Source organism: Winogradskyella sp. PG-2 (assembly GCF_000828715.1).
Taxonomy (GTDB): Bacteria; Bacteroidota; Bacteroidia; order Flavobacteriales; family Flavobacteriaceae; genus Winogradskyella.
The window spans coordinates 1-227500 of the sequence record NZ_AP014583.1; the positions used below are offsets into that span (position 1 = coordinate 1).

At 31.6% G+C, this 227500-nt stretch carries 235 protein-coding genes, 3 tRNA genes, 2 rRNA genes and 1 pseudogene (1 of these 241 cut by a window edge); 123 read left to right on the plus strand and 118 right to left on the minus strand.

The window, feature by feature from the left end:
• Positions 1-85 precede the first annotated feature (85 nt).
• From dnaA to WPG_RS00020, 4 genes are all read left to right on the plus strand, one after another.
• On the plus strand, positions 86-1513 hold the full coding sequence (gene dnaA / locus WPG_RS00005) for a chromosomal replication initiator protein DnaA (protein ID WP_045467737.1): 1428 nt from the start codon (positions 86-88) through the stop codon (positions 1511-1513).
• 11 nt (positions 1514-1524) lie between these two features.
• Positions 1525-1980, plus strand: coding sequence for a low molecular weight protein-tyrosine-phosphatase (locus WPG_RS00010; protein WP_045467741.1), 456 nt, complete (start codon positions 1525-1527; stop codon positions 1978-1980).
• 71 nt (positions 1981-2051) lie between these two features.
• Positions 2052-3479: a PQQ-dependent sugar dehydrogenase gene (locus tag WPG_RS00015; protein WP_045467744.1), complete on the plus strand. Its 1428-nt coding sequence runs from the start codon at positions 2052-2054 to the stop codon at positions 3477-3479.
• Positions 3479-4195 (plus strand): SAM-dependent methyltransferase, encoded by a 717-nt coding sequence (locus WPG_RS00020; protein WP_045467748.1) that lies wholly within the window; start codon positions 3479-3481, stop codon positions 4193-4195. The genes WPG_RS00015 and WPG_RS00020 overlap by 1 nt, the downstream gene beginning before the upstream one ends.
• Here the strand turns inward: WPG_RS00020 and WPG_RS00025 are convergent.
• From WPG_RS00025 to dapF, 5 genes are all read right to left on the minus strand, one after another.
• A complete protein-coding gene (locus tag WPG_RS00025) occupies positions 4192-4848 on the minus strand; it encodes a peptidoglycan-binding protein LysM (RefSeq protein ID WP_045467751.1) in 657 nt (218 codons plus the stop codon). The genes WPG_RS00020 and WPG_RS00025 overlap by 4 nt on opposite strands.
• Before the next feature lie 118 nt (positions 4849-4966).
• The gene (locus WPG_RS00030) at positions 4967-5839 is read right to left on the minus strand and encodes a DUF2279 domain-containing protein (RefSeq protein ID WP_231850223.1); all 873 of its coding nucleotides are present in this window, start codon (positions 5837-5839) and stop codon (positions 4967-4969) included.
• A gap of 36 nt (positions 5840-5875) precedes the next feature.
• Positions 5876-6919, minus strand: coding sequence for an endolytic transglycosylase MltG (gene mltG, locus WPG_RS00035; protein ID WP_045467757.1), 1044 nt, complete (start codon positions 6917-6919; stop codon positions 5876-5878).
• Positions 6920-6921: 2 nt separating this feature from the next.
• On the minus strand, positions 6922-7446 hold the full coding sequence (locus WPG_RS00040) for a GNAT family N-acetyltransferase (protein WP_045467760.1): 525 nt from the start codon (positions 7444-7446) through the stop codon (positions 6922-6924).
• A complete protein-coding gene (gene dapF, locus WPG_RS00045) occupies positions 7440-8219 on the minus strand; it encodes a diaminopimelate epimerase (RefSeq protein ID WP_045467764.1) in 780 nt (259 codons plus the stop codon). Before dapF ends, WPG_RS00040 begins: the two co-directional genes overlap by 7 nt.
• A 150-nt stretch (positions 8220-8369) precedes the next feature.
• On the opposite strand from dapF, the gene WPG_RS00050 reads away from it, so the two are divergent.
• The 5 genes from WPG_RS00050 to WPG_RS17130 all read left to right on the plus strand — a co-directional run bounded on the left by WPG_RS00050 (position 8370) and on the right by WPG_RS17130 (position 14115).
• Positions 8370-9776, plus strand: coding sequence for a trypsin-like peptidase domain-containing protein (locus WPG_RS00050; protein ID WP_045467767.1), 1407 nt, complete (start codon positions 8370-8372; stop codon positions 9774-9776).
• A gap of 138 nt (positions 9777-9914) precedes the next feature.
• Positions 9915-11363: a glyceraldehyde-3-phosphate dehydrogenase gene (locus tag WPG_RS00055; protein WP_045467771.1), complete on the plus strand. Its 1449-nt coding sequence runs from the start codon at positions 9915-9917 to the stop codon at positions 11361-11363.
• Positions 11364-11577: 214 nt separating this feature from the next.
• A complete protein-coding gene (locus WPG_RS00060; RefSeq protein WP_045467774.1) occupies positions 11578-12186 on the plus strand; it encodes a hypothetical protein in 609 nt (202 codons plus the stop codon).
• 228 nt (positions 12187-12414) lie between these two features.
• On the plus strand, positions 12415-13587 hold the full coding sequence (locus WPG_RS00065) for an LETM1-related biofilm-associated protein (RefSeq protein ID WP_045467777.1): 1173 nt from the start codon (positions 12415-12417) through the stop codon (positions 13585-13587).
• Positions 13588-13644: 57 nt separating this feature from the next.
• On the plus strand, positions 13645-14115 hold the full coding sequence (locus WPG_RS17130; RefSeq protein WP_052471097.1) for a J domain-containing protein: 471 nt from the start codon (positions 13645-13647) through the stop codon (positions 14113-14115).
• A gap of 5 nt (positions 14116-14120) precedes the next feature.
• Here WPG_RS17130 and WPG_RS00075 read toward each other — a convergent pair whose 3' ends face one another.
• The 9 genes from WPG_RS00075 to WPG_RS00115 all read right to left on the minus strand — a co-directional run bounded on the left by WPG_RS00075 (position 14121) and on the right by WPG_RS00115 (position 19923).
• Complete coding sequence (locus WPG_RS00075; protein ID WP_045467780.1) at positions 14121-14876, minus strand: LytR/AlgR family response regulator transcription factor; 756 nt, start codon at positions 14874-14876, stop codon at positions 14121-14123.
• A gap of 1 nt (position 14877) precedes the next feature.
• The gene (locus WPG_RS00080) at positions 14878-15354 is read right to left on the minus strand and encodes a DUF2306 domain-containing protein (protein WP_052471098.1); all 477 of its coding nucleotides are present in this window, start codon (positions 15352-15354) and stop codon (positions 14878-14880) included.
• Entirely contained in the window at positions 15351-15671 is a 321-nt protein-coding gene (locus tag WPG_RS00085) for a 2TM domain-containing protein (protein WP_045467784.1), read from the minus strand. The genes WPG_RS00080 and WPG_RS00085 overlap by 4 nt, the downstream gene beginning before the upstream one ends.
• A gap of 4 nt (positions 15672-15675) precedes the next feature.
• Complete coding sequence (locus WPG_RS00090; protein WP_045474968.1) at positions 15676-16809, minus strand: amidohydrolase family protein; 1134 nt, start codon at positions 16807-16809, stop codon at positions 15676-15678.
• Between the two features lie 16 nt (positions 16810-16825).
• Positions 16826-17164, minus strand: a complete 339-nt coding sequence (locus tag WPG_RS00095) for a 2TM domain-containing protein (protein ID WP_045467787.1) — start codon at positions 17162-17164, stop codon at positions 16826-16828.
• A 181-nt stretch (positions 17165-17345) separates the two neighbouring features.
• The gene (locus WPG_RS18445) at positions 17346-17483 is read right to left on the minus strand and encodes a 2TM domain-containing protein (protein WP_231850224.1); all 138 of its coding nucleotides are present in this window, start codon (positions 17481-17483) and stop codon (positions 17346-17348) included.
• An 11-nt stretch (positions 17484-17494) separates the two neighbouring features.
• Positions 17495-18850, minus strand: coding sequence for a histidine kinase (locus WPG_RS00105; protein WP_045467790.1), 1356 nt, complete (start codon positions 18848-18850; stop codon positions 17495-17497).
• An 11-nt stretch (positions 18851-18861) separates the two neighbouring features.
• The gene (locus WPG_RS00110; RefSeq protein WP_045467791.1) at positions 18862-19482 is read right to left on the minus strand and encodes a tetratricopeptide repeat protein; all 621 of its coding nucleotides are present in this window, start codon (positions 19480-19482) and stop codon (positions 18862-18864) included.
• Between the two features lie 18 nt (positions 19483-19500).
• Positions 19501-19923: a DUF2141 domain-containing protein gene (locus WPG_RS00115; protein ID WP_045467794.1), complete on the minus strand. Its 423-nt coding sequence runs from the start codon at positions 19921-19923 to the stop codon at positions 19501-19503.
• Positions 19924-20117: 194 nt separating this feature from the next.
• Here WPG_RS00115 and WPG_RS17135 point away from each other — a divergent pair, with 194 nt between their 5' ends.
• Positions 20118-20498 carry a hypothetical protein gene (locus tag WPG_RS17135; protein WP_052471099.1) on the plus strand — a complete coding sequence of 127 codons (381 nt, stop codon included), beginning with the start codon at positions 20118-20120 and terminating at the stop codon, positions 20496-20498.
• Positions 20495-20788 carry a hypothetical protein gene (locus WPG_RS17140; RefSeq protein WP_052471100.1) on the plus strand — a complete coding sequence of 98 codons (294 nt, stop codon included), beginning with the start codon at positions 20495-20497 and terminating at the stop codon, positions 20786-20788. The genes WPG_RS17135 and WPG_RS17140 overlap by 4 nt, the downstream gene beginning before the upstream one ends.
• Before the next feature lie 63 nt (positions 20789-20851).
• Here WPG_RS17140 and WPG_RS00125 read toward each other — a convergent pair whose 3' ends face one another.
• Positions 20852-21271 (minus strand): nucleoside-diphosphate kinase, encoded by a 420-nt coding sequence (locus WPG_RS00125; protein ID WP_045467797.1) that lies wholly within the window; start codon positions 21269-21271, stop codon positions 20852-20854.
• A gap of 234 nt (positions 21272-21505) precedes the next feature.
• On the opposite strand from WPG_RS00125, the gene WPG_RS00130 reads away from it, so the two are divergent.
• From WPG_RS00130 to WPG_RS00140, 3 genes are read left to right on the plus strand one after another with little or no spacing between them, the layout of a single operon-like run.
• The gene (locus tag WPG_RS00130) at positions 21506-22525 is read left to right on the plus strand and encodes a DHH family phosphoesterase (protein WP_045467800.1); all 1020 of its coding nucleotides are present in this window, start codon (positions 21506-21508) and stop codon (positions 22523-22525) included.
• Positions 22522-23103 carry a gliding motility-associated peptidyl-prolyl isomerase GldI gene (gldI, locus tag WPG_RS00135; RefSeq protein WP_316929963.1) on the plus strand — a complete coding sequence of 194 codons (582 nt, stop codon included), beginning with the start codon at positions 22522-22524 and terminating at the stop codon, positions 23101-23103. The genes WPG_RS00130 and gldI overlap by 4 nt, the downstream gene beginning before the upstream one ends.
• Positions 23096-24262, plus strand: a complete 1167-nt coding sequence (locus WPG_RS00140; protein ID WP_045467803.1) for a peptidylprolyl isomerase — start codon at positions 23096-23098, stop codon at positions 24260-24262. The genes gldI and WPG_RS00140 overlap by 8 nt, the downstream gene beginning before the upstream one ends.
• A 78-nt stretch (positions 24263-24340) precedes the next feature.
• Here WPG_RS00140 and WPG_RS00145 read toward each other — a convergent pair whose 3' ends face one another.
• Entirely contained in the window at positions 24341-25303 is a 963-nt protein-coding gene (locus WPG_RS00145) for an FKBP-type peptidyl-prolyl cis-trans isomerase (protein WP_045467806.1), read from the minus strand.
• Between the two features lie 134 nt (positions 25304-25437).
• On the opposite strand from WPG_RS00145, the gene WPG_RS00150 reads away from it, so the two are divergent.
• The 3 genes from WPG_RS00150 to WPG_RS00160 are packed head-to-tail and all read left to right on the plus strand — an operon-like array spanning position 25438 to position 26924.
• Positions 25438-25806 carry an RNA-binding S4 domain-containing protein gene (locus WPG_RS00150; protein WP_045467809.1) on the plus strand — a complete coding sequence of 123 codons (369 nt, stop codon included), beginning with the start codon at positions 25438-25440 and terminating at the stop codon, positions 25804-25806.
• On the plus strand, positions 25793-26383 hold the full coding sequence (locus WPG_RS00155; protein ID WP_045467812.1) for a methyltransferase domain-containing protein: 591 nt from the start codon (positions 25793-25795) through the stop codon (positions 26381-26383). The genes WPG_RS00150 and WPG_RS00155 overlap by 14 nt, the downstream gene beginning before the upstream one ends.
• 37 nt (positions 26384-26420) lie before the next feature.
• On the plus strand, positions 26421-26924 hold the full coding sequence (locus WPG_RS00160; protein WP_045467814.1) for a phosphoribosyltransferase family protein: 504 nt from the start codon (positions 26421-26423) through the stop codon (positions 26922-26924).
• On the opposite strand, the gene WPG_RS00165 is transcribed toward WPG_RS00160, so the two are convergent.
• Positions 26916-27437: a shikimate kinase gene (locus WPG_RS00165; RefSeq protein ID WP_045467816.1), complete on the minus strand. Its 522-nt coding sequence runs from the start codon at positions 27435-27437 to the stop codon at positions 26916-26918. The two genes, WPG_RS00160 and WPG_RS00165, sit on opposite strands and share 9 nt — an antisense overlap.
• Positions 27438-27569: 132 nt before the next feature.
• On the opposite strand from WPG_RS00165, the gene WPG_RS00170 reads away from it, so the two are divergent.
• The 6 genes from WPG_RS00170 (at position 27570) to WPG_RS00195 (ending at position 31552) form a co-directional block, all read left to right on the plus strand.
• Positions 27570-27642, plus strand: a tRNA-Lys gene (locus tag WPG_RS00170).
• Positions 27643-27696: 54 nt separating this feature from the next.
• Positions 27697-27780 (plus strand) — tRNA-Leu (locus WPG_RS00175).
• A gap of 81 nt (positions 27781-27861) precedes the next feature.
• Complete coding sequence (locus tag WPG_RS00180; protein WP_045467817.1) at positions 27862-28761, plus strand: MerR family transcriptional regulator; 900 nt, start codon at positions 27862-27864, stop codon at positions 28759-28761.
• 3 nt (positions 28762-28764) lie between these two features.
• A complete protein-coding gene (locus tag WPG_RS00185) occupies positions 28765-30225 on the plus strand; it encodes a phytoene desaturase family protein (protein ID WP_045467819.1) in 1461 nt (486 codons plus the stop codon).
• A 23-nt stretch (positions 30226-30248) separates the two neighbouring features.
• The gene (locus tag WPG_RS00190) at positions 30249-31088 is read left to right on the plus strand and encodes a phytoene/squalene synthase family protein (RefSeq protein WP_045467821.1); all 840 of its coding nucleotides are present in this window, start codon (positions 30249-30251) and stop codon (positions 31086-31088) included.
• A 17-nt stretch (positions 31089-31105) separates the two neighbouring features.
• Positions 31106-31552 (plus strand): sterol desaturase family protein, encoded by a 447-nt coding sequence (locus tag WPG_RS00195; RefSeq protein ID WP_045467823.1) that lies wholly within the window; start codon positions 31106-31108, stop codon positions 31550-31552.
• Between the two features lie 2 nt (positions 31553-31554).
• Here the strand turns inward: WPG_RS00195 and WPG_RS00200 are convergent, their stop codons facing one another.
• From WPG_RS00200 to WPG_RS00230, 8 genes are all read right to left on the minus strand, one after another.
• Complete coding sequence (locus tag WPG_RS00200) at positions 31555-32118, minus strand: TlpA family protein disulfide reductase (RefSeq protein ID WP_045467825.1); 564 nt, start codon at positions 32116-32118, stop codon at positions 31555-31557.
• A gap of 11 nt (positions 32119-32129) precedes the next feature.
• Complete coding sequence (locus WPG_RS00205; RefSeq protein WP_045467827.1) at positions 32130-32801, minus strand: Crp/Fnr family transcriptional regulator; 672 nt, start codon at positions 32799-32801, stop codon at positions 32130-32132.
• Between the two features lie 123 nt (positions 32802-32924).
• Complete coding sequence (locus tag WPG_RS00210) at positions 32925-35192, minus strand: aconitate hydratase (RefSeq protein WP_045467830.1); 2268 nt, start codon at positions 35190-35192, stop codon at positions 32925-32927.
• A 211-nt stretch (positions 35193-35403) separates the two neighbouring features.
• Positions 35404-35514, minus strand: a complete 111-nt coding sequence (locus WPG_RS18925) for a hypothetical protein (protein ID WP_410529698.1) — start codon at positions 35512-35514, stop codon at positions 35404-35406.
• Positions 35515-35603: 89 nt separating this feature from the next.
• Positions 35604-36557, minus strand: a complete 954-nt coding sequence (locus tag WPG_RS00215; RefSeq protein WP_045467833.1) for an AAA family ATPase — start codon at positions 36555-36557, stop codon at positions 35604-35606.
• 3 nt (positions 36558-36560) lie between these two features.
• Positions 36561-38018: a peptidylprolyl isomerase gene (locus WPG_RS00220; protein ID WP_084221485.1), complete on the minus strand. Its 1458-nt coding sequence runs from the start codon at positions 38016-38018 to the stop codon at positions 36561-36563.
• On the minus strand, positions 37966-38817 hold the full coding sequence (locus WPG_RS00225; protein ID WP_045467836.1) for a hypothetical protein: 852 nt from the start codon (positions 38815-38817) through the stop codon (positions 37966-37968). Before WPG_RS00225 ends, WPG_RS00220 begins: the two co-directional genes overlap by 53 nt.
• Before the next feature lie 10 nt (positions 38818-38827).
• Entirely contained in the window at positions 38828-40771 is a 1944-nt protein-coding gene (locus tag WPG_RS00230; RefSeq protein ID WP_045467839.1) for a peptidylprolyl isomerase, read from the minus strand.
• A gap of 257 nt (positions 40772-41028) precedes the next feature.
• On the opposite strand from WPG_RS00230, the gene WPG_RS00235 reads away from it, so the two are divergent.
• Entirely contained in the window at positions 41029-41484 is a 456-nt protein-coding gene (locus WPG_RS00235) for an SRPBCC family protein (RefSeq protein ID WP_045467841.1), read from the plus strand.
• The gene (locus tag WPG_RS00240; RefSeq protein WP_045467844.1) at positions 41477-41716 is read left to right on the plus strand and encodes a hypothetical protein; all 240 of its coding nucleotides are present in this window, start codon (positions 41477-41479) and stop codon (positions 41714-41716) included. The genes WPG_RS00235 and WPG_RS00240 overlap by 8 nt, the downstream gene beginning before the upstream one ends.
• Here the strand turns inward: WPG_RS00240 and WPG_RS00245 are convergent.
• Positions 41713-42852, minus strand: a complete 1140-nt coding sequence (locus tag WPG_RS00245) for a lycopene cyclase family protein (protein WP_045467846.1) — start codon at positions 42850-42852, stop codon at positions 41713-41715. The two genes, WPG_RS00240 and WPG_RS00245, sit on opposite strands and share 4 nt — an antisense overlap.
• 95 nt (positions 42853-42947) lie before the next feature.
• Here WPG_RS00245 and WPG_RS18010 point away from each other — a divergent pair, with 95 nt between their 5' ends.
• Both WPG_RS18010 and WPG_RS18130 read left to right on the plus strand, forming a co-directional pair.
• Positions 42948-43148 (plus strand): hypothetical protein, encoded by a 201-nt coding sequence (locus WPG_RS18010; protein ID WP_144374387.1) that lies wholly within the window; start codon positions 42948-42950, stop codon positions 43146-43148.
• Between the two features lie 42 nt (positions 43149-43190).
• Positions 43191-43352, plus strand: coding sequence for a hypothetical protein (locus tag WPG_RS18130; protein WP_171817138.1), 162 nt, complete (start codon positions 43191-43193; stop codon positions 43350-43352).
• A 237-nt stretch (positions 43353-43589) separates the two neighbouring features.
• Here the strand turns inward: WPG_RS18130 and guaB are convergent, their stop codons facing one another.
• The 11 genes from guaB to WPG_RS00300 all read right to left on the minus strand — a co-directional run bounded on the left by guaB (position 43590) and on the right by WPG_RS00300 (position 57790).
• Positions 43590-45059, minus strand: a complete 1470-nt coding sequence (gene guaB / locus WPG_RS00250; protein ID WP_045467848.1) for an IMP dehydrogenase — start codon at positions 45057-45059, stop codon at positions 43590-43592.
• Between the two features lie 89 nt (positions 45060-45148).
• Positions 45149-45607: a heme-binding domain-containing protein gene (locus WPG_RS00255; RefSeq protein ID WP_316929964.1), complete on the minus strand. Its 459-nt coding sequence runs from the start codon at positions 45605-45607 to the stop codon at positions 45149-45151.
• A gap of 9 nt (positions 45608-45616) precedes the next feature.
• Positions 45617-48040, minus strand: coding sequence for a TonB-dependent receptor domain-containing protein (locus WPG_RS00260; protein WP_045467851.1), 2424 nt, complete (start codon positions 48038-48040; stop codon positions 45617-45619).
• Complete coding sequence (locus WPG_RS00265; protein ID WP_045467853.1) at positions 48021-49385, minus strand: HTTM domain-containing protein; 1365 nt, start codon at positions 49383-49385, stop codon at positions 48021-48023. The genes WPG_RS00260 and WPG_RS00265 overlap by 20 nt, the downstream gene beginning before the upstream one ends.
• A 56-nt stretch (positions 49386-49441) precedes the next feature.
• Positions 49442-50560 (minus strand): imelysin family protein, encoded by a 1119-nt coding sequence (locus WPG_RS00270; RefSeq protein WP_045467856.1) that lies wholly within the window; start codon positions 50558-50560, stop codon positions 49442-49444.
• Between the two features lie 82 nt (positions 50561-50642).
• Positions 50643-51833 (minus strand): DUF4856 domain-containing protein, encoded by a 1191-nt coding sequence (locus tag WPG_RS00275; protein ID WP_045467863.1) that lies wholly within the window; start codon positions 51831-51833, stop codon positions 50643-50645.
• Positions 51834-52150: 317 nt separating this feature from the next.
• On the minus strand, positions 52151-53230 hold the full coding sequence (locus tag WPG_RS00280) for a hypothetical protein (protein ID WP_045467866.1): 1080 nt from the start codon (positions 53228-53230) through the stop codon (positions 52151-52153).
• 321 nt (positions 53231-53551) lie between these two features.
• Entirely contained in the window at positions 53552-54688 is a 1137-nt protein-coding gene (locus WPG_RS00285; RefSeq protein WP_045467868.1) for an ATP-grasp domain-containing protein, read from the minus strand.
• Complete coding sequence (locus WPG_RS00290; protein WP_171817139.1) at positions 54678-55535, minus strand: hypothetical protein; 858 nt, start codon at positions 55533-55535, stop codon at positions 54678-54680. Before WPG_RS00290 ends, WPG_RS00285 begins: the two co-directional genes overlap by 11 nt.
• A 746-nt stretch (positions 55536-56281) precedes the next feature.
• The gene (locus WPG_RS00295; protein WP_045467873.1) at positions 56282-57145 is read right to left on the minus strand and encodes a hydroxymethylglutaryl-CoA lyase; all 864 of its coding nucleotides are present in this window, start codon (positions 57143-57145) and stop codon (positions 56282-56284) included.
• A gap of 27 nt (positions 57146-57172) precedes the next feature.
• A complete protein-coding gene (locus WPG_RS00300; RefSeq protein ID WP_231850292.1) occupies positions 57173-57790 on the minus strand; it encodes a LysE family translocator in 618 nt (205 codons plus the stop codon).
• 179 nt (positions 57791-57969) lie between these two features.
• On the opposite strand from WPG_RS00300, the gene WPG_RS00305 reads away from it, so the two are divergent.
• The gene (locus tag WPG_RS00305; protein WP_045467875.1) at positions 57970-59715 is read left to right on the plus strand and encodes a T9SS type A sorting domain-containing protein; all 1746 of its coding nucleotides are present in this window, start codon (positions 57970-57972) and stop codon (positions 59713-59715) included.
• 33 nt (positions 59716-59748) lie between these two features.
• Here WPG_RS00305 and WPG_RS00310 read toward each other — a convergent pair whose 3' ends face one another.
• Positions 59749-60789 carry a quinone-dependent dihydroorotate dehydrogenase gene (locus tag WPG_RS00310; protein ID WP_045467878.1) on the minus strand — a complete coding sequence of 347 codons (1041 nt, stop codon included), beginning with the start codon at positions 60787-60789 and terminating at the stop codon, positions 59749-59751.
• A gap of 103 nt (positions 60790-60892) precedes the next feature.
• On the opposite strand from WPG_RS00310, the gene pepT reads away from it, so the two are divergent.
• From pepT to WPG_RS18455, 4 genes are read left to right on the plus strand one after another with little or no spacing between them, the layout of a single operon-like run.
• The gene (gene pepT, locus WPG_RS00315) at positions 60893-62131 is read left to right on the plus strand and encodes a peptidase T (protein ID WP_045467881.1); all 1239 of its coding nucleotides are present in this window, start codon (positions 60893-60895) and stop codon (positions 62129-62131) included.
• A 15-nt stretch (positions 62132-62146) separates the two neighbouring features.
• Positions 62147-62587: a Dabb family protein gene (locus WPG_RS00320; protein ID WP_045467884.1), complete on the plus strand. Its 441-nt coding sequence runs from the start codon at positions 62147-62149 to the stop codon at positions 62585-62587.
• Positions 62588-62643: 56 nt separating this feature from the next.
• Positions 62644-62997 carry a DUF1801 domain-containing protein gene (locus tag WPG_RS18450; protein WP_231850225.1) on the plus strand — a complete coding sequence of 118 codons (354 nt, stop codon included), beginning with the start codon at positions 62644-62646 and terminating at the stop codon, positions 62995-62997.
• A gap of 39 nt (positions 62998-63036) precedes the next feature.
• A complete protein-coding gene (locus tag WPG_RS18455; protein ID WP_262507873.1) occupies positions 63037-63240 on the plus strand; it encodes a YdeI/OmpD-associated family protein in 204 nt (67 codons plus the stop codon).
• Positions 63241-63335: 95 nt separating this feature from the next.
• Here the strand turns inward: WPG_RS18455 and yajC are convergent, their stop codons facing one another.
• The 4 genes from yajC to WPG_RS00345 all read right to left on the minus strand — a co-directional run bounded on the left by yajC (position 63336) and on the right by WPG_RS00345 (position 66476).
• On the minus strand, positions 63336-63626 hold the full coding sequence (yajC, locus tag WPG_RS00330) for a preprotein translocase subunit YajC (protein ID WP_045467886.1): 291 nt from the start codon (positions 63624-63626) through the stop codon (positions 63336-63338).
• A gap of 5 nt (positions 63627-63631) precedes the next feature.
• The gene (locus tag WPG_RS00335; protein ID WP_045467890.1) at positions 63632-64189 is read right to left on the minus strand and encodes a DUF1573 domain-containing protein; all 558 of its coding nucleotides are present in this window, start codon (positions 64187-64189) and stop codon (positions 63632-63634) included.
• Between the two features lie 139 nt (positions 64190-64328).
• Entirely contained in the window at positions 64329-65273 is a 945-nt protein-coding gene (gene nusB, locus WPG_RS00340) for a transcription antitermination factor NusB (protein WP_231850226.1), read from the minus strand.
• Positions 65274-65372: 99 nt separating this feature from the next.
• Positions 65373-66476, minus strand: coding sequence for a Glu/Leu/Phe/Val family dehydrogenase (locus WPG_RS00345; protein ID WP_045467893.1), 1104 nt, complete (start codon positions 66474-66476; stop codon positions 65373-65375).
• A gap of 131 nt (positions 66477-66607) precedes the next feature.
• On the opposite strand from WPG_RS00345, the gene WPG_RS00350 reads away from it, so the two are divergent.
• The 3 genes from WPG_RS00350 (at position 66608) to WPG_RS00360 (ending at position 71413) form a co-directional block, all read left to right on the plus strand.
• Positions 66608-68362, plus strand: coding sequence for an ABC transporter ATP-binding protein (locus WPG_RS00350; RefSeq protein WP_045467896.1), 1755 nt, complete (start codon positions 66608-66610; stop codon positions 68360-68362).
• Between the two features lie 66 nt (positions 68363-68428).
• On the plus strand, positions 68429-68821 hold the full coding sequence (locus tag WPG_RS00355) for a PUR family DNA/RNA-binding protein (protein ID WP_045467898.1): 393 nt from the start codon (positions 68429-68431) through the stop codon (positions 68819-68821).
• An 84-nt stretch (positions 68822-68905) separates the two neighbouring features.
• On the plus strand, positions 68906-71413 hold the full coding sequence (locus WPG_RS00360) for a M14 family zinc carboxypeptidase (RefSeq protein WP_084221486.1): 2508 nt from the start codon (positions 68906-68908) through the stop codon (positions 71411-71413).
• Positions 71414-71451: 38 nt separating this feature from the next.
• Here WPG_RS00360 and WPG_RS00365 read toward each other — a convergent pair whose 3' ends face one another.
• Positions 71452-71787, minus strand: coding sequence for a tRNA-binding protein (locus tag WPG_RS00365; protein WP_045467901.1), 336 nt, complete (start codon positions 71785-71787; stop codon positions 71452-71454).
• A 36-nt stretch (positions 71788-71823) separates the two neighbouring features.
• On the opposite strand from WPG_RS00365, the gene WPG_RS00370 reads away from it, so the two are divergent.
• From WPG_RS00370 to WPG_RS00380, 3 genes are read left to right on the plus strand one after another with little or no spacing between them, the layout of a single operon-like run.
• Positions 71824-72378 carry a thioredoxin family protein gene (locus WPG_RS00370; RefSeq protein WP_045467904.1) on the plus strand — a complete coding sequence of 185 codons (555 nt, stop codon included), beginning with the start codon at positions 71824-71826 and terminating at the stop codon, positions 72376-72378.
• 9 nt (positions 72379-72387) lie between these two features.
• Positions 72388-72648, plus strand: coding sequence for a hypothetical protein (locus WPG_RS00375; RefSeq protein WP_045467907.1), 261 nt, complete (start codon positions 72388-72390; stop codon positions 72646-72648).
• Positions 72645-73169: a GNAT family N-acetyltransferase gene (locus WPG_RS00380; protein WP_045467910.1), complete on the plus strand. Its 525-nt coding sequence runs from the start codon at positions 72645-72647 to the stop codon at positions 73167-73169. Before WPG_RS00375 ends, WPG_RS00380 begins: the two co-directional genes overlap by 4 nt.
• A gap of 40 nt (positions 73170-73209) precedes the next feature.
• Here the strand turns inward: WPG_RS00380 and WPG_RS00385 are convergent, their stop codons facing one another.
• Entirely contained in the window at positions 73210-75408 is a 2199-nt protein-coding gene (locus WPG_RS00385; RefSeq protein WP_084221487.1) for a TonB-dependent receptor, read from the minus strand.
• 176 nt (positions 75409-75584) lie between these two features.
• Between WPG_RS00385 and WPG_RS00390 the strand changes: the two genes are divergently transcribed.
• A complete protein-coding gene (locus tag WPG_RS00390; RefSeq protein WP_045474985.1) occupies positions 75585-76259 on the plus strand; it encodes a lysoplasmalogenase in 675 nt (224 codons plus the stop codon).
• Between the two features lie 5 nt (positions 76260-76264).
• Here the strand turns inward: WPG_RS00390 and WPG_RS00395 are convergent, their stop codons facing one another.
• The gene (locus tag WPG_RS00395; RefSeq protein WP_045467913.1) at positions 76265-77536 is read right to left on the minus strand and encodes an NAD(P)/FAD-dependent oxidoreductase; all 1272 of its coding nucleotides are present in this window, start codon (positions 77534-77536) and stop codon (positions 76265-76267) included.
• A 136-nt stretch (positions 77537-77672) separates the two neighbouring features.
• Between WPG_RS00395 and WPG_RS00400 the strand changes: the two genes are divergently transcribed.
• From WPG_RS00400 to WPG_RS18465, 4 genes are all read left to right on the plus strand, one after another.
• Positions 77673-78167, plus strand: a complete 495-nt coding sequence (locus WPG_RS00400; RefSeq protein ID WP_045467916.1) for an RNA polymerase sigma factor — start codon at positions 77673-77675, stop codon at positions 78165-78167.
• Between the two features lie 4 nt (positions 78168-78171).
• Positions 78172-78804, plus strand: a complete 633-nt coding sequence (locus WPG_RS00405) for a hypothetical protein (protein WP_045467919.1) — start codon at positions 78172-78174, stop codon at positions 78802-78804.
• Positions 78805-78827: 23 nt separating this feature from the next.
• A complete protein-coding gene (locus WPG_RS18460) occupies positions 78828-79259 on the plus strand; it encodes a hypothetical protein (protein WP_231850227.1) in 432 nt (143 codons plus the stop codon).
• Between the two features lie 68 nt (positions 79260-79327).
• The gene (locus tag WPG_RS18465) at positions 79328-79858 is read left to right on the plus strand and encodes a hypothetical protein (RefSeq protein ID WP_231850228.1); all 531 of its coding nucleotides are present in this window, start codon (positions 79328-79330) and stop codon (positions 79856-79858) included.
• Between the two features lie 3 nt (positions 79859-79861).
• Here the strand turns inward: WPG_RS18465 and WPG_RS00415 are convergent, their stop codons facing one another.
• Together WPG_RS00415 and WPG_RS00420 are read right to left on the minus strand one after the other, a co-directional pair.
• The gene (locus WPG_RS00415; RefSeq protein WP_045467922.1) at positions 79862-80662 is read right to left on the minus strand and encodes a lysophospholipid acyltransferase family protein; all 801 of its coding nucleotides are present in this window, start codon (positions 80660-80662) and stop codon (positions 79862-79864) included.
• Between the two features lie 54 nt (positions 80663-80716).
• Entirely contained in the window at positions 80717-81358 is a 642-nt protein-coding gene (locus WPG_RS00420) for an NUDIX hydrolase (RefSeq protein ID WP_045467925.1), read from the minus strand.
• Between the two features lie 2 nt (positions 81359-81360).
• Here WPG_RS00420 and WPG_RS00425 point away from each other — a divergent pair, with 2 nt between their 5' ends.
• Entirely contained in the window at positions 81361-82059 is a 699-nt protein-coding gene (locus tag WPG_RS00425) for a peptidylprolyl isomerase (RefSeq protein ID WP_045467928.1), read from the plus strand.
• Between the two features lie 172 nt (positions 82060-82231).
• Positions 82232-82558 carry a DUF1801 domain-containing protein gene (locus tag WPG_RS00430; RefSeq protein ID WP_316929965.1) on the plus strand — a complete coding sequence of 109 codons (327 nt, stop codon included), beginning with the start codon at positions 82232-82234 and terminating at the stop codon, positions 82556-82558.
• Between the two features lie 25 nt (positions 82559-82583).
• Here WPG_RS00430 and WPG_RS00435 read toward each other — a convergent pair whose 3' ends face one another.
• A complete protein-coding gene (locus WPG_RS00435) occupies positions 82584-83195 on the minus strand; it encodes a trimeric intracellular cation channel family protein (protein WP_045467931.1) in 612 nt (203 codons plus the stop codon).
• Positions 83195-83911, minus strand: a complete 717-nt coding sequence (locus WPG_RS00440; RefSeq protein ID WP_045467934.1) for an RDD family protein — start codon at positions 83909-83911, stop codon at positions 83195-83197. Before WPG_RS00440 ends, WPG_RS00435 begins: the two co-directional genes overlap by 1 nt.
• A gap of 36 nt (positions 83912-83947) precedes the next feature.
• Here WPG_RS00440 and WPG_RS00445 point away from each other — a divergent pair, with 36 nt between their 5' ends.
• The 7 genes from WPG_RS00445 (at position 83948) to WPG_RS00475 (ending at position 90662) form a co-directional block, all read left to right on the plus strand.
• Positions 83948-84961 (plus strand): stage II sporulation protein M, encoded by a 1014-nt coding sequence (locus tag WPG_RS00445; RefSeq protein WP_045467937.1) that lies wholly within the window; start codon positions 83948-83950, stop codon positions 84959-84961.
• Complete coding sequence (locus tag WPG_RS00450) at positions 84958-85845, plus strand: hypothetical protein (RefSeq protein ID WP_045467940.1); 888 nt, start codon at positions 84958-84960, stop codon at positions 85843-85845. Before WPG_RS00445 ends, WPG_RS00450 begins: the two co-directional genes overlap by 4 nt.
• Entirely contained in the window at positions 85846-86577 is a 732-nt protein-coding gene (locus WPG_RS00455) for a hypothetical protein (RefSeq protein ID WP_045467943.1), read from the plus strand.
• Positions 86574-87779 (plus strand): DUF4350 domain-containing protein, encoded by a 1206-nt coding sequence (locus tag WPG_RS00460; protein WP_045467946.1) that lies wholly within the window; start codon positions 86574-86576, stop codon positions 87777-87779. Before WPG_RS00455 ends, WPG_RS00460 begins: the two co-directional genes overlap by 4 nt.
• A complete protein-coding gene (locus WPG_RS00465; protein ID WP_045467949.1) occupies positions 87779-88774 on the plus strand; it encodes an AAA family ATPase in 996 nt (331 codons plus the stop codon). The genes WPG_RS00460 and WPG_RS00465 overlap by 1 nt, the downstream gene beginning before the upstream one ends.
• 9 nt (positions 88775-88783) lie before the next feature.
• The gene (locus WPG_RS00470; RefSeq protein ID WP_045467952.1) at positions 88784-90115 is read left to right on the plus strand and encodes a DUF58 domain-containing protein; all 1332 of its coding nucleotides are present in this window, start codon (positions 88784-88786) and stop codon (positions 90113-90115) included.
• Positions 90116-90242: 127 nt separating this feature from the next.
• The gene (locus WPG_RS00475) at positions 90243-90662 is read left to right on the plus strand and encodes a DUF2141 domain-containing protein (protein ID WP_045467955.1); all 420 of its coding nucleotides are present in this window, start codon (positions 90243-90245) and stop codon (positions 90660-90662) included.
• 85 nt (positions 90663-90747) lie between these two features.
• On the opposite strand, the gene WPG_RS00480 is transcribed toward WPG_RS00475, so the two are convergent.
• The 3 genes from WPG_RS00480 to WPG_RS00490 are packed head-to-tail and all read right to left on the minus strand — an operon-like array spanning position 90748 to position 94543.
• Positions 90748-93048 (minus strand): FecR domain-containing protein, encoded by a 2301-nt coding sequence (locus tag WPG_RS00480; RefSeq protein ID WP_084221488.1) that lies wholly within the window; start codon positions 93046-93048, stop codon positions 90748-90750.
• Positions 93049-93050: 2 nt separating this feature from the next.
• Positions 93051-93971, minus strand: coding sequence for a FecR family protein (locus WPG_RS00485; RefSeq protein WP_045467961.1), 921 nt, complete (start codon positions 93969-93971; stop codon positions 93051-93053).
• 59 nt (positions 93972-94030) lie between these two features.
• Complete coding sequence (locus WPG_RS00490; RefSeq protein WP_045467965.1) at positions 94031-94543, minus strand: RNA polymerase sigma factor; 513 nt, start codon at positions 94541-94543, stop codon at positions 94031-94033.
• A gap of 133 nt (positions 94544-94676) precedes the next feature.
• On the opposite strand from WPG_RS00490, the gene WPG_RS00495 reads away from it, so the two are divergent.
• On the plus strand, positions 94677-96203 hold the full coding sequence (locus tag WPG_RS00495; protein WP_045467968.1) for a hypothetical protein: 1527 nt from the start codon (positions 94677-94679) through the stop codon (positions 96201-96203).
• A gap of 154 nt (positions 96204-96357) precedes the next feature.
• Positions 96358-97296 (plus strand): LysR substrate-binding domain-containing protein, encoded by a 939-nt coding sequence (locus WPG_RS00500; RefSeq protein ID WP_045467971.1) that lies wholly within the window; start codon positions 96358-96360, stop codon positions 97294-97296.
• A gap of 27 nt (positions 97297-97323) precedes the next feature.
• Here WPG_RS00500 and WPG_RS00505 read toward each other — a convergent pair whose 3' ends face one another.
• The 3 genes from WPG_RS00505 to WPG_RS00515 form a co-directional block, all read right to left on the minus strand.
• Complete coding sequence (locus WPG_RS00505) at positions 97324-97521, minus strand: hypothetical protein (RefSeq protein ID WP_045467974.1); 198 nt, start codon at positions 97519-97521, stop codon at positions 97324-97326.
• Between the two features lie 204 nt (positions 97522-97725).
• Positions 97726-98568, minus strand: coding sequence for a TIGR00266 family protein (locus WPG_RS00510; protein WP_045467976.1), 843 nt, complete (start codon positions 98566-98568; stop codon positions 97726-97728).
• Between the two features lie 103 nt (positions 98569-98671).
• Positions 98672-99127, minus strand: coding sequence for a DUF4442 domain-containing protein (locus WPG_RS00515; RefSeq protein WP_045467980.1), 456 nt, complete (start codon positions 99125-99127; stop codon positions 98672-98674).
• Positions 99128-99273: 146 nt separating this feature from the next.
• Between WPG_RS00515 and WPG_RS00520 the strand changes: the two genes are divergently transcribed.
• The 6 genes from WPG_RS00520 to WPG_RS00545 all read left to right on the plus strand — a co-directional run bounded on the left by WPG_RS00520 (position 99274) and on the right by WPG_RS00545 (position 104599).
• Positions 99274-99720 carry a DUF4870 domain-containing protein gene (locus WPG_RS00520; protein ID WP_045467983.1) on the plus strand — a complete coding sequence of 149 codons (447 nt, stop codon included), beginning with the start codon at positions 99274-99276 and terminating at the stop codon, positions 99718-99720.
• 66 nt (positions 99721-99786) lie between these two features.
• Entirely contained in the window at positions 99787-100128 is a 342-nt protein-coding gene (locus WPG_RS00525) for a PadR family transcriptional regulator (RefSeq protein ID WP_045467985.1), read from the plus strand.
• Positions 100125-101909, plus strand: coding sequence for a PspC domain-containing protein (locus tag WPG_RS00530; RefSeq protein ID WP_045467987.1), 1785 nt, complete (start codon positions 100125-100127; stop codon positions 101907-101909). The genes WPG_RS00525 and WPG_RS00530 overlap by 4 nt, the downstream gene beginning before the upstream one ends.
• Before the next feature lie 84 nt (positions 101910-101993).
• Positions 101994-102788: a DUF4440 domain-containing protein gene (locus WPG_RS17145; protein ID WP_084221489.1), complete on the plus strand. Its 795-nt coding sequence runs from the start codon at positions 101994-101996 to the stop codon at positions 102786-102788.
• A 64-nt stretch (positions 102789-102852) separates the two neighbouring features.
• Positions 102853-103581: a head GIN domain-containing protein gene (locus tag WPG_RS00540; RefSeq protein ID WP_045467990.1), complete on the plus strand. Its 729-nt coding sequence runs from the start codon at positions 102853-102855 to the stop codon at positions 103579-103581.
• A gap of 184 nt (positions 103582-103765) precedes the next feature.
• Positions 103766-104599: a GIN domain-containing protein gene (locus tag WPG_RS00545; protein ID WP_231850229.1), complete on the plus strand. Its 834-nt coding sequence runs from the start codon at positions 103766-103768 to the stop codon at positions 104597-104599.
• Positions 104600-104667: 68 nt separating this feature from the next.
• Here WPG_RS00545 and trxB read toward each other — a convergent pair whose 3' ends face one another.
• The gene (gene trxB, locus WPG_RS00550; RefSeq protein WP_045467994.1) at positions 104668-105651 is read right to left on the minus strand and encodes a thioredoxin-disulfide reductase; all 984 of its coding nucleotides are present in this window, start codon (positions 105649-105651) and stop codon (positions 104668-104670) included.
• 159 nt (positions 105652-105810) lie between these two features.
• On the opposite strand from trxB, the gene WPG_RS00555 reads away from it, so the two are divergent.
• Positions 105811-106290, plus strand: coding sequence for a hypothetical protein (locus tag WPG_RS00555; protein WP_052471102.1), 480 nt, complete (start codon positions 105811-105813; stop codon positions 106288-106290).
• Between the two features lie 37 nt (positions 106291-106327).
• Here the strand turns inward: WPG_RS00555 and WPG_RS00560 are convergent.
• Positions 106328-106402 (minus strand) — tRNA-Pro (locus tag WPG_RS00560).
• Positions 106403-106506: 104 nt separating this feature from the next.
• Between WPG_RS00560 and WPG_RS00565 the strand changes: the two genes are divergently transcribed.
• The 14 genes from WPG_RS00565 (at position 106507) to WPG_RS00630 (ending at position 118954) form a co-directional block, all read left to right on the plus strand.
• Positions 106507-107607, plus strand: a complete 1101-nt coding sequence (locus WPG_RS00565) for a PQQ-dependent sugar dehydrogenase (RefSeq protein ID WP_045467998.1) — start codon at positions 106507-106509, stop codon at positions 107605-107607.
• Positions 107604-108050 (plus strand): c-type cytochrome, encoded by a 447-nt coding sequence (locus tag WPG_RS00570; RefSeq protein ID WP_052471103.1) that lies wholly within the window; start codon positions 107604-107606, stop codon positions 108048-108050. The genes WPG_RS00565 and WPG_RS00570 overlap by 4 nt, the downstream gene beginning before the upstream one ends.
• Before the next feature lie 63 nt (positions 108051-108113).
• On the plus strand, positions 108114-108719 hold the full coding sequence (gene udk / locus WPG_RS00575; RefSeq protein ID WP_045468002.1) for a uridine kinase: 606 nt from the start codon (positions 108114-108116) through the stop codon (positions 108717-108719).
• Complete coding sequence (locus WPG_RS00580) at positions 108719-109045, plus strand: FtsB family cell division protein (protein WP_045468005.1); 327 nt, start codon at positions 108719-108721, stop codon at positions 109043-109045. Before udk ends, WPG_RS00580 begins: the two co-directional genes overlap by 1 nt.
• Positions 109038-110420 (plus strand): methylmalonyl-CoA mutase subunit beta, encoded by a 1383-nt coding sequence (locus WPG_RS00585; protein WP_045468009.1) that lies wholly within the window; start codon positions 109038-109040, stop codon positions 110418-110420. Before WPG_RS00580 ends, WPG_RS00585 begins: the two co-directional genes overlap by 8 nt.
• 3 nt (positions 110421-110423) lie before the next feature.
• On the plus strand, positions 110424-110888 hold the full coding sequence (locus WPG_RS00590; RefSeq protein ID WP_144374389.1) for a hypothetical protein: 465 nt from the start codon (positions 110424-110426) through the stop codon (positions 110886-110888).
• On the plus strand, positions 110881-113004 hold the full coding sequence (scpA, locus tag WPG_RS00595) for a methylmalonyl-CoA mutase (protein ID WP_045468015.1): 2124 nt from the start codon (positions 110881-110883) through the stop codon (positions 113002-113004). The genes WPG_RS00590 and scpA overlap by 8 nt, the downstream gene beginning before the upstream one ends.
• 369 nt (positions 113005-113373) lie before the next feature.
• Positions 113374-114141: a ParA family protein gene (locus tag WPG_RS00600; protein WP_045468018.1), complete on the plus strand. Its 768-nt coding sequence runs from the start codon at positions 113374-113376 to the stop codon at positions 114139-114141.
• Positions 114141-115043: a ParB/RepB/Spo0J family partition protein gene (locus tag WPG_RS00605; RefSeq protein WP_045468021.1), complete on the plus strand. Its 903-nt coding sequence runs from the start codon at positions 114141-114143 to the stop codon at positions 115041-115043. Before WPG_RS00600 ends, WPG_RS00605 begins: the two co-directional genes overlap by 1 nt.
• The gene (locus WPG_RS00610; RefSeq protein ID WP_045468024.1) at positions 115033-115632 is read left to right on the plus strand and encodes a DUF5683 domain-containing protein; all 600 of its coding nucleotides are present in this window, start codon (positions 115033-115035) and stop codon (positions 115630-115632) included. Before WPG_RS00605 ends, WPG_RS00610 begins: the two co-directional genes overlap by 11 nt.
• 1 nt (position 115633) lies before the next feature.
• Complete coding sequence (gene dapB, locus WPG_RS00615; RefSeq protein WP_045468027.1) at positions 115634-116335, plus strand: 4-hydroxy-tetrahydrodipicolinate reductase; 702 nt, start codon at positions 115634-115636, stop codon at positions 116333-116335.
• A gap of 63 nt (positions 116336-116398) precedes the next feature.
• Positions 116399-118006: a signal peptidase I gene (gene lepB, locus WPG_RS00620; RefSeq protein WP_045468030.1), complete on the plus strand. Its 1608-nt coding sequence runs from the start codon at positions 116399-116401 to the stop codon at positions 118004-118006.
• Between the two features lie 23 nt (positions 118007-118029).
• Positions 118030-118641 carry a WbqC family protein gene (locus WPG_RS00625; RefSeq protein WP_045474997.1) on the plus strand — a complete coding sequence of 204 codons (612 nt, stop codon included), beginning with the start codon at positions 118030-118032 and terminating at the stop codon, positions 118639-118641.
• 4 nt (positions 118642-118645) lie between these two features.
• Positions 118646-118954, plus strand: coding sequence for a DUF6122 family protein (locus WPG_RS00630; protein WP_045468034.1), 309 nt, complete (start codon positions 118646-118648; stop codon positions 118952-118954).
• Here the strand turns inward: WPG_RS00630 and WPG_RS00635 are convergent.
• The 7 genes from WPG_RS00635 to WPG_RS00670 all read right to left on the minus strand — a co-directional run bounded on the left by WPG_RS00635 (position 118946) and on the right by WPG_RS00670 (position 125389).
• Positions 118946-119716, minus strand: coding sequence for an endonuclease/exonuclease/phosphatase family protein (locus tag WPG_RS00635; protein WP_231850230.1), 771 nt, complete (start codon positions 119714-119716; stop codon positions 118946-118948). The genes WPG_RS00630 and WPG_RS00635 overlap by 9 nt on opposite strands.
• 281 nt (positions 119717-119997) lie before the next feature.
• The gene (locus tag WPG_RS00640) at positions 119998-120864 is read right to left on the minus strand and encodes a rhomboid family intramembrane serine protease (protein ID WP_045468041.1); all 867 of its coding nucleotides are present in this window, start codon (positions 120862-120864) and stop codon (positions 119998-120000) included.
• A 2-nt stretch (positions 120865-120866) separates the two neighbouring features.
• Positions 120867-121619, minus strand: coding sequence for a rhomboid family intramembrane serine protease (locus tag WPG_RS00645; protein WP_045468044.1), 753 nt, complete (start codon positions 121617-121619; stop codon positions 120867-120869).
• Positions 121620-121622: 3 nt separating this feature from the next.
• Positions 121623-123488 carry a DNA mismatch repair endonuclease MutL gene (mutL, locus tag WPG_RS00650; RefSeq protein WP_045468047.1) on the minus strand — a complete coding sequence of 622 codons (1866 nt, stop codon included), beginning with the start codon at positions 123486-123488 and terminating at the stop codon, positions 121623-121625.
• Positions 123488-123760 carry a riboflavin synthase subunit beta gene (locus tag WPG_RS00655; RefSeq protein WP_316929966.1) on the minus strand — a complete coding sequence of 91 codons (273 nt, stop codon included), beginning with the start codon at positions 123758-123760 and terminating at the stop codon, positions 123488-123490. Before WPG_RS00655 ends, mutL begins: the two co-directional genes overlap by 1 nt.
• A 354-nt stretch (positions 123761-124114) precedes the next feature.
• Complete coding sequence (gene ribH, locus WPG_RS00665; protein ID WP_045468055.1) at positions 124115-124621, minus strand: 6,7-dimethyl-8-ribityllumazine synthase; 507 nt, start codon at positions 124619-124621, stop codon at positions 124115-124117.
• 3 nt (positions 124622-124624) lie between these two features.
• Positions 124625-125389 carry a tetratricopeptide repeat protein gene (locus WPG_RS00670; RefSeq protein ID WP_045468057.1) on the minus strand — a complete coding sequence of 255 codons (765 nt, stop codon included), beginning with the start codon at positions 125387-125389 and terminating at the stop codon, positions 124625-124627.
• A gap of 140 nt (positions 125390-125529) precedes the next feature.
• Between WPG_RS00670 and recF the strand changes: the two genes are divergently transcribed.
• The 10 genes from recF to WPG_RS00720 all read left to right on the plus strand — a co-directional run bounded on the left by recF (position 125530) and on the right by WPG_RS00720 (position 133025).
• A complete protein-coding gene (recF, locus tag WPG_RS00675) occupies positions 125530-126609 on the plus strand; it encodes a DNA replication/repair protein RecF (protein WP_045468059.1) in 1080 nt (359 codons plus the stop codon).
• On the plus strand, positions 126606-127025 hold the full coding sequence (locus WPG_RS00680; protein ID WP_045468061.1) for a lipocalin family protein: 420 nt from the start codon (positions 126606-126608) through the stop codon (positions 127023-127025). The genes recF and WPG_RS00680 overlap by 4 nt, the downstream gene beginning before the upstream one ends.
• Before the next feature lie 34 nt (positions 127026-127059).
• Positions 127060-127356, plus strand: a complete 297-nt coding sequence (locus WPG_RS00685) for a DUF721 domain-containing protein (protein ID WP_045468064.1) — start codon at positions 127060-127062, stop codon at positions 127354-127356.
• Positions 127357-127387: 31 nt separating this feature from the next.
• Positions 127388-128074 carry a class I SAM-dependent methyltransferase gene (locus WPG_RS00690; protein WP_171817140.1) on the plus strand — a complete coding sequence of 229 codons (687 nt, stop codon included), beginning with the start codon at positions 127388-127390 and terminating at the stop codon, positions 128072-128074.
• 48 nt (positions 128075-128122) lie between these two features.
• A complete protein-coding gene (locus tag WPG_RS00695; protein ID WP_045468069.1) occupies positions 128123-130534 on the plus strand; it encodes a penicillin acylase family protein in 2412 nt (803 codons plus the stop codon).
• Positions 130534-130887, plus strand: a complete 354-nt coding sequence (locus WPG_RS00700) for a hypothetical protein (RefSeq protein ID WP_045468072.1) — start codon at positions 130534-130536, stop codon at positions 130885-130887. Before WPG_RS00695 ends, WPG_RS00700 begins: the two co-directional genes overlap by 1 nt.
• A gap of 136 nt (positions 130888-131023) precedes the next feature.
• On the plus strand, positions 131024-131485 hold the full coding sequence (locus WPG_RS00705) for a hypothetical protein (RefSeq protein ID WP_045468075.1): 462 nt from the start codon (positions 131024-131026) through the stop codon (positions 131483-131485).
• Positions 131486-131634: 149 nt separating this feature from the next.
• Entirely contained in the window at positions 131635-132045 is a 411-nt protein-coding gene (locus WPG_RS00710) for a hypothetical protein (RefSeq protein WP_045468078.1), read from the plus strand.
• Between the two features lie 27 nt (positions 132046-132072).
• Positions 132073-132348: a hypothetical protein gene (locus WPG_RS00715; RefSeq protein WP_144374390.1), complete on the plus strand. Its 276-nt coding sequence runs from the start codon at positions 132073-132075 to the stop codon at positions 132346-132348.
• Positions 132349-132350: 2 nt separating this feature from the next.
• The gene (locus tag WPG_RS00720; protein ID WP_045468084.1) at positions 132351-133025 is read left to right on the plus strand and encodes an ATP-binding cassette domain-containing protein; all 675 of its coding nucleotides are present in this window, start codon (positions 132351-132353) and stop codon (positions 133023-133025) included.
• A gap of 49 nt (positions 133026-133074) precedes the next feature.
• Here the strand turns inward: WPG_RS00720 and WPG_RS00725 are convergent, their stop codons facing one another.
• Together WPG_RS00725 and WPG_RS00730 are read right to left on the minus strand one after the other, a co-directional pair.
• On the minus strand, positions 133075-133773 hold the full coding sequence (locus tag WPG_RS00725) for a tetratricopeptide repeat protein (protein ID WP_045468087.1): 699 nt from the start codon (positions 133771-133773) through the stop codon (positions 133075-133077).
• Between the two features lie 104 nt (positions 133774-133877).
• Entirely contained in the window at positions 133878-134810 is a 933-nt protein-coding gene (locus tag WPG_RS00730; RefSeq protein ID WP_045468090.1) for a peptidylprolyl isomerase, read from the minus strand.
• Between the two features lie 114 nt (positions 134811-134924).
• Between WPG_RS00730 and WPG_RS17150 the strand changes: the two genes are divergently transcribed.
• The gene (locus WPG_RS17150) at positions 134925-135374 is read left to right on the plus strand and encodes a hypothetical protein (protein WP_052471104.1); all 450 of its coding nucleotides are present in this window, start codon (positions 134925-134927) and stop codon (positions 135372-135374) included.
• 5 nt (positions 135375-135379) lie between these two features.
• Here WPG_RS17150 and recQ read toward each other — a convergent pair whose 3' ends face one another.
• Complete coding sequence (recQ, locus tag WPG_RS00740) at positions 135380-137581, minus strand: DNA helicase RecQ (RefSeq protein WP_045468093.1); 2202 nt, start codon at positions 137579-137581, stop codon at positions 135380-135382.
• A gap of 88 nt (positions 137582-137669) precedes the next feature.
• On the opposite strand from recQ, the gene WPG_RS00745 reads away from it, so the two are divergent.
• The 4 genes from WPG_RS00745 (at position 137670) to lptB (ending at position 140613) form a co-directional block, all read left to right on the plus strand.
• Positions 137670-138635 (plus strand): SIS domain-containing protein, encoded by a 966-nt coding sequence (locus WPG_RS00745; protein ID WP_045468096.1) that lies wholly within the window; start codon positions 137670-137672, stop codon positions 138633-138635.
• Positions 138635-139459 carry a twin-arginine translocase subunit TatC gene (tatC, locus tag WPG_RS00750; protein ID WP_045468099.1) on the plus strand — a complete coding sequence of 275 codons (825 nt, stop codon included), beginning with the start codon at positions 138635-138637 and terminating at the stop codon, positions 139457-139459. Before WPG_RS00745 ends, tatC begins: the two co-directional genes overlap by 1 nt.
• Positions 139452-139799, plus strand: coding sequence for a carboxymuconolactone decarboxylase family protein (locus WPG_RS00755; RefSeq protein WP_045475001.1), 348 nt, complete (start codon positions 139452-139454; stop codon positions 139797-139799). The genes tatC and WPG_RS00755 overlap by 8 nt, the downstream gene beginning before the upstream one ends.
• Before the next feature lie 73 nt (positions 139800-139872).
• Positions 139873-140613, plus strand: coding sequence for an LPS export ABC transporter ATP-binding protein (lptB, locus tag WPG_RS00760; protein ID WP_045468102.1), 741 nt, complete (start codon positions 139873-139875; stop codon positions 140611-140613).
• Between the two features lie 11 nt (positions 140614-140624).
• Here lptB and WPG_RS00765 read toward each other — a convergent pair whose 3' ends face one another.
• From WPG_RS00765 to WPG_RS00775, 3 genes are all read right to left on the minus strand, one after another.
• A complete protein-coding gene (locus WPG_RS00765) occupies positions 140625-140915 on the minus strand; it encodes a hypothetical protein (protein WP_045468105.1) in 291 nt (96 codons plus the stop codon).
• A 106-nt stretch (positions 140916-141021) separates the two neighbouring features.
• Positions 141022-141834: a TerC family protein gene (locus tag WPG_RS00770; protein ID WP_045468108.1), complete on the minus strand. Its 813-nt coding sequence runs from the start codon at positions 141832-141834 to the stop codon at positions 141022-141024.
• A 21-nt stretch (positions 141835-141855) separates the two neighbouring features.
• Positions 141856-142614: a CDP-alcohol phosphatidyltransferase family protein gene (locus WPG_RS00775; RefSeq protein WP_045468110.1), complete on the minus strand. Its 759-nt coding sequence runs from the start codon at positions 142612-142614 to the stop codon at positions 141856-141858.
• Between the two features lie 144 nt (positions 142615-142758).
• Between WPG_RS00775 and WPG_RS00780 the strand changes: the two genes are divergently transcribed.
• Entirely contained in the window at positions 142759-143829 is a 1071-nt protein-coding gene (locus WPG_RS00780) for a PorV/PorQ family protein (protein WP_045468114.1), read from the plus strand.
• Positions 143830-143837: 8 nt separating this feature from the next.
• A complete protein-coding gene (locus WPG_RS00785; protein WP_045475003.1) occupies positions 143838-145004 on the plus strand; it encodes a DUF4105 domain-containing protein in 1167 nt (388 codons plus the stop codon).
• Here WPG_RS00785 and WPG_RS00790 read toward each other — a convergent pair whose 3' ends face one another.
• From WPG_RS00790 to WPG_RS00940, 31 genes are all read right to left on the minus strand, one after another.
• Positions 145005-146399 (minus strand): sugar transferase, encoded by a 1395-nt coding sequence (locus WPG_RS00790; RefSeq protein WP_045468118.1) that lies wholly within the window; start codon positions 146397-146399, stop codon positions 145005-145007.
• A gap of 56 nt (positions 146400-146455) precedes the next feature.
• Positions 146456-147463 carry a glycosyltransferase family 4 protein gene (locus WPG_RS00795; RefSeq protein WP_045468121.1) on the minus strand — a complete coding sequence of 336 codons (1008 nt, stop codon included), beginning with the start codon at positions 147461-147463 and terminating at the stop codon, positions 146456-146458.
• Positions 147426-148772, minus strand: a complete 1347-nt coding sequence (locus tag WPG_RS00800; protein ID WP_045468125.1) for an O-antigen ligase family protein — start codon at positions 148770-148772, stop codon at positions 147426-147428. Before WPG_RS00800 ends, WPG_RS00795 begins: the two co-directional genes overlap by 38 nt.
• An 11-nt stretch (positions 148773-148783) precedes the next feature.
• Complete coding sequence (locus WPG_RS00805; protein WP_144374392.1) at positions 148784-149881, minus strand: glycosyltransferase; 1098 nt, start codon at positions 149879-149881, stop codon at positions 148784-148786.
• Complete coding sequence (locus tag WPG_RS00810; protein ID WP_052471105.1) at positions 149878-151020, minus strand: glycosyltransferase family 4 protein; 1143 nt, start codon at positions 151018-151020, stop codon at positions 149878-149880. The genes WPG_RS00805 and WPG_RS00810 overlap by 4 nt, the downstream gene beginning before the upstream one ends.
• A 38-nt stretch (positions 151021-151058) precedes the next feature.
• Positions 151059-151850, minus strand: coding sequence for a sulfotransferase (locus tag WPG_RS00815; protein WP_045468128.1), 792 nt, complete (start codon positions 151848-151850; stop codon positions 151059-151061).
• Positions 151851-153002 (minus strand): glycosyltransferase family 4 protein, encoded by a 1152-nt coding sequence (locus WPG_RS00820; RefSeq protein WP_045468131.1) that lies wholly within the window; start codon positions 153000-153002, stop codon positions 151851-151853.
• The gene (locus WPG_RS00825; RefSeq protein ID WP_045468134.1) at positions 153002-154393 is read right to left on the minus strand and encodes a hypothetical protein; all 1392 of its coding nucleotides are present in this window, start codon (positions 154391-154393) and stop codon (positions 153002-153004) included. The genes WPG_RS00820 and WPG_RS00825 overlap by 1 nt, the downstream gene beginning before the upstream one ends.
• Entirely contained in the window at positions 154393-155358 is a 966-nt protein-coding gene (locus tag WPG_RS00830) for a hypothetical protein (RefSeq protein ID WP_144374393.1), read from the minus strand. The genes WPG_RS00825 and WPG_RS00830 overlap by 1 nt, the downstream gene beginning before the upstream one ends.
• 6 nt (positions 155359-155364) lie before the next feature.
• Entirely contained in the window at positions 155365-156819 is a 1455-nt protein-coding gene (locus tag WPG_RS00835; protein ID WP_045468140.1) for an MBOAT family O-acyltransferase, read from the minus strand.
• Positions 156809-157936 (minus strand): UDP-N-acetylglucosamine 2-epimerase, encoded by a 1128-nt coding sequence (gene neuC, locus WPG_RS00840; RefSeq protein ID WP_045468143.1) that lies wholly within the window; start codon positions 157934-157936, stop codon positions 156809-156811. Before neuC ends, WPG_RS00835 begins: the two co-directional genes overlap by 11 nt.
• Positions 157936-158529: a hypothetical protein gene (locus tag WPG_RS17155; protein ID WP_052471106.1), complete on the minus strand. Its 594-nt coding sequence runs from the start codon at positions 158527-158529 to the stop codon at positions 157936-157938. The genes neuC and WPG_RS17155 overlap by 1 nt, the downstream gene beginning before the upstream one ends.
• Positions 158511-159557 carry an N-acetylneuraminate synthase family protein gene (locus WPG_RS00850; RefSeq protein ID WP_045468146.1) on the minus strand — a complete coding sequence of 349 codons (1047 nt, stop codon included), beginning with the start codon at positions 159555-159557 and terminating at the stop codon, positions 158511-158513. The genes WPG_RS17155 and WPG_RS00850 overlap by 19 nt, the downstream gene beginning before the upstream one ends.
• Positions 159547-160215: a cytidylyltransferase domain-containing protein gene (locus tag WPG_RS00855; RefSeq protein ID WP_045468149.1), complete on the minus strand. Its 669-nt coding sequence runs from the start codon at positions 160213-160215 to the stop codon at positions 159547-159549. The genes WPG_RS00850 and WPG_RS00855 overlap by 11 nt, the downstream gene beginning before the upstream one ends.
• Positions 160208-161323 (minus strand): glycosyltransferase family 4 protein, encoded by a 1116-nt coding sequence (locus WPG_RS00860; protein WP_045468152.1) that lies wholly within the window; start codon positions 161321-161323, stop codon positions 160208-160210. The genes WPG_RS00855 and WPG_RS00860 overlap by 8 nt, the downstream gene beginning before the upstream one ends.
• A complete protein-coding gene (locus WPG_RS17660; protein WP_084221490.1) occupies positions 161320-162291 on the minus strand; it encodes a glycosyltransferase family 2 protein in 972 nt (323 codons plus the stop codon). The genes WPG_RS00860 and WPG_RS17660 overlap by 4 nt, the downstream gene beginning before the upstream one ends.
• 10 nt (positions 162292-162301) lie before the next feature.
• Positions 162302-163537 carry a glycosyltransferase gene (locus tag WPG_RS00870; RefSeq protein ID WP_171817141.1) on the minus strand — a complete coding sequence of 412 codons (1236 nt, stop codon included), beginning with the start codon at positions 163535-163537 and terminating at the stop codon, positions 162302-162304.
• 39 nt (positions 163538-163576) lie between these two features.
• Positions 163577-164407 carry a glycosyltransferase family 2 protein gene (locus tag WPG_RS00875; RefSeq protein WP_045468159.1) on the minus strand — a complete coding sequence of 277 codons (831 nt, stop codon included), beginning with the start codon at positions 164405-164407 and terminating at the stop codon, positions 163577-163579.
• A 32-nt stretch (positions 164408-164439) separates the two neighbouring features.
• Positions 164440-165597, minus strand: coding sequence for a glycosyltransferase family 4 protein (locus tag WPG_RS00880; protein ID WP_045468162.1), 1158 nt, complete (start codon positions 165595-165597; stop codon positions 164440-164442).
• Positions 165576-166469, minus strand: a complete 894-nt coding sequence (locus WPG_RS00885) for an NAD-dependent epimerase/dehydratase family protein (protein WP_045468165.1) — start codon at positions 166467-166469, stop codon at positions 165576-165578. Before WPG_RS00885 ends, WPG_RS00880 begins: the two co-directional genes overlap by 22 nt.
• Complete coding sequence (locus WPG_RS00890) at positions 166466-167323, minus strand: class I SAM-dependent methyltransferase (protein WP_052471107.1); 858 nt, start codon at positions 167321-167323, stop codon at positions 166466-166468. Before WPG_RS00890 ends, WPG_RS00885 begins: the two co-directional genes overlap by 4 nt.
• 1 nt (position 167324) lies before the next feature.
• Positions 167325-168221: a methyltransferase domain-containing protein gene (locus WPG_RS00895; protein ID WP_045468168.1), complete on the minus strand. Its 897-nt coding sequence runs from the start codon at positions 168219-168221 to the stop codon at positions 167325-167327.
• Positions 168211-168861, minus strand: a complete 651-nt coding sequence (locus WPG_RS00900; RefSeq protein ID WP_144374394.1) for an acyltransferase — start codon at positions 168859-168861, stop codon at positions 168211-168213. The genes WPG_RS00895 and WPG_RS00900 overlap by 11 nt, the downstream gene beginning before the upstream one ends.
• Complete coding sequence (locus WPG_RS00905) at positions 168861-170126, minus strand: ABC transporter ATP-binding protein (protein ID WP_045468171.1); 1266 nt, start codon at positions 170124-170126, stop codon at positions 168861-168863. Before WPG_RS00905 ends, WPG_RS00900 begins: the two co-directional genes overlap by 1 nt.
• Complete coding sequence (locus tag WPG_RS00910; protein WP_045468174.1) at positions 170126-170998, minus strand: ABC transporter permease; 873 nt, start codon at positions 170996-170998, stop codon at positions 170126-170128. The genes WPG_RS00905 and WPG_RS00910 overlap by 1 nt, the downstream gene beginning before the upstream one ends.
• A 59-nt stretch (positions 170999-171057) precedes the next feature.
• Entirely contained in the window at positions 171058-171999 is a 942-nt protein-coding gene (locus tag WPG_RS00915) for an NAD-dependent epimerase/dehydratase family protein (protein ID WP_045468177.1), read from the minus strand.
• Positions 172000-172117: 118 nt separating this feature from the next.
• A complete protein-coding gene (locus WPG_RS00920) occupies positions 172118-173095 on the minus strand; it encodes an SDR family oxidoreductase (protein WP_045468180.1) in 978 nt (325 codons plus the stop codon).
• Between the two features lie 18 nt (positions 173096-173113).
• The gene (locus tag WPG_RS00925) at positions 173114-174409 is read right to left on the minus strand and encodes a nucleotide sugar dehydrogenase (protein WP_045468183.1); all 1296 of its coding nucleotides are present in this window, start codon (positions 174407-174409) and stop codon (positions 173114-173116) included.
• A complete protein-coding gene (locus WPG_RS00930; RefSeq protein ID WP_231850231.1) occupies positions 174406-174996 on the minus strand; it encodes a sugar transferase in 591 nt (196 codons plus the stop codon). Before WPG_RS00930 ends, WPG_RS00925 begins: the two co-directional genes overlap by 4 nt.
• A 19-nt stretch (positions 174997-175015) precedes the next feature.
• On the minus strand, positions 175016-177511 hold the full coding sequence (locus WPG_RS00935) for a polysaccharide biosynthesis tyrosine autokinase (protein ID WP_045468185.1): 2496 nt from the start codon (positions 177509-177511) through the stop codon (positions 175016-175018).
• Between the two features lie 3 nt (positions 177512-177514).
• Positions 177515-178315, minus strand: coding sequence for a polysaccharide biosynthesis/export family protein (locus tag WPG_RS00940; protein ID WP_045468187.1), 801 nt, complete (start codon positions 178313-178315; stop codon positions 177515-177517).
• 104 nt (positions 178316-178419) lie between these two features.
• On the opposite strand from WPG_RS00940, the gene WPG_RS00945 reads away from it, so the two are divergent.
• From WPG_RS00945 to WPG_RS18745, 12 genes are all read left to right on the plus strand, one after another.
• Positions 178420-180282, plus strand: coding sequence for an ABC-F family ATP-binding cassette domain-containing protein (locus WPG_RS00945; RefSeq protein ID WP_045475018.1), 1863 nt, complete (start codon positions 178420-178422; stop codon positions 180280-180282).
• Positions 180283-181053, plus strand: coding sequence for an O-methyltransferase (locus tag WPG_RS00950; RefSeq protein WP_045468189.1), 771 nt, complete (start codon positions 180283-180285; stop codon positions 181051-181053). It abuts the gene before it with no gap.
• Positions 181054-181143: 90 nt separating this feature from the next.
• Positions 181144-181833 carry an ABC transporter ATP-binding protein gene (locus tag WPG_RS00955; protein ID WP_045468191.1) on the plus strand — a complete coding sequence of 230 codons (690 nt, stop codon included), beginning with the start codon at positions 181144-181146 and terminating at the stop codon, positions 181831-181833.
• Between the two features lie 54 nt (positions 181834-181887).
• Entirely contained in the window at positions 181888-182391 is a 504-nt protein-coding gene (locus WPG_RS00960) for a hypothetical protein (RefSeq protein ID WP_045468195.1), read from the plus strand.
• A gap of 92 nt (positions 182392-182483) precedes the next feature.
• Positions 182484-183059 (plus strand): cob(I)yrinic acid a,c-diamide adenosyltransferase, encoded by a 576-nt coding sequence (locus WPG_RS00965; RefSeq protein ID WP_045468198.1) that lies wholly within the window; start codon positions 182484-182486, stop codon positions 183057-183059.
• A gap of 162 nt (positions 183060-183221) precedes the next feature.
• Complete coding sequence (locus WPG_RS00970) at positions 183222-183443, plus strand: DUF2795 domain-containing protein (protein WP_008272287.1); 222 nt, start codon at positions 183222-183224, stop codon at positions 183441-183443.
• A gap of 168 nt (positions 183444-183611) precedes the next feature.
• Positions 183612-186968 carry a preprotein translocase subunit SecA gene (secA, locus tag WPG_RS00975; RefSeq protein ID WP_045468201.1) on the plus strand — a complete coding sequence of 1119 codons (3357 nt, stop codon included), beginning with the start codon at positions 183612-183614 and terminating at the stop codon, positions 186966-186968.
• Between the two features lie 260 nt (positions 186969-187228).
• Positions 187229-187903, plus strand: a complete 675-nt coding sequence (locus WPG_RS00980; RefSeq protein ID WP_045468203.1) for a hypothetical protein — start codon at positions 187229-187231, stop codon at positions 187901-187903.
• 370 nt (positions 187904-188273) lie between these two features.
• Positions 188274-188654 carry a T9SS type A sorting domain-containing protein gene (locus WPG_RS00985; RefSeq protein WP_144374395.1) on the plus strand — a complete coding sequence of 127 codons (381 nt, stop codon included), beginning with the start codon at positions 188274-188276 and terminating at the stop codon, positions 188652-188654.
• 549 nt (positions 188655-189203) lie between these two features.
• Complete coding sequence (locus WPG_RS00990) at positions 189204-189884, plus strand: RluA family pseudouridine synthase (RefSeq protein ID WP_316929969.1); 681 nt, start codon at positions 189204-189206, stop codon at positions 189882-189884.
• Positions 189885-189919: 35 nt separating this feature from the next.
• Positions 189920-190522, plus strand: coding sequence for a hypothetical protein (locus tag WPG_RS00995; RefSeq protein ID WP_045468212.1), 603 nt, complete (start codon positions 189920-189922; stop codon positions 190520-190522).
• 24 nt (positions 190523-190546) lie between these two features.
• Positions 190547-190672 (plus strand): hypothetical protein, encoded by a 126-nt coding sequence (locus WPG_RS18745; RefSeq protein WP_262507858.1) that lies wholly within the window; start codon positions 190547-190549, stop codon positions 190670-190672.
• A gap of 63 nt (positions 190673-190735) precedes the next feature.
• Here the strand turns inward: WPG_RS18745 and WPG_RS01000 are convergent, their stop codons facing one another.
• Positions 190736-191389 (minus strand): GNAT family N-acetyltransferase, encoded by a 654-nt coding sequence (locus tag WPG_RS01000; RefSeq protein WP_045468215.1) that lies wholly within the window; start codon positions 191387-191389, stop codon positions 190736-190738.
• A gap of 374 nt (positions 191390-191763) precedes the next feature.
• On the opposite strand from WPG_RS01000, the gene WPG_RS01005 reads away from it, so the two are divergent.
• The 3 genes from WPG_RS01005 (at position 191764) to WPG_RS01015 (ending at position 193123) form a co-directional block, all read left to right on the plus strand.
• Positions 191764-192102, plus strand: coding sequence for a hypothetical protein (locus WPG_RS01005; RefSeq protein WP_045468218.1), 339 nt, complete (start codon positions 191764-191766; stop codon positions 192100-192102).
• 76 nt (positions 192103-192178) lie between these two features.
• Positions 192179-192517 carry a hypothetical protein gene (locus tag WPG_RS01010; protein WP_231850232.1) on the plus strand — a complete coding sequence of 113 codons (339 nt, stop codon included), beginning with the start codon at positions 192179-192181 and terminating at the stop codon, positions 192515-192517.
• Between the two features lie 81 nt (positions 192518-192598).
• Entirely contained in the window at positions 192599-193123 is a 525-nt protein-coding gene (locus tag WPG_RS01015; protein WP_045468221.1) for a nuclear transport factor 2 family protein, read from the plus strand.
• Here the strand turns inward: WPG_RS01015 and WPG_RS01020 are convergent.
• The 4 genes from WPG_RS01020 to WPG_RS01040 form a co-directional block, all read right to left on the minus strand.
• Complete coding sequence (locus WPG_RS01020) at positions 193115-193801, minus strand: peptidoglycan DD-metalloendopeptidase family protein (protein WP_045468224.1); 687 nt, start codon at positions 193799-193801, stop codon at positions 193115-193117. The genes WPG_RS01015 and WPG_RS01020 overlap by 9 nt on opposite strands.
• A gap of 97 nt (positions 193802-193898) precedes the next feature.
• Complete coding sequence (locus WPG_RS17160; RefSeq protein ID WP_052471109.1) at positions 193899-195506, minus strand: hypothetical protein; 1608 nt, start codon at positions 195504-195506, stop codon at positions 193899-193901.
• 46 nt (positions 195507-195552) lie between these two features.
• A complete protein-coding gene (locus WPG_RS01035; protein ID WP_045468227.1) occupies positions 195553-196137 on the minus strand; it encodes a hypothetical protein in 585 nt (194 codons plus the stop codon).
• Positions 196121-196708 carry an RNA polymerase sigma factor gene (locus WPG_RS01040; protein WP_045468230.1) on the minus strand — a complete coding sequence of 196 codons (588 nt, stop codon included), beginning with the start codon at positions 196706-196708 and terminating at the stop codon, positions 196121-196123. The genes WPG_RS01035 and WPG_RS01040 overlap by 17 nt, the downstream gene beginning before the upstream one ends.
• Before the next feature lie 148 nt (positions 196709-196856).
• On the opposite strand from WPG_RS01040, the gene WPG_RS01045 reads away from it, so the two are divergent.
• Genes WPG_RS01045 through WPG_RS01065 form a run of 5 tightly spaced genes read left to right on the plus strand, consistent with a single transcriptional unit; the run spans position 196857 to position 201496 of the window.
• Positions 196857-197417, plus strand: coding sequence for a DUF2911 domain-containing protein (locus WPG_RS01045; RefSeq protein WP_045468233.1), 561 nt, complete (start codon positions 196857-196859; stop codon positions 197415-197417).
• Positions 197418-197426: 9 nt separating this feature from the next.
• Positions 197427-198509 carry a methylmalonyl Co-A mutase-associated GTPase MeaB gene (gene meaB, locus WPG_RS01050; protein ID WP_045468236.1) on the plus strand — a complete coding sequence of 361 codons (1083 nt, stop codon included), beginning with the start codon at positions 197427-197429 and terminating at the stop codon, positions 198507-198509.
• A gap of 38 nt (positions 198510-198547) precedes the next feature.
• Positions 198548-199264, plus strand: coding sequence for a glycosyltransferase (locus WPG_RS01055; RefSeq protein WP_045468239.1), 717 nt, complete (start codon positions 198548-198550; stop codon positions 199262-199264).
• Positions 199261-199884: a lipid-A-disaccharide synthase N-terminal domain-containing protein gene (locus WPG_RS01060; protein ID WP_045468242.1), complete on the plus strand. Its 624-nt coding sequence runs from the start codon at positions 199261-199263 to the stop codon at positions 199882-199884. The genes WPG_RS01055 and WPG_RS01060 overlap by 4 nt, the downstream gene beginning before the upstream one ends.
• Positions 199877-201496, plus strand: a complete 1620-nt coding sequence (locus tag WPG_RS01065; RefSeq protein WP_045468245.1) for an ArnT family glycosyltransferase — start codon at positions 199877-199879, stop codon at positions 201494-201496. Before WPG_RS01060 ends, WPG_RS01065 begins: the two co-directional genes overlap by 8 nt.
• Here WPG_RS01065 and WPG_RS01070 read toward each other — a convergent pair.
• The 7 genes from WPG_RS01070 to WPG_RS01100 form a co-directional block, all read right to left on the minus strand.
• Positions 201483-202055 (minus strand): phosphatase PAP2 family protein, encoded by a 573-nt coding sequence (locus WPG_RS01070; protein WP_045468248.1) that lies wholly within the window; start codon positions 202053-202055, stop codon positions 201483-201485. The genes WPG_RS01065 and WPG_RS01070 overlap by 14 nt on opposite strands.
• On the minus strand, positions 202055-202282 hold the full coding sequence (locus WPG_RS01075; protein ID WP_045468250.1) for a hypothetical protein: 228 nt from the start codon (positions 202280-202282) through the stop codon (positions 202055-202057). Before WPG_RS01075 ends, WPG_RS01070 begins: the two co-directional genes overlap by 1 nt.
• A 3-nt stretch (positions 202283-202285) precedes the next feature.
• Positions 202286-203668, minus strand: coding sequence for an MATE family efflux transporter (locus tag WPG_RS01080; RefSeq protein WP_045468253.1), 1383 nt, complete (start codon positions 203666-203668; stop codon positions 202286-202288).
• 622 nt (positions 203669-204290) lie between these two features.
• Positions 204291-205232, minus strand: coding sequence for an NAD(P)H-dependent flavin oxidoreductase (locus WPG_RS01085; protein ID WP_045468256.1), 942 nt, complete (start codon positions 205230-205232; stop codon positions 204291-204293).
• The gene (locus tag WPG_RS01090) at positions 205233-206849 is read right to left on the minus strand and encodes a S8 family serine peptidase (RefSeq protein WP_045468259.1); all 1617 of its coding nucleotides are present in this window, start codon (positions 206847-206849) and stop codon (positions 205233-205235) included.
• 22 nt (positions 206850-206871) lie between these two features.
• On the minus strand, positions 206872-208059 hold the full coding sequence (mnmA, locus tag WPG_RS01095) for a tRNA 2-thiouridine(34) synthase MnmA (protein ID WP_045468262.1): 1188 nt from the start codon (positions 208057-208059) through the stop codon (positions 206872-206874).
• Between the two features lie 114 nt (positions 208060-208173).
• Positions 208174-208884, minus strand: coding sequence for a toxin-antitoxin system YwqK family antitoxin (locus tag WPG_RS01100; RefSeq protein WP_045468265.1), 711 nt, complete (start codon positions 208882-208884; stop codon positions 208174-208176).
• A gap of 65 nt (positions 208885-208949) precedes the next feature.
• On the opposite strand from WPG_RS01100, the gene WPG_RS01105 reads away from it, so the two are divergent.
• Complete coding sequence (locus tag WPG_RS01105; RefSeq protein ID WP_045468268.1) at positions 208950-210353, plus strand: fasciclin domain-containing protein; 1404 nt, start codon at positions 208950-208952, stop codon at positions 210351-210353.
• Positions 210354-210543: 190 nt separating this feature from the next.
• Here the strand turns inward: WPG_RS01105 and WPG_RS01110 are convergent.
• The 3 genes and pseudogenes from WPG_RS01110 to WPG_RS01120 form a co-directional block, all read right to left on the minus strand.
• Positions 210544-211155, minus strand: a pseudogene (locus WPG_RS01110) (DUF6891 domain-containing protein).
• Between the two features lie 84 nt (positions 211156-211239).
• Positions 211240-213147: a membrane protein insertase YidC gene (gene yidC, locus WPG_RS01115; RefSeq protein ID WP_045468274.1), complete on the minus strand. Its 1908-nt coding sequence runs from the start codon at positions 213145-213147 to the stop codon at positions 211240-211242.
• 87 nt (positions 213148-213234) lie between these two features.
• The gene (locus tag WPG_RS01120; protein ID WP_045468277.1) at positions 213235-214851 is read right to left on the minus strand and encodes a CTP synthase; all 1617 of its coding nucleotides are present in this window, start codon (positions 214849-214851) and stop codon (positions 213235-213237) included.
• A gap of 263 nt (positions 214852-215114) precedes the next feature.
• Between WPG_RS01120 and WPG_RS01125 the strand changes: the two genes are divergently transcribed.
• The 10 genes from WPG_RS01125 (at position 215115) to WPG_RS01170 (ending at position 226179) form a co-directional block, all read left to right on the plus strand.
• On the plus strand, positions 215115-215624 hold the full coding sequence (locus WPG_RS01125; protein ID WP_045468280.1) for a hypothetical protein: 510 nt from the start codon (positions 215115-215117) through the stop codon (positions 215622-215624).
• A gap of 10 nt (positions 215625-215634) precedes the next feature.
• Positions 215635-216198, plus strand: coding sequence for a hypothetical protein (locus WPG_RS01130; protein ID WP_231850233.1), 564 nt, complete (start codon positions 215635-215637; stop codon positions 216196-216198).
• Positions 216199-216875: 677 nt separating this feature from the next.
• Complete coding sequence (trmD, locus tag WPG_RS01135; RefSeq protein WP_045468283.1) at positions 216876-217556, plus strand: tRNA (guanosine(37)-N1)-methyltransferase TrmD; 681 nt, start codon at positions 216876-216878, stop codon at positions 217554-217556.
• A gap of 144 nt (positions 217557-217700) precedes the next feature.
• Positions 217701-218054: a 50S ribosomal protein L19 gene (gene rplS, locus WPG_RS01140; RefSeq protein ID WP_045468287.1), complete on the plus strand. Its 354-nt coding sequence runs from the start codon at positions 217701-217703 to the stop codon at positions 218052-218054.
• A 739-nt stretch (positions 218055-218793) separates the two neighbouring features.
• Positions 218794-219366 (plus strand): pentapeptide repeat-containing protein, encoded by a 573-nt coding sequence (locus WPG_RS01145; RefSeq protein ID WP_045468290.1) that lies wholly within the window; start codon positions 218794-218796, stop codon positions 219364-219366.
• 147 nt (positions 219367-219513) lie between these two features.
• Complete coding sequence (locus tag WPG_RS01150; protein WP_045468293.1) at positions 219514-221736, plus strand: NADP-dependent isocitrate dehydrogenase; 2223 nt, start codon at positions 219514-219516, stop codon at positions 221734-221736.
• 142 nt (positions 221737-221878) lie between these two features.
• The gene (locus WPG_RS01155; RefSeq protein WP_045468296.1) at positions 221879-224254 is read left to right on the plus strand and encodes a TonB-dependent receptor; all 2376 of its coding nucleotides are present in this window, start codon (positions 221879-221881) and stop codon (positions 224252-224254) included.
• A gap of 3 nt (positions 224255-224257) precedes the next feature.
• The gene (locus tag WPG_RS01160; protein ID WP_045468299.1) at positions 224258-225073 is read left to right on the plus strand and encodes a DUF4249 domain-containing protein; all 816 of its coding nucleotides are present in this window, start codon (positions 224258-224260) and stop codon (positions 225071-225073) included.
• A 64-nt stretch (positions 225074-225137) separates the two neighbouring features.
• Positions 225138-225953, plus strand: coding sequence for an N-acetylmuramic acid 6-phosphate etherase (gene murQ, locus WPG_RS01165; protein WP_045468302.1), 816 nt, complete (start codon positions 225138-225140; stop codon positions 225951-225953).
• Entirely contained in the window at positions 225940-226179 is a 240-nt protein-coding gene (locus WPG_RS01170; RefSeq protein ID WP_045468305.1) for a DUF6095 family protein, read from the plus strand. Before murQ ends, WPG_RS01170 begins: the two co-directional genes overlap by 14 nt.
• Positions 226180-226303: 124 nt before the next feature.
• Here WPG_RS01170 and rrf read toward each other — a convergent pair.
• Both rrf and WPG_RS01180 read right to left on the minus strand, forming a co-directional pair.
• Positions 226304-226412 (minus strand): 5S ribosomal RNA (gene rrf / locus WPG_RS01175).
• 118 nt (positions 226413-226530) lie between these two features.
• Positions 226531-227500, minus strand: a 23S ribosomal RNA gene (locus WPG_RS01180); it runs 1854 nt beyond the window's last position.

Consider the following 227500-nt stretch of genomic DNA (forward strand, 5'->3'; position numbering starts at 1 on the left):
ATTTGTCCAGTTGAAACAATGAGAGAATCCTAACTCTCTTTTTTTTTGCTAATCTAACTAACTAACAAAAAATTTAATTTAACGAATGGAGATCACAGCGCAATCTGTATGGAGTAATTGTCTCGCCTTTATAAAAGATAATATACAATCCCAAGCATATAAAACTTGGTTTGAACCCATAGATGCTGTTAAACTTTCCGGTAATGCATTAAGCATACAAGTTCCTAGTAAATTTTTCTACGAGTGGTTAGAGGAACATTATGTTAAAATATTAAAAGTATCATTAACCAAAGAACTTGGCGAAGATGCTAAATTGGTTTATGTTATCAAAATGGAAAACACTTATGGTAACAAACAACCTTTTACCGAAAAGATTCCTAGTTCAAATAGAACACCTGTTAAATCTCAAGATGTTGATGTTCCTTTCAATAATAAAAGCCCAGAATTAAAGAATCCATTTGTAATCCCTGGTATTAGAAATGTAAAAATCGAATCTCAGCTGAATCCAAGTTACAGTTTTGAGAATTTCTTAGAAGGTGATTCTAATAGGTTAGCTAGAAATGCTGGTATTGCAGTAGCTAACAAACCTGGAGGCACTTCTTTTAATCCACTTTTAATCTTTGGAGGTGTTGGTTTAGGAAAAACTCATTTAGCGCATGCTATTGGTGTTGACATTAAAGATAAATATCCTGAAAAAACAGTTCTATATATCTCAGCCGAGAAATTTACGCAACAATATATTGATTCTGTTAAGAAAAATAATAGAAATGATTTTATTCACTTCTATCAAATTATAGATGTGTTAATTATAGATGATGTACAGTTCTTATCTGGCAAAACAGGTACACAAGATGTATTCTTCCATATTTTTAATCATTTACATCAAAATGGAAAGCAAGTTATTTTAACAAGTGACAAGGCTCCTGTTGATATGCAAGATATTGAACAACGCTTACTATCTCGTTTTAAATGGGGACTTTCAGCAGAATTGCAAACTCCAGATTTTGAAACTAGAGTTTCTATTCTTAAGAATAAGCTTTACAGGGATGGTGTTGAAATGCCAGAAGAGATTATCGAGTATGTTGCTAAGCATATTAAAACCAATGTTAGAGAACTAGAAGGTGCAATTATCTCATTAATTGCTCAGTCTTCTTTCAATAAAAAGGAAATCACAATAAACTTAGCTAAAGATATCGTTGAGAAGTTTGTTAAGAACACTAAGCGTGAAGTTTCTATCGATTATATTCAAAAAGTAGTTTCAGATTACTTTCAAATGGATGTTAACACACTTCAATCTAAAACGCGTAAACGTCATATTGTACAAGCACGTCAGTTGGCTATGTTCTTTGCAAAAAAATATACAAAAGCTTCATTAGCTAGTATTGGTTCTCAAATAGGACAACGTGACCATGCTACTGTCTTACATGCATGTAAGACAGTTGACAATTTATCTTCAACAGATAAGCAATTCAGAAAGTATGTTGAAGACTTATCTAAGAAGTTAGCACTTTAATTACATTTATTATGACTCGCATTTTAATGGTGTGTCTTGGTAATATTTGCCGTTCACCATTGGCTCATGGTATTTTACAATCTAAACTTAGTGATGATAGTTTTTATGTAGACTCTGCTGTTACAGCTGCATATCATATTGGTAATTCACCAGATAATCGCTCAATAAAAGTCGCTAAAACAAGAGGTATAAATATTAGTACACAGAGTGCAAGGCAATTTAAAGTTTTAGATTTTGATGCTTTTGATTATATCTATGCCATGGACAACTCTAACTATACAAATATTATTAGCCTAGCTAGAAATTCTGACGATATTGGTAAAGTAAAATTATTCCTAGAGATAAATTCTGATATTGCTAACAAAAATGTACCAGACCCATATTATGGTGAGCTAAGCGATTTTGAATATGTTTTCAATCTCGTAGATGAAACTTGTGATATTCTTGCTGATAAACTGAAAGGTTAAACAAGGGTTCTATTCTTAGACTCTTATCCTTTTTTTCGTAAATTAGTAGCAAACCATTTCAAATGCCTATTATGAAATCTTTATCTCTACTTACTCTCTCATTATTTTTTTGTTTTAATTTAAGCTATACTCAAGATTTAGAGTTAGAATTATTTTCTACGGGCCTAAATAATCCAGTTAATTTAAAGCATGCAGGTGACCAGCGCCTTTTTGCAGCTGAACAAAATGGTATAATTAAGATTATTAATTCAAATGGTTCTGTGGTAAGCGCACCTTTTTTAGATATAAGTGGACGCGTTGAAAGTGGAGGCAATGAAGAAGGACTCTTAGGACTAGCCTTTCATCCCGACTACGCTACAAATGGATACTTTTTTGTTAATTATATAAAGGATGTTGTTGGTGCTTTTGATAATGAAACCGTAATATCTAGGTTTACACGCAGTAACTCCAATCCGTCTCTGGGAGATCCAAATTCTGAGTTTGTTATACTTACATATACACAACCATATAGTAACCATAATGGTGGTGATTTAGCTTTTGGCGCAGATGGATATTTATATATTTCCTCAGGTGATGGTGGTAGTGGTGGTGATCCTGACGGAAATAGTCAAAACACAACTAATCTACTTGGTAATATTCTTAGAATTGATGTAAACAATACTACTGCAGCTCTTAATTATAGCATTCCATCTGACAATCCATTTGTAGGAAGTTCTACTATAAGACCTGAAATATGGGCATATGGCTTGAGAAATCCTTGGAAATTTTCTTTTGATCGACTAAATAATGATATTTGGATTGCAGATGTAGGACAAGGAAATTACGAAGAAATCAATAGAGCTTCTGGTTCTCTAGGAGGATTAAACTATGGCTGGAGATGCTATGAAGGTAACAGTATTTTTAATTCAAATAATTGTCCTAGTTCGAGCACGTTAACGTTTCCCGTTTCAGGATATAATCATTTTGGTGATGGTGAATTTAAATGCTCAATAACAGGTGGCTATGTATACAGAGGACCTACCTATACTCCTTTTACTGGTTCTTATTTCTTTGCAGATTATTGTAGTTCTGAAATTGGTTTTATTACTTATAATAGTACTCTCGATAATTGGGACATGACCTTAGAAGAGTTTACAGGAAACTGGTCAGCATTTGGTGAAGATGTTGATGGCGAAATTTATGTTTCTGATATTCAATCTGGGAATATTTATAAAATTACTGACGCTTTATTAAGTATTGATGAGAATAAAATTAACTCTATTCCCATCTATCCGAATCCAGTAAAAGACAGGTTAAATATTGATTTTAGCAATTATCACTCTGCTACTTCTACAGAAATTGTAATATACAGTATACATGGTAAAATTGTTAAATCAGTAAATCTTGATTCTGAAAACATACAAAAAATTGATACTTCTGAGCTAGCAAATGGTATCTACCTACTAAAAATTAATTCAAATAATGGAGACCAAAGCACTCATAAACTTGTAATAAATTAATGACAACCAATAAAGGAAAACTATACCTCATACCTACTCGATTAGGTGATAATCCACCATTAGAAGTTTTACCAATTTCTATAAAAAAAATTATTGAAGAGAATAATTATTACATTGTAGAAAACGAAAAAACTGCACGTCGATTTATAAAACGTGTGTCACCAAGCAAATCACAACCTTCACTAAAGCTTCAAGTATTAAATAAGTATACAACAGAAGAAGAACGTAATACGTATTTAAATATATGCTTAGAGGGAACTTCTGTGGGTCTACTATCTGAGGTAGGCTGTCCAGCAATTGCAGATCCTGGATCAGATATAGTAAGCTTAGCTCATCAAATGAATATTCAAGTTGTTCCACTTGTAGGTCCGTCTTCGATAATTTTAGCCTTAATGGCCTCTGGCATGAATGGACAAAGCTTTACATTTAACGGATATTTACCAATTGATAAAAGTGAACGAAAGTCTAAATTAAAATCCTTAGAACGTTTGTCATTAGAACATAATCAGGCTCAAATTTTTATAGAAACACCATATAGAAATATGAAAATGCTTGAAGATTTGGCAAATTCACTTCAACCCAATACAAGAGTATGTGTAGCATGTGACTTAACTCTACCAACAGAATATATAAAAACTAAAGCTGCAAAAGATTGGAGGCACAATAAAGAGGATCTGCATAAGAGACCCGCTATTTTTATTATACAAAAAGATTAAAGTGTAACCTTAGCTTTTTTATCAGGAATAAGCATCGAAGTATCGTAACCTGAAAACTTTTTCATGTAGTGCTTTACAGTAGATCCATAAGCATCTGCAAAGTTATTTCCACCATAACTGCGTAAATACTTTTTAACACTTCCAGGACCAGCTAAATGTGCTGCTGCTAAAATTCCAGACTCTGTAACTTCAACTCCACCTATCAATTTTCCTTCAAAACGCTTAATGTCTTTTCTAAGCACCCATTTATTACGTTCTGCATTAGCAATAAATGCTTTTTCTTGTAATTCTGGATTATATAAAAATTGATTTGGGTTATAAATTCCAATTATTTTTAAAGTTTCCGAGCCGAACTGATATTTTCCTAAATATCCTAAAGTATTTACTGTAAAATAATCCCCTCTAGATTCTTTAAAAGCTAAAGCTTCTTTAAAACCTTCAAATGATTTACCCAAGTAAGGTGTAAACATGTTCTGCTTTATAGGTTCTTCTTCAGAAACCATTGCTAACTCTTCAGAAATATTGTAATTAAGTTCTAATCCTTCTGTAGAATAGGCCTCAGGTATTAGAGATGAATCTGGATACAATGCTAATGCAATTAGTAAACAAATTGAAAATGGTAATATAAAATTCTTAACGCTATTTATATTCATAACAGCCAATTTTAAAATTGTAAAATAATTCCCCTCATTACTTTACTAAATTCGCGTGCAAATATACAACATTTTATTAATTGTTGAAAGACAGAGTGTTAAGGTTTGTTAAAACTTATTAAAAGTAGAGATAATGCAGGTTTACGCGCCCTTTACTATTCAGCTCTAAAGCTGGAAAAGGAACCTTAATAACGTTAAAAACGCTAAAAACTGTTTTCAGGAAGCGAGAATTTGTTTTAATTCGACTTAAATCTAGATCCAAACTCAAGTAATATTGACGTTTTCTATCCTGATTTAAAAATAATGGATCACTTGGTTCTCCCGTCAGCATACCATCTGCTCCATATCCAAAAGCAAAATTCAACCAATTTGGGAAACCATCTATTTTTAAAAACGAATTGATATTGGCGCTTAACCAATACGTTTGTCCATTATAATCTTTTAAAAATTCTTCAGAAAAACCATTTCCTAACTTATCTGGTCTTTGTTCTGCAAAATGTGTTCTATGAAATGAATACTTTAATAAAATACGTTGCTCTTCCCACAATAACTCTTGTCCAACATATAATCCTGTACCTGTAATATTTGCAGCCATATCTGTCCAAGAAAATCCCCATTCTTCAGAAAAACCATCCATAAGCTCAACAGCAGTTAAAAAACCAAGTCCCAAAGTAGCACCGTAAAGCAACTGGTTTTTTTTAGAAACTCCAGCCCAGCTTAAAGCATTAGCACCAACAGTTCCTAATTGATAAGATGAAAAGACATGCCCCATTTTATCCATTTGTAACCACTCTTCACTATCATTAATCGTCTTAAAACTAGAACGAGGATAATCTTCATACCATAATTGATTTAAAGCTATCAATGTAGTTGTAGCTAAGGTAATTTCAGAAATGACAACTGTGTTTCGCCTCTGCTTATTTAAAGAGTCACTTGGCTTTAAAAAGGCATTAAATTTAGATTGTGAAAAAAGCGATGAACTTACTGCCAAGCAAAGAATGATATAGCAATAAAAATGCCTCAAACTTTATCTATTTATACCTTGAGAAGATAAATATCTATGATATTCTCGAGCATTATTATTATGTTGAGCCAAGGACTTGGCAAACTTATGATAACCTGGTCGTTTGGCATCGACGGCAAAATAAAAATAACTATGCTTTTCGGGATTTAAAACAGCATTAATAGCCGAAAGATCTGGCATAGCAATTAATCCTGGTGGTAAACCTGCATTTTTATATGTATTGTATGGTGAATCTATTTCTTTATGAATATTAAGAACACGTCTAATTACGGTGTTTTTGTACTGTGGTAATTTATAAGCCGCATATTTAAGAGTTGGGTCTGCATCGAGCTTCATACCTATTCGCAATCTATTTAAATAAACACCTGCAACTCTAGGTTGCTCTTCTTTTAGTTTAGATTCTTCATAAACTATTGAAGCCAATGCAATAACTTCATTAGGTTGGAGATTCAATTTTTTAGCTTTATTCAATCGATCACTATTCCAAAAACGCTTGTATTCTTTTAGCATTTTATCTCTAAATCCTTCAGCAGTTGTATTCCAAAAGAACTCATAGCTATTTGGTAAATACATACCTAAGGCAGTAGCATTTGAAAAACCATTAATATTTAAAAAAGCTTCATCCGTCATCGCATTTAAAATAGATAGGCTATCGGCTTCTATTTGAGTGCCTATTCTACCTGCTAAATCTTTTAAATTATGTTGATTATTAAAGGCTATTTTAATTGGCAAGTTCTTACTACGTATAGAATTGATAATTTCATTATTATTCATGCCTTTAGAAATAGCGAAACGACCAGCTTTAATATTAGTTGTATATTTCTTTTGACTAGCTAGAGCATCAAACTTATCTATATCATCTAAAAGTGGCTCTAACTGAGACCTTATCTCACTATAGCCAGCATTAGTTGGCACATATATATAAGCTACTTCATCATCAAAAGCTGTATTGGGTTGAAACATAGCTCCATATATGTAATAGGCTATAGCTCCAAAAATAACAAGTCCGATTAAGGCTATAGCCCAAAGAATTTTTTTAATGTACATAGTTATTTGTTAATACGTTGTAATATATATTCGTTGTTGTATAGATTGCCATCAAAATTCCAATCTTCTTTTAAACCTATTCTTTTAAAGCCATTGCCTTCAAACAAATTCATGCTTGCTATATTGTTCTCAGAAATATTGGCATAAACCTGATGTAAATGTAAAATTTTAAAACAATAGTTAACTAGAAGTTCTAAAGCTTCTTTTCCGTAACCTTTAAATCTATCAGAATTACTTTTAATAAGAATACCAATACCTGCACGTTTGTTCTTAATGTTGAAATCAAAAACGTCAATTAGACCCAAAGTATTGTCATTTTTATCGCAAATTGCTAAACGTAATTGTTTTGCTTCAAAAATATCTTGCTGAGCGTTGTCTAAATATTGTTTTATTAAAAATCTTGAATAAGGTGTTTGTGTATCACTTAACTCCCAGAGTTCTGTGTCATTTTCAATCTCATAAATGAAATCTAAATCTTCTGGTTCTAAAGCTCTTAAATAGATATATTCACCTTTTAGTGTTACCATTCTAATTCACCTTTAAAAACTTGAGTTGCTGGTCCTACTAACCAAATATCATTATATCCATTTTCATGACTCTGAAAATTCACTTTTAATTGACCTCCTGGTGTTTTCAGACTAACAGTACTACTATCTGTTTTGCCAGTTTTATGCATAGCCAAAGCAACAGCAGTCACACCTGTTCCGCAAGATAATGTTTCATTCTCAACTCCTCGTTCATAGGTTCTTACAGCAAAACTATCTTCAGCTAATTGCTCAACAAAATTAACATTAGTTCCACCAGTCATATAAGCTTTACCATATCTTATAGTACATCCTTTTATTTTCACATTAAAATTGTCTATATCTGAAACTAATTCTACGTGATGAGGAGAACCTGTATCCAAAAATGAATGACTCTCATATGTTTCTACTGTGGAAACATCTTGCATTTGTAAGTGAACAATATCGTTTTCAATTTTGGCTTTATGTAGACCATCTATAGCCAAAAACTCTGTTTCATTTTCTATAACTCCAAGAAACTTTGCGAAAGCTGTAATACATCGTCCTCCATTACCACACATACTACTTTCATTACCATCTGCATTATAATATACCATCTTAAAATCTGAATTTTCGTCATTTTCTAATAGTATAAATCCATCAGCTCCAATACCAAATCGTCTATCGCACAATTGCTCTATTCGTTTGGTATTATTTTTGTCGATTATATGTGAGCGATTATCAACAATAATAAAGTCGTTTCCTGTACCTTGATATTTATAAAATGTTATTCTCATAAGCTAAGGCAAATATAAGAATATTACATCGTAATATAAGTTGTTAAATGCTCGTTAAAGTTGACGTTAAATAGTAGTTAAAATGAAGACTAAAATTCAATAAATTTTTAATTTTAATCGTTAGTATAATTAAACTTAAAACTGAAAATTATGAAGAAGATTTTAACATTAGTATGTGTTTCGGCATTAGGTGGCCTACTTACCTTAGGCGGTTATAAATTATTTGTCGAAGAAAAAAACAAACAAGTCGCATTAGAACAGATTTCTGAACCTCCTATTTATGTACCAACTAACACAACTAATAATACATCTGTGGATACACCAAATTTTGTTGATGCCGCAGAAAAATCATTAGATGCAGTTGTACATGTAAAAAACACATCAATTGTTACTGCACCAATGAGTATGCAAGATTTGTTTTTTGGTCGTAATTCAGAACGTGCTCAAGTAGGTACAGGAAGTGGTGTGATTATCTCGCCAACAGGCTATATTGTCACCAATAATCATGTTATTAATAATGCTAATGAGATTAGTATTACTCTTAATGATAACAAATCATATATGGCAGAATTAATTGGTACTGATGAAGCTACTGATATTGCACTTTTAAAAATTGAAACAGAAGAAGACTTACCTTTTATGGCATTTGGTGATTCTGATAGTGCAAAAATTGGTGAATGGGTTTTGGCTGTAGGTAATCCATTTAATTTAAACTCTACAGTAACTGCCGGAATCATTAGTGCTAAATCTAGAGATTTATCTGGTAAAAACACACAATCGTTTATTCAAACAGACGCTGCTGTGAATCCTGGAAACTCTGGAGGTGCATTAGTTAACACTAACGGAGATTTAATAGGAATTAATACAGCTATTTCATCTCGTACAGGATCCTATATAGGCTATTCATTTGCGGTACCTAGTAATATTGCACGTAAAATCGTAAACGATATCATGGAATATGGCAATGTGCAAAATGGTATTCTAGGGGTTGTTGGCGGTGCTCTTAATAGTAAATCTGCTGAAGAACTAGGTACTGATATTACTGAGGGTTTTTATGTTAGTGAAGTTACAAAAGATACAGGAGCAGAAAAAGCTGGTATAAAATCTGGTGATATTATTAAAAAAGTTGATGGTGTAGAGATCAATAAATTTTCTGATTTAACTGGCTATCTTAAAACTAAAAGCCCTAAAGACATAGTTAATGTTACATTACTTAGAGATGGTGATGAAGAAGTCCTACCAGTTACTTTATTAAAAAATATGGTATTAGAAATTCCCATTATTGGAGTAGTTAAAAACATTTCTAAAAATGAATTAAAGGATTTTAAGCTAAATTATGGTTTAAAAATATCTAAGCTAACAAATCACCCTAAACTTGAGTCTTACTGGAAAAATAATGGTGTAAAAGAAGGTAGTATAATTACACGTTTGAATGGAAAAAAGCTATACTCCGTTGATGATGCACAAAATGCAATAAAAGATAGAGGTTACGATGAAGCCATAGAAATAGAAGTTCTAAATAAAGAAGGTGAAAAAGTGATTTACAATTTTAGATAAAGCTTAATTAAAATAGATAAAAATAACCCTTGAAAGTATTATTCTTTGAAGGGTTTTTATTTTCGACAAAATGTGCTACGAAAACGTTTGAAATATGTATTTTTGCGCCAAATCTAAAAATCACTAAACCAAAAACAAATGGGTTTTAACGACACTTACGAAAAAGAGTTAGCGTTTCAAGCAGATCGTCGCAGAGCAACGGTTGAATTTATTAAAATTGTTAGCGACCTATGGTACGATAAGTCTATAGAGCTTGTTTTATTTAGAAATCAATTAATCGATAAAAATGTGAGCGAAATTTTAAACTTGCACGAATATGCAGGCGAATTTGTTCAGAAACCAATTTCTATTTTCGATTCAGTTGAAATTGCTCAAGCTATTAATGCTTTAGACTTACCACCGGCTAAATTAGATATTGGTAAACTAACTTATGAGTTTCACTTAGAAGATCAGAAGTACAATAATGCAACTGCATTTGTTTCTGCCAAACTAGGTTCTGCAAAAGATAATAAAGGTATTGAACCAAAAGATGTTGTACTATATGGTTTTGGACGAATTGGTAGATTAGTAGCACGTGAACTTATGACACGTACTGGTAAAGGAAACCAACTACGTCTGAGAGCTATAGTAACTAGAGGAACAATTGATGAAACAGTTTTAGAAAAGCGCGCTTCTTTATTAAGAAATGATTCTGTTCATGGGGATTTCTCAGGCATGGTAAGCACAGATGTAAAAAATTCTGCTTTAATAATTAACGGAACAACTGTAAAAATAATCTCAGCAAATGCGCCAGAAGATATCGACTATACAAGTTATGGTATAAACAAAGCATTAATAATAGATAATACTGGTGCATTTAGAGATAAAGAGGATTTAAGTAGGCATTTAAAAGCAAAAGGTGTTGATAAAGTTTTATTAACCGCACCTGGGAAAGGAATTCCTAACATAGTACATGGTGTTAATCACTTAGAAAATAATCCTGATAAAGTGAACATTTTCTCAGCAGCATCTTGTACTACAAATGCTATTACACCTATTCTAAAAGCAGTTGAAGATTCTTTTGGTATTAAAACTGGGCACCTAGAGACTATACATGCCTATACAAACGATCAAAATCTAGTAGATAACTTTCACAAAAAATACAGAAGAGGTCGTGCTGCAGGTTTGAATATGGTAATTACAGAAACAGGAGCTGGTAAAGCAGTAAGTAAAGCATTACCATCTTTAGAAGGAAAATTAACATCTAATGCTATCAGAGTACCAGTTCCAAACGGTTCTTTAGCGATTTTAAGCTTAGAGTTAAAAAGCAAAACTACTGTAGAAAGCATGAATACCATTATGAAGAAATATGCTTTAGAAGGTGACTTGGTAGAACAAATAAAATACGAAATGAGTGATGAATTAGTGTCGAGTGACATCGTTGGTAGCTCAGCACCATCAATTTATGACAGTAAAGCCACTATTGTAAGAGCAGACGGTAAAAATGCCATACTATATATATGGTACGATAATGAATATGGATATAGCCATCAGGTTATAAGATTAGCGAAATATATTTCTAAGGTAAGACGCTATGCTTATTATTAGAATTCTTGGAAAAGAGAAAGTGAAAAATCTTGCCTTTTGGCAAGATTTTTTTGTTTCATAAAGCCAGGACATCCAGAATAAAAATTATTACGTATATAAAATGTCATTGTAATTGTATAAGTGCTATGTTTTTGATAATTTATTATTAAAATGTGCTTATAAAATTACTATCTTGGCACCTAATTAATCTAATAGAACCTAAATTAAGATTAGAATGAAATTAATCACCAAACTAGTTGTAGCTCTTATAGTTACCTTAAGTTTTCAAACCATCAAATCCCAAACTGCTAATAATGCAGAAGAAAAATTATCCCTCAATAGTGGAACCTTAGATAATCAGTTTGAATATGTTATCCGACGATCACCTAATTGGAGGGAATATAAGACTGTAAAGAAAATTTGGTTATATGCGTTAAAAGCACATACTCTAGATTCCTTAAAAGTTTTACAAAAACAACTTAGTGATACAAAAATCATTGTAAATACTAAACAAGGAGAAATTGATAATCTAAAAAATAATTTAAGTACTACGCAAACTGATTTAGCAACAACTAATGAAGAAAAGAATAATATGGCTTTATTAGGTATGCAGACCAGTAAAACAAATTATAATGTAATTATGTGGTCGATTATAAGTGTTTTACTTGCGATGTTATTACTTTTTATATATAAATTTAAAGGCAGTAATTCTGCCACGCGTCATGCAAAACATAAACTAAGTGAAGTAGAAGTAGAATTTGAAGAGCATAGACGAATAGCTTTAGAACGCGAGCAAAAAGTAAGACGTCAATTACAAGACGAGATTAATAAGCAAAAGTCTTAAAACTAAATCTAAAACAAAAAAGATCCGTGATTTATTTACGGATTTTTTGTGACTATTATTAAAACATACATAAGTTAACTCGAAAATTTATCGCTCATTTTTTATAACTATAAAGTATTAACTAACCAATCTTCCTAGTTTGAAGAATGATTTTATTTTTGGAAAGCTGAATAATATCTGTTAGTTTGTTGGCTATAAAAAGTATATTTATATTATAATTTTAAGTCTATGAATCCATCAGCTAGCGGCTGGATAAAAAAATTACTTAAACAGGTTTCTGAAACAATGTATTCGCAAACAGAAACTTCTGAGTTCTACAATAAATTAAAGCATGCAGGATTTATTTACGGAAGTAATATTAAGGTCGTTCTAGATATAGTTAAGACTATTGATTTCACTGAAGAAGAGCGTTGTAAAATCAATTTACTCCTCACCTACTATTATATCTACAAAAAGAAACAACCAAATGAAGGTTTTATAGATAATTTAATTAGATATTATAAATCTATTAGCGATCAAAAGCAGTCATTTTTTGAAGAGTTGTTTGGCGATAAAAAGCCAGATAGTTTGTTAGAGAAAATGATTCACAAACGTATTCATATTGATGATAATTTTATTTCAAAAAGCTTTAATTATTTTTTAATTAATGCTTTATTATTTGTCGATGTATTAGGGTATCAACGCTTTCTGAAAGATGAAAATAACATCAGAAACTATGTAAATAACCTAGAATCTGCTTTAGAGACTATTGTCTTTTCTGTTATTGATGCTAAGTCAAAAAAAACAGAGTACGATCACAATCTTATAAAGCTGTTCGAAGACTCTATACGTCATAAAAGTTCGGAGTTACCCTCTTATAAAGATGCTATAACTTTTATAAATGAACCACTCGAGAAGTTATATGTTATTGACCTAGTATGTATGGCGTCATGGACAGATATGGTGATTGATAAAGAAGAGCGTGAGTTTTTAAATCGATTAAAAACAGATTTAGCACTTAACAATGATAATATAAAACAATCTGTAGATGATATTAATGCATTTTACAACGAACATAAAGAGAATGTAGCCTTTTTAAAATCTAAGAACTTAGCTCAAAGTTTTTATGATAATAGTAGTAAAGTAGTTTCTAAACTCATAAAAAGAAATAGTAAACGACTCACTAGAGAATTGTTAGAAAGTAAAGAAGCAATGGCACTTTTAGCACAATCTACGCAACGTAATCTTACAGATGAGGAGCAGAAAAAAATTCAATCCCAGCTTTTAGACATTTTTAAGTCTATTCCAAGTTTGGCAATATTTATGTTACCTGGAGGTATGTTATTGTTGCCTTTGTTTGTAAAGTTTATTCCTAAAATATTGCCCTCTGCATTTGATGATAATAGAATAGAAGACGATTAACTTGTAACATAACTAATAAAATGATTACTAATAGATAACCACTTTTAAGTTTTTGCTATGATAACTAACTACTACACTTTACTAAAAATAGAGCAATCCACAACTTTATATGATATTAAAAAAGCATTTAGAAGAGAAATTGCAATTTATCACCCAGACAATAATAAATCTGAAGACGCAAAAGACAAATTCGAGTCATTAGTGGAAGCTTTTGATGTATTATCAGATACTGAAAAAAGAAAAACCTATGATGAGCTTCTAAATTATCAAGCTAAGACATGCAAACCGGTAGTTACTGAAGAACAAAAGGAAGTATATGAAGAATGGCAAAAAGAAGCTAAAACAAAGTCTAAAACATATAGAAAATCTACCCTAACGGAGCTATTACTTTTAGATATTTTTGCTGAAGCTAGTATTGAAGGCCTTTTTGTTGGCACAGAATCTTTAATAGAAGGGGCTGAGCCATTAATAGATGGGATTGGAGATGTCTTAGGTGATGTTATTGGTGGTATTTTTGATGATCTATAATTATTTTATTCTAACCAATTTTTAAAATCCTTTACACGTTCTCTAGCAACAATAATATCTTGCTCATTGAAACGACTCAGTTTTATTTGTAGACGCGAATTAGTATAGCTCACCATATCTTTAATAGCATTAATATTAACGTAGAATTTTCTGCTTACTCTAAAAAACACATACGGTTCTAACTCATCTTCTAACTGATCTAATGTTTGATCTAACAAGTAATTTCTTCCTTCATTAGTAAACGCATAGGTTCCTTTATTTTCACTATAAATACATTCTATGTCTTCTATGTTGATGAGCTTTAAATGTTGACCCACTTTTACTGAAAAACGTTTTTTGTATTCACGTTCAATTGGGTTAACCAACAGTTTTTTGATGTCGCTAAAATCTAAAGTAACCGATTGTTTTTGTGGTGCTCTATTTTCATATTTTTCTACCGCAATTTTTAAATCATCCTCATCAATAGGCTTCAATAAATAATCAATACTATTGAGTTTAAATGCCTGAAGCGCATATTCATCATAAGCAGTAGTGAAAATTATTGCTGACTTAATATCAATAGCTTCAAAGATTTCGAAAGAAAGACCATCACTTAACTGAATATCTAAAAAGATTAGATCAGGATGTTCAATATTTTGAAACCAATCGATAGACTCTTCTACAGAATGCAACATAGTTTCTGCTTCAACATCCAGAGATTTTAGCATACGCTGTAAGCGTCTTGCTGATGGTTTTTCGTCTTCTATTATAATTACATTCATACTATCTTAGATTTATTTTTTTTGCTTCTCTATTAATAATTTTACCTCCAAAAAAAACTGTGAAGAGTGTTGCTAAAACAATTACCCACCAAAATTGTTGCATATTGTTTACAAATCGGGTTCCTATTTCGGACCAAAACGCACAGTATAAACCTACAACAGACCAACTCATAAAATAAAAATGATAGCCAAACCAATTCTTTTTCTTTTTAATTGTTGGTAGTGTACCACCAATAATAGTAGCTAAACTCATAATAGCGAAAAAATGAAATATGCTAAACCCGTCAAAATTTATAATAAAGAATGAAGATATATTTATCAATAACATAGAAAAGACGTAAATATATCCTGAACGTTTATGAAACAGTGTTCCTTTTTTATTTAATAACACCATAGTTCCTGTTAGCATTGCTAATACTGCCAAAATAAAATGAAACCAACCTATATTACTATGTATAATATCATTTAAAAAATTCATTCCCAACGTTTTGTGACTTCCTCTTCCTCTTTTGTAAACTCTTTCATTTTTTTATCCTCCCAACTACTTTTAAAAAACAATCTTTCTTTAAAAACATTTAAACTATGAATGATTACAAAAACTGTCCAAGCTACAATAACACTTAAGTTTAAGCTTATAATATTATTCTTATATGATCCTTCATCTATAATGTAAAAGTTATATAATATGAGTACTATTGCGATGATATATAATGCTAAATGCATATAGAGTATTTTAACTCTCTTTAATTTCTTCTTGGCGTTAGCTAAAAGTTGTTGCTCTTTATCTAATTCCATAATACTATCTTTTTACAGCTTTACCATCTTTCCAAACTTTTTCAATTTTGTTAATGGCTTTTATATCTTCAGTTACATCTCCATCTATTAGAATTAAATCTGCGATATAACCTTCTTTTATAAATCCATACCTTTTTAAACCAAAAGCTTGAGTGATATTACTTGTTCCTGATTTAAGAACTTCAATTGTTGGTATACCAGACTCCAATATAAGCTCTAGTTCTTTGTATAAATCTGTACCATAATTGATACCTGCATTTGGTGGATCTGTGCCTGCAAGAATTGGAATTCCAGCTTCATACATCTTTTTTACTTGTGCTAAGAGTTGGGTTTTAGTTAAAAACTGTTCAGAAGTACTTCCCATAGTTTCAAAGACTTTAATTGTAGTTAATAAAGTAGGAATTACAAAAAATGATTGCTCTTTTGAAAGTTGTTTTAACTTTTCATCTTCTAACTCTTTATCCCACCAAATATGTGCCAAACCATCTGCTCCATTATAAATTACATTAACAGCATCCTCTAATCTACTAATATGTACAACAGCAATCTTTTTTGCTTTATGTGCTTCTTTTATAAGCTCAGAAACAGTCTCTATTGATAATGTTTTCTTCCAAGGTTCTAATATAATTTTAATATGATCAACGTTGGCCTTAACTCTATCAGCAATAAACTGTTTTGCGTCCTCTGGTTTAGTTAGTGTTGGTACAGGGAATCCAAATTGTGTTCCATGACCTTCTGGAGCGGTTGCTGCATAACCCGCAACGTAATATCTTGCATAGTTAGTAGAATCTTTAAGTTGACGCATAGCAGTTTGATAAGTTTCTACACCATGCATATCCATAACATTCAAGACTCCTGCCTTAACAGCTTCATTAAGTGATGGCAAAGCCCATGCATGCACGTGAGCATTAGATAAAGCTGGTATTAAGGTTTTACCTTTTCCATGAATAACTTCATCTTTATCAGATATTTTAATTGATTTTGAAACTTCTGTAACAAGGCCATTTACAACCTTTACAGAAGTAGATTGAATTACGTCTTCACCATCAAATACTTTTACATTTTTAATGACAAAACTATCTTGAGCGTTTAAAAATAGAAATGAGAATGAAACTAAGAATAGTAATATACTTTTCACTTTTTTACATTTTAAATTATTCCCAATTTTTACGTTCTTTATCCATATACTCTTCAACCTTACGTTTTTCCCAATCTTTTCCAAAGAAAAAGTCTGGTCCAAATACACCTATAAAGTGAAAGACTAATCCAATGCCCCAAAAAAATGCCGTAGCATAAGGACCAAATCCACTAAAGCCTACATTGACACCTATTAGGATGATTAAAAATAAATTTACAACAACATAAGCCGCTAAATGCCAGTAAAATCCAATAAGTGAATCTACTTTCTTTTTAGCTCTTAAATATGCTTCTTCTTTTCTAAAATCTGAAACCTCATCTTTTTCTTTATAAGGTTCTATACTATATTTTTCCATAACTCTATTCTTTTGAATTATTAGATAATTCTTTATTCATTAATTGTTCAATTTTACGTTCTTCCCAGGCTAAGCCATATTTTAAGGATATAAAATGTAATATCAAAAATATACCCCAAACTACCCAACTACTTAATACGTCTATGCTTATTATTTTATCCACAAAACTATCCCAGCTATCTTAATTATTATTTACTTTAACTCCAGTAATTACTATATTAACAACTATATAAATAAAGAGATGTGTGTAAAAACCTTTCTCTTTTTCTACTTTATTTTTAGCTTTGATATATTTTAAATTTTCTTCTTGATCTTTCATAATACTTAATTTTAATTCCAATGACTATTTTGATCATCTCTGTTCATGTACTCTTCTATTTTCTTTTTTTCCCAGTTTGCGCCAAAAGCACCATTATCTACAAATACTCTATAGGCTTGTATAACCAAGCTTAATCCCCAACCAAACATCGGAAACCAAAACCATTGTATGGTATGTCTAGAATAGGTATACCATATAAAAATTAGAAATGGAATAACAAATACATAGGATATTAAACTATAGTAGAAAGCTTTCAATTCTTCTACGCGTTTGCGAGCTCTAACATAATCGTCATTTAGACGCTCTTGTGATTTTTGTGTTGTTCTCATGATTGATACTTGTTTTGTGAGCATAGGAATTGCAACCGCAAAATCCTTATCTCTTTGATTGATATAAACTTTTCTGTCTGAAAGTAGATTATAACGTTGTTTAATATTCTCTAAACCAACACCACTACTTTTCTTAACTATTTGTTTTGGTTGAAGATTATTCATCACTACTAAATGATTTCCATCTTCATATATTTTTATGTTCAACGGCTTACTAGATGTTACCATATTATGCTTTACTGCATTTTCTAAAAGTAACTGCAACGATAAAGGCACAACTTTACTTTCTGGATTTGATGCCTTGTCTGGTATCTCAAAAATGATACTATCTTCAAATCGCATTTTTAAAAGCGACATATACGTTCTTGCAAAATTCAATTCCTCATCTACAGTAACTAATTCCTTATTCTTCTGCTCTAATACATAGCGATAGACTTTAGATAAAGACGTTGTAAAACGTTGTGCATTGTCTGGATTCTCTTCGATTAAACTCGTTAGTACATTTAAACTATTGAATAAAAAATGCGGATCTAACTGATTTTTTAAAGCATCAAATTTTGCGCTTGCTGCACCTGCGATAACCTTTTGTTCTTTTATCTTATTCTTCTGGTAACGATTATAAAAATAAATGATGTGAAAAACCGAAACTATTAATAGTGTAATCCATAACCCAAATGAATAACCGCTCCAAGTTTCACCATCTATAAATGCTTGATAATCTTCACCATAAACACCAATTGATATAAATGCTCTTAGAAAAAATATTAAAATTAAAGTTATGATTACAGCTCCTAAGATTCCTATAATTATTCGTTTTAAAGTGTCCCCCTTTTTCCAGTTTCTCTTTTCCATGTAATCGAAAAATACCATGTTAGCATATCCGAGAACAAAGGAATACAATTGATAAAACCCAAACTCAATTAAAAACTCGTTCATGTTATCATATTGGAACATATCTCCAGAAATAAGTTCCCCAAGAATGAATATTGCACATCCTATCAAAAATGTAATGACTATATTTTTAACTGATTTAGACATAATTGTTTTTATTATTTACAAGATTCTACTACCTGCTCAGCACGCTCTTTCCCCCAATTTGGATAAAAATCACTCTCTGGTTTAAAGGTATCAAAAAGTTCTATGGATGCCTCAATTTCTTTGCAATAAGGAGCTGTGTCTTGTCCAAAGTATTTAGCGCTTCCCATAGACCAATCTGCCTTACAAAAAGCTGCTCTAGGGTTTGTTGGTGCTAATTCTAAAGCTTTAGTGTACAACTCTGTTATTTTACCTGCATATTTCATCCCATAAGTTGCACCATCATAAGCCACCCAATTTGTTAAGACCTGTGCCTGCATTATAAGAAGTTCAACATTCTCTTCACTCTTAGTCATAGCAATATCTAAATGCTCTTGTGCTTTATCTAATTGTGCTTTTAAGATGGCTTCATCTTTTACATTCCAGCTTTTTAAACTATTGATTTGTGCAATGTAATAGTTAGGCAACCATTCTTTAGATTCAGCTTTAGCAATACGTTCAAACATGTTTTCGGCTTCGTCAGTTTTATCGGATTGCCATAGTTCAAAAGCTTTAGTCATTCCTTTTTCAAAATTAGTTTGCGCTTGTGTAATTCCTGTGATTACAAATAAAGCGATGATGATTAAATTCCTCATAATATTTAGTCTGTTTAATTATAGTGTTATTGTTATTGATTTATTCTCTTTAAGCTGAAATTTGGCATCTTTCCATTTTGGTGGTCCCATAAAACCTCTTGCATTATTAGAACAACCGTAATCTTCTTTTGGAATGCCCATAAAGTTACTATCTAATTTCCCATTATTATTTTCGTCATGAAAAATAGAAACTGCGTAAGTACCTTTTGGTAAATCTTCAAAAGTCACGACACAGCTATTATTAGTAATTTTACTTTTAGTGCCCTTGTAAGACTTGCCTAAAAACTCTGTTTCAGTATTATAAATTGAAATAAACATTTGTCCTTTATTACTATCTAATTCTTCAACTTTAACTTCTAAACTATATGTTTCTTCAGTTTTAACCTCAAGATTAGTTAAGCTTATTATTAATACAACTACAAGTTTTAATAAAGTTCCCATAATGTTTGTTTTTGTTTGATACAAATATCTAGCACAAATCCAGGTATTAAAAACCAGACTTACTGAATTGTGATTTTTTAATGATGAATTGTAATTATTAAAAAATCCTTCTAAAAAAAACAGTACCTTCCTTTAATATTACTTATTTGATTCACTACATAAATTGGTCACCATAATGAAACAAAAAATATTAAATGCAAAACAACTATCAAATCTTTAGACAATTCTCACATCTAGGACAGGCTACTGAATTGAGGAATATACTCGAAGCTAACGCAATTATCACTCAACTAGATGATAATACACCACCTGTTGATGTTACATTTGCAGGTAATACATTACAAAATAAATTTGAAGTACTCATACGGCAATCCGATTTTGAAAAGACGGAACAGATTCTAGAAAAAAATGCAGAAAACATAATAGATCAAATAGATAAAGACTATTATCTATTTCAGTTTACTGATGACGAACTTTACAATATTCTTTTAAAATCTGATGAGTGGAATGAATTTGATTACACACTAGCCCAAAAATTGCTAATTCAGCGAGGACAATTGAGCGAGGACAATTGATTGACAAAGAATTGCTAGCATCTTTAAAAAAAGAACGTTTAAAGAAATTAGCTAAGCCCGAGAGCATTCAGAAACCATGGATTATAAGTGGTTACATCTTGTCTATTTTAGGTGGCTTTTTAGGGTTAATCATTGGTTATTTTCTGTGGACATCTAAGAAAACATTACCAAATGGACAAAGGGTTTATTCTTATAGTAAAAATGATAGAAAACATGGCAATCAAATCTTTATCATTGGATTAATTGTTGCACCAATTGTTATGCTAGTTAAAGTAGTTAGTCAGTTTTAAAACTTATTATAAAAAAAGACCATCTTAATTGATGGTCTTTTAATATTATATAATGTTTTTGTCTTAAAACATATCTCTACCAGAGAAATGAAAAGCACCTTCAATAGCTGCATTGTCATCGCTATCACTTCCATGCACAGCGTTTTCGCTAATAGAATCCGCAAACATTTTACGGATAGTACCTTCTGCTGCATCTGCAGGATTGGTAGCACCAATTAATGTTCTAAAATCTTCAACAGCATTATCTTTTTCTAATATTGCAGCTACTATAGGTCCACGAGTCATATATTCTACTAACTCACCAAAAAATGGACGCTCTTTATGTATACCATAAAATTCCTCAGCATCTGCATTAGTCATCTGAGTTAACCTCATTGCTACAATTCTAAATCCTGAAGCTGTAATTTTTTCTAATATTGCGCCAATGTGTCCTTTTTCAACAGCATCTGGCTTTAACATTGTGAAAGTTCTGTTAGTTGCCATGTATATTTTTTAATTTTGGTTCACCTTGCTTTAGTGCTTTGGCGAATTTGGATGCAAAAGTAATGCATTTCTTTAAAAAATCAAGAAGCACAGGCAATAATTGAATACTATTTAATGATTTATTAACAAAGCTTTAAAATATTATTTTATCATTCTCAAAAAGGAAAGACACAATTCTTAATTTCATATTAAAAGCACTTTTCAAAAACCCTAAAAATTGTATCTTCGCTTCTTATGATTAAAGCACAAATTCCAGAAATAAAAACGCTCTTAAGTACTCCTAAGAACATTGTTATTGTTCCACATAAAAATCCTGATGGTGATGCTATGGGATCTACCTTAGGACTATACCATTATCTAAAATCATATAATCATAATGCAACAGTTATTGCTCCAAATGATTATCCCGATTTTTTAAAATGGTTACCAGGAAATAACACTGTTTTAAAATATGAAAATGATCAGGGGGTAAGCAAAGTCTTAATAGAAAAAGCAGATTTAATTTTCACTTTAGATTTTAACGCTTTTCATAGAGCTGGAGATATGGCTGAAGTATTAGAAACTTCTAATGCAACAAAATTAATGATAGATCATCACCAACAACCAGATGACTATGCAAAATTTAAGTATTCAGATGTAAGCATGTCTTCAACATGTGAGATGGTTTACAATTTTATTGAAATGTTAGACGATGCAGAAAAGATTGATGCCATAATAGCCACGTGTTTATATGTTGGTATTATGACTGATACAGGGTCGTTTAGATTTCGTTCTACAACGAATAGGACTCATGAGGTTATTAGCAACTTAATTAAAAAAGGTGCAGATAACACCCAGATCCATAATAATATATTCGATACAAATAGTTACAGTCGCATACAATTACTAGGTAGAGCATTACAAAACTTAAAAATAGTACCAGAGTTAAGAACCGCTTATATTACTTTGTCTCAAGATGAACTTGATGAATTTGATTTTAAAAAAGGTGATACTGAAGGTTTTGTAAATTATGCACTATCCTTGAAAGGAATTATCTTTGCTGCAATTTTTATAGAGAGTCAACAAGACCAAATTATAAAAATTTCTTTACGAAGTAAAGGTTCATTTTCAGTCAATGAATTTTCTAGAGCACACTTTCATGGTGGTGGACATACCAATGCTGCTGGAGGACGTAGTGAAACAGATATGTCTTCTACCATTGATAAATTTATTAGTATATTACCAAAATATAAACAAGATTTGTCCCAATCATGAAATCGAAAATATACAAACTCGACCACAAAGGAATAACTATGTTAAGTAAAAACCTACACTACTTACTAGTAATCGCAATAATCTTTGTAAGCTGTAAATCACCTGAAGCCAGAATGCCAGAATCTGTTCAGTCTGGCTCATTCCTTAAAGAATCTGTAGAACGTAACAAAAAGCTCAATGAATTAGAGCGAGACCATATTAAAGACATTATAAAGAACAATCCTGATAAAACTTACATTGCTTCAGAGACTGGGTTTTGGTATTATTACAATATTAAAATAGAAACAGATAGCCTTAAACCACAATTCGGTGATATTGTAGATTTCGATTATAATATTTCGAGTATTGAAGGTAACGAAATCTATGCTAAGACCAATAGATCATACATTATAGACAAAGAAGAATTGTTTACAGGCTTGCGTGAAGGTATAAAACTTCTTAAACCTACTGAAACAGCTACATTTATATTTCCATCACAAAAAGCTTTTGGCTATTATGGAGATGACAATAAAATAGGAACTAATATTCCTTTAATTTGCGAAGTAACATTAAACACTATAAATAAGAAAAATGATTAAAAGAGCCCTTACAACACTTGTTGTATTATTAGTATTGGTAAATATTTCTTGCCAAGAAAAATACCCAAATTTAGAAGATGGTTTATATGCAGAATTCATCACAAATAAAGGTACAATGGTAGCAGAATTGCATTATGATAAAGTTCCTGTAACCGTTGCTAACTTTGTTGCACTTGCAGAAGGTAATCATCCTTTAGTTAAAGAAGAATTTAAAGGCAAACGTTATTATGATAGTATAACATTTCATCGTGTCGTTAATAATTTTATGATTCAAGGCGGAGATCCTACTGCTACAGGTGCCGGAAATCCTGGTTATAAATTTCCTGATGAATTTCACCCAGAATTAAAGCACGATAAACCTGGTATTCTATCTATGGCAAACCCAGGAAAAGATGCCAATGGCACCCAATTTTTTATTATGGAAAAAGAATGGCCAAGTCTAGATAACCGACATGCTGTTTTTGGACAAGTGGTTGAAGGAATGGCTGTTCATGACTCTATTTCTAATGTAAAAGTTATTGATCCAAGTAGACGTAATCACAAACCTGTAGAGGATGTTGTAATTACTAAACTTAATATTATAAGAAAAGGTGCAGATGCAAAGTCTTTCAACGCACCTAAGGTTTTCGAAGAGGAAATGCCAAAAATGAAAGAGAAGCAAGCAAAACTAAAAGAAGAAGCCAGAAAAAAAGCTAAAGAATTAGCAGATCTTGCAAAAGCAGAATTTTTAAAAAATAATGAAACACTCACTGGTCGTCGCATAGACTCACCAACCGGCATGGCAATGATATTTACTAATGAAAGTGATGGTATAAAACCAAAGTCTACAGACAGCGTTAATATTGATTGTGCAGGTTATTTTGAAAATGGAGAATTATTCTGGACAACTTGGAAGACTGTTGCTGAAGAAAATGGTAAGTACGATGAAAGAACGGACAAAGCTGGTCGTTATGCGCCTTTTTCTATGCCATATAATGCTACAGCAAGTTTAGTTCCTGGTTTTAGAGAAGCGATGTTAAATATGAAAATTGGTGATAAAGCCAGAGTATTTATCCCTCATTATTTAGGTTATGGCGAAAGAGGAAATCCACCAGTAATTCCGGCTAATACTAATATCATATTCGATGTACAATTATCTGAAGTTAAAGTGAAAGAGTGATAACTGATAATTATAAAATAAAAATTGCCCGCTAATTTAATTAGCGGGCAATTTTTATTTTATACAGTAAATTATTCTTTACTCATCTGTTTCATTAGACTCAGTTGAATCTGCATCTAAATAATTAGGAATACCATCACCATCACTATCATCATTCGTAGGGTCACCATCATTATCTAAATCTTCATTAATTGTAAAAACTCCATCCTCGTCATCATCTACATCAATATAGTTAGGAAATAGATCTTCGTCTGTATCATCATCATCAACACTTAAACTATTATCTAAATCTTCAATATATGAAGGCACACCATCATTATCGTGATCTAATTCTTCCATCTGTAATAATTCAAACTTAAAAACAAGATTATCATAGGAAAACCCCGTAGTTGAACCAGAAAAATAGCCTAATCCTGATGGTACAAACATCACTCCTAAGCCAAAATTATTATAATTAACAATACCATTATCAAAAGTAAAATCTAAAGCAGAGTTAAATGAAGGTATGACCAAATTCCAAGCTCTAATTGTACCAAAAGTAGTAAAGCCATTTCCTTGCAAATTAAGATCAACAGGTGTAACTCTAGAGTCAAATACTTCTTCAGTCTGTACCGAACTTCCTTCATATCGCATACGTACAGCATCAGTAAAATGAGGAGACTCACCTGCACCTTGATTAAGTCTTAAGATATAATACTCATACTCTACATCTAAATACGTTGTGGTTAAAACGTCAACATCATCAATAAGTAAAGTATTTTGATCTGGATCTGGCATATCCAAATAATTACCATCATCATCTTGAGGTAATTCAGTAATTATTATGTCAGTGTATTTATGGTTGCTTCCTGTTTCAAGAAAACTTGAATTATAATAGTGCGTTGAAAGGTATGACAATATAGAATCTCTATCCTTTACTTGTTGTTCTGTTCTATCAGCTTCAACAAAGGTAGTTGTTATGTCATCATCATCTTTACAAGAAATAAAAACCGCTAATATGGCAATTACAAAAATGCTAAGTTTTAATATTTTAATTTTCATAGAATATATTTTTCTAGTAATAGTTTTACCACAAAACCATTACTAGGTTCATTATTGCTTAATTATAAGGCGCAAGATACATAAATATAATATTTTTGCATCAAAAGATTAACGTAGTTTTTAGTTAAAAATATATGCGAATTGATAAATATTTATGGTGTGTGCGATATTACAAAACTCGCAATATAGCCTCACAAGCGTGCAAAAAAGGCCAAATAAAAGTAAATGGCAAGGTTGTAAAACCTTCAAGAGAAGTATATCCTACAGACAAAATAGAATTACGTAAAGATCAAATTAAATATCAGTTAACTGTAAACGATATACCACCAAATCGCGTAGGTGCAAAACTTGTTGATATTTATAGGATAGACACAACTCCTAAAGAAGCTTTTGAAGCCAAAGAACTTCTAAAATACAGTAAAGATTATTACAGAAAGAGAGGGACTGGAAGACCAACTAAGAAGGATCGACGGGATATTGATAATTATTATGAAGAAGAATAATTTAGATAGTATTTATTGGAAAAACAGATATAAACACGGACAGATAGGCTGGAATATTGGCTATCCTTCTACTCCACTAAAAGATTTCATAGATCAACTCAAGGATAAAACAATTAAAATATTAATTCCTGGTGCAGGCAATAGTTATGAAGCCGAATACCTTTGGAATAATGGTTATAAAAATCTACATGTGCTTGATTTTGCAAAACAGCCGCTTAACAATTTTAAAAAACGTGTTATAAATTTCCCCGAAGACCAATTACTACACTCTGATTTTTTTGAATTAAACAATAAATTCGATTTAATACTAGAACAAACTTTTTTTTGTGCCCTAAATCCAAGCTTAAGAAAGGATTATGTTGAAAAAATGAAACAACTTTTACAGCCTAATGGAAAACTAGTTGGTCTATTATTTGATTTTGAATTAACTGAATCTGGCCCACCTTTTGGAGGGAGTATAATAGAATACAAATCACTTTTTGCAACCCAATTTGAAATCAAGGTTTTAACACCATCAATTAATTCTATAAAAGAAAGACAAGGTAAAGAACTGTTTTTTATCTTTGAGAACCTTTAATAGAACCTTGGCAAACTAAGTTTAAAAAACATAAAAAATGGCATTAACTAAGAATACGATATTAAGTCATAAAGAAATTGAACATAAAATAAAGCGTATTGCATATCAAATCTATGAGAGTAATGCTAATGAAACTAAACTTGTTATTGCAGGTATTGAAAGTAATGGCTATATCTTAGCGAAGAAAATAAAGGCCAATCTCGATAAGATTTCTGATATCGAATCTACATTATGTAAAGTTACCATTGATAAATCTGAGCCTACAAAACCAATAAAAACTTCTATTAGCAAAAACGATTATACAAATAAATCAATTGTTCTTATCGATGATGTTTTAAATTCTGGTAGTACTTTAATTTATGGTATTAAACATTTTTTAAATGTACCCTTAAAACAATTTAAAACCGCTGTTTTGGTGAATAGAAATCACAAAAAGTACCCTGTTAAGGCTGACTTTAAAGGAATTTCTTTATCTACATCTCTTTTCGAACATGTGCATGTTAATTTATCTAAACAACCTTACGAAGCCTATTTAGATTAAATACGTCAAGATAATTTCTAAAACATCTTGTTTAGATTTATGGTCTGTGTCTATGGTATATTCTGCCTGATTGTAGTATTGAACACGCTCAAATAGATGCTTGCCAATAAACTCCATTAATTGTTCTTCAGTATTTAAATGACTTATTAAAGGACGTTTTTCTCTTGCTGAAAATAAGCGTTTAGTTAAAAGCGGAATTGAAAGTTTTAAATAAAATAATTCAACATTCTCATTCCTAATTAATAGGTCAATATTATTACTATAGCAAGGAGTGCCACCACCTAATGCTAAAACCAAATTCTCAGAAGAATTAGTCAACTCTTTTAAATATTCAGTTTCTTTTTTTCTAAAATAAATTTCACCTTTGGTTTTAAATAAATTAGAGATTGATGCATTTTCTTTGTCAGAAATATAATCATCAAGGTCTAAGAAATCATAATTTAATACTGTAGCTAATTCTTTACCTATAGTAGATTTTCCAGATCCCATATATCCCATTAAAACGACTATCATAAAGCTTACAATTTGATTATTAAATCTCTACGCAAAGAGACAACAAAAAAACGAAAATTTAAATAAAAAAAGTATTGTTTTATTAATTAAACATTTTATATTTGCACCCTCGTTTAGAGAAAATAATTTAATGACCAGTTAGCTCAGTTGGTAGAGCATCTCCCTTTTAAGGAGAGGGTCCTGGGTTCGAGCCCCAGACTGGTCACTAAAAGTTAAGCAATTTAAGCTTAACTTTTTTTTTACCTTTACTTATCTAAATGCGCACGTGGCGGAATTGGTAGACGCGCCAGCTTGAGGGGTTGGTGGACATTAGTCCGTGGAAGTTCGAGTCTTCTCGTGCGCACTTTCTTTTTCCTTATTTTTTGTTAATTCTAGTAGACTTAATATTTAAAATCCTATTTTTGTTTAAAGATTTTAAAAAAAAATGAACAACATAAAGAATAAGTTCAGTATTAAAGATTTAGAAAATCTAACAGGTATTAAAGCACATACCATTAGAATATGGGAAAAGCGCTATAATCTACTAAAGCCTAAACGTACAGGAACAAATATCAGGTACTATGATTTAGCCAGTTTCCAAAAACTATTAAACGTTAGTTACCTTAATAATAACGGTTATAAAATATCTAAGATTGCAACAATTAAAGAGCAAGAAATTCCTGATCTTGTGAGAAAAATTGCATCCGAAAGTAATCTAGAAAGTCATGCTATAAATGCTTTTAAACTTTCGATGTTAAACTTTGATCAGGCACTGTTCTACAATACATATGAATCTCTTTTAAAAGAAATGGATTTTGAAGATACTTTTTATGAAATCTTTATACCGCTACTAACTGAAATTGGCTTATTATGGCAAACAGATACCATTTCACCTGCTCATGAACATTTTTTAACATCATTACTTCGTCAAAAAATATTGATCAATACAGAGAAAGTTCAATCAAAGCAAATAAATAAGTCTACGAAAACCTTTGTGTTATATCTACCGGAAAATGAAATACACGAGTTAGGTTTAATGTTCATAAACCATCAATTAGTCAGTAAAGGGTATCAATCTATTTTCTTAGGATTTAGTGTACCAATGGAAAGCCTTAAAGATTTGCAGAATTACTATGACGAAATTATTTATGTTTCCTATTTTACTGTAAAACCAGAGAAAGCAGATATTGATGATTATTTAAAAGACTTTAGCAAACTTTTAGTTAATACAACTAATACAGAGCTATGGGTTTTAGGGCATATGCTTAACTCTATCGACTTAGACAATCTACCAAGTGGAATTTCCCCTTTCAATAGTATCCAGTCCTTAATAGATAAGGTTTAATTTATGAGTAAAGTGATATCTATAATTGGTTCAGGCTTTTCTGCATTGTCAGCATCTTGCTACTTAGCAAAAGCCGGCCATAAAGTTTCAGTTTTCGAAAAAAATGATTCTGTTGGTGGTAGAGCAAGACAAATTGTTAAAGATGGCTTCACCTTTGATATTGGACCAAGTTGGTATTGGATGCCAGATATTTTTGAAAAATTCTTCAATGATTTTGGAAAATCCACAAGTGACTATTATCACTTAGATAAATTAAGTCCTGCATATAAAATCTTTTTTTCTGATGAAGTAATAACTATAGGTGACCATATGGATCAGATTTGTGAAGAATTTGAACGTATTGAAACCGGAAGTTCTAAACCACTTCGCAAATTTATATCTAGAGCCCAAGATCATTATGAAATAGCAATAAATAAGGTTGTTTTAAAACCCGGTATCTCACCTTTTGAATTAGTAACTAAGGAAACAGTAACTAGAATTGATCAGTTTTTCAAGACTATTAGTTCCGAAGTTCGTAAAAACTTCAAAAATCCTAAACTAATATCTACTCTAGAGTTTCCTGTACTATTTTTGGGTGCTAAACCAAATCAAACACCTTCATTTTATAGTTTTATGAATTTTGCCGATTTTGGTTTAGGCACATGGCATCCTAAAGGAGGTATGTACGAAATAATAAAAGCTATGAAAAGTCTAGCTGAAAGTCTAGGCGTAAATATAAATACTAATTGCAATGTAGAAAAAATTAACGTTGATAATGGTAATTCTAATGGCATTGTTGTAAATGGAGAATTTATAAAATCTGAAGTTATTTTAAGCGGCGCAGATTATCATCATTCAGAAACTCTATTAGATAAAAAGTATAGACAATACTCGCAAGCATATTGGGACAAACGTACATTTGCGCCATCTTCTTTACTCTTTTATGTAGGTTTTGACAAAAAATTGATAAATGTAGAGCATCATAATCTATTTTTCGATACTAATTTTGAAACTCACGCTGAAAATATTTATGATAAACCTAAATGGCCTGAAGATCCATTATTTTATGTTAACTTTCCATCAGTTACAGACTTTAGTATGGCACCAAAAAATTGTGAAACCGGCTTCTTCCTTATTCCTATAGCGCCTGGATTAGAAGATACACCTGAATTACGACAGCAATATTTTGATATCATTATTAATCGTTTTGAAAAAAGAACTAATCAAAGTGTAAAAGAAAATATATTATTTAAAGAATCGTTTTGTGTAAATGACTTTATAAGTGAATACAATTCCTTTAAAGGAAATGCCTATGGTATGGCAAATACTTTAATGCAAACCGCTTTTTTAAGACCAAAGTTAAAAAGCAAAAAGGTTAAAGGACTATACTTTACTGGTCAATTAACTGTTCCTGGTCCCGGTGTTCCACCATCTTTAATTTCAGGAAAACTAGTGGCACAATTGATAGAAAAGAATGAATCTTAATAGCTAATAATTAAATTGAATATATGAAATCCCTTTTTGATAATGTATCTAAAGAATGTAGCAAGCTTGTAACCAATGCTTACAGCACATCTTTTTCTATGGCTACAAAAATGTTGTCAGACGTTATCAGACAAGATATATATAACATATACGGCTTTGTAAGATTTGCGGATGAAATTGTAGATACGTTTCATGATTATGATAAAGAAAAACTTTTTATAAACTTTCAAACAGATTTAGAATCCGCTCTAAAAGATAAAATTAGTTTAAATCCAATTTTAAACGCTTTTCAAGAGACCTTTCACAAATATAGAATAGATAAGCATCTCGTAGATTCATTCATGGATAGTATGCGCTTAGACCTTTACAAAAAAGATTATTTAACTGAAGAAGAATATAGAGCTTACATTTATGGATCCGCTGATGTTGTTGGGCTCATGTGCCTGAAGGTTTTTGTTAAAGGGGATAATGAACAATATGAGGACCTCAAAGAATCAGCTATGAGTTTGGGTTCAGCATTTCAAAAAGTAAACTTTTTGAGAGACTTAAAAGCAGATTTCGAGGATTTGAGTAGAACTTATTTCCCAAATACGGATTTAAATGACCTTGATGAAAAATCAAAACAAGCTATTATAAGTGATATTGAAGAAGATTTCGCTAAAGGGTTGAATGGTATAAAACGTTTGCCTTTAGAAGCGAAATTTGGTGTATTTATGGCCTACCGCTATTACAACAAATTACTTGAAAAATTAAAGAAGACCCCTGCTTTGAAAATAAGATCTACAAGAATCAGAGTTCCAAATTACAGAAAAGTAGAACTATTGACGAGAAGCTATGTTAAATACCAACTTAACCTTATATAAAATTATACAGAACTACTATGCAAACTGTTATTTGGATTTTTATTTTTTTCGGAACATTCTTTATCATGGAATTTAATGCTTGGTTTACACATAAGTATATTATGCATGGTTTCTTATGGAGCTTACATAAAGATCATCATCACAAGGATCACGATAGTTGGTTTGAACGCAATGATGCTTTTTTTATTTTTTATGCTGTTGTAAGTATGACATGTTTTTATTTATGGAGTTATGAAGATGTTTGGTTCACTTTGCCAATTGGCATAGGTATTCTAGCCTATGGAATTGCTTATTTCGTGGTACACGATATTTTTATACATCAGCGTTTTAAGTGGTTCCGTAATATTGACAATAAATATGCTAGAGGTGTAAGACGTGCGCACAAAATTCATCATAAACACTTAGGTAAAGAAAAAGGTGAGAACTTTGGGATGCTTATTGTTCCTTTTAAATATTTTAAATAAAGTTATTCAGAAATTAATTGGTCAAGCTGATGTCTTACAGTATCACTATTCCAATCAATTGCACCAGATTCATCGACCACAATTTCTCCTTTTTTATTCATTATAAATGTTCTTGGGATAGAACGCGTCGTTAACGCTTTAGGAATTTCATTTAAAGGATTATAAACTATAAAATCGAATTCTTTTTTTGTTTTAAATTGTTTAACCGCATTTAAAGCGTCATTGGTAATAAACATAAAAACTACCTTACCCTTATAATCATTGTACAATAACTGAAGGCTAGGCATTTCTGCAATACATGGTGGACACCAAGTTGCCCAAAAATTGACAAATACAACCTTACCTTTAGTCTCATTAAAATTAAGAGTAGTGTTTTTATCAGATTGTAATTTCCAATTAGAATAAGTAACAGACGTTCTATCTTCTGCAACAATAACTGATGATTGGTTTATATAACTCAATCCTTTATGCAATACAATTTGAACAGCTTGCCTAGTCTGAGGAATAATAAGTATAGCAATAAGAATAAAGAATATAATATTGCGTTTGGTAAGTTTGCTTTTCATTGAAGTCAAAATTAAGCAGAAGTTTGATATATTCTAATCTGTTTACGATTAAAATCTATAACTTTTTCTTCTTTTAATTCGTTCATTAAAATATTAAGTGTAGGTCGAGATATACCAATTAGCGATGCTATATCTTTTTGTGTGTATGGATGGTTAATAATATGATCACCTGTTTGATTACAATCGTAACCGTAATCTGTACAAAGCTCTTCTAAAAACTCAACTAAACGTGTTTTAGAATCTTTAAATAATAATAATTGTAGACGACGTTCCAGTCTTTTAAACTTAAAACCTATAAACTTATAAATTCTGAGACCAAAGGTTTTATTATCTCTTATAAGATCGTGCATCGTATCTACACTTACTGGACATATAGACGTACTGTTATCTAAAGACTGAGCAAATTCATTACGCTTCTCTTCACCAAGAATTGCTTTTTCACCAAATAAATCACCTTTACTTAAAATCGATTTTACAATTTCTGTACCATCTTCATTATAATATCCAATTTTCACTTTGCCTTTTTCAATAAGGTAGACCTTATTTGCAGCATCTTCTTCAAAATAGATATAGTCACTTTTTTTGTACGCATCAAACGTATGACAAGCTTTATATTTCTTAAACTTATGAGGACATAATAAATTAAATAAATTCACGTCTTCGAAAACCCAGATAGAGTTCATATGAGATAAGATTTAATTGAGTTTGATATAAAGTCGTATAAAAACAGAAAATCTTTCACGAATAGACATAAAAAAACTCCTAACAAAAAAGTTAGGAGTTTAAATAACATATAAATGTATAGATTAAGCGTTCTCTTTCTTAATTAAATTAAGAGCCGAACCTTCATTATACCATTCTATTTGAGCATCGTTATACGTATGATTTAACACAATAACATCTTTACTTCCATCAGCATGCACAGCTTCAAGATTTAATTGTTTATCTGGTGCAAACTCATTTAAATCTAAAAAGTTAAATGTATCATCTTCTTGTATTAAATTATAATCAGCTTCGTTAGCAAAAGTTAAACCTAACACCCCCTGTTTTTTAAGATTGGTTTCGTGGATACGTGCAAAAGATTTAACAATTACGGCTGCAACACCTAATTGTCTTGGCTGCATAGCTGCGTGTTCTCTAGAAGAGCCTTCACCATAGTTATGATCGCCAACTACAATAGATCTAATTCCAGCTGCTTTGTATGCTCTTGCTGTATCTGGTACTCCACCAAATTCACCTGTTAATTGATTCTTAACAAAATTTGTTTTCTTACCAAATGCATTAACAGCACCAATTAACGTATTGTTTGCTATATTATCTAAATGTCCTCTATAACGCAACCATGGACCAGCCATAGAAATATGATCTGTAGTACATTTTCCGAAAGCTTTAATTAATAATTTAGCACCTGTAATTGAATCTCCAATAGGAGTAAATGGTTCTAATAATTGTAATCGCTCTGATGTAGGACTAACAGATACAACAACTCCACTTCCATCTTCTAAAGGCTCTAAATAACCATTATCCTTTACATCGAAACCTTTAGGCGGTAATTCCCATCCTGTCGGCTCATCGAACATAACTTCTTCACCATTTTCGTTTATTAATTTATCCTTTAAAGGATTAAAGTCTAAACGACCAGCTACTGCTATAGCAGCAGTCAACTCTGGCGATGCAACAAAAGCATGTGTATTGGGATTTCCATCAGCACGCTTAGCAAAGTTTCTATTAAACGAATGCACTATACTATTTTTAGGTGCATTTTTAGGATCATTATATCTTGCCCATTGACCAATACATGGTCCACAAGCATTAGTGAATATTTTTGCATCTAAGTTTTCAAATATTCCTAAGATACCATCACGCTCAGCTGTATAACGTACTTGTTCAGAACCAGGGTTTATACCTAATTCAGCTTTCATCTTCAAACCTTTATCTAAAGCTTGTTGCGCTATAGAAGAGGCTCTAGATAAATCTTCGTAAGATGAATTGGTACAAGACCCTATTAATCCCCATTCTACCTGAATAGGCCAATCGTTAGCTTTTGCCTTTTCAGTCATATCTTTACCAACAGAAGTTGATAAATCTGGTGTGAAAGGTCCATTTAACAGTGGTCCTAATTCAGATAAATTGATATCTATAACCTGGTCGAAGTATTGCTCAGGGTTTTCATATACTGCATCATCTGCAGTTAAGTATGGTCTAATTTTGTTAGCTTCATCTGCAACATCTGCTCTTTCCGTAGCACGTAAATAACGTTCCATTGAATCGTCATATCCAAAAGTTGAAGTAGTTGCCCCAATTTCAGCACCCATATTACAGATAGTTCCTTTACCTGTACAAGACATTGAAGTCGCACCAGGTCCAAAATATTCTACAATAGCACCAGTACCACCTTTAGCTGTTAATATCTCTGCTACTTTTAAAATCACATCTTTAGGCGCAGTCCAACCAGATAATTTACCTGTTAATCTTACACCAATTAACTTTGGAAACTTAAGCTCCCATGCCATTCCTGCCATAACATCTACAGCATCAGCTCCACCAACACCAATAGCTACCATTCCTAACCCACCAGCATTAACTGTATGAGAATCTGTACCTATCATCATTCCTCCAGGAAATGCATAATTTTCTAATACAACTTGGTGAATAATACCTGCACCAGGTTTCCAAAAACCTATTCCATACTTATTAGAAACTGATTCTAGGAAATTAAAAACCTCACTACTTGTATTATTGGCATTTTTTAAATCGGTTGCCGCACCTTCTTTTGCTTGAATCAAGTGATCACAATGCACAGTAGTTGGCACTGCAACTTTAGGCTTACCCGCTTGCATAAATTGTAATAATGCCATTTGTGCTGTAGCATCTTGACATGCTACACGATCTGGCGCAAAATCTACATAATCTTTACCTCTTGTAAAGGCTTTATTAGGTTTACCATCCCATAAATGAGCGTATAATATTTTTTCTGAAAGTGTTAATGGTTTTCCTACAATGTCTCTAGCTGCATCAACGCGCTCAGTCATGTTAGCATAAACCTTTTTAATCATATCAATGTCAAAAGCCATAAAGTATTTTTAAGAAGTTTAATATTATTTTTTGCGACACAAATTTACGAATTATAAAGTCAATTTAAAAATATGTAACACTATTGGTTTTTCTCTGAATATAATTCATAATACAAGTAATTCTTTGATAATATTACAAATAATTAACAGTAATACAGACACTTAGTTATTAATTTAATAAATTGTCTTATTTAGAATAAATATGAATTTACTATTGGGATTTGTAAACCTTAATCAAAACGATAATTGCTATTAGAATACCTAACACCTCTATTATGTTTCCTATGGTTAAAAGTTCTATTCCATAAGGCCAATGTTGAATTTTAAAAAGTGCCCAATGATTGTAACCGTGAGAACAATCAAAAAATAATAATAGTAAGAAATATTCTTTTTATTAGTTCGCGTAATTATTTAAAATAAACTCTCAATAATCTTTTCATCGGTAACACCTTCTGCTTCTGCTTTGTAGTTTTTAATGATTCTATGTCTTAGAATGCCTGTAGCTATAGCTTGAATATTTTCTATATCTGGAGAAAACTTTCCATGTGATGCAGCATGAGTTTTAGCAGCCAAAATTAAATTCTGAGACGCTCTTGGTCCTGCTCCCCAATCCACAAATTCTTTTACAATATCTGCGGCTGTATCCGCTTTAGGTCTTGTTTTGCTGACTAAGGATACTGCATATTCAACAACATTATCCGCAACTGGAATACGACGAATAACATTCTGAAAATCTATAATCTCTTGTGCCGTAAATAATGCGTTTACAGTTTGTGTAATATCTGTTGTTGTTGCTTTTACAACATCGACCTCTTCCTGAAAGGATGGATATTCTAAGTTAATAGCAAACATAAAACGGTCTAATTGGGCTTCTGGTAAAGGATAAGTTCCTTCTTGCTCAATTGGATTTTGAGTAGCTAACACAAAATAAGGTAAGCTTAACTTATATTGATGACCTGCAACAGTAACAGCACGCTCTTGCATAGCTTCTAATAAAGCAGCTTGAGTTTTTGGTGGTGTTCTATTAATCTCATCCGCCAAAATGATATTAGCAAAGATGGGACCTTTAATAAATTTAAACTGACGGTTTTCATCTAAGATTTCACTACCTAATATATCACTTGGCATTAAATCTGGTGTAAATTGAATACGCTTAAAGTCTAATCCTAAAGCTTGAGCAATTGTATTTACCATTAAGGTTTTTGCTAAACCTGGTACTCCGATTAATAAAGAGTGTCCACCCGAAAAGATCGAAATCAATATCTGATTAACCACATCATCTTGTCCAATAATTACTTTAGCAATTTCTTGTTTAAGCGCTGTGAATTTCTTTACAAAGTTTTCAATTTTAGCAACGTCAGACATATTCTATTGATTTTTTAACCAGTTACTTTGAAATTCACAACCTCTATACTCACCATTAATCTTAACGTAAGTATCTATTATTGTTTCTCTTTGCCATTTTTCAATAGCCTTAATTTGCTTGTCTTGTAAAGCTAATTCTTTAATTTTTAAATAATCCCTTGAAAAGTCTGCTTCGTGATCATCTATTCTATCTGTAACGGTTAAAATCTTAAATTTTATTCTATTTATACGATCTTCATCTTGTAAGACAGGGCTTATCTCACCATCCTTTAAATCTTGAATTTGAGAATATAACTCTGGTTCCATTCTTGTCAATTCAAAATTAAAATCTTGAGTTGTAGGATTAACTAACTGACCACCTTCATACTTTGTTTCTTTTTCATCACTGAATTCTCTAGCAGCTTCAGCAAAAGTTAAAGTACCATCAGCTATTTTAGCTCTTACTTCTTTAATTTCATCTTCAGCCTTTTTTACAGCATCTTGAGTTAGTTCTGGTCGTAATAATATGTGTCTAACATCATATTCTTGCCCTCTAATTTTTTCTAGCAAAATAATATGGTATCCAAACTCGGTCTCAAAAGGTTCTGAAATTTCGCCTTCTTGTAATGAAAATGCGACATCTCTAAATTCTTTTACCATCCTAGGACGTTTTCTATTAAGCGTATACTTTCCTCCTGTAGATTTAGAAGTCGTATCATCTGTGTAGAATAATACTTTAGTTGTAAAACTAGATCCATTTTCTTCGATGTCTGTTTTAAACCCTTTTAACTTATCAACTACAGCTTGCTTTGCTTCTTTTGTAACTTCTGGTATAACAACAATTTGAGCCAACTTAAGTTCAGTACCAAAAGTTGGGCGCTCTTCTTTTGGTATATCATTAAAAAACTGTCTTACCTCTTCTGGAGTTACTTCAATTTCTTCAGTAACTTTCTTCTGCATTTCTTGAGCTAAATATCCATTCTTGTTAATTTCATACATTTCATCTCTTAATGCTTGTTCAGAATCTTTTTTGTAGAATTTAAGCATGCCAGCCATATCTCCTTTGGTCTGTGCTAAAATTCCTTGAATCTGTTGATCTACGAGTGATTGAATATATAACTCATTAACTATAACACTATCTTGTATTGCTTGATGTGCATATAATTTTCCTTCTAACAAACTACCAAAAAGCTCGCAACGTGTTATACCTTCTAAATCTGCACCTTGAGCTTCCAACTGCGCTATTTCTCTATCTAAGTCCGATTCTAAAATTATAAATTCACCAACTACAGCAGCTACTCCATCTGCTTTGATACGCGATTCTTTAATTATAGTATCTTGTGTTTTTTCTAATTGTGGTTTTTCATCATCAATAATTTCTTGAGCGTTAGAAAAATTGAATGAAATAAAACAAATCAATAAGATTGTTTTAGTTATAGATTTGAAATTGATTGTTTGTAATGGCATCTTTTGTAATATCATTTTCTAGTTGCTTGATGAGCTCTAATTTTCTCTTGTTTATAACAATTTTTTGTATAGAAGTATTGACGTATTCTAAAGGTGCATAATTATTTTGTAATCGTACGTCATTAACTTGCATCAAATATAGGTTTAATGAATCTTTGAGCTGTAAGAAATTAGTTTTTTTTAACAGTTGATTTTTGTTTTCTAAGCTTACTACAGGAATTTTTTCAACCACTTGACTATATTTTATCCAAATAGAATCATTTAATGAATAAGACTTAAACTGAACAGAGATAGAATCTAAATACACTTTATCTTTTGTTTCAAATCGTTTAAGCCTTGTCTTAATTGTATCTAAGTCTATAGAGTTTAATGGTAAGTTTACATATCTAAACTTTAATAAATCATCATTAAGTTTAAAAGATTCTTTATTCGCTTCATAAAAGATCTTAGATTCCTCAACACCTACAATTGTGTCGATATTCTTTTTAACCAAACCTTCTAAATATGCCTTAGTGTAGAGATCATTTTTGTATTGTTCCACAAGTCTAGAGAATTCGCTTTGTTTGTCTTCTGAAAGGTTTAATAAAGCCCCATCCATTAAAAGTAATTGTCTTGCCCAACGATTAATGAAGGCATTTACTAAAATAGTGCTATCTTGTCGTGAAGCCCCTTCAGGCACTACATCTTCAATATCTTCTTGGTACAAATAGGTCTCATTTACCCTAGCTATAGGCCCACGATCATCCGTTTTTTTAAAAAAATCGCAGCTTAATAATAAGAGACAGATTACTAATATGTATATAGATTTTCTCAAGGTATTTAGACTAGTTTCCGATTTTAGTTTTTATAGCTTTTAATGTCTTTTGGTTAACCTCAACACTAAAACGGTCTTGAAGATCATTAATCCAATTGGCCTCTATTTCAGTTTGATAATCATTAATAACACTTCCTCTAGCTTCATCCAAAGTTTTATTACCTGCTGGCAAAATAGATTTCACATTTATAACGTGAAATGCTTCGTTATGCTGATACACTTTTGACACACCATTTTTCATCACAAAATTAGCTGGTAACTTTGGATCCTTAGCATCAAAAATCCCTTTTGTAAATATGACGTTTTGCTTGTTTTCTGTATTCAAAGTTTTAGTAATCTCATCTTCAGAATTTCCTTTCTTCATCATCTTAAGAATCTTCTTCATATTGGATTTGTCTGCTGAAGATGCTATTACAACATCAACTCTATCTTGCCATTGATAATTAGACTTATGCTTATCGTAATACGCTTCTAATCCTGTTGTATCTTTAGATGCTTTATTCCATACTTCTTTCTCCATTAAATCAAATAACAAAAGTCCATCTCTATACTCTTGAAGAATGTTTGCAAAATCTTTATTCTCTAATTCCAAATTATCTTCTCTGTAACGAAGAATTGATTTTTCAAAAAAATCATTAAATTCTTTATCTATGACTAATGGAGCTGGTTTGTTTTTACCTACTAAAAGACGTTGAGCAGATAACAATTGACGAGCAAAATCTGCATAAGTAAATGATCTGTTATTTATAGAAAAAACAACATTGTCTTTCTGTAAATCTTCTGGTAATCCCCAAGCACGTTTAAAAAATTCAGCATTAACCAAAGATTCAAAGTAAGGTTTAGCTTCATCATTATATAGAATTCGGTAACGATCTTTAAGCTCATCAACCATTGCTGCATTAATCAGTTTAGAACGAGAATCGCGTTTTACTCTAGTTTCTAAAGATGCCTTAACATCTTTAAAATCTTCTACAGGTTTATGACCTAAACGTTTTATTATGTGCCACCCAAAAGCACTTTCAAAAGGTGCACTAACATCACCATTATTTTCAAGATTAAAAGCTGTATTCTCAAATATTTCTGAACTCAATTGCCCACTCTTGAAAGGTGTTAGCTTTCCTCCATTTTTAGCAGAACTTTTATCATCTGAAAACTGCTTTGCTAAAGCTTCAAAGCTTTCTCCTTGGGTTAGTTTTTTATAAATATCTTTAATTCGTTGTTCTGGATCTAATAGAGAATCTGGCTGCTTAGAATTTATCATAATATGAGCCGCTGTTATAGTTCCTCTAGAAGCACGGTTTTCTAAAATATTTACAACATGGAATCCAAACTTTGTTCTAAAAGGCATCGAGATTTCCCCTTTTGGAGTGTTATAAGCAGCATTTTCAAAATCGTAAACCATTTTAAATGCAGAAAAATAACCCAAGTCTTCTAAAAAAATGTTGCTACCATCGTGCATTTCTGCTTTTACCTTATCAAAACCTTCCTTTAAAACACGATCTCTTAAGGTCAAAACCTTATTGTAAGCTGCTGTAGTATCTGTAGCTGTTTCGTCTAAACGAACTAAAACATGAGATGCTTTTATATCTATATTACTTCGATCATAAGCTTCTTTTACTAAATCTGCTGTTACTTTGTTTTCTGATAGATAATTTTTAGTCAATTGTTTTTTATAGTTTAAAAACTCACGTTGGTATTTTACGTCTTCGTCTAATTTTAAGCGTCTCGCTTCTTTTAGTTTTAATTGGTATTCAGTGAATAGTTTTAAATAACCATCAATATCTTTCTGGCTTTCATCTTTTACCAAATCTAAGTTTTTGTTGTAAACACGTAAAAACTCAGAAGACATTATAGGAGTCCCATCAACCTTTAGAAGCACAGCATCTTTATCTTGAGAAAAACAAAAATTTAGTGCTAACAACACTACAAACAAAAATTTAAATTTAATACGCATAATCTATTCTTATTTATATACTAGTCCTTGCAAAAATTCACTTTTTTCGAAGCAGAGCAAAAATAACATAAATCCCTTATTTCACAAGTTGATTAGCTTACATTATTCAATATCTAACGCAACTTTAACCGTAAAAATCGTACCAAAGTAAACTTCTACCATCATTACATATAATTTGAACAATTAAAAACGTATAAACGTCGATAATATTAATCTATTGCTAGCTTGTTTTATACTTTTACATAAATTCTCTTATAATGAAATATAAAACGGAAATCCTCATAAAGAAGCCAATCCAAGAAGTGATACACAAAATGGATTCTGCCGATAACATGAAACATTGGCAAGAAGGCTTAGTTGGTGCTGAGCATATTTCTGGTTTACCTGGTCAATTAGGTGCTAAAATGAAGTTAACTTATGATTTTGGTCAGCGTAAAATGGAACTAATAGAAACCATTACAAAACAGAATTTTCCTCGTGAATTCCATGCTACATATTCTACTAAGGGAGTTCGCAATATTCAGCAAAATTATTTTGAAAGCACTGCTAATGGTCATACTAAATGGATTGGAGAAAACGAATTTCAGCCTACTAATTTTATGATGAATGCAATGTTGTTTTTAATGCCTAAAGCATTTAAAAAACAAACAAAAACCTATATGATAAACTTCAAAAACTTTGTAGAACAGGGAATTTCAGTAGCCAATGCGTAAACTAAAATTGATTTGGGATTTTAGAGGACCTGTTGGTCAAAAAACTGCAGAACATCACTTAATTCATTTAAAAGAATATATAGCTGAAAATTCAGTCAACATATCAATTACTGGTATTGAGACTTTAAGTGATATGCATAGCTTGGCCTATTTGGTTGTTGACGAATCTGAAATGAAACCCATTAGGGATGCCTTAAAACCTCACAGAGGTCAAGTTTATTCTCAAGATTAGAATAAACGTTTAAAAAATGACTGAATAAATCGCTTTGGTGGTACAGATAGGATAATCTTTAAATCTTCCGACAACGTAGATTCTTCGTCTAAAAATTTAAAAATAGTTTTCACATTACCTTTTCTAAACATAGATGAGAACAGTGCAGACCCTTCTTCATTATGCTTGGCTAAAACATCTAAAAATATTAAATCATAAAACCAAAACTTCGTTTTCTTATGAAACTTAGATAAGTCACTTTCTTGCTTTAAAAAATTGACTAATTTTTTTGTCTTTTTAGATGTATTCCTAAAGGTATAACCAGTACTTGCTTTGGTCCATCCTCCTGCTGTACCAATATTTAAAATATGCTTAGAGTTTAATTTTGAAAACTTAAAGGATGTCATTGGTATTGACCCTTTCTCTTTTTCAATAATCTGAATATCAGATATGTTTTTCTTATTTAAATAACTTATTATAGAATTCTCATAGTCAACATCTTTCAATAACTCTTTTGAAAATAAAGTGTACTCAAACAAAGCAGTTCTCTTATCAATTGGCAAAACATACATAAAACGTGTATTTCCGTTTTGAGGTACAGTGAAATCCATAAATGTAGCTACAGAATCGTCAAAAGTATCTTTGCTAGTTTTTACAAACCAACCCAGAAAATGTTGCTGAATAACAGGATACTCTTTTTGGCCTTCATAAACCTCTGTCTTAAGTAAACTATTAAAAAGTTTAGCACAATTATAAGTACCATTTATAGTATTTACTTGAACACCACTTTTTAATTCTGAAAAACTATCTACAGTATCTTCTACAAAAGTGATATTAGATTTAGAATTAATAGCCATCCAAAGTGAATTATAATAGGCTTCGCTTCTAATCATTTTGTATGCGTATGGTGAAATATTTATGTTACTAGAATAAGCAGAACTACCAAAAAAAATATTTGGCCATGTTTTGGTTAATAAAGCATCCCACTCACCTTCTCCATCTTCCCAAAAACACCAGGTTCTGTCATTGCCTTTATCCTTTACTTTATCCATTATTAAAATAGATTTATCATCAAAGAAAACATCTTGAGACATGCGATATGCTAATGTTAAGCCTGAAGCTCCTGCACCTAAAATGATGTAGTCGTAATTTACCATTTAACTATAAAATTCAGTAACGAAGATAAGATATATCCTTATCTAGTTTTTCAAAAAAAAGGACTAACTTGTATTATAATCTAAAATCATAGACAATGAGAATTATACTAACCTTCGTTTTATTATTTAATTCATTGCTTGTTTTTAGTCAAGATTACAAATCTGAAATAACTGAACAACCTTATATTGAGGTTACTGGAACAGCAAAAAGAGAAGTAATTCCTGATAAGATTTTCTTAACTATAACTTTAAAAGAGAAAACCGTAGATAGAAAAAATTATACGATTATTGAGTAAGAAAGTGCTCTGAAATCAATTATAATATCTCTAAATATTGGTATGGATAAACTATCTTTATCAGATTCTAACTCAGAGATATTTTACAAGCGACGAAAAGAAAAAGGTATTGTACTATCTAAAGAATATATATTAGAAGTTAGAATTGAAGCCGTTAAAGCAGCAAAAGAAAAAGCCAAATATTTACTAAATGCTATTGGATAAGAATTAGGCTCTCCAATTGTAGTAACCGAGAGAACAATTCCAAATAGAGTAGTTCAAATTTTAATAGCAACTCAGCTTATTTTTTAGTAAAAGAATTTGAGGGTTTAAACTTTAAAACCATAGAGATTAAATTTTCTTATTACATTAAATATGTAAAAAAAGAAAAGATATAAACTCAATTGTTAATGATTTGACTTTTTTAAGAATAAAGAGATTTTTAACTCCTCAAGAATTTGTCTACCTAGAATAATTAGGAGCTTCTTTAGTAATAGTCACATCATGTGGATGACTTTCATTAATACCACTTGCTGTTATCTTTACAAAGCGACCATTTTCCTTTAATGTTTCAATATCTTTTGCACCACAGTAGCCCATACCAGCTCTAAGTCCTCCGATAAATTGATGAATACTTTCATATAATTCACCTTTATATGGCACACGACCAACTATACCCTCAGGTACTAGTTTTTTAATATCATCTTCTACATCTTGGAAATAACGATCTTTACTTCCTTGTTTCATAGCTTCAACAGAACCCATACCTCTGTAGGATTTAAACTTACGTCCTTCGTATATAATCGTTTCACCAGGACTCTCTTTTGTTCCTGCTAAAAGCGAACCTAACATTACAGTATCTGCACCTGCAGCAATAGCTTTTGGAATATCACCAGTATAGCGAATCCCACCATCAGCAATTACCGGAACTCCAGAACCTTTTATAGCAGCGGCCACTTCTAGTACTGCAGAAAACTGAGGAAAACCAACACCAGCAACAACTCGTGTTGTACAAATTGACCCTGGACCAATACCAACTTTAACAGCATCTGCGCCAGCTTCTACCAAATATTTAGCAGCTTCGCCTGTTGCAATGTTTCCTACAATGACGTCTAAATTTGGGAATTGTTGTTTTACTGATTTTAATATCGTTACTACACCAACGGTATGACCATGTGCTGTATCAATAACAACAGCATCAACTCCCGCTTTTACTAAAGCTGCTGCTCTATCTACAGCATCGCCTGTAACACCAATTGCAGCTGCAACGCGTAATCTTCCGTAGCTATCTTTATTTGCATTTGGTTTCTGAGTCACTTTAGTAATGTCTCTAAAAGTGATTAATCCTGCAAGTTTATCTCCTTCTAAAATGAGTAATTTTTCAATTTTATTAGCTTGTAGAATCGCTTCAGCATCTTTTAATGACGTTCCTTTTGGCGCAGTGACAAGGTTATCACCAGTCATTACCTCAACAATTGGTCTATCGTTTTGATGTTCAAAACGTAAATCTCTATTAGTAACAATACCTTTTAAAATCTTATTTTCATCAACTATTGGAATACCTCCAATACTGTGCTCTCGCATTGCATTTTTAGCATCAGCAACAACAGCATCCATTGGTAAGGTTACAGGATCCAAAATCATTCCGCTTTCGGCACGTTTTACACGACGAACCTTTCTGGCTTGCGCTTCAATCGTCATATTTTTGTGCAGTACACCAATACCACCTTCTTGCGCCATAGCAATTGCCATTTTACTTTCGGTAACTGTATCCATAGCAGCCGAAACCACAGGAATATTAATAGTAATATTTCTTGTGAATTTTGTTTGAATATTGACTTCGCGTGGAAGAACTTCTGAAAATGCTGGAACTAATAGGACGTCATCGTAAGTGAGTCCTTCCCCTAAGATTTTATTTTCGTGTGCTTTCATTGCAATTGTGATATAATTGCATGCAAATCTACGCTTTTTATTTCATATAAATTAGCTTAAGTCTCTTATAAGATTATCTAAACTGTTAGTTAATTTATATTATAAGTTTTTCTAACTTTTCTGGCCCAAGCTATTAAAGCCACTTTTTCAGATTCAGTGATACCTCCATGTAACAAATTATAAGATTTTAATGGCATTTCATTGGCTTCAATTTCCTCTATAAGCTCATCTAATTTGTGGTCTTTTTTCTTAATGCTATAGCTTTCCCATTGAGATACGTTAAAATGCTCAATACCTTCTTCAACATGATCTGCAATAAAAAAAGATACTGGTGCTACTTCTGAGTACCAAGGGTAAGTCGTTTTATTACTGTGACAGTCGTAGCACTTACTACTAAAAACAGCCTTTACTTTAGCAGGCATCTCGGTCTGAGACTCAAATACCGCGACATCTCTATTTTCAGCATTATTCTTCTCTGGTCTATAGAATTGAATTAGAATTAATGCGATTAATAATACTATGAGTATTTTTTCAAATATTTTCATCATTGAATAGTTTTAAAATTTAATTTGAAGTGTTGTATAAAAGTTTCTAGGTGCTGATGGAATAATTCCTGGTCCAGGATAACCTGTTGCGCGTCTTGTAAAGTATGCGTTATCTAATACATTATTTACACCAGCTTCTAACTTAAAGCGTTTATAAGAATATGATAATGATAGATCAAGAATATCATATTCAGGAATTTCCCCAATGACACCACTAATATTAGAATCTACCGAATTTGTAGCATCAGTAAATTGGCGACCTAAATAGGTGTATTGTGCATTTACCATTAGATTTTTATAACCAAATCGTAATCCTGTTTTTAAATTTAAATCTGGTACAAACTCTACTTGATTTCCTTCAATTCCTGATTGATCTGAATTGGTATATTCAGATTTTATAAAGGAGGTATTAATAAAGTAATTTAAGCTAAAGTCGTTATTCATTTTAAATACTTTTTTCAAATTAAAATCAAACAAAGATTCTATGCCATACATTACGGCATCACCAATATTACCACGCTCGCTAATGACGCGTCCATCGTCCAAACCTTTTTGAACAAATCCAATTCTGCGGTTATAGAATAAGCCGAACACACCAAGGTCATACGATACAAATGACTTATAATTTCCACGAACACCTAAGTCAATGGTATAGCCTTCTTCGTCTGTTATATCTGGATTTATAGCAAATGCTGGATTTATAATGTTTATATCTGAAAATGTTACCGAACGGTAATTTTGAGATATATTTCCGTAAGCCTCCAAACTTGTATTTGGTTTATAGCTTAAGCCTAATCCTAGCAACAAGAAATTACGTTCAAAATCGCGATTATCCTCAACCGTTTCGTCAAAAATGACGTTACCAGCAGCATCTGTATTAATACGTTGATAAAACCCATCACTTTCAGTTTTTATATATTCGAATCTAAAGCCAGGAGTTACCGAAAACTTATCATTTAAATAGAAAATGTTCTCTCCAAAAATTGCAACGTTTAAATTAGGAAAATCAAAATTAGATTGGTCTGGATAATTTAGGAATTCGTCTGTTCTGATATTAAAATCAGGACCAATACCATCAGAACCTGGACCTTGTTGCTGACTATTGCTAGCATTATAATATTTAGAACCTATCAAAAACGTAGCTTCTTTATTGAAGACTTTATATTTACTCAATAAACGGGCTTCAAATCCAAAATTATTAAAATCACCTTTTATTAAATCGCGTTCGGTTTCCGGGTCTACTTGGTCTACTCTATTAGTTCTAAAACCTAAAGCATTTCTGTTGGCATTTAAACCAAAGAAGTTGAACGTAAAATTAGTTTTTTCAGAAAACTTGTGTGCGAATTTTAAATTGTACAATAGCCAATCAACTTCAAACCAGTTTCGTGCTCTATTACTTTGATATGGATTGTCGTTAAACTGATTATCTGTTAATCCACCTGCTTGTTGTGCTAAATAATCGAGATAGGTTAGCTCAGCAGTTAATGATGTTTTGTCATTAAATTGATAACCTATATGAGCATATATATTTTTAGATTCAAATTCTGAATTTGGTCTAAATCCATTACCTTTCTTATAATTAAAAAACGTGTAATAGCTCCACTTATCTTTTGTACCACTTATACTTGTAAAGTTGGTATATAACTCAAAGCTTCCGAGTGTATTTCTTGTAATTAACTCAAACGGTTTATTAACATTCGGCTCTTTCATCACAAAATTAATGAGTCCACCAAACTGTGTTCCGTATTGCAAAGATGCTGCACCACGTATCACTTGAATTTCTTTCAAACCTTCTGCAGCAGCCGCATAGTAACTTTCAGGATATCCCAAGACATCTGCGCTAATATCATAACCGTTTTGTCTCGTATTAAAATTAGATGTTCTATTAGGATCTAAGCCACGACCACCAATATTAAGTTGTAAACCTGCATCATCATTTTGATAAATATTTAATCCTGCAACTTGACTATAAATTTGCCTTGCATTGTTAGTTGCCAAATTTGCCATGGATTGTTCTACTAAAATAACTTCTGTCTTTTTACCAGCATATATGGCAGTTTCTTCAACATCTCTTAACCGTGTTAATTCAAAAACTTTAGTTTTTATGGCTGTAATTTCTACTGCTGTTAATTCTTCACCTAAAGGGTCTAAAGTTTGATTTAAAACCATATCACCATCAATAGTAATTGGTACTTCTTTAATCTGAAACTCATAAGAAAAGAAAGCTAAAGTTATAACCGACTTTTGAGTTATAAACTCGTAATAACCTTTGTCATTTGTTGTTGCTAATCGTCCTGAAGCCTTATCATAAACTTCAACATTATCAAGAGCTTTTCCTGACGCATTGGTTACAACACCTGACACTTTTTTTTGCGCTTGCAAACTAAATGTTATTACTAAAAAAAATATGAGTAAACTATAGTCCTTTAATTTCATCCTTAAATGGTAAAATCCAATGTTTTGGTTTCAATGATTCTGTTTGTTTGAGTAAATCTATTTCTGAGTCTATGTAAGGTTCACTCGATCTTCCGTTAAGCGCAACATAACTGTCAATATAAATCTCAATATTTTGATGGCCTTGGGACTTAAAATGTTGTTCTAAATACTTAGCATATTCTAAAATAAAATCGGGTTGAGTACTCATTTGCTTTTCTTGAAATGGTGTTAAAAAATCTAAATTATTAACAGAAAATGAATTCCCTGTTTCAGAATTAACAACCTTAAACTCTGCATAACCCGCTTTTTCCATAAGCATTACACGCCAAGAGAATCGATAACCTTCTTCTGTCCAAAATAATTCGTTAGGATACAATAGATAACGAAACGGCAAAAGTAACTGAATAACAAAAAATACAGTTAAAATTGGCAGAATTATCTTTCTATATGGAAGTGTATAATTCGAGATTTGTAGTTTCACAGATTTTAATTTCAAAAAACTAAAAAGCGTTTTAACCACATTCAAAATAAGCTCATGAACTTTATAATCAAAGAATATTAATGTACCAATGATCATTACGTAAGGAAACATTCCGATAGGAAACAATACTCTTGTAAATACGTGAAAAAACACAACTACTATAAAAGCATAAATTCGTGTGCGTTTATAGAGTAATAAAAATGGAATGGTTAAATCGTAAAGCATTCCTGACCAACTCATAGTCATATGAAACCAATTTTGTTGCATTAAAGTTTCACCAATAAACGGTAAATCGTATTTAGAGGGAAGCCAGATTTTTAAAGGCATAGCTTTAAACAGCCAATCACTATTTATCTTGGCCAAACCTGCATATACATAAACAATACCCAATAATAATTTTATACTATCTATAGTCCATTTTGGGATTTGTAAACTTTGTTTTTTTCTAATTAAAGCATCCAGAGAAAAGTAAGCGTTTGCTGGCAAAAAACACATTAAAAAACTCAATACACTTATAAAATAATAGTGGTTGAGATATGTGGTTTTATCCATTAACTCAATAAAAGTAAAGCTTAAAAAAAAGGTAATGACAGCAATTCTATACTTTAGACCTAAAGCCACAAAAAGAGCTGAGAATCCGCAAATAATGAAAATGAGATAGGTGTGACTGCCAATTGGTTTTATCCATTCGAATCCATAATACGAAAAATGAAATTTTGGCTCTAAATATAATTTTTCTATCCAACCATAAGACCAAAACCTAATTATGCTTGCTAACATCATAATACCAAAACCTATTCTAAATACAGCTAATGGTGCCGCATGAGTCTCTGTATTTAAGTATGTTCTTAGTTTATTTGGCATATAGCAAAAAAAAGGATTCTCTTTACTGAGAACCCTTGTGAATGTCTTATATATTTTTAATCGCCATCAGCATCGACATAATCAACACTAATATTTAAAGCTTGTAGCATATCAACTTTTAATAATACAACAGCCATTTGCAAAGCATCATAAGCTTCAGTCATTTTTGTGTTATCGGTATTTATCTGATCGGTAAAACTATTATCTAGCGTATTAATTTTTGACTGCGCTGTATTGAATTGATTATTAATGAGTACACTTAAATCTTCTGCATTCTTAATAGAATTTAAATAATCTAAATACGAGGCCAGGCCTTCTCCGCTAGAACTGTTATTATAAGAACTACCATTGAAAAAATCTTTAACTGCCGTCAAAGCCTCTGTTGCTAGAGCCTTAGAAATATCGCTTCTATAAAAACCTTCTACCTTATCTGGTAAGGGAGTTGTAGAAAAGTTACCTGCAGGAATACCAATCTTATTTGCTCTTAATCCTTTTTCATAATAAAACATAAAGTCATTCACTAACTTGTTTATTGAGCCTGTTGCTGTATTATTTGAGTTATCAATAAAAGTTTGTCTGTAAGTTGACCAACTAGAATTAACATCTAAAGATAATGCCTTCATTTGATCAACTAAATCTGATAAATAAGCTAAGTATTTAGAAGTATCTGCATCTATAGTGTAAAAATTTAGAATATCATTATCGTTATTTGAAAGACCATATAGCATGTAATCTAAAGCAGGAAAACCAACCGCATCATTATTATTCACATTAGCTAAATCGTAATTCTGAGATTGAATATTATTTTGTATATCATTTACATTAGTAGGATAGATATTCATTTGAAAAGCAAAATTAATCTCTTCAGCTCTACCAATATTAAACATTTCGGCTGATTGCCAAACTTGGTAAGCACTATACCAAGAACTTCTTAAGGCATCTAAGTTAGATTGATTTGGTGTGCTTATAAAAGCATCTTTTTGCGCTACCAAATCAGTAAGTTTTGTATTTAAATCTTGATAAATTGGCACAATAATATTATCTGCCCAATTCGTTAACATCGCAGTTCTATCAAAAGACATTGGCATTCCATCGTCTGTTCCACCATCATCCGAAGAACTGCAGGCAACGATTATAAAACCTATCGCTAAAAGAACTATTCCTTTTTTTAACATAACTATTTTTTTTCTGTTGCAAAGATAAATAAGCATAAGCTTTCAAACTAATAAAAACTTATGCTTTGCTATTAACTAATTACTAACTTCCAGCTTGCTCAACTGTAAATTTGAAACGCGCTGCAATATCATCTGATATATCATCTAAAGTTTCGGTAGTAACATCCCAGAATCCATTACCAGTCATTAATTCTGCTATGAAAGCTTCAACTTCAGATTTTGAAAAATATGGAGTTGTTGTTCCTGGCTGACGTGTAAATTGTAAACTGTATATAAATCCGAAGCCTTCAGATAAATCATGAAAAGCAGAACCAAAATCAGAACCTAAGCCAGCTTTACCTTGTTGTAGATAGTATACAGCTCTAACTCCAATGATTTCAGAAACTTTTTCTCTAATAATTTCAGCTTGCTCATCTCTAACGGTATAGTTTTTTTTAACTATTGCCGCTCTTCCCAATTTAAAAGCATCATATATCTCAGTTGCTATACCAGCAAAATCAGTATCACCTTCTACACGAGATAAGTACTTGCTTAAAAAGCTATCTGCATTTAACTGTGGAGCTAAAGCATCATCTGCACCATATAAGTAACCAAAAGCTTCATCCCATTTGTGCTCCATAGTCGTATAGTTTTTACCTTCAGCAACTGTACCAGCATCATTGTTGGCTCTATTATCTCCTGCATCTAAAACAGATGGACTTAAATAATTATTAAGCATTTGGTCTGCCATTAAAGCACCAATTAAAGCTTTATTAATAGCTTGGTTATACTCCAACCCTTTAGCATTAACATAACGTGTAGATCCACCACCAGCTTCTTGAATTTTACCTGCTGTACCAGCAACTGCATCTGTATCCCAATTAGGAAAAACTTCGCTTACTTGATTAGCTATCCAAGTATCAAAATCTGCTTTAATTGCATTGGCATCTGTAGAATTTGCAGAAAAATAATCGCTAGATGCTGCAGTTTTACTCCTAATGTTTTTAGTAGATTCGTTTAAATCTGATGTAGAAAAGTAATTTCCGGTATTAGTAAACATACCATCTAATTCTGCTTCAGTTTTTGAACTATTTTTTATTGCAGAAACAAATTCTTGTCCCATTTCAATTCGTGTGGACTGACCACTATAACTAACTGTAGTAGTACTACCTCTTTGAAATTGGTAAGTAGCAGGTGCAACAACTTGTAGTTCACCTGAACCGTTATCATCATCACTAGAACATGATGTTAATAAGGCTCCTATTACAAATAAACTTAAGACTAACTTTTTCATTTTTAATTAACTTTTAATTGTTTTTATTATTCTTATTAAGACTTGTTATAAATAATTTATGCAAAAATAACAATGAAAGGCAAATCTCCAAAATTTATTTAGATTAAATTTAAATAATATTATAAATAATTATTTAACAAACAGTTACAATCTTTAATATTAAAAATATGCTTAAAGATAATATGAGGTTTCATAACTTATTACCCTACTTGATCATAAGTTCTTAATTAGTGAATTTAAAGGAAAAGTTTTTAAGTAATTAATTATAAAAAGGTTAACTATATAAGATTTAGTCTTTGGTCAAAGCAATAAATCTTTCATTTTTTTTTAAGAATTTCAAACGCTTTGTAATTTAGAATTTTGCTTTTGTTTTTATATCCACTATTTAGCAATTTTTCAACATAATTGAGCGCACTATTAATATCATTTTTATCGATATAATTCTCTATTTGTTCAAAATAAAGAAATGAGTAATCTGGATATAAAAGCATACAAATATCATAGCAAAAAATTGATTTGTCTTTATCATTGCTAGCACTTCCATATTTTGCACTTTCAATAGCTAACGCATACACTTTAAATAACAAACATCGAATCATTTTCTTTTTAAGAATAGTGCTTTTTGCTTCTTCTTTTGTTAGCTTATTGACTCGAGATGTCCACCATTTAAGATTCTTATTCTTTTTTGTTAGATCATTTGCAAACCTTTTGGCAAATACATTACTGAGATTAGTTTCTTCTTTATAAATAGATTCTAGTTGTTTTTTTTTACCTATTAGTACTTTGTTTTTACTCAAATCACTTAGTCGATTAGATATACTATCTATTTGATAATATGTTTCGAAACTTTTAATAATTCTCTTATACTCCTCTTCAGCATACAACAACTTATTATCGTTTTCTATCTGAATTGCTTTGTTATAATAATTTTGGTAACTGGTTTTTATAGCATCATTATTTAGAGGAATAATCCCTTTTCTATAAGCTTCTAATTGTAGCCAATCAAAAGCACTTAAAATTTGCTCTTGAGATGGCCATTTATGATTCATCTCATAAGTAAATAAAGAATTAGAAATATTGAATTGCGACAGATATACTCTCATTGAATTCATCTCAATTAAATTCATGTCTTCATCACCTATAATACCTGCGTAAGAGAAAGAATGATCTGTAGACAAATTTGTTGCTGATGCAGAAAAACCTGCACCACAAGCAATAACTCCTTGGATTTTATTAGTAACGACTGTAATCGCAAAGGCTAAGCGCGCTCCTCCAGAAAACCCAGAAGTATAAATTCTATTTGCATCTATATTAAAATCAGAAAATATTTTTATGAATAGCCGATTAGTAATTTCAAAATTTTCTAAAGAACCATTTTTTGAATTATTAGAGCACACTTAAATATAGCCATATTTTTCTGCAGCTTCTATAAAAGGTTCAATCCCAACCTTACCTCGAGCAGCTGGATCAAAAATAAAGACGATAGGTGAGAGATTTTTTTTCTTGTAACTTGCTGGTAAATAAAACGCTTACGATTCTTTAGATTCTTTTTCAATTAAAATCTTATCTATCGTTTTGCCAGTTATATAAGTATTTTCTAGTGCTATTATAAACTGACTGCAGCAAACTATCAATATTAAAATAATTTTTTTAATCATTAGAAATGTATAGTTTTCATCGATTTAGCATCTAAGATAATATCATAATTAAGACAAAACTCATTTAGGTAATCTAGATCTCAAAATATTTCTTGTTCTAGAAATAAACTTATAAATCATAGGTAAGGGATCTTTTAGAGCAAACTGAAGAGGTGTATGTTTTAGTATGAAATTGACTTTAAAAATAAATGTTATATTTTTTTTTATAGATTTTACAACACCTTTTAAGTTTATGTAACTTATATAACTGTATTGTGGTATTTTAAATATATGCCCTTTACTTGCAAGACAATATAAATATGGAAAGTTAACCCCGGCAATTAGTGAAGCATCTAAAGACACCCAAAATCTAGCATTAACCTCAATAACCTTAAACAAATTTGCCTTTCTATCATATCGCATATCTATATGAGCTACACCATTCCATTTGAGAGACTTCATTAGTTTTTCTACAACCCTATAAAGCTCATCTTCATATAGAAAACTCAATCCAAATTGAGGAGAAAACTGATTTTTCCCAGTCATATTACCTTTTTGAATTGTAAATGCTAAAATCTCACCTGATTTACATAACACGCTGCAATCTATATCGTAACCTTCTATATATTCTTGAACTATATTTATATATTCAAAATCATGATTTGAGAAATAATGATGTAATTCTTCTTTAGAGTTGAATTTAATAATTCCTTGACCTCCACCGAAACCTTCTTCTGGTTTTATTATTACGGGGAAATTTAAACTATTTACGTTGTCAAACTCTAATTCAGTTGATAATGAAACAGTCTTAGGGTTTGGTAAATTATTTGCATCTAAATGCTTCGCTAATAGCCCTTTGTTTAATGCTGTATCAAAATTAGAAAGTGAAGGTAATAACCCTAATCTATCTTGTTGTGATATTTTAGTTTTATGTTTAATAAGTGTTCTAATACCTGTTTCAAAAATTGGCATAATCACTTCTATATCATGTTTTTCTAATTCTTTATTAATATTGTTTATCCAATCTATATCTGAACTAGTTTTGGCGTAATATGAAAACGTTTTTATATATTTAGAATAACGCATTGGGTTATTCATTTCATTAGACATTAAATATAAATCTATATTCTTCAATTTAGACATACAACTAACTACGTACAGTAATATATGACTTTCCCCATCTGGAATTAGAATTGAAAGTTTAGAATTAGTATCCATTCTCTATTTGGGTATTTATGGGTCTTTTACCTTTCCAAAATTTAGAAATAAAAAATATAATCCAAATCCATAAAATAGAAATATGAAGCAAGTGCATTATAATATCATTGAATAAAAATCTAATTAGTAAATCAACAATAAATAAAGTGAGATAAAAATTGGGAGTAAATATTAACAAATAACGTAATGCACTAATATTAATCTTATCTACGGAATCTGTTTTTATTTTTAACCAGTATGCATTTTTAATATTAGAAGCATTATCATGAATGACATAACAATTATTGAAATAAAAACTAAATATCTGTTTAAAAAAAACACTCACATTTTTATTAATATAGATGTTGATTTTCTCTTTAGGCCAAATCAAAAATATCAATAGAATTATAACTATATCCTCATAAAAATGACCAAATCTAAAAAATATTATGGTGTACAAAACAGAATGAAACAAGATAATAATCCAAGCAACCATTACATGCCTCTTTTTTATTAGAATTAAGACTGCTATGGAAAACTCTACCAACATGGAAAACCAAGACAATAATTTGGCAAACCACATATTTGGTAAAAATTCTGATACTGATATAAAGAAAGGATTCTCTCTAGAATTACCCAACCAATTATAGATAAATTGACCACTCCACCAATCTGCTTCAAAAACCTTATTAAATACTGCACCAAAATATACTAAGCTTAATTGTATAAATAACAACCTAGGAGGACTATTCTTATCTGATAGGCCAGCCAGCAATAAAGCACAACCACATATAAACAAGTGATTTCTAAAAAGTGATTTAGAAGACAGTATAACCATTATTACAGAGCATCCAAGAATTATGGCCATAGTCCTGGGTCTAATGTTGAATAGTAATAACAAACCTGAACACAAAAAAAGACTCCTTAATGTGGTTTTAAACACATTGGGATATTCTAGAAAATAATCTAAGGCTCTAATGAAAGGTATGAACGGGTCTTCAACGTAACCAATAAAACCATGAGCAACTATTAAAAGAAATAGTAGCTTACACATTAATAATATATTTGGTTGCATTTCTTTAACCAAAAAATTAAATGGAGAATAACGGTTGTTATAAAAATATTTCATCGCTCTAATTTCCAGACACGTTCGTTGTGACCATTTACTAAGTATTTTATTTCAACATTGGCATTTTCTCTCTTTCCATAAGTCGATTCATATTGGGTAATAATATTAAAACCATTATTTATACTTCTAGGTTCTATACCCTTAGAAACGTATCGATATCGATTTTCTATTTCTTTATCTGTTAAATGTACCCCATTTACGACGACATCAATATCTAAATAGGTGTGTTCATCAAATGGTGCCCAACAAAAAAAGCGTTCTGCTGAAAATTAAGCAAAAGCAATACCAATAATTTGAAGCATTAAGAAGATAATCCCTATTTTATATCTAATATTCATAAGAAATATTTAAGTATCTTTTTTTGTATAAAAAATAAGCTTTAAAATTTAATTTCGATGTATTAACAGCTTTTCTAGAAATAAAGCTTCTCAACTATGTTGTTTATTTGCCCGACAAAAAAAACAATTTTAACTATATAATAAATATTAATGATATGAGCTAAAAACCTTTGTCGCTTCATTATAAGAACTTTCGAAGCTCATCGCATTGAGATCATGGGCTTTTTTTTGAGTAAAATAAGATAACAATTTTTCAGTTGGCATATTACCTGTTAATTCATCTTTTGCCATTGGACAACCACCAAAACCTTGAATTGCACCATCAAAACGTCGACAACCTGCTTTATAGGCTGCATCAATTTTTTCGAACCAAGTGGTTGGTGTGGTATGCAGATGTGCGCCAAATTCAATATCTGGATATTTCGGAATAAGGTTAGAGAACAAATATTCAATATTATCAGGGTTTGAGCTTCCGATTGTATCACTTAAAGACAAAATATTAACACCCATTTTAGACAGGCGTTCTGTCCATTCACCAACGATGCCTACGTTCCATGGATCACCATACGGATTACCAAATCCCATTGATATATAAACTACGACTTTTTTATGACTCTTATCCGCAATATTTAATATTTCGGAAAGGGTAATAACAGATTGAGCTATGGTTTTATGTGTATTACGCATTTGAAAGTTTTCCGAGATAGAAAAAGGAAAACCTAAATAGTCAATTTCAGAATGTTGAGCAGCATCATTAGCACCACGAACATTAGCTATAATTGCTAATAATTTACTTTTGGTTTTACTTAAATCGAGTTGCGCTAAAACTTCTGCCGTATCTACCATTTGCGGAATGGCTTTAGGTGAGACAAAGCTACCAAAATCAATAGTATCAAAACCAACTCTTAGTAAAGACTGAATATACTGTACCTTCTTTTTAGTAGGTATAAATTCCTTAATGCCTTGCATGGCATCTCGAGGACATTCTATGAGTTTTACAGCTTTATTCATTGGTTCAAATATAAGCTATTTAGGATATTACAATAAAATGAAAACCGCTATTCCAATAAACACAAAAATCTGAAGCCATTTTAATACTAAGCCAGAGTTTTTATGCTTCAATGTATAGATCTTTATTTGTCCAGCAAGAAGAGCTATTGTAGAAAAAATAATAAAAGATACCAGCATAAAAAGACCACCCAAGATATAAAATTGCCGAACTGTGCTCATGGTATCACTAAATAAAAATCCAGGAAAAAAGGCTAAAAAGAAAATAGTAACTTTTGGATTTAGAACATTCATAAAAAAACCTTGTACGAATAAGTTTTTCAAGCTTTTCGTAGGTACTACTTTGGCTTCTAAATCTAAATCCTCATCAGACATATAAACCTTATATGCCAAGTACAAAAGATATAAAGCACCTAAAACTTTAATACCGAAAAACAAATTTTCATTAGCCTTAATAATCGCAGAAACTCCAAATGCTAATAAAGTTGTATGCACAATACAGCCAGTTATTAAACCACAAACAGTAGCTAAGCCATAAGATTTACCATTTGTAATACTTTGTACTAATACATATATATTATCTGGTCCAGGTGAAATTGCCAATGCACAGGTTGCAAATACAAAAGATATAAGAATATCGTAATTCAAAATATAAAATTTACTCAAAAATACATTAAAAGTCATATTAATAATAGTAGTAGAATATAAGCTCATAAAATAAATTAAAAGTAAGAATAAGACTACTTGAAACATCATTTCATCGATAATATACTATAGTTATTAGTTAAATTTATATTTTAGAGCACCCTTACTATAAATAACTAAATATGAATATTACTAAATTATTAAAACCAGTTATTAAACTTGTATTAGTTTTCGCTGTAAGCACTTCAATTTATTCACAAAATAATGAATGTGGGTTTACCTATTCACCAGAAGCACAAAACTATTTTGACTCTATTAAAAGTGAATTAGAAATATTAGAAGAGCAATTTCTACAAAATCGTTTGACTTCAAGAAGTTCTACTGCATTAACTTCTGTACCAATTAAAGCACACATCGTAAGACAAACTAATGGCACAGGTGGTTTAACAACTATAGAACTTGATGATGCTATCGCAACAATGAATTCTATTTATGTAGATGCCGGCTTAGAGTTTTATCTATGTGATACGATCAATTATATAGATGATGATAATTTTTATGCATACGAAACTAATGATGAGTCTGCACTATTTGCTGCTAATAGTGTCGCAGATATTATGAATATCTATTTTACCGACAATATTGTAAGTAGTAGTTCAGGAGGTGGCCTTTGTGGTTATGCTCGTTTTCCTGGGGGTGCAATCACTGAAAATATCTTAATGGCTAATAGTTGTGCTACAAACGGAAGTACATTAGCTCATGAGGTTGGTCATTTTTTCGCTTTAACACATACTCATGGTGGAAGTAATTCCACTACTACTGAAGAACTGGTAAATGGATCTAATTGCGATACCACTGGAGATTTTATTTGTGATACACCAGCTGATCCGCAATTAAGTTATGGTAATGTAAACGGAGCTTGTGAGTATATAGATCCTTTTACACAAGATGCAAATGGTCAAACTTACGTTCCTGACCCTCAAAATTTAATGTCATACTCTCGTAAAGAATGTAGAACATTATTCTCACCACAACAGTTAGCTAGAATTAATTCTATTTATCATCTCTCTAGAAATAATATTACCTGTTCAACTTTTGGTGCAGATTTTGTGGCTGACGAAACCGTAAGTTGTGGTGCAAACCTCACAGTAAATTTCACAGACACTAGCGCAGGTGCAACTTCATGGTCTTGGGATGTAGATGGTGATGATATTGAAGATTATACAACTCAAAATATTACACATACATATAATGCTATTGGTGATTATGATGTAGCATTAACTATTTCTGATGGCACAACTTCAGTGACTAAGGTAAAACCGCAATACATAGATGTTGGTGCACAAGAAATAAATACAACTATGATAAGACTAAATTTAACTCTAGATGATTGGCCAAACGAAACATCTTGGCAATTTCTAGACGAAAATGGGACTGTTATTGATTCTGGTGGTCCTTATGTAAATCCTACAGATGATTTTGCAAATAAAACTGCACAGTTTACGGTAAATACAGATATGTGCTATACGTTTATAATATCGGATAGTTATGGAGATGGTATATGTTGTTCTTCTGGTAATGGTTTTTACGAATTAAGAGCCACTGATAATACACTTTTAGCGACAGGAAGCGATATAGGTTTTGGTGAAACTAACGGCTTTTTTAATGGTGTATTAAGTGTCAATAATTTTAGCACAGAAACCTTAAAATTATTTCCTAATCCATCCTCTAGCACAATCTCTATCACATCCAATTCTTTACCTGATTCTTATATTATTTATAATACACTAGGACAGGTTATTAAAAGGTCTCAAGTAGAATCAGAAAATGATCTTGAAATAAATATTGAAAGTTTAAATAATGGAATGTATTTTATAAAACTAACAAAAGACAATGCAGACCAAGTATTATCTTTTGTAAAAAATTAGAAATAAAAAAACATATCAAATAAAAAAGACACATTAATAAAGCGTCTTTTTTATTATTGCTTTGTTGATGTCTTTAATCAATTTTGGACCTTCATAAATAAATCCTGTATAAACTTGAACTAAATTGGCTCCAGCATCCAATTTTTCTAAAGCATCTTCGGCTGAGTGAATACCTCCTACTCCAATGATAGGAAAAGATTTATTACTTTTTTCAGATAAATATTTTATGACTCGCGTAGATTTTGCTTTAATCGGTAGACCACTCAAGCCACCATTTCCAATTTCAGATAAACGCTCATCAGAAGCCTTTAAATCCTTTCTTTCCGTAGATGTATTACTTGCAATAACACCATCGAGATTAGTCTCAGCGATAAGCTCTACAATTTCATCAAGTTGATTATTGTTAAGGTCTGGGGCAATTTTAAGAAGAATTGGTTTTTGCTTTGCAAATTTTGAGTTTGCATTTTGTACAGCGCCAATGAGTTCTAACAAATAGTCTTTATCGTTTAACTTTGCATGGCTTCCAACATTAGGACAGCTCACATTAAGTACAAAATAATCTACGTAAGGATGCAAGGCATTAAAACATTCTAAATAATCTCTTGTATAATCTTCAGGTTTAGTTTGTGTATTCTTACCTATATTTCCGCCAATAATCAATTGCCCTTTATTTTTCTTTAATTGAACAATAGCAGCATCTATGCCTTCATTATTAAAACCCATTCGGTTAATAATCCCTTTATCATCTTTTAAGCGAAATAAACGTTGTTTAGGGTTACCTTCTTGTGCTTTTGGAGTAACAGTACCTATTTCAATAAAACCAAATCCAAAATTAGCCAGTTCGTTATACAAGGCAGCATTTTTATCGAAACCTGCGGCTAGTCCTACGGGATTTTTAAACTTAAGCCCAAATAATTCGCGTTCAAGTTTCTTGTCTTCTATTATATATAAGGTTTTAAATAAAGGTTTAAATCCTGGTAATTTTGAAATATTTCGAATTAATGAAAATGTGAAATGATGAATTTTTTCGGGATCGAAACTAAATAGAATTGGTCTTATTAATGCTTTATACATAAGATGTAATTTCAGTGCAAAAATAAAGCAAATAGAATCAAATTAAAAGAAACTTGTCCTTTACCTAAGTCTTAGTTATTTTTGAATACAATCCATAAGCATTATGACCAATAAACAGCATATTATAGAGCGTTTTATTAGCTATATTACAATTGATACAGAATCAGATCCTAATTCTGAAACCACTCCAAGCACAGAAAAACAATGGGATTTAGCTCATAAATTAGTGGAAGACTTAAAAGCAATTGGACTGAGTGATGTCACTATAGATGATAATGCTTATATCATGGCAACACTTCCAAGTAATGTAGAACATGATGTTCCGATAATTGGATTTATATCTCATTTTGACACGTCTCCGGATTTTACAGGTGCAAATGTTAACCCACAGATAATAGAAGCCTATGATGGTAAAGACATTGTACTTAATGAAGCTCAAAACATTGTGTTATCACCAGATTATTTTGAAGATTTATTACATTATAAAGGACAAACTTTAATCACTACAGATGGCACAACTCTATTAGGTGCTGATGATAAGGCTGGTATTACAGAAATTGTAACAGCTATGGAGTATCTTATTAATCATCCAGATATTAAACATGGTGATATTAAAATAGGGTTTACACCAGATGAAGAAATCGGAAAAGGTGCACATAAATTTGATGTTGAAAAATTCGGAGCAGATTGGGCTTACACCATGGATGGAAGTCAAATTGGAGAGTTAGAGTACGAAAATTTTAATGCAGCAGGTGCAGTAATAAAAGTAAAAGGCAAGATAGTGCATCCTGGTTATGCTAAAGGTAAAATGGTTAACTCTATGTACTATGCCTCAGAGTTTATAAATGCTTTACCTCAATTAGAAACACCAGAGCATACAGAAGGATATGAAGGTTTTTTTCATTTACATACAATTGAAGGTAAAGTAGAAGAAACTAAGCTTCAATACATTATAAGAGATCATGATATGGCTAAATTTGAAGCTCGAAAAGCTTTGATGCAGAAAATTGTATCTGACTTAAATGCCAAGTTCGAAGCAGATATCTTTGAAATAGAACTCAAGGACCAGTACTTTAACATGAAAGATAAAGTTGAACCAGTAATGCATATTGTTGACATTGCAGAAGAAGCAATGAAAGCTCTAAATATTACACCATTAATTAAACCAATTAGAGGTGGTACAGATGGTTCTCAGCTCTCTTATATGGGATTACCATGTCCTAACATTTTTGCTGGAGGTCATAATTTCCACGGTCGTTACGAATATGTACCGGTAGAAAGTATGCAAAAAGCTGTAGAGGTGATTTGCAAAATTGCTGAATTAACGGCGTCAAAAAATTAATATAAATTTCTTTTTATGGTTTTAAACTCTATAAATTTTACGCGAAATATATCATCAATAGTCATTTTTTCGATTTTATTTTTAATTAGTTGCACTGATAAAAAGGAAGTGGTAAATGAAGAGGTTAATAAGAATAATAATGAATTAGCACTGCAATCATTACGTCATGTAGTACTTTTTAAGTTTAAGGATGATACTTCTAAAGAAGTTATTTCAGAAATAGAAACTTCATTTGCATCTCTACCAAATAAAATTAAAGAGATTAAGGATTTTGAATGGGGTTTAAACAATAGTCCTGAAGGATTAGATAAAGGATTTACTCATTGCTTTTTTGTAACTTTTGAAAATGAAGAAGCTAGATCAGTATATCTACCACACCCAGATCATAAAGCTTTTGTAGAATTACTAGGCTCACATTTAGATGATGTCCTAGTTATAGATTATTGGGCAAAATAGGTTCTAGTTTAATTATGAAAATTGATTTTATAAAGATTTTCAATTAATTTAGTAAAATGCAAAAAATATATTCCGTAGAAGAATACTTAGAACTCAACTCACATTACGCAGATGAACTTACAGTTTTGCGAAATATTATTATGAGTACAGAGCTTGAAGAAACAGTAAAATGGAGTATACCAACCTATTGCTTAAATGGTAAAAACATATTGGGTTTAGGAGCTTTTAAAAATCATTTCTGTCTTTGGTTTCATCAAGGTGTGTTTTTAAAAGACGCTCATAACTTACTTGTTAATGCTCAAGAGAACAAGACCAAAGCCATGCGCCAAATGCGCTTTAAAACTAAAGCAGATATTAAAGAAGCTGCTAAACTATGTAAAAGAAGCTATAGAGAATCAACGTGCTGGTAAAGAAATTAAACCAAAACGTGCAACTAAAGAAGAGTTATTATTCCAGAAGAACTTAATCGTATTCTAAACTCAAATAAAGAGCTAAATACTTCTTTTAAAGCATTAATACCTGGCAAGCGACATGAGTATTGTGAGTACATATCTGAAGCTAAAAGAGAAGCTACAAAGCTTAAACGCTTAGAAAAAATAACTCCAATGATTATAAAAGGAGTAGGCTTATACGATAAGTATAAAAATTGTTAGCCCATCCCTAACCCTTCTGAGGAATGGAAATCGTTGTCAAAATAAAAAGGCTGTTCAAATGAATGAACAGCCTTTTAATATTTTTAGACAATCAACTACTTTACAACAGCTGGTGCATTTAATTTTTTACTCATTTCCATAGAAATTGCAGAACGGTCAAATTTAATTTTGCCAGCTAAGGTTTCAATAACACAACTGTTATCCTTATCGTTTAGCTCTACTATTTTTCCATGCATTCCACTTTTAGTAATCACACGATTACCTCTTTTTAACTCACTTGCAAACTTCTTTTCCTGTTTAGCACGTTTCATTTGTGGTGCAATCATAAAGAAATACATCACAGCAAATATGGCTATAAATGGTAAAAATGATCCTAATCCTTCCATAAAAATTAATCGTGGTTATGTCCTTCGTGACCTGGCTGTGTTGAAGATTTCTTCACTGCTCCATTGTTTGTAGCTAAAGGATTTATTGTTGCAGTACCAGCTTTCTTTACTGGTGCATTTGGATCTTGTTGTACCATTGCTCCAATCTTTACTACTTCTGTTCCTTTTTCTGTATTAGCAGTAATAGTTAATGACTTAGAAACTTTACCATTTCCTTTTCCATTAAACTTTACAGTAAACTCACCTGTTTCACCTGGTGCAACTTCTTTTGTATAGTTAGATGGTACCGTACAACCACATGTACTTTTAATATTACTCACTACCAACATAGAGTTACCTGTGTTTGTATATTTAAATACAGTTTCTACTGGAGTTCCGTTCATAATTGTTCCGAAATCGTGCTCTTTTTTGTCTAAAGCAAGAACTGGGAAATTACCTGCATTCGCATCTCTTTCTGCAGCAACAGCTACATTCTCAGATTTAATTTTGCTAGCTGCATCTTCTTTACAAGATGTAAACGCAACCATACATAATGCGCTAAGTCCTAAGATTACTTTTTTCATTATTATATTTTTTTTAATTAATTTATTACTAAATTCTTTCAGCCCCCAAAGGTACTAATAATTTCATCGAATTAAAATTTTTGGCCTAGTGTTAACAGAATTACATAGGAATTTACTTTCAAAATAATAGAAAAAGTGTCTACATTAAACCTCTTCCTGTCTTTGGGTGTAGATTATTAGCTTGGTATTCTTTTACAATTTTATCCAAAATACCATTTATAAATAAGCTGCTTTTTGGTGTAGAGTACTCTTTAGCAATTTCTAAATATTCATTAATAGTAACCTTTTGTGGAATTGATGAAAATTTCTGAAACTCACAAAGTGCCATCTTTAATAGTAAACCATCTAAGCTTGCTAAACGCTCAGAATCCCAATTTGTAGTTTTAGCAGAAATCTCTTCAGAAAACTTAGAACTATTTAGTAATGTCTTTTTAAATAAATCTTTTGCAAACGCCTTATCATCCTCATCTTTATATAAGTCTGGAAGTAATAAGGTTTCTGGTGATGTTAACTTCAACTTCCTTAGAACTTTCAACATCGTTGTATTAACCACAGGCAAATCATCTACCCAAGTTAATTTTTTATCTTCAAAATAATCGTAAAGTTTATCGTTTGGTGCTATAATATCAGAATATATTGCTAATACAAACTGCTTATCCTTCTTAAAAGAAAGGTCTGTTTCATTTATATAATCAGTATATAAATCGCTTTTTAAAATCGCTTTAAAGAGAATATCGATATATTCAAAATCTAAATCCCAAAAGTTCAACTTACGATTAGTAATTTGTTCTTGTAGCATTTGGTTACCACTAATAAGATTTAAAAGTTGATTGTCTTCAAACTTAGTATTTGGATTCTTATCAGAATCAGTTCCAAGTATTTTTTTTTGAAGCTTTTGGTTGTGGTTTTTACTCTTTTTATGTAACGCCGTGAGTAAAGCTAAAATCGCTAAATACAAATCGTACATACTATCTAAACTGTGCATTAAAAACTTTTCGTCTTTAGCAAGATCATCGCTCTCTGTCCCTTTAAAAGCATACATGGATTGCATTACTTTTATTCTGATGTGTCTTCGGTTTAGCATGTATAAGAACTACTTTAATTTGGTTATAAAAAAGGTGAGTTAAAAACTCACCTTGCAAAAGTACTATTATTTAATATTGAAATAAAAATTAAAAGACGTCTATTTCAAATTTTCTTGTTTTCTAATTGCTATACGCTCTTTAGCAATATTTAATGCGGCTACATGTGTCGTTAAATTATTTGCTTTAGCATTATCCAGAATTTCAAGTGTTGTATTATAAATATTCTCTGTTTTACGCATTATTTCTTGTCTGTGATAATCTTCCAATTCTGCATAAACATTAATTATTCCACCTGCATTTATTAAAAAATCTGGTGCATAAACGATACCTCGCTCTTGCAAAATTCTACCATGTTTATTTTCATCTGCCAATTGATTATTAGCTGCACCAGCTACAACTTTAGCTTGTAATTTGTATATGCTATCGTCATTTATAGTAGCACCTAATGCACATGGTGCATAAATATCCATTGCTTCACTATAAATATCATTACCATTATAAATAGTTACACCATATTTAGAGCGCACTTCTTCTAATCGCTCCTGACTAATATCTGAAATAGTTACTTTGGCACCTTCATTTACTAAATGTTCAACTAAAGCTTCACCAACATTACCAATACCTTGAACGAATACATTTTTATCCTCTAATATATCTGAGTCAAATTGATATTTGGCTGCAGCTTTCATACCCATAAAAACACCATAAGCTGTGATTGGTGACGGGTTACCTGCACCACCTTTACTTTCTGAAATTCCAGTCACATAAGGAGTCACATCTCTAACTATGTCCATGTCTCCAGTTGTCATTCCTACATCTTCGGCAGTAATATAACGTCCACCTAACGAATGAACAAACTCACCAAAACGTCTCATTAACTCTGGTGTTTTCTGAGTTTTAGCATCGCCAATAATTACGGCTTTACCTCCACCAAGATTTAATCCAGTAATAGCAGATTTAAAAGTCATACCTCGAGATAAACGCAATACATCATTTAAGGCTTCCCACTCATTATTATATTGCCACATTCGAGTACCACCAAGTGCTGGACCCAAAACTGTATTATGAATTCCAATTATAGCTTTTAAACCAGTATCTTTGTCATTACAAAAAACGATTTGCTCATGATCGTCAAAAGAATATTGACCAAAAACAGGATCTATTTTTTTTAAGTCCTTAGACGTTAGGATATCTGAAGTCATTTTAATTAAGATTTAGGTTGTTTGAAGAATCTCTAAAAACAGCGAGCAAAAATAAATTATTAATAGAGGATTAGCAAAATATTAACTATAAAATACGATTATCGTAATACTTTTGACCTACCAAATACACTATGAAGGCATTAAAGCATCTCAATAAATACTTTTTTAAATATAGATACCGCTTAATTATTGGTGTAATTATTACCGTTGTTGCGAAAATATTTATGCTTTTTACTCCAAGGTTTGTAGGAGATTCTATTAATGTTATCTCAGATAGGTTGAATGGCGAGATTTCTTATGAGGTATTTGAAACTGAATTAGTAACCAACGTACTATACATTGTGGGCGCAGCAGTAATTGCTGGTATATTCACCTTTTTAATGCGACAAACTATAATTAATGTTTCACGCTATATAGAATACGATCTTAAAAATGAAATTTATCAACACTATCAAATTCTATCTTTAAATTTTTATAAATCCAATCGAACTGGTGATTTAATGAATCGTATTAGTGAAGATGTTGGTAAAGTGCGCATGTATGTTGGACCAGCTTTAATGTATACTATAAATACCATAACTCTATTTACAGTAGCCATTATTTACATGGTAGGTACAGCACCAAAACTTACTTTATACACGTTATTACCACTACCAATTCTCTCTGTTGCTATTTATAAATTAAGCCGTTTAATAAACAAACGTAGTACCATTGTTCAACAATCTTTGTCAACGCTATCTACATACTCACAAGAAACATTCAGTGGTATTTCTGTCGTAAAATCGTATGGAATTGAGCCAAGAACCAACTCTGAGTTTGAAGGACTTTCCAATGAGAACAGACAAAAACAAATTAACTTAACAAAAGTACAAGCTTTATTCTTTCCTCTAATGATTTTACTTATAGGTGTTAGTAATCTTATTGTAATATATATAGGAGGAATGCAATATATGAATGGTGAAATTGAAAAAATAGGAACCATTGCAGAGTTTATTATCTACGTAAATATGCTTACATGGCCTGTGGCTACAGTAGGATGGGTAACATCATTAGTACAACAAGCCGAAGCATCACAAGAACGTATCAATGAGTTTTTAAAGACTGAGCCAGATATTCAAAACAATGCTAGTGCATTAACACCTATTAAAGGTGATATTGAGTTTAAAAATGTATCTTTTGTATATCCAGACACCAATATAGAGGCCTTAAAAAATATTAGCTTCACTATTAAATCTGGAGAAACTTTAGCTATACTTGGAAAAACAGGTTCTGGAAAATCTACTATTTTAGATTTAATCGGTCGTCTTTATGATATAGACAATGGTAGTATCCTTGTAGATAACACAACAATTTCTGATCTGAATTTATACAGTTTAAGAGAAAGTATTGGCTATGTACCACAAGATGCATTCTTATTTTCTGATACTATAAAAAACAATATTAAATTTGGTAAAGAAGATGCCACAGACGAAGACGTTATTGAAGCTGCAAAAAATGCCAGAGTACATAAAAATATTATCGGATTTAATAAGGGTTATGATACAATTTTAGGCGAACGTGGTATAACACTTTCCGGTGGACAAAAACAACGTGTATCCATCGCTAGAGCAATTATTAAAAAGCCAGATATTTTGTTATTTGATGATTGTTTATCTGCTGTTGATACCGAAACGGAAGAAAAAATCCTTAAGAATTTAGTGAAACTCACCAAAGATAAAACAACCATAATAGTAAGTCACCGTGTGTCATCTGCAAAAAATGCTGATCATATTATAGTCTTAGAAGATGGTAAAATAATACAGAACGGAAGTCATAAAAGTCTTAGCAAAAGTGATGGTTACTATAAGGAATTATATACTAAACAACTCTCTGAAAAAGAATTGTAATAATTAGTTGGTTACTATTCTTTTTTTTTGGATTTTTGAATTGCAATTATAAAAAAAGATTGAGTTATGAGTGATTATGGAATGATGGACAAAGAAGAAATTTATTCTAAAGTACTGCGTGCAGGAAGAAGAACCTATTTCTTTGATGTTAGAGCTACTAAAGCCGGTGATTATTATCTTACGATTACAGAAAGTAAAAAATTTACCAACGATGATGGTTCTTTTCACTACAAGAAACATAAGATATACCTTTACAAAGAAGACTTTACTGAGTTTAGAGAGATTTTAGCTGAAATGACTGATTACATCATCAACGAAAAAGGAGAAGAAGTAATTAGTGATCGTCATCAGAAAGATTATAAACGTGAAGATAATTTTGTAGCCCAAGAAGCAAAAACTCCAGAAGACACTAATTTTGGTATAGATAGTTTTACAGATATCAGTTTTGATGATATATAAATAATCATCTCACAAATTATATAAAAAAAACCGTTACGAATCGTAATGGTTTTTTATTTTTATAAACTAACCAACCTTTTTTCTATGCAACGTATTGCTTTATTTTTGTTTTTGGCAACCACTACACTTTTTTCTCAATCTGATACTGACTTATCGTATTATTTACCACAAGATGTAACCTATAACTCAAATATTCCTACTCCACAGAGTATTGTAGGTCATAATGTTGGTGAGTGGCATATTACACACGACAAGTTAGTTCAATACATGTATGCATTGGCTGATGCTTCTGAAAGAATTACTATTGAGGATAGAGGCAAAACTTTTGAGGATAGACCTCTATTATTACTAACTATTACATCTCCTAAAAATCATCAAAATATTGATGCTATTCAGTCTGCACATGTTAAAGCAACTGAAACTAACACAGCTAATATAGAAAATAGACCAATCGTAGTTTATCAAGGATTCTCTATCCATGGTAACGAACCTAGTGGCTCAAACGCAGCGTTGTTAGCTGCTTATTATCTAGCTGCTGCAGAAGGTTCTAACATTAATGATTTACTTAATAATGCCGTTATACTTTTCGATCCTTCATTTAATCCTGATGGTTTACAACGTTTTGCTTATTGGGCAAATACAAACAAAAATATAAACCTTAATCCAGATCCAAATGATAGAGAGTATAGTGAAGTTTGGCCTGGTGGACGTACTAATCATTATTGGTTTGATATGAATAGAGATTGGTTACCTGTACAATTACCAGAGTCTAGAGCACGTATTAAAACCTTTCATAATTGGATGCCGAATATTCTAACAGATCATCATGAGATGGGAACAAATTCAACGTTCTTTTTTCAACCTGGTATCCCATCTCGTACACATCCATTGACTCCTCAATTAAATCAAGATTTAACGAAAGGTATTGCTAATTATCATGCTAAGGCTTTAGATAAAATTGGTTCTTTATACTATTCGGAAGAAAGCTTTGACGATTTCTATTATGGTAAAGGCTCAACATTTCCGGATATTAATGGTGGTATTGGTATTTTATTTGAGCAAGGTAGTTCTCGTGGACATATACAAGAGAGTGAAAATGGAATATTGACATTTCCTTTTACTATAAAAAATCAGTTCACAGCTGCATTATCAACACTTGAGGCTGCGCATAAAATGAGAACTGAAATTTTAGACTATCAGCACAATTTCTTTAAAAATGCGCGAGATGAAGCTTCAAAAGAAGGTAGTAAAGCCATTGTATTTGGCGACGAAAAAGATGCTGCAAAAACATATCATTTAGCTGAAATATTGAAACGTCATCATATTAAGTTTCATGATATAAAATCTAACTTCTCTGAAAATGGTAAGAACTATAAAAAGGGTTACAGTTATATTGTTCCAAAAAATCAAAAGAATACAAGATTGATAAATGCTATGTTTGAAAAAAGAACAACGTTTCAAGACAGTTTGTTTTATGATATTTCGGCATGGACATTTCCTTTAGCTTTTAATTTAGATTATACTGAAACCACTACTAAAAATGCTGGTGATTTAGTTGAAGATTTACAACATTTAAAAGGAGGTGTAAATTCTAAAAGTGAATATGCTTATTTATTTGAATGGAATGAATATTATTCTCCAAAGCTTTTGAATCAGATTTTAAAGAAAGGCTTGAGAGCTAAAGTGAGTATGAAAACATTTAAAGCAAATGGCAAGTCATATGATTACGGAACTATTATGATTCCGGCAAAAAATCAGGATATGACAACTTCAGAAATCTATAATTACTTAAATAATCAAGCTCAAGAAAGTTACATTAAAATTGATGCGGTTTCAACAGGTTTGAATGAAGGTATTGACTTAGGTAGCCGTAATTTTAGAGCATTAGAACTACCTAAGATTGCGCTATTAGTTGGTGATGGTATGACATCTTATGATGCTGGTGAAATATGGCACTTGTTAGATACACGCTATGATATTATTGCTACAAAATTAGATACTAAAAGTTTCCGTAGAGCAGATTTAAGTCGTTACAATACTATTGTTATGGTTAATTCTTCATCAGGACTTAATGAGAGTAATACTAAAAAATTAAAAGCGTGGCTTCAAGATGGTGGTACTTTAGTAGCTTACAGAAACGCTTTAAAATATCTTAAAACAAAAGAACTTCTGAAAGCTGATTTTAAGAAAAATAAAATGACTGCTAAAAATGTCACTTTCGAAGAACGAGGAGACTATAGAGGAGCACAAGTTATAGGTGGTGCTATTTTTGATACAGACTTAGACCGTTCTCATCCTATAAATTTTGGTTATCAAAATGACAAACTGGCGATGTTTAGAAATACAACCTTGTTTATGAAAGCTGACAAAAACAGTTATAACAACCCTATTCAATACACAAAAAAACCTTTATTAAGTGGTTATATTTCTGAAGAAAACCTAGATAGTATTAGTAGTACAGTACCTTTAAAAATAGCAGGAGTTGGTCGCGGAACCATTGTTGCATTTACAGATAATACAAATTTTAGAGCCTTTTGGTATGGCACTAATAAGTTGTTGATGAATGCTATTTTCTTTAGGGATGAATTTTGATGTCATTGCAAGTATGTGATAAATGAATGATAATTCAATTAAGACACTTGCATACCATTTTTAACCTTAGTTTCAGGATGTAGAAGAAAAACATCATCTTCTTTTACAGCTCCCATAACCAAACACTCACTCATAAAATTAGCTATCTGCTTTTTAGGAAAGTTAACTACGGCAATAATTTGTCGATTTTTTAAGCCGTCTTTACTGTACTGTGTTGTAATCTGTGCAGAGGACTTCTTAACGCCTAAATCACCAAAATCAATTGTAAGTTGATATGCAGGCTTTCTGGCATTTGGAAAATCACTAACCTCAATAATAGTTCCAATACGTAAATCTACCTTTGTAAAGTCTTCAAATGTTATTATATTATCCATAGTTTAAAACTAATAAATTAAAACGATATAAATAGCATGGCATTAACACCTTCAAATATGTTGCCTTTAGGCACCAAAGCACCAGATTTTGATTTGTTAGATACAAAGGATGGACTACAAAAGTCTTTATCATATCTCAAAGGAAATACTGGAACATTAGTTATGTTTATTTGTAACCACTGCCCTTTTGTAGTTCATGTCAATGCCCAACTGGTTGCTTTGTCAAATGATTACGTCACTAAAGGGATAAACTGTATAGCAATTTCTAGTAATGACGCTATAAACTATCCTCAAGATGGACCAGAACAAATGAAACAACATGCCAAAGACAATCACTACCCTTTTCCGTATTTATACGATGAAACTCAAGACGTAGCAAAAGCTTACGATGCTGCATGTACACCAGATTTCTTTTTATTTGATGTTAATTTAGAGCTCGTTTACACAGGTCAATTTGATGACTCAAGACCAGGAAATGGAATTCCTGTAACTGGCAAAGATTTAAGAAATGCATTTGATGCTTTGATTAATGGTAAAACTATAAATTCTAACCAAAAACCTAGTATGGGTTGTAATATTAAGTGGGAGTAAAAATTTAAGTTGACACAAGAAAAAGAAAATAAAAAGAATAGAAAAACAATATCATTAAACAATTCTGAGGTATTAACTTTCTTCTTTATACCATTTGGCTTTTTTGGCATGCATAGGTTCAAGAAAAACGATTTTAATGAATCTGAATTAGAGCGTTTTAAGCACTATGGTTTTGATTTAAAAGTAAAACAAGCTAATGAATTGACTATTTATGGCAGAGTGTTTTATATAGCCTTAATTATGATTATTCTTTATTTATTTAATCAATGAAAATAATAGCAGAAACAAATCGTCTTATTCTTAGAAATATCACAGAATCAGATGCACAAGATTTATTTGAGCTAGATTCCAACCCAAAGGTTCATGAATTTTTAGGTAATAACCCGGTTAAGCATATTGATGAATGTAAAGCCTATATTAATTCTATTAAAGAGCAATATAAAAGCTCTGGTATGGGTCGCATAGCTGTTATAAAAAAAGACACTCACGAATTCATTGGCTGGTCTGGTATAAAATATGAGCAAAATCTCCGTAAAGAATTCAATTATTATGATATGGGTTATCGACTTAAAGAAAAGTTTTGGGGAAAAGGTTATGCTACAGAAGCCGCATTAGCATCTTTGGATTATGGTTTTAAGGATTTAAAACTAGAAGAAATTAATGCCGCAGCAGATATAAACCATATAGCCTCCAATACTATTCTAAAGAAAATAGGTATGGAACATTCCGGTACTTTTGAATATAAAGGAACCGTTTGTAATTGGTATAAAATAATTAATTCTATTCCATAAAAATTTAAAACCTCTATCAAGAGGTTTTAAATTTAATTAATTACAAATTATCTAATTGATTATCTGTTCCATCTTCACTAATCGTCCAAAAGAGGCCTACAAAAAAGAACTGATCTGCCGCAGGAGTTAAAGCACGTCTATTAAACTGACCATTAAAATCTGGAGTGTTTGCATATTGATAACCATTAATATTTTTAAACCCTAAAACATTATTTACAGAGAAATATAATATCTTTTGTGGACTTAAAAGGTAAGCCCAATTTACACTTAAACTATTGAAAGGTTTAGTACGTTCACCCAAAAATTCATTAGTGTTTGGATTTGTATATGGACGTCCAGAAGAAAATCCATAAGCTAATCCAACTTGACTTTTCCAACTATCTATCCAATATTTCCCTACTACAGAAAGATTATGATTAGTTGCATAGTTTGGCTGTGCAGAAGTTTCATAATTTCTGTAATCGCGTTCTGTATCTAAATACGAGTAACTTACCCAATAGTCTAAGTTTTTAAAGCTAGTATTATCTCTCCAAAATAAATCAATTCCTTGAGAATAACCATCACCATTAGAATTATAGTTACTATCAAAGCTTGTGAATTCAGAATCAAACTTCACTAAATTATGATAATCTTTCCTGTATGTTTCTGCTCTAAATATTTTTCCATTATTTACATATTGATAGTTTAATATGTACTGCGAGGTTTTCTCTGCCTTTAGGTCTTGTTTAAATTTCAAAATTGAACTATTTGGATTCTGAAAAAAGTTACCATAAGCCAAAGAGAATTGCCCATTCTTAGATACCTTATAAGCTAAACCAGCTCTTGGAGCAACATCAGTATCTTTAAAAATCGAACTATGATCTGCTCTTACACCTACTTTTAATGCTAGGTCTTTTGAAAAGATTAAATCAGCTTCTGCAAAACCAGCAGTTATATTATTTTTAAAACCGTAAGTAACATCTAAGTTTTCACCTTTAAAATTTTCATCAAAATCTGTGATAAACTGTTCTGCGCCAAAACTCATTTTAAATCTACTATTAAAACGTTTTTTTAGTTTTAATTTAAAATGCGCTGAGTTTTCAGTATCATTTATGTCACTGTTAAAAACTCCTGTGTCATTTTCAGCATAGGTATAACTTAAACCTGTGCTCAATGTCCAGTTATTATCTAAAACCCCTTTATATGATGAATTTAAGTAGAAGTTATTATTGTTCAATTTAAAATTTAAACCGTCCTCTAGGTTAATATCCTCTTGAGTCAATTCAAACTTAGATGTATCAAAAGCTGCATAAAATTTCAATATTCCATTATCTAATTTTTGTCTAAAAACTAGTTCCCCTTGAGCACCTTGATATGGCTTTTCCCAATCATTTCTATCTTCAAAAATTGCTAAATAAGGTGCTAAATTTATATACGAAGCATTAAAACTCAAGGATGATTTTTTCCACTTCTGTGTATTTCCTAATGTTGCACCAACCGTCATAATTCCAATATCTGTTTTTTCTTGATCTGGTTCGTCTATTGTATTTAAAAGCAATACACTTGATAAGGCTTGGCCATATTCTGAAGAATATCCACCTGTTGAAAATGTTATTCCATCAAATAGAAATGGTGAATAACGTCCACGTGTTGGTATATTATTGGTTGTTGGTGTGTATGGTGTAAACACTCTAATACCATCGATGAAAATCTGTGCTTCACCTGCATCACCACCTCTAACAAACAAACGTCCATCTTCTGCAACATTCGATGTTCCTGGAAGCGTCTGTAAAGCACCAACAAAATCACCCAAAGCACTAGCTGTTGTCACAACATCTAAAGGTTTTAAAACAGAAACCTTACTGTTGTCATTGGCTTCAAAAGTACCTGCGCTTAAAACTACTGCATCTAACGACTCTACATCTTCTCTTAACTTGATTTTAAGTTTAGACAATTTTGAAACATCATCAGTTATTGTTTTGGTTTCATAAGACAAAAATGAAATTATTAAGCTCTGTGTACCTTTTTCGGTAGTTGTGAAAATGAAATTTCCGTCTTCTAATGTTGTGGCTCCATCATAAGTACCATCCAAATAAACATTAGCTCCAATAATAGGTTGGTTTTTGTTGTCTACTACATTACCAGAAATAATAGTTTGTGAATAGATTAGAGTTGCAAATAAAAAGATAATTGTTGTGATTAAATATTTGCTGAAAGTATTCCTACAATTCTTAGTTGATTGGTGTTTCGTTGATTTCATGATTGATGATTAAAAGTTCGTTTTTTGATTGTGATACAAATTTGTGTCATTTTTCAGTGAACACGAATTCTATTTTACCGAACTGTAAAATTTCAATGATGAATTGAATATATTTGGTCGATAATCGACATTTGGAAAAAATCACTCAAATGATATAGATATAAACACTTATGCAAATGCTCACCAATACCGAAAAGCAATTCTGTATTCTATTTTTTATCATTGTTCTAACAGAACTCTTGACTGGACAAACAGAATCTTTACAAAACGTACATTATTTAGCAAAACCTGCTATTGTAATAAGTCTTATTTTTTTATTCATTAAAACCTCTCAACACCTCTCTAAATCTATAAAAGGATTAACATTGGCTGCATTAGCCTTTTCTTTATTAGGTGATATTTTGCTCATGTTTGTCAATAAATCAGAACATATTTTTACCTTAGGATTAGTTGCATTTTTGTTAGCTCATATAATGTATATACTCATATTTCTTAAACATAGAAATATCAAAATCACTCCTTTTGGTTTTATTGCTGTATTATTAATTTATACCTCATATCTATTCAATTTCTTAAGAGAAGGTTTAGGAGATATGCTTATACCAGTAATAGTTTATATGGTTGTGATTTTAACTATGTCTACTGCAGCATATTTGAGAAAAGGCAAGGTCAATATCGTTAGTTATGGATTAGTATTCTTAGGAGCTTTATGCTTTATGGCTTCAGATAGTATTTTGGCTTTAAATAAGTTTTATCAAACTATTCCATGGTCAAATATTAGCATTATGCTTACCTATGCCATTGCACAATATTTAATTATTATTGGTATTCTAAAACTAAAGGGTGATTAAACTAATTATTTTTTAAAGGGTCTTATTATTAATCGTGCCGCTTTATCAAAATTTATATAATTATATGTCCAGTTGAATAAGACTATTACTCGATTTCTAAAGCCAACAAGGGACATTAAGTGTATAAACATCCATATAAACCAAGCAAAGAATCCGCCGAATTTATAGCTCTTTAAATCTACTACTGCTTTGTTACGTCCAATAGTTGCCATTGAGCCTTTGTCATTATAGACAAAAGGTTTTATTGGTTTATTATTAATCAATTTTAAAAGATTCTTACCTAATAACTGACCTTGTTGTATTGCTGGTTGTGCAACTTGAGGGTGACCTCTTTCATAATCTTCTGAAGCCATTAAAGCAATATCACCAATGGCAAAAATATTGTCATAGCCATTGACTTGATTAAACTCATTAACTTGGTAACGATCAGCTTTGTCAATTAAAGCATCTGCGTGTAATCCTTTTATTGGAGCACCTGTAACACCTGCTGCCCAAATCAAAGTTTCTGATTGCATTACTAAATCAGAGTTTGTTGTTACCGTTAAACCATCATAATCTTTTACAAACGTATTACAGTGTACTTGCACTCCTAATGCCTTTAGAAATTGTTCTGATTTCTTAGAAGCATGGGCACTCATTGGAGGTAAAACTCGATTTGCACCTTCCAGCAAATGTATGTGCATATCACTTGGATTTAAATCGTGATAATCTCTAGGAAGAATATTATTTTTGAGTTCAGAAATGGCACCTGCAAGCTCTACTCCTGTTGGTCCAGCACCAACAATCACGAAGTTTAAAAAAGCTTCGCGTTCCTTTTCAGAATTTGCGATAGCAGCTTTTTCAAAATTCTGTAAAATTAGACTTCTTATGTTTAAGGCTTGCGGAACAGTTTTCATTGGCATACTATTACTTTCAATAGCTTTATTTCCAAAATAGTTAGTCTTTGTTCCGGTGGCAATAACTAAATAATCATAAGCTATATGTCCAATAGAAGTTAAAACTTGCTTTTTTTCTGGTAGAATTTGTTCAACTTCTGCTAGACGAAAGAAAGATGTTTTATGCTTCTTTATGATTTTTCGCAATGGATAGGCGATTGAATCTGGTTCTAAACCTGAACTAGATACCTGATATAACAATGGTTGAAACGTATGGTAATTGTGTTTATCAATTAATACAACCTGAATATTTTTATTGGCTAAGCTTTTTGCTAAATTTATACCTGCAAAACCTCCGCCTATAATTACAACTCTAGGTAGATTTGATTCGGGAATATTCATAAAAATAAGTCTTGAATTTACACCTACAAAGATACGAGTTTAAGGAGCCAAAATAGCACTTAAAATAATAGTTAGAGAATTTTGTAACAATACTAAATCTAATACTACTAATTAGGTAACTAACCAATTTCATCAATTGAATAAAGAACTCGAACATAGTTTTGTAGAACAGTTGCAAAAGCATCAAAACATTGTACATAAGGTATGTCGTTTATATACCAACAATAGTGACGCTCATAACGATTTGTTTCAAGAAATAACAATTCAGTTATGGCGTGCATATCCTAAATTTAGAGGAGATTCTAAGTTTAGCACATGGATGTATCGTGTGGGTTTAAATACTGCAATTACGCTATATAGAAAATCGAAACGACGCATAAACACTCAAGAGTTTGATACTGTTGAGTTTAAAATAAAAGCTGAAGAATATGATGATACTGAAGAGCAGCAACTAAAACTCTTGTATAAAGCAGTACATCAATTAAACGATATTGAAAAAGCCCTAGTTTTCTTATATCTAGAAGACAAGGACTATAGAGAAATAAGCGCGACTTTAGGTATTAGTGAAGTCAATGCACGAGTTAAAATGAATCGTGTAAAGAAGAAATTAAAAACAATATTAAATCCGTAAAACTATGGATGAATTAGAATTATTAAAAAAGGATTGGGATAAAGGAACTACAGAATTTAAAAGTTATTCAGACAATGACATTTATCCAATGCTTCACAAAAAATCGTCTTCAATTGTAAAGACCTTATTTTATATCAGTATTGCTGAATTAGCATTTTGGCTTTTGGCTGGAATAATTCCTTATTTTATATCAACAACTTTCAAAGAAAAATTAGATACAAGTTATGAAAACCCGCTCTTCCTAGGTATAAATATACTTAGCTACCTTGTTATAGTTCTTTTTGCGTATCTATTATACAGGTCTTATAAGTCCATATCTAGTACAGACAGTGCTAAAAATTTAATGGAAAAAATTTTAAAGACCCGAAAGGTTATTAAATACTATGTAATCTTCAATTTAAGTTTAATTTTCCTTTCCATACCTCTTTCAATATATTTTGAATATCAAGAAAATCCAGAATTTCATCAGCAAATAGTAGATGCAAGCACTAGTCAGATGCTAGTTCTTTATGCGGTTGCTGTAATAATAGCTGCAGTATTTTTAGTTTTAATTTGGTTATTTTACAAGTTAATATATGGTGTACTGTTAAAACGTTTAAATAGAAATTATGACGAATTAAAAAAACTCGAAGTTTAAATTAATTTATAAATATATTAAGCATGAATACATCTTTAAAAATTCAAAAAAGCTTAATCATTTTCGTAATACCGTTACTCTTAATTGCAGTAATGGTAGTATTAACCAACTCATCACTTTTTACAGCAAATTCTAACCAACTAAGCTTAGCAATAACTATAGAATTATTACTAACTACACCTTTTATTTATTTTTTACTTATTCGTAAAACAACGATACCAAAAACGACCGTAGTTCCCTTTATTATAATTGGAGTTGTCATATGTTCATTTATACTTCCTAAAGAGAATCTGTATTACTTATATCTTTTTAAAACATGGGTACTTCCATTGATAGAGTTATCTGTGTTATCATTTATTATATATAAGATGGTAAAACCTAGAAGACTTTATAAGCACAATCAACAAAATACAACTAGTGATTTTTTTACAATTCTAAAGACTACCTGTTATTAAATTCTTCCTAAAGTAGCTGTGATTCTTTTTGTTATAGAAATTGCAGTGTTCTATTATGGATTTATAAATTGGAAAAAAGACAACTAAAACCAAATGAATTCTCATATCATAAAGATAGTGGCACTATTGGACTTTTAATCGCCTTATTATTCTTAATCGTAATCGAAACTGTAGCCTTTCATTTATTACTATCAAGATGGAACACAATTGTTGCTTGGGTTTTAACAGGAATAAGTATCTATTCGGGAATTCAAATTCTTGGATTCTTAAAATCAATGTTAAAGCGACCTATAGTTATTGAAGACAATTTACTTTATCTCAAATATGGTATTATGAATGAAACTACAATTTCTATTGAAGATTTTGAATCTGTTGAATTATTCACTAAAGATATTGAGCTTAATGAAATAACTAGAAAACTATCTTTATTAGGAAACCTAGAAGGTCACAACCTAGTTTTAAAGTTTAAAAATGAACAAATTTTAAATGGGCTTTATGGTATCAAAAGAACTTATAAAGTGCTGGCTTTACATATAGATAAAAAGAAAGAGTTTAAAAAAAATATCGAAAGTTTACTAAAAACTGAGGCAGAACATTAAAATCTACCAATCTCTAAGCTGCTTATTCAAACGCTCTTTTTCTTCTAATTCAGCTTGCGGAATTACTTTTAAAAACGATGGATGTTGCTCTATAGCATATTCAATCTTTTCAACGATTTCAGCAATAGATTCATTTTCATAATCTATTTTTAAAGGTGCTTTAACTTCAAAAGATTGATAAATATTTTTCTTTTTAATACGAAGTCCTTTTTTATCAAACGAACGTCTAAAACCATCAATTACTATTGGTACTACAATTGGTTTATATGTTTTTATAATATGCGCAGTCCCTTTTCTAATGGGCTTAAAAGGTGTAGTTGTTCCTTGCGGAAAAGTAACGACCCAACCATCATTTAGGGCAGTCTTTATCATGGTAATATCGCTCATCTTAACCTTACGATTAACATCTTTTCCTTGAGATCTCCAAGTGCGTTCTATACTAATAGAGCCAGTATAGGCGAATATTTTTGGGATAATGCCAGATTTCATTGTTTCCTTAGCTGCTACATAATACATGTTTAACTTAGGGTTCCATAAATAACCTACATTTTTAATATTATCTAAACGACCACTTAAACTTGCGTTAAACACATGGAACATGGATATAACATCTGCAAAATAAGTCTGATGGTTAGAAATAAAAAGCACATTAGTATCTGGCAAATTCTTTATAATATCAGAACCTTCAATTTGCAGATCATTAAACCCTCTAAATCGTCTATGAGTCAATAATCCAAGGATTCTAATGAGCCATTTCTTCACCCAAAGTATATGTCCGAAAGGATTTCTTTTAAATAATCCCATAGTTAGCTTTCAAATTCTTAGTTAGTTAATTACAAATGTAACAAAATAGATAAGCTATAAAACTTGTTTTAACAGGTCTTTTATTTCGCCTAGCATCATAGCTGTAGCTCCCCAAACAATATGACCATTCAAAATAAATGCTGGCACATCTACCTCAACATTAAAAGACGTTGGTACTCTTGTAGTTATAGTATTATCATCATTCAAAAAATCTAATAGCTTCACTTCTATAATGGCTTCAACTTCTTCATCTTGCTTTATAAAATTTGGAGTTGTTTTAGATATAGCGATATATGGATGTACCATAAAATTACTTGGTGGTATGTAAAGTGGAGACATTGTTTTAATTACCTTAATTAAGGTTTCTGGTACACCAACCTCTTCTTCTGTTTCTCGTATTGCAGTTTGCATCAAATCTTTGTCTTCATCTTCATATTTACCACCTGGAAATCCCACTTGCGCAGAATGGACACCCTTATAGGTTTTCCTGAGAATTAATACTAAATAGGTTTCGCCTTCAGGATTTGGATAAAACAATGCTAAAACTCCTGCTTTCTTAGCGGATTTAGATTTAATTTTGATTTTTTTAGCCAACTCCAAACGATAAGGAGGAGACATTTTAGCATGAGATATTTCGCCAAAAAGCTCAAGATGTTTTATTTTTACTACTGTTTCTAAAAATGAATTAAATACCATTTATGAGAGTACTATTTGTTCTAAGTTTTCTTTTGTTGATGGATTGTGAAGATAAGCAAACTTCAAAACAAACAGATAATACCGTTACAAAAGATTCTGTAGTTCAAAACGTAAAAAAGGTTTCTAAAGCAGAGTCTAAGTCTGAGTTTCCTAAACTCACAGATAATAATGCAATGGAGTTCTTTTTAGAATATGAAAAAGAACACGGAGAAAATAAAGTACGTATCATTACAGATTATGGAAATATAGATATACTGTTGTATAATAAAACTAAGTTCCATCGTGCAAATTTTATTTACCTTACACAACGCAAATATTTTGATGGTACACAGTTTTATCGCGTGGTAAAAAATTTTGTAATACAAGGAGGTAGTAGTGATGCTGTGGACCTCTACATAAAGCGACGTAAAATTGGAAAGTATCTACTCCCACCAGATACTAAACGTGGTTATACACACAAACGTGGTGCTATTTCTATGCCAAGTAGTGAGATAGAGAATGCTTATAAATTGGCTTCACCATTTCAGTTTTTTATTATTCATCGTCCAGGTGGTGCTGCCTATTTAGATAAAGATTATACCGTCTTCGGTGAAGTGATTAATGGTATGGATGTAGTTGATAAAATCAATGCTGTTGAAACAGACAAAGGAGATTGGCCTCTTGAAAATGTAATTATTAGAAAAATAGAAATTATAAAATAATTAAGATTGAAGCATTGATTAGATATAAAGGTTTTCAAGTTCCTAAGAGCTAAAAGAGTATTAAAATGGCAAAAAATAAAACGACTGAGACAAAAGTAAATGTCACTGACTTTATTGAATCATACGTAGATAATGATCAAAAAAAGTTGATAGCTATAAACTCATAGAGTTATTGAGCGAATGGTCTGGCTTTGAACCTAGAATGTGGGGACCTACAATTATTGGTTTTGGAAGATATCATTATAAATATGCAAGTGGTCATGAAGGTAATGCGCCTTTATTAGGTTTTTCACCTCGAAAAGCTCAGTTTTCACTATACATATATTCTAAAACAGATAAAAGCGATAATTTCTTAAAAGATTTTGGCAAATTTAAAATGGGAAAAGCCTATATTTATATTAAGAAATTATCGGATATTAATATAACGGTTTTAGAAAAATTATGCTTAGAAACAATTGCATATCTCAATGATCATCATGAGTGTGCTTGTAGAATATAGCATTCATCTAAATTAAAAAATAGAATTAGTCTTCATTCTTATATAAACTCGGTAAGCTAATTTTAAAGCGTACTGCAAGTATGCGAACAACAATTACAACTAATCCACCAATTATGAAGAGGTAATCCCTATCCTCAAAAAATTGAAGCAATAAAAAGTATGACAAGCCTCCTAAAATACAAGCTGTAGCATAAATCTCTTTTCTAAAAATTACAGGTATTTCACTACATAAAATATCTCTTAATACGCCTCCAAAACATGCAGTCATAGTTCCTAAAGCAATACAAATTATAGGATGTAATCCTGCTTTTAAACCTGTTTCAATACCAACAAGAGTGTACAAAGCTATGCCAATAGTATCAAATAGAAATAGTGATTTTCTTAAATAAGAAATTTGTTTTCTAAATAGGACTGCAAATACTGCTGAACCAATAATAACATAAACAAAGGTCATATTACGCATCCAAGAAACCGGTTCTACGCCTACCATTATATCACGTAAAGTTCCACCTCCTACAGCAGTAACAAAAGCGATAATGAGAACACCAAATGGATCCATACGCTTATTCATAGCGACTAATACACCCGAAATAGCAAAAGCTATAGTTCCTAAAATATCGATGGTTTGTATAAACATTACATATTCTGAGTATAATAATTATAATCCTTTATCACATTCGCCACAAAATCAACTGGTTTCTCTGAAGTTTCTATAGCCATTACTTTTAAAAGGCGATGATGCAAATTTAAAATGATATTATGATTACCGTTTCTTACTGCGTCATCGTATAAATTTTTAATAGTCTGCATATCGTTGTCATTCAACACAGTAACTTGACTGTACTTTGGCACATAATCTACTGGTAAATCTTTTATCAACGTATCATTTATAGTCATATTCTCGCGTTCGCTAATCACAGTAGTACCTGCTGCTATATCACCTATTCTCTGTCCATTTCCTTTTAACAAAATAGTAACTACAGCCGCACCACCTGATGTTAAAACAACATCTATAACACGTAAAATCCACCTCACAAAATAATTAGCAAAACCAGGCCTAGAACCATCAAGTTTTACAACTCGCATATTCATAATGGTCTTTCCGACGGTTTTTCCGTTCAAAAAAGTTTCAAGTAAAACATAGTATAAAAATGCTGGTAATGATACTAGCATATATATTGCCCAAGAATCACCTGGATCTAAATTTAAGGAGACTAAAAGCCAAATCGCTCCAATTCCATATATCAAAATAATTGCACTATCAATAAGATATGCAAGCATCCTATGACCAATACTTGCTACGTTTTGATTTATACCCACATTTTGAGCAGTTTCTATTTGAAATTCATCCATATTTTCTTTTCTTTGAAAGTCTAAAGGGATTAGTTTATGCGCGAAGCGGCTTTTGTAAAGCAAAATAAAGACAAATGGATAGAATTTGAAACTATTCTTACAAATAAAACCAATATTGATCCTGATTTGCTTTCTGACCTTTACATAGAAATTACTGATCATTTAAGTTACGCCAAAACATTTTACAAAAATAGCAACACAGAACGTTACCTAAATCAGTTAGCATCTAAAGCACATCAGAATATTTACAGAACAAAAAAGGAATCGAAAAATCGATTAATTTCGTTTTTTAAAACTGAGTTTCCGACTCTATTCTATCAACACCATCGCGAACTCCTTATTACATTTCTAACTTTTACACTCTTTGTTATTGTTGGTGCATTCTCAGCTGCTAATGAAGGAGATTTTGTAAGGTCTTTTCTTGGGGATGGGTATGTAAACATGACATTAGAAAACATTGAGAAAGGAGATCCAATGGGCGTTTATAAACAGCAAGGGGAATTTAATATGTTTTTAGGTATTACATTAAATAATATTAAAGTTGCACTTTTCGCTTTTGGGTATGGTATTTTATTAGGCGTAGGCACTTTATATATTATGATGCAAAACGGTATAATGCTCGGGAGTTTCCAATACTTTTTTTATGAGAAAGGTTTACTATGGGAATCAGCTCGTACAATATGGATTCATGGTACAATAGAAATATCCGTAATTATAATTGCTGGTTGTGCTGGTTTAGTAATGGGAAATGGTATTTTATTCACAGGTACCTTACCAAGGTTAGAAGCCTTTAAACGTGGAGTTATAAATGGTTTAAAAATTCTAATGAGTACGATTCCATTTTTTATTATTGCCGGATTTTTAGAAGGGTTTGTAACACGGCACACTGAAATGCCAGATTGGCTAGCTATTCTTATCATTTCTGGTTCATTAGCACTTATACTATTTTACTATGTCATATATCCAATACGATTAAATAAAAAATTAAAGGCATTAAACAACCTTAAAAATACAATTACACTAACTAATTTAGAAACAGATTTAACATGAGGAGATCCTATATAGAATTTAGACAACAGCGTGATTTTAGCAGCATTTTATCAGATACATTCGGATTTATTAGAAATGAATTTAAACCACTAATGAAAGCCGTCTTTAATATTGCTGGTCCAGCTATTTTAGTTTTTATGGTATCGCTCGCTGCTTATAACTACATTGCTGGTGATATATTTAACTTTACAGGTCTTGGCGAACCCTCTTTTAATTCAACTAATGTATTTGTAGTTATTATTGTGGCTATTATTTATCTTATATCTGCCATTGCTGCATACATATTCTCAACATCTTCTGTACTATTTTACATAAAATCCTATATAGATAACAAAGGAGAGACAGATTTAGTAGAAATAAAAAAGAATGTTTATAATACATTTTGGTCCTTTTTTGGAATGAGTTTTCTAAAAGGTATAACCTTAATGATTGCTTTAGTCCTTTGTCTTTTACCTGCTTTATATGCCATAGTTCCTATGGCTATAGTGTTTAGCATTTTTGTTTTTGAGACAAGGCAGTCGGCTACTGATGCGTTTAGCAAAAGTTTTAATTTAGTAAATGTAGATTTTTGGACAGCGTTTGGTTCTTTTCTGGTTCTTGGAATTATCTTTTATATTCTTGGTATGATATTCTCAATACCATCTGTAATTTATACATTAATAAGTACTGGGATATTTTCTGGCGAAATAGATCCTGCAAATCTTAATAGTTTTTCTGCTGATCCTGTTTTAATTTTTCTAAACGTACTCAATTACTTTTTTCAATTTTTATTAAATACTATTCTTATAGTTGGCGGTGCAATTATTTACTTTCACTTACATGAAAAAACAACCTTTACTGGTACTTATGATCGTATTAGTGAAATCGGTAAAATAGAAGAGTAAATGAGGTTATACTGGTTGGTTTTATGTTTTTGTATTGGGCAATTCTCTATTGCGCAACAAAATGAGCAACCTGTAAAGTTAGATGACACTTCATTAGAAAAACAAGTTATCGCTGAAAAGGATTTAAAATCTTATAAAGCTGATGATGATTTTAATTATGCAGAAGTTAAAGCAGAAGAAAACATCTTTGATAAAGCTTATCGTTGGCTTAGAAATATACTAACAAAATTTTGGGAGGCAATTTTTGGAACTGGAACGGCTGTTGGTTTTCTTTGGTTTGTTTTTAGAGTACTACCCTATTTATTACTTGGATTTTTGGTCTTTTTATTAATTCGGTTTTTCTTAAAAGTAAATGCTAATAATTTAAGAACTAAAGGAAAAGAAGAAGGCTCTGTTTTATTTAGTGAAGAAGAGCAAATTATTAAGAATGAAGATATACCTGCTCTAATAAAAGAAGCAATAAATCAAAAGAATTACAGGTTAGCTATTCGTTATTACTATTTATTATCTCTAAAATATCTTTCTGAAAGTGATCGTATTGAATGGGAAGCACAAAAAACGAATGAAGACTACATCAAAGAAATTGAAAAAGAGCATTTAAAGACTAGCTTTAAAGATATTACCCGAATTTATGATTATGTATGGTATGGTGAATTTAGCGTTGATGCTTTAAAGTTTGAAGCCTTAAAATCACCTTTCGAAGAATTAAATAAAACTATTATAAGCCATTGAGTAAAAAAGGAAAAATATACATTACACTTGTACTTTTGACTCTTTTTGCAATAGTTGCTGTAGAGATGACCAAACCTGAGCCTATCAATTGGTTTCCATCATACGCTTTACATCACAAAATTCCTTTTGGATCTTATGTGTTTAACGAGCAATTAGAGCGTGTTTCTAATGATGTTACCACGGTTGAAAGACCACCTTTTGAATATTTAAGTAACAATACTATTTCTGGAACATACCTCTTTTATAATGGTGGAATAGCTTTTGGTAAAGAGGAATTAAATGGTTTATTAGATTGGGTCTCAGAAGGAAATACACTTATGGTTTCAGCCGTAGATTTCGAAAAAAAGTTACTCGATACTTTAAACCTCAAAACAAGAACTATAAATATCACTAACAATTTTAATAATAAATATCAGGTAAAACTAGTTAACCCATTATTAGACAATACAACCATATATAAATACGAACGACCAACAACATTTTTTCATTTTCACGAAATTGATACAGTAAAGACATCGATTCTTGGTTTTATTGATAAATATAGAGGTGAACAAGAAAATTCAAAGACCACATTAGTAAATGCTATAAAACAATCTTTTGGTGATGGTGAAATTATATTGAATACTTTTCCACAAGCTTTCACTAATTACTTTATGCTTAATTCTCCTAATCAGGATTATACAGCTGGCTTAATGTCTTATATAAACACCAACAAACCTATTTATGTAGATACCTATTATAAAACTGGGAAGAAATTTTATACCTCTCCAATGTATCTGTTTTTAAGTACTAAATCTTTAAAATGGGCTTATTACATTATGCTTATTGGTGTATTAATCTATATTATTTTTGAAGGTAAACGTAAGCAACGTGCCATTCCTATTATTAGACCGTTAAAAAACCAGACTGTAGACTTTACGAGAACTATTGCCAATATGTATTACGAAAATGGAAAGCATAAAGATATAGCTCAGCATAAAATTCAACATTTTTTAGAATTTATTAGAAATTCAATGTACCTCAATACTTCGGAAATTAATAACAGCTTCATTAAAAACTTAGCCGCTAGAAGTAATAATAGTATTGAAGATACGCAAACCTTATTTAAACTCATTGAGAGTTTTAATAAGAAATCAAAAATTGAAAATAAAGAATTAGAAAGGTTAAATACCTTAATAGAACAATTTAAAACTCATAACTAATGGAAAACGAACCTGTAAACGAGGACTTAAATTTTGACAATAGAATTCAGTTAGAAGGTCTTAAAAATGCTGTAGAAGGTATTAAAAGTGAACTTAGTAAAGTTATTATCGGTCAAGATAACTTTGTAGAATTATTAATTGTAGCGCTATTGGCAGATGGTCATGTACTTATTGAAGGAGTACCTGGCATTGCAAAAACAGTCACAGCAAAACTATTTGCTAAGGTTTTAAAAACTGATTTTAGTCGTATACAGTTTACACCAGATTTAATGCCAAGTGATGTTTTAGGAACATCAGTTTTAAACATGAAATCTTCAGAATTTGAGTTTAAAAAAGGACCTATCTTTTCAAATATTGTTTTAATTGATGAAATTAATAGAGCACCTGCAAAAACCCAAGCAGCTTTATTCGAAACTATGGAAGAGCGTCAAGCGACCATTGATGGCACTACCTATAAGTTCAATAATCCGTTTATGGTTTTAGCAACACAAAACCCAATTGAACAAGAAGGAACTTACGCATTACCTGAAGCTCAATTAGACAGATTCATTTTTAAAATTAAAGTAGATTATCCATCATTAGAAGATGAAGTAAAAATTCTAACGTCTCATCACGAGCGTAAAGGAGATTCACCTCAGACCTTAATAAATTCTATTTTAGATACAAAATCGTTAGAAGATTATAAGGCTAAAACACAGGCAATAGTTATTGAAGAAAAAATTATAAAATATATCGCAGAGATTGTTTCTAAAACTCGTAATCATCCGCATTTATATCTTGGTGGTTCACCAAGAGCATCAATAGCTATATTAAATACAGCTAAGGCATTCGCAGCGATCAATGGTCGTGATTTTGTGATTCCAGAAGATATTAAGAAATCACTTAATCCTGTATTAAACCATAGAATCATATTAACACCAGAACGCGAAATGGAAGGTATGACTACAGAAAATGTTATAGAAATGATAGTTCAATCGGTTGAAGTTCCTCGATAGTCAACTTATATGAAGTTTATTAAGTCATTATATATTCACCAACAGCTATATATTTATTTAGCAGTGGCTTCAGTATGCTTTTTATTATCGTATTGGTTACCAGCATTATTTTCTTTTGCAACGATTTTATCAATAATTATAATCGTTGTTTTATTTATCGATTTACTTCTACTCTATCAACCAAAAAATGCTATTAACGGCAGGAGAATTTTGCCAGATAAATTTTCAAATAGTGATAATAACCCGGTTCCAATTACAATTGCAAATAAGTATAACTTCAAAGCCTATATTGATGTAATAGATGAATTACCTATTCAATTCCAAAAACGTGATTTTGCATACAAGACAATATTAAATCCAAGTCAAAATCATGATTTTGATTATATGGTAAGACCAGTTGATAGAGGTGAATATTATTTTGGTCATTTAAATATTTTTGTATCCTCACCACTGAAAATTATTAAACGAAAATATAAATTTCAGAATGAGCAAATGGTGATGGTCTACCCATCAATAATTCAGATGCAGAAATACGATTTTCTCGCCATTAGTAATGCATTAACACAAGTTGGGTTAAAAAAGATTAGACGTATTGGTAATACTTCAGAATTTGAACAAATAAAAGAGTATGTACAAGGCGATGATTTTAGAACTGTAAATTGGAAAGCTACTGCAAAGCGAGCACAATTAATGGTCAATCAATACCAAGATGAAAAGTCTCAGCCCATCTATTCTATTGTAGATACTGGTCGTGTAATGAAGATGCCTTTTAATGGTTTAAAGCTTTTAGATTATGCCATTAATTCTGCTTTAGCATTTAGTAATGTAGCTTTAAAGAAACATGATAAAGTAGGTCTACTATCTTTCTCTAAGAAAATAGAATCTTTCTTACCAGCGATACACAAACTGACTTACCTCAATCGTATTTTAGAAACCTTATATAATATTGATACTCAATTTAATGATAGTGATTTTGGACTTCTCTATGCGCAATTAAAACGAAAAGTAACACATCGTAGTTTACTCCTACTATACACAAATTTTGAACATCTTAGTGCTCTGAAAAGGCAGATGCCTTATTTACAAGCAATTTCAAAAAAGCACATGCTTGTTGTTGTACTTTTTGAAAATATCGAATTAGAAACTATAATTGAAGAAAATGCTGAAGACTTACAGTCTATTTACCACAAAACTATTGCAGAAAAATTCGCATTTGAAAAACGATTAATGGTTAAGGAACTTCAGAAACATGGTATACAAGCGATTTTAACTCCACCTGAAAAATTGACTATTAATACTATAAATAAATACTTAGAGATAAAAGCTAGAGGAATGCTTTAAGCTAGAATAACTAAATACAATTCATCCTATTAAAATTACAATTCGGTAAGTACAATTTTTTTAGCGTGAGCTTTTATAGGATATTTGAATCATCAAAAAACAAATAACCATTAAAACAAAAATCATCATGAAAAATTTAATTTTAACAATTGCCTTAGTTTTGACTTCAGTATTTAGCTTTTCTCAAGAAGATAAAGGGGTTACAATAACTGTAACTATAGATAACGTAAAAAACGATAAAGGAAACGTATTAATGTCCTTACACACCTCTGAAACATTTATGAAAGGGAAAGGTATCATTGATGCTGAAACTAAAATAAAAGACGGAAAAGTGACTATTACTTTTGAAAATGTATTACCTGGAGAGTACGCAATTATGGCTTTACACGATGAAAATGAAAACCAAAGAATGGATTTTCAGGATAATGGCATGCCATTAGAGTCTTATGGAATGTCTAATAATGTAATGTCTTTTGGTCCACCTCAGTATGGTGATGCTAAATTTAAAGTAGAAGCTAAAGATTTAGAGCTAAATATCAGGTTTTAATTCCAATAATCTATTTAAAAAATCAAAGACTGAGTATATTCAATTATGAATTGCTCAGTCTTTTGAAATCAATTAAGGGCTAAATCTACCAATATAATCTTAACATAAGATTTGGCGTAATACCTAAAGAATATTTTTCTAATAATTCAATAGTATCCCCCGTACTATTATTACCTCTATACTCTCTACTAATTATATTTTTTCTATTGTATATATTTCTTAATGAAAATCCTACTTTACCTCTTAATTTATTGTGCTTAGAAAAGTAAAAATTATATGTTGAAGAAAAATCTAAACGATGATAAATTGGCAGTTCACCAGTATTTATACCACTATTAAATTCTAAATTATTACCATTTTCTTCAGTAATGGTATATGGTTTTCCAGTCTGCCACTTCCATCCCAAAGCCAATTGAAAATCATTAAGTCTATAACTTAATGCCACGGATACAGCATGGCTAATATTAGATTTGGAAGTAAACTCATTATTAGCATTAAGATTTTTAAACTTACTTTTTGATCTATTAAAAGAATAACTCAACCATGAATTGAATCTACTAAATTGCTTTTTCATAAAAAGATCGACACCAAAAATATTCTGGTTGCCAATATTAAAGCTACTATTGTCAGGATTTAAAAAGCCAAGTGATAGTGCTGTAATATTTTTCAATTTTTTATAATAAGTATCAATATCTATACTAAATCCCTTGAGTTTGTATATGAATCCACCTGATACATGTTGACTATTAATTATGGGAAATGAATTTCCATCTGCCAATCTCCAAACTCTATTTTGCAGAGATAAATCACTTAAAATAGTTTCATCAATTTCGCTAATAATCTGATTTTTAATTTCACCTGTAACCTGAAACATTAAATTAGAAAGTATAGATTTATATAATACCAATCTAGGTTCAAATCTTATGGCATCTAGCTCTTTAAAATAAGTGCTTCGTAAGCCTACAGCAAAATCAAATAATTTTGAATTTTTATAGTCGTAATTACCATAAACACTATGGGTTTGTACTGTACTATCTTCTGTATCTAAAACAAAAATTAAGTTTGTTGTATTTAAAAATGCATAAGCAACATCTTTAAGTGTATATTGATAACCAAAAGCTATAGAATTTTCTTTTTTTAAATCAATATTTACTTCTGATGATATACCAGAATCAAATATGGTATTGCGTTTTTCAAAATCTGATACTTGTTCGTTATTCTCTCTTGTAACGAAATTATAATTCAATTTATAATCAGAAAAAAATGCAGTAGTAGTTTGTGTTATTTTTTGATTCCAATTGCGTTTCCAACCTAAACCATATCCAATATTACTCGTTACTAACTTATCATTAAACATGCGATTATTACTAGTGTCATTTACCATATAATCTAATTGATTGTCTATTGAAATAATACTTGCGTACATGCTATTATTTTTATTTGGTCTAAAATTTAGTTTAACATTATAATCTAAAAATGAAAAATCATTATTTTCATTTTCAGAACCATTAATCTTAGTACTTTCAAATACTTTATCTGCTAACTGATTAAATGTAAATGTTTCTAAGACATCAACGTGACTTCTCCTCAATGAAGCTTGAATATTCATTTTATCTTTAATAATAGGAATTTCTAATAGTGCATCACCATTAACTCCATTAAAACCTAACTCAGCTTTTACAGTTTTAGAAATATTAGAGTTAGAAGACATGTCTATAACACTAGATAAACGTTCGCCATATCTAGCATGAGAGCCTTTGTTTATAAATTTAATTTTTGAAGTTACATTTGGATTTAATGGCGAAATCATACCAAAAAGATGCCCTTTGTGATAGATATTTATACCATCCCAAATCAGTCGGTTTTGATCTGAAGCCCCACCTCTAACAAAAAAACCTGTAGCTGTTTCATTAGGGCTTAAAACACCAGGTAATAACTGAATACTCTCTAATACATCTGGCTCTGTGAGTCCTGGCAATATTCCCAGTTTATAAGGGAACAAATTAAAGGATCCGTTTTTATTTTTTTCAATTCCTTCTGCTAAATAACTTCGAACAATTACTTTATCTAATGCATTTAGGTCTATAGTTTCTTGTGAGACTTCATTAATAATAATATAACGATTATTTAAAATCTTATAATTCAGCTGTGTTAACTTCTTAAATAAATCTAAAAATTCTACTAGCGTTCTTTTTTCTCTTTTTATTGAAAAACGTTTCCCTTTTAAATCATCATCCTTATAAGAAAACAATACATCATATACGTTTTCTACTTCAGTAAAAGCATACATGATTGGCACATCATCAAATTCAATGTAAAAAGCCTCTTCTTGCGAAAAGGCTGATAATGGGAGTAACATTAAGACACAGATATAGATTAACCTCATCTTTAATATCTCAGTTTAATGTTACGTTTTTCTTTTTCTTTAAACTTTATGTGTAGTGCTTCAAAAACAGTTATTAAAGCATTATTGAGGTTATTGTGAGGAAAACTACCAGAGAAAATCGTTGTATCATCAATAGATTCTGAATCAATTTTAATATTGTATTGATCTTCTAGAGCAGTAATTACATATTTAATTGGTATACTTTTAAATGTACTCTCGCCATTAATCCATGTCGGTTTTAAAAGTTGAGTAGTTGAAGATTCTGATGGATCACCATTTATTTTTCTAACGCTATGCGTTGGCAACAAAATATGCGCAGAAGAATTTGTGCTTACACTTACTTTACCTTCGTAACAAACCACATCAAAAAAGTCGTTTGTAGCGTTAACATTAAATTGAGTACCAAGAACAGTAACTGACCCATTATCTGTATTTACAGTAAAGGCTTCTCCTTTGGCCACTTTAAAATAGGCTTCACCTTTAAGATTAAGTGTACGCTCTTTATTCCAATTATCTTCGTCGTATGTAATTTGAGATTTAGAATTTAAGATAACTTCAGAACCATCTAAAAGCACAAAGGATTTACGTTCACCAAAACCAGTTTCAATACTAACTTTGTCATTATCTAAAAACATAAATAATCCAAATAGTACAATAATAGAAGCGGCTATACCAACTGACCAATTCTTATAAAGTGGTCTTACTTTTTGTTTTCTATCATCTATTTTATTCTGAATTTTTTCGAATGTAGTCGTTATAGGAGCATCTAATTTCTCAGCAATATCTATCCCTTTTCTTAACTTTAAGTAAGCAGAGAAGTCGTCTTCGCTCACCAGATTTTTTAATTCATTATCTGAAAGCTCACCTTCTAACCACTTGGCTAAAAAAATATCTAAATCTTTATTTGTATTAAATGTTTTCATACTGTTATATAAACTATTACAACTCAAAAGTAAAAAACCCTACTTTAAGTTTTATTTTTTTAAACATTCCCTATTTCCTTGCGCATTATAACCAAAGCTTGATGCATTCGTTTTTCTACAGCCTTCATACTAATATCTAGATGTTGGGCAATCTCTTTATATTTTTTCTTTTCAATTCTATTCATTAAAAAAACTTCACGCTGTTTTTCCGGCAAACTAGCAATTGTAGTTTCTAACTTTTCCATAAACTCTTTTTCTAGCATAATATATTCTGGTGATTCATTCGTAGCAGATTTCACGTTGTGCTTGTTATACTTCATAACTACCTTCTCATGTTTCTTTTCATTTAAAAACATATTATTAGCTATTGTATAAAGGTAACTTTTAACCTTTTCGTATTCTACTTTACCGCAATTACCCCAGAGTTTCACAAAGACATCTTGCAATATATCTTCTGCTGCAGCAATATCTTGGGTTTTATAAAAAAGAAACCGTCTTATTTCTTTGGCATAAGTTTTATAGATCACCTCAAAAGTTTTTGACTCACATATATTACGATTATCTTTTGACATTAAACTGTTTTTATTGAAACGTCAAAACTATAAAAAAAATAATTTGATAAAAAAGTAGGGTTTTTATTTTATGAATTGTTTTACTACTGATTAACCTCAACAAATAGTTTAACAAAAAAATAATTTAAAGAAAATGAAAAATTTTAAACTCGTAATTTTTAGTATTGCAATGGTGCTTTTAGCATTTACTTCTTGTACTAATGAAGAAACTATTGTTGAACCCCAACAAAACACAGAAGAAAGCGAATCTATTACTGTTACATTAGATTTTATGAGTAATCAATTTGATGCAAGTGGCAATGTTGTAGCTGATGAGAATCCTGCAGGCGATGTTGTTTTTGATTTTTGTTTCGATTTTGTATATCCAATCGATCTTTCATTTAATACAGGTGCCACAACTACAGTGAATAGTTTAGAAGAACTTGTAGAGATTTTAATTGCTTCAACAGAAGATTTGTTCATAAATGGAATTGCATTCCCATTTCAAGTTGAGACATATAATGAAGATAGTAATGCTCTAGTAATAGAGACTATAAATGACGAGGATGAATTTTTTAGTTTATTAGACGACTGTGATTTTGATGAGACCGAGGATTGTGTTTGTCCAGCAGTATATGATCCTGTTTGTATTGATATTACAGATTTAAATGGGGACGTATTTACAATTTCATATCCTAATGCGTGCTATGCGTTATGCGATGGTTTCACTGAGGACGATTTTAGCGAAGAATGCGAAGGAGACTATGAATCTGGTGTCGGTGAATGTTTTGAATTTGTATATCCTATTTCAATAGTTTTAGACGATGGCGCAGCCGTTACTGTAAATTCTCGCGAAGAATTATTTAATGCCACATATGGATCTCATGATATTGATTTAGTACTTCCATTAGATATTATAATTGAAAATGATACAGTAGTAACAATTAATAACTATGATGAGCTAGAAGATGTAATAGAAGATTGCTTTGGCGATGGTTATGGTGTAATCGATTGTTCAATTGAAGACATTACAAATACTTTAGCCGATTATTGTTGGTCAATTGATTTTATTGACTTTAATGAATTCATCTATAACTTAAACAGTGATGGTACATATCAATTGCAAGATATTGGAGGCAATTCAGGTGGTAGTGTTCTTACATCTGGGGTATGGAATGTAGTCCCTGGAAATAATACTTATTATGTTACTTTAAACGCAGAATTAGAAGAATATAACGATGAATGGGTGGTTACTGATTGTGATTCGGACCTAGGTTATGCTTACATAGAAATGCAAAGTCTTGTATATCCCCAAGCTTACATTTATTATATTGATTGCAATAACGATGGCGACGATGATAATAATTATGATTGTTCAACTGAACAGGGTGCATCAAATATTTTGACAGAATGTCCATGGCTAATTGATTTCATTGATTTTAATGAATTTATCTACAACTTCAATATTGATGGCACATACTCAGTACAATCTGAAAACAACATTCTTACGACTGGAACATGGGACTTACTTATAGCAAACAATGCTTACATAATTAATTTAAATGCAGAAGAAGCTGAGTATAATGATACATGGTTGATTGGTGATTGTGATGAAGAGGGTCTAACTATTGCAAGCATAGAATATCCCCAAGCTGAGATTTATTCAGTTGATTGTGACTAAGAAAATATCATAGCATAAAATATAAGTTGATTAATAGTTAGATTGTTAAAAGCCTTCAGTAAATTACTACTGGGGTTTTTTTTTATGTTTCCCATCTAATTATCATAGGTGTTTTCAATTGTTTTTTATAATTTTATAGTCAAAATAAATATCAATGACTATTACACAATTAAAATATGCTTTAGCTATAGCAGAACATAAAAATTTCACAAAAGCAGCAGAAAAGTGTTTTGTAACCCAGCCGACTTTAAGTACTCAAATTCAGAAACTTGAAGATGAATTAGATATCATAATTTTTGATCGCGGAAAAAAACCTATCGAAGTCACTGATGTAGGTAGAAAAATTATTTTTCAAGCGCGTAATATTGTAAACGAAGCCGATCGCATTCAAGATATTGTAGACCAACAAAAAGGATTTATCGGTGGTGAGTTTAGATTAGGAATTATCCCAACGGTGATGCCTACGCTCTTACCAATGTTTTTAAATAATTTTATTAAGAAATATCCAAAAGTAAAACTTAAAATAGAAGAGTTAACCACTGAAGAAATAATAACACGTATTAGCGATGGTCATTTAGATGCTGCCATAGCATCTACGCCTTTAGAAAGTGATAATATAAAAGAGCGTGTTTTGTATTATGAGCCTTTCGTAGCTTATGTACCAAATAACCACAGACTAAGAGATAAAAAAACCATTGAAGTTGCAGATTTAGACATTGAAGATATGCTACTCTTAGAAGATGGTCATTGCTTTAGAGATGGAGTGATTAATTTATGTAAAGCCTTTAAGAATCAAACAGACGACAATTTTCAACTAGAAAGCGGAAGTATTGAAACTTTAATTAAATTATCTAATGAAGGTATGGGAATGACGCTTCTTCCTTATTTACATACTTTAGATATCAGAGAAAAGCTCAATCCGAATCTTAGACATTTCACAGAACCATCACCAGCAAGAGAAGTGAGTATTATTTATCACAAAAGTGAATTAAAAATGCAGATTATAGATGCCATGCACGATGTTATATCAGGTATTATTCGTGGTGCAATTGCATTTCAAAATGTCGAGATTGTAAGTCCTTTGTCAAAATAAAAAAAGCGACTCGTGAGTCGCTTTTTTCTATGCTTTTAAATAAATTAAACATTGATTTAATTCTGGGTTTTGATTGATTAGGGACTGAATAAAAATTCTGAGATCTTCTAGTTCGTGAGGCAGTAATCGTTTTACTGCTTTTTGTACTTCTTTACAGAATAATGTCGTATCAAAACTCACTTTGTTTAGTACAATTTTAGTGTACTCATACATTGCTCTCGCCATAAGGTTTTTCAAATTTTAGGTTTAATGAAAAGTAGATTTTTTCTATAGGCTATTATTTCAATTATGACTCTAAGGTAGAAAAAAAACGCTTTCAATCAGAAAATAATATAAAGTTTAACAGCTATTTATGTTAAAAGTTTGAAATTAATCGATGAGTATACTAAAGTATCATGAAGAACTCCTACACCCTAATTCACTGACTATCTAAATGTTACCAAAAAAATTAAAACGGTTATCTCCATCTAATAAATCACCTAGACCTCCAAGAATACTTCCTTCTCCTTTAGATTTTCCACCTCTTGGTACAGATGCTAAAACTCTACCAGCTAATCTGCTAAATGGCAACGATTGAATGTAGACTTTCCCAGGACCTTCTAGTCTTGCAAAAAACAACCCTTCACCTCCAAATATTGAATTTCTAATTCCTCCTACAAACTCTATATCATAATCGACACTCTGAGTGAATCCTATAATACATCCTGTATCTACACGCAAAGTTTCACCAGCGGCCAAGGTTTTTACAGCTGTAGTTCCTCCAGCATGAACAAATGCCATACCATCACCTTCTAGCTTTTGCATAATAAAACCTTCACCACCAAAAAGTCCTCTACCTAATTTTTTAGAAAACTCAATACCTACACTAACTCCTTTAGCTGCGCATAAAAATGCATCCTTCTGACAAATAAATTTTCCACCAAACTCCATTAAGTCTATTGGAATAATTTTACCAGGATATGGAGAAGCAAAAGAAACATTCCGTTTTCCAGTAAGATTATTATAAAATGCAGTCATAAAAAGACTTTCCCCTGTAAGAATGCGCTTTCCTGCACCAAGTATTTTACCAAAGAAACCTGTATCCTTCTGAGAGCCATCACCAAAAATAGTGTCCATTTTTATACCATCATCCATCATCATAAAACTACCAGATTCAGCAATAACACCTTCATCAGGATCTAGTTCTATTTCTACATATTGCATTTCTTCTCCATAAATACGATAATCTATTTCGTGCGCATTTCTATCATTATAATCTGGCAATTTTTCCATAATATTTTTTTTCGTTTAAGATTGATTCACTTATCTGTTGTTCTAATTCAAAATTTGTTACAATAAAAAGTAGTTCTGCTTTTTAGCTCTGCAATAGTAACTTTTACCCCTTAACTTTAAGAGTCCATTCAAAATTAAAAGAAGAGACTTCTACTCCATCTTTATTTATTCCATTAGCATTTAACCAAACCGTTTGGCCTTCTCCTGTTTCTATAGCCTTTGAAATAGCATCGTCGATTTTATGACCTTCTTTACAAGTAAATGTTATCCTGCCTGTAGCCTTCTTAGTAAATGACGCATTATTGTTTGCCACTAACATAGATACTTTCTTACCACTTTCTTTAGTCTTTTTCATTACCAACGCTCCAGTGGTGAGCTCAGCAGCCATGCCTTGCACTGCCCAAAACATAGACTTAAATGGGTTTTGATTAACCCAACGATGTTTAACAGAAACAATACAAGTTGTATCATCTAAATGTTTAGTACGCACTCCTGTAAAATAGGCTGCAGGTAGCTTAAACATTAAGAATGTATTGAGCTTTGAAGGTGATATATTCATATATAATAGTAATAATTTCCACTAAAATAATTGAATTAATCAAATCAAACTAATGTTAATAAAATGTTAATATTTAGTACTATGCGTAACATAATACCTTTTTAAAGACATATATTTGTATAAGAAACTATTATATACTTTTAAAAATGTTAGACAATCACCACAAAAATTTAGCTACTTTTATACATCTATCAACCTTTTCAAGGTTTATTATTCCATTCGGAAATTTCATAGGTCCTATAGTACTATGGGCAGCAAATAAAGAAAAATCAGAATTTATAGATCAGCATGGTAAACAAGCAATCAATTTTCAGATTAGTGTTTTACTATATGCTATTATTATAGGAACGATAAGTATGCCATTTTTTATATTCAAATTATTTAGAGGCTTGGACGTTATTGATTTTCATGGCTTCCATAATTTTCACATTAACATCGGAGAACCTTCCCCTCTATTATATATAGGTGGTGGATTAGGTGTTTTAGCTGTAATCGCTTTTATAGTAGAACTAGCTCTAATCGTTAAAGCAAGTTTATCAGCTAGAGATGGCAATGTATATAAATATCCATTGACAATCAATTTTTTAAAATAAATCAAAATATTCATCAATAATCAATCAAAAAATGAACAGTTTAATCGAATTAAAGACTCATAACACATGAAGATAGAAAACACAAAAGCACAAATGCGTAAAGGTGTTCTAGAATATTGCATTTTATCAATTCTAAGAGATGATGATGCGTATGTTGCAGAAATTTTAGGCACACTAAAAGACGCAAAAATGCTTGTTGTAGAAGGAACTATATATCCACTATTAACAAGATTAAAGAATGCTGGATTACTCAATTACCGTTGGGAAGAATCCACTTCCGGACCACCCAGAAAATATTATGGTCTTACCGAAACAGGAAAGCTGTTTCTAAAAGAACTAAACTCCACTTGGAGCGACTTACAAAATGCAGTTAATTTAGTAACAAGTACAAAAACAACAAAGAAATGAATAAAACAGTCAATATAAATTTAGCAGGTATATTCTTCCACATAGATGAAGATGCATATCTTAAATTATCACGCTATCTTGAGGCTATAAAACGTTCATTTACAGACTCTCAAGGTCGTTCAGAAATTATTTCTGATATAGAAGCACGTATCGCAGAGTTATTCTCAGAGCGCATACAAAACGAAAAGCAAGTCGTTGGAGTTAAGTTAGTCGATGAAGTTATCACCATTATGGGACAACCTGAAGACTATATCGTTGATGATGAAATTTTTGAAGATGAACCACAGCCTAGACAAAGACAAAATTCTAGGCCAACAAAAAAACTTTACAGAGACACTGACAACTCATACATAGGTGGTGTTGCTGCAGGTTTAGCACATTACTTTGGTATAGAATCCATTTGGATACGTCTAATATGGCTACTATTAGCTATTGGATCTGGTGGTACATTTATTTTAATTTATCTCATTTTCTGGGCTTTAGTACCTGAGGCCAAAACTACAGCGGAAAAGCTGACCATGTCTGGTGATGCTGTAAACATCAGTAATATTGAAAAAAAAATTAAAGACGGTATTGATACGGTTTCAGAAAACCTAAAAAATGTCGATTTAAAAAAACATGGAGATAAGCTTAAAGAGGGTTTCGATAATGTCTCAGATAATATTTCTGAGACGGTAAAAAGCGTAGATTTTCAGAAACAAGGGAATCGACTAAAATCAAGTTCTCAAACGTTCTTTGATTCTATAGGAAGTATTATGATGTTCTTCCTAAAAGTTTTTGCAAAGTTTATTGGTATCATTCTTATTATTGTAGGTATTAGTACATTAATATCTTTAATCGTTGCTTTATTTACAGTAGGATTAACTGATGCAGTACATTTACCTGGTATGGATTTGTTATATGTTGCCAATGCAGCAAACATACCAATATGGCTAATGTCAATGTTATTATTCTTTGCTATTGGCATTCCATTTTTCTTTGTGTTTTACTTAGGATTAAAGATTTTAGTAAATAATCTAAAATCTATTGGAAACATAGCCAAGTTCACATTATTAGGACTTTGGTTAATGGCTATTATAGGGCTTGTAATTACTGGTGTAAAACAAGCAACAGAGCATGCATTCGACGCTAAAGTTGGAACTAAAAATGAATTAAATATAAAAGCCGGAGACTCAATAAATCTTAGCAATTCTAAATTAGATGATTACAACAGTTATCGCTACAATCATAATGGAGAATTTAGAATTATCGAAGATGATAATGGACGTAGTTTAGTCTCTTCAAACATTAAGTATATTGTTAAATCTACTACTGATTCTATAGCGTCTTTAACAATAGAAAAAGAAGCTACAGGTAGAAATTATGACAGAGCTAAAAAACGTGCTGAAAACATTAACTACGAATACAGATTAAATGACAATTCATTAGTATTAGATAACTTCTTAAAAACAGATATTGAAAATAAATTTAGTGAGCAAGAAGTGAGAGTAATCCTTTATTTACCAGAAGGAACTGTTCTCTATAGAGATGCTAACTTTTCAAGATCTTGGAGAAATAGATATAGTAGTTATGGCAATAACATTCTAAATAATATAGATAGTGGTCATTATTATAAAATAACGAAAGACAATGCAGAATGTCTAGACTGTAGACAAGAGATTGAACAAGAAGTGGAAGAAATTGAAACCTTAACAGAAGATTTGTCGTCAAATGAAGACAAGCCTGAAGTTAGCTTAAAGATAGACGAAGATGGAGTTGATTTAGAAGTTAACGACAATTGAGAACACTGTTTCTACAATTCAGTAACAATTAATTAAAATCAATAAAAAAGCTACACATATTTGTAGTGTAATTATCAATCAAAAATGAACCAATCAATCAAATCACTTTTGCTGTGCAGTATCGGAATCTTAATGAGCTCTGGTATTGCATTAGCGCAAGTGGACAAAAACTCTGACCTTTTTAAAACACTTGCAGCAAAAGACAGTATTCTTTTTAAAGTAGGTTTCAATAAATATAAAGTTGAAAAAAGCGCAGAATTAATGTTTGACGACCTTGAGTTTTATCACGATAAGGGCGGAATTTCAAACTCTAAAGAAGAATTTGTAAAGACCATGAAGAATAGACTTTGCAGAGAAAACAATCCTGAAAAGGTTTACAGATTTCTTGTTGAAGAAAGCTTAGAAGTATTTCCTATGTATGATAATGGAAAACTCTATGGCGCATTACAAAATGGCAAGCATTTCTTTTCTCCTAATGAATTTATGAATTTCGAAAAAACAGATAATTACGCTTTGTTTTCGCACCTCTGGATTATTGAAGATGATGAATGGAAACTAAAAAGAGTAATTAGTTATAACCATATATCAAAAGCAGTAGAAAATACTGTTGAAACAGTCACTGTATCAAAAGACACATTAGAATCTTATACAGGTACTTATTCAGCAAAAACAGTAAAAGTTACAATATCAATAAAAGAGGATAACTTATTACTTACATCTGGAGAAATGATTACAGAACTAAAGGCATTAACAGAAACGTTATTTGCACATCCACAGGCTCCACTAACCTTTGAGTTTGTTAGAAATGATGAAGAAAATGTAAACAAAATTCTAGTAAGAGAAAATGACAAAATCGTAGAAGAAGTTAAAAAACAATAAAATCAATTAAAATTATATCAACGTGTACTGAACTTGTTTCAGTATCAATCAAAAAACAAAAATCATGAGTACATTAACAAGAATTATTATCACCAGTATTATTAGCATATTAATGCTATCCTGCAATTTTTCAATGAATTTTGGAGAAGGTGTAGATGGAAACAGAAATGTTGTAACTGAAGACAGAAATATTTCTAATGACTTTATTACAATTAAAGTTGGCCAAGGATTAGATTTATATATTACACAATCTAATGCCGTTTCATTAAGTGTTGAGGCAGATGAAAACCTTCATGGCCTTATTATAACTGAAGTAGAAAATGGTGAATTACGCATATATACCAACGAAAACATAAGAAGAGCAGCTTCAAAAAAGATAATGCTAAACATTTCTGATATTTCCGCAATTAAAGCGACAAGTGGTGGAAGTGTGTATGACACTAAAGGTTTAGTATTAAATGAATTAGAACTTAACTCAACAAGTGGAGCTAATATTAGACTAGATGTTAAAACTGAAGTCTTAAACTGCCGCTCAACTAGTGGAAGCAACATTATATTAAACGGAACAACAAAAGAATTAACTGCTCAAGCCACAAGCGGAAGCAATATAAGAGCTTCAAAATTAAAAGCTGAAAGTTCTAAAGTAAAAGCAACTAGCGGTGCAAATATTTCAATTAATACTAATAAAGCCTTAACAGCTAGAGCTACTAGTGGAGGAAGTGTAAGATATTCTGGAAACCCAGAAAACATTAATAAATCGGATAGTTCCTCAGGTAGTATAAGAGCACAATAAAGTTATTTTTTTTATTACAAATAGCAAAAAATTAATTATATAAACAACTAATAATCAAACAATTAATAACCGCTTCAAATTCTTTATTGAGTTTGGGGCGGTTTTTGTATATCTTTGTTTAACAGCCGTAAAAGTGACCAAATTGTTGATTTGTGTCATATTTATAGTGAAATAAACATAATACATGAAAAAAATATTACTCATTCTAGTTTTAATAATGGTTGTATCACCAACTATTATAGCTCAAGAAAAAATTAAAGGAGATAGAAATGTCACCATCAAACAAACGTATATTGACGATTTTGACACTATAGTTGTTGATGGGGATTTTTCAATTGAAATCGTTTATAATAGTAAGCCATCTGTTAATGTTGAGGCTGATGATAATTTACACGATGTTATACAATTCAATGTTGTTGATGGTATACTCACTTTTGTAGAAACGGTAGGCATTACTTCAAAAAAGAAATTAAATATCACTGTAAATTATGGTGATGCACTACAAAACATTGAAGTTAAAGGTGATGGAGAAATTAGATCACTAACTTCTATGGAAATCAATAATGCCACATTAACTACATCAGGTAATTCAAGAGCATACCTAAATATAAAGACTACAAACTTTCTATACAAAAGCTCGGGAAAATCTAAAACAAGATTAAATCTTACAGCAGATTCTACTAAAGTTGAATTAAGTGATAATAGTAAACTAGATGCTTTAATCAACAGTAAGGTAGCAGACTTTGATCTTTATACACGTTCGGATGCTGTAATTGAAGGTTCTGCAAATAATTCTATAATTAGATTAGATAACTCTACAAACTTTAATAGTCCAAAATTTGACGTTAAAACAACTGATGTAAGTTTAGAAGATAGTAGTGATTTAACTATGGCTGTAAGTGAGAATATAACTCTATCAGCTTCGGGTAATAGTGAAATATACCTATATGGCAGTCCAGCAATTACTATCACTAAATTTGAAGATACTGCGAAACTTCAAAAAAAGAAGCCCAAATAGACACTTCAAATCAAAGCATAAAAAAGCCGAAACTCATTGCTTTGGCTTTTTAATTTATATTCTATTTTTTAGTTATAAGTTGGTGTAGCCACCTCAAAATCCGCATCCTTAGCTGCCAAATAACGTTCAGCATCTAAAGCAGCCATACAACCTGTACCAGCAGCTGTAATAGCTTGTCTATATACATGGTCTGCAGCATCACCACTAACAAAAACTCCTTCTACATTTGTTTTACTTGTTCCAGGAACTACATTTATAATGTAGCCTGTTTCATCAAGATTTAAATAATCTTTAAAGATATCTGTATTAGGTTTGTGACCAATAGCTACAAAAAATCCTGTTGCAGAAATATCAAACTTTTCATTAGTTTGATTATTAAACGCTCGGACACCAGTAACGACTTGACCATCACCTAAAACCTCATCAGTTTCAGTATTAAACAGTATTTCTATATTATCAGTATTCTTTACACGATTTGCCATGATTTTAGATGCTCTAAATTCATCACGTCTCACTAACATTGTTACTTTCTTACATAACTTTGATAAATAATGAGCTTCCTCAGCAGCAGAATCACCAGCACCTACAATCACAACCTCTTGGTTTCTGTAAAAGAAGCCATCACATACAGCACAAGCAGATACTCCTCCACCTAGCTCTAAATACTTTTGTTCAGACGGTAAACCTAAGTACTTAGCTGAGGCTCCTGTTGAAATAATAATTGTTGAAGCATGTATTTCCTTCTCATCATTCACCCATACTTTATGAATATCTCCAGAAAAATCTACCTTAGTTATCCAACCATGACGTACATCAGTTCCAAAACGTTCAGCTTGTTTTTGTAACTGCATCATCATTTCTGGTCCAGTAATACCATCTGGATATCCTGGGAAGTTCTCAACATCATTAGTTGTTGTTAATTGACCTCCAGGTTGAGTTCCTTGATATAAAACAGGAAACATATTAGCCCTAGACGCATAAATAGCAGCTGTATATCCAGCAGGTCCAGAACCTATTATTAAGCATTTTACCTTTTCAATTGTATCAGACATATCTTATGTTTTATTACACAACAAAAGTAGGTTTTTTGAGCAAATCCTTACATAGAAGTTATTAACACTAGCTATCGTATCATAAAGATTCTTAATTCCTTTATTTTCTCAATTTAATTTCTTAATTTTTAAGTGTTTAACAGCAAAACCTAACCCATTATGAAATCAAATATCTTAATCTTTAGCATGGTATTGTTACTTACTTTCTCATGCAAAAATAAACCAAAAAGCGATATTGAACCTACTGTAGTAGAAACTGTTCAAAAAGAAAAAGCCAATGGACTTAAAGGCACATGGGAACTTGTTGGCTTTTACAACTACAAAGACAATATAGTTGTAGATTCTTTTAAAACTTCTGATAAATCCAGACAACTTAAAATGTACACAGATACTAAAGTAATGTGGAGTAAACATAAGCCTGCAGATTCTTCAGAATGGTTTGGTTATGGCACATACAGTTACAAAGACGATATGCTCACTGAAATTTTAGAATTTGGATCTGCAGTTATGGACCAAGTTATTGCAGAAAAGAAAGAATTTACTTTTGAGCTTACCTTATCACCTAATAAATTTCAACAAATTGAATTAGATGAAGATGGAAATCGCATCTATTCGGAAAACTATATTCGTGTAGAATAAAAAAAACTCAGTAAAACTGAGCTTTTTTTAACTAAAGTCGGGGTGGCAGGATTCGAACCTGCGGCCTCCACGTCCCAAACGTGGCGCGATAACCGGGCTACGCTACACCCCGAATTAAGGGTTACCTTTTTCGGACTGCAAATATAGAGTTTTTCTTCATTATCCAACAACAATTTTCTAACTTTAAAATCTAATATTATTTAGATATAAATCATCATGAAAATAAGACTTCCAATTTTAGGTTTAATTCTAATTTCAATACTTACATGTGCACAAGACAAGAATCCCATAAACACAAAAAACAGTTATGAAGTCATCGTTTCTGACCTAAATATTCCTTGGGCATTTACCTTTCTTCCAGATGGCTCAATGTTAATAAATGAAAAGGCAGGAGAACTTATTCATTTTAAAAATGGAAAGAAGATATCTATTTCTGGGTTGCCAGAAATCTACGTTCGTGGACAAGGTGGTCTATTGGATATTATTCTACATCCTAATTACAAAGACAACGGTTGGATTTATTTTTCTTACGCATCTTCAGAAGGAGAAGGTCAAGGCGGAAACACAGCAGTTGCTAGAGGAAAATTAGACAATAACAAACTAGTTAATTTAGAAGTTCTATACAAAGCCACACCAAATACTAGAAGAGGTCAACATTTTGGGTCACGCCTTGTTTTTGATAAAGATGGCTATCTATTTTTCACCATTGGAGAACGCGGCAATAGAGATGTTAACCCTCAAGACTTCACTAGAGATTGTGGAAAAGTATATCGTCTAATTGACGATGGTTCTATTCCTAATGATAACCCATTTTTTAATACACCAAATGCAAAAAAGGCTATCTATTCATATGGACATAGAAACCCTCAAGGTATGATTCTCCATCCAAAAACAGGCGATATTTGGACACATGAGCACGGACCAAAAGGTGGAGATGAAATAAACATCATCAAATCTGGGAAAAATTACGGTTGGCCAATCATTAGTTATGGCGTTAATTATAGCGGTTCAAAATTTACAGAAATTACAAAGAAAGAAGGGATGGAAGAGCCACTTCATTATTGGGATCCATCTATTGCTCCTAGTGGAATGGCGTTTATTAATAGTGATAAATATGGTGATTGGAATGGGAATCTTTTAGTAGGCTCACTAAAATTTCAGTATTTAGATATGTGCACACTTAAAAATAATAAAGTAATTAAAGAAGAACGATTACTAGATGGATCTGGCAGAGTTAGGTCTGTAGAACAAGGTCCTGACGGTTATATTTACGTGGGCATTGAAAATTTAGGAATTGTAAAATTATTAAGAAAATGAATGAAGTATATAAATTAATAATATTAGGGTTGCTCCTTGTGTCTTGTGGTTCAAAAGAAAATAAAAAAGAAGCAACTACTTATCCAGAAAAAACAGCATTAAATCAAACTGACCCAAAGTTAAAAGAGAGTATTAATCTTGGCAAATTGGTATATGATGATATGTGCATCACATGCCATATGGTCAATGGCAAAGGAGTACCTAAAGCATTTCCTCCTATCGCAGATTCTGATTATCTAAGAGAAAATCAAAATGATTGCATTAAAGGAATTAAAAATGGGATGGCTGGAGAAATGGTTGTAAACGGAGTTGAATACAATAGTATTATGGCACCTTTAGGGCTAACAGATGATGAAGTTGCAGATGTTATGAACTATATAAATAATAGTTGGGGAAACAAGATTAACAACTTTGTAACCGTTAAGAAAGTTTCCGAATTATAAGAATCTTTTTAAAAACATATTAACTAACTTTGTTTGGATTCAAAAAAAATTCAAAATCAAAGCATGCTTATAATCGGAATTGCAGGTGGAACTGGATGTGGAAAAACCACTGTTGTAAATACTATTTTAAATGAACTTCCTGAAGGTGAAGTTGGCGTGATTTCGCAAGATTCATATTATAAAGACACATCACATCTAAGATATGATGAGCGTGTTAAAATTAATTTTGATCATCCACGTTCTATTGATTTTGAGTTGTTAGTAAATCATCTAAAGACTCTTAAAAAAGGAAACCCTATAGATCAACCCGTTTATTCCTTTGTAAAGCATAATCGTACTGGAGATACTATTTCAACAAAACCAAGAAAAGTTATGATTGTTGAAGGTATTTTAATCTTAACCAATCCGGAAATTAGAGAACTTTTCGACATTAAAATATTTGTGCATGCAGATTCTGATGAACGTTTAATTCGTCGTTTAAAGCGTGATATTTCGGAACGTGGAAGAGATATAAATGAAGTTCTTACAAGATATCAAACTACCCTAAAACCAATGCATCAGCAATTTATAGAACCTATGAAAGAGTACGCTGATATTATAATTCCTAATAACAAATACAACACAGTAGCAGTAGATATCGTTAGAACAATAATTAACGAGCGTCTGTAATGAGTATCTGGAATAACAAATATTTAAAACCCTTTAAGAACATATATCTACTTGTTCTCATAGTATTTATAATTTGGATGCTATTCTTTGATGCGCATTCTTTATTGTTTCATTATGAATTGAATGGTGATATGGAAGAATTAGAATACCAAAAAGATCACTACCGAAACGAAATGGCCAAAGATGCTAAAGCTATTAAAGAGTTAAGCACAGAAGAAGGTATAGAACGTACTGCTCGTGAAACCTACTACATGAAAAAGCCTCACGAAGACATTTACATAATTGAATACGAAGACAGTATAGCCAAACAAAAACAAGATGAGTAAATCTTTATTTAATGATTTTGAAGGCGTATCTGCAAAAGCTTGGAAACAGAAGATTCAAGTAGACCTTAAAGGTGCAGATTATAATAATGCTTTAATCTGGAAAACACATGAAGGCATAGATGTAAAACCATTTTATCATGCTGATGAGTTTGAAACCCTTCCAGAAGTCTCAAACACTAAAGCTACAGAATGGAAAATCTGTCAAGCCATTAAAGTATCTGATTCTCAAAAAGCTAATCTAAAGGCAATAGATGCCATAAAGCGTGGTGCAGAGAGTATTTTATTTCACATTACTTCTGATGCAATTTCTATTGAAGATTTATTAAAAAATATTGATTTAGATAAAATTCATATTCAGATTAAATGCTATTTTATTTCAGAAGTGTTTATTCATAAGGCTAATGCTTTCATTTCAAATATGGCTAAAAAGCCTAACACCACTTTCCATACTGATATTATAGGAAACCTTGCTAATACTGGTAATTGGTACAGTAATCTAAAAGAGGATCACTTAAAATTTGAAACCATAGTAAAAACTACGAATCAATTAAGTATAGATTTAAGTTTATACCAAAATGCTGGTGCAACAATAGTACAGCAGCTTGCATATAGTTTAGCACACGCCAATGAATACTTAAACCATTTCAATAAAGTCATTGCGAGCGAACCGAAGCAATCTCTTCAAGTAAGTTTTAATGTTTCATTAGGCTCAAACTACTTCTTCGAAATTGCCAAGCTAAAAGCATTACGTCAATTGTGGACAACACTAGCTTCCGAATACGGAATTAGCACAAAATGTAAAATCATTGCCACACCAAGTAAACGAAATAAAACTATATACGATTATAATGTTAATATGCTCCGTACAACTACAGAATGTATGAGTGCAATTATCGGAGGTGCAAATACTATTTGCAATTTACCTTATGATGTTTTATACCATAATTCAAATGAATTTGGAGATAGAATTGCAAGAAATCAATTATTAGTTTTAAAGCATGAAAGCTATTTTGATAAGGTTAATAATCCTTCAGATGGAGCATATTATATTGAAAATTTAACATCACAATTATCAGAAAAAGCGCTAGATCTTTTCAAAGATATTGAAGTAAATGGAGGCTTTTTAAGTCAATTAAAAGAAGGCACTATTCAGAGAAAAATCAAAGAAAGCGTAGACAAAGAACAAGCAGATTTCGATGCCGAAACGTTAGTGCTTTTAGGCACAAATAAACACCCAAATTCGGCAGATAAAATGAAAAACGACATAGAAATTAGTCCGTTTTTAGAAATCAAAAAGCGTAGAACATTAATTAAACCTATTGTGAAAAAAAGAATATCTGAAAAATTGGAAATCAGAAGATTAAACAAAGAGTAAAACATGGTATTTAAAAAAACTATAGTAGCTTTTTTATGTGTTTTTTGCTTCAGTTCAATGATGACTGAGGCTCATGCTCAAAAACAGTATTTAGAAGTAGTAAACCTTAAAACTAATAGGCCAAAAAAAATAAGAGAAAAAAAAAGAATCACGGTTTTTACAAAAGATTCTAAAGTTAGAGGGCCATTAAAAATATTAGACCATGAAACTATTTTGATAAAAGATACTGAAGTCAAAATAGGAGATATTGTAATGGTCAAAAACAAATCTATTGTTGGCAAAATATTCGCATATGTATTACTTCCTATGTTTACATTTTCAACATTAGGTATTCTTGCTATTACTGGAGCTTCTGGCTCCACAATTTCTGCAATAGGTATTACAGGACTTTCTTTAACAATTATTTCAATTTTGTCAAGAAAGAAATACAAAACCGAACGCTATAAATTCAAAATAGTCAATGACTAGAAAAAATCTTCAACATATAAAACTAAAATCAAAAGCCAGTAGCAAAGAATTAAAAGCTAATAAATCTTTTCATACTGCTGAAGATATTGATGTAAAATCAACCTACTTTAAAGATGATATTAAAGATTTAGAACACTTAAATTTTGTCGCAGGAATTGCCCCTAATCTCAGAGGGCCTTATTCTACAATGTACGTAAGGCGACCATGGACGATTAGGCAATACGCAGGTTTCTCTACTGCCGAAGAAAGTAATGCTTTTTATAGACGAAATTTAGCAGCAGGACAAAAAGGACTATCAGTCGCTTTTGATTTAGCAACGCACAGAGGTTACGACTCCGATCATGAACGCGTGGTTGGTGATGTTGGTAAAGCAGGAGTTGCAATAGACTCTGTAGAAGATATGAAAATTCTCTTCGACCAGATTCCGTTAGATAAAATGTCGGTTTCCATGACCATGAATGGTGCAGTTTTACCAATCATGGCGTTTTATATCGTAGCTGCAGAAGAACAAGGAGTAAACCCAGAACATCTTACTGGCACAATACAAAATGATATTCTGAAAGAATTTATGGTGCGTAATACTTATATATATCCACCTACTCCGTCGATGAAAATTATCTCTGATATATTTCAGTATACAAGTAAGAACATGCCAAAATTCAATAGCATAAGTATCTCAGGTTATCATATGCAAGAAGCTGGTGCTACTTGTGATATTGAATTAGCTTACACACTTGCTGATGGACTGGAATATATTAGAAAAGGATTGGATGCTGGAATGGATATTGACACCTTTGCTCCTCGCCTATCATTCTTTTGGGCCATTGGTATGAATCATTTTATGGAAATTGCTAAAATGCGCGCAGCTAGAATGCTCTGGGCAAAATTAGTAAAACAATTTAACCCAAAGAATCCAAAATCATTAGCACTAAGAACGCATTGCCAAACATCGGGTTGGAGTTTAACAGAACAAGATCCTTTTAATAATGTAGCTAGAACTTGTATAGAAGCTTCTGCTGCTGCATTTGGTGGTACACAAAGTTTACATACTAACGCATTAGATGAAGCTATTGCCTTACCTACAGATTTCTCGGCACGAATTGCTAGAAACACTCAAATTTACTTGCAACAAGAAACACATATTACTAAAATTGTAGATCCTTGGGCAGGTAGTTATTATGTTGAGAAACTCACATATGATATTTCTCAAAAAGCATGGGAACTTATAGAAGAAGTTGAAGAATTAGGCGGTATGACCAAAGCCATTGAAGCTGGCATACCAAAACTACGAATCGAGGAAGCTGCAGCAAGAAAGCAAGCGCGTATAGACTCTGGGCAAGATATTATTGTAGGTGTTAATAAATACCGACTAGATGAGGAAGATCCTATTGCAACACTAGAGGTAGATAACCAAACCGTTCGTAATCAACAAATAGAACGCCTTACGAGTATAAAAAATAGTAGAGATACTAAAGCTGTAACTGAAGCTTTATCTAAATTAACACAAGCAGCTAAGACAAGTGAAGATAATTTATTAGCTTTAGCAATAGATGCCGCAAGAAAACGTGCAACTTTAGGCGAAATAAGTGATGCTCTTGAAGCAGAATTTGGACGACACAAGGCACAAATAAAATCATTTAGCGGAGTGTATAGTAAAGAAATAAAAGACGATAAAAGCTTTCAAAAAGCGAGAGAACTGGCTGATCAATTTGCAAAGCAAGATGGTCGCAGACCTCGTATTATGATTGCTAAGATGGGACAAGATGGTCACGATAGAGGCGCCAAAGTTGTAGCTACTGGTTACGCAGATGTTGGTTTCGATGTCGATATTGGTCCACTATTCCAAACACCAAAAGAAGCTGCTAAACAAGCCGTTGAGAATGATGTACATATTCTAGGTGTCTCCTCATTAGCTGCAGGACACAAAACTTTAGTTCCCCAAGTTTTAGAAGAACTTAAATCCTATGGCAGAGATGATATAATGGTTATTGTTGGTGGTGTTATACCAAAACAAGATTACCAATACTTATTTGATGCTGGTGCTGTTGCTGTTTTTGGTCCAGGAACTAAGATAAGTGACGCTGCTATTCAGATTTTGGAAATACTAATTGATTAATAAATAATCTTATAGAATTAACTCAATTTGCTCCAAATATAAAATTAGAATAGAACTCTTTTACTTAAGCAATAGAAAACCAAAATTTAAAATGCAGATTATAATAAAAATGACATAAATAATATGATTAACTATGATAGTAATGTAAATGCATTAACTACTAAAGATATTCATAGTGAAGCTAAGAAGTATTTATGTGGTGGCTTTATAAAGGCTATATTATTTCCAGAAGAATAGTTTCCACTTATAAAAACATTAAAAAAGACCGTCTATATGGCTGTCCTTTTTTTGAAATAACTGTTAACAACTTCAATTTCTTAAAACCGTAAATAATTGTAAATTTAGCCTTTCAAATAACCAAATCATTTAATGGGTAAAATCATTGCAATTGCTAATCAAAAAGGAGGCGTTGGTAAAACAACCACTTCTGTTAATTTAGCCGCTTCTCTTGGAGTGCTAGAAAAGAAAGTACTACTTATAGATGCTGACCCACAGGCCAACGCAAGTTCTGGTTTAGGCATTGATGTTGATAGTGTCAAAATTGGTTCATATCAGGTATTAGAACACACAAAACCAGCAAAAGATGCTATTGTAAGCTCTAATGCGCCAAATGTAGATGTGATTCCTGCGCATATTGATTTAGTCGCTATCGAAATTGAACTTGTAGATAAAGACGAACGTGAATACATGCTTAAAAAAGCCGTTTCAGAATTAAAATCTGAATATGACTATATTCTAATAGATTGTGCTCCATCTTTAGGTTTGTTAACCTTAAACGCGCTAACAGCTGCGGATTCTGTTATAATCCCAATTCAATGTGAATATTTTGCACTTGAAGGATTAGGTAAACTGTTAAATACTATTAAAAGTGTACAGAAAATTCATAATGAAGCGTTAGACATAGAAGGCTTACTACTAACTATGTTCGATTCGCGTTTACGCTTATCGAATCAAGTTGTAGAAGAAGTGCAGAAACACTTTAGTGATATGGTATTTGAAACCATAATTCAGCGAAATGTGCGCTTAGGAGAAGCTCCAAGTTATGGAGAAAGTATAATCAACTATGACGTAAGCAGTAAAGGTGCGGTTAACTATTTAAATTTGGCAAAAGAGTTGATTAATAAAAATGAATTGTAATGGCTAAGGCAACAAAAAAACAAGCACTAGGACGAGGGCTTTCAGCTCTATTAAAAGATCCAGCAAACGATATCAATTCTGCAGAAGATAAAAATGCAGATAAGGTTGTTGGCAACATAGTTGAGCTCGATATTGAAAGTATTGAGGTGAACCCTTTTCAGCCAAGAACGAACTTTAACGAGGAGTCGCTAAGAGAATTGGCTTCATCAATTCGTGAATTAGGAGTTATTCAACCTATAACCGTTAGGAAACTAGCCTTTGATAAATACCAATTAGTTTCTGGTGAACGTCGTTTTAGAGCTTCTAAATTAATTGGATTAACTGCAATTCCGGCTTACATAAGAATAGCTAATGACCAAGAGTCTTTAGAGATGGCTTTGGTTGAAAATATTCAGCGCCAAGATTTAGACCCAATAGAAATTGCACTCTCATACCAACGTTTAATTGACGAAATACAATTAACTCAAGAACAAATGAGTGAACGTGTGGGCAAAAAGCGATCTACAATTGCTAACTATTTACGTTTATTAAAATTAGATCCTATTATCCAAACCGGAATGCGAGATGGATTTATTAGCATGGGACATGGTAGAGCTATGGTAAATATTGAAAGCCAAATAGATCAGCTAGAAGTCTACGAAAAAGTAATTAGCAATAAATTATCTGTAAGAGCAACAGAACAATTGGTAAAGAATTTAAATTCAAATTCTCAACACACACTAGAATCAGAATCTACTGAAGTCCCAAAATACATAAAAAAAGGGGTAAAAGAATTTTCAGAATACTTCGGACATAAAATAGACGTAAAAGTAGCTAAGAATGGTAGCGGAAAAATTACAATCCCTTTTCATTCTGAAGAAGATTTTAACAGAATTAAAAAATTAGTTCAACGTGCTAAATAAGCGTTTATATATTTTATTATTGTGCTTGTTTTCGGCATTTTATTCATTCTCTCAAAAGGAAAAAGACACGACTAGTATTGATATAAGTCAGGGGCCAATAAAAGCAGAAACAATAACAAAAAAAGCAATTGATCCTTTACGGCCTTCTAAAGCTGCATTCTATTCTGCAATCTTACCAGGTTTAGGACAAGCTTACAATAAAAAATATTGGAAAATTCCGATTGTTTGGGGAGCTATTGGTACAGGTGTTTATTTCTATGTAAGTAACGATAAACAATTTGATCGCTACAGAGATGCTTATAAAAGGCGTTTAGCTGGTTTTAAAGATGATGAGTTTTCTGATGCTGATGGTAATCCGTTAATTTCTGATGATGGATTGATTAGAGCCCAACAACAATTTAGAAGAAATAAAGAAATATCACTTTTAGTGACAATAGGGCTTTATGCTTTAAATATCATCGATGCCAATGTAGATGCTCATTTACTACAATTTAATGTCGATGAAAATTTAAGCTTGAGTCCACATTACCAATACAATCGCATGGAAAATACATCCGATTTAGGTTTAACACTTAACTTTCAGTTTTAATATGAAAATTGCTTTACTCGGTTATGGTAGAATGGGACAAAGTATTGAGGTTATAGCGTTAGAACGTGGTCATAGTATTTCTCTAAAAGTATCTGACGAGCATTCTGACTATAACTTTGCAAATGCAGATGTTGCCATAGATTTTAGTATACCTTCTGTAGCAGTTTTTAATATAAAGAAAGGAATAGATGCACAAATCCCTGTTATATCTGGGACTACAGGTTGGTTAGACCAATACGATGAGATTTTAGCCTATTGTAAATCTAAAAATGGTACATTTTTATACGCTTCAAATTTCAGTTTAGGTGTAAACATTTTCTTCGAGGTAAATAAAAGGTTAGGCGAACTCATGTCTAATGTTGAAGGTTACGCTACCGAGATTGAAGAAATTCATCATACTAAAAAGTTAGACGCACCTAGTGGTACCGCAATCACTTTGGCAGAAGGTATTATTGAAAACTCACATTACAAGCACTGGACATTAAATCAACCGAAATCAGATGAAATTCATATTGAAGCTAAGCGCATTAAAAATGTTCCTGGCACTCATGAAATTAATTATGATTCTGAAATTGATTCTATAAGTATTAAACATACAGCACATAGTCGTCAAGGATTTGCTATGGGAGCCGTTATTGCTGCAGAATGGATTAAGGATAAAAAAGGTGTGTTTAGCATGAAAGATGTGTTAAACATTGGTTAATTTGCTAAAGTTTTGAAACAAATTAAAATAATTTTCAACCTAAACTAGACAAAATATATAGTTATGACCTGGACAGAATGGTTTATATTTTTATTGATTTTACAAATTATTCATGGCCTAGGCACATGGAAATTATACATTAAAGCTGGCCGCAAGGCTTGGGAGGCCTTCGTTCCTGTTTATAATGCTGTTATATTAATGAAAATTATTTCTCGTCCTTGGTGGTGGGTTATTTTAATGTTTTTACCAATTGTAAATCTCATTATGATTCCTGCAGCATGGGTAGAAACTGCTAGAGCATTTGGAAAAGACACTAAATTAGATGCGCTTATATGTATTGTAACGCTTGGATTCTATCTCTATTTTTTAAACTATGTTGCAGATGTTAATTATATTGAAGACAGAAAATTAACTCCAAAAACCTCTTCAGGTGAGTGGATTACTTCTATTTTATTTGCAATTGTAGCAGCTACAATTGTGCATACATATTTCTTTCAACCGTTTGTGATTCCATCATCATCATTAGAAAAATCCTTATTAGTTGGAGATTTTCTTATTGTTAGTAAAATACATTTTGGAGCAAGAGGACCAATGACTACAGTCGGTGCACCAATGGTACATGATACTATTCCTATATTAAAAAAGAAGTCCTACTTATTTAATGACAATTTTGAAGAAAAGAATACCTCTTGGTTAAATAAATTACAATTACCATATTTTAGGTTACCTGGTTTTGAAAGCATAGAACGCAACGATATTGTGGTATTCAATCAACCAGCAGATACCTTGTTGGATATGAATGATTTCAATCCAGATCGTAATTATTACAAACCTATAGACAAAAAAACCAATCTAGTAAAGCGCTGTGTTGGTGTTGCAGGTGATACTTTAGAAATTAGAAATGGTTATGTATTTATTAATGGTGTTCAAAATAAATTACCTCCACGATCGCATTTACAGTTTTCATATGACATAACATTTAAAAGAAACCTGCAACCAGCTAGGATGATAGACATTCTAAAAAAGCATGATATAACTGACGGATTAGGCTATGGATCAACTGAAGGTTCATTTAGAATTCCTGCAGCTACAGATCAAAATATTGCAAGATTAAAAGCACATCCCGAAGTAGCCAGTATTGTTGCTATTAAACGTCCTCTTGGTGAGAAAGATGACATCTTTCCTAGAGACGCAAATTTTAATTGGAATGTAGACAATTTCGGACCAATGTATATTCCAAAAGCTGGTGCAACTGTGCAACTTAATACTGAAAACATTGCTTTGTATAAGCGTGCCATTGGAGAATATGAAGGACATAAAGTTGTGACAAGAGGTAATCAAATTTTAATTGATGACCAACCTGCCACAGCATATACTTTTGGACAAGATTACTATTGGATGATGGGAGATAATAGGCATAATTCTATAGATAGTAGATATTGGGGATTTGTTCCATACGATCACGTTTTTGGTAAGCCTGTATTTATCTGGATGAGTATAGATGGTGTTATGGATGGTCTAAAAAATTGGAGTCCGCGTTGGGATAGAATCTTTACTACTGTTAGTGGAAGTGGAACCCGAAGTTCTTATTTAATTCCTTTTTTAATACTCATTTTCGGAATCACTTTCTTTAACAAATGGAGAAAGAAAAAGAAGGCCAAATCAAAGTAAGGAGTCTAAAAATCAAAGACAAAATGAATTGTCTTATACATTCAACTTATTTTCCTAACATAGCTCATTTTATAGCTATGCTCAAGGCAGAGCTAGTCTATTTTGAAGTCTGTGACAATTATCAAAAGCAAAGTCATAGAAACCGTACCGAAATTTATGGAGCAAATGGAAAATTAGCGCTTACTGTTCCAGTGAGCTATACTCAGAAAAATAGGCAACTCTATAAAGATGTAAAAATTGCTAATGAAAATCAATGGCAACTATTGCATTTAAAGTCCCTTCAGTCAGCTTACAGTATGTCTCCATTTTTTGAATTCTATATTGATGAGTTAATGCCTTTGTTTGAACAGCAATATGATTTTATTTTAGACTTTAATCTTAATTGTTTTGAAGTGCTTAAAGATGCGCTTCAAATAGATATTAAAACGTCTAAGACTACTGTTTTTGAAAAAGAGCCTGAGGAAATGATAGATTGCAGACTATTAGTAAACAGAAATTTCCAAGTCAATACATTTGAAAGTTATACACAAGTATTTAGCGAAAAACATGGTTTTATTTCTAATCTTAGTATTCTAGATCTTTTATTTAACGAAGGGCCTAATACTGAGCTATATTTAAAAAAGCAAATAGGATAAGAATATGCAACAATTTTGTATTCACTATGGCTTACATTTTGGCTTACCACTATTCATCGCATTATCTTTTTTTAAGGAAAATTGGTTAAAAGCATACCTCATTATGCTATTAGCATTTGTTATTGACTTAGACCATCTAATGGCTAACCCCATTTTTGATCCTAATCGTTGCAGTATCAATTTTCACCCACTTCACACCTACTATGCTATCGCAATATATTTGATACTATTAATACCGAACAAAACACGTCTTATTGGTCTTGGCTTTATAGCGCATATTATTGCCGACATAATGGATTGTTGGCTAATGTAATTTTAGTTTGGCTATTACAGGATAATGATCAGATAGTTTTACATCATATGTCTTAAAACTATTTACCGTAAATACCTCATCAGATAAAATAAAATCTATTCGCAACGGGAAAAATTTAAAATCAAAGGTTTTACCAAAACCGTTACCAGCTTCTTCGAATGTATCTAACAGGTCATCCCCTTTAATTTCTTTATAAATATATGAGTAAGCCGTATTATTAAAATCACCAGTAACAATGGTTTTATACTTACATTTAGATCTATGCTTTAAAAGTAATTCTACTTGTTCTTGTTGTTTCTTAAATGTTACACCAACTTGCTTAAACAAATCGCTTGAAGATTCACTTTTTAAATCTTCAACATCTGTATTAATACCAGAAGATTCTAGATGTAAGGTATAAACTCGTATAGTATCCTTTTCTTTTATAATATCAACATAAATACCATTATTGCTAGAATTAGGAAATTCTAATGAGCCAGAATTAACTATAGGGAATTTGGAATATATCACCTGACCACCTCGTGCATCTTTAGTATACCTTGCATTATAGTTTGTATAACCCTGTAACTCTAACTGTATACTCCTAGGATACTCTTGAAAGCAAACTACATCGGGATTCTCTGTGTAAACAAATTCAACAATATCATCTTTTACTGACTTACTTGGAAGCCAATCAAAACGGTTAAAAAGCCTCACATTATATGTCATTACAGATATATTATTGTCGTCCTCAACATGTTTTGAACCGGTAAATTTATACATAGAGCCAATATAACTCCAACCTAAGATTAAGACGATCAGAGACAATAACAATTGCTTTTTCACACGAAGCAACCAATACACAAAGAATATAGTGTTAAGTAAAATCAATAAAGGCACACTAAGACTTAAAACTGATAACGTAGCAAAACTTTTTGGCTGTATATATGGAAGAATATAGGATACAAGCAATAAAAACGCCACCAACGAATTGAGGACGAATATTAACTTACTACCTAGTTTTAGACCCTTCATATGTATATCCTAAGAACACAATGTTATTACTACTTTCCTGCTTTAAAGAGAAATTCTTTTTCTTCAGCAGTTAGACTCTCGTAACCACTTTTACTAATTTTATCGAGAATTAAATCGATCTTCTTCTGATTATTAAACGTATGAAACTCATCTTTAGTCTTACCTGCATAATTACCCTTTCCTTTTTTTCGATGTACCGTTTTTAAATTTGATTTTGGTTGGAACCAACTCACAACAGTATCCATAGCTCGTTCAAAACCTGCACCAATATCTTTCCCTTGTTTAAGCTTTATGGCATAAAAATAGCCCAATAAAGCACCACCAAGATGCGCCACATTTCCTCCTTGATTCCATGTGAATAAACCTAGTACATCCATAACAACTAAAGCGATAGCGATATATTTCAGTTTAATATTAAATCTAAAAACTCTAACTTCTTTCTCTGCCATAAAAACACCAAGAAAAATTAGCAAAGCTCTAATACCTGCAGAAGCACCAACTACTCCTGAGCTATTAATTAAAAATGCTTTTGGCAAAACATTATATACAAATAGAAAAGCCAAACCACCAACAATAATGCCTAAAAAATAAATATTTAGTGCCATTTTGGGGCGGAATAAATTTAAGAGCATTCTAGATATAAAATATAGAATCAAAAGATTAAAAAGAATATGAAAAAAGCCATAATGGGCAAATCCATACGTTAAAAGTGTCCATGGTTTTAATAAAAAACTATAGAAATCAGAAGGTAAACTCAAATAAGATAATGAGCTATCTGTTCTTCCAAAAACACCAATCAACTGGCCAATGATAAAAACGATAATATTAATAACGATTATCTTTTCAAATGCATTGAAATTCTTGAACTTGTATTTAAAATCATTAACTGCGCTCATTACTAATTCCAGCGGTATTTATCTTTTTCATTTTTTTTCCAGAAATACATTAATAAGAATCCTGTAAACGCACCACCAACGTGTGCCATATATGCTGTATTACTTGGGCTAAAAAAAGAAGAACCCGTTAAACCTGAAAACAAATCCATTGCAATTATGGCAGGAATAAAGTATTTCGCCTTTATTGGTATTGGCAGAAAGATTAACATCAACTTAGACTCCGGAAATAACATTCCAAAAGCAACTAAAACTCCCATTATGGCTCCCGAAGCACCTACCATAGTAGAATTGAAAGCTCCTACAAACCCATCGAATTTATCCCCTAATATAGAAACCCAACTTGTATTATACTTTCCTTCAGCAAGCACACTTACAATTTCACCTTGAGAAAAACCTGTTTCTATTAAAGACGTTAAACCTGTATTATATTGAAAGTATAAAAATGCGACTTGAATTATTGCGGCACCAATACCTGAAAGCAGATAAAATGTGACAAATTTTTTCCACCCAAAAACCTGTTCTACAGCTGTTCCAAACATCCACAATGCAAACATATTAAAGAATATATGCATTATGTCTCCATGCATAAACATGTGTGTTAAAATTTGCCAAGGTTGAAATAATTCGTTTTTTGGAAAATATAAAGCAAACCATTGATAAAAAGCTTGACCATTACCAATTGCTAATGTTCCAATGAACATTACAGCATTAATAATCAGTAAATGTTTTACCGCATCAGTTATTTGTTGTCTCATATACTACATAAATTTCTTTTCAATATCATCAACTTTCATAGTAATAAACGTTGGTCTATTGGTTGGTGATACATTTGGTTCCTTACAGGCAAATAAACTATTTACCATATGCTCTTGTTCTAAACTATTTAAAGATTGCCCATTTTTAATTGCTAAACTTTTAGCCATAGACTTAGCTAGTAAATCAGCCGCACTAAAATTAGTATCTGGCACATCGTTTTCAACGTCACTAATTAATTGTTCTAATATTATGGATACCTCGCTCTCTGGCACTCCAACTGGGACTCCTGTTATAGTGATTTCATCTTCATTTAACATAGAGAATACAAAACCTGTGTGTTCTAAATCTAATTTTAAATCATTAATAATTTTAGTTTCATTTGGTGTGAAATGTAACTGAAGCGGAAATAATAATTGCTGACTTGTAGCTTCCTTTATTGTAATATGCTTTAAAAAGTTTTCATATAAAATACGCTGATGCGCTCTATTCTGATCGATAATCAGCATTCCAGATTTCAAAGTACTAACTATATATTTTTGCTGTAATTGAAATGTTGTCTTTGTTGTTTCGATTGAGTCATCACTGAAAATAGTCTCAGTTTTTGAATCACTTTCAAAAGTCACTTGGTTAAGATCAGCTTTGGTATTATTACCTTTAGACTCCAAACCAACATATAAACTTTCCCACGATGCTGCCGGAGTTTGTTTAAAACTAGATGTATGATGTCCGCGTTGTTTTCCGCTATTAGAATTAGTGTCATCAGAAAACGGGTTAAAAGCTCTATCTACCTCAATTGCCGGAGCTGAAGCTGTTTTGTCTTTATAATTATAAGGTGTATTTAAACTACTCTGATGTTCAAAATCTAAAACAGGTGCAATATTAAATTGACCTAAACTATGTTTTACAGCAGATCTTAAAATAGCATATAAGGTATGCTCATCATCAAACTTAATTTCAGTTTTAGTGGGATGAATATTAATATCTATAGTCTTTGGATCTACAGTAAGGTTTAAAAAGTAACTTGGATGATATCCTTCTTTAAGCAAACCTTCAAAAGCAGATTTAAGTGCATGATTTAAATATGGACTTTTAATAAAACGTTGATTGACAAAAAAGAATTGTTCTGACTTTGTTTTCTTAGAAAATTCTGGTTTGCCAACAAATCCTGAAATTTTCAATACTTCAGTCTCCTCTTCTACTGGCACCAATTTTTCATTGGTCTTAGTGCCAAAAATATGGACAACACGTTGTCTATAATTCTCTTGCGGCAAATTAAAAAGTTCGCTTCCATTATGATAGAATGCAAAAGCTATATTAGGATGTGCTAGAGCCACACGATGAAACTCATCTGAAATGTGTCTTAACTCTACAGTATCTGATTTCAAAAAATTTCGTCTTGCTGGTATATTAAAAAACAAATTTTTAACAGCTACAGAAGTTCCTGATGGAGTTACAGAAACATCTTGAGATTTTACAGTACTCCCTTCTATCTCAATAGCAGTTCCTAATTCGTCTTCTGCGCGTTTTGTTTTTAATTCTACATGCGCAATAGCAGCTATACTGGCTAATGCCTCACCTCTAAATCCTTTTGTATTGAGTTGAAATAAATCTTCAGCAGATTTAATTTTGGAAGTTGCATGACGTTCAAAACTCAAACGTGCATCTGTTACACTCATGCCTTTTCCATTATCAATAACCTGTACTAAGACCTTACCAGCATTTTTAATAATGAGTTTAATTTCTGAAGCATCTGCATCAATAGCATTTTCTAGAAGTTCTTTAACTACTGAAGCTGGTCGTTGAACCACCTCACCTGCTGCAATTTGATTGGCAACATGGTCTGGTAAAAGTTGGATGATATCTGTCATTAGCTTTTTGGCAAGAAAATAGTCAGGTCAAAACCAATTGCTAATAAAAACAGGAAGATTAAAATGCCAACAATGATAAGAACACGCTTATTTACTTTCTCATCTCTATTGTGATAATCATCTAAAGCCGCATTCCACTTTCCTTTTATACCCTTAGCAGGATTTACGGTCGTTCTATGCTCATCGAACTTATGTTTAAGTTCGTAAGGACTTCCTTCTCCTTTATAATAACGTGGTTGATAACTATACTTTCGATTTTTTTTCAATTTCATGAATCCCATAATATCATTATTTAATATATCTGTTTAGGATATACATTAAAACAAAAAGCGATGCTAAAAATATGATTAAAGCTGGTAATGAAGTGAGAATATTTCCTCTTCTTTTAGTATTACCTCTCATTTCATTCCATTTCGCCTCCAAGTCGTCTTTCGACTCTTTTCTTTTAGAATCCTGATAACGAGACTTATAACTAAAACGTTTATTTTTTCTTTGGTTAAACAAACTGATAAATAAATTATTAGCGATATATCTCAAAAGTACTGAAAATACGAGGAAATATAACTTAAGGATTCCTTAAAATTATTAACAAAAAGAGTGCCAAGTGGAGTATTATAAACTTAATTTTAAGACGTTTGTTTCCTAAGATCTGCCATCTTAATCGCAGTAATAGCTGCTTCAGTTCCTTTATTACCGTGCTTACCGCCAGAGCGATCAATTGATTGTTGTCTATTATTATCGGTGAGCACACAGAAAATTACCGGTATATCTCCCTTAAGATTTAAATCTTTAATACCTTGTGTAACACCATCACAAACAAAATCGAAATGCTTTGTTTCTCCTTGGATAACACAACCTATTACAATTATGGCATCTAACATGCCTGAATCTGCATAGATACTTTTGGACATTCTGGCAGCTCCATAAGTTAGTTCAAATGTTCCAGGGACATTCCATCTAACAATATTCTCTTTTACTGCACCACAATCCATAAGTGCATCAAAAGTACCTTGCCACAAACCCTCAGTAATGGTATCATTCCATTCTGAAACAACAATCCCAAACCGAAAATCTTTCGCGTTTGGGATTGTTGCTTTATCGTAGTTAGATAAATTATGATTTGCAGTAGCCATATCTTATAAGCTTGCTTCTACTTTTCCGATTAAAACATCTGCTTGAGTTGCCTCCGTAGATGTTGAAAATTCTGATTTTATTCTCTTAAGGTAACCTAAGGCTTTTTCATTCTGCCCTAAATCTATCGCAACACGTGCAGCCTTCATTAAATACAAAGGAGTTGTAAAATCATTCACGTTTGCATTAAATGCTTTTATATAATACTCTAAAGCATCCTCATTCTGCTCTAATTGTACAAATGCATCACCAATACCACCTTTAGCAATTGGCCCTAACATTTTATCATCACTAGAAAAATCACTTAAGTATGTTACAGCGTTCTGATAGTCTTTTAAATTTAAATAAGACATACCTGCATAATAGTTTGCTAAATTAGCCGCAGGACTTCCACCATATTCATTAATAATATCTAACATTCCATATTTACCTTCACCACCATTCAATGCCATATTATATAATGAATCTGAAGAAACACCACTTACGGCATCATCAAAATATTTCTTAGCGGTATACATTTCATTCATTGCGTCTTTAGCCTTTGGCTCAGCTACAATTTTATTGTAACCTAAATAACAAAGTACTACTAAAGCTATAGCACCTATAACACCAATGATGTATTTCTGGTTTTTAACAACCCACTCTTCGGTTTTAGAAGCACCTTCATCTAAAGTATTAAATACCTCAGCAGTAGTTGAGTTTTCTTCAACAACTTCTTCCTTCTCTTTCTTCGTTTTAGGTTTGTAGCCTCTTTTCTTATATGTAGCCATAGTTTTGTCTCTTTATGCGTGCGCAAAAATAAAATTTTTATTGGGATTTAAAAGCCTATTTATTTGTTATTTTTGAATAAATTTTGAAGAACCACAATGCTTTGCCATAGCTCTAAAATTAGGCAATCCATTAAATTTTTATGAATCTAAACTCAGTATCTTTAGTTAATTACAAAAATTTTGAAAGTCAGGTTTTCGATTTCGATGCCAAAATCAATTGTTTTGTTGGTGCAAATGGTATCGGAAAAACTAACGCTTTAGATGCCATTTATCACTTAGCATTTGGTAAAAGCTACTTCAATCCGATTGCGGTACAGAATATAAATCACAACGCAGAATTTTTTGTAGTTGATGGTAATTTTACTAAAAATGAGCGTTCAGAAAAAATTATAGTCTCTTTAAAACGAGGACAAAAAAAAGTAATAAAACGTAATGGTAAAGCTTATGAAAAATTCAGTGAGCACATCGGTTTTATTCCTCTAGTTATTATTTCACCAGCTGATCGCGATCTTATTATTGAAGGTAGTGATACAAGACGAAAATTTATTGACAGTGTTATATCTCAGAGTGATAAAAGTTATTTAACCGAACTCATTAGTTACAATAAGGTTTTGGCTCAGCGAAATGCACTTCTAAAGTACTTTGCACTAAATAATACATTTAATGCAGATACACTCGCTATTTACAATGAACAATTACACACGTTTGGTTCGGAAATATTCAAAAAACGTGATGCTTTTTTACAAACCTTTATCCCAATTTTCAAAGCCCGTTACGAAGCTATTAGTCAAAGTAAAGAAGTCATTGATTTAAAATATAAAAGTGACTTATTTAATGGGAACCTTAATGAGCTTTTAGACACAAACCTCAATAAAGATAAAGCTTTACAATATACCAGTGTTGGTACACACAAGGATGATATGATATTTTTAATTGATGGTTTTCCTATTAAGAAGTTTGGAAGTCAAGGCCAACAAAAGTCATTCTTAATAGCACTGAAATTGGCACAATTCGATTTTACAAAACAACAAAGCGGAGTATCACCTATACTACTCTTAGATGATATTTTTGATAAGCTCGATGAAAACCGTGTTGCACAAATTATTAGTTTAGTAGATGATGACCATTTTGGTCAAATCTTTATAAGTGACACACATGCAGACAGAACTGAAACTATCGTAAAGCAAATACACCAATCTTATAAATTATTTAAATTATGAGAAAGTATTTACCACTAATCTGTATTTTATTTTTCACTTGTTCTGAAAACCCTGAATCGTATATACAACATATTGAAGGGTATTGGGAAATTGAAGAAGTAACACTAGCTGATGGTAGTAAAAAAGAATACAAATACAATGAAACTATAGATTACATAAGTATAAATGATAGTTTACATGGATTTAGAAAGAAGTTAAAACCTGGTATAAACGATACGTACGTCACTTCTGATGATTCTGAATCACTACAGTTAATAATTGAAGATGGAAATTTAAATGTCTATTACGATACACCTTATGCAAAATGGAAAGAAACCATTTTAGATGCGAATCCAGAAAACTTAAAGGTAATCAATGAAAATAAGGCTGTATATTTATACAAACGCTATCTACCTGTTAAAATAGATACTGAATAATAAATTTAGATTTCCACTTTTGTGTAAAGTAAATATGGCAAAACGCAACAATCAAAATCAACCAATTCAAGATATTCTAAAAGAGTTTGTAAAGAGAAATAACTTACAATCTGGTTTAGATAAGGTAGATGTGCGTGAGGCTTGGACCAACCTAATGGGTAATGGTGTAAATAACTACACAACTGCTATTGAATTAAAACACGAAACACTTTACGTACAATTAAGTTCTAGTGTTTTACGCGAAGAGTTGAGTTACGGTAATGAAAAAATCGTAAAGATGCTAAATGAGTCTATAGGAAAAGAAGTTGTGAAAAAATTAGTGTTACGTTAAATTGATGCACAATACAAACCATCAAATAAACATGTCATATCCTATTCCATGGTCTATGAGTAGAGCAGAACAAGCTACTCTTATTCAATTATTACAGACTATAAAACCAAAAACTGCTATAGAGATTGGCACTTATAATGGTGGAAGCCTTCAAGTCATTAGTGAGTTTTCAGATAAAGTTTACGCTGTTGATTTAACTCCCTCTTATCGTGACAAACGTTGTGATAATTTAACTAATGTAGAGTATCTTATTGGTGACTCTAAAACTGTTGTTCCAAAATTAGTTGACGTAATTAATAAAAATGACGAAATCGTAGAATTTGTTCTTATAGATGGAGATCATAGTTCAAAAGGTGTTTTAGAAGATATTACTAATGTGCTGAAACTTATACCAAAACAGCTAATTACTATTATTCTTCACGATAGTTTTAATCCAGCGTGTAGAGAAGGAATCAGTTTATATAACTACAACAGTAATCCATTTGTACATTATGTTGAGTTAGATTTTGTAACTGGTGCTTTTAATCATGATGGTCTTTATCGTGAAATGTGGGGAGGATTTGCTTGCATTGAAATGCAAACTAAAGAAAGAGAAACTTCAGTAACTATATCTTCTTATCAAGAAAAATTATTTAAGGTCACTTATTACAAGTCCATTCACTTCTACAGAAAGTTCTTTTGGTTTTTAAAACCCATATATCGGATTTTTAAAAAATAGTTAAGTAATTAATATTTGGTATTTTTATAAGCAATCTAATTTCTCATCATGAAGTATTTTAAACTCATTCTATCTTTTGTATTAACGATAGCTATATTTTTTGCACTGAATAACAAATTCGGATCTATTCCTCCAATTGGAAAGTTTCTAAATCCTTACTCTGGAGTTTGGCAAAATGAAACGGACGAATCTATTACTGGAGACATCTCAATTCCTGGACTAGCTGATAAAGTTACAGTCCATTATGATGCCCAATTAATTCCACATGTATTTGCTCAGAATGATTTAGACTTATATAGAGCACAAGGTTACTTAACGGCTAAGCATCGTCTTTGGCAAATGGAGTTTCAGACTTATGCTGCTGCAGGTCGTTTATCTGAAATTATTGGAGAAGGTGCTTTAAACTATGACCGACAAGAACGACGAAGAGGTATGGTTTATGGTGCTGAGCAGACCTTAAAAAAAATGTCTAAAGACAAAAAAACTATGGCTATTGCTAAAGCATATGCAGATGGTGTAAATAGTTATATAGAACAATTAGACCCAAAAGATTATCCTGTAGAATATAAACTTTTAGACTACAAACCTGAAGCCTGGTCACCAAAAAAAACAGCGCTACTTTTAATGTATATGACCAAAATGCTAGCTGGTGGAGATGAGGACATAGAAAACACCAATGCCTTACGTCTATTTGGTAAAGAGCGCTTCGATTTATTATTTCCGGATTTCTTTGATATTACTGATCCTGTTATTCCAAAAGAAACAGATTGGAGTTACATCGATGTTCCACAAACACCTGCACCTAATAGCGAACCTATACTAGATTCTATAGCAGAGACTATTGATAAGCCAGACCCAAATTATGGCAGTAATAATTGGGCAGTATCTGGCGAAAAGTCAACTACTGGTCATCCGATTTTAGCCAACGATCCTCACTTAGCACTCAACTTACCATCTATTTGGTTTGTGATGCAACTGAGCACACCAAATCACAATGCTTTTGGCGCTACACTTCCTGGAGCTTTAGCTGTAATTTCTGGGTTTAATCAGTACATTGCTTGGGGAGAAACTAATGCAACAAGAGATGTTATTGATTGGTATAAAATTGAATTTAATACAGACAGAACTCAATACAAATTTGATGACCAATGGAAAGACGTCACAGTTAGAATTGAAGACATTAAAATAAAAGGAAAAGAGAGTTATAAGGATTCTGTACTCTACACTCATCATGGTCCTGTAGTGTATGATAAAAACTTTAAATCTAATAACGAATTATCTGGTTATGCCATGCAATGGACAGGACATATTCCTGGTAATGGCCAACGCACATTTTTAGAACTCAATAAAGCAAAAAATTATGATGAATATGAAGCTGCTCTGCAATATTGGGTAGCACCAGCTCAAAATATAGTTTTCGCTTCTACCGAAGGAGATATTGCGTTATGGATTCAAGGTCAATTTCCTAACAAATGGGAAGGTCAGGGTAAATTTGTAATGGATGGTAGTAAGTCTGAAAACGATTGGCAAAGTTTTATTCCACAACCTTTTAATGCCCATACCAAAAATCCTGAACGAGGTTTTGTAAGCTCTGCTAATCAGCATCCTGTAGATGAGGCTTATCCTTATTTTGTATTTAATGATGGTTATGAAACTTACAGAAACCGAGTTATCAATGACTACTTCAATTCTAAAGCTCAATTTAGTGTTCAAGATTTTAAAGATCTTCACAATAATAATTATAATCTCAAAGCCTCTGAACTTATGCCTTATATGTTAGAGACTATGGATATTTCTGGTTTAAATGCTGAAGAGCAACAAATCTATGGTGAGGCTAAAGCATGGCAATATAATAATGATGTCGACGAAGTTGGGCCAAGTATTTGGCGCCAATGGTATGGTAAACTCTATAATATGACTTGGGACGAATTTGATGTTGAAGACACAGCGCTAGATGCACCATTTACCTACCAAACCATTTATTTATTAAAAAATAAAGGAGATGATGTATTTATGGATATTATAGAAACACCAGAAACCGAAACCGCTAAAGACTTATTCTTATTAGCTTTTAAAGCTGCAGCAAAACGTTTAACTGAAATAAAAGCTGAAGAAGGTGATTATATGTGGGTAAATTATAAAGCCACATATGCTGGCCATTTATTACAAGGTTTGCCAGCATTCTCTCGGGTTGATATACCAATTGGTGGTGGACGTAATATCGTTAATGCTACATCAGAAAATTGGGGACCATCATGGAGAATGATTGTAGAAATGACCTCTCCTCCAACTGCTTTAGGTATTTATCCTGGAGGGCAATCGGGCAATCCTGGCAGTCAATACTATGATAATTTTATAGACGATTGGGCAGCTGGTAAATACCATAGTCTCAATTTTATGCAAAGCAATACCGCAACGGAAGCTATTATTGGCACACAAACTCTAATTCCAAGCAACTAATGAAAACGAATAGTATCAATTTTATAGCCACCATTGTTTTAGCATTTATCTTATCCTTGTTTTTGCCTTGGTGGTCTATTATGACAGCAGCTTTAGCAACGGCTTTATTTATTCCTCTTAAAAAAGCCGCTGTGTTTTTTGTACCTTTTTTAGCCATCCTCGTATTTTGGGCAGTATATAGTTTTATTTTAAGTAGTAGTAATGATTACACCTTAGCAAAACGTATATCTGAATTGTTAACATTAGGAGGAAATCCTTATGTATTAATATTAGTTACAGGCATTGTTGGTGGTTTAGCAGCAGGTATTGCGGCTGTTTTTGGAAAGCAATTGAGTTTAGTACTTAAAAAGTAGTAGAATTACGTATATGACACTACATTATATTTATTAATTGTTATGACAACAGCATTAGTAATAAAATGTGCTCTTACCCCGAATTATTAACAGGATATGAGTAATAAAAATTATTATATAACGAGTTGTGCATAATATGAGATACCTATTTAAACGAATAATAATTCTGACTATAACTTTTATAATTGTTGGATGTCAATCAGAATCTCGAATTGATAATTTCAATTTGGAAGTTAGAGATTTTGATGGTTCACAAGGTTATTGGTTGACTTATAAAATTAATCAGGACAGTCTAAAAATCCATTACAATTGTGACTTTGAAAATTGTAAAGACACAATTCTACACTCTATAAAACTTGATAAAATAAAAGTTCAGAAACTCTATTCATTCTTGAAAGAAAGTAGGCTTGACACTCTCAAAAGGAAATATAGGAATGAAGGGTATGATGGACTGAATCTTCAAATCAAAATCTCTGGTGATAGTTTATATGATAAGAGAATTTCTTTGCAGAGGTACAGACATCCTGTAATAGAAAATCTGATGACTGAAATTGACAAGTCTATTGAAGTTAAAAAATATAAATACCATAGATATTAAAAAATACTATGCACAACACCGTGTATAATTAATTGCTAGATTACAGCTGACTTACGAAAATTTCGCTGGAATTTTCTATCTGTGATTTGTTTGCTAAATTAGTTGCTTAAACGCGCAACTAACCATACACAAAAACGCTGATCAAACATTTGAAAAAAGGAATATTAAAAACATTACTCTTTTATATAATAGCATTTGGAATTGCTGGAATATCTTATCTTACCATAGGCAATCCATATAAACACGCATCTGGAGTGCATCATTTTCTTTTATTTTTAACGTTAATTGTAAGTATAGTTTGGACTTTAGCTAGTATTGGAACGTTCTTTTTTATTAAAAAAACGAATACATTAAAAGGAATCATAATAGCTAATAGCCTATTAATATTATGTTGTATTCTATATGTGGTGATTCCCATTTATTTAGATTCAAACAAGGAGACATATATTGAATCTGACTTTGTTAGGACAGAAATCAAAGGGGATACAACACAATTATATCATAATGACAATCTAATTTATATTAAAGTAAAAGATTCTGTAATCTTAGATTTGAGATAAAAACCAATCGCATAGAAAACACCACTTTTGAGACTATTAAAAAACATATTATTATTTCAAAGGCAGATATTTTTTGTATCCTACTTCCTCGCCATTATGGTTGGTGTTTTATTTGGAGGAGAATTAGTATTGATAGGACTTAGTTTTTTAGTCATTGCTCCATTTGCTCAATTTTTCTTCTATGATTTAAAAAACAAAAATCAATATTATTACTACTATAACTTAGGCTTTAATAATATAAAACTTTGGGCATCAACAATTATTATCGGTTTAATTAATCTATTGATTTTAATCCTTATATAATTATGCTGCATATAGATAGCTTAACCAAATCTTATAGCAATAAAGTTATACTAAGTGATGTGTTTCTTTCTTGTAAAAAAGGAGATATTAAAGGCTTAATTGGCCGCAATGGTTCTGGTAAATCTACATTTCTTAAGATTGTATTTGGCACAATAAAAGCAGATTTTAAGTTTATAAGAGTTGGGGATAAGGTTATAAAAAACATATCGAATGGAAGGCATTTAATCAACTATTTACCTCAAGATAATTTCTTACCCAATAACATTTCACTAAAGTCATTAATACATCTATTTCTTCACAAAGACAATAGAGAACCTGTCCTAGAAAACGAGTATGTAAAACCATTACTTCACAAAAAAAATCAGGATTTATCTGGTGGTGAAAGACGAATAATTGAAATCTTATTAATTATTCACTCTAATGCAGAATTTATTTTACTCGACGAGCCTTTTAATGGAGTGAGTCCCATTATGAAAAATTATATAAACGATTATATAATAACAATGAAATCATCTAAAGGCTTTATTATCACTGATCATGACTATGAAAATGTCATCCATTTAGCTGACAGCATTATCTATCTTCAAAATGGTTATTTAAGAGAAATCAATGATAAAAAAGAATTAATTGATTTAGGCTATATATCAAAAACTACTTTCGACAACGTTTATAATTGATTTGTGAAAAACCAATTTTATTTCTTAAAGCTAATCTTAACTCCGCTATTTATTCGCTAAGTTTTTTAGCATAACTATCCACGTAATCCTTAGCTCTTCTATTGGTAGAATTAAACTCTAATGCTTTTTTGTAATTATCATAGGCTTTTAAACTATCACCATTTAATAAATATGCTTCGCCTAGACTATCATAAACATTTGCACTATTTGGATGTAGCTCAGCATTTAACCTTAATACACGTATCGCTTTGTCATATTCTCGCTTTCTCATATGCTTATAGCCCATACTATTAAAATCCCATTCTCTTATATATTGACTTGTAGAATCTTGCTCTTTAATTTCTAGATAACCAGCAAGTGCTTTTTCATAATTCCCTTCTTTTAAATGGGTACTCGGTGTTTTATAACCTTTAGGAGCTTTTAAATAATCATAAGTTATTTTGCTTTCATCGTCCTCTGATATAATAGACAAATAAGGCTTCTGAGTTTCTGGATGCTTAACAAAATGCAGTTTCTTATACATATCTGCAACAAAGAATTCATTCTCACCAGTCGCAACAGGTTCTACTACTCCGCCTTTCCAATTGAGATAAAGTTTATTGTTTTCATAATACACTTTAATTACCTCGTCTTGATTAAATAGATAACTACCTGTTGTTTCATTTATAAACTGTTCTGAATATTCGACTGAATTGGAGCAACTACTAACTATAATTACTAGCAGTATGACTAAAGATTTTAGTTTCATTTTTTGATTGGTTTGATTGGTTCACTTTATAGCAAAAAAAAGTCTCACTATATAAGTGAGACGATTCTTTTCAAAATTTGTTACGCTTGGTAATAAAAATATACTTAATTGATTCCCATCAACTCTACATCGAATACTAAAGTTGCATTCGGAGGAATTACTCCACCAGCTCCAGCAGGGCCATAACCTAAGTCACTTGGTATAACTAAACGCGCTTTATCACCTACATTTAAAAGACAAATACCTTCATCCCATCCAGGAATAACTTGCCCAACACCAACTTGAAAATCTAATGGAGAATTACGTTTATAAGACGAATCAAACACTGTTCCGTCTGCTAATTGTCCTTTATAGTGCACAGAAACCATATTTCCTTTCTCTGCTTTTTGCCCATCACCTTTTTGAATGATTTGATAACGTAAACCCGATTCTGTTTCATCAAAGCCAGCAGCTAACTTATCTAACTCAGCTTTTGCAGCATCGCGTTCAGCAGCGATTCGTTTTTCTCTAGCTCCTTCGAAAGTTCTGAATGCTTCAATAGCATTAAAATTTTCAGCCGCTTCACCAACTTTAACTATTTCTAAACTATCAATAGTATCATCTTGTGCAATAGCATCTACAATATCTTGTCCTTCTATTACATTACCAAAAACAGTATGCTTACCGTCTAACCAATCTGTGGCGATATGTGTGATAAAAAATTGACTACCATTAGTACCTGGACCAGCATTTGCCATAGATAGTTTTCCTGGAGCATCGTGTTTTAAATCTGGATGAATTTCATCATCAAACTTATAACCTGGATTTCCAGTACCTGTACCTTGAGGACAACCACCTTGAATCATAAAATCTGGAATCACTCTGTGAAATTTTAATCCATCATAGTATGGATTGCCTTGTGGCTTTGCCGAATTTTCCATATTCCCTTCTGCCAAGGCTACAAAGTTACCTACTGTTCCTGGAGTCTTTTCAAACTCTAAATTCACTAATATTTCACCTTTAGAGGTATTGAATTTTGCGTATAAACCGTCTTGCATTTTGTTTTCTTTTGTTTAAGGCTGCAAAGATAGTCAATGATTTAAGAATTACGAATTTAGATTGAAGATTTGAGAATTGATTTATTAAAGTTAGTTTTGCTGAAACTAAAAATTATGGGATTTTCTTTAACTAAGCTTTTTGGCAAAAAAACTTCTGAGACTCAACCTAAATTTCTCGATAATATAGATGCTATTATAAGAGATGTTGAAAACAAACCCTTTGGAGTTTCTCAAAATAATGTGCTTTTTGCTGGTTTAAATGAGCTTGGTGGTTATTATTTCTATCAAACCGTTATTGTTGGGCAACTTAAAGTAAAATCTAAGGCAGGTGCTTTATTAGCTTTTAAAGGTGAAAATTTCGAACTCGAACTTAACTCAGATATGCCAGAATTTGAATCTGAAGGTTCAGACATTAAAGGAAGACATATTACCAAAATTGATTTTCAGATTGAAGAATCTCATATAAATCAATTAGAAAAAGCGAAATTGAATAGCATTCAATTAAACGTAAAGAAACACGAGATTTTATTTATTAAATATGTAGTATCTGACGAAGAGGAATAATCAAACTAGTTTGCAACCTCACTCATAAACTTAATACGATACAGTCGTAATTCTTCGTCATCGTAATCTCCATCGAATTCCTCAATGGCGTCATCAATCTTATCGCTTTCAGACTCCATAAAATACTCATGAATCTCTTCTTGCTGATCTTCGTCTAAAATCTCATCAATCCAATAACTAATATTTAATTTTGTACCTGAAAAGACAATAGATTCCATCTCTTTAATAAAAGCAGGCATTTCCATGCCTTTAGAAGATGCAATATCACTTAACGGTAATTTTCTATCAACGTTTTGTATAATGTATAATTTAATAGCTGAATTTGTTCCTGTTGATTTTACAACCATATCATCTGGTCGCATAATATCATTTTCTTCAACATAGTCGGCAATCAGTCCAACAAAATCCTTTCCATATTTTTTTGCTTTACTCTCACCAACACCATGCACATTAGATAATTCCTGAACTGAGATTGGATATTTTAAAGCCATATCCTCTAAAGAAGGATCTTGAAAAATAACAAATGGAGGTACTCCAAGTCGTTTAGCATTGCGCTTACGTAAATCCTTAAGCATTGTCATGAGTTTTTCATCTGCTGCTGCTCCGCCACCTTTTGAGTTTGTTATAATGCCATCATTAGATGTTTCATCAAACACATGGTCTTCTGCCATCATAAAAGATTGTGGCTTATCCATATAGCTTCTACCGCTATCACTTAACCTTAAAACTCCATAGGTCTCAATATCTTTCTTTAGATAACCAGCAACGAGAATTTGACGAATTAACGCCATCCAATATCTAGCTTCTTTATTTTTACCAACACCAAAAAAGGGCTGTGTATCAGTTTTGTGAGATGAAATAAGTGCATTAGCATTACCAACCAATACTTGTACTAAATCTTTGGACTTATATTTTTCATTGGTCTTACTTACAGTATCTAAAAGAGTTTGAACTTCACTTTTAGCTTCAACTTGCTTTTTAGGGTTACGAACATTATCATCCATATCACCACCTTCACCAGTTGCATTGTCAAATTCTTCACCAAAGTAATGCAAGATAAATTTTCGTCGTGACACAGAAGTTTCAGCAAATGCTACCACTTCTTGTAGCAACGCATGACCAATCTCTTGCTCAGCAACAGGTTTACCAGACATAAACTTTTCGAGCTTCTCAATGTCCTTATAAGCATAGTATGCCAGACAATGACCTTCTCCTCCATCTCGTCCTGCGCGTCCTGTTTCTTGATAATAGCTTTCTATACTCTTAGGAATATCGTGATGAATTACAAAACGAACATCAGGTTTATCAATTCCCATTCCAAAAGCTATTGTAGCAACAACTACATCTGTATCTTCCATTAAGAACATATCTTGATGCTTTACTCTTGTTTTGGCGTCTAATCCAGCATGGTAAGGCACTGCCTTAACTCCATTTACTTGAAGTACTTGTGCTAACTCTTCTACTCGCTTACGACTTAAACAATACACAATACCAGATTTGCCTTCGTTCTGTTTTACAAAACGAATAATATCTGCATCTACATTCTTAGTTTTTGGTCGTACTTCGTAATATAAATTTGGTCTATTAAAGGATGCTTTAAACGTTACTGCTTTTGGCATGCCTAAACTTTTCAGAATATCTTCTTGTACTTTTGGAGTTGCAGTTGCCGTAAGACCCACAATCGGAATATTATCACCAATGCGTTTTATAATGTGTCGTAAATTTCTGTATTCTGGTCTAAAATCATGTCCCCATTCGCTAATACAATGCGCTTCATCTACAGCCATGAATGAAATTTTGACTGTTCTTAAAAACTCAACATATTCCTCTTTAGTTAACGATTCTGGTGCTACATAAAGTAATTTCGTAATACCATTTGTAATGTCATCTTTTACACGTTTAACTTCAGTTTTATTTAAAGAAGAGTTTAATACATGTGCAACTCCTTCGTTATCAGAAACTGCTCTAATGGCATCAACTTGATTTTTCATTAGAGCAATTAGTGGAGATACTACGATTGCTGTACCTTCTTTAATAATAGCTGGCAACTGATAACACAACGATTTACCACCTCCTGTTGGCATAATAACAAACGTATTGTTGCCTGCAACTACGTTTTCTATAACTTCTTCTTGAAGCCCTTTGAATTGTGAAAAACCAAAGTACTTTTTTAGTGAAGCATGTAAGTCAATTTCTGCAATACTCATTAATCCCTATTAGTATTTTATATACATTTGCAATAAGCTTAAAGATAACAATTTCTTTAAATCTAAAAAACTCAATAAATAATAAGTTTTGAACACAAAACAATCTATTTTAAGTACTGCAAAAACTACCATAAAATTAGAGAGTGAATCTATAGCCAATTTATCAAAATTACTGACTAATGATTTTGCTGAGGCTACAGAATTAATATATAATTCTAAAGGTCGTGTTATCATAACTGGTATAGGAAAGAGTGCTATTATTGCAAACAAAATAGTAGCAACTTTAAATTCTACTGGGACTCCAGCAATTTTCATGCATGCTGCCGATGCTATTCATGGCGATCTAGGATTAATACTAAAAGATGATGTTGTTATTTGTATTTCTAAAAGTGGAAATACACCAGAAATTAAAGTTTTAGTACCGCTTATTAAGAATGCGGAAAACAAAATGATTGCTATAACTGGTAATAAAGATTCATTTCTTGGTCAACAAGCCGACTATATATTAAATGCTTATGTTGAGCAAGAGGCTTGTCCTAATAATTTGGCACCAACAACAAGTACAACTGCACAATTAGTCTTAGGAGATGCTTTAGCTGTTTGTCTTTTAGAACTAAGAGGCTTCTCTAGTAAAGATTTTGCAAAATACCATCCTGGAGGAGCACTTGGAAAACGCTTGTATCTTAGAGTAAGTGACTTGTCTTCTCAAAATAAAAAACCACAAGTCCATTTAGAAAGTAGTTTAAAAGAAGTTATTGTAGAAATTACTGAAAAAAGACTAGGTGTCACTGCTGTTGTTGAGAGTGAAAAAATTATAGGTATTATTACTGATGGAGATTTAAGGAGAATGTTAAGTAAAAGTGATGACATTACTGACTTAAAAGCTAAAGATATTATGAGCACCAATCCAAGACGTATTGCTGATGATGCCATGGCAGTTGATGCTAAAGAAGTGATGGAAGAGTTTAATATTACTCAACTGGTTGTAGAGCATGATGGTAAATATGTTGGTATAGTTCATCTTCACGATTTAATAAAAGAAGGCATTATATAATGGCAAAAAAGGGTATTGACGAAATGTCTTTCTTAGACCATCTTGAAGAATTAAGATGGCATTTAATACGTGCAACGTTAGGAATTGTTATTGCAGCATCTGTAGCTGCTATATTTTATAAATTTATTTTCGATGTTATAATTTTTGGACCTACTAGAATGAGCTTTCCAACATATGAAGGTTTATGTAAAGTTTCGGAATTTTTAGGCATAAATGACACTACTTTTTGTGCAGAAGAATTTCCTTTTATAATACAGAATAGAACCGTTGCTGGTCAGTTTTCAGCCCATGTTTGGACTTCTATTTATGCTGGCTTTATTGTTTCGTTTCCTTATGTTCTCTATCAATTGTGGAGTTTTATAAGTCCTGGTTTAAAATCTTCTGAGCGTAAAAATTCTAGAGGATTTATAATTATTGCCTCAATTCTGTTTTTTATAGGAGTGTTATTTGGCTATTATATAGTTACACCTTTATCACTTAATTTTTTAGCAAACTATCAAATTAGTGTACAAATAGAGAATGAATTTGATGCTAGTTCTGTTATCGCATTAGTGCGTTCATCGTCTATAGCCTCTGGTTTCGTTTTTGAGTTACCTATAATCATATACTTCTTAACAAAGATCGGTATTGTTACTCCTCAATTTTTAAGGAAATATAGAAAATATGCCTTGGTTATAGTTCTAATTTTATCTGCTATAATTACACCACCAGATATAGCAAGTCAAGTTATTGTTGCTATTCCTATCTTAATATTATATCAAATAAGTATTTATATTTCTGCTGTTGTGGTTAGAAATCAAAAAAGAAAAGAAAAAAATGTCTGATATTGTTAAAGAATTTAATGACTATAGAGCTAAAATGAATGATAAAATTTTAGCGGATAACAATAAAGTTATCAAACGAATTTTTAATCTGGACACCAATGCATTTCAAGAAGGAGCTTTAGACAAGAAAACAAAAGAGCTTCTAGGCTTAGTAGCTTCTACTGTTTTGCGTTGTGATGATTGTGTAAAATATCACTTAGAATCTTCTTATAAAGAAGGTCTTAATAAAGCTGAAATTAGTGAAGCTTTAGGTATTGCAACATTAATAGGTGGAACTATTGTAATTCCTCATTTAAGACGTGCTCATGAGTATTGGGAAGCTCTAGAAAACCAAGGTTAAACTTTTAATAAAACTTTGCTACAAGTCACCAAATCTATATGATTTTGTTATTTTTAGCGTTCTTAAAATTCATATGAAATTACGAGCTGAGCATTTAATGAAGGCCTACAGTGGTCGAAAAGTAGTAAAGGATGTTTCTTTGGAGGTTAACCAAGGAGAAATCGTTGGTTTGCTTGGTCCTAATGGTGCTGGTAAAACGACCTCATTCTATATGATTGTTGGTATTATTAAACCCAATGGTGGTAATATCTACTTAGACGATACAAATATTACTAAATACCCAATGTACAAACGTGCTCAAAATGGTATTGGTTATTTAGCTCAAGAAGCTTCAGTTTTTAGAAAACTAAGTATTGAAGATAACATTCTCAGTGTATTACAGCTAACTAAATTAAGTAAGAAGCAGCAGCAAGAAAAAATGGAGTCTCTTATTGAAGAATTTGGCTTGGGACACATTAGAACTAATCGTGGTGATTTACTTTCTGGTGGTGAACGACGACGTACAGAAATTGCACGTGCTCTTGCCACTGACCCAAATTTCATTTTGTTAGATGAGCCATTTGCTGGTGTTGACCCAGTTGCTGTTGAAGATATTCAGCGTATCATTGCCAAATTGACCAAAAAGAATATTGGGATTCTAATTACTGATCATAATGTACAAGAAACGCTTGCTATAACCGATAGAACATACTTAATGTTTGAAGGTGGCATCTTAAAAGCTGGTAAACCTGAAGAATTAGCAAGTGATGAAATGGTACGTAAAGTGTATTTAGGACAGAATTTTGAACTTCGAAAAAAGAAATTAGAGTTTTAAAAGTTCATTAATTACTTCAATCTTTTCATTATCCTAAAAACTGCAAAAATCATTAGAGTTTGAATCACTAAATTCAATGTCCAAAATAAAAGTGTTACAATAATACCTTCACCTGCGTAAAAAGGTAAGTTCTTATTTACCATACTTAGTGGTAAACTAATAATAGAAATAACTGTCGAAGTTATTGAAGAAAGTGAGCTGTTAGCGTTATGAAGTAAGATATCTGCAATCGCAATAACAAACTGAATTAAAAGTAAAATAAAAAATATCTTTAAAAACAGCTTAATTTTTTTCTTTTTCATTTTTATAGCTTTTTAGTATAAAACGCTTGTGTACACGAAGTTAATATTTATTGATTATTGTATCCATTATTTAAGTTGAACAGCAATAAAGATGGATAAAAGTTATTTACTCTTTATTATTAGCTATTTCTTCTTTAATCAATTTCTTTTGATAACGTCCTTGTACTATATCTACTATAACTAAAACAACAATTACAAAATAGAATGTTGTTTTGCTCATTGGTACAATTTCATTACCAAATATTTTTAAGTGTGCTAAATGTCCTCCTTCAGTCACTAACATAATACCTACTATAAACAGAATAAATAGGCCAAGCACCTCATACATTCTATTTTTAGCTAAGAAAACAGAGATTTTATCTGCCATTAATAACATTAATAAACCACTAACTACAATAGCTATTGCCATGACAATAAAAGCAGTAGTAGAATTTTCTATTTCGCTAGTAAGACCTATTGCTGCTAATATAGAATCGAAAGAAAAAACTAAATTCATTATAACTATACTTGTTATAGCGGCATTAGCAGATTTACTGCGCTTAGATTTACCATCCTCAACATCGTGATTTAAATCGTGGGTAGAAATCATATGCCAAATCTCTTTAATAGCAGTATATATAATAAAGCCACCACCTATTAAAACAATGATACTATGACCATTGAATGAAAAATCAAGGACATCTTCAATATGACCTGTTAAAAATGAAAAAGGTTCTTGGAAGTATTCAATAACTGATACTAAAACAAATAGCAAGACAATCCTAAGTACAATGGCAATGAGAATACCAGTTTTCCTTACACGCTTCTGATCTGCCTCAGGTGCTTTTTTAGACTCCAAGGAAATATATAAGAGATTATCAAATCCTAAAACAGCTTGTAGCATTACAAGCATTAATAATGTGAAAATAATTTCAGCCATGGTCTATTTCAAATTTGTTAGTTAAGTTATATTATTTCTATCTAGCAGTGATAATATGATGTATAATACAATAATCAAAGGGATTGCCGCAAAGTGTAAGACAACGAATGCAACTATACTTAGTATTAAAAAAATATAGCGCGTTGCATTACTTTTAAAGCTCCAATCTTTAAATTTTAAAGCAAACAGTTTTATAGGAGAATTCAATAGGTAACAGCTTATTAATGTTAAACCAATTAGAAACCATTTATTAATAATTATAGAGTTTATTAAATCATTATTTTGATATTCTAATATCAATGGTAGCGAGAGAATCAGTAATGTATTTGCTGGTACTGGTAAGCCTTTAAAAAAGGCTTGCTGATCTTCGTCCAAATTAAATTTAGCTAAGCGGTAGGCAGAAGCTAAAGGGATTAACAGACCAATTAAAGGTAATATTGACAGTTTAAATCCTTGCCAATGCATTACAGTATTCCAGTTATCATTATAAGTTGAATAGTCAGGTGCATCAATAGTTAATGAAATAAGTTTAAACATTATAACACCAGGTACAACACCACTAGTTATCAAATCTGCTAATGAATCTAATTGAATTCCAAGTGGACTCTGCACATTAAGTTTTCGTGCCAAAAAACCATCAAAAAAATCAAAAAATATACCTAAGAAAACAAAAATCGCTGCAGTGACGAAATTTCCATATACAGCAAATATTAAAGCGATGCATCCAGAAAATAAATTTAAAAGTGTAACCGCATTGGGAATATGTCGTTTTAAACTCATGAATTTAATTTCTGTAAAAATATAAAAGTATTTGAGTTAATAGCATTTACCCTTTGAAATAATAGTAGCTATGAACAATAAGAATAGACTTTATCAGTTAAATAGATAGAAAAATATTGTGCATCTTTGTAAAAAATTTTGCTGTTGAAAAATTACTATGTAATTCTCTTAACACTTGCTACGCTCTGCGTTTCAGCCCAAACTACAAGAAAGTATTCTAATGAATTTATGAATATTGGTGTTGATGCTGCTGCATTGGGTATGAGTAATGCTGTTGTATCACAAACTGCTGATGTGAATTCTGGATATTGGAATCCGGCAGGATTAGTACATCTAGAAGAAAATCAACTTGCCTTAATGCACTCAAGTTACTTTGCAAATATTGCCAATTATAACTATCTCGCCTATGCAATGCCGTTAGATGATAAAAGTGCAGTTGGCTTATCACTAATTAGATTTGGGGTTGATGATATTTTAGACACAACTCAATTAATTGATGACCAAGGCAATATAAATTATGATAGAATAAGTACATTCTCAACGGCAGATTACGGATTAACATTTTCTTATGCTCGAAAGTTACCTTTAGATGGTCTAAATTTTGGGGTTAACGCAAAAATTATTCGAAGAATTATTGGTGATTTTGCTTCATCTTGGGGCTTTGGACTTGATGCTGGAATTCAATTTGAAGGTGAAAATGGTTGGAAGTTTGGATTAATGGCAAGAGATATCACAACAACTTATAATGCTTGGTCTATAGATGAGGATAAATTCGCTCAAATTAGTGGAGCTGTTGATGGAGAAAACCAAGAATTACCTGAAACAACTGAAATCACTATTCCAAAGTTACAATTTGGTATGTCTAAAGAATGGGTTTTTAATTATGACTACACTTTTTTAGCTGCTGCTAACTTAAATATGCGCTTTGTTGAAAACAATGACATAATATCTACATCTTTTGCAAGTATTAATCCTGCATTGGGTTTTGAATTTGGTTATACTGATTTGGTATTTTTAAGAGCTGGTGTTGGTAATTTTCAGAATGAAATTCAAATTGATGATTCTGAGCAAGTTACATTTCAGCCTAATTTTGGTGTAGGTTTTAAATACAAAGGTATTCACATTGATTATGCTTTTACGGACATAGGAGACCAGAGCGCAGCTTTATATTCTAATGTATTCTCTTTAAAAATTGACTTTAGTGTCTTCAGATAGTAATGCTTATGAAACTAAAACTATCATTTATCGCGTTACTTTTCAGCTTTTATGCTTTAGCTCAAAATTATCAGTTATCTTCTGAAACAGAAGTATCAGTCATTACCATAGGTCCAGGGAATTCGTTAAATGATGCTTTTGGTCATAATGCTTTTAGGGTTAGAGACATTAAAAATGGAATTGATGTTGTTTACGGTTATGGTGAATACGATTTTGATGCACCTAATTTCTATTTAAAATTTGCACGGGGAAAATTAAACTATCTTATAAGTAGACATCCTTTTTCTGATTTTTATAACCATTACGAAAGACATAATAGAACTATAAAAGAGCAAGTTCTCAACCTCTCTTCTGAAGAAAAACAAAACTTGTTTAAATTTTTAGAAACAAACTACCTCCCTGATAACAGAAGATACCTCTATGATTTCTTCTATGATAATTGTGCAACAAGAATTAGAGATGTTTCTGAGAATGTAACAAAGAATGACTTCATATATAATTTACCTAAAGATTTTGAAACAAAGACTTTTAGAGGACTTATACATGAGCACGTCTCTCTAAATTCTTGGGGAAGTTTTGGTATTGATATAGCATTAGGCTCGGTCATAGATAAAGATGCTACAAATAATGAGTATATGTTTTTACCAAAATATATTCATACATTTTTTGAAAATGCTAAGTTTAATGATTCGCAAAACTTGGTGAAACGTTCCTCTTTAATTTATGAAAGAAAAGACGAAAAGACATCCACCAATTTTATATTTAGCCCATTAGTGATAATGTCTTTACTAGCCATATTAATTCTATTTATTACTTACAAAGATTTTAAAAATAAGACACGTACTAAATTGTTAGACATTCTATTGTTTGGATTCACAGGCATTATTGGAATTCTTCTATTATTACTCTGGTTCGCTACAGATCATTCTGCAACAGCTCATAATTATAATGTCTTGTGGGCAGTACCATTCAATCTTATTGTACTAGCTCAAATCGTAAAAAAACAATTTAAAAATTGGTTTAAAGGTTATCTTAAATTCTTAGTTATAATGCTTTGCTTACTAACTCTACACTGGATTATTGGAGTACAAATATTTGCAATTGGCATAATTCCATTACTTATTGCATTAATGGTTAGGTATCTATTTTTAATTAAATCATTTAATGCGCAATAATTACTGACCTCTGTAGTACAAAATAGTACTCAGCGTTTTTACAGTGATACTGAAATCTAAGAAGATACTTCGATGTTTAATATAGTAAAGATCGTATTGTAACTTTGTAAGACTATCATCAATAGAAGATCCATACCTTGTATTTACTTGAGCCCAACCCGTTAGTCCTGGTTTTATAATGTGCCTTGTTTCGTAAAATGGGATAATTCTAGATAATTCATTAACAAAAAATGGTCGTTCAGGTCTTGGACCGATAATACTCATTTCGCCTTTTAGTACATTATAAAATTGTGGTACTTCATCTAATCTTGAGCGTCTTAGAAATCGTCCAAACTTGGTAACTCTTTTATCATCTTTCTTGGCCCATTTGACACCATCCTTTTCGGCATTAACAACCATAGTTCTCAATTTAAGAATTCTAAATGGCTTACTGTTTTTCCCAACCCGCTCTTGAGAATAAAACAATGGTCCTTTATTTCCTAGCAAATTTCCTAGTAATATTAGCGGTAAAAAACTCATACCTATTAATAAACCTAAAATGCTAACTATTATATCAAATGCACGCTGAAAAAAAATATACAGCTTGTTCTCATTGCTTCTGCTAAAAGGAAAATATTTATAAAAATCTTTACCTACAAATTGAATAGGCACTCTCTGCAGCAACTCTTCATAGACCTGCGTATATTCTCTAATTTTAAAACCTCGTTCTAATAGCAACATTAAATTGTGATACACTTCAGCGATAATTGCCTCTGTGTTAAAACTTGCAACCAATACTTCAGATATTTTTTCAGTATCAATTATTTCTAAAAAACTCCTTGCCTCATATTCCTTTAAACCTTTGAATTTAACAGACTCTAAATTTGAGTCTTCGCTATTTATAAAACCAATAATTTTATAATTAGGATCTGATGCATCTAATGCCCTAACTAAGCCCTCAATATTAGAAACCTCACCAACCAATAGTACACGTTTATAAAAACGTGGTGACTCTATTAAATTTATATATATGAGTCTCCAAGCAAGAATAGAAATAATTATTACAAAATAGAAATAAACTATTTGTATGCGCTCTTCTGGTAAATAAGGTGATAAGACTGGAGTCAAAAGGTAAAACAAAACTACCGTGGAAGTGGTAATAACAACATTTCTAAAGGTGCTATCAAATCTACTCGCTTTTTGAAGATCATAAAGTTCGAAGATAGTACCGAAAATAGATATATATATACCTAGTAAAACTAACGCAACTGTATTATCTGTGCCAACTGAAATATATTCAAAATCAAAAAAAACATCTAAACAATATACCCCAAAAAAGACCATAACTAAATCTAAAATTCTAAGCAGAATCTTACGCTCAGAAACTTCAAAATGGATACCTTTTTTTTGCTTCATAGACAGGAATACCTAAGTTGTAAAGATAATAAGTACAAATGATTTTCAACTTTTATTTAAGACAAAAGCATTGCCCATTTAGATTTCACTATTTTCCAATCAAACTGTTCTGCTTTAATCCTTGCGATAGTTATTAATTTATCCTTGAGTATTCTATTATTTTTTAATTTGATGATTGCCTGGGTCATGGCATTTATATCTTTAGGTGGAACTAAAATAGCATCTTCTTTATCTGATACTAAAAATGGAATACCACCAACATTTGTCGAAACAATAGGTAAACCTAATGCCATAGCTTCAATGAGGGTTACTGGCATGTTATCAAAATCTGTGGTATTAATAAAAACATTATGATCTTTAGATAATTCTGTCCAATCTTGTTTTGAAAGTTTACCTGTAAAATTGACATCTAGATTTTTACTTTCCGCCAGAGCTTTAACTTTCTCTAATGAGCCATCTACATCTGGACCAATCATAGTGAGTTCAGTCTTATATCCTCTTTTTAACAAGTTTTCTAGAACAAGAATTGCCAATTGTGGATTGTATATTAAGGAGAATGATCTTACCCATAATAGTTTTATAACATCTATTTCTCTATTCTTGAAGTTATAGTTGTCAATATTTATGTTATTTGGAATATATAAAACATCAGTAAACCCATAAGATTTAAAAATAGACAACAAAAAACTAGATGGTGCTATTAATTTATGAGCATTCTTAAAAATTATTTTGCAAAACTTTGGGTTATTTTTAAGTCTATTTTCAAGTTTTCCTCCATGAAGAATAGGAATATAACTAAGTTTTAAAACTCTACAAATCTGACTAATTATCAATGCATAATAAAAATTTAAAGTACTGTATGTGTCTATTATGACATAGTCTGTTTCAGATTTATTTAGAGCTATTAACCTTATCATATCAAATAATCTATGCACCTTATTGGTTTTTTTAGATGCAATTTTAATTGAACATAATTCTCTTAATTGCTCGCTAAGAGTCTCAATTGTTGTTATTGTCTTTCCTTTACTAGATAAGGCGTTTCCTATGTACAGGACGTTTTTCATTTCTTAGATTTAAAAGCGCTAATGCATAAACAAAACCAGGTGCTGCAATCCGCATAGCTGAATGGTTTATTGTTGCAAACCAAAATACTAAAAAAGCGTAAAAGAAATAATTATTTCGGTTTCGAGATCTCATATCTAAAGGTTTAAAAATTAAGATTAACAAAATAAAAACCCCAAAAATACCATGCTCAGATAATAACCTACTTAGCTCATTATGAGTAGCCACAACTTTACCAAGAGTTTCAATTCTCCGCTCTTTCATACCACTTGCTCCAACGCCCAAAAATGGCTCTTCAACAAATCCTTCAAGTTCACCAAAAAATAAATCAACCCTTCCTGCAGAAACGTCTTTCTTTTCTTTTCCAGTTTTATCCTCATTAGAGTAGCGCTTATCTATTAATCCACTAGTTTGATTAGAACTTACCACCCAAATTACTGAAGAAGATGCTAAAAGTAGTAAAAATGATGTGATGATAATATTTTTTTGTCTTTTACTAGACCTAAAATACACAAACACTAAAAATGCAAAAAGCATCATTATAGCCGTTAAAACACCTCCCCTACTAAATGTGACTATTCCTCTAAATGACATTAAACCAAATAGTGTAACATTTATAATTTTTAAAAACAACGTTCTAGAATTAAGGAAATAATTAACACAAAACACAAACATACCTAAGCCTAAGGTTGTAGATACCTGATTGGGTCCAAAACCACCTGAAGCAGCAAAATTAGATTGAGTTCCACTTACAACGTCCTTAATACTTGGAGAGTAAATGAATAGATATGTTGTTAAAGTGATTACCGGTAGAGCCAAATACAATAGTATATCTAATATTTGCCTTTTATTAATTTTTTTGTCATAACAATATAGTGCAGAAACACCAAGACAAACAGGCCCACTTAATACAAACGCAACATTAGTTCTTAAGTTAGCATCTAAACCAATATAGGCAGAGGCAACAATAATAGATGGCACAAGGCATATAAGAAAAATAAAATAGGGATATGCTTTACTTGATACGCCATCATAGAACATCCCAAACAATATGAAAAATATTATAAAATACTTTGAAGATTCGTAAAAAATACCAGCACCCGTCATTCTAAAAATAACCTCAGCACCAACTAAATATGCACAGGCTTTTAATACTGTTGTTGACTTCTCATTCTTATGAACTACTATAATATTTATAAAAAAGTAAAGTAACACAGTGAAGAAGAATATTCTAGGAAAAACATTAACATAATAAAGTAATGCTCCTATAAAAACATGGAAAACAATTTTTAAAAGATATTTTATATCCACATCAACAGTAATTAATTTGGCCTTTTTAATGATATTATCGATTCATAAATACCTAGAATATCTTTTAGAATTACATCACGAGAATACTCATTCTTAATTTTTGTATTAAAATTAGAAGCAGAAGATTTCATGTATTTTTCATTTTCAATATAATAAATAATAGCATCAGCTACTTCTTGTTTGTTATCAGTACTTAATAAAACACCTAACGATTCATTAGAAATAAGCATTCCACAGTTTCCAACATTAGTAGAGATTACAGGTAATTTTGCAATTCCGTATTCTAATAATGCTAAAGGTAAGCCCTCTGATTTAGAAATCAACAAACCAATATTACATTGCTTCATAATATTAAGAATATCAGACCTACTATCATAAAAATAAACATCTTCTTTTAGATTGAGAGCTTTTACTTTATTAAAAAACAATTCTGAATAAGCGTCTTTAAAATCTTTACCAACACAATGAAGTGACCAATCTGGATACTTGTTTTTTATAATTTCGAAAGCCTCTAAAAGTCTTATATGATTTTTTTGCTTACGAAGGTTTGCTAGACACAATATACGCTTATCCTCTTTACCTGCTAAGATTGTTAAATCTGAAATTACCTTATTTAAAACTGCAAAATTCTTGATATAACTAACTTTTTTACATACCAAATTATTTATAGACCAATCCTTTAATTGAGAATTAACACTAAAAATATGAGAGAAAAATCTTGAAGATAAACGTAAAATTGTTTTCGGTCTTTGATTGAGGAATTCACTATTACCATAATGATCGTGCCACACAATCTTTAGTCTTGGCAGTAGTGTTTTTACTAAAATTGCTATAAAAAAAGATGAAGAATGTGCATGTAGAATATCTATTCTGTTTTTAGCTACATATTTTTTTAGCTTAAAAATAGCTTTAATGTCTAGTGTTGATTTCTTGTTTAGATAGATATAACCAATATTTGAATTAACACTTTTTAATAAAGGCCCTTCTTCTCTTGTGACACATAAATGCGACTCATCTACAAAGTTCGCAAGACCATTGGCATAATTGACAGCAACTCTCTCAGCACCACCAACATGTAAAGAATCAATTATTTGTAGAACTCTAATCATTCTTGGTTAACGACTTTTTCAATTTCTTGCTGTAATCTATTGACTGTATATTCTTGGGACCAAACTTGTGCGTTTTTAGACATTGTGTTTAAGTAAGCATCACCTTTATTTAAATCTTCAACTATAGTATTAACTGCATTATTTAATTCTGAATCAATTAATATACCTCGTTTTCCATAATCTAGAATCCACGGCAGACAAGATATCTCTGTAGATATAGGAATGGCACCAAAAAACATGCCTTCAGCGATTGCCTTTGGCCATCCTTCACTTTTAGAAGGTAATATTGTAAAATGAGCATCCAATAAGCATGTCTTTACAACTTCTTTATTTTGATTTCCGTGTATGACTATCGAATTATCTAAATTATGGTCAGAAATAAATGCTCTAACCTCATCTATTAAAATACCATCTCCAAACATATGAAGTTCAGAATCTATTCCTTTTTCTAATAAAGCCTGAATAATTTTAACCGTTAACAAAGGTCGTTTACCAATAACCATAGCGCCAATAAAGACAAATTTCAATTTCTCAGAGAAATTGCGTTTTTTAAATGGTAATTTTTCTGTTTCAGCGTATGTAGCTGACATAAAGGGAACTACAGATTTTGATTGGTTTTTCCATTCCCCATAAACCAAAACCTTCATTTTTTTTGTTAAATAGGTATTACTTAATAACCATTTCTGAAACCTATAACCCAAAGGCTGATTACTGTTTGGATCCCAATTACCTGCATATTTTGTACTCTTTGGCCTACTTGGAAAAAAAACTTGAACTACTGCTGCAACTGCAGATACATTACTTGGACAACGAAAATGCAGATGGTCTGATGAGTGCATCACCTTTGCCATTTTATAAATGATAACTGGAAGATTAAAAACTAGTTTAATAATACTAAGGATGGACTTTACATTAAATTCTGGGATTTTCATGAGGCGTAAATTTGAATGAGAATAATTCAAATCTATTTCCTCTAACTCCTTAGACTTACTAAAAGGTGATACAACCAAAACTTGGTCGTAATGACTTATCCACATGTTCATTTCTCTAATATACGGTGCATAACCATATAAATTACCTTGAACCTCTTTATGAACTACAAGCGTAAAAATTGAAAGTGTTTTATTTCTTTTTATCAATTTAACTTTAAATAAAATTAATGTCTTTAGAAATTATATTAAATATAATTGTAATCTTCTAATGGTTGCTTTAATAATGCTTGGAGTAACTGTATTTCATTCTCTTTATAGTTTTTTTCATAATGCGACCAATTAACTTTGGTAATATTATGACTTCTAATTTTTGTTTTATGCCATTCTGTAAATTCTAAATTCATAGTATTCAACAAATCTTCAAAAAATTGAATTGGATTTTCACAAAGATCTTCATAAAAAACAAGCTTTTTATTGACATTCAAAGCATTATGATAATGTTTTAAGTAGAATTTAGAATAAAACCTAATTTTGTCATTCATTGTCATTTTATTAAATTCTTCAACTTTATCTTTATAAAACCATCGTTGTTTAATATAAGAACTAACCACTACTCTAGGATCTCTTTCAATCCAAATGATTTTATAATTTGTAAATAGTTTATTTAAAACACTTAATCTTAAATCACCTGTGATTTTAGTCACAAAGTGCTCTTTTCCTTGAACTTCAATTAATTTACAAAGCGCGCTCTTTGTTTTTATCACTTCGTGTTCGTTTGGCTCATAATCATTTACAAATTTTTCTAAATAATAATTCCAAAAACCATAGGCTTCAGTTGGTTTGGGTATTTTTTTTAAACTAGCCAAGTCAAAATTGGCTAAATTCAATCTATATAAATTATTAAAATATGATAAATAAATCATGCTTGGATACCGATTTACCCATCCAGAGATCCAAGCAAAATCTTTGTGGTAACTCATCATTTTACTCAATAATGTCGTTCCAGATCTTCCAGGTCCATTTAGAATTAAATTCATCTAAACTGTAATTAAATTATAAAATTCAATATTCTCTATCGTTATTTTTTCTACATCAAATGTTTGTGTTACAAATTTTCTAGCATTTATTGAGATGTGTTGACAATCTTTTTTATGACTCAAGGCCCAATTAATCTGTTTGGATATATCATCACTATCATAAGGATTACAAAGAAGTCCTGTTTTTTTATGTTCTATAGTTTCTGGGCCAGGTCCACAATTTGAAAATATAACCAATTTATTCATCGCCATTGCTTCTGGTGCAACCAAACCTTGCGTCTCCATTAAAGATGGGAATACACATATTTCTGCAGCTGCATATTTGTTTGCCAAAATTTTAAAAGGCACTGCACCCATAAAATGTACATAATTAACTGTATTACCTAATTTTGGTAAAATCTCATTCTTTAGATATGCTATGTAAGAGCTTCCATCTTTAAAAAACCAATCGCGCCCATAAATAAATAATTGAGCATCCTTATTTTGTTCTATGACTTTAGGCATTGCCTCTAGTAATTGATTAACGCCTTTTTTCTCGCAAACTGTACCTGCAAATAAAATGGTGTTTGGCTCTATTTCTATTTCTGGCTTTGGTTTAAATACTTCTAAATTTATTGGATAACGTATAATCGTAATAGGCTTATTGTTATAGCTTAAAAATTTAGCGGTATGAGACTTAACATATTGAGATACAGCAACAAAAGCATCTGCATTTTTAAAAGATTTTTTTTCTTGAAATCCTTTCCACCAAGACACTTTTCTGTTCTCAGATTCAGCGAAAAAATGATGTCCGCCATGTAAACGAATTACATATTTAATAGACTTATTTTTTTTAATAAACGATAAACCTAATTCAGCAGTTTCAACAATATCAATAGGTAGACGATTATGAAGTTCAACTAGCTTCTTATTAATTGATTTAGTATTGAGATACCAGGTCAAACCTTTTAAACTTCTAGGCTTTAATCTAAAAATAGAAACTTCGCCATCTTGTTCTGTTTCGTCAATCTTAGTATAAATATTTATACCAATAACAGAAACTTTATACCCTTTTTCAATTAATTTATGGCTAATTGTATGAATAAATGTACCTACTCCTCCATGCGGAAATTCTAGTTTAGGATACTCATTAGTGATAAAACAAATATGCATTAGAATATAGCCGAAGCAATGTTTTGAGAATTAGTGTTCAGTGGATGCAAAACTATAGTTTTCATCCATTTCTTGCGATCAGACGCTACTTCGTTTGGGTTATTTAATATATTTAAAACTGTTTGTAAAATTTCTTCTTTACTATTAACCCAACCGACTGCATTTAAACCTTCCATACTTCTAAAATGCTGAAAATTATAAATAATTTTTGTACACCAAGTACTATCGTCAGATGGGTTATAATTGAGATATAAACAAGGCTTGTTATAAGAGACAAAATCTAAAGCCATTGTAGAACCCAAATTAATTACCATATCGCAATGATAAGCTAAATTAATCTGCATATTAATATCTTCATATTTTGGAAAATAGCCAACCCAATTTGTTTCGGATTCAATATTCCATATAGGATCAATAGAAATAATGAAATTTTTATGTGCGTTTAACGTTTCATCATATCTTGAAGAAAAATCTACTGGACATCTTCTAAATATAATTTGAAAATGATCTTTCTCACCTTCTAGAGATTCCACAACATCTTTTAAAAATAATTGGTCGTAAGGTGAGGTCGTAATATCATCTCCACTAAAACAAATCCATTTTTTATCTGCATCTAATCCGTGCTTTTTAGCAAAACTATCTCGTGAATCTTTTCTGTTTTCGTCTAAATAGAATTCAAATTGAGGTGTACCAACTAAATGAACTCTCGATTCAGAAATTTCTGGATAATAATCTTTCATTTCATTTTTCATCCACTGTGACCAAACCAAATAATAATCTGTTTTTACAGCCAATCTTGCTTTAGGAAGATTATCCCAAGAAAATATAGCACAAGTAGTTTTAATTCCAAGCTTATTAGCTGCTATGCATATTGGCATTAATCCTGCAACGCGCTGATGTGTTATAAATATTGAAGTTGGATTAAGGTCCTTTATATCGTTTAGGTATTTATTAATTGATTTACTATCAATTTTACTATTCCCTTTTTCTTCAAAACTTAAAATACGACTATATTTTTTCGAAATATAACCTCCTAATAACTCTGCAAATCTATAAAGAGTTTTCACTTTGAGACTATACTTTGGTCGTCTCCAGTTGGTAAGAATTGTTGGGTTATTTTTTAGTTGACTATTATGCACTAATCTTGCGTAAGTAGTTGCTTCTCTATATAAACGTGTTAAGCTACCCTCTGGTGATAATTGTATCTGTGAATATCCAAAATCTATATTATGAATTCTTTTAACTTCATTAAACGCTTCAATAGGTAAAGGAGACCAAATAGTAATTTTAGCATTAGGCTTTAAATAATATATTACATTAGAATACAAATAATTTTTAATACCAATCCCATCTGGCACAATAAAAAGAATATGTTTGTTTTCAGAATTCATTAACGTATATCTAAATTTAAATGTTTCTGAATACTATCACTAACTTGATGAGAAAATAGTTTGGCACCTGCTTTATTTAAATGATAAGAGTCATAAAAAAATGTTGTGCTATTGCAGATCGTATCGTTAGTAAAATCTAAGAAAAATAAATTTGGATCTTTATCGGCAGCTCGGATGTATTGTTTTTTGACATCCATAAGTTTTTCTTCTTCTAAGATTTGCCTACCAATATATTCTGGTGCCCAAACCAAGAATACTTTATCACTATTAGCCATTAAATCCTTTACTAAGAGATTAAAAATCTCAAACCGTTCTTCAAAATTAACATGACTATATCGAAACTTTTTACCATTCAAATCTTTTAATCTTTGCTCAAAGGTATTATTCCAGTTCTCATCTTTAGGTATATATCCTTTTATATTTTCGGATGTATCTTCTGATACAAAATAAGACTTCAAAGAACTAGATATCGCCTCTAAATAGCCTCTGTACTTATACATTGGTAGCACATACTCCATTGTTATATTTTCATCAAAAGAGCTCAACAACTTATAGTTTTCAAAATTATAGTATGGGAAATATTGCTCTTTTAAATATAACTCATCTGTACTAAACAAAGCGGTAATATCTACATTCTGAACTATTATTTTTGGTCTTTCATTATATTCAAAATAGGGTACTTGTGTTAAAAACTGACTATCAAAATGGGTTCCATTGGTTCCTAAATTGTAACTAGACATCTTTAGTGTTTTTTCAAAAATAACTGTATCGTAATGTTTAAGCGTTCGTGATGTCCCTAAAAATAAAAGCTCTGCATTAATTTCGCCTTTATATATTTTGTTCCAACTATCTAAAACATCATCAGTACTTCTTTTCAAACCTGTATCGATAACAAATTGCATTACCCACAGAATACTGTAGAAGACAACTGATATTTTGATAAGCTTAATTATAAAAACTTTCATCGTTTTTTAAAATTGAAAATAAATAAATCCGCTAGCTTCATTTTTAATATTAAGAATAATCATAAACACAATTACAAAGTACAAACTATACCTCAAAAAAGGGCTTTTAAATAGGTTACCCCCTACAATTGATTCTCTATTTCTATTATACCATTCAAACAAAATAAACAAAGCAAGACTTACTAATAAAGGTTTTACAGACACATTCATTGTTCTGTCTGAAGATAATGTTAAATAATCGTTGTTTATTATAATACGCTTAACATACTGAAAAGCATCTGCAACTGAGTTACTCCTAAAAAATATCCATGCAAAGGAAGTTAACACAAATGTAAAACCCATTTGCACCAGAGTCTTTATTGAAGGCAAAAAACGCTTTACTTCTATTTCATTGAGATATGCTCTATTTCTATTACTCAAAAGCAATGGTAAAAAGAAAAATGCATTTAAAGCTCCCCAAATTATAAAGGTCCAATTAGCACCATGCCAAAAACCACTGACAATAAAAATGATAAATACATTTCTAATTTTGTTCCACTTACTGCCTTTACTACCACCTAACGGGATGTACAAATAATCTCTAAACCAAGTAGACAAAGAGATGTGCCAACGACGCCAAAATTCAGCAATGTTTCTAGAAAAATAAGGATAATTAAAGTTACGCATTAGTGTAAAGCCAAAGAGTCGACTGACGCCAATCGCTATATTAGAGTAACCTGCAAAATCACCATAAATCTGAAATGCAAATAACACCACACCAAAAATCAGTGTTAGACTCGAATAGTCTGTATAATTTTCAAAAATATCATTCACATACAAAGCACAGCCATCTGCAATTACTATTTTCTGAAAAAAACCCCAAAGTATCAGTCGCATGCCAGATACCGCCAAATCGTAATTAAAAATTCTCTTTTTATAGAATTGTGGTAACAAGTTTGTGGCACGCTCTATAGGACCAGCGACTAACTGCGGAAAGAAACTCACAAAAGTGAAAAATGAAATAGGGTCTTTGGCTGGTTTTAATTTCCCTCTATACACATCTATTGTATAACTCAATGTCTGAAATGTATAAAAACTTATACCAACAGGAAGAATGATTTTTAAAGTAGAAACATTGAAATCTAATCCGAAATAACTAAAACTACTTACGAAACTTTCAACAAAGAAATTATAGTATTTGAAAAAACCTAAAAAGCCTATGTTAACTGCAACACTTGCATATAAAAAAAGTTTTCTTTTTGCAGAATTTGAAGTTGCATATATTTTTTTACCGAGTAAATAATCTACTAAAGAGCTAAATATAATAAGGCTAAGAAATCTCCAATCCCACCAACCATAAAAAACATAACTAACAAGTACTAAAAAAAAATTCTGAACGCTTATCTTTTTATTGACAACAAACCAATAAAGCACAAAAACTATTGGTAAAAAAAAAGCAAAATCTAACGAATTAAAGAGCATCTTTAAATTGCTTTTGATGATTTATAGACCAAACTTTTGACGATTCTAAGCTATCTAAAAATAATTTTGCGCTATTGCCTTTACCAAAAGTTTCAGTTATTGCATTTGACGTTTTTGAAAGATTATTTAGTGCTTCTAATATTTGTGATTTTTCGCATGGGACATTTATTATTTTAGATGAATTAGCTCTATTGAGTTGTCTATTACCAATATTTATTGTGGATACACTATAATATGGTGCTTCTCTTACGCCAGCACTACTGTTACCAATAATAAATTTTGAATTTTTAAGTAATGTTAAGAAATATTCGAATCGTAAAGAAGGGAAGATTTTAAATCTCAAATTATCTTGAAGTTTTTCGTAGGCCTTTAGTATGTGTTTACTACCCAAGTCATTATTTGGATAAATAATCACATAATTTTCGTCGCTACTAATTAATGCCTCCACAAACTGATTAGCCTTTGTTTCAATAGTATCAATCTCTGTAGTAACAGGATGAAACATGGCAAGTCCAAAAGTTTTATAGTCTATTTGATAATAACGTTTTACTTCATTAAGATCGGGAAGATTATCAGAAAACATAATATCTACATCAGGCGAGCCTATGGTAAAGATTGATTGTTCTAATTCACCCATTTGCATTAATCGTTTCTTGGCTTCGTCATTAGATGTATAATGGATATGACTCAATTTTGAAACGGAATGCCTAATTAACTCATCTATAGTACCAGAAAGTTCACCACCTTCGATATGAGCTACTAATATATTGTTTAAACTTCCAACAATGGATCCAGCCAAAGCTTCAACTCTATCTCCATGTACAACTATTAAATCTGGTTGTATTTCTTTTATATATTCTGAAAATCCATTGATCGTTTTCGCCAATGTTAAGTCCATTGTAGCCTCATCTGTATGATTATGAAATGTTGAAATATTGTCGTAACCACATCTTTCTACTTCGATTAAAGTATATCCATATTCGTGTAAAAGATGCATTCCTGTAACAAAAATATAAGGTTCAAAATCATTATGATCTTTTACACTTTGGATGAGCGCCTTTACTTTACCAAAATCAGCTCTTGTGCCTGTTAAAAAGACAATTTTCTTATTGACCATTATAAATAATCTAATCTAGATGTTGAAATTACTGTTTTGCCATCTTCTATATTCTTATTAACCATAGAATGTGCTCCTATTGTAACATTATCCCCAATATTTAAAGACCCCAATATCGATGAATTACAGTACATTTTAACATTATCCCCTATTATATTTCCAGAACCAGTGCCATTAACTTTATGACCTATTGTGCAATTTTGATGTATGACAAAACCTTTTCCTATTGTATTTCGACTTCCAATTACTGTACCTTCTCCATGTATTATATAAAACCCAATGTCTATGAATGTATTAAAATAAATCTCACAACTGCATAAGTCTTTCATAAGAAAATGTATCTGAAGCTTTAAAACTTCATTACTAGTTTTGTGAAGATTCCTCCCGACTCTATAAAGAAAAATTGCTAACTCATTTTGGTTCGTCTTTATTCTAGTAAAAATATTTTGTTCATCAATATCAGGATAATGATAATTTATATCCATAACCGTTTCTTTCCAAGCCTCAAAAAGAATGTTATCTGGTATTACTTTTGACTGAAAAACTCTTCTTAATAAAAAATTTACAAAATCTATTATTTTATGTCTTTCCATGATAACTGTTTATCCTTTTCTACATTGTGATTAGCAATCTTACCTATAACATCATTATAATGTTCAGCTAGAATTTCACCAGTTCCTGGTCGCTTGACCCAAATATTATCTTTTGAAAATACATCACCTTTCTCAATAGCTTTAATTGAACAAATAGTGGCAAAAGCAAAATCAATAGTTACTTGCTCTTCTTTTGCAGGTTCTTTTGTTCCACCTCGCATCGACCATATTTCTGAACTTCCGGTGATTAAATTCGCGCATTCATTTTCATCCATGCTACAAACTATATCTGGTCCTGTACGTTGCTTATGATCTGTAAAATGACGTTCTAAAATTGAAGCTCCGAGTGCTACCGAACCTAGACATGCATTGTTATTTAAGGTATGATCACTAAGCCCAAAAACATGATCTGGGAATGAAGTATGTAAATCCATCATTGCTCCATATCTAACCAAATGCGATGGTGTAGGATATAGATTTGTAGTATGCAATAATGCCAAAGGTGTGTTATGATTATTAAAAATTTCTACTGCCTTTTTTACACTTGCTATAGTATTCATTCCTGTACTTAGAATTACAGGTTTACCGAATTTAGAAATGTGCTCTAATAATGGATAATTATTGCATTCACCTGAGCCAATTTTGTAAGCAGAAACATTGAACCGTTTTAAGCGCTCAGCAGCTGCTCTAGAGAATGGAGTAGAAATAAAAATCATGCCTTTGCTTTCTACATAATTCTTTAATTCTAGCTCTTCTGATTCATTTAGTGAACAGCGTTCCATAATTTCGTAGATAGAAATATCCGCATTTCCAGGAATAACTTTTTTTGCAGCTCCGCTCATCTCGTCTTCTACAATATGAGTTTGATGCTTAACAACTTCAACTCCTGCTCGATGGGCAGCATCGACCATTTCTTTAGCGACTTTTATCGAACCTTCATGGTTAATTCCTATTTCTGCAATAACTAAAGGTGGAAAATTTACACCAATTTTCCTGCCTGATATTTCTATGTAAGGCTTATTCTTCATTATAATTTTCTAAAATATATTCGGCATAGTCAAAGTCTTCTTGGGAATCAATATCTACTTCTGCAAATTTATGATTTACGATTAGTGAATAAGATAACTCATCAAATATTATATCCTCTTCTATTAACGATGCTTTTGTAATGTATAAAAGTCCATTTTCAAAATATAAAGGATCTATATCTTGACTTCTTTGCCCAATTTTATAATTAAATGGCTTAAACTTATTAGCAATTATTTTACCATATTTTCTGTAGTCTCTACTTACAGTAAACAAACTATTAATATTATTATTTACAAAAATTTTATATGCTTCTTTTAATAATTCGAGCGGTCTAAATGGATTTGTAGGTTGTAATAAAATTACTAAACCAACATCTTCAATGTCAGAAATAGCATGTTTTAAGGCTGTTATTGTTGGTTCTAAATCACCACTTAACTCTTTGGGTCTATCTATTACTTTTGCACCAAAATCTAATGCTATTCGTTTTATTTCATCACAATCGGTTGTTACATAAATTTCATCAATTATATCTGAGTTGGAGATTGCATAATTAATAGAATGAGCAATAAGTGGTACATCACCAAGTATTTTTACATTTTTTTTAGGCAGCCTTTTTGAATTACCTCTTGCTGGTATTATTGCTATTGTTTTACTCAACTGCGTTAATATTATGTTCTTCTTGTATTAAATTTTCCATATTGTTAAACCAATTTAATAAACTATATTTTCTATTTGGTATTGTAAATTTATGACCCTCAATTTTATAACTTTTAAAAGTTGCATCTAGTGCGATTATCCACGATTTAGGGTTATTTGGATTTGCTACTAAAACACCATATTCGCCATTATTTAAAACTTCTGGTATAGGATCAATCTTTGAAGCCAAACAATAACAACCAGATACTAGAGCCTCAGTTAATGCCAATGGATGACCCTCGTGACATAATGTTGAAAATAAGAAAAAAGTAGCTATTTGATAATACTTTGGTAATTGATTATTTAATTTTCTACCGACAAAGACTACTTGTGCTTTCTTATATTTATATTTATCTGTACCAATAACCAAAAGTCTAACATTTGGTTTATCTTTTATAAATGTCTCCCACGCTTCTAATACAACTTGTAAACCTTTCTTTTTTCGGTCTTGAGAAACCCATAAATAATAGGTTTTATCTTCTTCAAAATTTAACTCTCTTCTGATTTCAGCTTGTTCATATTTGGATATAGGATAAAACAATTCTGTATCTATACCATTATAAATTTGCTTTATTTTACAAGGTGAATCTCTCTTAACTTTAATTTGATTTGAATAAGTAGTATTTGTTAATACCAATAGTTTATCTGCAGATTTATAAAATAGAGATTTATTTTCTATTGACAATTCATAGCCATGAAGATGATATATTAATACAACTTTATGTCTTAAATTATCTTTTTCTAAAAGCTGATGTATTGATAACAACATATTAATATTATCAATAATATTTATCGTTACAAAGTCTTCTCTGTTAAGAATCTTTTTTAAAACCTTATAATAATTTCTATATCTGTAATGCTTTACAATTTTTTGAAATTTATAGGATTTTATAAGTGGTGGATTAACTATATAATACTTAGAATCTGATTGATTATTATTTGATTTGGGGCATATAATGTGTGTAAATAATGATGGTTTAGCTTCAATAAGTTTTGAAAACATAATATTCCAACTACCAATTTTGGTACTTGGCAAACCTATCGATGTTATTAAAATATTAGTTTTCATTTTACTAATAAAGAAAAGCCTTTCTTAAAAATCACTGTGAATATAACGCCTAATTTTATTTTAATTGATGATATAAAATTATCTTTTAAACTTGAAGACGCTTCTTCTATTTTCTTCCTATGCTTCTTAAAAAGTCTATATCTTAATAACAATGAATCTTGATATGCAACTAATTCATAAAATGACTTTAAAATATTTCTCGAAGTTACTTCTAAATACTTTTGCTGTTGTTTAGATTTAGCTTTTTTACTTGATATCAATGTAAAATAATGATATTTTAAAACATCCTCTAGTTTACTAACCGTTAGTGATTTTCTCGATGATATTCTATCATCTCCTCTTCGTATTAAAAATAAATGACTTGCATCGTAAAACTTAAATTTAACCCCTTCTATCAACATTCTAAAATGAAACTCTGTGTCTTGTATTTTCTGCCTATGCTCATCATAGAGCTCTTTATCTTTTAGGAAGGTTTTTTTCCAAAGAGGTCCATGGGTAATCAAATAAAATCTATTGGTGACGTAGTCTAATATATCTGTATAACTTATATCTGGTTTAGAAACCTCTATATCATATATAGATGTATCGAAATAAGCACCAAAAGCAAATACGGCTTCTAAAGAGTTCTCATTATTGAAAATTTCTAGTTTACTTTTTAAAAAATTTGGCAGCATTATATCATCACTATCAAACCAATTAATATATTGGCCATTTGATTTTTCGAATCCATAGTTACGACAAGCATTGGCTCCATTTAACCTTTCTATTGGTCTTTCGTAAAACAAAAATCTTGAATCTAATTTTGTATAGTGATTAACAACTTCTTTAGTCTTATCAGTACTTCGATCATCTACTATAATACACTCCCAATTATTATATGATTGTTCTAATATACTATCCAAAGTTTCGGGCAATAATTTTGCACGATTGTAGGTAGGTATTATTATAGAAACTAAGTCGGTTTGCATGTTTAATAACTTATTGTTTATATAAGTCTATTATTTTTTGACTTTGTGTTGCATTATTAAAGTGTTGCTCGATATAAGACCTTGCTTCTAAACCCATTGTTGTTATTAATTCTGGGTGGCTAATAAATTTTTCAATACTATTTGCCATCGCTTTAACATTTCCTTCTTCAACAACATATCCTGTTATACCATCTCTTATTGTCTCTGGTATTCCTCCAGAATTAAAGCCTACAACAGGCAATCCAGAAGCCTGAGCTTCAGCTGTAACTAACCCTTGTCCTTCAGCTCTGCCAGTTTCATCTGTGATGGATGTCATCAAAAATAAATGATTTTGGTCCAATAATTCAATTATTTCATTCTGTGTACCACCACCTCTTAGGGTAATAAAATCTTCTAAATTTAAGCTTTTTATTTTTTGCTTTAATATTTCATATTCAGTACCAGTTCCAACAATAGTGTAATGTACATTGTACCCTCTTTCTATTAGAAGTTTTATAACTTCAATACCAACATGTTGCCCTTTTAACTTAATTAATCTCCCTACGGTAATAATTTTGAGAGAGCCATCGAAACTTCTATTCTTATAATTAAAAATATCTATATCTACACCAACAGGATTAACGAAAACTATTCCTTTTGGAACATTAAGTTTCAGTAAATTATTAAATAAATAATTAGAACTTGTAACAATCTGTTTAGATGCTTTAAATGCACCTAAATAATAATTTATAAAATGCTCTTGGGTTTCATCTGTAGAGAATGTGTCATAACCATAAAAAGACGTAATAATTTTTCCCTTTATAGCACCAATTTCTTTCATTTCTGCCAGTAATTTTCCATTGATACCGAAATGTGCATGAAAAACCTCAGCGTCTCTATATTTTAAAAAAGTAGCCGCTTGAAACCACATTTTTAGTGTCTGAGATTTTAGCCCATATCTTTTCTTATTCAATGTTCGCAATAAAACTCGGCTAAACTTTATATTTTTAAATAGTAAACTAATGGCAAAAAATAAACGTTTCAATTTATCCTCAGGTACATTAGGGTTAAAAGTTTGAGCAGAGCTAAACAAGCCACTTTTAGTCAATAAATCTTGCTGGGAAGACACTTCTAATGGTCTTATTGTATCTGCTAGAATCTGAGCTGAATAATTATGTTTTAGTGTTTCTAAAATAAAATTAATTACAAAAGTTTCTGATTGAGATGGAAATAGACCCAAAACATGAACAACTTTGACTTTTGTCATAAGATTAACAGATACTTTAGACTGTTTTTCCATCTAAAATTACTTGTATGGCTTTCTAAATAGTTTAGTTAACAAGGTCAACCAAACTGAATTCATTTTTTGTGCTAAGGAATTCTCTTCCAATACATTCAACATTTTAAAACGATTTAGTCTAAATTTTTTATCATAGTTTACTAAACGTTTTGATTCATCAATAAACAATGGGAAATTATCTATTATACTTTGTTCTCTTTCATTCTGTACAACATTTACATATTTAGGATCGGCAGAAATTCCATCTGTCTTATATTTTGAAATTACCTTATTAATATGACAATATGTAGCATTGTGCTTACAAATAGCACAAACAAAAAAATCCCAATCAGAAACGATTTTAAATTTTTCCTTATATAAATACACTTTGTGAAAAAGTGTTCTTTTTATGAATGAAGAAGGGTGAGGAATGTGTCCTTTATTATAGAAGTAATTAAAACTTAATTGATCTGGATATACTTTTACCTCATTATACGTCTTATGTATCAATTCTAAATTACCATAATAGATATCTTTATTGGTTTTTAGATATTCTGAAACAACTTGTAATTTATTACTATCATTTAAAGTGTCACCACTATTAAGAAACAGAAGGTATTTTCCTTTTGAGGCTCTAATTCCTTTATTCATAGCATTGTAAATACCTAAATCTCTTTCACTTATCCAATAACTGAGTTTTTCTTTATGAGCTTCGACAATTTCTTTACTTCCATCGGTACTATTTCCATCAATAACGATGTATTCAAAATTTACAAACGACTGACTGATTACACTATTTAAAGTATTACTAAGACCAGCTTTATTATTGTAATTTATGGTTATGATAGATATGAGCATCTATTTAATAGTTTGATATTAAACATTAAAATTTATATAGTAGCTAAATTTACCAATTTCATAAAATCTTTTCCGAAACGTTCTACATTACTTTTATAGTTAGGACTTTTTATTAATGGCAATTTCTTATTTACAGATTCAATAGCATGCGCCAAATCTGAAACGCTACAAGGATTAAAAAACATTACATTTTCTAACACCTGTTCTTTATGTACTTCTAAGTTAGAAAGTATTAAAAATTTATTCAGTCTTTTTGCATCTTCAACTACAGTGCTCCAGCCCTCAAAAAGAGATGGTTGTATAACTGCTATACAATTCTTAAAAAGACATAATTGTTCCGTTCTTGGTAAAAAGCCTAAAAAAACCACATTATCTTCGATTAAGTTTTCCTTTATATAATCTTTAAGCTTTTTAAAGTTTTCTTTATTTCTATAATCATTTTCTTTTCCAGACATTGCAACTAATACATCTATTCCATTATCCTTTAAACACTTAACTGCTTTTAGTAAAATTATATGGTTTTTATGTGCCCAAAACTGATTAGGTGCAAAAAAATAAGGCTTATTTAACTTATATTTTAGTTTTAAATCTTCTATATTTTCGTGTAAAAAGTCTGGATGTGTAACCGCAAATTGTAAAACAAAAGGTTTTGACTTTGCGGATGGATATAGCCTAACAAAGTCAGACTTAGCGTCATGGCTACTCAATACTACAAAATCTCCGTTAGCTATAACATTCTTTTGAAAACGCTTTCTTTTCAAAATTTCTTCCTCCGAAAAAAATTGCGGCAAATAATCTTCTTGAAAATCTGGAATCCAATTTACCTTTTTTATTTTTTTTGATATTAAATACAGTTGTTTAGGATAAGTAAAATCTAATTGAGGAATATTATTATTTTTAGTTATCAGCTTCTTTTTTAATATCACAAAGCTTAACTTATTTATAACTCGTTCTAGTATTGAAAATTTAATTTTTTCTAAGGGAAAAGCAATGAAATTCAAATAAGGATATTGGGTTTCTTTTACTATAATATCAAAATTGTTTTCTGATTCAGAAAGAATAGTAACCTCTGGTTTTTCTTTATCATTTATTGTATTAAGCGCATGCACAATGTTTAAAATGTAATAAGCGCCTGCAATCCAATTCTCATTATATGAAAAAACTAAGCCTATACGTTTTCTTTCGCCCATTGATAATAATTATTTAAGCCCTCTACTAATTTCACATTTTGTTCGTAGCCTAAGCTCTGTAATTTACTAATATCTGCTACCCAGTTTATTGGATCTCCAATTCTGTTTTCACCTTTATACGTCACTTCAAATTTATCTGGAAAGTATTTATAAAATTCATTAACCACATACCTTATTTGTAACTCTTTTCCATTAGCAATGTTTACAATATCATTTTTGAAATCGCTATTATTTATAATAATATCAATAGACCTTACTAGATCTTTTACGTATATAAAATCTCTAGACTCATAGCCTGTACCAAACAATTCTATCCTTTTGTTTGTTACAGTTTTCTTATATAAATCCCAAAAAATTTGTTTTTTTAAACCCTCGCCATATGCAGAAAATATTCTTAATGAGCATGTAGACAAACCGTAAATATCATAAAATTGTTTACAAATTTCTTCAGACATTTTTTTATGAAAACCATACGGTGATATAGGGTTTAAGGGATGAGTTTCATTAATTGGCAGTCTTTTAGGGTTACCATAAACAGCTGCACTCGATAAATTAATGTATTTACAATCTAAATTATATTTTCTAATAGCATCTAATTGCTTGTAAACATTTACCACATTCAACATAAAATCTCTTTGTGGATTCTCTATAGAATTGGGCACGCTTGCAGCGCCTGAGCAATTAATACAAACATCAAATTTATTGAATTGAAATAATTCTGTAAAATCAGCATTTGTAGCATCCACTTGAGTATAATTTGATGCAGAATAATCTACACCTACATCACATTGCCAAACATAATGTTCACGCGAAAAATAGTTAACACAATGTGAGCCAATAAACCCTTTTGAACCTATTATTAAAATATTCATTTTTTTAGTGCTATATATGTGTACATACGTCCAGGAATGTGATTTTCATCCAAAGGTTGATACCCACTAACTTTTTTATATAAATCCCATATTAAAGGAAGTTTCGCAATAATTCCTAGTTTTTTTTTAAGCTTATTCTTTTGCTTAATGACTTGTTTATCTCTCTCTTCATTAACTTGTTGTTCAGTTTTTGGAAAATGGTTAATAATACTATCGTAATATTTTAACTCCTTTTTAATCGTTGCTCCTGCAACTAAGATAGCTTTTCTATATTCTGAAGCTTTAAATGCATTCTCACCACCATAAAACTTATGCAAGAGATGTTCTTTTAAAAACCAATCTTTATCCTCAAGGTCAGTTATAACATGATCTCTAACGGTAACTAACAATCCACCTGGTTTAAGAACTCTAACCGATTCTTTAATAAAAGTATTTAAATCATTAGCATGATGCATAGCTTGTCTCATATAGACGATATCGAATGTATGACTAGAAAAATTGATATTTTCTGCAAAATCTTCAAAGACTTCGATATTATTGAGGTTTAAATCATTCTTCAAAATTTTTATTGCACCAGAACCAACAGTTCTACTAAGGTCTGGTTCTACAGCTGTTACGGTATAGCCTTTGAGTGCAAAATTAATGGTGCTAATTCCATTACCGCAACCAATGTCTAAAATTGTTTTGGCATTAGGAGCATATTTATTAAATATTTTTAAAGTTTCAATAAGTTCTTTACTATTTCCAAACCTCTTGATATTTAGCTTTAAATTTTCATCAAAATAAGCTTTCTCTACGAGCTCATTATATTCGGGTTTATTTCTTATGTACTCAATGGTTTCTTCCCAAGTCATACTATTTTTTGTTAAAAGAGACACATGCTACACTTCTGCAATGTGCAGCTCCGTCTTCTAATTTCCCTTTACCTGTATGCGGATTATAGGAAGCAACATTTCGCAATTCGTTTCTATTCGCAAATCTCCAACCTTCTTTTTCGTATTTAAAATAATCAATCTCAAAGTCACCTCTATTATTGAAAAGTGTTGTTAGTCTAACTAACATTTCATCATCAAATTGTTGAAAAAACCCGTGGTTCTCAAATTTACCAAATGGAAATGTAATTAGTAATTTACCCTTGCTTTTAAGCACTCTAATGAGCTCTTCAATCACCAATAGATATTCATATGATTTTTTCGTTTCATTTTTATTATGCTCTATATTATATCCGTATATGGAGTTATCCATATCAATATGTTCTATAGTAGATTGACAAACAATTTCTTCAAAAAAATCATCTTTAAAAGGTAAATCTCTTAAATCTCCGTAAACATAAGATACTTGCTTTTCATTAAAGCTTAATTTCTCTGGGTAAAATGTATAGATGTACTTTTGTTTTTTACTAATTAAGCCTGTGCCTAGTAAATAATCAAAATTAAACGTTGAACCTGCGTCCAAAAATGTTGCTTTATTATTTTGCAACTTTGAAAAAATCCATGTGTATTCAACAATTCTTTCGTCAATTCTATATCCAAAATTATTAGGAACTATTTTATCTTTAAAACTTTTGAGGACATCTTTTTCTGATATACTATTTAAGATTTCTTCTGTTTTAAATTCGTTATAACCTGGTGTCCAAGGCTCTTTACCCCTCTTTATATAGTCATTTTTTATCTTTAATAAATTGGACTCAATTCTCCTCTGTTTAAATCTATTATAACGTTTTTTTACAATTTTAAAAAAATTATTCAGCATCTCTTAACTCTTTAATTTTTATGGCTGGATTGCCTGCAACCATAGTCCAGTCATCAACATCCTTGGTTACAACAGATCCAGAAGCAACAATTGCGCCTTTACCTATTGTTACTCCTTTTAAAACAATAACATTAAAACTAATCCAGACATTGTCTTTAATAACTATAGGAGCCGTTTTAATACTCCCTTTTTCTTTAGAATGTCCATTTTTAATAATATGTCTGTATCCAACATCTCTTTCCATATGGTCAATTTCATGAGAATTAGAATCAATTATATTACATCCATGAGAGATTAATACTGAATTACCTATTCTAATTTCTTCACCACACCAAACTTTAGTTCCAGATCCTATAAAACAATTAGACCCAATAGTCAGTTGTTTTCCATATTTAAAAAGTAACAACTCTCCTCTAACATGCGTATTCTCTCCAATTAAAATTTTTTCAGCGTCTTTCTTTAGGTTAAAGACAGTCGTTTCTATATACATAAAGGAATTATGACCTAAAACCACATGTTCTTTCAACTTTTCTACATGAAAAATCTTTAGATTATCGTTTAATATTGAAACATCTATTAGATCAACGAAAAATGACTTCCCAAGGAGTTTTAATAATAATTTTTTAATTATTCTTCTCATTAATAAATTTTCCAATCACATTCCAAAACAACACAACCATAATCATTTCCATTATACTTTTGCATATCAGACCCTGTTTCTTCTATTTTAAATTCTATAGTGTCGTCTATTAAAGCAATAAGCTCTTGATTTGGTATGTGATATCCTAATACAACTCTGTATGCGTTAGGTACTAAAGTTGCTTTAGGCAGCTTAATTTTAACTTCTATTTCGCCTTTAGATTTTGTAATATCTTTAATTGCTTGTTCCGACGAAAAAATAACACGTTCTTTTTGATCTACTAACCTAAAGCCAATAACGGCATTCTCAATATGATTTGATGTAACCCTAAAATTAATTCCTAATACTATTTGATTGTTAAAGCCAAAAGTACTAGTTACATTATTATTAGCATCTAAAATTGAAGCTTTTAAAATATCTGAGCCTTTTTTTGGAGATTGATTTATGTAAATTGAGGATTTAGTATCTTTTCCTAATTTTAAATAATAATTCACCGCATCTTCAGTAAATCCTTCATAAACGCTTAAACCATGCTCTAAAACAATACATCTAGTACACAAACTTTTTACTGCTGCCATATTATGACTTACAAATAGAACAGTCCTACCATCACTATTAGAGATATCTTGCATTTTACCAATAGCTTTTTTCTGAAACTCAGCATCACCAACGGCCAAAACCTCATCTACAACTAATATGTCTGGCTCTAGGTGCGCCGCCACAGCAAAAGCTAAACGAACTTTCATACCTGAACTGTAGCGTTTCACAGGAGTGTCTACATATCTTAAACAACCAGAAAAGTCAATAATTTCATCAATCTTAGAATTAATTTCTGCTTTAGTCATTCCTAAGATTGCACCATTTAAGTATATATTTTCTCGTCCGGTCATTTCTGGATGAAAACCTGTCCCTACTTCCAATAAAGAGGCTATACGTCCTTTAGTCTTTATTTGTCCTTTGGAAGGCCCTGTAACTCTCGATAAAATCTTTAATAATGTTGATTTTCCGGCACCATTTTTACCAATTATACCAAGGACCTCACCTCTTTTAACTTCAAAATTTATATTATTTATAGCCCAAACATAGTCGGAGTTACCTTTTTCACTTCTATCGTTTGTTTCACCAATTTTTAAATAAGGATCTTCTTTTCCGATTACATTATTCCACCATCGGTTTAGATCATGACTAAGTGTACCAGTTCCTACAAGTCCTAGTCGGTATTGCTTACCTACGTCTTCTACTTTCAAAATTATATCAGAACTCATTATATGGTATCTATGAAACTTTTTTCTGTTTTATTAAATATAACCAAACCAACTAAGAAAATAATGCAACTTATAATTACAGTGTATATTAACTTATTTACTTCTATATTCCCTTCTCCAAAAACCATAGTTCTAAAAGACTCTATTATAATAGCTATTGGATTCCATTCTATTAACCAATAATAATTAGGTAACTTATCCTTAAAATAAGACATTGGGTACATTACAGCAGAGCCATACATTAATAATTGTACACCAAATTGTACTAAAAAAGTTATATCTCTATATTTAGTTGTCATAGAGGATATTATCATTCCTAAGCCTAAACCTAATAAAGCCATTAAAAAAACTAGTAGAGGAAAAAGCAGCAAATTTAATTGAGGAGAAATTGAAAAAGATGGTTCCGCAAACCCTACAAAATAAATATAAAAAGCGGCTAAAACCACAAGTTGAATAGCAAACTTCAACAAATTTGAAACCACAACAGACATGGGCATTATAACTCTAGGAAAGTAAACTTTTCCGAATATATTTTCATTTTTCTTAAAGGTATCACTTGTACCGACCAAACATTCTTTAAAATAATTCCAAGCCGTTATACCTGCTAAATTAAACAAAAAATTAGGCACACTATCTCCAGTTGGGATATCCGCTAAATTATTAAATATTAAGGTGAATATTAATGATGTAAATAGAGGCTGAATTAAATACCAAAGCGGTCCTAACACAGTTTGTTTGTAGAGTGTTATAATGTCTCTTTTTACAAACAAGAACAAAAGGTCTCTATACCTCCAAATTTCATTAAAATTAAAATCTATTAGTTTCTTTTTAGAAGAAATAATGTATAACCAATGCTCTTCAGCCGTTTTCAATTGAAAATTATTTTATACAGCTAATATATGAAATGAAATAACGGAAAATAAGTTAATTTCTAAGCTTTTTGCACAGAGTTTGAATTATAATGTCTCATCATTTTAGTTACACCTTCTTCTAATGAAACTAAATCTCTACCGAGTAAAGCTTTCATTTTTGAAATATCTGGACATCTTCTAGTCATATCTCCTTCTTTTAAAGATGGAAGAAAAATGATTTCAGATTTAGAATCGGTAATCTCTATAATTTTCTCTGCTAACTCTAAAATACTTATCTCTATATCATTACCTACATTGAGCACATCATTTATGTAAGCATCATTATACAATGCGTTAAGACAAGTATCAACATTATCGTCAATATAACAAAATGAGCGAGTTTGGTTACCGTTACCATAAATAGGAATTGGCTGGTTTTTCATTGCTAACTTAATAAATCTTGGCATCACAAAATCGTTACTTTGCATTGGACCATAGGTATTAAAAAAGCGAAAAATAGTATAATCTAAACCATACTCTCTTTGATATGCCTTAAAAAAAGCTTCACCAACATTTTTTACAATGGCATAGGGCAATCTTGAATTTAAAGGAGTTGTATTCTCATTCTGAGGAATCTCAAAAGGCTCACCATATACTTCAGAGGAACTTGAATAATAAACACGTTCTACACCAGAATTCTTAGATAGAGATAACACATTTTTAATACCTTCAATATCATTTAATACATTTATTGGATTCTCTAAGGTTCTTTCTACTCCGACTACTGCAGCATAATGAAATACATATTTAAACTTGAAGGTAGCAAAAATGGAGATGATATCTTTATAATCATTAACATCTGCTTTTATAAATTTAATATTGGATTTATTCGGAATTTTAGATTTATCTCCTGTTGAAAGATTATCGATAATTACAACAGTTACATTGTTGTTTAAGGAAAGTTTATATGCTAAAGAACTCCCTAATTGACCGGCTCCTCCAGTAACTAAAATATTTGTCATTAATAACTAATGTTTATATTAAAGCTTATATATTTAGGGAATATACTTGACCTTTTTAATTAACTAAAAATAAAGATATTAATTTTAGTTCAATAAATTCATTTTAAAATAATTTTCTCTAATTAAAATAATCCCAAGTAATTTTTAAACCTTCTCTAACTGTGAACTGAGGTTTATAACCTAAAAGTTTTTCTGCCTTAGAAATATTTGCTAAAGAATCTCTTACATCTCCTTGTCTAGGCGGTCCGTAAACAGCCTTCAATTCCGACTTCGCAGCTATACGTAAAGATTCCCATAAATAATTAATTGTAATACGCTCACCACAAGCTACATTAAAGACTTCATTTTTCGCAGCCTTAGATGCAAAAAACCCTTTAACGTTGGCTTGCACAACATTATCTATAAATGTAAAATCTCTTGTTTGTTCACCATCACCATTTATTTTAGAAGGCTCATTATCATTTAGTGCTTGCATAAATAATGGAATTACTGCAGCATAAGCACCATCTGGACTCTGTTTAGGTCCAAACACATTGAAATATCTTAAACCAATTACATCTGTATCATATGTTGTTCCAAATACATCAGCATAAAGTTCGTTTACGTATTTAGTCACTGCATAAGGTGATAAAGGTTTACCAATTGTATCTTCTACTTTCGGCAAACTCTTACTATCCCCATAAGTAGAACTTGAAGCTGCATAAACCATGCGTTTTACTGTAGGACTGTCCTTAAGAGCAATCATCATATTCAAAAACCCTGAAATATTAACTTCATTAGTCGTTGCTGGATCATTAATAGATCTAGGCACTGAACCCAATGCCGCTTGGTGAGATACATAATCAATCCCTTCCATTGCTTTTTTACAAGTATCTAAATCTCTAATATCGCCTTCTATTAATTCAAAAGCAGGATTATCATGAAATTCTGTTAGATTCTTGCGATGACCATTAGAAAAATTATCTAATACTCTTACTTTCTTAGCATTATATTTCAATAAATATTCTACAAGATTTGAGCCAATAAAGCCGCCGCCGCCAGTAATTAAAAAACTTAACTGAGAAATATCCTCAGCATGATGTGGGTTTGAGTACATAGATATGAATGATTTGGTTTATAAACGTGCGTCAACACTATCATGAGGTAATAGAGACTTTACATCAAAAACTACACTCTTATCAGATTTTAAATTATCCAAAGATAATTTTAGAAATTCATTATGGGAGACAGCTAAAATAATAGCATCATAATCAGATTTTAATTCGGATATTGATGATTTCAAATCTAAATCATACTCATGCTTAACTTCTTCTTTTGAAGCCCAAGGATCATAAACATCTACATTAACATGATACGATTGAAACTCTTCAATAATGTCAATAACTCTTGAATTTCTTATATCTGGACAATTTTCCTTAAAGGTAATTCCTAATACTAAAACATTAGAACCTTTTATTGTTGCACCTTTGTTAATCATCATCTTAACGGTTTCGGTTGCTACATAGCTTCCCATACTATCGTTCATTTTACGACCTGCTAATATAATTTCGGGGTTATATCCAGACTCTATTGCTTTCTGAGCTAAGTAATAAGGATCAACACCTATACAATGGCCACCTACTAACCCAGGTGAAAATTTTAAAAAGTTCCACTTTGTACCTGCTGCTTCTAATACTGCTTTAGTATCAATATTTAAAAGTCTAAAAATCTTAGATAACTCGTTTACAAAAGCAATATTAATATCACGTTGAGAGTTTTCAATTACCTTTGCAGCTTCTGCGACCTTTATTGAGGGAGCTAAATGTGTTCCAGCTGTTATAACTGTCTTATATAAGTTGTCAATTTTCTTAGCCATTTCAGGAGTTGAACCAGATGTTACTTTTAATATTTTGGTAACAGTATGGTGTTTATCACCTGGATTGATACGTTCAGGAGAGTATCCCGCATAAAAATCTTTATTGAATGTTAAACCAGAGGTCTTTTCAACAACTGGTATACATATATCTTCAGTTGCACCGGGATATACAGTTGATTCATATACAACAATATCACCTTTACTCATTGCTTTACCAACAGTTTCACTCGCTTTAATAAGTGGTGTAAATACTGGCTTATTTAAAGCATCAGTAGGAGTTGGTACGGTAATTATGTAGACATTAGTTTCTGATAAGGCATTTACATCATCAGTAATATATAATCCTTTATCTGCTTTTAAATCTGTTGTTAAAACAGATTTAAGATTATCGTCTTCAACCTCTAATGTTTTATCAACACCAGAATTTAATTCATTGATTCGCTGCTTATTAATATCAAAACCAACAACGAAGAATTTTTTTGCAAATTCTACGGCAAGGGGCAAGCCGACATAACCTAATCCTATGATTGCAATTTTGTCTTCAGAATTTTTCATTTGTTTAAAGTAGATTTTAAAATGAGTGTCAAATCTAAGTAAAAACTGTAATTCTCAACATAATTTTTGTTGATTTTCACTTTATCTACCCAAATAACCGTTCTATTGTAGTGCTCTGGGTCTTTTTGACGTTCTAATACACGTTCTTCATCCTTATATTTTAAGGTTGCTTCACCTGTAATACCTGGTTTAACTCTTAAAATAATGCGATTTACCCCTCTTAATTCGTCAGCAAACCCCTGTATATCAGGTCTTGGACCAACAAAACTCATATCCCCAATTAGTACATTAAATAGTTGAGGTAATTCATCTAATTTAGTCCTACGAAGATATTTACCTATAGTTGTTGCATTCTTTTCTAAATGCCCTAATTTATGAGCACTATTTATTAGTGTACGGATTTTATAAATTTTGAATAATTTACCTTGTTGCCCAACCCTTAATTGAGAAAACAACCCAAACTTATTAGTATCAATAGTTGCAATAATAATAAGAAGTATTGTTGGAATAATTAACACAGGTAGCACTAGCAAGACTAAAACAATATCTAATAATCGTTTTAAGCGAAGCTGAGTTGTAGAAATCAAAATTTAGTTTTTATATAAATTATAATCTTTTGAAGAAATTCAACAGCCTTTTACCAAGCGAAAATTTATCTCTTTCGTGATAAGCATTACCATAGACACCGTAACCATAGCCATAGCCGTAACCATAACCGTATCCATATCCATATCCATAATTATGATTATTTTTATGTCTGTAAAAATTTAGTACAAAACTGATATTCTTTAATTCACCTGTTCGATACTTTGCATTAACAAGTTGAAGCATCCCTTTTTTAGTATAATCTAATCTCACCATAAAAATAGTAGCATCTGCATACTGAACTAATTCTAATGCGTCAGTGACTAAACCTAATGGTGGAGTATCTAATATAATAATATCATATTGAGCTTTTAGTGTACTTATTAATTCTCTCAATTTATTACCCATTAACAATTCCGAAGGATTAGGAGGTATTGGTCCAGACGTAATCAAATCTAAATTCTCTATGTGAGTATTTATAATAATTTCATCTAATTCACTATCACCAATTAGATAATTAACAACTCCTTTGTCGTTAGTTATATTAAAATCATCGAAGATCTTTGGCTTACGCAAATCAAGGCCAAGTAAAATAGTTTTCTTATCAGAAAGTGCATAAACAGTAGCTATATTAATAGATGTAAATGTTTTACCTTCACCACTAACAGACGATGTAATCATTAAGGTATCTGCTCTAGTATTTATATTTGTAGTATTATTTTTAAAAATAAATTGTAAACTAGAACGTATTGCCCTAAAGGATTCCGCAACTGCAGATTTTGGCTTCTCGTATGCAACAAGATTATTTTTGTAACGATATTTACCAATTAATCCTAAAATTGGAATTTTTGATATTTTCATAATCTCATCCGAACCATGAATTGTACTATCAAGTAAATAAATTATAAATATCAAAAACATAGGTGTAAAGAAACCTATCATTAATGCCATCATATAATTTAATGATTTATTAGGCCCAATAGGTGCATTACCAATATCTTTAGCTTCATCTATAACTGTAATATCAGATATGTTTGCCGCTTTTACAATGGCAGCCTCACCTCGTTTAGCCTGATAAATATCGTAAGCCTCTCTACTTAAATCTAGCTTCCGTTGAATTTTTAAATACTCTTGTTGGTCTTCAGGCAGTCCAATCAGCTTAGCTTCTAAATTTCCTATTTTTCTCGCAATCGCATTTAATTGAACACCAATAGTATTTTTTGTGACATTAATAGATTCAAGTAGAACATCCTTTTCTGTATTGATTTGACGATCTATATCTTCAAAAAGAATAGAACCTTCTTTTGTAGAGTATTCAAGATTACGCCTTTCTACAGAGAGAGCAATAATGTTGCGAACTCCAGTTAATATATTTCCCTCTTCAATTCCTACTGAAGTTGGTGCTGCAATTTTTGTGTAATCAGTTTTGGTCTTTAAGTAACTTTGAAGACTATTTAAATAATTTAATTTAGACTCTTCAGTTAATTTTTCTTGATCATAACTTTTTAGTTGATCCGAAATTTGACTAATTTCTTCTTCAACATTGAAGACTTTATTTAATTTTCTAAAGTCGTTCATTTCGTTTGTTACTAATTTCAGATCATCGTTTACTGCACCAAGACTACTGTCAATAAATTTAATTGTATTAGTTGCGTATAAATTCTTTCGTTGGAGCTCAGTCCTACTTAAAATTGCTGAAGTAGCATTTAAAAAATCGACAATTTTAGATTTGTTTTTTCCAACTAAAGATAATTTTAAAACAGAAGATGACTCCCTTGAAAAAGGTTCTATCTTTATAGCATTCTTATAGTTATTTACTACCGAATCAAAATTCAGATATCTCACATAAAAAATATCTTCCTCTGAAATTAAGTCGCCATTTTTTAAATTAATAATTCCATTAAAAAATGGAGTATTCACAGTCTGACCAAACTTAAATGTTTTCGAAAATAATTCAGGTCTTACTAATACTGCTATCCTTTCTTTTGTACCAAAAATCTGTCCCTGTACACTATTAGATTCAAAGTTATATGATAATTCGTAAGATGTTTTATTCAGAAATTTTATTTGAATTTCCTTGCCAAGCATTTGAGGTTTTGACTTGTCAGTTATAACTTCAAATGGTGCAGACTTATATATATCAGTTAAATGGTACTTACCTTGTACTAAATACTCCTTATAAAATTCTAATGAGTCAACTACTAATTCATTGTGCGTTCTTGTTTTTATCTCAGTTAAAATACTACCCACTTTACCAGAAACTCCACCCCAATTAAACGAGATACTCGTATTAGAAGTAAAAAAAGGATTCTGATCATTATCTATTGTTATTAGAGAATCTAAACGGTAAATATTCTCCTTTCTAACATTAATAAAATAGGCTACAATAAGCCCAGCACCAATACACAATAAAACAAGTTTCCAAAGATTAAGTGCTTTAAATAGAAAACCCTTAAAATCAAAACCTACACGCTGTGAGTCTTGAGAATCTATATCATCATAATCTTTATAATCCATGTATTATAATCGTGTAAAAAGTAAAACTGATGTGGTTAAAAGAGAGACTATTGTTGCTATAGTAGACAATGTTGCAACTGCTGTTTCACCAGTACCGATTGACTTCTGCTTTAATGGTTTAACATAAATAATATCATTTGGCTGAATGTAATAATACGGAGACTTCATAACATTTATATCTGTCAAATCTAAATGGTGTATTTTCTGACCTTGTGGATATTGCCTTATAATTAAAACATCTTTTTTATCTCCAGTTAAAGGAATCTCTCCAACATTAGCAATAGCTTCAAATATATTTACTTTCTCAGTAAACAATACTGTGCTACCGGGAGTTCCTACCTCACCATTGGCTGTAAATCGTAATCCTGCAAGTTTTACAGTAACAAAAACACTTGCAGTGCTTTTAAATTGTTCATCGAGTAATTTTTTCTCCACAATTTTTTCAATTTCTTCTGTTGTAAAGCCTAAAACATTAATGTATCCTAGTGTTGGTATTCTAATATTTCCGTGCACATCTACAGTAAATCCATCAAAGTAAGCACGTTCAGCACTACTTGCATTAAGATTTTCTTCTCCAATAGGGTTTAAGATTTCAACAGTCTCTTGATCTAAAGCTTTCACTCTAACATTAAGAATATCATTAATTTGAATCCTATAAGGTTTCTGAATCTCTATAAGGTTATTTGGTATCGTATCATTTGTAGAATTCTCTTTATTCTGAAGATAAATTGTGTCTTTATGTGGAATACATGATGAGACTATAATAGAACTAAGGACAATAATCAAAAGCTTTATGCTTTTCATAAGTAGAATGGATGTTTACACACAAATATAATGCATCAATAGTAATAACAAAACTATTGGGTTTCTTTTTGGTTTATTTGCGTTTCTTTGTAAAAAAAATTAATTTGAATTACCTCAACGTAGAAAATATATCTAAGTCTTATGGAGAGCTTATCCTTTTCAAAGATTTGTCATTTAGTATTCATAAAGACCAAAAAATTGCCTTTGTTGCCAAGAACGGAAGTGGTAAAACTTCGATTCTTAATATCCTCTCTGGTAAAGATGCACCTGATGTTGGCCAAATAGTTGTTAGAAAAGGATTGCGATTAGCTTTCCTTGACCAAGAACCCGATTTAGATCCCAAACTTTCAATTGAAGAGACCATTATAGCATCAGATATTCCGGTACTTACAACTATTGAAGCTTATGAAAATGCATTAAAGAATCCTGAAGACTCAGAAGCTTATCAATTAGCATTTGAAGCTATGGATAGTAATAATGCTTGGGAATTCGAAACGCAATACCAACAAACACTCTCACAACTCAAATTAGATGACTTAAGCTTAAAAGTAAGCACCCTTTCTGGAGGCCAAAAGAAACGATTGGCTTTAGCTCAAGTACTACTGAGTAAACCAGATATTTTAATTTTAGATGAGCCAACCAATCACTTGGATTTAGAAATGATTGAATGGCTAGAAGATTATTTTGCCAAGACTCAGCAAACACTTTTTATGGTGACTCACGATCGCTATTTTTTAGAGCGTGTTTGTAATGAAATTATAGAATTAGACCAAGGTCAACTTTATACTTACAAAGGCAATTATTCCTACTATTTAGAAAAGAGAGATGCAAGAATAGAAAATGAAGCTACCGAAGTTGGTAAAGCAAAACAACTATTTAAAAAAGAATTGGCTTGGATGCGTCGTCAACCTAAAGCCAGAACTACAAAATCTAAAAGTAGAATTGATGATTTTTCTGAAATAAAATCAAAAGCACATAAAAGACGTAATGATCACCAAGTCCAATTAGAAATTAATATGGAGCGTCTTGGCAGTAAGATTATAGAGTTTCATAACGTATCTAAAGCTTTTAAAGACAAAACAATTCTTAATGGTTTTGAATACACCTTCAAAAAAGGAGAACGTATTGGCATCATTGGCAAAAATGGAACAGGAAAGTCTACATTTCTAAACTTATTAACTCAGAGTATACAACCAGATGCTGGTAAGGTTGTTATTGGTGAAACCGTAAAAATAGGTTACTACACACAAGGTGGAATTAAAGCAAAACCCAACCAAAAAGTCATTGATGTAATTAAAGAATTTGGTGATTATATACCTCTTGCTAAAGGGAGACAAATTAGTGCTCAACAATTATTAGAACGCTTTTTATTCGACAGAAAAAAGCAATGGGATTTTGTCGAAAAGTTAAGCGGAGGAGAACAAAAACGATTGTATTTATGTACGGTTTTAATTCAGAATCCTAATGTATTAATCCTAGATGAGCCCACAAATGATTTGGATATTGTAACGCTCAATGTTCTAGAAGACTTTCTTATGGATTTTCCAGGAGTGCTTCTTGTCGTTTCTCACGATCGTTATTTTATGGATAAGATTGTAGATCACATGTTTGTATTTAGAGGACAAGGAGTTGTAGATGATTTTCCAGGAAATTATTCTGATTTTAGAGCTTATGATAATAGCAAGTCAAAGCAAATCGAACAGCCTAAAAAAACAGATAATACTAAAGCAGTAAAACAAAATGATGCTAATAAATTGTCTTATAATGAGCAAAAAGAATACAAAAACATTGAATCCAAAATCCGTTCGTTAGAACTCGATAAAAAAGCATTGGAAGCCAAATTCAATAATCCTGAATTATCTCAAGAAAATATTAATAAGCTTTCTGATGAGCTTCAGATTATTATCGATACTATAGAAGAAAAGGAAATGCGTTGGTTTGAATTATCAGAAAAATTAGAAGGGTAAATGTATCAGGTTATATCCAATATAAAATTTTTACTTAAATCTACGAATCAGCACGGAGTGCATTCACCATTCATCTACAATTTTGTAACTGAGTGTTTATATGATAAGGTAAATTATTCGGCCTATCATAAAATTAAAGATTATAAGAATATTCTAAAAAGCTCTAAGGTATTATTAGACATTACAGATCTTGGAGAAGGTTCAAAAAAGCTAAGTTCTAAAAAACGCCATGTCAGCAAAATGGTAAGGATTTCTAGCAGTTCAGAAAAGGAAACAAAACTGCTTTTTAGAGTGACTCAATATTTTAATTTCAAATCCATATTAGAATTAGGAACCTCATTAGGTATGGGTACATATGCTATAGCGTTAGCAAATAAATTTTCAAAAATTTCTAGTGTAGAAGGTTGTCCCAATACATCAGATTTTGCTAAATCAAAATTTAAAGATCTAGACGTTAATAATACAACATTCATTAAAGGAGATTTTACGGTGATTATTTCCACACTTAATGAACATAAATATGATTTCATTTTCTTTGACGGTCATCATAATAAAGCAGCAACTATACAATATTTCGAATCTCTTTTACCTAAAGCACATAATGAATCTGTTTTTGTTTTTGATGATATATATTGGTCTCAAGGCATGACAGAAGCATGGGAGTATATTAAAGCTCACAATGCAGTAACAGTAACTGTAGATTGCTTTCATTTGGGCTTTGTTTTTTTTAGAAAAGAGCAAGTAAAAGAACATTTTAAAATAAGACTGTAACAACATACTAATTTTAACGTCTTATTTGTTGAACTGACTTTCAAATTCTTTTATCTTGCAAAGGATTTAAGCAACCAAGACTATTTAACTATGAGTGGCAACGTCATTGAGATTAGAAACATTATTAGAGATTTTAAATTAGGACAAGAAATTGTTCATGTATTAAAAGGTATAGATTTAGACATAAAAGTCGGTGAGTATGTTGCTATCATGGGACCATCTGGTTCTGGTAAATCTACTCTAATGAACTTACTAGGTTGTTTAGATACACCTACGGCTGGCTCTTACAATTTAAATGGAAAAGACGTGAGTCAAATGAGCGACGACGAATTAGCTGAAATCAGAAACACAGAAATAGGCTTCGTTTTTCAAACCTTTAATTTATTACCTAGAACTACAGCTTTAGAGAATGTAGCATTACCAATGATTTATGCAGGTGCTTCAAAAAAGGAACGTCAACATCGTGCCTCAGAAGTATTAACTGATGTTGGTTTAGCAGATCGTATGGATCATAAACCTAATCAACTTTCTGGTGGGCAAAGACAGCGTGTGGCAGTAGGTCGTGCGTTAGTTAACAAACCATCTATCATTTTAGCAGATGAGCCAACTGGTAACCTAGATTCTAAAACTGGTACGGAAATCATGGCACTCTTCGACGAGATTCATTCAGCTGGTAATACGGTCATTATGGTAACACACGAAGAAGACATCGCAGCGCATGCTAAACGTGTTATTCGTTTACGCGATGGCATTATTGAGAGTGATACTTTTAATAGTTAAATAATTCTTTTTAAACCTTTTAATAATTTACAATACATAGTCATAATAAATAAAATGACCTTTGATATTATTGAAAATAACTACTTAAGAAACCATAAAAATTGGTTTATATACAAATGGTTTTTATTTGCTATCATTGGAGTATTCCTTTTAAAATCTTTTGGAAAATTAGACCATATCCAAATAAATCATCTTATTTGGGATATTATATTCTTATTATTAATGATTTTATCCCTTTTTAATTTATTTTACTATCCAAAGGTTTGGACATTTAAAATAGAAAATAATATTGTGGAAATCAAATACAATAATAAAGCTCAAAGTTTTAAATATTATAACTCAGAAAAAATTATTGATGATTTAAAAAACATCAAAACAGTCAAACTTTGGAATATTTATAGTAATCAATCTACTTTAAAACTTGATAGTGACATTCAAATTACTATTTCCGTGAATAAGTCTCAAATTGAGATGATTAAAGCATATTTAATTAAATCTAACATTATAATACTTAAAACAGATTTCATAAATTCAATCAAAAGGTGGTTTAAACAATAAGAATTAGACATTTTTCTCACAATCGCAATCTCATTCAAACTTTTCACTTTCCACTTATAACTTTTTAACTCATAACTCTTAACTTTGTTTACATGAAAGTATACACAAAAACAGGAGACAAAGGCACCACTGCTCTATTTGGTGGAACTCGTGTTCCTAAGCACCATATAAGAATAGAAAGTTACGGTACAATTGATGAGCTCAATTCTCATATTGGACTCATTAGAGATCAAGACATTGAACAGTTATACAAAAATACTTTAATGGAAATCCAAAATCGACTATTTACTGTTGGTGCTATACTAGCCACAGACCCAGAAAAAGCGACTTTAAAAAATGGTAAAGCAAGATTGAATATTCCTAAAATATCTAACGAAGATATTGAGCGGCTAGAAAAGGAAATGGATCTTATGGAAGATAGCTTACCTCAGATGACGCACTTTGTTTTACCTGGTGGTCATCAAGCGGTGTCATTCTGTCACATTGCACGTACAGTATGCCGTAGAGCCGAGCGTTTAGCGACACATCTTAATGATTTAGAACCATTTCAACCTGAGACTTTAATGTATATTAATAGACTTTCTGACTACCTTTTTGTGTTGGCACGGAAGTTGTCCAATGATTTACAAGCTGAAGAGATAAAATGGATTCCTAAGAAAGAATCATAGAACATTTATTCAATTTCAGAATAGGATTAATTATTGCAACAGTTAATCCGAAACAAAAGTTGAAGATTACACGTTCTTTATATTAATGATTAATTAATTTAATTTTTTCTTGAATTATTCAACTAAAAAATTATTTTTGCAAAAATTAAATTACACAAAGCAATGTATTGGACATTAGAATTAGCATCGTATTTAAGTGATGCACCTTGGCCGGCAACAAAAGATGAACTTATTGACTACGCGATTAGAACAGGAGCTCCTTTAGAAGTTGTTGAAAATTTACAAGCAATAGAAGATGAAGGGGATTCTTACGACTCTATTGAAGAAATTTGGCCAGATTATCCAACTGACGAAGATTACCTCTGGAATGAGGATGAATATTAACATATAATATTATCACAAATAAAGTCTCTTGCGTTATTATAACTAAGAGACTTTTTTTATTTTCGAATACTCTGTATTTAGAAATATTACCTAGCCTTAAAACGCTAGTTTTTTTTAATGAAATTAAAACACAGACTGACACCAATCAATCTGATCAAAATATAAAACATGGGCATATTAGATAAAGTACTTAAAGTGTTTGTTGGAGATAAATCCAAACAAGACGTAAGTGCTATAACACCAATTGTAGATAAAATAAAAACTTTTGAAGGAGCACTTGAAGCCTTGTCACACGACGAACTAAGAGCAAAGACTATTGAGTTTAAAGAGAAAATTGCTGAAGCAAGAAAGCCACTTCAAGACCAAAAAGAAGAACTTCTAGCCAAAGCAGAAGTCACTGAAGATATAGATGATCGTGAAGACATCTATTTGGAAGTTGATAAACTTGAAGATGACATTTACGAAGTCACAGAAGGTGTTTTAAACGATATTCTACCAGAAGCCTTTGCTGTAGTTAAAGAAACAGCAAAACGTTTTGTACATAATACCGAAATTCCTGTGACTGCCAATGCATTTGATAGAGAAGTTTCTGGAGACAATGATTATGTAACTTTAGATGGTGATCAAGCGATTTGGTCAAACTCTTGGGATGCTGCAGGTAAGCCAATTACTTGGGATATGATTCATTACGATGTTCAGTTAATTGGAGGTGTAGCGATGCACCAAGGTAAAATTGCAGAGATGCAAACTGGTGAAGGTAAAACCCTTGTAGCGACGCTTCCTGTTTATTTAAATGCCTTAACTGGTAGAGGAGTTCACTTAGTAACTGTAAATGATTACTTAGCAAAGCGAGATAGTGCTTGGATGGCTCCAATATTTCAGTTTCATGGAATGAGTATCGATTGTATCGATTACCACACGCCAAACTCTGACGCAAGACGTAAAGCATATAATGCAGATATTACATACGGTACAAATAATGAATTTGGTTTCGATTATTTACGTGATAATATGGCTCATGCACCTGAAGATTTAGTGCAACGTCCACACCATTATGCTATTGTCGATGAGATAGATTCTGTATTAGTCGATGATGCACGTACACCATTAATTATTTCTGGTCCTGTACCAAAAGGAGATGAGCACGAGTTTGATGCTTTAAAACCTAAAGTGCAACAAATAGAAGCTGTACAACGTAAATATTTAGTAGGTGTTTTGGCCGAAGCTAAAAAGTTAATTGCAGCTGGTGATACTAAAGAAGGAGGTTTTCAATTATTAAGAGCATTTAGAGGTATTCCTAAGAATAAAGCATTAATTAAGTTTTTATCCGAAGAAGGAGTTAAACAATTACTTCAAAAAACGGAAAACTTCTACATGCAAGACAACAATAGAGAAATGCCTAAAGTAGATGCAGAGCTCTATTACGTTATAGATGAAAAAAACAATCAGGTAGAATTATCTGATAAAGGTGTTGAATTCTTATCTGGTGAAGACAATCCAAATTTCTTTGTCATGCCAGAAATGGGGATGGAAATTGCTAAGATTGAAGATCAAGGTTTATCCTCTGAGGCAGAAGCGGAACTTAAAGAAGTATTGTTTAGAGATTTCAATGTGAAGTCAGAGCGTATCCACACACTCAACCAATTATTAAAAGCTTACGCTTTATTCGAAAAAGACAATCAATACGTTGTTATGGACAATAAAGTAATGATTGTAGATGAACAAACTGGTCGTATAATGGATGGTCGCCGTTATTCTGACGGATTACACCAAGCGATTGAAGCTAAGGAAAACGTAAAGATTGAAGCTGCTACACAAACTTTTGCGACGGTTACGTTACAGAACTATTTCAGAATGTATCGTAAACTGTCCGGTATGACAGGTACTGCGGTCACTGAAGCTGGTGAATTCTGGGAAATCTATAAATTAGATGTGGTAGAAATTCCTACCAATAGACCAATTGCTAGAGATGATAGAGACGATTTAGTGTACAAAACTAAGCGCGAAAAATACAATGCTGTAATTGACGAAGTTACAGAATTATCACAAGCAGGTAGACCAGTTCTTATTGGTACAACCAATGTAGAGATTTCTGAACTTTTAGGTAAGATGTTGAGCATTCGTAAAATAGAGCACAATGTCTTAAATGCAAAACAACACAAAAGAGAAGCTGATATTGTCGCTCAGGCAGGTAATGCAGGCCAAGTAACAATTGCCACCAACATGGCAGGTCGTGGAACTGATATTAAACTGAGTGATGAAGTAAAAGCTGCTGGCGGTTTAGCCATAGTAGGTACTGAGCGTCACGATTCGCGTCGTGTAGACAGACAGTTACGTGGTAGAGCTGGTCGTCAAGGAGATCCGGGAAGCTCACAGTTTTATGTGTCTTTAGAAGATAATTTAATGCGTCTGTTTGGTTCTGAACGAATCGCTAAGATGATGGATAAAATGGGCTTAAAAGAAGGAGAAGTTATTCAGCATGGAATGATTTCTAAATCTATTGAACGTGCTCAGAAAAAAGTAGAAGAAAACCAATTTGGTGTTCGTAAGCGTTTATTAGAGTATGATGATGTAATGAATGCACAGCGTGAAGTTGTTTATAAACGTCGTCGTAATGCTTTAGAAGGTGAACGTTTACGTGTCGATTTAGCTAACATGATATTTGATACCTCTGAAGGTATCGCTATGAATAATAAAGGTGCTAACGATTATAAAAACTTTGAGTTTGAATTAATTCGTTACTTCTCAATGGCCTCTCCTATTTCTGAAGCAGACTTCGGAAAGATGAGCGAACAAGAAATAGCTGGAGTCATTTACAAAGAAGCCTTTAAGCACTATCGTGAAAAAATGCAACGTGCTGCAGATTTAGCATTTCCAGTCATTGAGAATGTATACAACACACAACGTGATAAGTTTAAACGTATCGTTGTACCTTTTACAGATGGTGTTAAAAATCTTCAAGTTGTAACAGACTTAGAAAAAGCTTTTGAAACAAAAGGTAAACAGTTAATTAATGATTTTGAAAAAAATATTACGCTTGCCATTGTAGATGACGCATGGAAAACACATTTGCGTAAAATGGATGAATTAAAGCAGTCTGTACAGTTAGCTGTTCACGAACAAAAAGATCCCTTATTAATTTATAAGTTTGAGTCTTTTGAGCTATTTAAAGCCATGATTGATCAAGTGAATAAAGATGTAATTTCGTTCTTATTTAAAGGTGAAATACCACAGGAAACCGCAAGTAATATTCAAGAAGCAAAACGTCGTAAACAAGAAAAGCTTGAAACGCAGAAAGACGAAATCCCTAATATGGATGAACGTGCTTCTCAAAGCAGACAAGCAGGTGCTAATGCTTCTAGACAGCAACAAGTCGTTGAAACCATTGTTAGAGAACAACCAAAAATTGGTCGTAACGATCGTGTAACTATTAAGCACGTAATGAGTGGCGAAAACAAAACTGTAAAATATAAACAAGCCATTCCTTTAATTGATAAAGGAGAATGGGTTTTGGTGAATGATTAACCAAACATAAAATTTGTCATCCTAAACTTGTTTTAGGATCTAAAATCCTGATGTAAACCATCAGGATTTTTGTTTCAGCTACACGTCATTTCGAGTGAAATTCCTTTTTTAGAATTTTGTATCGAGAAGCATTACAAGTAAATAAGATTCTCGATATAATTTTCTCATTCTTCGAAAACCTTCTCGAACTTACGATAATATAACTTAAAAGTGGGTGTGCCTGATTTTTATTAACTTTAAAAAGTATAAAGTATTGACACATGAAACATATCAACATAGCATTAATTTTCGCAGGACTTTTATTTTCTTGCAATTCTACAGACAAAACTAAAACAGATGAATCCTCTGCTACAGAAACAAAAGCCGAAATAGCTCCAACAGACAACAATATAGAATTTAAAACTATCGAGACAGATGAAGCCTTAATTGCAACTGCATTAATGGCCGCACCAGAAGAAAGCAGATTAGGATGTAAAGTTATTGGTTATAATATGGCTGGTGAGTTTGTAACATTAAAAGAAGGAGATAACGAATTTATTGTCCTTGCAGATGATCCTAATAAAAAAGGTTTCAGTGCTGCATGTTATCATAAAGACTTGGATCCTTTTATGGCAAGAGGACGCGCTTTAAAAGGAGAAGGAAAGAAGCATCAAGAAATTTTTGACATCCGAGAGGCAGAAGTAAAATCAGGTCAGCTTAAATTGCCAAGTGGTTTAACCATGCACATTTACTATGGTACAAAAGCAATGTATAACCCAGAAACTTCAAAAGTAGATGAAGCTAGGCTGCGCTATGTAGTATACATGCCATATGCAACATCAGAATCTACAGGTCTATCAGAGGCACCAGTAGCTTCAAATCATCCTTGGATTATGAATCCTGGAACTCATAGAGCACATATTATGATTTCACCTTTACCAGAGGGTAGCAAGTAATTTACAAAAACTATTTCTTAATACTAATATTAATTGAAAAAAGTCATTCGATTACTTTAACAACTTAAATTTAATTATGTCGAATTAGCTTTGCACAATGATTAAAGTTTTTGATTTTTTTATAACTACCTAATTCGTTTTATAAAATTTGATTTGATATGTTAAATACTATAAATTATAATTTAGAGCTAGTAAAAATCATTATTAAATCACAAATTTAAAACCCTAAATCTCCAAATAAGACTATATAACACATAAATAATCGATTAAACACTTATATTTGTAGTATTATTCTTGTTAATTTTTTTGTTATTCATTTATTTTAATATGTTTACGACATAATAATATTTTAACCCCAAATTTTAAACCTATGAAATTAAAGTTACTATTAGTATTTACCATTTGTTCTATGGTATCTATTGCACAAACAAAATCGAATAACAACAGTATTGAAGATTCCCAAAATTTTTCTTCAACTACCAACAATTATTCAACTGCAAGTCTAAATCTAAATGACAAATATGATGAAGCAGTAAAATTTTACCAAACTATTACAGATGATTTTATTTATTTTAAAACTACAGAAATGTGTGGTGAATTTTCCGTTTCAGTTTATGATATCTATGGTAATCTGCATCCGGTAGAAACTAATAAAGGCTCTATTAATATGAGTGAATTAAAAAAGGGAATTTATATTATTCTTTTTACCTGTAAAAAGTTTAGCATTGCAAAGAGCATTGTTGTAAAATAAAACCTAAAAATTAAGCCCTAATTTAAATTGGCTTTATAATAAACTTAAAATCACCTTTGTTTCATTGGTGGTTTTTTGTTTTTAATTACAGATAAGGGAGAAGAAGAATATATAAAGGCAACTTCTAACTAATGATGATTCTAATTTTATTTACGCGGCTATAAATTATGATTTATACATCCTTTATAGAGGATAAAACCACTATTTACGGGATTTTAAGAAGTTATTTCCTTGTACATTAACACTACAAATCAAAAATATAATAACGTAGGACGTAGACTTAATATGTTGGACTCACTTTCTTTTATTAATTTAGAACTCATCAATGTAGCCAATTATTAAAAACACCTTATAACTATCCTTAAAGCTCAAACTCATATCGTCCCTCAACGATCCTCACCAATACGATTACAAGACTATGGAGTTGGTATTTTCAGTGGAGCGAAAACTAAATCTGCATTAAAAAAAGCGCTTAAGAAAGAATATATTACTGTTAATGAGTGCATCGCTACTTCAGCAACGTTTCTAACTGGAGGTGAGCACATTTGTTTGGCAATACCTGAAACTATTAGCTCAAAGAAGTCATTGGTGTTTCCTCTTACTATTTTATTTGAGGATAACTACCTAGCTTTAATACATAAACCTGCTGGTATTTTGGTAAGTGGTAATCGTTTTAAAACTATAGTCAATGCTTTACCTCAAAACCTTAAACCAAGCTCGCTTAATGATGCCACAAAACCACAACCTGTGCATCGTTTAGATTATGCCACTACTGGCCTTTTGTTAGTAGGCAAAACAAGCAGCAGTATAAGAGCCTTAAACCAACTATTTGAAAACAAAAGCATTTCCAAAACTTACTTGGCGGTTACTATTGGTGAAATGGATGATGAAGGCAAAATCAAATTAGCTATTGATGGAAAACCATCGCAATCGTATTATAAAGTGTTAGAGTCAGTTGCTTCAAAACGGTTTAGCAAACTCAACTTAGTAGAATTAGATCCTAAAACTGGGCGACGACATCAATTACGTAAACATCTTTCAAGTATTGGCAACCCAATTCTTGGAGATAAAGACTATGGTATTACTGACTTAATTCTAAATGGTAAAGGCTTATATTTACATGCCTATACGTTAGGCTTCGTGCATCCTATTACAAATAAAAAAATGCATATTTTAGATGCAATTCCTAAACGATTTAAGAAGTTATTTCCTGCTTTAGAAACAAATTAAAAATCAAAAAAAGTAAATCAATTTAGTACAAATAAATGCAGAAATATTGGAAAATAAGAGATTCAAAATTGAATAAACTGATTTTTATAAAAGATAAGTGTATTTATAAAGGTAATCCTCATGAAGATGTCTTACGGAAATTGAATTCAGAATCATCTGGCTTCCAATTTCTATCTCACCTTTTTAGTATACCATATTCTTATATAAAGCGTATTGAAAATCAAACTGGTAAAAACGACATTAAAATATATTTTGGAAACGATTCTGAAGATGAATTAGTTATAAAAGATAAAAATGTTAAGCAAGAGGTATTTGATTTCCTAAAACAAGAACTTCCAAATTTTAAATATAATTCTGAAATACCTAGTGTACTTAAGTATGGAAAGGCACAATTTTTTGCATTATTATTTACATCAGCCTTATTTGTGTGGTCTTTGTATTTGGCGATTCAAATTGAAAATGGATCTCAATATGAAATTGTTGGTGGCGGAAGAGGTATTGCTAGTATTGTTCTCGCAATAGCCAATTTAGGTGTTTTTAAAATTATTTTCGGATTTATTATTATCCTAGGCGTCATAGGATTAGCCTTAACGAGAAGATTAAAATCTAGAAGTGAAACTGAGTTTTTAAGACGATAGTTCCTAGCTTAAATTAATTGATAAATGTATAAAGTCACTTTAATAATCATATTTATCATAATCGTAGTTTTCTGTTACTACAATAGACATTTATTTGACTTTGATGATGATACCGACGGACCAGATGAAGGTGACTTCTTTGATGACTAAATCCTAGCACAAATCAAAAATGGAATATGTTGAATACATCGCTTTTTTAAGACATTATCTTAACTAACTATTAATAGTTTTAGAATACATATCCATAACATCTTTTGACACATCTTGAAACCTTATCGTTCTTTTTAGAAAAAACCATTTTTCCGTTCTGAGTACAAAAGGTGAAAATCCAGAGCGATGAGCACCTTTAAGTGAAGGAATATTATTTAGTTCTACAAACAGCATAAGATATCGTATACCTGAACCTTTGTATTGCTGAGCCATTTTGTCTAATGCTACAGGCATTATACCTTTACCTCTATATTCTGGAATTGTAAATACATTTTCTATAAGTGCTTCATCTTCTTGCAATGTTGGAAATAATTGTCTCCAAAATTCCTTTATTTTTTTATTCTGAGTTGCGTCCATTAACCAATGACGATAAAAAGGTATATCATCAATATTAGTAACTACATAACATGTTTGGATGTCCTTTTCTATTAATCCAGCATTCTGTAGATCTGCTTCAAAATAGTTCCTGTCCTCAGCTCTAAACGGTCGTAATGAAATATCAATTTGTGCATCTGAAGCCTTAAAATTAGCATCTAAGTCGCGCTTTAAACCAAAAGCTTCAGTTTTTGATAGCACACGCTTTGATATGCCTTTAATCATAAAGATTAACTTCCCTTTTTTGATTAAATCAACAATTCTTAGAAATGTGTTTTTCATTTAACTTAATTTCAATAGACTTTAAAAATAACTCTAAATGAATCTTTATAAACTATTTATGTGCTTTTTTTAAATATTAATTTATCATGCTTTTTCATTGACAGTTAGCTCGTTAAGATTAGGCTTTCAAAAATTTTATTATATATTTACTGAGCCCTCTACTAAAATCTATTATTATGAAATCTAGACTAACCTACGTTTTCACGCTACTTATTACGCTATCTTATTTAGCCTGTTAGCCAGAAAACACAAACAGCAATCCATAAGACACAACCAATGAATTTATATTTAATGGGGAAACCTATAATTTAATTTCTGCTATCGTAAGAGGTGAAAATACATCAACCAATGACCCAAGTGATATTAGTATTAGCTTGTTTAATAAGACGAGTGCTGAAATTACTGGTAACGGAGATTTGATTGATATTTCATATGTATTTTTCGATATAAATGATATCACCATACAAAACACAACTTATAATCAGATTAAAGATTACGACATCTCTATTAATAGTACAGTTGTAGATAGCGAATTTAATCCTGGAACAATTCTACTTGCGGATAATGAGCCAGATTCGGATGTATGTGCGCAATCTAGTTTTATTACCTTTATTAATTTTACTGAGTATAATATTAATTTTACATTCACTTTTACAAGAAACGACGGACAAGTTATTTCTGGAAGTTATAATGGTTATTATCTCGCTCCTTAAAGTATTAATTAAAGCATCATAGACTTATGATAAATAGATTTTTAGTACCTAAACCCACTAACTAATCTTATTTATCATGAAAAATGTATTAGCAACCATCATTGGAATTATTGTTGCAGGAGTCACAGTACACATCTTTGAATCAGTTTTAGGTCATAATTTATTCCCACTACCAGAAGGAGCAGATCCAACAAATATGGAGTGGATTAAAAATAATATGGATAAAATTCCGGTTGGTGCAAAAGCCTTTGTCGTTATTGCTCATTTTTTAGGAATTATAACTGGTATGTATGTTGCGGCTAAAATTTCTAAAGTAAGTACGATACCTTCTTATATAGCTGGTGGACTAATGCTTATTGCTGCCTTTTTTTACCATTTTTATGTTACCAAAAGAATTATGGTTTACACTTGCTGATGGTATTTTGGCTATTATAGGATTCTTTATTGGAAAATCATTAGCACAAAAGCAATTAACAACTAAGTAAAGGATTTGACTATGGTGAAAAAACTAATTTTGGTAGTCGTTTTTACAGTTCTATTTGTAAATACAAGTAAAGCACAAAATAAAGCGTCTTTAGAAGCCATTAATACCGTTTGGACAAAATTTTATAAAGCTTTTGAAACCTTAGATTATACGCTTATGGCAGATATACATGCAAAAGAGTTAATCCGTGTTTCTGGTGGTAAACGGATTTTAGATTATGAAGCCTACATCAAAGGTTATGAAGCTAGTTTTAAGAATTCTAAAGACAATGGCCAAACCAGTAACATTTCTTTACGATTCTTTGAGCGTATTAATAATAATACAACTGCGAGTGAACGTGGTATATATAAATTAGTTAGAAATAAAGGTACTGAAAAAGAGCAAGCCTATTATGGACAGTTTCATGTATTATTTAAAAAAATTGATAATGATTGGAAAATTATTATGGATTACGATTCGTCAGAATCTGGCACAATAGGTGAAGACGATTATAAAAAAGCTTTTGCTATTGATGATTTTGATAATTTCTTAAACTAAGTGCAATAGTAAATTAGGGTTAGGACAATTTTTCTTATAAAATTCTAAATCTAATCGGTTACTAACGCCTGGATAATCACCTTTATAATCTTCAATATCTTTTATAACCTGAAAATGTAAATGTGGTGGATAATCTCCATTAACTTCAGCAGTACCTAATGTTGCTATTTGGTCTCCTTGCTTTACTTCTACTCCAACTTTTAAATTTTCTATTGAGGCCATACTTAAGTGACCATAAAGTGTGTAAAACTCAAAACTATAAATATGGTGTTTTAAGATAATTGTTGGTCCGTAATCACCATGGTTAATATTATTTTTAAAACTATGAATGCTTCCAGCTAAAGGTGCATAAATTGGTGTTTCTGCTGCAATCCATAAATCAATACCTAAATGAATATTCCGTTCAGTCTCAGAATTTGTTTCATTAAAATAAGCACTACGTTGATAAATACCGCGTTGCTCTAAATAACCACCATAAGCGACTTTCGCATTATGAGTTTTCATATAATTCCAAATAAAATGCTCTAAATCATCAGAGTTTGAGACATTGATAGCTTTCAATTCTGAATTATGGAGAGATAAATTTATTGGTATGTATTGATCCTTAACTATTGTTGCATTTAATAAAGAATATGATTTAAGAGATTTTAGAAAAGTTTCGAAAACAGGAAGAGGCATAAAAAACAAAATTTCCATAAAAATAGGAAATCTATTTCATGGAAAACGGAAAGAAAAAAGAATAAAACCTTCTAAATTTAAATGAATCTAGAAGGGTTTAATTAATAATTACATTGCTAAACTTGGCATTAACAATAATATTTCTGTCAGAACTTTGTCCATCAGGATAATTACGAATCGTCTTTTGAGTTGTTGATTTATTATTAAACTTAGAGCGACTGCCTTTAAAATACATGCTATAATCAATGTTCTTTGATAAATTGATTAGTGCATCGCTATTCTCTAAAACTAAGTTAAGATTCTTAAATGATGATGCCAAATTAGAAATCGTTAAATCACCAAAACTTCCATCGATAATACCAGTATCACTTAAGCGTTCAACATTAATATTAGATGACTTTGAATTCAATACCAAATTATTCGCATTTTTAATCTGAGCTTTATCAACAAAATTAAGATTAAGAGTTCCCATATTCCATGTATTAATAACTACTGGCGAATAAGATACATTGATGGAAGTGTCACTTCCATCAATGTTATCTGCTACTAAAAATGAGTGTGATATATCACCTTTCATGTTATAAATAACTGAAGATAACTTTAACTCACCATGTCTTATATTAGTTTTTAGATTCGCTTTTTTAGGGATTTTAATCTTAATCACCTTTTTTACTTGACTATTACTACCAGACTCTAAACGTCTTTCTAAAATAGATTCTCTTCTATCTCTCATTTCTTCACGTCTTTTTTCCATGCGTTCAGCTCTTTCCTCTAGACGCTTCTCCATTTCTTCTGAGCGCTTTTCCGCAGCTTCTGAACGCTTCTCCATAGCCTCAGCTCGCTTTTCCATTTGTTTTCCAAAACGTTCTCCCCAAGCTTCCATTTTCTCTTCCCACTCTTTCCCAAATTTTTCTCCAAATTCTTCTCCCCATTTCTCCATGTCTTTTCCGAAGCTTTCACCAAATTTTTCGCCCCATTCTTCCATATCTTTAGCCCACTTACCTTCAAAACGCTTACCATATTCTTCTCCCCATTTTGCCATCTTTTCTTGATAACCAGACTCGGCAAACATTTTAGCCCAAGCCTCCATACTTTTCTGAAGTTCTTTACCGCCTTTCTTTTCGTATTCTTTACTCCATTCTTTTAAATACTTTTCACCTTCTTCTTGGTATTTATCGTAATCGAACTTAATAGTATTTACATCTTTAGGTAATTCTGGTAATTCAGGAAACTCTGGCATCTCAGGCATCTCAGGCATCTCAGGCATCTCAGGCATCTCGTCAATCAACATAACTTTAGGTAAATTTGCTAATTCTGACAAACCTGGCATATTTGGTAAATCTGCTAAATGCAATTCTAAGTCTTTTAATAAGTCCCCATAATCTTCTCCATCAAAAAATCCTATGCTTCGTCCACCATTTGATGATATTGTAACCTTATCTCCAGATCCTTCAACTTTGAGGTTCCAAGCTTTTAAAGCGCGTTCTAAGTCTTCTGGAGAAAGCTTACTGCTTTCTATATAGGCTTCAACTTCTACTATATCTCTATTCCAAGTTTCTAATTCAATCTCTACATAACTTGTATTTAAATCTACCACCACATCTTTATTTACCTTAATTGATTGTGATGTTTTGCTTAGTTTTTTCTGCGCATAACCAAAGGTAGTTATGAGGCAGAGCATTAAAATTTTGATAGTGTTCTTCATGATTTTTTGATTTAACTGTTCGTTTTTTGATTTTTATTGATTGTGATTATATGTGTGCTTCTGAAAATGAATCATCATTAAACTCTTGAAGTTTTTCCTTAAGACGCATTACTAGATTGAGTCTAAATTTTAAGTTATCTATAAGCGCATCTAAAGTAGCTTCGTTAGGACCATTTTCGTTAAGTTCTATAGTTAGCTTATCGTATTCTTCGTTTAATTCTTTAAGACGTAAGATGTAACCATCAACTAATTCTTTATTTTCAAGAGTTAACTCTACTTTAGACAATTCTAAATTGATACTTGCTAAATAATAATCTTCTACTTTCTGTAAATCTGGCACAACTTCCCCTAAGCTTTTTATATCATCTTTAGACTCAATAACATCATTATTCTCAACAACTTCTGTTGGTATAACTGGAGGCTTTTGGAAAAACTGAAACGCTCCATAACTCAGACCTAATAGTACAATTACACTTGCAGCAATGTTTAAAAAGCTGAATCTGTTATTTGATTTCTTTTTAGGAAACTCTTCATTCAATTTTTGAAGAAAACGTGCGTCATGACCTTCAGACATTTTTATATCTGAATTCTTAGGGTCTTCTCCAAATAGATTTCTAAGATCTTGTGCCATTTTTCTCTAATTTTAATTCGTTTTGTAATTTTTGTTTACCTCTCGATAATTGTGTTCTAGATGCTACTTCAGTAATATTTAAAACTTCTGATATTTCTTGATGATCATAACCTTCAATTAAATAGAGCATTACTACTATTTTATATTTTTCTGGTAAACGCTCTATCGCTGCCTTTACCTCATCAATGGTTATCGCATCATCTACCAACCATTCATTTTCATAATCCGCATCAACCACATTTAAATGATGCTCTTCTAATTCGATTAAACGTTGACGTTTAGATTTTAAAACATCTATACATCTATTGATAACAATACGTTTTAACCAAGCACCAAAACTTACCTCAGCTTTATACTGTTCTAATTTTGAGAAAGCTTTTATAAATGCCTCCTGAACAATATCCTCAGCCTCCATTGTATCTTTTACAAATCGAAGCGCGACGATAAGCATTCCGTTACAGTATTGATTATACAATTGCATTTGCGCTTGTCTATCATTCTGTTTGCATTTTTCAACGATATGAATTTGAAACGTGCTAATTTTGGTTTCGGTTTTTGATTGGTTACACATTAAAGACGACACCTATTTTTAAGTGTGACAAAATTTCTAAAAAAAATTTCATTTTATAAGAATTACTTAAAATTAGGCGTTAGTTCATTATAAAGTTATGGAATTGAATTATCTTTAAATTCTAAAATTCTATTTAAGATTAATTGCTATGTTAAAACGCCTCCTCATTATTCTGTCTATATTGGCACTAGGCTTATTATTATATTCGGTATTTGTTGAAAATATTTTCTCACCACGCTTAAGTCCAAAGGACTCTGCAAAAATTTCACTTAACGATTTAGATCTAAAAGTTGAATATAATAGACCTTCTAAACGTGAGCGTGATATTTTTGGAGCTCTAGTTCCTTTTGATAAAGTATGGAGAACAGGAGCGAATGAAGCCACAACGTTTTCATGTAATAGAGATATGATTGTAAATGGTATGACTTTAAAAAAAGGAAAGTATACAATTTGGACTGTACCAATGTATTCTTCATGGAAAGTTATGTTTAACACCAAGCAATATGAATGGGGAGTTAATGAAAGAATGGAACCAATGTGGGATCCGAATTATGATGCCATTGAACTCGAAGTACCAACTCAAGAGCTAGATACTACTGTAGAAAAATTTACGATTGCTTTTGATAATACAACAGGAAACTTAAAGCTAACTATGGCTTGGGATAGTACTAAGATAGAAGTTCCTATTGAAGAATCTAAGAAACCTTAATACATCTCGGTGGCTAAAAAAGACCAAACATATAAATCTGCGCTCTCAGAGCAAGATGGTATTACACCACCTGAGTCTTTAAGTTCTGATTCTGCTAAAACCATAAAAGCAAATCGCCAAAAACAACCTTCAATTGAAGATTTAGTTTCCGGAATTACTCTTGGAAATATCTCTGCATTAAGTCGTGCTATAACTTTGGTTGAAAGCACTAATCAAACTCACACGAAAAAGGCTAACGCTATTATTACAGCCTGTTTACCTTATGCAAATAAGTCTATACGAATAGGAATCACAGGTGTTCCTGGTGTAGGTAAAAGCACATTTATTGAAGCCTTTGGAAGCCATTTAACAAGCTTAGGAAAAAAAGTTGCAGTATTAGCTGTAGACCCAAGCAGTAGTCTAAGTAGAGGAAGTATTTTAGGAGATAAAACCCGAATGGAAGATTTGGTAAAAGATAAAAACGCTTTTATTAGACCTTCACCTTCTGGTGACTCACTTGGTGGTGTGGCTAGAAAAACCAGAGAAACTATTATTCTTTGTGAAGCGGCAGGTTTCGATACCATAGTTATAGAAACTGTTGGTGTTGGTCAAAGTGAAACTGCAGTGCACAGTATGGTCGATTTCTTTTTACTGTTAAAATTAGCTGGTGCAGGTGATGAATTACAAGGTATTAAACGTGGTATTATTGAGATGGCAGATGCGATCGTCATAAATAAAGCTGATGGAGATAATATAAAAGCTGCAAAATCAGCTAGACTTGAGTTTAACAGAGCTTTACATTTATATCCTTCCAAAGCATCTGATTGGTCACCAAAAGTATCGCTCTGTAGTGCTTTAAAACAAGAGGGCATTTCTGAGGTTTGGGAGATGATTAAGACGTATGAAACTGAAACAAAAAACAATACCTATTTTGAAGTCAATAGAAATAATCAAAATAAATTTTGGTTGCTTCAAACCATAGAAGAACGTTTAAAGTATAAATTTTATAATTTGGATAAAATTAAAGCTGAATTACAAGTTCAAATTGATATGGTTGAGGCTGGAAAAACAACACCTTTTGTTGCTGCAGAATACTTGCTTTCGTTATCATAAAAAAACAATACTTTTGCAAAGACTAAGCAATCAAACGAATGACGTATAAGTTCACTATTGTAGTTCCTGTTTATAACGAAGAGGAAAATTTAGAACGTGTAGAAACTGAACTTTCTAACTATCTAAATATAGCTTCAGTGCCTACATCAATTCTATTTGTTAATGATGGGTCAAAGGATAATAGTCAAGAGTTAATTGAAGCGATTTGCAACCGTAACAAAGCCTTCGAATATATCTTATTTAAAGAAAATCGTGGTTTAAGTGCTGCTATAAAAGCTGGCTTCGATTATGTTGACTCTGAACTTGTTGGCTATATCGATTCTGATTTACAAACTGCTCCAGAAGATTTCAATGTACTATTAGAACATATAGATACTCACGAGTTAGTGACTGGTGTTCGTTCTAACCGTAAAGACTCTTTTGTTAAGAACATGTCATCTAAAATCGCCAATGGTATTAGACGTGCGTTTACGCACGATGGTATGGATGACACAGGTTGTCCACTTAAAGTTATTAAAACAGATTACGCTAAACGTATTCCTATGTTCAGAGGCTTACATCGTTTTTTACCAGCAATGATTATGCTACAAAATGGACGTGTAACACAGGTTACAGTTCAGCATTTTCCTAGAATAGCTGGTAGAGCTAAATTTGGACTTTGGAATAGACTTTTAGGACCTTTAATGGATTGCTTTGCATATCTCTGGATGAAAAAAAAGTATATTAATTACGACGTTGCTAAATCCAGTAAATGAAGGATTGGATAATTTACAGCATCGGATTTTTAGCTCAGATATTATTTTCTTCTCGGCTTTTAATTCAATGGATCACCTCAGAAAAACAACGCAAGGTTATCACGCCTAGTACCTTCTGGACACTGAGTCTCATTGCTTCCTTTTTATTATTTATTTATGGGTATTTACGTCTAGATTTTGCCATTATGCTTGGACAGAGTTTAACGTACTTTATATACATCAGAAATTTACAACTACAAGGCCAATGGCAGAAGTTCCCTAAAGTAATGCAGTACTTATTATTTATAGCACCCATTCTTATCGTCATTTTCTATTACAACAACAATAAAATAGATATAGAATTACTCTTTAAAAATGAGGCGATTCCATTATGGCTACTCATACTTGGTATTATTGCACAAGTTATTTTTACATTGCGATTTGTGTACCAATGGATTCACTCAGAAAGACACAAAGAATCTAGCCTACCAATGGGCTTTTGGGTTTTAAGTTTAATTGGAGCTGGTTTAATATTATCCTATGCTATAATTAGAGAAGACCCCGTACTATTTGTTGGTCATCTATTTGGCTTAGTCATCTACGCTCGTAACGCTTATTTAATAAGACAAACCAATGATTAAGTATATTGAAAAATATCCTATTCTAAGTCTATTACTATTCGTTTTAGTGATGCTCGGTTTTACAATAGATGCTATTCCGGTAACTATTATGGAAGCCCGAAATTTTATTTCGGCAAGAGAAATGCTTACTGATGACAGTTGGATTTTAACCACCATGAATGGTGAAGCACGTTACCAAAAACCGCCTTTACCAACTTGGATCACTGCAGCTTTTGGTTTTATATTTGGACTAAAATCTGTATTAGCATTACGATGGCCTGCACTACTCTTTTTAGCGAGTATTGGTATATCTACTTATCTATTATCTAAAAAATTAGAGCTCTCTAAACCACATAGTTTAATTAATGGCTTCATTGTATTAACCTCTTTCTATGTCATCGGCATCACTATTGAAGCACCTTGGGATATTTATACACATGGTTTTATGCTCATGGCATTACTGCAATTGTTTCAATTGTTTGATAAAGCCAAAACACCTATTCTACATAGTCTCTTATTTGTAGCCTTCTTAGCAGGCTCTGTATTATCTAAAGGTCCTGTTTCCTTATATGTACTGTTCTTGCCCTTTGTGATTGCTTATGGGATAGCATTTAAGTTTAAAGGAAGTTTTTTACATTTTTTAAAACTCATCAGTCTTTTAGTCTTTGGCATTGTATTAGGCGGTTGGTGGTATTTTCATGTTAGGGTTGCAGATCCTGAAACCTTTACTGCTATCACACAACGTGAAACTTCTAACTGGAGCAGTTATAATGTAAGACCATTTTACTATTACTGGAGTTTCTTTGTACAGAGTGGCCTATGGACCATTCCTGCATTAATAAGCTTAATTTATCCTTATTTAAAAACGAGAGTTTCAAATTTAAAAGCCTATCGTTTTAGTTTCTTTTGGACCATCTTAGCTGTGATTCTATTATCTATTATTCCTGAGAAAAAATCACGTTACCTCATGCCTGTTTTAATTCCTTTGGCAATAAATATTGGGTTCTATATAGAATTTTTAATTCGTGAATTCAAAAATATAAAGGCTAAAAAAGAAACGGTTCCTGTTTACTTTTTATTTGGTCTCATTGCACTAATTGCATCTTTATTTTGGTCGGTTGTGTTCTTTTCTAACATCGAATTAACTGGATTGGTTTTAATTAGATTTATAATAACTGCTTCAGTCTTATTGGGTATTGGTATTCTAACGTTTAAAAGCCTAAAAGAAAAGAATATTAAAACGGTTTTCTATTTAGTCATTGTATTTATGCTCACTATTGGTTTTGTTGCCTTACCTATTGCCAAAACATATGTACAAGCAGATTACAAACCAGTATCAGAACTCAACATTGAGAACCTTAAGGTGTATAGTTTAGATTATGTTGCACCAGAAGTGATCTATAATTATGGCAATAAAATTCCGAGTATTAAAACAGTAGAAGGCTATCTTATACCAGAGCAAAAGGAATTCTACTTAATGACAAGTAAAGTCAATCCCGAAACCATTTCTCAGTTTTCGAGCTTGTATAACATTACATATTTAGAAACTTACGATTTAAATACTTCCTCTAAAGATACAAGAGGTTACAAAACCAGGTTAGTAAATAAACTTTACAAGTTTACTCGGAAATAAATCGTTTAAGAAGATAGGTGTTCATCCTATAGAAACCATAACCGGCAAGGGCTCCGAAAGTCATTCCGCATATAATATCAACTGGATAATGTACACCAACATAAATACGACTGTAAGCCACCACAAAAGCCCAAAATAAGAGAATAAAAATCAACTTCTTAAAATATGGTCTTAATACCAATCCACCAAAAACAGCCGCAGCCATAGAATTAGAAGCGTGACCAGAGAAAAAGCTTCTATTGCTACTGCAACGCTCAGCAATATAACGTATGGTATCCATAATATCCTCACAGGCGCAAGGTCTAAAACGCAGTACTGAACGCTTTACAATATTTGTGGTTTGGTCGGTAAACGTAATCATGGCAGCAATGACTAAAACCATGAGTAATAAAGGTTTTAAACCATACTTTTTATAAATAAGAAATAATAGAATTGAATATAGAGGCACAAAGGTAAACTCGTTAGTAATGGCGAGCCACATAGAATCCCATGTCTCTGATCCCAATCCATTGAGGAACAAAAAAAGCTCTGTATCTAATTCTAAAAGTCTATCTAACATTAGTCGTCGTAACGTGCTACTTCTCTATCGTAAAAATCTGTGGCTTGTTTAATATAGTTTTCAGTTTCAGTCTCTAATTCCTTTTCATCGTGCTGGTCAAACTCTTCAAACCATTCTACTTCATCGTTTTCTAGATTGATAATAAATCTTGGAAACTCTGTATGTATAATATAAATAGCATCTGGATGATCTGTATTGTCTCCCAATATAAACTTAGGTAATTCCATGTATTAACTTTTGTCTTGTTGCAAAATTAAACGCTTTGTGAGATAATTAAACCTAAAATACAATAAAATTGCGGCAACACTCAAACCTGCTAACAGTCCAAGCCAAATACCTAGACTTCCATACGCTTCTGCTTTTCCTAAAAAATAACTAATAGGAAAGCCAACCACCCAATACGAAATAAAGGTAATAATCGTCGGTATCTTAACATCTTGTAGGCCTCGTAAAGCGCCTAAAGCAATCACTTGTAAACTATCACTAATCTGAAATACAGCCGCTGCCAATAATAATGTAGAAGCTATCTTTACCACCTCAGCAGTATCTAATGCATTTGCAGGATCATCTAAATCTACATATAAATCTGGTAGTATGTTATGAAAAACAACAAAGAACAAAGCAAAAACCACAGCAAAAACAAAACCGACTAAAAAGATAGATTCCGCGATACGCTTTAAGGCTTTAAAATCTTTAAGTCCTTTTTGATTTCCTACTCTAATCATGGCAGCCACACTCAATCCCATAGCGACCATAAACGTCATTGAGGATAAGTTTAGAGCAATTTGATTAGCCGCTTGTGAGTTGGCACCTAAGGTACCAGAGAGCCAAATGGCTGCTGTAAAAATCCCAACCTCAAAGAACATTTGCATAGCGCTTGGCATGCCTAAGTTCATTAGTTTATTTATGGGTTGCTTACTGAGTTTAAAGAATTTTATGTTTGTGACAAAAGCCTTAGACTTCTCTTTTTTCGCTAGTAACCACCACAAGTAAAACAACATCACAAAACGCGATACTAATGTCCCAACAGCTGCACCAACGATACCCATTTCTGGGAAACCAAACTTCCCAAAGATTAAGACATAGTTAATAGCAACATTAAGCACATTGGCTAAAATAGTAGCGTACATTGGGTATTTGGTGAGCGATAAACCATCACTAAATTGTTTAAAAGCCTGAAACACAATTAATGGCACCAAAGAAAAGGCTACCAAATCTAAATACGGAATGGCGAGCGCTACCACTTCTTCTGGCTGATCCATTACATACATTAGAGGTTTGGCCAACAATAACATTAAAAACAGTAACAAACCTAAAACGGTACACAAAAAGAAACCATGTTTAAACACGGACTTCCCTTTAGCAAAATTTTGTTCTGTATCTGCTTCTGCTACCAAAGGTGTAATAGCAGTAGAAAACCCAATACCAATAGACATGGCTATAAAAATAAAGCTATTGCCCAAAGACACAGCCGCTAATTCTGCAGCACCTAATTGCCCAACCATAATATTATCTACAAAACTGACAAAAGTGTGCCCAAGCATACCTAATATCACCGGAGAGGCCAATTTAAGGTTGTATTTAAATTCTTTGGTATAGTTGCTTAAAACCATTTGGCAAAAGTAGTACTTAGGTTGTTCTTGTACGAATTAAATTTGAATGGAATTTTGGTTGGTTCGCTTAACGCCCACTGTGTATGGCGTAGTGAGGCGCGCCTCACGGAAAGCCATTGTTGCGCCTGATTAGCTATACACGCTGTTGTGTGTAGTATCGTTCGGAGTTCTCGTAGACTCGACTAAATATACATAAAATTAGCGAGGTGCGACAAACAGTGGGCGTTGGTATGTAATTAGTAGAAGGGCAGCGTTTGGAAAACGCGATTCTACGTGCCGCAGGCAATTACATACCAACGCCCACTGTGTATGGCGTAGTGAGGCGCGCCTCACGGAAAGCCATTGTTGCGCCTGATTAGCTATACACGCTGTTGTGTGTAGTATCGTTCGGAGTTCTCGTAGACTCGACTAAATATACATAAAATTAGCGAGGTGCGACAAACAGTGGGCGTTGGTATGTAATTAGTAGAAGGGCAGCGTTTGGAAAACGCGATTCTACGTGCCGCAGGCAATTACATACCAACACTTAGATATGGTCAGTTATAATTGACTATATCCTTTGTTAAGCGAAGTTAGCTTTTAAAAATTGGATTTTCAATACGTAGAACTACGTATTTTTAATCTAAAGTGAAGCTATATTTTGCTTAGATGATTCAAACTCACCTAGCATATCCTCCACAATCTCAGCAACAGGTTTTACATCTTGGATTAAACCTGCAATTTGCCCTATCTCTAGTTCTCCATCTTCTAAATCGCCTTCAAACATACCACGTTTAGCTCTAGCTCTGCCTAAAAATTCTTTGAGTTGTTCTGGTGTTGGTGCCGTTTTATAAAGTTCTTGTAACTCGTTGTAGAAATTGTTTTTAATAAGTCTAACCGGAGCTAGCTCTTTTAGCGTGAGTTGTGTATCCCCTTCTTTAGCATCAACGACCACTTGCTTAAAGGCTTGGTGCGCAGAAGATTCTTCACTGGCTACAAATCGGCTACCAACTTGTACTCCATCGGCTCCTAATACCATACAAGCCAACATGGCTTTACCAGTAGCAATGCCTCCTGCTGCTATTAATGGAATTTGTAATTGTTCTTTTACCATTGGAATCAACGTTAAGGTTGTGGTTTCGTCACGTCCATTATGTCCTCCGGCTTCAAAGCCTTCAGCTACAATAGCGTCAACTCCTGCATCTTGTGCTTTTAAAGCAAACTTTACACTGCTTACCACATGCACTACTGTAATACCTTTTTCTTGTAACCATTTGGTCCAGGTCTTTGGATTTCCGGCAGAAGTAAAAACAATCTTCACTCCTTCCTCTACTATAATATCCATTATCTCAGTGATGTTAGGATACAGCATGGGCACATTGACTCCAAAAGGTTGGTCGGTTGCTGCCTTGCATTTTTGAATATGCTCTCGCAACACATCTGGATACATTGAACCTGCACCTATTAGACCTAAGATTCCTGAGTTACTCGCTGCTGAGGCAAGTCTCCAGCCACTATTCCAAATCATACCTGCTTGAATAATTGGGTGTTTTATATTAAAAAGATCTGTGATTCTATTCGCCATTTATTGCTTAATAAATTTAAAAGTTTTTGAACGTGTATCTGTTGATAGCTTCATAATGTAAATGCCTGTTGAGAAACGAGATACTTGTATTGGTTTAGAATTTTCAAACAGAATTTGCTTTAACACCTCTTTTCCCAGTTGATTATATATAGAAAGCTCAACCTCACTTGTGAAAGAAGGGATTCTAAAACTCAATTCGTTTTGTACAGGATTGGGATAGAAACTAAAGTCTTCAATCAATGATTCATCAAGAGATAATGCGATGCTTCGTGCTAGATCTAAATCGGGTATTCCATAGCCTAATAAATCATCTGGATTGTTAAATTGTGAAGCCGATTGCCGTACATAATCCATGACCTCGGTTGGAGATGCATTTGGTATGGCTTGCCATAAGGATGCTATACCACCACAAAGAATTGGACCACTAAATGAGGTGCCATTGTTTTGAGTGATACTATTATTTTGATCTATAACATATGCTGAACCACCACGAGCTACAACATCGGGTTTCTGATAACCTACTTGTGCTGTACCACCTTGCGAACTAAATGCCACATAATTACCATTGGCATCAACCGCTCCAACAGATAACACATCTGGTGAATCTGCTGGTGCACCTACAGTTTGCCATGTTGTTGCACCAGAATTGCCTGCACTGACTACAACCAATATGCCTTTTTCTACTGCGATAGACGCACCTTTTGTTATAAATGCCGTTTGACCATCCATATCTGCAGGCGTGTAATTATGACTCGCATTATCAAAGACACGATAACCGAGCGAAGTATTAATCATATCGACACCCAAACTATCAGCGCGTTCTGCCGCTTCTACCCAATAACTTTCTTCTGCAGGTGTTTCACTGCCAGCATCTTCTGTTAAAAATAAGTAATAGGAGGCATCTGGTGCTGTACCAACAAATTCGTCTTGTACAAAACCTGCCATATCACTCAATACTCTTGTGCCATGAGAACTTGCTGCACTTGCATATACATCTGCATCTCTGTTTACAAAGTCATAACCATCTAGCAAATCTCCATTATCTCTAAGTCTTTGAAACGCTCCCATAGTATTCACATTTGGGAAACCAGAATCCATTACTGCAATGGTAATGCCTTCTCCCGTAAAATCTGCAACATGCAAATTATCTACATTAATCATTTCTACTTGGTTCTGCGTATCACCATAAGTGAATACCACATTATCATCTTCAACTTCAGTTTTATCTTGTATCACCTCAGAACGTCCTGCAACATCTAAACTATTATTTGCAAAGTCAATAGTAGCAACATAACCTAAGGCACTTAATGCATTGATATCCGTTTCAAGCCCGCGAACATATACTGCGTTAAACCATTTTGATTTTGCAAGTACAGTAATTCCCGTTTGTGTTTTTAAGTCTGTAATATACGTTTCGTTTACAGGCACATCGCGAGCATCTATAACGATATTGTGATTTTGTTTTCTGTCAATAGCCTTCTGAGTAAGTATGGAAATTGGATTTGTCAAGGCAGCAGATACGTTTGGTTTATCTGTGAGATAAATCCATGCATCTTCTTGAGCGTAGCTGTTTATTGAAATAAGGAGCAATAAAAGCATGATTAATTTTCTAAACATGGCTTTTTCTTTTTATTGCAATTTAAGAAATAACTCCTGAACCTACCAATTCGTCTTTTAGATACCAAGCCACAAACTGACCTTCGGTAATTGCAGACTGTTTATTTTCAAACTCAACATATAAGCCATTAGCCACTTTATGAAGTGTCGCTTTTTCGAGTTGCTGTCTATATCTAATTCTAGCCATTACTGATAGAGTTTCACCTTCAGCTATAACCAAGTCTTCTCTTATCCAATGTAATTCTTCATTGGCTACAAATAAGACATTTCTATATAAACCAGGATGGTTTTTCCCTTGACCAGTATAAATGATATTATCTTCCACGTCTGTTTCTATAACAAATAAGGGTTCTACTGTACCACCAACTCCTAAACCTTTGCGTTGCCCTTTGGTAAAATAATGTGCTCCTTGATGTTGGCCTACTATCTTTCCATCAGATAATTTATAAACAGGCTTCTGAGATAAAAATGCCAATTCACTTTCTTTAGAATCGAACTTTGGAATTGCTTTACTGTAAGTTTCAAATGATGCATCAACCTCAACAATATCACCTGCTTTAGGTTTTAATTGTTGTTGAAGAAATTCTGGAAGCCTCACCTTACCTATAAAACACAAGCCTTGAGAATCTTTCTTTTCGGCAGTAATTAAATCTTGAGTCTTTGCAATTTCTCTAACTTCTGGTTTGGTTAACTCGCCAATAGGAAATAATGCTTTTGCTAATTGTGCTTGCGACAACTGACATAAAAAATACGACTGGTCTTTGTTATTGTCTGCACCTGCAAGTAACTGATGAATAGCTTTACCATCTTTTTCGATAGTCCCTTTTTTACAATAGTGACCAGTAGCAACATAATCTGCACCTAGTTCTAAAGCGATATCCATAAAGACATCGAACTTTATTTCGCGATTACATAATACATCTGGATTTGGTGTACGTCCTTTTTCATATTCATTAAACATATAGTCTACAATACGTTCTTTATACTGTACACTTAGATCTACAGTTTGAAAAGGGATACCTAATTTATCGGCTACAAGCATAGCATCATTACTATCTTCTAACCAAGGACATTCATCTGAAATAGTCACTGAATCATCGTGCCAATTTTTCATAAATAAGCCTATAACCTCGTAACCTTGCTCTTTTAAAAGATAGGCTGCAACACTAGAATCTACACCACCAGAAAGTCCTACTATGACACGTTTCACTTGCTATTAATCTTATATAGGTTTGTTCGAAAAACTTCGACAAAATTACAAAATAAAAAAGGCAATCGTATTAGGATTGCCATATCTAAATTCTATTGAATATATAGCTTAAAACTATTCGTATTTCTTTATTACTTTATTAATGGTATGATCTATTTCTTTAGACAACTTTCCGTTTTTATAATACTTCCAAACTTCTTTCTTTTGGTCCTTTATATAATAACCTTCTGATGTAATATTACCGCTTAAATCGTAGTTTATGGATTTACCATGTAATTCATTATCAAGATAAGTCGCTAACCTTAATAAGACTTTCGCTTCTGAAAACCATTTGGCTTCTCCATTTAACTTTCCGTTTTTATAAAATGCCTTTTCCCCAACAAGACCATTTTTATAATAGACAAAACGTTCTCCTTCTAACAATCCATTTTCATTATAGTTTTCCACAATCATCTTAGCTGTTGAATTTTTATGATAGAAAATCCATTGTCCGATATATTGTCTACCATTCATCTTACCCTCACTAATTACTTTTTTGTTTGAAGCATAAAAAGTGACATCTGCTAAACTATCTTTCTTATTAAAAACCTTAACCGCACTTAAAACACTCTTTCCTTTTGATAAAGTATAGTACTTAAATGAATCAATTTCTTTACCATGACTAAATACTCCTTCGTATCTCTTCTGATCGGTCTTATGATAGTTTTTTGTCCATAAACCGTGACGTTTGCCGTCTTTATCGAACTTATTAACTGATTTTTGAGCAAAAGCAGTTGTTAAAATTATTGTAAAAAATAAGGTCAAAAATATTTTTTGTTTAATCATTTTGTAATATTGTTAAACAAACAAGGCGTTTGTATATGATGAACAACTTTTAAAAACTCAAAAAAATGAAAATTATTTCAAAAACATTCAAATTACTTACAGTATTTCTATTGGTGATAGGTATGACTGCATGTAGTAGTGATGATGACAACACTACTCCACCTCCAACTACAACTACAATTGTAGATTTAGCACTGGCAACAAATGACTTAAGTACTCTAGTAACTGCATTAACTTTAGCAGATGGAGATTTAGTAACAGTATTAAGCGGAAATGGTCCTTTTACAGTTTTAGCACCAACAAACGCCGCGTTTGATACTTTTTTAGCGGCAAATAACTTTGGCTCTATACAAGATGTACCAACAGATGTGTTATCACAAATTCTTTTAAACCATGTAATTTCTGGTGAAGTAACATCTACTGCACTTGCAGGATTAGGATCTGGTTACACAAGTACGAGTGCAACTGGTGCTGGTGGAAATAATATTAGCTTATTATTTGATACTTCTAATGGTGTTAGATTTAACAACACAGCTTCTGTAGTTAACGGTGGTGCTGATGTTGACGCTGACAATGGTGTGGTTCATATAATCGATGCTGTTTTAGGATTACCAGATGTGGTAGATCATGCTATTAATAATGGTGGTTTTACAGCATTAACTGGTGCATTGACATCAGAAAATTTAGTAACAACATTACAAGGTGATGGTCCTTTTACAGTATTAGCTCCTACAGATACTGCTTTTGGTAATTTTACAAATCCAAATTCAAATGGTTTAGCTAACATACTTTTAAATCATGTATTAGGTGGAGTTATTTTATCTACTGACCTGGTAAATGCTGGATCTGGATATGCTTATACATCTGCTTCTGGACCTAATGATACTGACCTAAGTATTTATTACGATACAGCAGGTGGTGTGGTATTCAATGGTGCTGCAGAAGTTGCAGTAGCTGATATTGTAGGCACTAATGGAATCATACACGTTGTAGATAATGTTATTGATTTACCAACGATTGCAACATTCGCAACTACAAATCCTGCCCTATCAAGTTTAGTTTCTGCACTTCAATATGCTGATACAGGAGCACCTACAGTACCATGGATAGGAACAGTTTCTGACGTAACAGCAGGTCCTTTTACAGTATTTGCACCAACGAATGATGCTTTTGGAAATGTATTAACCGAATTAAGTTTATCTGGTTTTGGTGAAGGCACAGGAGAATTAAATGCTGCAACTACAGATGCTGTATTATTAAATCATGTTGTAAGTGGAAATATTCAATCTTCAGGATTACCAAATGGAACAGTAACTACATTAGGTGGTAATATCACTGCAGATAATACTGCATTTACACTTACAGATGGTAATAGTAGAGTTAGTAATATTGTAACAAGTTTAGTAGATATTCAAGGTATTAATGGTGTAGTACATGTTATTGATACAGTGATACTACCTGCAGAATAATGAAAGAGAAAAGTCGAGGCTGATTACCTCATTTTTATATTGATTGATTTAGTTAGTAGAAAACCCAGACACTTGTCTGGGTTTTCTTGTGTTCTAATATTTAGCTATGACGAGTTATCTTACCAGAATTTCCAAAAGGGTTTCACCTTTTTCTTTTCTAATGTGGGATTTTCAATATTAACATTCCTTTTCATAATTTCAAATACACGACCATAATTATAATCGACATTATCAACAGTTTTCTTCCAGTTAAATCTGAAATTTCAATTCTAGTATTTAATGATCCATTCCACTTTGTATTTAACCCATTATGTTTTAAAACCTCAACTATGTTTTGGGCCACTTCTTTAGCTAATTTGTCTTCTCGATTATAGCTATCATAGCCTAGGAATTACATTTTCTTATCGCCTATAGCTCTTTCTAAATCTTGTGAATGGTAGTAACAATAGCCTTTTGTTTTAATTCCTAAAGATTCGAGTTCTTCTATGACCTCCATACAATCTCCTTCCCCATCTTGTCTTGTGTAACCTGCTTTATGAAGCGACACTACACCTTTCTTATTTAAGTCATCAAAGGCATTAACAAGTTTTTGAAAATCCGTTAGTTGCTCCCAATGTTGACTTTCTGCTTCATGTTGTTCTAATCGTGTGTCGATTTCATTTTGAAACCAAACTTTGTCAAAATCTTCAACATCATAGAACATATCGCTAATGGTTTCCAATAAGTCAATACTATTATAAAAACCAAAGTGTATATCTTTCTCTAATTGTTCTATAGCTTCATTCTTTATGTCTTCATTCATCTATTCATACTTAATATCTGAGCTTATAAAATACAAAAAGCCTTAGCTAAAACTAAGGCTTTCATTTATCTAATAATAGACTAATTATTTCTTTCTTTTTTTCTGAGCTTGTTTTTGTTGTTCAGCTTGTTCCATCATTTCAGCCATTTTCTTTTGAAACTTATTTTGTTTCTTAGGCTTAGTTTTACTCACTTCAATCTTAGCTAAGACCTTATCTTCATCGATAATATAGTTTTTAATCACTAACATAATACCAATACTAATTAAGTTAGAAATGAAATAATATAAACTTAATCCTGAAGCGTAATTATTAAAGAATACTAACATTAAAAGTGGTGAAAAGTAAATCATGTACTTCATCATCTTGCTCATATCTGGCATTCCTTCTTGAGGAGGCCCTTGCATTGCTGTTTGCTGACCTGTTGTCATTTTCATGTAAAAGAAGATCGCAATGGCTGCTAATATTGGAAATAAACTAACGTGATCTCCATAAAATGGAATATTAAAAGGTAAGTCTAATACAGAATCAAAAGAACTTAAATCATCTGCCCAAAGGAAACTTTTTTGTCTTAACTCAAAGGCCGTTGGAAAGAACATAAACAAGGCATAAAATACAGGGATCTGCATTAAGCCTGGCAAACAACCACTTAATGGACTCGCACCAGCTTTACTCTGCAATGCCATAGTTTCTTGTTGCGCTTTCATTTTATTATCCTTGTACTTTTTTCTGATAACATCTAACTCTGGCTTCAAGATTTTCATTTTTGCCTGAGATAAGAACTGTTTATATTGTACAAAGGACAACATGATTTTTACTAGAATTGTCATTACAATGATAGCAATACCATAAGGTAAAAATCCACTAAGGAATCCAAATAGAGGGATAAATAAAGCTTTATTAATCCATCCAAAAATTCCCCAACCAAATGGGATACTTTCTTCTAATCCGTTTTCGTATGCTTTTAAAGTTTTAGCATCTGTAGGTCCGTAGTATAAACCAAAGTTTTTGTTTACCTCACCACCATTATATGCCAATTGAAATTTTGAGGTATATAACTTTGTAAACAATGTATCTACTTCTTCATCTTCAACTAAGTCTTTAGAAGTTATTGCTACATTCTTTAATGGTTTGTCATTAGACACTAAAATAGTACTAAAGAAATGCTGTCTGTAAGATAACCAGTCGACATCATCAACAGTTTCTTCATCATCGTTCATTTGCCCTAACTTATCAATCTTATCACCATCGTGTCTATACGTTAATCTGGTGTAACGATTTTCGTAGCTGATACTTTTGGCATGACGAATACTTTTTTGCTTCCAATCTAAAGTAATCGGTTGAGAGGTGTTAAATGCGCCACTTAAACCTTTTGACTTAATTGAGAAGTCAATCATATAGTCATTTGGTTTTAGCTCATAACGGTATTCTAAGTATTCAGACTCTGAAAACTTAAGTTTCATAGACACTACAGTATTCTCACCATTCTTTGTTACACTTGGTTGAAAAGGAAAATCCTGTGTATTGTGCGTACGACTATCTGATGTACTAAATGTAATATTAAAAGCACTATTCTGATCTTTAACTAAATATATTGGCACAGAATCGTAATCCACAAAATTTCTCAATCTCACCTCAGCTAAATGACCGCCTTTTCTATTAAATTTAAGTTCAAAAACATCAGTTGTTACAGTTGTTTGATCTTCACCAGGTAAACTTAAAGCGTATGACAATGCACCTACTTTATTTTGTGCAGCCACTAGTTGTGTAGAATCTAAAGCTTTGGTATTAGTATAGTCTTGAGCAGTTGTAGTAACTACAGCTTCATCTTGTTTACTTGTTTTCTGCTCCGCTTCTACCTGTTCTTGTTCTGCAACTTTTTGAGCTTCTATTTCTTCAGGTGTCGGACTGTTTTGATACATTATATATAATAGTATCCCAAAAATGAGAACAAAGCCTATTATAGAATTAATGTCGAATTTCTTTTCTTCCATATGTATTTACCGCTAATGCGGTCATCGATTAATTATTTTGATAATTCAAATAGCTATCCAAAATATCATTTACGCCAAAGTGGCATATTATTTCTTCTTTTTAAATTTAAGTGCTGCACTAACAAACGCTACAAATAGTGGATGTGGATTAGACACTGTACTCTTATATTCAGGGTGATATTGAACGCCAACAAACCAGTTATGAGTTGGTATTTCAATAATTTCAACCAATCCTGTTTCTGGGTTTAAGCCAGTTGCTTTCATACCAGCAGCTTCAATTTGGGCTTTGTAATCTTCATTGAGCTCAAAACGATGTCTATGACGTTCCTTAATAGAAGTTTGACCATAAAGATTATATGCAATACTATCTTTACTAAGATTACAATCCCATGAGCCTAAACGCATTGTTCCTCCTTTATTAATGACATCTTTTTGAGATTCCATTAAATTAATAACAGGGTTCTGAGTTTCTTCATCCATTTCAATAGAATTCGCATCGCCAATATTCAATACATTTCTTGCATATTCTATAACTGCCATTTGCATTCCTAAACAAATTCCTAAAAAAGGAATATTGTTTTCTCTAACATATTTCACAGCATCTATCTTACCCTCAATACCTCGTTCTCCAAAACCTGGAGCTACCAATACACCATCTAAATGTTGCAACTTAAACTCTATGTTGTCTTCATTTAAATACTCTGAATGAATCGATTCAACTTTAACCTTTACTTCATTTTCTGCACCAGCATGAATAAAAGCTTCTAATATAGACTTGTATGAGTCTTGCAGTTCTACATATTTACCAATCAAACCAATAACGACTTCACTCTTTGGGTTTTTATGGCGTTTCAAAAACTCATTCCATTGCCCTAAGTCTGGTTGATCACTTTTAAGTTTCAGTTTATCTAACACAACCTTATCCAAGCCTTCCTCTAGCATTAAATTTGGCACATCGTATATTGTTGACGCATCAATAGATTGTATTACAGCTTCTTGCTTTACGTTACAAAAACGTGCTAGTTTTGCTTTTAGACCATCACTTAATTCGTGCTCAGTTCTACATACTAATATATCTGCATGTACACCACTTTCCATCAATGTCTTTACACTATGCTGAGTCGGTTTAGTTTTTAATTCACCAGCCGCAGATAAATAAGGAATTAAAGTTAAATGGATAACTAAAGCATTATTATCCCCTAAATCCCATTGTAATTGACGCACAGCTTCAATATATGGTAAGGACTCAATATCACCTACAGTTCCTCCAATTTCTGTAAGAACAATGTCGTAATCTCCAGAATTACCAAGAATCTGAATTCTATGTTTTATTTCATCTGTAATATGCGGAATCACTTGAACCGTTTTCCCTAAAAACTCACCACGTCTTTCTTTATCAATAACACTTTGGTAAATTCTACCTGTTGTAACATTGTTGGCCTGTGATGTTGGTACATTTAAAAAGCGCTCATAATGTCCTAAATCTAAATCTGTTTCTGCACCATCATCAGTAACGTAACATTCACCGTGCTCGTAAGGATTTAAAGTTCCTGGATCTATATTAATGTAAGGATCTAATTTCTGAATTGTGGTTCTGTAACCTTGTGCTTGTAAGAGTTTAGCCAAAGATGCTGCTATAATACCTTTTCCGAGAGAAGAAGACACTCCGCCAGTTACAAAAATATACTTAGGGTTTGTGGTCATGTTGCGCTGTTAAACGCAGGCAAATTTACAAAATAAAACGAGTTTTCTATGAATTGTTTATGGTTTGTTGATATGTTATTTAATTAAGAGTATACTATGAGTTTATAGTATTAATACACCTGTTCATTTTGAGAACTGCGCAAAAAAGTCGAACTTGAAAAGGAAAGTAAAACCTAAATTATTTTGAAATTATACTTATTTGACGCTTTTACAATATCTATATATAAGGTATCGGACATTGTAAACCTAAAAACTCACAAAGAATGAAGACTACAATCTATAAAATTATTCTTTGGATATTATTTGGGTTTATTTTCATTAGCGCAGTCCATGCGATAATAGAAAGTTTAATCTATGTTTATTTACATTATGGGTTCTCTGATAAATTCTTAGATATACACTTTCAATATTATACACCAGCCTTTACTTTTATATTAACTTTTATTTTTAGTCTTATTATTCTTTTATATGTTAGAAAGAAGGTGAGCAAAAAAATTAACCTAGAAGATTTAAAATATCCATGGATTCTATCTGTCATTTCGTTAATCATTGCCATAGTTTTAAAACCAATTGCGCTTAGGGTTTCTGATAAAAAACTAATGCTCTTGTATGAAGATCTTTCTAAAGTTGATTACATGAGTAGGCTCGACTTTAATACCATATTTGATGCCGTAAATTATAGTAGCTATGGTTCTAAATGGCTGCTAGTTATATTATTAATTATAGGGTTTTTATATCTCATTAAAAAAAGCAAAGAAGGAAACAGAACCTAAGGAAGATTAAATGAGCGTTAACTACAAACTAAATTCTAAAGACAACTTAACCAAACTACTCATAAATAAGGATGTGAATTCTTGGGAAGAATTAGTTCAGTTTATAAAAAAGATGCCTTATGGTAGAAATAAAAATAGGCACGATCTAGACTTAGTAATTAAAGAACATAAAGGTACTTGTAGTTCTAAGCATGCACTATTAAAAGAAATTGCAAATTTAAATGCCATACCTCATATAAAACTGATTCTTGGTATCTACAAAATGAATGCGTCTAATACGCCAAAATTTGGTAGTGTGCTAAGTGAAAACAATATTGACTTTATACCGGAAGCACATTGTTACTTAAATATAAATGGAGAACGTTGGGATTACACTTCTGATAATTCTGATTTTAATAGGCTTAAAGATGACATTCTAATTGAAAAAGAAATAGAACCTTATCAGGTTGTAGCGTTTAAAGTAGACTATCATAAAGCATATATAAAATCATGGATAAGTGAACATAAAATTCCTTATAGCTTTGAATATATTTGGAGTTGTAGAGAACAGTGCATAGCTAATCTGAGCGCTTGACTTTGTTTTTTTCAACTAACTTCGTTTACCATTGGATATAAACCATTGAAACGCTTTTATGCCCTGCGAACTGTTACAAACCATTTCATAATTACACAAGTATTTTATATGAAGACTTAAGTTAAGTCCATTTCAGATTTATTTGAATCTATCAATCTATATATAATTTAGAAAGGACTTACCATTATAAATAAAACGAATAATATAGGGCTTGTTAGTGCTAGTATTAGATTTATCTTTTTCATTGATCATCTATTAATTTAATACACTACAAAATTGACATATTTATACGGTTCTAAAAACATGTATATTGACTTATTTATGGTGAATATTAGCAGTAATTAAGAAAAGCGCATTTTAAAAATCTTGGAATTTCACTCAGAATAATAAAACGCAACAACGTAATTGCACAATGTTGCGAAGTGCAATGCAATCGCAACGTGAAAAATGGTAATAAATAAGATAAAAAAAGTTTGCAACATGGGTAATTATTCATTGCAGCGGAATTTCTTAAACGAAAATTCCTGCACTGAAATAAAGGCTTGGTGATATCGGAATAGTCCTCTCTGACGATTCCGCTATGAAAACCATAGCCCAACCATTAAACGAACTTCGAAAAACGCATTCCAAAAAATATAACAATTAAACATATCTTTGCAATCTATTAAGATTAAACCATGCGCATAGATATTATAACTGTATTACCAGAGCTTTTAAAAAGTCCGTTTGAGGCTTCTATATTAAAACGTGCTATAGAAGCGGATTTGGTAGAAGTGTATTTTCATAATTTAAGAGATTATGCAACTGGTGGCTACAAAGCAATTGATGATACGCAATTTGGTGGTGGAGCTGGTATGGTAATGCTTATAGAGCCTATTGATAAATGCATTTCAAAACTACAAGTAGAACGCAATTATGACGAGATTATTTACATGACACCAGATGGTGATCAGCTTAATCAAGGCATCGCTAATCAAATTTCACTAAAAGAAAATATTATAATTCTTTGCGGACATTATAAAGGTGTTGATGAGCGTGTTAGAGATCTATTCATTACAAAAGAGATTTCTATTGGAGATTATGTATTATCTGGCGGAGAGCTTGGAGCAGCAGTTTTATGTGATGCTGTCATAAGATTAATACCAGGTGTATTAGGTAATGAGACTTCTGCATTAACAGATTCGTTTCAAGATGGTTTATTAGCACCACCAATATATACAAGACCTAGAGAGTACAAAGGTTTAAAAGTACCAGAAGTATTATTTAGTGGTAATTTTCCAAAGATTGAAAAATGGAGAGAAGAACAAGCCTACAAAAGAACTGAAGACCGTCGTCCAGACCTCTTAAATAACGAATAATACCTTATTTGGAATTACCTAAAAAACTTTTAAGTTTTCACTTTCTAATTTTAAGTTTTTAACTATATTTGCACCCAATTTTGGATTAACCTCTGGCGAGAATCGTGAATGTTGATTTGAAATAACCATTATAAACAAAACAAAATGAATTCTTTAGTAAAATTTGTACAAGACGAATTTGTAACCCGTAAAGATCTTCCAGAATTTAGTGCTGGTGATACCATCACTGTGTATTACGAAATTAAAGAAGGAAATAAAACACGTACACAGTTCTTTAAAGGTGTAGTATTACAACGTAAAGGAACAGGAACTTCAGAAACATTCACTATTCGTAAAATGTCAGGAACTATTGGTGTAGAACGTATCTTCCCAGTGCACTTACCTGCTTTACAAAAAGTAGAAGTTAATAAAAGAGGTAAAGTACGTAGAGCTCGTATTTTCTACTTTAGAGGTCTTACTGGTAAAAAAGCAAGAATTAAAGAAGTTAGAAGAAAATAATTTAACGACTTATAAAACTTACAAAAAGCTCTCAAAATTGAGAGCTTTTTTTAGTTTATTAACTTTTGTTAATAACTCCAGTTTATAAGATGTTGATATCTAAATCGTTAAAAAAATTGTTTATTCGCAATTCTCATATACTTTAGCTGAATAATAAACAACAAACCTCGGTTTGGTTATAAAAGTAATTTTAGATTTATGTTATATTGTTGATAGAGTAACGTTCTTTATTTAATGAGATTGTTTTTTGAGGTTTATGAGCGGCTTGTGTAAGCAAGTGCTGTAAAGTGAATTATGAAGCTAGATAGTTACAGTATGCATTGTAGGTTGTAAGTAGATAGTGAAAAGCTTTGAAGATGTAATGGAATCGAAAGTGAACATGAAAAGGAAGAGCAATGTTTTTAGAGGTGTCAAACACGCAAGTGAATGATAAATAAAAAAATATCAAGGAAAGCAAACTTAGAAACTTAGTAGTATCAGGTCAATACATTTTGAAAGGTATGAAACGTTTCGTTGAAGCAGGAAAGCTTGAACTGAAAAGGATGGTGGTGTAAGTCATACATCCGATTTAGTGAAAACTGAATAAGTCATGTCATTACTGTTTCTATAAAAGCCATATCAAGACAGATTTATCTGTAGTGAAATGGCTTTTTGTTTTTATAGAACTTTTATGTTACTTTAGATTTAAGCCATTTCAATATCTCCTCCATCTTAATCATATCTTTCGTATCCTTGTATTATGAACCTTCCATTTATAGATAATCAAGAATTCAAAAATCAGAATTACGAAACTGCTAAACTAACTAAAGGTGAATATACTGAGTGCACATTTGTAAATTGTAATTTTGAAAATTCGGATCTCTCTAACAATTCCTTTTTAGAATGCGAATTCATCGATTGTAATCTAAGTAATGTCAATGTAACGTATACTATATTTAATGATGTTTCTTTTCGCGGTAGTAAATTGGTTGGTGTTCAATTTCAGAATTGTAATGATTTTCTATTAGCATTTGGCTTTATAGATTGTACTTTAAATTTAAGTTCCTTTTATCAGCTAAAAATTAGCAACACAAAATTTTTAAACTGCAAAATGCATCGCGTTGATTTCACTGAGACCGAAGCTAAACATGTAACATTTTCAAAATGCGATTTAAAAGATGCTATATTCGATGCCTCAAATGTAGAAAGCTCAGATTTCTCAACTGCATATAACTTTTCAATTCATCCTTCAGACAATAAAATAAAGAATTCGACCTTTTCTAAAGAAAATTGTTTTGGGCTATTAAATTCATTTCAAGTTAGAATAAAGTAATATCTAAATTCTACTCATTTTTATTATCAAAATCACAAAATATTTAGCAGTTTACTGTTAATCTAATACTAAGAAAACGTTATCGTTTTTGTATATTTGCACAGCAAAATTTTAAGCTAAATAGCATTCAAAATATTTTAACGACCTATGACAAAAACAGCGAAAATTGTTTATACAAAAACCGACGAAGCACCAGCACTTGCAACACGTTCATTTTTACCAATTGTAAAAGCATTTACTAAGTCTTCTGGTATTACAATAGAAACTAAAGATATATCATTAGCAGCAAGAATTTTAGCTACATTTCCGGACTTCTTAACTAAAGATCAAAAAGTAGCAGATGCTCTAGCAGAATTGGGCGAACTTGCCAAAAAACCAGAAGCCAATATTATAAAATTACCAAACATTAGTGCTTCAATACCACAACTTACAGATGCTATTGAAGAGTTACAAGCTAAAGGCTTTAAATTACCGGATTATCCTGAAAATGTAAAAACAGCTGAGGATAAAGAGATTAAGTCTCGTTACGATAAAATAAAAGGTAGTGCTGTAAACCCAGTACTTAGAGAAGGAAACTCAGATAGACGTGCACCAAAGGCGGTAAAAAACTATGCTAGAAAAAATCCACATAGTATGGGAGCTTGGTCTTCTGATTCTAAAACACATGTTGCTACCATGTCGCATGGTGACTTTGCACATAACGAAACTTCGGTAACTATTAATAAAGCTACATCTGTTAAGATTGTTCATACTGATGCTTCTGGAAATCAAACGGTTTTAAAAGATAATTTAGCCTTATTAAATGGAGAAATTATTGATGCTACTGTAATGAGTAAATCAGCATTATTAAGTTTCCTAGATTCTGAAATTAAGGATGCAAAAGCACAAGATATTTTAATGTCTTTACACATGAAGGCTACAATGATGAAGGTCTCTGATCCAATCATTTTTGGGCATGTTGTAAGAACTTATTTTAAATCTGTTTTTGAAAAACACGCTGAAACATTTGAAGAAATTGGTGTTGACGTTAATAATGGTTTTGGAAATTTACTTGAAAACTTAGAAGAGTTACAAAAATCTAAACGTAGCGACATTGAAAACGATATAAAGACAGCTTTAGAGAATGGACCAGATTTAGCTATGGTAAATTCTGATAAAGGAATTACGAATCTTCATGTGCCAAGTGATGTAATTATTGATGCATCAATGCCAGCAATGATTAGAACTTCTGGTCAAATGTGGAATGCTGAAGGTAAACAACAAGATACTAAAGCGATAATACCAGATAGTAGTTATGCAGGTGTTTATATTGCTACAATAGATTTTTGTAAAAAACACGGAGCTTTTGATCCTACTACTATGGGAACTGTTCCAAACGTTGGACTTATGGCTCAGAAAGCTGAAGAATATGGTTCACATGACAAAACTTTTGAAATAGCTTCAGATGGTAAGGTTGAAGTTATTAATGCATCAGGATCAGTTTTAACAAATCATAATGTTGAAGCAGGAGACATTTGGAGAATGTGCCAAGTTAAGGATGCACCAATACAAGATTGGATTAAACTTGCTGTTACAAGAGCAAGAGCGTCAAAAACTCCTGCGGTTTTTTGGTTAGATAAAAATAGATCACACGATGCTGAATTAATTAAAAAAGTAAATGAATATTTACCAAGCCACGATGCAACTGGCTTAGATATTAGAATTTTGTCACCTATCGAAGCAACTAATTTTACATTGGAGCGCATTAAGGATGGTAAAGATACGATATCAGTAACTGGAAATGTACTTAGAGATTATCTTACTGATTTATTTCCAATTTTAGAAGTTGGTACAAGTGCAAAAATGTTATCTATTGTTCCTTTAATGAATGGAGGTGGCTTATTTGAAACTGGTGCTGGTGGATCTGCACCTAAGCACGTACAACAATTTGTTACTGAAAATCATTTACGTTGGGATTCTTTAGGTGAGTTTTTAGCTTTAGCTGTTTCACTTGAGCATTTTGCAGAGGTAAATAATAATGCTAAAGCAAGAGTCTTAGGAGAAACTTTAGATGATGCTTCTGATAAATTATTAGAAAACAAAAAAGGACCTTCTAGAAAAGTAAATGAACTTGATAATAGAGGAAGTCATTTTTACTTAGCAATGTATTGGGCTGAAGCATTAGCAAATCAAGATAAAGATGCAGATTTAAAATCTGAATTTACAGATATATATAAAGCTATGTCATCTAATGAAGATGCTATTATTAATGAACTCATAGACTGTCAAGGTGTTTCTGTAAATATTGATGGTTACTATCTTCCAAATGAAAATTTAGTAAGCAATGCTATGCGACCTAGCAGTTCTTTAAATAAAATTTTAAACTCATAATAACTTAATAATTAAGGTTATGTTAAAAGCTTATTTCGGGAAGCTTTTTTTATTGTTTTGAATTAATTTCGCTTATGAAGTTACGTTTTGAGACTTGAAGCGTCTCTATAATAAGTAAAAATCATAAAATCAGTCATAACTCATGCTAATACATATTAAAAGAATTTTATTTCTCTTTTTATTATGTCCATTATTTCTTCAAGCACAGGAAAAATTTACACTTAGTGGAGTCGTAACTGATATTGAAAGTAATGAAACACTTATTGGTGTTAATATTATAGTACCAGAAATTCAATCCGGAACTATGACTAATGAATACGGCTTCTACTCTATCACATTACCATCTGGCTCTTATAAAATTCAAATAAGTTATTTAGGTTATAAAACTATTTCAGAAACTATTGATCTAAATTCTGATATGTCAAAGAGTTTTAAACTCGTTGAATCTGCAGAAAGTCTTGATGAAGTTGTGATTAAAGAAGATGTTGAAAAACTGAATATTAAAAAACCTCAAATGAGTGTTAATGCTTTATCTATTAAAACGATAAAGAATATGCCTGTGGTTTTAGGAGAAGTTGATGTTATAAAATCAATTACATTACTTCCAGGTGTAACAAATGCTGGTGAAGGCTCATCTGGTTTTAATGTTAGAGGTGGTGCAGCAGATCAAAACCTTATTCTTTTAGATGAGGCAACGATATTCAATTCTTCACATTTATTTGGATTCTTTTCAGTGTTTAATCCAGATGCCATAAAGGATATAAAATTATATAAAGGTGGGATTCCTGCAAAGTATGGTGGACGTGTTTCTGCTGTACTCGATATCTATCAGAAAGAAGGAAATAGTAGTGATTTCCATATGAATGGTGGAATTGGTTTAATCTCTAGCCGACTACTTGCAGAAGGACCGATAAAAAAGAACAAAGGATCTTTTCTTTTAGGTGGACGAAGTAGTTATGCCCATTTATTTTTACCGCTTTTTGATTTAGACAACGTAGCTTATTTCTACGACCTAAATACTAAATTAAGCTATAGATTTAATGACAATAACAGTATTTTCTTATCGGGTTATTTTGGTCGTGATGTATTTGAATTGGCCGATAGTTTTGAAAATACATATGGAAATACAGTGGTTAATTTTAGATGGAATCATTTATTCTCTGATAAGTTATTTTCAAACCTATCATTAATTTATTCAGATTATTATTATGGTCTCAAATTAGACTTCGTAGAATTTGATTGGGAATCTGGTATTAGAAACTTTAATCTGAAATACGATTTTAAACATTACATCAGTAATAATTTTAAACTCGAATATGGTTTAAACAGTATCTATTATAAATTTAATCCTGGTGAAATTAATCCTACTAATGAAAGCTCTGGTATTAATCCCTTCAAGCTAATTGATAAATATGCTTTTGAAAATGCAGTTTATTTAGATGCTGAACATAAGTTAAGTAATAAATTATCTGTAAGTTATGGTGCACGTTTTAGTACATTTCATCGTCTAGGGCAGGACGAACTTAATGTATACGATAATGATAATCCTGTACTGTTTAATGAAGATATTGGAATATATGAAAAGGCAGATCCGAATGGGACAGAAAATTTTAGCAGAAGTGATGTTATTGAATCCTTTTCCAATATAGAACCACGTTTAGCATTAGCGTATCAACTTAATGAGAACTCCTCAGTAAAAGCAAGCTACAATCGGATGAGTCAATATCTACACCTTCTCTCAAATACAAGTTCACCTACTCCATTAGATGTTTGGACTCCTAGTGGAAAATATGTAAAACCACAACTCTTAGATCAAGTCGCTTTGGGCTATTTTAGAAGTTTTAAAGACAATAAATTCTCATTAGAAATTGAAAGTTTTTATAAATCTATTAAGAACCGTATTGATTATATAGATGGCGCTGATTTAATCGCTAACAACGCCATTGAGCAAGTTATTTTAAATGGAAAGGCCAGAGCTTATGGTTTGGAAGTGCTATTAAGAAAAAATGAAGGAAAATTAAAGGGTTGGTTAGCTTACACATTGTCAAAATCTGAGCAAAAAACACCGGGTAGAAGAGCTTCAGAAACTGGAATTAATAATGGTAAATGGTATAATACCGCATTTGACAAAACTCATGATATATCCATAACAGGAAGCTATGAACTGAATAAAAAATGGTCTTTTAGCTCTAATTTCCTATTTCAAACTGGGCAACCGGTAACATTTCCAAATGGTCAGTATCAATATAATGGTATAGTAATACCAAGTTTTGAATCTCGAAACTCAAGTCGATTATCATCTTATAATCGCTTAGACATAGCTGTAAACTATAACCCAAAACCTGAAAGTACTAAAAAATTCAAAGGAGAATGGGTCTTCGGAATTTATAATGTTTACAACCGACGAAATGCAGCAAGTATATCGTTTAGAGAAAATAGAATGTCAGGAACAAATGAAGCTGTAAGACTAGCAATTTTTGGGATAGTACCTTCTGTTTCCTATAATTTTAAATTTTAAGTCATGAAAAAGGTATTATATCTAGTTTTTACTTTTTGTTTCTTGTTTAGTTGTGAGGACGTTATTGATGTTGAGCTCAATGAAACTGAACCACGTTTAGTTGTAGAAGCATCAATTAATTGGTTTAAGAATACAACAGGAAATGAGCAAAGTATTAAGCTTTCATTATCAGCTCCATTTTTTGATGAGACTATCCCACCTGCCAATGGAGCCTTAGTACAAATTGTAGATTCTAATAATATTACTTTCAATTTTATAGAAGACGGAAGTTCAGGTATCTATAGAAATAATAATTTCATTCCAGAAATAGACCAATCGTACAGTTTAGAGATTAACTATAATAACGAAACTTATACAGCAACAGAAACATTAAAATCAGTAGTTTCTATAGACTATATAGAACAAATCAATGAAGGTGGTTTTACAGGAGAGGATATTGAATTGAAAGCATATTACACAGATCCAATTGATGTAGAGAATTATTACTTCTTTGAGTTCACAAGTGATATTCCTGTAATACCAACATTAGAAGTTTATGATGATACATTCACTGATGGAAATCAAATTTTTGGATTTTACACTGAAGAAGATTTGGAATCAGGAGATATAGTGACCATCAGAAATTATGGAGTTACAGAACGATTCTATGAATTTATGTTCATTTTACTTCAACAAGGAAGTGATGACGGAGGTGGCCCTTTTGAAACACAACCAGCAACAGTTAGAGGTAATTGTATTAATGTAACAAATCCAGATAACTATCCTTTTGGGTATTTTAGACTCTCAGAGGTTGATCAAGTTACATACACTATTGAATAATTTTTATTTTGTCCTTAGCCAAATGGCTTGTCTTTCAGCTAAATTTATTTCTTACCTTTAAAATATGATTTTTACCAAAACCACTGAACAAGACTCTCATTATAATAATCTGGAAAATATGTCCATCAATGAGATTATTACTAATATAAATAAGGAAGATAAGACTGTTGCATTGACCGTAGAAAAAGTATTACCTCAAATTGAAGCTCTTACAGAACAAATAGTTCTCAAATTAAAAAAAGGCGGGCGATTATTCTACATTGGAGCAGGTACTAGTGGACGATTAGGTATACTTGATGCATCAGAATGTCCACCAACGTTTGGTGTTTCTCATGATTTAGTAATTGGTCTTATTGCTGGTGGAGATGATGCAATAAGAAAAGCGGTTGAAAATGCAGAAGACTCAACAACGCAAGGTTGGCAGGATTTAAAAGCTTTCAATGTTTCAATCAATGATGTTGTTGTTGGTATTGCTGCATCAGGAACTACACCTTATGTTATAAGTACTTTAAAAAAATGTAATGAATTAAATATATTGACTGGTTGTATTACATGTAATGAAGCTAGTCCGTTAGCATTGACAGCAAAATTTCCAATAGAAGTTGTTGTTGGTCCAGAATTTTTAACTGGTAGTTCTAGAATGAAAGCTGGTACAGCTCAAAAACTAGTTCTTAATATGATTACCACAACATCTATGATTCAACTAGGAAAAGTAAAAGGAAATAAAATGGTGGATATGCAACTGAGTAATGATAAGTTGGTGAATAGAGGTATCAAAATGATTATGAATCAATTAAAGATTTCCGAAGAAGATGCAACTCAATTACTTACTAAGTATAAAAACGTAAGAAAAAGTATAGCAGCATATGGACGAGAATAATAGAACTGATAAAGTTATTTTGTTAAAGGGGTTAAAACAAATGGGTATTTGTCTTATACTTATGTTTACAGGTCCTAGTGTTTTTCGAGTAGCAGTTATAAATGATACTAAACCACTTTACATTCCATTATTGACATTGTCTATTCTTATTTGTATTGCTGCAATCTATTTCCTTTACAAGGGAATCAACACTATTTTAGATAGCATATTTAAAAATAAAAAGTAATACTTCAAAATTGCTTTTAGAACTAACTTCTATATACTAAATACATTCAGTACCAAAACCAAAAAAAACCCTTACTAAATAAATAGTAAGGGTTTAAATAAATATCAACTTTTTGTTGACACAAAAAAGGCGGCGACCTACTCTTCCACAAATAGCAGTACCATCGGCGCAAACGGGCTTAACTTCTCTGTTCGGAATGGTAAGAGGTGAGCCCCGTCGCTATAACCACCTTAAATCTTTATCCTTAAGCTTAGCTTAAAGACTTTATGATGTGTAGTTAAAAACACTAATATCTTAACATATTGAAAAATGATTCATGAATAAATAATATGTACTCTAAAAAAACTGCCGTACAATAAGCCTATGGGTTATTAGTACTACTTGGCTATGACATTACTGCCTTTACACCTATAGCCTATCAACGTGGTCATCTTCCACGACCCTTTAAAGAAATCTCATCTTGTGGTGGGTTTCGCGCTTATATGCTTTCAGCGCTTATCCCTTCCCAACGTAGCTACCCAGCAATGCTCCTGGCGGAACAACTGGTACACCAGAGGTTAGTCCAACTCGGTCCTCTCGTACTAGAGTCAGATCCACTCAAATTTCTAACGCCCACAGTAGATAGAGACCGAACTGTCTCACGACGTTCTGAACCCAGCTCGCGTGCCACTTTAATGGGCGAACAGCCCAACCCTTGGGACCTTCTCCAGCCCCAGGATGTGACGAGCCGACATCGAGGTGCCAAACCCCCCCGTCGATGTGAGCTCTTGGGGGAGATCAGCCTGTTATCCCCGGAGTACCTTTTATCCTTTGAGCGATGGCCCTTCCATACGGAACCACCGGATCACTATGCTCTACTTTCGTACCTGATCGACCTGTATGTCTCTCAGTCAAGCTCCCTTATGCCATTGCACTCTACGCACGGTTACCAAGCGTGCTGAGGGAACCTTTAGAAGCCTCCGTTACTCTTTTGGAGGCGACCACCCCAGTCAAACTACCCACCAAGCACTGTCCCTGATTAGAGGTTAGACTCTAGATAAGCAAAGGGTGGTATTTCAACAATGACTCCACAACGCCTAGCGACGCCACTTCAAAGTCTCCCACCTATCCTACACATTACTTATCCAAAGCCAATACTAAGCTATAGTAAAGGTTCACGGGGTCTTTTCGTCCCACTGCGGGTAATCGGCATCTTCACCGATACTACAATTTCACCGAGCTCATGGCTGAGACAGTATCCAAATCGTTACACCATTCGTGAAGGTCGGAACTTACCCGACAAGGAATTTCGCTACCTTAGGACCGTTATAGTTACGGCCGC

Excerpts from the sequence above, each read along its gene's own strand:
- dnaA (WP_045467737.1), top strand. The coding sequence starts at position 86 with ATGGAGATCACAGCGCAATCTGTATGGAGTAATTGTCTCGCCTTTATA.
- WPG_RS00010 (WP_045467741.1), top strand. The coding sequence starts at position 1,525 with ATGACTCGCATTTTAATGGTGTGTCTTGGTAATATTTGCCGTTCACCA.
- WPG_RS00015 (WP_045467744.1), top strand. The coding sequence starts at position 2,052 with ATGAAATCTTTATCTCTACTTACTCTCTCATTATTTTTTTGTTTTAAT.
- WPG_RS00020 (WP_045467748.1), top strand. The coding sequence starts at position 3,479 with ATGACAACCAATAAAGGAAAACTATACCTCATACCTACTCGATTAGGT.
- WPG_RS00025 (WP_045467751.1), bottom strand. The coding sequence starts at position 4,848 with ATGAATATAAATAGCGTTAAGAATTTTATATTACCATTTTCAATTTGT.
- mltG (WP_045467757.1), bottom strand. The coding sequence starts at position 6,919 with ATGTACATTAAAAAAATTCTTTGGGCTATAGCCTTAATCGGACTTGTT.
- WPG_RS00040 (WP_045467760.1), bottom strand. The coding sequence starts at position 7,446 with ATGGTAACACTAAAAGGTGAATATATCTATTTAAGAGCTTTAGAACCA.
- dapF (WP_045467764.1), bottom strand. The coding sequence starts at position 8,219 with ATGAGAATAACATTTTATAAATATCAAGGTACAGGAAACGACTTTATT.
- WPG_RS00050 (WP_045467767.1), top strand. The coding sequence starts at position 8,370 with ATGAAGAAGATTTTAACATTAGTATGTGTTTCGGCATTAGGTGGCCTA.
- WPG_RS00055 (WP_045467771.1), top strand. The coding sequence starts at position 9,915 with ATGGGTTTTAACGACACTTACGAAAAAGAGTTAGCGTTTCAAGCAGAT.
- WPG_RS00060 (WP_045467774.1), top strand. The coding sequence starts at position 11,578 with ATGAAATTAATCACCAAACTAGTTGTAGCTCTTATAGTTACCTTAAGT.
- WPG_RS00065 (WP_045467777.1), top strand. The coding sequence starts at position 12,415 with ATGAATCCATCAGCTAGCGGCTGGATAAAAAAATTACTTAAACAGGTT.
- WPG_RS17130 (WP_052471097.1), top strand. The coding sequence starts at position 13,645 with ATGATAACTAACTACTACACTTTACTAAAAATAGAGCAATCCACAACT.
- WPG_RS00075 (WP_045467780.1), bottom strand. The coding sequence starts at position 14,876 with ATGAATGTAATTATAATAGAAGACGAAAAACCATCAGCAAGACGCTTA.
- WPG_RS00080 (WP_052471098.1), bottom strand. The coding sequence starts at position 15,354 with ATGAATTTTTTAAATGATATTATACATAGTAATATAGGTTGGTTTCAT.
- WPG_RS00085 (WP_045467784.1), bottom strand. The coding sequence starts at position 15,671 with ATGGAATTAGATAAAGAGCAACAACTTTTAGCTAACGCCAAGAAGAAA.
- WPG_RS00095 (WP_045467787.1), bottom strand. The coding sequence starts at position 17,164 with ATGGAAAAATATAGTATAGAACCTTATAAAGAAAAAGATGAGGTTTCA.
- WPG_RS18445 (WP_231850224.1), bottom strand. The coding sequence starts at position 17,483 with ATGAAAGATCAAGAAGAAAATTTAAAATATATCAAAGCTAAAAATAAA.
- WPG_RS00105 (WP_045467790.1), bottom strand. The coding sequence starts at position 18,850 with ATGTCTAAATCAGTTAAAAATATAGTCATTACATTTTTGATAGGATGT.
- WPG_RS00110 (WP_045467791.1), bottom strand. The coding sequence starts at position 19,482 with ATGAGGAATTTAATCATCATCGCTTTATTTGTAATCACAGGAATTACA.
- WPG_RS00115 (WP_045467794.1), bottom strand. The coding sequence starts at position 19,923 with ATGGGAACTTTATTAAAACTTGTAGTTGTATTAATAATAAGCTTAACT.
- WPG_RS17135 (WP_052471099.1), top strand. The coding sequence starts at position 20,118 with ATGCAAAACAACTATCAAATCTTTAGACAATTCTCACATCTAGGACAG.
- WPG_RS00125 (WP_045467797.1), bottom strand. The coding sequence starts at position 21,271 with ATGGCAACTAACAGAACTTTCACAATGTTAAAGCCAGATGCTGTTGAA.
- WPG_RS00130 (WP_045467800.1), top strand. The coding sequence starts at position 21,506 with ATGATTAAAGCACAAATTCCAGAAATAAAAACGCTCTTAAGTACTCCT.
- gldI (WP_316929963.1), top strand. The coding sequence starts at position 22,522 with ATGAAATCGAAAATATACAAACTCGACCACAAAGGAATAACTATGTTA.
- WPG_RS00140 (WP_045467803.1), top strand. The coding sequence starts at position 23,096 with ATGATTAAAAGAGCCCTTACAACACTTGTTGTATTATTAGTATTGGTA.
- WPG_RS00145 (WP_045467806.1), bottom strand. The coding sequence starts at position 25,303 with ATGAAAATTAAAATATTAAAACTTAGCATTTTTGTAATTGCCATATTA.
- WPG_RS00150 (WP_045467809.1), top strand. The coding sequence starts at position 25,438 with ATGCGAATTGATAAATATTTATGGTGTGTGCGATATTACAAAACTCGC.
- WPG_RS00155 (WP_045467812.1), top strand. The coding sequence starts at position 25,793 with ATGAAGAAGAATAATTTAGATAGTATTTATTGGAAAAACAGATATAAA.
- WPG_RS00160 (WP_045467814.1), top strand. The coding sequence starts at position 26,421 with ATGGCATTAACTAAGAATACGATATTAAGTCATAAAGAAATTGAACAT.
- WPG_RS00165 (WP_045467816.1), bottom strand. The coding sequence starts at position 27,437 with ATGATAGTCGTTTTAATGGGATATATGGGATCTGGAAAATCTACTATA.
- WPG_RS00180 (WP_045467817.1), top strand. The coding sequence starts at position 27,862 with ATGAACAACATAAAGAATAAGTTCAGTATTAAAGATTTAGAAAATCTA.
- WPG_RS00185 (WP_045467819.1), top strand. The coding sequence starts at position 28,765 with ATGAGTAAAGTGATATCTATAATTGGTTCAGGCTTTTCTGCATTGTCA.
- WPG_RS00190 (WP_045467821.1), top strand. The coding sequence starts at position 30,249 with ATGAAATCCCTTTTTGATAATGTATCTAAAGAATGTAGCAAGCTTGTA.
- WPG_RS00195 (WP_045467823.1), top strand. The coding sequence starts at position 31,106 with ATGCAAACTGTTATTTGGATTTTTATTTTTTTCGGAACATTCTTTATC.
- WPG_RS00200 (WP_045467825.1), bottom strand. The coding sequence starts at position 32,118 with ATGAAAAGCAAACTTACCAAACGCAATATTATATTCTTTATTCTTATT.
- WPG_RS00205 (WP_045467827.1), bottom strand. The coding sequence starts at position 32,801 with ATGAACTCTATCTGGGTTTTCGAAGACGTGAATTTATTTAATTTATTA.
- WPG_RS00210 (WP_045467830.1), bottom strand. The coding sequence starts at position 35,192 with ATGGCTTTTGACATTGATATGATTAAAAAGGTTTATGCTAACATGACT.
- WPG_RS00215 (WP_045467833.1), bottom strand. The coding sequence starts at position 36,557 with ATGTCTGACGTTGCTAAAATTGAAAACTTTGTAAAGAAATTCACAGCG.
- WPG_RS00220 (WP_084221485.1), bottom strand. The coding sequence starts at position 38,018 with ATGATATTACAAAAGATGCCATTACAAACAATCAATTTCAAATCTATA.
- WPG_RS00230 (WP_045467839.1), bottom strand. The coding sequence starts at position 40,771 with ATGCGTATTAAATTTAAATTTTTGTTTGTAGTGTTGTTAGCACTAAAT.
- WPG_RS00235 (WP_045467841.1), top strand. The coding sequence starts at position 41,029 with ATGAAATATAAAACGGAAATCCTCATAAAGAAGCCAATCCAAGAAGTG.
- WPG_RS00240 (WP_045467844.1), top strand. The coding sequence starts at position 41,477 with ATGCGTAAACTAAAATTGATTTGGGATTTTAGAGGACCTGTTGGTCAA.
- WPG_RS00245 (WP_045467846.1), bottom strand. The coding sequence starts at position 42,852 with ATGGTAAATTACGACTACATCATTTTAGGTGCAGGAGCTTCAGGCTTA.
- WPG_RS18010 (WP_144374387.1), top strand. The coding sequence starts at position 42,948 with ATGAGAATTATACTAACCTTCGTTTTATTATTTAATTCATTGCTTGTT.
- WPG_RS18130 (WP_171817138.1), top strand. The coding sequence starts at position 43,191 with ATGGATAAACTATCTTTATCAGATTCTAACTCAGAGATATTTTACAAG.
- guaB (WP_045467848.1), bottom strand. The coding sequence starts at position 45,059 with ATGAAAGCACACGAAAATAAAATCTTAGGGGAAGGACTCACTTACGAT.
- WPG_RS00255 (WP_316929964.1), bottom strand. The coding sequence starts at position 45,607 with ATGATGAAAATATTTGAAAAAATACTCATAGTATTATTAATCGCATTA.
- WPG_RS00260 (WP_045467851.1), bottom strand. The coding sequence starts at position 48,040 with ATGAAATTAAAGGACTATAGTTTACTCATATTTTTTTTAGTAATAACA.
- WPG_RS00265 (WP_045467853.1), bottom strand. The coding sequence starts at position 49,385 with ATGCCAAATAAACTAAGAACATACTTAAATACAGAGACTCATGCGGCA.
- WPG_RS00270 (WP_045467856.1), bottom strand. The coding sequence starts at position 50,560 with ATGTTAAAAAAAGGAATAGTTCTTTTAGCGATAGGTTTTATAATCGTT.
- WPG_RS00275 (WP_045467863.1), bottom strand. The coding sequence starts at position 51,833 with ATGAAAAAGTTAGTCTTAAGTTTATTTGTAATAGGAGCCTTATTAACA.
- WPG_RS00285 (WP_045467868.1), bottom strand. The coding sequence starts at position 54,688 with ATGGATACTAATTCTAAACTTTCAATTCTAATTCCAGATGGGGAAAGT.
- WPG_RS00290 (WP_171817139.1), bottom strand. The coding sequence starts at position 55,535 with ATGGCCATAATTCTTGGATGCTCTGTAATAATGGTTATACTGTCTTCT.
- WPG_RS00295 (WP_045467873.1), bottom strand. The coding sequence starts at position 57,145 with ATGAATAAAGCTGTAAAACTCATAGAATGTCCTCGAGATGCCATGCAA.
- WPG_RS00305 (WP_045467875.1), top strand. The coding sequence starts at position 57,970 with ATGAATATTACTAAATTATTAAAACCAGTTATTAAACTTGTATTAGTT.
- WPG_RS00310 (WP_045467878.1), bottom strand. The coding sequence starts at position 60,789 with ATGTATAAAGCATTAATAAGACCAATTCTATTTAGTTTCGATCCCGAA.
- pepT (WP_045467881.1), top strand. The coding sequence starts at position 60,893 with ATGACCAATAAACAGCATATTATAGAGCGTTTTATTAGCTATATTACA.
- WPG_RS00320 (WP_045467884.1), top strand. The coding sequence starts at position 62,147 with ATGGTTTTAAACTCTATAAATTTTACGCGAAATATATCATCAATAGTC.
- WPG_RS18450 (WP_231850225.1), top strand. The coding sequence starts at position 62,644 with ATGCAAAAAATATATTCCGTAGAAGAATACTTAGAACTCAACTCACAT.
- yajC (WP_045467886.1), bottom strand. The coding sequence starts at position 63,626 with ATGGAAGGATTAGGATCATTTTTACCATTTATAGCCATATTTGCTGTG.
- WPG_RS00335 (WP_045467890.1), bottom strand. The coding sequence starts at position 64,189 with ATGAAAAAAGTAATCTTAGGACTTAGCGCATTATGTATGGTTGCGTTT.
- nusB (WP_231850226.1), bottom strand. The coding sequence starts at position 65,273 with ATGCTAAACCGAAGACACATCAGAATAAAAGTAATGCAATCCATGTAT.
- WPG_RS00345 (WP_045467893.1), bottom strand. The coding sequence starts at position 66,476 with ATGACTTCAGATATCCTAACGTCTAAGGACTTAAAAAAAATAGATCCT.
- WPG_RS00350 (WP_045467896.1), top strand. The coding sequence starts at position 66,608 with ATGAAGGCATTAAAGCATCTCAATAAATACTTTTTTAAATATAGATAC.
- WPG_RS00355 (WP_045467898.1), top strand. The coding sequence starts at position 68,429 with ATGAGTGATTATGGAATGATGGACAAAGAAGAAATTTATTCTAAAGTA.
- WPG_RS00360 (WP_084221486.1), top strand. The coding sequence starts at position 68,906 with ATGCAACGTATTGCTTTATTTTTGTTTTTGGCAACCACTACACTTTTT.
- WPG_RS00365 (WP_045467901.1), bottom strand. The coding sequence starts at position 71,787 with ATGGATAATATAATAACATTTGAAGACTTTACAAAGGTAGATTTACGT.
- WPG_RS00370 (WP_045467904.1), top strand. The coding sequence starts at position 71,824 with ATGGCATTAACACCTTCAAATATGTTGCCTTTAGGCACCAAAGCACCA.
- WPG_RS00380 (WP_045467910.1), top strand. The coding sequence starts at position 72,645 with ATGAAAATAATAGCAGAAACAAATCGTCTTATTCTTAGAAATATCACA.
- WPG_RS00385 (WP_084221487.1), bottom strand. The coding sequence starts at position 75,408 with ATGAAATCAACGAAACACCAATCAACTAAGAATTGTAGGAATACTTTC.
- WPG_RS00390 (WP_045474985.1), top strand. The coding sequence starts at position 75,585 with ATGCTCACCAATACCGAAAAGCAATTCTGTATTCTATTTTTTATCATT.
- WPG_RS00395 (WP_045467913.1), bottom strand. The coding sequence starts at position 77,536 with ATGAATATTCCCGAATCAAATCTACCTAGAGTTGTAATTATAGGCGGA.
- WPG_RS00405 (WP_045467919.1), top strand. The coding sequence starts at position 78,172 with ATGGATGAATTAGAATTATTAAAAAAGGATTGGGATAAAGGAACTACA.
- WPG_RS18460 (WP_231850227.1), top strand. The coding sequence starts at position 78,828 with ATGAATACATCTTTAAAAATTCAAAAAAGCTTAATCATTTTCGTAATA.
- WPG_RS00415 (WP_045467922.1), bottom strand. The coding sequence starts at position 80,662 with ATGGGATTATTTAAAAGAAATCCTTTCGGACATATACTTTGGGTGAAG.
- WPG_RS00420 (WP_045467925.1), bottom strand. The coding sequence starts at position 81,358 with ATGGTATTTAATTCATTTTTAGAAACAGTAGTAAAAATAAAACATCTT.
- WPG_RS00425 (WP_045467928.1), top strand. The coding sequence starts at position 81,361 with ATGAGAGTACTATTTGTTCTAAGTTTTCTTTTGTTGATGGATTGTGAA.
- WPG_RS00435 (WP_045467931.1), bottom strand. The coding sequence starts at position 83,195 with ATGTTTATACAAACCATCGATATTTTAGGAACTATAGCTTTTGCTATT.
- WPG_RS00440 (WP_045467934.1), bottom strand. The coding sequence starts at position 83,911 with ATGGATGAATTTCAAATAGAAACTGCTCAAAATGTGGGTATAAATCAA.
- WPG_RS00445 (WP_045467937.1), top strand. The coding sequence starts at position 83,948 with ATGCGCGAAGCGGCTTTTGTAAAGCAAAATAAAGACAAATGGATAGAA.
- WPG_RS00450 (WP_045467940.1), top strand. The coding sequence starts at position 84,958 with ATGAGGAGATCCTATATAGAATTTAGACAACAGCGTGATTTTAGCAGC.
- WPG_RS00455 (WP_045467943.1), top strand. The coding sequence starts at position 85,846 with ATGAGGTTATACTGGTTGGTTTTATGTTTTTGTATTGGGCAATTCTCT.
- WPG_RS00465 (WP_045467949.1), top strand. The coding sequence starts at position 87,779 with ATGGAAAACGAACCTGTAAACGAGGACTTAAATTTTGACAATAGAATT.
- WPG_RS00470 (WP_045467952.1), top strand. The coding sequence starts at position 88,784 with ATGAAGTTTATTAAGTCATTATATATTCACCAACAGCTATATATTTAT.
- WPG_RS00475 (WP_045467955.1), top strand. The coding sequence starts at position 90,243 with ATGAAAAATTTAATTTTAACAATTGCCTTAGTTTTGACTTCAGTATTT.
- WPG_RS00480 (WP_084221488.1), bottom strand. The coding sequence starts at position 93,048 with ATGAGGTTAATCTATATCTGTGTCTTAATGTTACTCCCATTATCAGCC.
- WPG_RS00485 (WP_045467961.1), bottom strand. The coding sequence starts at position 93,971 with ATGAAAACATTTAATACAAATAAAGATTTAGATATTTTTTTAGCCAAG.
- WPG_RS00490 (WP_045467965.1), bottom strand. The coding sequence starts at position 94,543 with ATGTCAAAAGATAATCGTAATATATGTGAGTCAAAAACTTTTGAGGTG.
- WPG_RS00495 (WP_045467968.1), top strand. The coding sequence starts at position 94,677 with ATGAAAAATTTTAAACTCGTAATTTTTAGTATTGCAATGGTGCTTTTA.
- WPG_RS00500 (WP_045467971.1), top strand. The coding sequence starts at position 96,358 with ATGACTATTACACAATTAAAATATGCTTTAGCTATAGCAGAACATAAA.
- WPG_RS00505 (WP_045467974.1), bottom strand. The coding sequence starts at position 97,521 with ATGGCGAGAGCAATGTATGAGTACACTAAAATTGTACTAAACAAAGTG.
- WPG_RS00510 (WP_045467976.1), bottom strand. The coding sequence starts at position 98,568 with ATGGAAAAATTGCCAGATTATAATGATAGAAATGCGCACGAAATAGAT.
- WPG_RS00515 (WP_045467980.1), bottom strand. The coding sequence starts at position 99,127 with ATGAATATATCACCTTCAAAGCTCAATACATTCTTAATGTTTAAGCTA.
- WPG_RS00520 (WP_045467983.1), top strand. The coding sequence starts at position 99,274 with ATGTTAGACAATCACCACAAAAATTTAGCTACTTTTATACATCTATCA.
- WPG_RS00525 (WP_045467985.1), top strand. The coding sequence starts at position 99,787 with ATGAAGATAGAAAACACAAAAGCACAAATGCGTAAAGGTGTTCTAGAA.
- WPG_RS00530 (WP_045467987.1), top strand. The coding sequence starts at position 100,125 with ATGAATAAAACAGTCAATATAAATTTAGCAGGTATATTCTTCCACATA.
- WPG_RS17145 (WP_084221489.1), top strand. The coding sequence starts at position 101,994 with ATGAACCAATCAATCAAATCACTTTTGCTGTGCAGTATCGGAATCTTA.
- WPG_RS00540 (WP_045467990.1), top strand. The coding sequence starts at position 102,853 with ATGAGTACATTAACAAGAATTATTATCACCAGTATTATTAGCATATTA.
- WPG_RS00545 (WP_231850229.1), top strand. The coding sequence starts at position 103,766 with ATGAAAAAAATATTACTCATTCTAGTTTTAATAATGGTTGTATCACCA.
- trxB (WP_045467994.1), bottom strand. The coding sequence starts at position 105,651 with ATGTCTGATACAATTGAAAAGGTAAAATGCTTAATAATAGGTTCTGGA.
- WPG_RS00555 (WP_052471102.1), top strand. The coding sequence starts at position 105,811 with ATGAAATCAAATATCTTAATCTTTAGCATGGTATTGTTACTTACTTTC.
- WPG_RS00565 (WP_045467998.1), top strand. The coding sequence starts at position 106,507 with ATGAAAATAAGACTTCCAATTTTAGGTTTAATTCTAATTTCAATACTT.
- WPG_RS00570 (WP_052471103.1), top strand. The coding sequence starts at position 107,604 with ATGAATGAAGTATATAAATTAATAATATTAGGGTTGCTCCTTGTGTCT.
- udk (WP_045468002.1), top strand. The coding sequence starts at position 108,114 with ATGCTTATAATCGGAATTGCAGGTGGAACTGGATGTGGAAAAACCACT.
- WPG_RS00580 (WP_045468005.1), top strand. The coding sequence starts at position 108,719 with ATGAGTATCTGGAATAACAAATATTTAAAACCCTTTAAGAACATATAT.
- WPG_RS00585 (WP_045468009.1), top strand. The coding sequence starts at position 109,038 with ATGAGTAAATCTTTATTTAATGATTTTGAAGGCGTATCTGCAAAAGCT.
- WPG_RS00590 (WP_144374389.1), top strand. The coding sequence starts at position 110,424 with ATGGTATTTAAAAAAACTATAGTAGCTTTTTTATGTGTTTTTTGCTTC.
- scpA (WP_045468015.1), top strand. The coding sequence starts at position 110,881 with ATGACTAGAAAAAATCTTCAACATATAAAACTAAAATCAAAAGCCAGT.
- WPG_RS00600 (WP_045468018.1), top strand. The coding sequence starts at position 113,374 with ATGGGTAAAATCATTGCAATTGCTAATCAAAAAGGAGGCGTTGGTAAA.
- WPG_RS00605 (WP_045468021.1), top strand. The coding sequence starts at position 114,141 with ATGGCTAAGGCAACAAAAAAACAAGCACTAGGACGAGGGCTTTCAGCT.
- dapB (WP_045468027.1), top strand. The coding sequence starts at position 115,634 with ATGAAAATTGCTTTACTCGGTTATGGTAGAATGGGACAAAGTATTGAG.
- lepB (WP_045468030.1), top strand. The coding sequence starts at position 116,399 with ATGACCTGGACAGAATGGTTTATATTTTTATTGATTTTACAAATTATT.
- WPG_RS00625 (WP_045474997.1), top strand. The coding sequence starts at position 118,030 with ATGAATTGTCTTATACATTCAACTTATTTTCCTAACATAGCTCATTTT.
- WPG_RS00630 (WP_045468034.1), top strand. The coding sequence starts at position 118,646 with ATGCAACAATTTTGTATTCACTATGGCTTACATTTTGGCTTACCACTA.
- WPG_RS00635 (WP_231850230.1), bottom strand. The coding sequence starts at position 119,716 with ATGTATAAATTTACCGGTTCAAAACATGTTGAGGACGACAATAATATA.
- WPG_RS00640 (WP_045468041.1), bottom strand. The coding sequence starts at position 120,864 with ATGAGCGCAGTTAATGATTTTAAATACAAGTTCAAGAATTTCAATGCA.
- WPG_RS00645 (WP_045468044.1), bottom strand. The coding sequence starts at position 121,619 with ATGAGACAACAAATAACTGATGCGGTAAAACATTTACTGATTATTAAT.
- mutL (WP_045468047.1), bottom strand. The coding sequence starts at position 123,488 with ATGACAGATATCATCCAACTTTTACCAGACCATGTTGCCAATCAAATT.
- WPG_RS00655 (WP_316929966.1), bottom strand. The coding sequence starts at position 123,760 with ATGAAATTGAAAAAAAATCGAAAGTATAGTTATCAACCACGTTATTAT.
- ribH (WP_045468055.1), bottom strand. The coding sequence starts at position 124,621 with ATGGCTACTGCAAATCATAATTTATCTAACTACGATAAAGCAACAATC.
- WPG_RS00670 (WP_045468057.1), bottom strand. The coding sequence starts at position 125,389 with ATGGCTACATATAAGAAAAGAGGCTACAAACCTAAAACGAAGAAAGAG.
- recF (WP_045468059.1), top strand. The coding sequence starts at position 125,530 with ATGAATCTAAACTCAGTATCTTTAGTTAATTACAAAAATTTTGAAAGT.
- WPG_RS00680 (WP_045468061.1), top strand. The coding sequence starts at position 126,606 with ATGAGAAAGTATTTACCACTAATCTGTATTTTATTTTTCACTTGTTCT.
- WPG_RS00685 (WP_045468064.1), top strand. The coding sequence starts at position 127,060 with ATGGCAAAACGCAACAATCAAAATCAACCAATTCAAGATATTCTAAAA.
- WPG_RS00690 (WP_171817140.1), top strand. The coding sequence starts at position 127,388 with ATGTCATATCCTATTCCATGGTCTATGAGTAGAGCAGAACAAGCTACT.
- WPG_RS00695 (WP_045468069.1), top strand. The coding sequence starts at position 128,123 with ATGAAGTATTTTAAACTCATTCTATCTTTTGTATTAACGATAGCTATA.
- WPG_RS00700 (WP_045468072.1), top strand. The coding sequence starts at position 130,534 with ATGAAAACGAATAGTATCAATTTTATAGCCACCATTGTTTTAGCATTT.
- WPG_RS00705 (WP_045468075.1), top strand. The coding sequence starts at position 131,024 with ATGAGATACCTATTTAAACGAATAATAATTCTGACTATAACTTTTATA.
- WPG_RS00720 (WP_045468084.1), top strand. The coding sequence starts at position 132,351 with ATGCTGCATATAGATAGCTTAACCAAATCTTATAGCAATAAAGTTATA.
- WPG_RS00725 (WP_045468087.1), bottom strand. The coding sequence starts at position 133,773 with ATGAAACTAAAATCTTTAGTCATACTGCTAGTAATTATAGTTAGTAGT.
- WPG_RS00730 (WP_045468090.1), bottom strand. The coding sequence starts at position 134,810 with ATGCAAGACGGTTTATACGCAAAATTCAATACCTCTAAAGGTGAAATA.
- WPG_RS17150 (WP_052471104.1), top strand. The coding sequence starts at position 134,925 with ATGGGATTTTCTTTAACTAAGCTTTTTGGCAAAAAAACTTCTGAGACT.
- recQ (WP_045468093.1), bottom strand. The coding sequence starts at position 137,581 with ATGAGTATTGCAGAAATTGACTTACATGCTTCACTAAAAAAGTACTTT.
- tatC (WP_045468099.1), top strand. The coding sequence starts at position 138,635 with ATGGCAAAAAAGGGTATTGACGAAATGTCTTTCTTAGACCATCTTGAA.
- WPG_RS00755 (WP_045475001.1), top strand. The coding sequence starts at position 139,452 with ATGTCTGATATTGTTAAAGAATTTAATGACTATAGAGCTAAAATGAAT.
- lptB (WP_045468102.1), top strand. The coding sequence starts at position 139,873 with ATGAAATTACGAGCTGAGCATTTAATGAAGGCCTACAGTGGTCGAAAA.
- WPG_RS00765 (WP_045468105.1), bottom strand. The coding sequence starts at position 140,915 with ATGAAAAAGAAAAAAATTAAGCTGTTTTTAAAGATATTTTTTATTTTA.
- WPG_RS00770 (WP_045468108.1), bottom strand. The coding sequence starts at position 141,834 with ATGGCTGAAATTATTTTCACATTATTAATGCTTGTAATGCTACAAGCT.
- WPG_RS00775 (WP_045468110.1), bottom strand. The coding sequence starts at position 142,614 with ATGAGTTTAAAACGACATATTCCCAATGCGGTTACACTTTTAAATTTA.
- WPG_RS00785 (WP_045475003.1), top strand. The coding sequence starts at position 143,838 with ATGAAACTAAAACTATCATTTATCGCGTTACTTTTCAGCTTTTATGCT.
- WPG_RS00790 (WP_045468118.1), bottom strand. The coding sequence starts at position 146,399 with ATGAAGCAAAAAAAAGGTATCCATTTTGAAGTTTCTGAGCGTAAGATT.
- WPG_RS00795 (WP_045468121.1), bottom strand. The coding sequence starts at position 147,463 with ATGAAAAACGTCCTGTACATAGGAAACGCCTTATCTAGTAAAGGAAAG.
- WPG_RS00805 (WP_144374392.1), bottom strand. The coding sequence starts at position 149,881 with ATGATTAGAGTTCTACAAATAATTGATTCTTTACATGTTGGTGGTGCT.
- WPG_RS00815 (WP_045468128.1), bottom strand. The coding sequence starts at position 151,850 with ATGAATTTAATTCTAAATGGACCTGGAAGATCTGGAACGACATTATTG.
- WPG_RS00820 (WP_045468131.1), bottom strand. The coding sequence starts at position 153,002 with ATGCATATTTGTTTTATCACTAATGAGTATCCTAAACTAGAATTTCCG.
- WPG_RS00825 (WP_045468134.1), bottom strand. The coding sequence starts at position 154,393 with ATGAATTCTGAAAACAAACATATTCTTTTTATTGTGCCAGATGGGATT.
- WPG_RS00830 (WP_144374393.1), bottom strand. The coding sequence starts at position 155,358 with ATGAAAGTTTTTATAATTAAGCTTATCAAAATATCAGTTGTCTTCTAC.
- WPG_RS00835 (WP_045468140.1), bottom strand. The coding sequence starts at position 156,819 with ATGCTCTTTAATTCGTTAGATTTTGCTTTTTTTTTACCAATAGTTTTT.
- neuC (WP_045468143.1), bottom strand. The coding sequence starts at position 157,936 with ATGGTCAATAAGAAAATTGTCTTTTTAACAGGCACAAGAGCTGATTTT.
- WPG_RS17155 (WP_052471106.1), bottom strand. The coding sequence starts at position 158,529 with ATGGAAAGACATAAAATAATAGATTTTGTAAATTTTTTATTAAGAAGA.
- WPG_RS00850 (WP_045468146.1), bottom strand. The coding sequence starts at position 159,557 with ATGAAGAATAAGCCTTACATAGAAATATCAGGCAGGAAAATTGGTGTA.
- WPG_RS00860 (WP_045468152.1), bottom strand. The coding sequence starts at position 161,323 with ATGAAAACTAATATTTTAATAACATCGATAGGTTTGCCAAGTACCAAA.
- WPG_RS17660 (WP_084221490.1), bottom strand. The coding sequence starts at position 162,291 with ATGCAAACCGACTTAGTTTCTATAATAATACCTACCTACAATCGTGCA.
- WPG_RS00870 (WP_171817141.1), bottom strand. The coding sequence starts at position 163,537 with ATGACAAAAGTCAAAGTTGTTCATGTTTTGGGTCTATTTCCATCTCAA.
- WPG_RS00875 (WP_045468159.1), bottom strand. The coding sequence starts at position 164,407 with ATGCTCATATCTATCATAACCATAAATTACAATAATAAAGCTGGTCTT.
- WPG_RS00880 (WP_045468162.1), bottom strand. The coding sequence starts at position 165,597 with ATGGGCGAAAGAAAACGTATAGGCTTAGTTTTTTCATATAATGAGAAT.
- WPG_RS00885 (WP_045468165.1), bottom strand. The coding sequence starts at position 166,469 with ATGAATATTTTAATAATAGGTTCAAAAGGGTTTATTGGCTCACATTGT.
- WPG_RS00890 (WP_052471107.1), bottom strand. The coding sequence starts at position 167,323 with ATGACTTGGGAAGAAACCATTGAGTACATAAGAAATAAACCCGAATAT.
- WPG_RS00895 (WP_045468168.1), bottom strand. The coding sequence starts at position 168,221 with ATGCTGAATAATTTTTTTAAAATTGTAAAAAAACGTTATAATAGATTT.
- WPG_RS00900 (WP_144374394.1), bottom strand. The coding sequence starts at position 168,861 with ATGAGAAGAATAATTAAAAAATTATTATTAAAACTCCTTGGGAAGTCA.
- WPG_RS00905 (WP_045468171.1), bottom strand. The coding sequence starts at position 170,126 with ATGAGTTCTGATATAATTTTGAAAGTAGAAGACGTAGGTAAGCAATAC.
- WPG_RS00915 (WP_045468177.1), bottom strand. The coding sequence starts at position 171,999 with ATGACAAATATTTTAGTTACTGGAGGAGCCGGTCAATTAGGGAGTTCT.
- WPG_RS00920 (WP_045468180.1), bottom strand. The coding sequence starts at position 173,095 with ATGTACTCAAACCCACATCATGCTGAGGATATTTCTCAGTTAAGTTTT.
- WPG_RS00925 (WP_045468183.1), bottom strand. The coding sequence starts at position 174,409 with ATGAAAAATTCTGAAGACAAAATTGCAATCATAGGATTAGGTTATGTC.
- WPG_RS00935 (WP_045468185.1), bottom strand. The coding sequence starts at position 177,511 with ATGGATTATAAAGATTATGATGATATAGATTCTCAAGACTCACAGCGT.
- WPG_RS00940 (WP_045468187.1), bottom strand. The coding sequence starts at position 178,315 with ATGAAAAGCATAAAGCTTTTGATTATTGTCCTTAGTTCTATTATAGTC.
- WPG_RS00950 (WP_045468189.1), top strand. The coding sequence starts at position 180,283 with ATGTATCAGGTTATATCCAATATAAAATTTTTACTTAAATCTACGAAT.
- WPG_RS00955 (WP_045468191.1), top strand. The coding sequence starts at position 181,144 with ATGAGTGGCAACGTCATTGAGATTAGAAACATTATTAGAGATTTTAAA.
- WPG_RS00960 (WP_045468195.1), top strand. The coding sequence starts at position 181,888 with ATGACCTTTGATATTATTGAAAATAACTACTTAAGAAACCATAAAAAT.
- WPG_RS00965 (WP_045468198.1), top strand. The coding sequence starts at position 182,484 with ATGAAAGTATACACAAAAACAGGAGACAAAGGCACCACTGCTCTATTT.
- WPG_RS00970 (WP_008272287.1), top strand. The coding sequence starts at position 183,222 with ATGTATTGGACATTAGAATTAGCATCGTATTTAAGTGATGCACCTTGG.
- secA (WP_045468201.1), top strand. The coding sequence starts at position 183,612 with ATGGGCATATTAGATAAAGTACTTAAAGTGTTTGTTGGAGATAAATCC.
- WPG_RS00980 (WP_045468203.1), top strand. The coding sequence starts at position 187,229 with ATGAAACATATCAACATAGCATTAATTTTCGCAGGACTTTTATTTTCT.
- WPG_RS00985 (WP_144374395.1), top strand. The coding sequence starts at position 188,274 with ATGAAATTAAAGTTACTATTAGTATTTACCATTTGTTCTATGGTATCT.
- WPG_RS00995 (WP_045468212.1), top strand. The coding sequence starts at position 189,920 with ATGCAGAAATATTGGAAAATAAGAGATTCAAAATTGAATAAACTGATT.
- WPG_RS18745 (WP_262507858.1), top strand. The coding sequence starts at position 190,547 with ATGTATAAAGTCACTTTAATAATCATATTTATCATAATCGTAGTTTTC.
- WPG_RS01000 (WP_045468215.1), bottom strand. The coding sequence starts at position 191,389 with ATGAAAAACACATTTCTAAGAATTGTTGATTTAATCAAAAAAGGGAAG.
- WPG_RS01010 (WP_231850232.1), top strand. The coding sequence starts at position 192,179 with ATGAAAAATGTATTAGCAACCATCATTGGAATTATTGTTGCAGGAGTC.
- WPG_RS01015 (WP_045468221.1), top strand. The coding sequence starts at position 192,599 with ATGGTGAAAAAACTAATTTTGGTAGTCGTTTTTACAGTTCTATTTGTA.
- WPG_RS01020 (WP_045468224.1), bottom strand. The coding sequence starts at position 193,801 with ATGCCTCTTCCTGTTTTCGAAACTTTTCTAAAATCTCTTAAATCATAT.
- WPG_RS17160 (WP_052471109.1), bottom strand. The coding sequence starts at position 195,506 with ATGAAGAACACTATCAAAATTTTAATGCTCTGCCTCATAACTACCTTT.
- WPG_RS01035 (WP_045468227.1), bottom strand. The coding sequence starts at position 196,137 with ATGGCACAAGATCTTAGAAATCTATTTGGAGAAGACCCTAAGAATTCA.
- WPG_RS01040 (WP_045468230.1), bottom strand. The coding sequence starts at position 196,708 with ATGTGTAACCAATCAAAAACCGAAACCAAAATTAGCACGTTTCAAATT.
- WPG_RS01045 (WP_045468233.1), top strand. The coding sequence starts at position 196,857 with ATGTTAAAACGCCTCCTCATTATTCTGTCTATATTGGCACTAGGCTTA.
- WPG_RS01055 (WP_045468239.1), top strand. The coding sequence starts at position 198,548 with ATGACGTATAAGTTCACTATTGTAGTTCCTGTTTATAACGAAGAGGAA.
- WPG_RS01060 (WP_045468242.1), top strand. The coding sequence starts at position 199,261 with ATGAAGGATTGGATAATTTACAGCATCGGATTTTTAGCTCAGATATTA.
- WPG_RS01065 (WP_045468245.1), top strand. The coding sequence starts at position 199,877 with ATGATTAAGTATATTGAAAAATATCCTATTCTAAGTCTATTACTATTC.
- WPG_RS01070 (WP_045468248.1), bottom strand. The coding sequence starts at position 202,055 with ATGTTAGATAGACTTTTAGAATTAGATACAGAGCTTTTTTTGTTCCTC.
- WPG_RS01075 (WP_045468250.1), bottom strand. The coding sequence starts at position 202,282 with ATGGAATTACCTAAGTTTATATTGGGAGACAATACAGATCATCCAGAT.
- WPG_RS01080 (WP_045468253.1), bottom strand. The coding sequence starts at position 203,668 with ATGGTTTTAAGCAACTATACCAAAGAATTTAAATACAACCTTAAATTG.
- WPG_RS01085 (WP_045468256.1), bottom strand. The coding sequence starts at position 205,232 with ATGGCGAATAGAATCACAGATCTTTTTAATATAAAACACCCAATTATT.
- WPG_RS01090 (WP_045468259.1), bottom strand. The coding sequence starts at position 206,849 with ATGTTTAGAAAATTAATCATGCTTTTATTGCTCCTTATTTCAATAAAC.
- WPG_RS01100 (WP_045468265.1), bottom strand. The coding sequence starts at position 208,884 with ATGATTAAACAAAAAATATTTTTGACCTTATTTTTTACAATAATTTTA.
- WPG_RS01105 (WP_045468268.1), top strand. The coding sequence starts at position 208,950 with ATGAAAATTATTTCAAAAACATTCAAATTACTTACAGTATTTCTATTG.
- yidC (WP_045468274.1), bottom strand. The coding sequence starts at position 213,147 with ATGGAAGAAAAGAAATTCGACATTAATTCTATAATAGGCTTTGTTCTC.
- WPG_RS01120 (WP_045468277.1), bottom strand. The coding sequence starts at position 214,851 with ATGACCACAAACCCTAAGTATATTTTTGTAACTGGCGGAGTGTCTTCT.
- WPG_RS01125 (WP_045468280.1), top strand. The coding sequence starts at position 215,115 with ATGAAGACTACAATCTATAAAATTATTCTTTGGATATTATTTGGGTTT.
- WPG_RS01130 (WP_231850233.1), top strand. The coding sequence starts at position 215,635 with ATGAGCGTTAACTACAAACTAAATTCTAAAGACAACTTAACCAAACTA.
- trmD (WP_045468283.1), top strand. The coding sequence starts at position 216,876 with ATGCGCATAGATATTATAACTGTATTACCAGAGCTTTTAAAAAGTCCG.
- rplS (WP_045468287.1), top strand. The coding sequence starts at position 217,701 with ATGAATTCTTTAGTAAAATTTGTACAAGACGAATTTGTAACCCGTAAA.
- WPG_RS01145 (WP_045468290.1), top strand. The coding sequence starts at position 218,794 with ATGAACCTTCCATTTATAGATAATCAAGAATTCAAAAATCAGAATTAC.
- WPG_RS01150 (WP_045468293.1), top strand. The coding sequence starts at position 219,514 with ATGACAAAAACAGCGAAAATTGTTTATACAAAAACCGACGAAGCACCA.
- WPG_RS01155 (WP_045468296.1), top strand. The coding sequence starts at position 221,879 with ATGCTAATACATATTAAAAGAATTTTATTTCTCTTTTTATTATGTCCA.
- WPG_RS01160 (WP_045468299.1), top strand. The coding sequence starts at position 224,258 with ATGAAAAAGGTATTATATCTAGTTTTTACTTTTTGTTTCTTGTTTAGT.
- murQ (WP_045468302.1), top strand. The coding sequence starts at position 225,138 with ATGATTTTTACCAAAACCACTGAACAAGACTCTCATTATAATAATCTG.
- WPG_RS01170 (WP_045468305.1), top strand. The coding sequence starts at position 225,940 with ATGGACGAGAATAATAGAACTGATAAAGTTATTTTGTTAAAGGGGTTA.